We start from the raw sequence: 228,148 nt of genomic DNA, 5'->3' as shown, positions 1-228,148 counted from the left end.
GTCCGCAACCCTGACGCCGGTCGTGCGCAAGGTGGCCTGCGGCGCGGCGGAGGTGATCCCGCTGGTGGCGGTGACCAACCTGGCGCGTACCCTGGAAAAACTGCAGCAGCGTGGCCTGTGGGTGGTAGGTACCGCCGGCGAGGCCGAGCAGGAGATCTACCAGCAGGACCTGACCGGGCCGTTGGTGATGATCATGGGCGCGGAAGGCAAGGGCATGCGCCGGTTGACCCGCGAGCATTGCGATTTCCTGGTTAAGTTGCCGATGGGCGGTAGTGTCAGCAGCCTGAACGTGTCGGTGGCGACTGGCGTGTGCCTGTTCGAGGCTGTGCGTCAGCGTCAGGCCAAGCGCTGATCTTCGGCCTGTACCGGCCTCTTCGCGGGTAAACCCGCTCCCACAGGGATCGCACAAGGCCTAAGCCCTGTGGGGTATCTGTGGGAGCGGGTTTACCCGCGAAAGGGCCGGCAGTCTGTAATGTGTTTCAGGCTGTTCAAATATTCACCAATCACCTTGCTTGTACGCCTCGCCTTGTCTACAATTGCGCCCCTTGCCGAGCTGGCAGGCGCGCATGTGCCTCCCCTCCGTGCAAGACATACAGTGTCATTCACTCCTTGTCTGACCAGATTCGCTGGCAGACTACTAACCCGTAAGGAGCATTCATGCGTCATTACGAAATCATCTTCCTGGTTCACCCGGACCAGAGCGAGCAAGTCGGCGGCATGGTTGAGCGTTACACCAAGCTGATCGAAGAAGATGGTGGCAAGATCCACCGCCTGGAAGACTGGGGCCGTCGTCAACTGGCCTACGCAATCAACAATGTTCACAAGGCTCACTACGTGATGCTGAACGTTGAGTGCACCGGCAAGGCCCTGGCCGAGCTGGAAGACAACTTCCGCTACAACGATGCCGTTATCCGTAACCTGGTCATCCGTCGTGACGAAGCCGTTACCGGTCAGTCCGAGATGCTGAAGGCTGAAGAAAACCGCAGCGAGCGCCGTGAGCGTCGTGAGCGTCCTGAGCATGCTGAATCCGCCGACGGCGACGACAGCAACGACAGCGACTCCAGCGATAACGCTGACGAGTAATCCACGGACCTTTAGAGGAGCCTATTAAATGGCACGTTTCTTCCGTCGTCGTAAATTCTGCCGCTTCACTGCTGAAGACGTGAAAGAGATCGACTTCAAAGATCTCAACACCCTGAAAGCTTACGTATCCGAAACCGGCAAGATCGTTCCAAGCCGTATCACCGGTACCAAAGCTCGTTATCAGCGTCAGCTGGCTACCGCTATCAAGCGCGCCCGCTTCCTGGCCCTGCTGCCCTACACCGACAGCCACGGCCGCTGAGACCGGGTCGTCGACAAGCAGTAAGGGATTAGCATGCGAGCGTTAGCAAGTTTCATCATGCGCGGTCGTGTGCAGGCCACCCTGGTGGTGGTCATCAGCGCGGTACTGCCGCTGCTGTTCTGGTTGAGTGCCGCTGCCGGCAGCCTTGTGCTGCTGCGGCGTGGGTTCAAGGATGCTACAACGGTCATCGCCGGCGGCCTGCTGGCCGGGCTGGCCGTGTGGGTCATGGGCGATCCCATCACCTTTCTGGTGATCGCGGGTGCCCTGGGCTTGGCTGCGCTATTGCGCGCCGAGCATCCCTGGAGCCGGGTGTTGCTGGTCAGTGCCGTGTTCGCCGTGGCTTTCAGCCTCGTGCTCGATCTGGCGCTGGCGCAAACCTTCGATGTACTGGCCAAGGCCTTTGCCGAAGCCATGCCGAAAATCGAGGGGCAGCCGGTGCTCTCCGGTGAGCTGATCCGCCCTGTGCTGGTCGCTTCCACAGCAGTGACGGTGCAATTGTTCAGTGTGCTGGCCCTGGTGCTGGCGCGCTACTGGCAGGCAGCGTTGTACAACCCTGGAGGCTTCGGTCGCGAGTTTCGCGCCCTGAAGTTGCCGAAACAGACCATGGCGGTCTTGGTGGCAGTGATGGTGGTGGCCCCGTTCATCGGGCCGCAGTTCATCGTCCTGGCATCGGCCTCGAGCCTGGTACTGGTACTGGCCGGCATCGCCTTGATGCATGGGCTGGTGGCACAGGGTCGACTGGCCGGGTTCTGGCTGGTGGGCATGTACGTGACGCTGCCGCTGATCATGCAGCTGATTTATCCGTTGCTGGTGGTTCTGGCCATTGTCGACAGCCTGATTGATTTTCGCGGTCGCAAGTCCCCCAAGGGGAATGACTCCGCGAACGGTGAAGGTTAAAAGTTAAGAGGTTTTACCAAATGGAACTGATCCTGCTGGAAAAAGTCGCTAACCTGGGCAACCTGGGCGACAAAGTAAAAGTTAAGGCTGGTTACGGCCGTAACTTCCTGCTGCCATTCGGCAAGGCCACCGTTGCCAACGCCGCCAACCTGGCTGCGTTCGAAGAGCGTCGCGCCGAGCTGGAAAAAGCAGCTGCTGACAAGAAAGCTTCGGCTGAAAGCCGCGCTGCCCAACTGGCCGAGCTGGAAGTGACCATCACTGCCACCGCTGGCGATGAAGGCAAGCTGTTCGGTTCGATCGGCACCCACGACATCGCTGACGCCCTGACCGCCTCTGGCGTTGAAGTGGCCAAGGCTGAAGTTCGTCTGCCGAACGGCACCATCCGTCAGGTTGGCGAATACGACGTAGCCGTGCACCTGCACAGCGACGTTGAAGCCACCGTACGCGTGGTCGTCGTAGCTGCCTAAGCTGCGCTGACTGTCTGGCTCCTTGTGGGGCAGGCGGTTAACATCGGGCACGGTCCTGTTTTCGACAGGCCGTGCCCTTTGTCTTTTTCATCCTCCAGAATTCTTTCGTGGCCATGAACGAGATCACCACTTCCGAACAGCTTGACCTGCAAACCGCAGCCCTGAAGGTGCCGCCGCATTCCATCGAGGCCGAACAGGCCGTGCTCGGTGGCCTGATGCTGGACAACAACGCCTGGGAGCGGGTGCTGGACCAGGTATCGGATGGCGACTTCTACCGGCATGACCACCGCCTGATCTTCCGTGCCGTGCACAAGTTGGCCGACGCCAACCAGCCATTCGACGTGGTGACCCTGCACGAGCAGTTGGACAAGGAAGGCCTTTCTTCGCAAGTCGGTGGGTTGGCTTACCTGGCCGAGCTGGCCAAGAACACCCCGTCGGTAGCCAACATCAAGGCCTATGCCGCGATCATTCGCGAGCGCGCCACCCTGCGCCAGCTGATCAGCATCAGTACCGATATCGCCGACAACGCGTTCAACCCGCAAGGGCGCAACGCCGAAGAGATTCTCGACGACGCCGAGCGGCAGATCTTCCAGATCGCCGAGGCCCGCCCGAAAACCGGCGGCCCGGTGGGGGTCAACGAACTGTTGACCATGGCCATCGACCGCATCGACACGCTGTTCAACTCCGACAGTGACATCACCGGCGTATCCACCGGCTTCACCGACCTCGACGAGAAGACCAGCGGCCTGCAGCCAGCCGACCTGATCATCGTCGCCGGCCGACCGTCGATGGGTAAGACCACTTTCGCCATGAACCTGGTGGAAAACGCCGTACTGCGTACCGACAAGGCGGTACTGGTGTTCTCCCTCGAGATGCCAGGTGAATCGCTGATCATGCGTATGCTCTCGTCCCTGGGCCGTATCGACCAGACCAAGGTGCGTTCCGGCCAGCTGGACGACGACGACTGGCCGCGCCTGACCTCGGCGGTGAACCTGCTCAACGACCGCAAGCTGTTCATCGACGATACCGCCGGCATCAGCCCCTCGGAAATGCGCGCCCGTACCCGCCGCCTGGCTCGTGAGCACGGCGAAATCGCCATGATCATGGTCGACTACCTGCAGCTGATGCAGATCCCGGGTTCGGCCGGCGACAACCGGACCAACGAAATTTCCGAGATCTCCCGCTCGCTCAAGGCCCTGGCCAAGGAATTCAACTGCCCGGTCATCGCCCTGTCGCAGCTGAACCGCTCTCTGGAACAGCGCCCGAACAAACGCCCGGTGAACTCCGACTTGCGTGAATCCGGTGCGATCGAGCAGGACGCCGACGTGATCATGTTCGTGTACCGCGACGAGGTGTACCACCCCGAGACTGAGCACAAGGGCGTGGCGGAAATCATCATCGGTAAACAGCGTAACGGCCCGATCGGCTTCGTGCGCCTGGCGTTCATCGGCAAGTACACCCGCTTCGAGAACCTTGCACCGGGCATGTACAACTTCGACGACGACGAATAAGCCACCGGCCTCATCGCCGGCAAGCCATGAATCCGACAACCATCGTCGGATTTGGTCAAAATTTGTGCTATCCTCCGCGCCCGCGATTTCCCTGCACACCAGAACCGGTCACTGACATGCAAGCAGCCAAACCACTCTACGACTATCCCAAGTACTGGGCCGAATGCTTCGGGCCAGCACCTTTCCTGCCGATGAGCAGGGAGGAGATGGATCTGCTCGGCTGGGATTCCTGCGACATCATCATCGTGACCGGTGATGCCTACGTCGACCACCCGTCGTTCGGCATGGCCATCATCGGCCGCCTGCTGGAGGCACAGGGCTTCCGCGTAGGCATCATCGCCCAGCCGAACTGGCAGTCGAAAGACGACTTCATGAAGCTCGGCGAGCCGAACCTGTTCTTCGGTGTGGCCGCGGGCAACATGGACTCGATGATCAACCGCTACACCGCGGACAAGAAGATCCGTTCTGACGACGCCTACACCCCTGGTGGCCTGGCCGGCAAGCGTCCGGACCGTGCCAGCCTGGTGTACAGCCAGCGTTGCAAGGAAGCCTACAAGCACGTGCCGATCGTACTGGGCGGCATCGAGGCTTCGCTGCGCCGCATCGCCCACTACGACTACTGGCAGGACAAGGTCCGTCACTCGATCCTGATCGACGCCAGCGCCGACATCCTGCTGTTCGGCAACGCCGAGCGCGCGGTGGTCGAGGTGGCCCAGCGCCTGTCCAACGGCGAGAAGATCGAGACCATCACCGATGTGCGCGGCACTGCTTTCGTGCGTCGTGACACGCCTCAGGGCTGGTACGAGATCGATTCGACCCGCATCGACCGCCCGGGTCGCGTCGACAAGATCATCAACCCGTACGTGAATACCCAGGACACCCAGGCCTGTGCCATCGAGCAGGCCAAGGGCGACCAGGAGGACCCGAACGAAGCCAAGGTCGTGCAGATTCTCGACAGCCCGAGCATGACCCGGGAAAAGTCGGTGATCCGCCTGCCGTCGTTCGAGAAGGTGCGTAACGACCCGGTACTCTATGCCCATGCCAACCGGGTGCTGCACCTGGAGACCAACCCGGGCAACGCCCGCGCCCTGGTGCAGAAGCATGGCGAAGTGGATGTGTGGTTCAACCCGCCACCCATCCCCATGAGCACCGAGGAAATGGACTACGTGTTCGGCATGCCCTATGCCCGTGTGCCGCACCCGGCCTACGGCAAGGAGCGCATCCCGGCCTACGAGATGATCCGCTTCTCGGTGAACATCATGCGTGGCTGCTTCGGTGGCTGCACCTTCTGCTCGATCACCGAGCACGAAGGCCGCATCATCCAGAACCGCTCGCACGAGTCGATCCTGCACGAAATCGAAGAGATGCGTGACAAGGTGCCGGGCTTCACCGGCGTGGTCTCCGACCTTGGCGGCCCGACTGCCAACATGTACCGCATCGCCTGCAAGAGCCATGACATCGAGAAGCACTGCCGCAAGCCGTCGTGCGTATTCCCGGGCATCTGCGAAAACCTCAACACCGACCACAGCTCGCTGATCGAGCTGTACCGCAAGGCTCGTGCCCTGCCGGGTGTGAAGAAGATCCTGATTGCCTCTGGCCTGCGTTATGACCTGGCGGTGGAGTCGCCGGAGTACGTCAAGGAGCTGGTCACCCACCATGTCGGCGGTTACCTGAAGATTGCCCCGGAGCACACCGAGCGTGGCCCGTTGGACAAGATGATGAAGCCGGGCATCGGCACCTATGACCGCTTCAAGCGCATGTTCGAGAAGTTCTCGAAAGAGGCGGGCAAGGAGCAGTATCTGATCCCGTACTTCATCGCCGCGCACCCGGGCACCACCGACGAAGACATGATGAACCTGGCCCTGTGGCTGAAGGGCAACGGCTTCCGTGCCGACCAGGTGCAGGCGTTTTACCCGTCGCCGATGGCTTCGGCCACGGCCATGTACCACTCGGGCAAGAACCCGCTGCGCAAGGTGACCTACAAGAGCGAAGGTGTGGAGATCGTCAAGAGCGAGGAGCAGCGTCGTCTGCACAAGGCGTTCTTGCGTTACCACGATCCGAAGGGCTGGCCGATGCTGCGTGAGGCGCTGCAGCGCATGGGCCGTGCCGACCTGATCGGGCCGGGCAAGCACCAGCTGATCCCGCTGCACCAGCCGCAGACCGATACCTACCAGAGTGCTCGCCGCAAGAACTCGACCCCGGCGGGTAGCCACAAGGTGGGCAAGGAGCAGAAGGTCCTTACCCAGCACACCGGCCTGCCGCCGCGTGGCAGTGATGGCAGCAAACCGTGGGACAAGCGTGAAAAAGCCAAGGCCGAAGCGTTTGCGCGTAACCAGCAGGCGGCCAAGGAGCGCAAGGAAGCGGCCAAGGGTGGCAAAGGCAACAAGAAGCCGCGCCAGCCGGTCATTCCGCGCTAACTGATCCATATCGGGACCGCTTTGCGGTCCTTTCGCGACACAAGGCCGCTCCCACATCGATCGGCGTACGAAGTGCTGTTGTGGGAGCGGCCTTGTGTCGCGAAAGGGCTGCAAAGCAGCCCCGAAATCTGGAAATCAGTCAGGCTTCTTGTCGACCCACTTCGGCGCCACAGGCGCAACAAAGCTGTCCATCCCGTCCAGCAGCTCATCGGGCTGCTGCCCCAGCAGCAACATCGCCCGATGCTGCGGCCGCACGAAGCCTTCTTCGACGATATGGTCGAGGAACCCGCCCAGCTTCTCGTAGAAACCGTTCACATCCAGCAGCCCCAGCGGCTTGGCGTGATAGCCCAATTGCCCCCAGGTCCATACCTCGAACAACTCCTCCAGCGTACCCAGCCCACCGGGCAGGGCGATAAAGGCGTCGCTCAGTTCGGCCATGCGTGCCTTGCGCGCGTGCATGCCGTCGACCACTTCCAGGCGGCTGAGGCCCTTGTGGCCGATTTCGGCATTCATCAGGCTCTCGGGGATGATTCCGATCACTTCGCCACCGGCCGCCATGGCCGCGTCAGCGACGGTGCCCATCAGGCCAACTGCGCCGCCGCCATAGACCAGGGTCAGGCCGCGACGGGCTATCGCCTGGCCCAGCGCGATGGCCGCTTCACGGTAAGCGGGGTTGGCACCAATGCTGGCGCCGCAGAACACACAAACGGAACGTACGGGCATTGCTCATCTCCGGTCACTCAGGCTGACAGGGTAAGGCCCATGTCCTACAGTTCCAAGGCTGGTTTCACTCCGGTCGGGAGAATTCGCAGATGGCGCCGGTCGCTCCATGGGCGTAGGCCGCCAGCAGGCTGTTCATCAGGCTACCAAGGGTCATTTCGTATTGCTCCTAAATGAGAGGTTGTCCCATCGTCCAATAAAAGGGCATGATGTGCCCTTGAATTGGTTGTATACAATCCATTGAACAATTCTACTGGCTGGCCTCTTGACAGCCCCTTGACCCATATCAGCAAGGGGCTGAACGGTTTCAGGCAGTCTCGCAATTGATAAAACCCTGCCAAGGAGATTCATGATGTTTGCGAAAGCTGTAGCGGTATCCCTGCTGACCCTCGCCAGCGCTTCTGTCTTCGCAGCCGAGTGCTCGGTGACTGTCGACTCCACCGACCAGATGTCCTACAACACCAAGGAAATCACCGTCGACAAGAGCTGCAAGGAATTCACCGTCAAACTGACCCACTCCGGCAACCTGCCGAAGAACGTCATGGGCCACAACCTGGTGATCAGCAAGACTGCCGACATGCAGGGCATTGCCACCGAAGGCATGAGCCAGGGTCTGGAAAAGGACTACATCAAGGCTGACAACGCCGCGATCATCGCCCACACCAAGATGATTGGTGCTCCTGAGAAGGAGACCGAGGTGAAGTTCGATGCTACCAAGCTGGAAGCCGGTGGCGACTACAGCTTCTTCTGCACCTTCCCGGGCCACATCTCGATGATGAAGGGCAAGGTCGTCGTCAAGTAATCAAAAGCTGACGGTGAACCCTGTGGGAGCGGGTTCATCGGGACGCCGAACCGCCGCGAATGCAATGGTGAGCCCACCGACATATTCGCGGCGGTTCGGCGCCCCGATGAACCCGCTCCCACAGGTCTTTCTACAGCCTGATCAAGGGGCGAACGGCAGTTCGCGCTTGTGCTGGGTCTTGCGGTAGGTAGCGACGATGATATCGAACGCTTCCTGGTCAACCGGCTGCCCATGCAGGAAGGCATCGATCTGCTGGTAGGTCACGCCATGGGAGGCTTCGTCCGGCTTGCCCGGTGCCAGGTCTTCCAGGTCCGCAGTCGGCACCTTCTCCACCAGTGACTCCGGCGCACCGAAGCTGCGCGCAATCGCCCGCACCTGGTTCTTCACCAGCCCGCTCAGCGGCGCCAGATCGCAGGCACCATCACCGAACTTGGTAAAGAAGCCCATCACCGCCTCGGCGGCGTGGTCGGTACCGATCACCAGGCCCGCGCGGGCACCGGCGATGGTGTACTGGGCGACCATGCGGGTACGCGCCTTGACGTTGCCGACCACGAAGTCCACCAGCGTCGGCGAGCCGTTCTTCAACTCCACCACTTCAGCCGCAAGCGCCCGTACTGCCGGGGCGATATCTACGGTGTGCACTTCGTCGGCCTTGATCACTTCCAGGCACGCCTGGGCGTCATGCTCGTCATGCTGGACCTGGTAAGGCAGGCGCACGGCGATGAAGGTGTAGGCCTTGTCGCCGGTTTCGGCGCGCAGCTCGTTGATGGCGCGTTGGGCGAGCAGGGCGGCGGTCAGCGAGTCGACGCCGCCGCTGATGCCCAGCACCAGGGTCTTGAGCCGGGCGTTGGCCAGGCAATCCTTGATGAACGCCACGCGCCGGGCCACTTCGGCCTCGAGCGCGGCGGCGTCGGCGAACGGCGGCTGTACCTTCAGCGCCTGGGCAATCTCTTGCTGAACCGCTTGCATGGGTTACTCCTTGCTGGGGACTTTGAATACATGGCGCATATAGGCGACGAAGTTCTCGTCGCGGCATTGGGTCTTGGCGGCTTCGTCCGAAATCTTCGCTACCGGCGCGCCGTTGCAGTCGGTCATTTTAAGCACGATGCTCATCGGGGCCACACCCGGGATGTCGCAAGTCAGGTTGGTGCCGATGCCAAAGCTGACGTTGATGCGACCGCGCAGGGCTCGGAAGATTTCCAGCGAGCGGGTCAGGTTGAGACCGTCGGAAAACACCAGGGTCTTGGTCATCGGGTCGATACCCAGTTTCTGGTAATGGGCAATGGCTTTTTCCGCCCATGCCACCGGTTCGCCCGAGTCGTGGCGCAGGCCGTCGAACAGCTTGGCGAAGTACAGGTCGAAATCGCCGAGGAAGGCATCCATGGTGATGCAGTCGGTCAGGGCGATACCGAGCAGGCCGCGGTACTCGCGCACCCAGCAGTCCAGCGCGGCGATCTGGCTGTCGATCAGTCGCGGGCCGAGTTGCTGGTGGGCCATGATCCATTCATGAGCCATGGTACCCAGCGGCTTGATATCCAGTTTCCATGCCAGGTCGACGTTGCTGGTACCGACGAAGCGGCCCGGGAAATCGTCGCGCAGCACGCGCACCACTTCTTCCTGCACACGGCTGGAAAAACGCCGGCGGGTGCCGAAGTCGGCCACTTGCAGTTCGGCCAGTTCCTCTTCGTTGGCATGCGCGCGCAGCCAGTCGAACTTGCGGTATAGCTGGTCGCGGGCCTCGGCCAGGCGCATGCGCGGGTGCAGATGGCGGTTGCGCACTTCGCTGATGATCGCCAGCAGCGGCACTTCGAACAGGATCACATGCAGCCACGGGCCTTTCAGGCGCAGGAACAGCTGGTCGTTTTCTATCCCCAGGCGTACGTAGCGCAGGTTGAAGCGGAACAGGCGCAGAAAGCGCAGGAAATCTGGCTTGAGAAAGCTGATGCGTTCGAGAAAGGCCAGCTGGCCGTCATCCAGGGTGAGGTCGCTGAGCAGTTCGAGCTGGTTGCGGATCTCGCCGAGGTAGGGGCGCAGGTCCTCGCCGTTGCGGCAGCGGAATTCCCATTCGACGTCGGCGTCCGGGTAGTTGTGCAGCACGCCCTGCATCATGGTGAGTTTGTAGAAGTCGGTGTCGAGCAGGTTGTGCACGATGCGCTCGGCGAATGCGCTCTCGCTCATCAATGGGGCTCCGGAAGCGGCGAATGGCGGACATTGTGCCAGCCTTTTCGGCCTTGTTGTGTCTGGGCTGGCCTCTTCGCGGGTGAACCCGCTCCCACAGGGCCGCGTATCTGCCAAAACAGAGGTGTTTTTTCGCGCACCAGCTAGCCTTGAAACGGTGCCGCCTGTAGCAGTCGCGCACCAGCTGTGTGCAGTTCGGTGACGTCCGCTGTTACAGGGCGGTTGCACGTAAACACTTGCCAGGGTTGCAATGATGGCACTCGACGGTTGCTCCTTGTCTGTACGTGTGGTGGCGCCTGCCGCGTGGCAGACGGTTGCACGCTCAATAAAGAAAAGGCCGTCGGTCGCCTGCAGGCAACCTGCGCAGTGTGTTTTGCCGGAAGACAAAACCTATGGCACGGCCCTTGCTCTGAGCACAGGGCTGAGAAGTTGTAGTGCCAACCAAAAAAACTCTAGGAGCACCACCTCATGTCGCAGACGTTTTACAAGAAAGGTTTCCTGGCTCTGGCCGTAGCTACGGCACTGGGTGTTTCTTCGTATGTTCAGGCCGACGTCAAGATCGGTGTAGCGGGCCCGATGACTGGGGCTAACGCAGCGTTTGGCGAGCAGTACATGAAAGGTGCGCAGGCAGCGGCCGACAAGATCAACGCCGCCGGTGGCGTGAATGGCGAGAAAATCGTACTGGTCAAGGGCGATGACGCCTGCGAGCCGAAACAGGCCGTGGCCGTGGCCAACCGCCTGGTCGACCAGGACAAGGTGATCGGCGTGGTCGGCCACTTCTGTTCCTCCAACACCATCCCGGCCTCCGAGGTGTATGACGAGGCTGGCGTCATCGCCATCACCCCGGGCTCCACCAACCCACAGGTCACCGAGCGCGGCCTGGGCGCCATGTTCCGCATGTGCGGTCGTGACGACCAGCAGGGCATCGTCGCCGGCGACTACATCGTCGACGTACTCAAGGGCAAGAAAGTCGCGGTGCTGCACGACAAGGACACCTACGGCCAAGGCCTGGCCGACGCGACCAAGGCACAGCTGGAAAAACGCGGCGTCAAGCCGGTGCTGTACGAAGGCCTGACCCGCGGCGAGAAGGACTTCAGTGCCGTGGTCACCAAGATCCGTTCCACCGGTGCCGACGTTGTCTACTTCGGCGGCCTGCACCCGGAAGCCGGCCCGCTGGTACGCCAGCTGCGCGAGCAGGGCCTGAAGGACGTCAAGTTCATGTCCGATGACGGCATCGTCACCGACGAACTGGTGTCCACCGCTGGCGGCGCGCAATACGTCGATGGCGTGTACATGACCTTCGGCGCCGACCCGCGCCTGCTGCCGGACAGCAAGGCGGTGGTGGAGGAGTTCCGCAAGGCCGGTACCGAACCTGAAGGCTACACCCTGTACGCCTACGCCTCGCTGCAGGCCCTGGCTGCCGCGTTCAACGGCGCCAAGTCGAACAAGGGCGAAGACGCTGCCAAGTGGCTCAAGGCCAACCCGGTGAAGACCGTCATGGGCGAGAAAAAGTGGGACTCGAAGGGTGACCTGACCGTGTCCGACTACGTGGTCTACCAGTGGGATGCCCAAGGCAAGTACCACCAGCTGGAAAAACAAAAATAACAACGGCCCACGGCCCGGGCGCGTCAGCCCCCGGGCCAAAGCCCCGCGGTACCTGTCTTTATCCGTAGATCTGCACAGTACTGCGCTGCGAGGGCCGCCTGTTCCAGGCCCGCCGTGGTCGGCGCTCGTGCAATCTCAATCAGGTGAGATTGCGTTATGGATGGTATTTTCCTGCAGCAACTGGTCAACGGCCTGACCCTCGGGTCGGTCTATGGCCTGATCGCCATCGGCTACACAATGGTCTATGGCATCATCGGCATGATCAACTTCGCGCACGGCGAGGTGTACATGATTTCCGCGTACCTCGCGGCGATCAGCCTGGCATTGCTGGCTTATTTCGGTATCGAGTCGTTCCCCCTGTTGATGCTGGGCACCCTGTTGTTCACCATCGTCGTCACCGGCGTGTACGGCTTCACCATCGAACGCATCGCCTACAAACCCCTGCGCAACTCCACCCGCCTGGCACCACTGATCAGTGCCATCGGCATCTCGCTGATCCTGCAGAACTACGCGCAGATCAGCCAGGGCGCCCGCCAGCAAGGCGTGCCAACCCTGCTGGAAGGCGCCTGGCGTGTCGAAGTGGGCACCGGCTTCGTGCAACTTACCTACACCAAGATCTTCATCCTGGTGGCAGCCTTCGTTGGCATGGGCCTGCTCACCTATGTGATCAAGTACACCAAGCTCGGCCGCATGTGCCGTGCCACCCAGCAAGACCGCAAGATGGCCTCGATCCTGGGCATCAACACCGACCGGGTGATTTCCTACGTGTTCGTCATCGGTGCGGTTATGGCTGCCCTGGCCGGCGTGCTGATCACCATGAACTACGGCACCTTCGACTTCTACGCCGGCTTCATCATCGGCATCAAGGCGTTTACCGCCGCGGTGCTCGGCGGTATCGGCTCGCTGCCTGGCGCCATGCTCGGCGGGATCATCCTGGGCATTTCCGAGTCGCTGTTCTCTGGCCTGATCAACTCCGACTACAAGGACGTGTTCAGCTTCTCGCTGCTGGTGATGATCCTTATCTTCCGCCCACAAGGCCTGCTGGGTCGCCCGCTCGTGGCTAAGGTGTGAACATGTCCATTGCCAAAACTGCCTCTGTTCCTGAAAGCAAAAGTTTCGATATCAAACGCAGCCTGCTGGAGACCATCGTCGCCGGCCTGCTGGCACTCATCGTGTTCGGCCCTGTCGTTGGCGTGGTGCTCGACGGCTACACCTTCAACGCCGAGCCGCGGCGTGTGGCCTGGCTGGTTGGCGGGGTGATGCTGGGCCGCTTCCTGCTCAGCCTGTACCTGCAGACAGCCGCCGGCTCGCGCATGCTCCAGGGCTTCGAAAGCGGTGGCTCGGGCGTGCATGTGCGCGCGCCGAACTACGTATCGCGGCTGCGCTATATCATCCCGGCGCTGGTGGTGATCGCCATCGTCTTCCCGATTTTCGCCAACAAGTACCTGCTGACCGTCGTCATCCTCGGCCTGATCTACGTGCTGCTGGGCCTGGGGCTGAACATCGTGGTCGGCCTGGCCGGCCTTCTCGACCTGGGCTACGTGGCGTTTTATGCCATCGGCGCGTACGGCCTGGCGCTGGGTTACCAGTACCTTGGCCTGGGCTTCTGGAGCGTGCTGCCACTGGCGGCCATAGCTGCGGCGCTGGCGGGGTGCATACTCGGTTTCCCGGTGTTGCGGATGCACGGCGACTACCTGGCGATCGTGACCCTGGGCTTCGGCGAGATTATCCGCCTGGTGCTGAACAACTGGTTGTCGTTCACCGGCGGCCCCAACGGCATGCCGGCACCGGCGCCGACCTTCTTCGGCCTGGAGTTCGGCCGTAGGGCCAAGGACGGTGGGGTACCGATCCACGAGTTCTTCGGCTTCGATTACAACGCCAACCTCAAGTTTGTGTTCATCTACGCGGTGCTGTTCATCGTCGTGCTTGCAGTGCTCTACATCAAGCATCGCCTGACCCGCATGCCGGTCGGCCGTGCCTGGGAAGCGCTACGCGAAGACGAGATCGCCTGCCGCTCGATGGGCCTGAACCACGTACTGGTCAAGCTCTCGGCGTTTACCCTGGGTGCCTCCACCGCCGGCTTGGCCGGGGTGTTCTTTGCCACCTATCAGGGCTTCGTCAACCCGTCGTCGTTCACCTTCTTCGAGTCGGCGCTGATCCTCGCCATCGTCGTGCTCGGTGGTATGGGCTCGACCGTAGGCGTGGTGATCGCCGCCTTCGTGCTGACCGTGGCACCCGAGCTGCTGCGCAGCTTCTCCGAATACCGCGTGCTGCTGTTCGGTGTGTTGATGGTGCTGATGATGATCTGGCGACCGCGTGGGCTGATCCGCATCAGCCGTACCGGTGTGACCCCGCGTAAAGGAGTGGCGCCATGAGCGACGATATCATTCTCTCGGTCGACAACCTGATGATGCAGTTTGGCGGCATCAAGGCGCTCAGCGATGTCAGCCTGAAGGTCCGGCGCAACCAGATCTTCGCTTTGATCGGCCCCAACGGTGCGGGCAAGACCACCGTGTTCAACTGCCTGACCGGGTTCTACAAGGCCAGTGGCGGGCGCATCGAGCTGAACGTGCGCGGTAGCCACACCAACGTCATCCAGCTGCTCGGCGAGCGCTTCCAGGCGGCAGACTTCGTCTCCCCGGCGCGCTTCGCCAACCGCATGTACTACAAGATGTTCGGCGGTACCCACCTGGTCAACCGCGCCGGCCTGGCACGCACCTTCCAGAACATTCGCCTGTTCAAGGAAATGTCGGTGGTGGAGAACCTGCTGGTGGCGCAGCACATGTGGGTCAACCGCAACCTGCTGGCCGGGGTACTCAACACCAAGGCCTACCGCAAGGCCGAGAGCGACGCGCTGGACCACGCGTTCTACTGGCTGGAAGTGGTCGACCTGGTCGATTGCGCCAACCGCCTGGCTGGCGAGTTGTCGTACGGCCAGCAGCGCCGCCTGGAAATCGCCCGGGCCATGTGCACGCGGCCGAAGATCATCTGCCTGGACGAACCGGCGGCTGGCCTGAACCCACAGGAAACCGAGGCCCTCAGCCGCATGATCCGCGTGCTGCGCGACGAGCACGACATTACCGTGGTGCTGATCGAACACGATATGGGCATGGTCATGAGCATTTCCGATCATATCGTGGTGCTCGACCACGGCAACGTGATTGCCGAAGGCGCGCCGCAGGATATCCGCCACAACCCGACGGTGATCGCCGCCTACCTGGGTGCAGATGAAGAGGAACTGGTATGAGTGCACCCATTCTGGAATTGAAGGACCTGGACGTGTTCTACGGCCCTATCCAGGCGCTGAAGAAAGTCTCGATGCACATCAATGAAGGTGAGACGGTCAGCCTGATCGGCGCCAACGGCGCTGGCAAGTCGACCCTGCTGATGTCGATCTTCGGCCAGCCACGGGCGGCTTCGGGGCATATCGTGTACCGCGGCACCGACATCACTCGCAAGTCGTCGCATTACATTGCCTCCAACGGCATCGCCCAGTCGCCGGAAGGGCGCCGGGTGTTCCCCGACATGACGGTCGAGGAGAACCTGATGATGGGTACCATCCCCATCGGTGACAAGCATGCCGAGGAAGACATGCAGCGCATGTACGAGCTGTTCCCGCGCTTGAAAGAGCGGCGTAACCAGAGGGCCATGACCATGTCTGGTGGCGAGCAGCAGATGCTGGCAATTGCCCGCGCGCTGATGAGCCGGCCAAAGTTGTTGCTGCTGGATGAGCCATCGCTGGGGCTGGCGCCGATCGTGGTCAAGCAGATCTTCTCGACCCTGCGTGAGCTGGCCAAGACCGGCATGACCATCTTCCTGGTTGAGCAGAACGCCAACCATGCGCTGAAACTGTCGGACCGTGCTTATGTGATGGTCAACGGGCAGATTCGCATGAGCGGGACGGGTCAGGAGCTGTTGGTCAACGAAGAAGTGCGCAACGCCTATCTCGGCGGGCATTGAGTTGCTTTCGGGGGCCGCAAAGCGGCCCCCGAAGCCAATGTGGACAACCTTTCGAACACCTCTCCCCAATTACTCCACAACCCCACCACAAACCCTTGTTTCCACAGGATCATTTTTTCCACGGTTAATGTGGAACCGCCTGTGGAAAACATGGTGGCATCTCGCTCAAGCCCTTTGATACCAAGCCCTGCATAGTCATGATCATTTTTTGATCAATTGCACCTTGTGGATTATTTTCCAAGGTTTTTCAAAGCCCTGCATTCATTCCAGGCGTTGCGAAAAGCCTGTGGATAACCCTGTGAAAAAGCCTTGGACAGACCGCTGCAGACGGCATGCTTGAAAGCCTTGCGCCATCACCGAAAAGATATCCACCGACCATAAGTCGCTGAAAGGGTTCCGTACCGTGGACAAGTTGCCCCCAATCCGTGGGGAAAGCCTTGTGGATAACGTGCGCATAGCTGGTGCCGAGCCGTCTGCTGTAAGGGTTTGCCACATATGATCAAAAAATGAACAGTATCCCGGGCGGGTTGCTGCAAGCACGCGGCGCGGGCATGCTGCAAGACTGCCGATGACAATCCACCGTGAGGAACAGAGCATGACGTCCACCGTATTCATCACTGGCGCGACTTCCGGTTTCGGTGAGGCCACTGCCCGCCGTTTTGCCGAAGCTGGTTGGAAGCTGGTGCTCACTGGCCGCCGCAAGGAGCGCCTGGACGCCCTGTGCGCCGAATTGTCGGCCAAGACCGAAGTACACGGCCTGGTGCTCGACGTGCGTGACCGCAAGGCCATGGAGCAGGCCATCGCCAACTTGCCGGCCGGCTTCGACAAGTTGCGCGGCCTGGTCAACAACGCAGGCCTGGCGCTAGGGGTGGACGCGGCGCAGAACTGCAGCCTGGACGACTGGGAAACCATGGTCGATACCAACATCAAGGGCCTGATGTACACCACTCGCCTGCTGCTGCCACGGCTGATCGCCCATGGCCGTGGGGCGTCGATCCTCAACGTAGGTTCCGTGGCGGGCAACTACCCGTACCCAGGCAGCAACGTGTATGGCGGCACCAAGGCCTTCGTCGGCCAGTTCTCGTTGAGCCTGCGCTGCGACCTGCGGGGCACGGGCGTGCGCGTCAGCAATATCGAGCCGGGCCTGTGCGAGAGCGAGTTCTCGCTGGTGCGCTTTGGCGGTGACCAGGCCAAATACGACGCCACCTACGCCGGTGCCGAGCCGATCCAGCCGCAGGACATCGCCGAGACCATCTTCTGGATCCTCAACCAGCCGGCGCATATCAATATCAACAGCCTCGAGCTGATGCCGGTGAGCCAGGACTGGGCAGGGTTCTCGATCGACCGGTCGGTCAAAGGCTGATCCGAGGGCCTCTTCGCGGGTAAACCCGCTCCCACAGGTACTGCACCGGTTTCAGAGCAGGCGCTATCCCTGTGGGAGCGGGTTCACCCGCGAATGCGTCAGCCCAGGCGCTGCAACCCTTCCAGGCAAGTCGCCAAGTGGTAGGGCGTAGTCGAAGGCATATCATGCCGGCTGACACTGCCTTGCCCATCCCGGCACTCATACCAGCCCGCCTCACGCAGGAACCGCGTTTCCAGAGCCTGCAACTGCCCGGCAAGCTTGCTCTCGCCCCCTGTCCGCAACACCAGCGCCCGCAGGTACTCCGCCTGCGCCCAGATCCGCTGGGTGGCGTCGAGCACCTGGCCATCCACATCCAGCATCGCCAGCACAGCGGCATCCTTCACCCCGTATTGCTCGGCGTAGCCGAAAGCCCGGTCGATGGACGCATGCAGCGGCGTATCTCGCAGCAGTGACGAGGTATGCAGGAGGTAGAACCACTCGAACTGGTGCCCCGGCTCGAACCAGTTATCCACAGTGCCGCGTGGCTTTTCCAGCATCAGGCCGTGGGCGGGGTCGATGAAGTGTTCCTGCAGCGCGTCGCACAGGTGCAGCAACGACTGCCGGGCATGCTTGTCGTCACGCACCGCCAGCACCTGCAGGAAGGCTTCGGCCAGGTGCATCTGCGGGTTTTGCAGCGGGCCGCTGCCAAGGTCTGCCCAGTCTTCAGCGAGGCTGGCTTCGTACAGGCCGTCGTCGCGGGCGAACTGCTGGTCGATGATGTCCAGCGCGGCGTTCAGCGTGGACTCCACCAGGTTTTCACGCACCTTGCCCCAGTAGTGCGCACAGGCGAAGACGATGAACGCGTGGGTGTAGAGGTCCTTGCGCCGGTCCAGCGGTTTGCCCTGGGCGTCGATGCTGTAGAACCAGCCGCCGTGTTCGGCGTCGTGGAAGTGCTTCTGCAGCGAGCGGAACAAGGCGGCCGCACGCTCGGCTGCGCCCGGTTGCCCGATGCGGCTGCTGAACAGGTAAAGCTGCCTTGCGCAGGCCATGGCCCGGTAGCGCTGCACCGGCAATGGCTGGTGCTGGGCGTCCAGTGCCTCGTAGGGCAGGGCCATGTCGGCGTTCCAGCCCGGGCCTTGCCACAACGGCACGATGCGTTCGGCGAAGTGCTGGTTGAAGCGGGCCAGTTCGGGCAGGGTGGGGCGGGGGTCGGACATTTCGGCGCTCGTCGCTGTCGGGCAGGGCGCCATGGTAGCAGAACTGGGTTGTGGGTAGCCTGTGCCGGCCTCTTCGCGGGTGAACCCGCTCCCACAGGTATTGCGCTTCCCTCAGGTCCGGTGCCGTACTTGTGGGAGCGGGTTCACCCGCGAAGAGGTCAGTACAGGCTACCGATCAGCTCGGGTTGCCAAGCCCCTGCCAATGCCGCGCCCCTACGAAGATGAAGCGCAACTGCTGGGTGATCTTTTCCTGCGGCGTCAACGCCTGTGGATAACCCGCTTCGGGGCTGTCGATAAGCTCGGGCAGGGTGGCGAACACGGTCTTCACCACCAGGTCGGCCATCACAGCCAGCGCGGCGCTGTCCAGGTGCTGCCAGCGCTTCATCCGCGCCAGGTCGGTGGCCAGGTCGTCGCTGATGTCCTGTCGCAGGCGGGCGATGGCCTGGCGTACGGCCTGTGAACCGCCGTACTGCTCACGGGCGAGGAACAGGAACTGCGCACGGTGGGCGGCGACCACGTCAAGGAAGATGCGCACCGAGGCGTCGGTGATGCCGCCCAATTCGAATTCGTTGTGGCGCACCAGGCGGATGGTCTGGCGGAAGGTGGTGTCGACCTCGGCAACCAGGGCCAGGCCCAAGGCGTCCATGTCGGAAAAATGCCGGTAAAAACCGGTGGGTACGATGCCGGCCGTCTTTGCCACTTCGCGCAGGCTGATACTGCCGAAACCACGGCCACTCTCCATGAGCTGGCAGGCAGCATCGAGCAGGGCCTGGCGGGTCTGTAGCTTCTGTTCGGCGCGCGGCAGCATGGTGCGGGCTTCTATGGCGGTAAGGCTGGGCACTCTAGTTAAAAAAACAAAGCCCGGTCAATGGACCGGGCCTGGAGGGGAGCTGGCGTTGTGACATAGGTTGTTCTTTTCGGTCATGGCGATCAGCTCACACGGCTGATTTCAACCAGGCGATCGGAACCACCCTCGGCAACACGGCCAGTACGTTCGATCAGGCGATCGGAGCCACCCTCGGCAACGCGGCCAGAACGTTCGATCAGGCGATCGGAACCACCCTCGGCAACGCGGCCAGAACGTTCGATCAGGCGATCGGAACCACCCTCGGCGACGCGGCCAGTACGTTCGATCAGGCGATCGGAGCCACCTTCGGCAACGCGGCCAGTACGTTCGATCAGGCGATCGGAGCCACCTTCGGCAACGCGGCCAGTACGTTCGATCAGGCGATCGGAGCCACCTTCGGCAACGCGGCCAGTACGTTCGATCAGGCGATCGGAGCCACCTTCGGCAACGCGGGCACTACGTTCGATCAGGCGATCAGCACCACCTTCAGCAACGGTCTTCAGCGGCTGGGCGATTTCAGCAGCGCTGGAGCGCGATTCGGCGGTCAGGTGTTGCTCGTCGGCTGGCAGGGCAAAAGCGTTGGCAGCCAGGATGGACAGGGTCAGGGTCAGCAGATGGCGTTTCATGATTTCGGTGCTCCTCTCGGGGGCTGGAAAGTGGGTACGGAGCCAATGCTACGCCGCGTAACGCCAGAGAGAAGTTCATACGGGTAATGGTAACAATCGACCGTATTGATAGAGATTTGAAACTGCTCTAGACAGCACTTTACAGGCCGTTAGGTGGCAATTTGATGGCGCTTTTGCAGGTAACACGCACGGTCTGGCGCGACGATTTGCTGAGCAAAAGGCCAGGAAAAACTTCGCTATCATGGCGCCATCGATAAAACCCCACGGGTTTTCATCAGTCCGAGATATTGAGTGCCACCGCTGCACCTGTTCTGTGCCATACCGCAAGGAGAATCACGCAATGACGCGTCCCGCCAGAATCCTCGTCTGGACCTTCACCAGCCTGCTGACCCTGCTGGCGATCCTGGTGGTGGTGATTGCCACCTTCGACTGGAACCGCGTCAAGCCCCTGCTCAACGAGAAAGTCTCCGAGGCCCTGCAGCGGCCCTTCGCGATCAATGGCAACCTTGCCGTGGACTGGCGCACCGAACCAGAAGAGGGGGGCTGGCGTGCCTGGGTGCCCTGGCCGCACTTCATTGCCGAAGACCTGACCCTGGGCAACCCCGAGTGGCTCAAGGAACCGAAGATGGTCGGCCTGGAGCGCGTGGCGTTCCGCCTGGCGCCGCTGCCGCTGCTGTTCCAGCAGATCAGCATCCCGCGCATCGACCTGACCAAGCCCACAGCCAGCCTCACCCGCCTGGCCGATGGCCGCGCCAACTGGGCCTTCGACTTCGGCCCCAAGGATGAAAACGCAGAGCCTTCCAAATGGCAGCTGGACATTGGCGCCATCGGCTTCGACCAGGGCAATGTCAGCTTCGATGACCAAACCCTGAAAACCAGCATGAAGGTGCAGATCGACCCGCTGGGCAAGCCTGTCCCGTTCAGCGACATCGTCGGCAAGGCTAGCGCCGAGAAGGTCGGTGCCGCGCAGGACTATGCCTTCGGGCTCAAGGCCCAGGGCCGCTACAAAGGCCAGTTGGTGTCCGGTACCGGCAAGATCGGCGGCCTGCTGGCCCTGCAGGACGCCAGCCAGCCGTTCCCGCTGCAGGCTGACGTGCGCATCGCCGACACCCATGTGGTGCTTGCCGGCACCCTGACCGACCCGCGCAACCTCGGCGCCCTCGACCTGCGCCTGCGCCTGTCCGGGGCCAGCCTGGGCAACCTCTACCCGTTGACCGGCGTAACCTTGCCCGACACCCCGGCCTATTCCACCGACGGCCACCTCAGCGCCAACCTCCACGCGGCGCAGGGTGCGACCTTCAATTACCAGGGTTTCAACGGCAAGATCGGTGACAGCGATATCCATGGCGACCTGGCCTTCGTTGCCAGCCAGCCACGGCCCAAGCTGTCCGGCAACCTGGTGTCCAACCAGTTGTTGTTCAAGGACCTGGCACCGCTGATCGGTGCCGACTCCAACGCCGAGCAGAAAGCCCGCGGTGGTGCCAGCAAGCAGCCGGAGGGCAAGGTGCTGCCAGTGGAAGAGTTCCGCACCGAGCGCTGGCGCGCGATGGACGCCGACGTCACCTTCGCTGGCAAGCGCATCGTGCACAGCGCGCAACTGCCGTTCAACGACCTGTCGGCCCACGTGATCCTGGAGGACGGCCTGCTGCGCCTGGAGCCCCTGCGTTTTGGCGTGGCTGGCGGCAACCTGGCTTCCAGGATTCGCCTGGATGGCCGCAACGTACCGTTGCAGGGGCGTGCCCGGCTGACGGCGCGGGGCTTCAAGCTCAAGCAGTTGTTCCCCTCCTTTGCGCCGATGCAGACCAGCTTCGGTGAGTTGAATGGCGATGCCGATATCACTGGCCGGGGCAACTCGGTGGCCGCCTTGCTGGGCACGGCCAATGGCGACCTGCGCATGCTGATCAACGATGGTGCCATCAGCCGCAGCCTGATGGAGATTGCCGGGTTGAACGTGGGCAACTATGTGGTCGGCAAGCTGTTTGGCGATGAGGATGTGAAGATCAACTGCGCAGCGGCTGACGTGGGTATCAAGGATGGCCTGGCGACCACGCGCCTGTTCATCTTCGATACCGAGAACGCGATCATCTACATCAACGGCACGGCCAATTTCGCCACGGAGCAGCTGGACCTGAAAATTACCCCCGAATCGAAAGGGTTGCGGCTGTTCTCGCTGCGCTCGCCGCTGTATGTGCGCGGGCCGTTCGCCAAGCCCAGTGCCGGGGTGCAGGCGGTGCCGCTGGCATTACGCGGAGCGGGAATGGTGGCATTGGGCGTGGTTGCCGGGCCGGCGGCGGGGTTGCTGGCGCTGATTGCGCCTAGCAGCGGGGATGATCCCAACCAGTGCACGCCGCTGTTGCAGCAGATGAAGGCGGGCAAGGCGCCGGCGGTGGTGAAAGAGCGGAAATAGCAGGGGGCCGCTTCGCGGCCCATCGCGACACAAGGCCGCTCCCACAGGTATTTCACAGCCCTAAAGACTTGTGGAATACCCGTGGGAGCGGCCTTGTGTCGCGAAAGGGGCGCAAAGCGCCCCCAAGAATCACAAGCCTTGCAACAGGTCGGACATATCGTCCGCGTGCTCTTCTTCCTGCGCGAGGATGTCTTCAAAAATCCGCCGCGTAGTCGGATCTTTATCCCCGATGTACCGAATGATCTCGCGATAGCTATCGATGGCGATACGCTCCGCCACCAGGTCTTCCAGCACCATCTCTTTCAATGAAGTGCCCGCCACATATTGGGCATGGGACCGCTTGCTCAGGTTGTCCGGGTTGAAATCCGGCTCTCCACCCAACTGCACGATCCGTTCGGCAAGCTTGTCGGCGTGCTCGGCTTCCTGGTTGGCATGCTCGAGGAATTCATCGGCAGCCACGCTGGCCTTGATGCCGCTGGCCATGAAGTAGTGACGCTTGTAGCGCAGCACGCAGACCAGTTCGGTGGCCAGTGAATCATTGAGCAGGCGCAGGATCTGTTGGCGATCAGCATCGTAACCCTCGGTCACCGCACCTTGCTCGACATGCTGACGGGCACGTTCGCGCAGGGTTTGTACATCGGTCAGTTCATTCGCATTCATGTTCATCTCCTGGAACATCAGGGTGGTCATGGATATGGCCTGGAAGGCTTAGGCGCCGTGGACGGCGTCGCTGTCTTCTTCGCGTTGTTTGCAAGTCTTGAAGCCCTTGGCGTCGACATGGCCGGTGGCGTCGAAGCGCACGTAGTAGGGCTGCTGGTGGCCATCGTGGTTGAGGATGTAGTCGTTGCAGGTGCCACCATGGGGGAGGTCGATGACGTTGGACGGGCTGCCGCCGATGGCGATGACTTTCTGCATGGTCATGCCTTTTTCCACCTGCTTGACCAGCGGTTCGTCGCGGTAGGTGACGTAATCCACCGGGTTTTCCGGGCGGCTGCCGCAGGCGACGAGGGTGGCACTTGCCAGAAGGATTGCCAGGGTCTGCTTGTACATGGTCCCGCTCCTTGCAAAGGGTCTGTGTGGTTTGGAACCGCAGCGCGCGGCGGGAGTTCGATTGCGATGGTCATCAAGGCCGCTGTAGTGTTGGCCGGTCGTCCACGGAAAGGGGCTGGGGCAATGCAGCAGGAATTGGCCACGCGATACCCGTTGGTGCTGGTGCCGGGCATGCTCGGTTTTGTCCGGGTAGTGCTCTACCCCTACTGGTTCGGCATCGTGCCGGCCCTGCGCCAGGGCGGGGCGCAGGTGTTCCCGGTGCAGGTTTCGCCACTGCATTCCAGCGAGGTGCGCGGCGAGCAGTTGCTGGCGATCATCGAAGACATCTGCCTGCGTACCGGAGCGGAAAAGGTCAACCTCATCGGCCACAGCCAGGGCGCCCTGAGCGCGCGCTACGCGGCTGCCAGGCGGCCTGGGCGGGTGGCTTCGGTCACTTCGGTGGCGGGGCCCAACCATGGCTCGGAACTGGCCGACTACCTGGAACGCACGGCACCGGGCGATTCTCCGCAGGGGCGCATCCTGAAGGCCGTGCTGCATGGCTTGGCCGTGCTGCTGGTGTGGCTGGAAACCGGCTGGCGCCGTGACCCGTTGCCGGTGGATGTACACGCCTCGCACCAGTCACTGACCAGTGCAGGTGTGGCGCTGTTCAACCAGGCTTATCCACAGGGGTTGCCAGGCACCTGGGGCGGGGAAGGGGCCTATGAGGTCGATGGCGTGCGTTATTACTCCTGGTCCGGCACCTTGCAGTCCGGCCTGACCGACCAGCGGCGCAACCGTTTCGACGGCAGCAGCCACTTCTGCCGCCTGTTCGCGCGCAGTTTCGTCAAGGAAAAGGGCTATTGCGACGGAATGGTCGGGCGCTTCAGTTCGCACCTGGGGCAGGTGATCGGCGACGATTACCCGCTCGACCACCTGGATATCGTCAACCAGTCGCTTGGTGCGGTGGGCAAGGGTGCCGAACCGGTGCGGCTGTTCACCGAACATGCCGCCCGGCTCAAGGCGGCAGGGCTCTAGCGACGGATCGGTGTGGTCCAGCGCTCGGCCAGCACCACGCCCGCCAGGGTCAGCAGGCCGCCGACCAGGTGATAGCGGGCCAGCTGCTCGTCGAGCACCACGGCGGCGATCAGTGCCGTGACCAGCGGCAGCAGGTTGAAGAACAGCGTGGTGCGGCTGGGCCCCAGGCGGTGCACTGCCTGCATCCACACCAGTGGCGCGATCATCGAGGCCAGCACGCAGGCGTACAGCACCAGGCCGACGTTGCGGCTGTTCAGGCCAGTCTTGTCCGACAGCAGGAACAGCGGCAGCAACACGACGATGGCTACCAGCACCTGCAGGTACAGCAGCTGCATCGGCGGCAGGCGCATCTGCCATTTCTTCAGCAGGAAGCTGTATAGCGCATAGGCCAGTGTGGCCACCAGCATCAGCAGGTCGCCGCTGTTCAGGCCTTGTTGTAGCAGGCTGGCGGGGTGGCCGGCGCTGACCACTTCAAGCACGCCGAAAAATGACACCAGCGCGCCCAGCAGGGCACCGTAGCTCAGGCGCTGGCCCAGCCAGGCGATGGACAATGCCAGTGACATCAGTGGCATCAGCGAAAGGATGATGCCCATGTTGGTGGCGCTGGTGATGCCGGCGGCAAAGTAGGCCAGGCTCTGGTACAGCGCCATGCCCAGCACGCCCAGCACGAAAACCTTGCCCAGGTGCGGGCGAATGGCCGCGCGATTGCGCCACACGGCGGGCAGCAGGAACGGGGTGAACAACAGCGCGGCCAGCAGCCAGCGGTAGAAGCCGATCTCGGCGGGGTGGATGGCGCCGGCGGACATCTTGGTGACCACGGTGTTGCCGGCCCATATCAGGATGGCGGTCAGGGGGAACAGATAGTTCATGTAGCAGGTTACTCGTTGAGGCTTGGATTGGGGCTGCTTTGCAGCCCTTCGCGGGCTTGCCCGCATATCACAGGCCTGAAAGCTGGCGCAGATCCTGTGGGAGCGGGCGAGCCCGCGAAGGCCTTCGGAGCAGGCCCTCGATAGGCCTGTATTATCGATTGTCTGTTCACAAGCCTATACTCCTATCCAGACAACCCACCCCGCAAAGCAGACAGCATGCCGCGCAAATACCTCGACATTCCCCAGTTCACCCGGCTCCCGGCCGCGGTGTACTTCCGCCACGACGAGTTCGGTGCCGACACCCGCAGCGCCCTGCATCGCCACGCCTGGGGCCAGCTCAACTACACCGCCCACGGCGTGATGCACCTGGAGGTAGCTGGGCAGCACTTCCTGTCGCCGCCGCAATACGCCGTGTGGGTGCCGCCCGACACCGAGCATGGCTGCTACAACCCGCAGGCCATTGTCTACCGTTCGGTCTACCTGGACCGCAGCCTGTGCGCCGCACTGCCGCAGCAACCGTGCAGCCTGATGATCAGCGACATCCTCAAGGCCATCCTCGCCGACTTCGCCCGGCGCGACCTGCGGGTGGCTGAGGGCGAGCGCGACCAGCGCCTGGCGCAGGTGCTGCTCGACCAGCTGCTGCTGGCGCCCACCCAGGCCTGCTACCTGCCGTTTGCCCACAGCGAGGGCTTGCGCCAGGTGCTCGATGCCCTTGGTGCCGAGCCGGGCGACAACCGCCCGCTGGGCGAATGGGCCGCCCAGATTCATGTCAGCGAACGTACTTTGGCCCGGCAGTTCCTGCGCGAGCTGGGCATCAGTTTTGGTGAATGGCGGCTGCGCCTGCGCTTTTTGCGCGCCATCGAGGCGCTTGAAGCCGGCCAGCCGATCCAGGCCATCGCCTTCGACCTCGGCTACAGCAGCGCCTCGGCGTTCATCGCCATGTTCCAGCGCCAGGCCCAGTGCACGCCCGAGCAATACCGTCGCCAGGCACGGGCAGGGCGTTGAGAATTCTTGGCTACACTCAGCTCGATCCCCGTGCATCGGGCGCGGAGCCAAGGAGATACTCCATGAAAGTGCTGCAAATCCCCTTACTGGTATTGGCGGTGTTGTTCAGCGCACAAGGCTTCGCCGCCAATACCGCGCAGCAGGAAAAGATGAAAACCTGCAACGCCGACGCCACCGCCAAGGCCCTCAAGGGCGATGAGCGCAAAGCCTTCATGAGCACCTGCCTGAAGAAGGATGTGCCACAAACCCAGCAAGAGAAGATGAAAACCTGCAACGCCGACGCCACCACCAAGGCCCTCAAGGGTGACGAACGCAAAGCGTTCATGAGCGACTGCCTGAAGAAGAAATGACCTGCGCCTATGCCTGCAGACGTAAGGCTGGCAGACTGCGGGTCTTTCCCGTTGTCTGCCGTTGAGGCTGTATGACCTTCACCCCCCGCCAGGTCACCCTGGCCAGCTGGATCATCGTATTTGCCGGCCTGTTGCTGGCGTTGCCCCTGAAATTGCTGCCAAGCCTGCTGGCCGGCCTGCTGGTGTTCGAGCTGGTCAACATGCTCACGCCGCGGCTGCAGCCGCTGATTGCCGGGCAGCGCGCCCGCTGGCTGGCTGTAGCGCTGCTCGGCACGCTGGTGGTCAGCACCCTGACCCTGCTGTTTGCCGGTGCTTTCAGCTTTTTGCTGCACGAGGCGGAAAACCCCGGGGCCTCGCTGGACAAGTTCATGGCCTTGGTGGAGCGCGCCCGTAGCCAGCTGCCGCCGTTCATCGAAGGCTACCTGCCGGCCAGTGCGGCGGAGTTCAAGGTGGCCATCGGTGACTGGATCAAGAGCCACCTGAGCGACCTGCAACTGGTGGGCAAGGGTATGGCGCACATGTTCGTCACCTTGTTGATCGGCATGATCCTCGGTGCCATCGTCGCCTTGCAGCGCATCCCCGACATATCCCGGCGCAAGCCGCTGGCAGCGGCGCTGTTCGAGCGCCTGAGCCTGCTGGTGAAGGCGTTTCGCAACATCGTCTTCGCGCAGATCAAGATTTCGCTGCTCAACACTACGTTCACGGGCATCTTCCTGGCCGTGGTGCTGCCGATGTTCGACGTGCACCTGCCGCTGACCAAGACGCTGATCGTGCTGACCTTCCTGCTGGGCCTGCTGCCGGTGATCGGCAACCTGATGTCGAATACCCTGATCACTATCGTCGGCCTGTCGCTGTCGATCTGGGTGGCGGCGGCGGCGCTGGGTTACCTGATCGTCATCCACAAGGTCGAGTACTTCCTCAACGCGCGGATCGTGGGCGGGCAGATCAGTGCCAAGTCTTGGGAGCTGCTGCTGGCGATGCTGGTGTTCGAAGCGGCATTCGGGCTGCCGGGGGTGGTGGCGGGGCCGATCTACTATGCCTACCTGAAGAGTGAGCTGAAGCGGGCCGAACTGGTCTGATTCTTTGATTGACCAGTACCGGCCTCTTCGCGGGTAAACCCGCTCCCACAGGTATGCCACTTCTCTCAAGACTTGCGGGGACCCTGTGGGAGCGGGTTTACCCGCGAAGAGGTCGGCACAGGTGAAAGGGATGGCTCAGGCTACGCCGTAGCGCTTGCGCGCCTCGATGGCCAACCCGCTACCAATGCTGCCAAAGATGTTGCCTTCCACATGCCGCGCATTCGGCAGCATCGCCGACACGCTGTTGCGCAGCGCCGGAATCCCGCTGGAACCGCCGGTGAAGAACACCGTATCGACCTGGGTCTCGCTCACTCCAGCCTTGGCCAGCAGTTCGCTCACGCTACCACGCACCCGTTCCAGCAACCCTTCGATAGCCCCCTCGAACAGCGCTCGGGACAGGTCCACGCCCAGATCGCGCTCGATGCGGCCTAGGTCGACGTGGCGGCTCTGCTGTTCGGTCAGCTCGATCTTGCTGGCCTCCACTTCCATCGCCAACCAGTGGCCGGCACGCTCTTCGATCAGTTTGAACAGGCGGTCGATGCCCAACGTGTCCTCGATGTCATAGCGCATGCTGCCCAGCGCCAGCTGCGACTTCTGCGAGTACAGGGCGTTGATGGTGTGCCAGGTGGCGAGATTGAGGTGATAGCTGGTCGGCATCAGCGCGCCGCTCTTCATGCGGCTGCCGTAGCCGAACAGCGGCATCACGCCCTGCAGGCTCAGCTGCTTGTCGAAGTCGGTACCGCCAATGTGCACACCGCCGGTGGCGAGGATGTCGCTCTGGCGCTCGGCGACCAGGTGGCGCTCGGGCGACAGGCGGATCAGGGTGAAGTCCGAGGTACCACCGCCGATGTCGACGATCAGCACCAGCTCTTCGCGGCTAATGCTCGACTCGTAGTCGAAGGCCGCGGCAATCGGCTCGTACTGGAAGGACACATCCTTGAAGCCGATCTTGCGCGCCACTTCGGCCAGGGTGTCCTCGGCCTCCTGGTCGGCGGCAGGGTCTTCGTCGACGAAGAACACCGGACGGCCCAGCACCACCTGCTCGAACTCCCGCCCAGCAGCGGCCTCTGCGCGTTTTTTCAGCTCGCCGATGAACATGCCCAGCAGGTCCTTGAACGGCAGGGCGCTGCCCAGCACGCTGGTATCGTGCTTGATCAGCTTGGAGCCCAGCAGGCTTTTCAGCGAACGCATCAGGCGGCCTTCGTAGCCTTCCAGGTACTCGTGCAGTGCCAGGCGGCCATATACCGGGCGACGCTCCTCGATGTTGAAGAACACCACCGAGGGCAACGTGATCTTGCCGTCTTCCAGGGCAATCAGCGACTCGGCGCCTGGGCGGTGCCAGCCGACCGTGGAGTTGGAGGTGCCAAAGTCGATGCCCAGGGCGCGGGCCGGGGATACGTCAGACATGGGGAATGAGCTTCCGGAGGCAAAACGGCCGCGCAGTGTATGCCAGTTGGCTACAGAATCAAGACCGATCGTCTGCCATGGAGCAACCCCAAGGTGGTCTTGAAAGGCTATGCTTGACCCCTATCTTCTCTTGCAACACGCACATTCACATTGGTGATCCATAGATGGACTTCAAAGACTATTACAAGATACTCGGCGTAGAGCCCGCGGCGGACGAAAAGGCGATCAAGGCCGCGTACCGCAAGCTGGCGCGCAAGTATCACCCCGATGTCAGCAAGGAGCGCGACGCCGAGGAAAAATTCAAGGAGGCCAACGAGGCCTACGAAGTGCTGGGCGACGCGCAGAAACGTGCCGAGTACGATGAAATTCGCAAGTACGGTGGCCAGCATGGCCGGCCGTTCCAGGCGCCACCGGGCTGGGAGAACCGTGGCGGTGGTGGCGGCTTCGAAGGCGGCGATTTCTCCGACTTTTTCAGCTCGATCTTTGGTGGCCGGGGGGGCAACCCGTTCGGTGGTGCCCGGCAGCAGCAACGCAGCGCTGGCAGGCGGGGGCAGGACGTGGAGCTAGAACTGGCGGTATTCCTTGAAGAGACCCTGAGCAAGGAGTCCAAGCAGATCAGCTTCCAGGTGCCGCAGACCAATGCCATGGGCCAGCGCACCGGCTTCACTACCAAGACCCTGAACGTGAAGATCCCGGCCGGTGTGACCGACGGCGAGCGTATCCGCCTAAAGGGCCAGGGTGCGCCGGGTAGTGGTGGCGGGGCCAATGGCGACCTGTTCCTGACCATTCGCATGGCACCGCACCCGCTGTTCGATGTCGAAGGTCATGACCTGATCATCACCGTGCCGCTGGCACCGTGGGAGGCAGCACTGGGCGCCAAGGTGGCCGTGCCGACCCTGGACGGCAAGATCAACCTCACCATCCGCCCCGACAGCCAGAGCGGCCAGCGCCTGCGCGTACCGGGCAAGGGCCTGGCCAACAAGAGTGGCGAGCGTGGCAACCTTTACGCGCAACTGAAAGTGGTCATGCCACCAGCATCCGACGAGTCTGCCCGCGAACTGTGGACCAAGCTTTCCGAGAAGGCTGCGTTCAACCCGAGGACACAATGGAGTAAGTGATCATGAGCAGCACCCTGATCGTTCAACTGGACATGCGTACCTTGTGTCAGGAGGCCGATCTCACGGCTGACTGCGTGATCGAAATCGTCGAGCACGGCATTGTCGAACCTTCCGGGCGAACGCCGGAGGACTGGTTGTTCGACGATCAGGCGCCGTTGCTGGCCAAACGCGCGGCGAAGCTGCATCAGGAGCTGGAACTGGAGTGGGAAGGTGTGGCGCTGGCGCTGGAGTTATTGCAGGAAGTGCAGCAGCTGCGCAGCGAGAACAGCATGCTGAGGCAGCGGTTGGGCAGGTTTATCCAGATGTGAGGTTTGCAGGCCCGGCCTCTTCGCGGGTGAACCCGCTCCCACAGGGATCGCACGATTCCTGAGATGTGTGCAGTACCTGTGGGAGCGGGTTTATCCGCGAAGAGGCCAGTACAGGCAAAATCAAATTCAGCTTGGTTCTGCCCCCGGGTTCAGCACCAGCTGCATGAAGGTCAAGTCCAGCCACCGGCCAAACTTCACCCCCACCTGCGGCATCTGCCCGGTCACCACGAAGCCCAGCCGCTCGTGCAGGCGCACCGACGCTGCATTGCCGCTCTCGATGGCCGCCACCATCACATGCTTGCCACACGCGCGCGCACGCTCGACCAGCGCTGCCATCAGCACCGGCCCCAATCCTTTGCCGCGCTGATCGCCACGGATATACACCGAGTGTTCCACGGTATTGCGAAAGCCCTCGAACGGCCGCCAGTCGCCAAACGACGCATAGCCCAGCACACCGCTCCCATCCACCGCCACCAGGATCGGGTAGCCCTGCTGCGCCCGTGCGGCGAACCAGGCCAGGCGGTTGGCCAAATCCACCGGGGTTTCGTTCCAGATCGCCGTGGTGTTGCGCACCGCGTCGTTGTAGATGTCGAGGATGCCCGGCACGTCGGTAGGCAGGGCGTCGCGGATTTCATGACTCATGACAGCGTCTCGCAGGGTCGTTGCTTGCAGATTAAATGGTTACCAGCCCGCGCACACCTTCGGCCTGCATGTTTTCGCCACGGCCCCGCTGGATGATCTCGCCACGGGCCATCACCAGGTACTGGTCGGCCAGCTCCTCGGCGAAGTCGTAGAACTGCTCCACCAGCAGGATTGCCATGTCGCCACGCTCGGCCAGGCGGCGGATGACTGCGCCTATCTCCTTGATCACCGAAGGCTGGATGCCCTCGGTGGGCTCGTCGAGGATCAGCAGGCGCGGGCGGCTGGCCAAGGCGCGGCCGATGGCCAGCTGTTGCTGCTGGCCGCCGGACAGGTCACCGCCACGGCGTTGTTTCATCTGTTCCAGCACGGGGAACAGTTCGTAGATGAAGGGCGGTACCTCCCGAGCTTCACGGGCGGGGAAGCGCGACAGGCCCATTAGCAGGTTTTCCTCGACAGTGAGGCGTGGGAAGATCTCGCGGCCCTGGGGCACGTAGGCGATGCCGGCGTGGACCCGTTGCTGGGGCTTGAGGCTGGTGATCGGCTTGCCTTCCCATTCGATGCTGCCGTCGCGAGCGGGTACCAGTCCCATCAGGCAGCGCAGCAGGGTGGTCTTGCCCACGCCGTTGCGGCCCAGCAGGCAGGTGACTTCGCCGACCTTGGCTTCGAAGGACAGGCCCCGGAGGATGTGGCTGCCGCCGTAATACTGGTGCAGGGTGTCGATCTTGAGCATGTGTGTATTCCTGAAATTGTTGCTGTGCCTGTGCCGGCCCTTTCGCGGGTAAACCCGCTCCCACAAGGACCGCGCAGCTCTTCAGGCCTGTGTGGGAGCGGGTTTACCCGCGAAGAGGCCGGCACAGGTTTCAATGTCTAGCGGCCCAGATACACCTCGACCACCCGCTCATCCGCCTGCACCTGCTCCAGCGACCCTTCCGCCAGCACGCTGCCCTGGTGCAGCACGGTCACATGGTCGGCAATGCTGCCGACAAACCCCATGTCGTGCTCCACCACCATCAGCGAATGCTTGCCAGCCAGCCCCTTGAACAGCTCGGCGGTGAACTCGGTCTCGGCATCGGTCATGCCCGCCACCGGCTCGTCCAGCAACAGCAGTTGCGGCTCCTGCACCAGCAGCATGCCGATCTCCAGGAACTGCTTCTGGCCATGCGACAGCAAGCCCGCCTGGCGCTGGGCCAGTGGCAGCAGGCGCAAGGTGCCCAGCACCTCCTCGATGCGCTGGCGCTGTTCACCACCCAGGCGCGCTGCCAGGCTGGCCCATACCGACTTGTCGGTCTTCAACGCCAGCTCCAGGTTTTCGAACACCGTCAGCGCCTCGAACACCGTGGGCTTCTGGAACTTGCGGCCTATGCCGGCCTGGGCAATCTGGTATTCGCTCATGCGGGTCAGGTCGAGGGTGTCACCGAAATAGGCCGTACCGTTGTCGGGCCGGGTCTTGCCGGTGATCACATCCATCATCGTGGTCTTGCCGGCACCGTTGGGGCCGATGATGCAACGCAGCTCGCCCACGCCGATGTACAGGTTCAGCGCGTTCAGCGCCTTGAAGCCATCGAAGCTGACGCTGATGTCTTCCAGGCTCAGCACCGTGCCGTGGCGGGTGTCGAGGCCGGTCTTGCGGCTGTGGCCCAGGCCGATGGCGTCGCGGCTGGCGCCGAGGTTGTCGAACACCGGTTCGAGCATGAATTCCGGGTGTACCGGGGGCACGCCTCTCATGGCTGGCTCCTTTTCTTCAACAGGCCGACCACGCCCTTGGGCAGGTACAGGGTGACGAGGATGAACAACGCGCCGAGGAAGAACAGCCAGAACTCCGGGAAGGCCACGGTGAACCAGCTTTTCATGCCATTGACCAGGCCGGCGCCGAGCAGCGGGCCGATCAAGGTGCCGCGCCCGCCCAGGGCCACCCACACGGCGGCTTCGATGGAGTTGGTCGGCGACATCTCGCTGGGGTTGATGATGCCCACCTGCGGTACGTACAGCGCACCGGCCAGGCCGCAAAGTACGGCGCTGAGCACCCACACCAGTAACTTGAAGCCGCGTGGGTCGTAGCCACAGAACATCAGGCGGTTCTCGGCGTCGCGCACGGCGGTGAGCAGGCGGCCGAACTTGCTGCGGGTCAGGCACCTGCACAGGTACAGGCTGGCCAGCAGCAGGCCGACGGTGAGCAGGAACAGCATTGCGCGGGTGCCTTGGGCGGCGATGTCGAAGCCAAGGATGGTGCGGAAGCTGGTAAAGCCGTTGTTGCCGCCAAAGCCGGTTTCGTTGCGGAAGAACAGCAACATGCCGGCGAAGGTCAGCGCCTGGGTCATGATCGAGAAGTACACGCCCTTGATCCGCGAGCGGAAGGCGAACCAGCCGAACACCAGCGCCAGCAGCCCGGGCGCCAGCACCACCAGGCACAAGGCCCAGGCGAAATGCTGGGTGCCAGCCCAGTACCACGGCAGCTCGCTCCACGACAGGAAGGTCATGAACCCTGGCAGGCCGTCACCGGCGGCCTGGCGCATCAGGTACATGCCCATGGCGTAGCCACCGAGGGCGAAGAACAGCCCGTGGCCCAGCGACAGCAGCCCGGCGTAGCCCCAGACCAGGTCCAGGGCCAGCGCGACGATGGCGTAGCAGAGGATCTTGCCGACCAGGGTCAGGGTGTAGGCCGACACTTGCAGGGCATGGTCCGCCGGCAGCAGCGACAGCAGCGGCAGGGCCACCAGCAACAGGACGACGACGGCGCCGATGGCCAGGGTCAGGCGTGGCCCGGCCTTTTGCGTAGCGGTAACAAGCAGTGGCTGGTTCATCAGTCGATTACCCGTCCCTTGAGGGCGAACAGGCCTTGCGGGCGCTTCTGGATGAACAGAATGATCAACGCAAGGATGAGGATCTTGCCGAGCACGGCGCCGATCTGCGGCTCCAGCAGCTTGTTGGCGATGCCAAGGCCGAAGGCTGCCCACAGGCTGCCGGCCAATTGGCCGACGCCGCCGAGCACCACCACCAGGAACGAGTCGATGATGTAGCTCTGGCCCAGGTCCGGGCCGACGTTGCCGACCTGGCTCAGGGCCACGCCACCAAGTCCGGCGATGCCCGAGCCGAGGCCGAAGGCGAGCATGTCGACGCGCCCGGTGGATACGCCGCAGCAGGCGGCCATGTTGCGGTTCTGGGTGACCGCGCGCACGTTCAAGCCCAGCCGCGTGCGGTTGAGCAGCAGCCAGGTGAGCAGTACCACGGCCAGGGCGAAGCCGATGATCACCAAGCGGTTGTATGGCAGTACCAGGTTGGGCAGCAGCTGGATGCCCCCCGACAGCCAGGCCGGGTTGCTGACTTCCACGTTCTGCGCGCCGAACAGCAGGCGGATGGCCTGGATCAGGATCAGGCTGATGCCCCAGGTCGCCAGCAGGGTTTCCAGTGGGCGGCCATACAGGTGGCGGATTACCGTGCGCTCCAATGCCATGCCGACGCCGGCACTGATGGCGAACGCCACTGGCAGAGCGATCAGCGGGTAGAACTCGATGGCGCCGGGGGCGTAGCGCTGCAGCAGTACCTGGACCATGTAGGTGCTATAGGCGCCGAGCATCAGCATTTCGCCGTGGGCCATGTTGATCACCCCGAGCAGGCCGAAGGTGATGGCCAGGCCAAGGGCTGCCAGCAGCAGGATCGAGCCCAGCGACAGGCCGCTGAAGGCCTGGCCGAGCAGTTCGCCGGCCAGCAGCTTGCGCTGCACCTGGGCCAGGCTGGTTTCGGCGGCGGTGCGCACGCCTGGGTCGGTTTCCGCGTTGGGTTGCAGCAAGGCTTCGAGGCGGGTGCGGGCCAGCGGGTCACCGGTTTCGCCGAGCAGGCGAACGGCGGCCAGGCGTACTGCCGGCTCGCTGGCACCTAGTTGCAGGTTGGCCAGGGCAAGGCCGAGGGCGGCGTGCACGGCGGCATCCGGTTCGCTGGCGAAGCGCCGGTCGAGGAAGGCCATTTGCGCCGGTTGCGCGCTTTTCTGTAGTTGTTGGGCAGCGGCCAGGCGGATGTCGCTGTTGTCGCTGAGCAACTGGTGGCTAGCCAAGGCATTGTCGATCAGGCCGCGCAGGCGGTTGTTCAGGCGTACCTTGCGCGTGTCGTCGGCGGCGATGCGGCCCTGGCGCAGGTTGTCCAGCAGCGCCAGGCGCGCGGTATCGGGTTGTGCGGCCCAGCCTTCGAGCAGGCGGGCTTGCTCGGCGGGCTTGGCAGCGAGGAAGAATTCGCCCTCGCTGGCCTGGGTTGCCAAGGGCATCAGCAGGAGAAGAGTTAGCAGGAGTCTAAGCATGCGAGCAATCCTGGAATACAGCGGTGGATTCTTCGCGGGTAAACCCGCTCCCACAGGGACCGCACAGGTTTCGAACCTTGCACCGAACCTGTGGGAGCGGGTTCACCCGCGAATGGGCCGCAAGGCGGCCCTAACGGCTCTCAGTTACCTTTCACGGCGTAATCGGGGCGCTTGTCGTTGCCGGGAATAAACGGGCTCCATGGCTGCGCCCGCAGCGGTTGCTCGGTCTCCCACACCACGCTGAACTGCCCGTCATCCTGGATCTCGCCGATCATCACCGGCTTGTGCAGGTGGTGGTTGGTCTTGTCCATGGTCAGGGTGAAGCCGGACGGCGCCTCGAAACTTTGCCCGGCCAGCGCCTCGCGTACTTTGTCGACATCGGTGGACTTGGCTTTTTCCACCGCCTGCGCCCACATGTGGATGCCCACGTAGGTGGCCTCCATCGGGTCGTTGGTCACCGCCTTGTCGGCGCCTGGTAGGCCCTTGGCCTTGGCATAGGCCTTCCAGTCGGCGACGAACTTCTGGTTGACCGGGTTATCCACAGACTCGAAGTAGTTCCACGCCGCCAGATGGCCCACCAGCGGCTTGGTGTCGATGCCGCGCAGTTCTTCCTCGCCCACCGAGAAGGCCACCACTGGCACATCGGTGGCCTTCAGGCCCTGGTTGGCCAGCTCCTTGTAGAACGGCACATTGGAATCGCCGTTGACGGTGGAAATGACGGCTGTCTTGCCGCCAGCAGAGAACTTCTTGATGTTGGCGACGATGGTCTGGTAATCGCTGTGGCCGAACGGCGTGTACACCTCTTCGATGTCCTTGTCGGCCACACCCTTGCTGTGCAGGAAGGCGCGCAAGATCTTGTTGGTGGTGCGCGGGTAGACGTAGTCGGTGCCCAGCAGGAAGAAGCGCTTGGCGCTGCCGCCGTCCTCGCTCATCAGGTACTCCACGGCCGGGATCGCCTGCTGGTTGGGCGCGGCGCCGGTGTAGAACACGTTCGGCGACATCTCTTCACCCTCGTACTGCACCGGGTAGAACAGAAGGCCGTTCAGTTCCTCGAACACTGGCAGCACCGATTTGCGCGACACCGAGGTCCAGCAGCCGAACACCACTGCCACCTTGTCCTGGGTCAGCAGCTGTCGGCTCTTTTCGGCGAACAGCGGCCAGTTGGAGGCCGGGTCGACCACCACCGGCTCGAGCAGCTTGCCGTTCACGCCGCCCTTGGCGTTGATCTGCTCGATGGTCATCAGCGCCATGTCCTTGAGCGAAGTCTCGGAAATGGCCATGGTCCCCGACAGCGAATGCAGGATGCCGACCTTGATGGTTTCGGCGGCCTGGATACTCCAACTCAGGCCCATTGCGGCAATCGATGCGCTAAGGGTGAAGGCCTTGATCAGACTGCGTCGCTTCATGTGCTCTCTCCGCTGAGTTTTTATGTGTTGGGCAAGCGGGGAGGGGTGTTGCAAGGGGTGTGCCTAACGGCGGAAGGTGCGCTATAGAGGGGTTGTGCGAGGTGTTGGGGCGTTGGTTGGATCCAGGTTGGTGCCTGATGGATTTGTGTGCACAGGATTGGGGCTGCAGAGCAGCCCCCAGGGTCATCAGCCGTTACGCACTGCCGTGCGCGGATGGCGCTTGCTACGCACCCCCTGATAGGTCACCGCCAGCAGCACGAACCAGATCGGCGTCACCAGCAACGCCGCGCGGGTATCGTCCTCCAGGCTCAGCAACACCAGGATGAAAGCAAAGAACACCAGGCACACGTAGCACATGAAGCGCCCGCCCGGCATCTTGTACTTCGAGGCCTGGTGCAACGCCGCGCGGTGTTTGCGGTAGTTCAGGTACGACAGCAGGATCAGTGTCCAGACGAACATGAACAGCACCGCCGAAACGGTGGTGACCAGGGTGAATGCCTCGACCACGTTCGGCACCAGGTAGATCAGCACTGCGCCCAGCAGCAGGCAGGTGCAGGAGAAGTACAAGCCGTTGGCAGGTACCGAGCGGCTCGACAGTTTCTCGAATGCCTTGGGTGCGTCACCCTCCTGGCTCAGGCCGTAGAGCATGCGGCTGGTGGAGAAAACGCCGCTGTTGGCAGAGGAGGCCGCCGAGGTCAGCACCACGAAGTTGATGATGCTCGCCGCCGCCGGCAGGCCGGCCAGCACGAACAACTCCACGAACGGGCTCTTGCCCGGCACTACGTCGCGCCATGGGGTCACGGCCATGATCGCGATCAGCGCCAGCACATAGAACACGATGATGCGTACCGGGATCGAGTTGATCGCCCGCGGCAGGGTGCGCTCCGGGTTCTTCGCTTCGGCGGCGGTTGTACCCACCAACTCGATGCCGACGAAAGCGAACACGGCGATCTGGAAGCCAGCGAAGAAGCCCATCAGGCCATTGGGGAACATGCCGCCGTCATTCCACAGGTTGGCCAGTTGCGCGGTGCGCCCGCTGGGCGAGGTGAAGCCGGTGATGACCATGTACAGGCCGGTGGCGACCAGGCCGATGATGGCGACGATCTTGATCAGGGCGAACCAGAACTCCATTTCACCGAACATCTTCACCGTCACCAGGTTCAGCGACAGCAGCAGCCCTACGCAGGTCAGCGCCGGTATCCACTGCGGCAGTTCGGGGAACCAGAACTGCGTATAGGCCGCGATCGCGACCACGTCGGCGATGCCGGTGACCACCCAGCAGAACCAGTAGGTCCAGCCGGTGAAGTAGCCTGCCCAGGGGCCGAGCAGGTCGGCGGAAAAATCGATGAACGACTTGTAGTTGAGGTTCGACAGCAGCAGTTCGCCCATGGCGCGCATGACGAAGAACAGCATGAAGCCGATGATCATGTAGACGAAGATGATCGACGGCCCGGCCAGGCTGATGGTCTTGCCCGAGCCCATGAACAGGCCGGTACCGATTGCGCCGCCAATGGCGATCAGCTGGATGTGGCGGTTGGTCAGGTTGCGCTGCAGATGCTGTTCATCTGGCGCTGTGGGTGAGGTTTGCGTCATAGGCTGCATTCCGTTGGACGGTCGGTCGTCTTGTCAGAGGTAGCCGGCTAGGCTAACACGCGCGTTCCAGTTCGGGGCGCGACAGATCGACTCGACTTTTGGGTAGCAGTGTTGTGCCTGTGCCGGCCTCTTCGCGGGCTTGCCTGCTCCCACAGGGACCGCGCTGGCGCAGAAACTGTAGGAGCGGGTTTACCCGCGAAAGGGCCGGCACAGACGAAGCAAGGCTCAAGCGCTGACCAGCACTCGGCCGCGCCTCACCACCAAGCTATCCACCAGCCACATCACCACCATCGACACCCCCACCAGCGGGAACATCAACCCCAGCACCAGCATCACCCCCACCGCTACCTTCCAGCGCGGCAAGTCATGGCGCAGCGGCGGCACACCCAGCCCGCCGGCCGGCCTGCGCTTCCACCACATCACCAGCCCGCTCACCGAGCCCAGCAAGATCATCAGGCACACCAGCAGGATGATGATCTGGTTGAACGCCCCGAACATCTTGCCTTCATGCAGCATCACACCAAGCTCGGTGGCACGGGCGACCGGGCTGTAGTCCTGCCAGCGCACATCGGCCAGCACCTTGCCGGTGTACTGGTCGACATGCAGGGTGGCGTCGTTGCGCGGGTCGTCGGCGAATACGGCGATGGTGAACACGCCATCGGCCGTAGTCGGCGCGGTAATGCTGTAACCCGGCTCGACCTGGCGCGCGGTAGCGATGTCTTCGACCTGCTGCAGGCTTATCTGTGGCGCTGCCGGCGCGCTCGACGTCATGTGATGCCCGGCATGTTCGGCGTGTGCACCGGACTGTGGCATCGGCGTGTTTTCCATCGCCCAGGGCACGGTCTGGCGGTGCGCGCTGTTGAGTTCACCCGCCTGCTGGTCCGACTTGGGTACGTCGTTCCACATGGCCGCCGGAAAGCGGTTCCACAAGTCGGCGTACTGCTTGCCCCACAGGCCGGTCCAGGTCATGCCGCTGAGCAGCATCAGCAGCAACAAGGCCGAGCCCCAGAAGCCGGTTACCGCATGCAGGTCGCGCCAGAACATTCGGCCGCGTGCCGAGAGCCGTGGCCACAGCACGCCAGCGCCATTGCGCCCGCGTGGCCACCACAAGTACAGGCCCGACACCACCAGCACGATGCCCCAGCCCGCGGCCAGTTCTACCAGACGGTCACCGACCGTGCCGACCATCAGTTCGCCATGCAGGGCGCGGGCGATGGCCTGCAGGTTCTGCTTGCCATCCTGTTCGCCGAGGACTTTGCCGCTGTAGGGGTCGACGAAAACGTTCAGTTCGCGCCCGGCGTCATGCACCACGAATTGTGCGCTGCGTTCGGCGTCCAGCGGCGGCAGGTACTGGCCAACGTGGCCTTCGGGGTAGGCCTTGCGCACTTCGGCCAGCATCGTGTCCGCGCCCTGTCGGTGGTGGCCGGCTTCGACCACCATCAGCTCGCGGTACAGCAGCGGGTCGAGCTGCGGCTTGAACAGGTAGATGATCCCGGTAATTGCCAGCAGGATCATGAACGGGGCCACGAACAGCCCCGCATAGAAGTGCCAACGCCAGGCCAGGTTGTAGAAGTTGATGCGTGTTCCTCTCATGGGAACCTCCTGTTTGACCAGCAGATGGGCGCGACCTGCGCCGCGCCCGTTGTTGTTGTCAGAAGCTGAAGTCGACCTTGGTCCAGAAGGTCCTGCCTGGCTCGTTGACCGGCTGTGGATCGCTAGCCGGGTAGCCGAACCCGGCGTTCCCGGCCAGGTTCAAGTGCTCGGCGTAGGTCTTGTCGAACAGGTTGTCGACCCCCGCGCTGAGCTTGAGGTGGTTGCTCACCTTGTAGGCACCATTGAGCGAGAACACGCCGAAGCCGGCGCTGTTGTCGTAGTCCTTGCCGACCACGTTGCCCTGGTTCTCGGCGATGCGGTTCTGCGCCGCCACCAACCGCCACAGTGCGCCGACGCTCCACACATCGCGGCTGTAGGTCAGGCCCAGGCGGCTTTCCAGAGGCGGCATTTGCGGCAGTGCTGTGCCGTCACTGCTGTTCTTGCCCCAGGCGTAGGCCAGCGTGGCGTCGGCCTTCCAGTTTTCCGTCAGCTGGTAGGCCGCGCCCAGTTCGCCGCCCATGATGCGGGCGTCGATGTTGCGAGCCTGGGAGCTCATTGCCTGGTAGTCGAACAGGATGTAGTCGCGGATCTGCCCGATGTAGCCAGACGCCCAGGCTTCCATGCGCTCGTCGCGGTACTGGACACCGAAGTCGAGTTGGGTGGTCTTCTCTGGTTTGATACCGTCGAAAGCATTGGCCGCACCGGGTGGTGCCAGCTTGGGCGAGAACAGCTCCCAGTAGTCGGGGAAACGCTGGGCATGACCAAGGCCGATGTACGTGGTGGCCGGGATGGCTGCCAGGTCGTGCTCGTAGCGGACGAAACCGCTGGGCAGGGTATCGGCGCGGGTGTCGCCGTTGGTGGCGCTGGTTGCGCGGAAGTCGCGGGCGGAGGCGCGGTCCAGGCGGGCACCGGTAATCATGCGGTCCTCACCGCTGACGTACCAGGTCAGCTCGCCGAAGGCACCGTAGTTGTGGAAGTCGGCGTCCTTGGTCCAGGCCTGGCCTTTGTGCGTGTCCACACCCATGCCGCCGCGTTTGCGATGTTCGTTGGTCTGCGCGTCGATGCCGCCGATCAGTTGCACATCGGCCCAGCGCCAAGTGGCCTTGATGCGTGCGCCCATGGTGCGACGGTCGACGTTGCTGACCATCGGCATGCCCATCATGCCGCTGCCCGAAGGCGTGCGCAGGCTGTAGTTGTCCATCACGTGGTCGGCGTAGTTGTAGTAGACCTGCGCCTCGACCTTGTCGAGCACCTCGCCGAGGTTGGATTTTTCGAAACGCAGGCCCAGGCTTTCGCGCTTGAACTGCGAGCCGTCCATGCCACGCCCGGCATAGCGGGCCTCACCATCGCCCTTGCCGGCGGTGAGTTCCAGCAGGGTGTCCTGGTCGGGGGTCCAGCCGAGGGCGACATCGCCATTCCACTTGTCCCAGCGTGACGGCACGGTGTTGTCATCGCCGTCATGGTAGTCGTCCGAGCGCGACTGGTTGCCGACGAAGCGGGCGTAGGCTTGGTCGTTGCCGGCGGCGGTGTCCAGCACCTTGTCGAAGCGGCCGTTGGAGCCGGCCAGCAGGCTGGCGTTGACCCGGCTGCCGAGGGTGCCGAACTTCTCCGGCTCGCGCTCGAAGAGGATGGTGCCCGCCGAGCCGCCCGGGCCCCAGATCACGCTTTGCGGGCCTTTGATCACGGTCAGGCGGTCGTAGGTTTCCGGCGAAATGTACGACGTGGGGGCGTCCATGCGGTTGGGGCAGGCGCCCAGCATCAGGCCGCCATTGGTGAGGATGTTCAGGCGCGAGCCGAACATGCCGCGCAGTACCGGGTCGCCGTTGGTGCCGCCAGCGCGGATGGCCGAGAAGCCGGGGATAGTCTTCAGGTAGTCGGCGCCGTCGCTGGCCGGCACCGGCTGGCGCGGGTCTTTCGGGTTGGTGACCACGGTCAGCGGCGAGCTCGGGGCCACGGCGGTGATCACCGTCGGGCTCAGCTCGGGGGCGTCGTGTGTATGGCCTTCATGGCCTGGGTCGGCGGCCATGGCCACGGGCGCGAGCAGCGAGCCGCACACGGCGGCGATGGTCCCACGCAGGGACAAGGCAAAAACAGGGGTGCAGCCAGACATAATGATTCCAGTCGATCAGTCATGAGTCAGCGCGAAGCCTCCTGGCTTCGTGCGCGAAAAATGTGGGTTCAGACGTTGATCGAGGAAGGTGGGGCGCGGCTGCGCGCGCCGGGGAATACAGCCTGCCGGGCATGGCCCTTGCGCGTGGGTGCGAACAGGTGGGTGGTGGGTACGACGCTGCTGGCACTGAGCGGGCTGAGGGCCTGGGGCAGGGCCGGGCAGTTGAACAACAGGCTGCAGTAACCGCACTTTTCCCACATCACATGCAGCTGGCCATCGCCAGCCTGGCCGTGATGGGCGTCGCCGCCATGCTGATGGGCGGTGGCCATCGGCATGTCCATCGGCATGCTCATGCCGGCGTGGTGGTCCATCGGCATCGACTGGGAAATCAGCGGGCCGATGAAGATCATCCACATGGCGAACAGGCTCAGCCATCCGCCACCGGCGCGCCTGCGGTCAGGGCGGGTGGTACGGCTGATGCTGTTGCGCGGCAGGCTCATGACGAGTGCCTTTCAGCGGGTGATCAGTGCGCGTGTTCGTGGGCTTGCGGCTGGTCCGTCGGCGCCTGCTTCTGCACGGCCACATCGACGGTGATATCGCCGGCCTTTTCGAAGTGCAGGGTCAACGGGAAGCGCTTGCCGTCGCTGAGCAGGCTGCGGTCCTTGGGCTGCATCAGCATCACATGGTAGGCGCTGGGGGCGAAGGTCAGGTCCTTGCCGGCGGGCACCACCACGCTGGGTACCTGCTGCATCTTCATGGCACCGCTGGCGCTCATGGCATGCTCGTGCAGTTGTGCGTCATCGCTGATGGGGCTGTCGACACCGAGCAGGCGGTCGTCGGCCTGGCCATTGTTGTGCACCACGAAATACGCCGCGACGTTGGGGGCGTTGGGGGGCAGCTGCAGTGACCAGGGGTGGGCGATGTGCAGGTCACCCACGCTGTATTCGTGGGCATTGGCAAAGGCGCCGGGCAGCAACAGGGCGGCCATGACGAGGGCGTGCTTGAGCATGGTGAATCTCCGTTTCTGTTCAGGTTCAGGCAGACAGCGTGATGAACTCAGGCCAGCGGAGAGGCACGGGGGTTGAGCGCCGGCCAGAGTTGGCGCGGCGTGGCGTGGTAGTCGGCGGGTGGCGGCAGCAGGCCGGCCAGCAGTATCGGCGGGTTGTGCAGCTGCGGCGGGTAGCCGGGCAAGGCCAGCAGTGGCGCGGCACCGGAGCAGCACCAGCAATTCATCATGCTGGCGCTGTCGTCGCTTTGCGGGCCGAGGTCGATCTTGGCCAGGGCCTGGACGTCGACCTTGGCCTTGTTGGCCATGCTGGAACAGAAGGCCCCCCACAGCAGCTGCTCGGCCGGGCCCTTGGGCGCGGCGGAAGACAGCGGCATGGCCAGCAGGTTGAACAGCACTGCAAGGCAGGCTATCCAGGCGATGTGCCGACGTGGGGGCATGGAGAGATCCGGTCAGGAATCGTGGTGGGTATTGTAAGGCGGAGTATAGGTAAAAATGGCGGGGTGCGGTGAAGTGACGCAGGCCGGGCCCTTCGAGGGGCAGCTTTGCAGCCCGATCGCCGGCAAGCCAGCTCCCACAGGGACCGCACAGATTTCAGGGCCTGTGGTAAACCTGTGGGAGCAACTGTCTTTAGAAATTTATTTTCAAGCGTGCCATTCGGGCAGGGCTTCGCTCGATACCGCGTAGCGGTGTCGCTGGCGAAGCCCGCATTTGTAGAAAATCGATCCTCGTTCGTGATCAGGGTGCGGGTACCTGAGGCTTGAGCTCTTTCCACTCCGTTCCGTCACGCAGCATTGCGTTCAGGCGCACCAGCAACACGCGCATGCACGCCACTGCGGCAACTTTTGCGCGCTTGCCTCGGGCTATCAGGGCTTCATAGCGGGTTCTAACTTCTGGGACATGCTGGATCATTGACCAGATCGACATGTAGGCCGCCTTGCGGACTCTGTAACGCCCGCCTTCGATCTTCCTCGGGCCACTCTTCTTGCCGCTGTCTTTGTTGTACGGCGCTAACCCAGCCAAGGCTGCAATTTCGCGCCCCGTCACGCTTCCCAGCTCAGGTAGGTAGGCCATGAAGGTGCCACAACTGATGACGCCAATCCCTTTCACAGACCTTAGCCGCATGGCTGTCGTGCGATCCAGCACGTTCGAGGCACGCTCAATCGCCTTGTCCAAGGCCTTAATCTGATCATTCAGGTAAGCGACATGCTCGGTATAAACGGTAATGGCCGTAGCTGAAGTGGTTTGTTTCATCCGACGCTTGTCATCATCCCGATGCTGGACAAGATTGCCACGGAGTTTGATGAGCTCTCCCAGTTCATCCCGATCTTGATTAGGCTCTATCTGCGGCAAGTCCTCGAAGTCCCTGGCAAACCGCGCCAGCATCTGGGCGTCGATCTTGTCAGTCTTGGCAATTTTGCCCATGGCACTCGCATAGTCCCGACAGCGCCTGGGGTTGACCCTGACGACGTTCAAACCCTCCAGTCGCAAGGCTTTGAATACGGCCCGTTCATAGCCACCGGTGGCTTCCAGCAAGACCCGTTCGACCTCAAGCTCGTTCAGGCATGCGATCAGTTGCGCAAAGCCCTCAGAGTCATTCCTGACCTGGAACTGGGGAATACTTTCAGGAAGAAAGCCCACATCCAGAGTCGCTTTCGAAACGTCGAGACCAACGAAGTAGGAAATCATCGCCAAGCCCTCTTACACTCAAGAAGTGAGAGCACTCTGACTTAGCCCTAGCTTGTGACTGCGAGTTCGCCACTCATTCAACTGTTCGGGCTTAGGTCAGAGTGGGAGGTGGATGGCGACTAGGCTCCCACTCGTGCTTTAGAGCACACCTGGCTTTCAGTCTGCCATCCACTGCTCTCACCCTTTCGAGTTTAAGAGACCTTGAAGACACAAGCTGGCTTGCCGGCGATGAAGATCAAGGTACCCTCAAGCCTTGTTGCGGCCCATCAACCCTCGCACGGTCTCCTGCAGGTCCGCCGGCAGCACCACCACCTTGGCATTGCTGCTGCCCGCCAGGTTCTCCATGGCCCCCACATAGCGCTCGCCCAGCAGGTACATCGCCGGTACGGTCTCGTTGCCGACCGCGTCCTTGACCAGCGAAATCGCCCGCGCCGAGGCCTCGGCCAGGCTGATCTGCGCTTCGGCATCCAGCCTGGCAGCCTGCAAGCGTGCTTCTGCTTCCAGGATCGCCGCCTGCTTGGCTCCTTCGGCACGGGTTACGTCGGCCTTGCGTTCACGCTCGGCTGCCGCCTGGCGCTCCATGGCCAGTTGCATGTTTTCCGAGGGCTTGATGTCCTGGATTTCCACCGAGCGTACGGTCACACCCCAGTCTTCGGTCTGCTCGGACATCGCCTCGCGCAGGCGCGCCTTGATCTGCTCGCGGCTGGACAGCGCTTCGTCCAGGTCCATGGCCCCGACGATGGCGCGCAGCGAGGTCATGGTCAGGCTGGTGACGGCGAACGAGAAGTCCTGCACGCCATAGGAGGCCTTCTGTGGGTCGACCACCTTTGCGAAGCACAGGGCGTTGGCCACGATTACGGCGTTGTCCCGGGTGATGATTTCCTGCTGCTGCACATCGAGGATGATGTCCTTGGTGGGCAGGCGGTAGGCGACCACGTCCATGTACGGGATGACGATGTTCAGGCCGGGCTTGAGCGTGCTCTGGTAGCGGCCCAGGCGCTCGACGACCCATTCTTCGCCCTGGGGCACGATGCGCACCCCCTTGAACACGGTGATCAGGACGAACAGCGCGATGGCGACGACGACGATGAGGCTGGTCATGATGCGAAATTCCTTTTAGTGCGGATTCAGGCCCGAATGACCCGGGCGGTGTTCCCTTCGATGGCGGTCAGGCGTACCCGCTCGCCGGCCGCGATCTCGCTATCGGCGATGCAGGTCCATTCCTCGTTGCCGAGGATAGGCTTCTGGAAGCGCACACGGCCTTTTTGAAACTCCGATACACCAGCAGTCAGCAGCCCCACTTCACCGATCACGCTTTCGGCGGTCCAGCGCACGTCGGGTTGCTTGCGCCGGAACAGCTTGAACCACAGTGCCGTGGTGACTGACGACATCAGCACCCACAGCAGCACCTGCATGTCCAGTTGCAGGCTGGGGGCGGCCAGCGAAATGAGCGATACCAGCACGGCGCCGATGCCGAACCAGAGGATGAAGAACGTCGGCAGGACCAGTTCGAGCAGGATCAGCGCGATGCCGAAGACCAGCCAGATCCACCATTGCATTTCCATATGGGTAGCGCCTTCCGGGGGGGAGTGCCGAGTTTAAGGTAGCAGTGCGGCACATGGCCACTTCATGGTTTGCAAGAAAAGTCCGAAATGGCTGTAGGAGCAACTGTCTTGTGCAAATACATGAAAGTTGCCGCGTCCCCTGTGGGAGCGGGTTCACCCGCGAACACCGGCGAAGCCGGTGCCATGCACCGCGTTGATTTCTTCGCGGGTAAACCCGCTCCCACAGGGATCTGCGGTGCGCTTACGGAATTTGTTATCCGCGCAGGTCGAGCGCCGCAGCCAGGTCGGCTGGCGAATCGAATGCCCGGTTCACATCCGGCAAAGCCGGTCGCTTCAGGATCAGCACAGGTATCCCCAGCTCCCGCGCCACCTCCAGCTTCGGTTCGGTCGCTACGCTGCCACTGTTCTTGCTGATCAGCACATCGATCTTGCGGCGCTGGAACAACGCCCGCTCCTCCTCGATATGGAACGGCCCGCGCGCGCCAATCACTTCGCAGCGATCGTTGCCAGGGCACGTTTCCAACGCACGCAAGGTCCAGAACTGCTCCAGCGGTATCTCGTCCAGATGTTGCAGCGGCTCACGCCCCAGCGTGAACAATGGCCTGCGAAACGGCTTGAGTGCCTCGATCAACCCCGCCCAGTCCTCGACCTCGCGCCAGTCGTCCCCCGCTTGTGTCTGCCAGGCCGGGCGGCGCAAGGCCCAGCACGGAATACCGGCCAAGCGTGCGGCGTTGGCCGCGTTGCGGCTGATCTGCGCGGCATAGGGATGGGTAGCATCGATCAGCAACGTGATGCCTGCATCGTGCAGGTAGTTCGCCAGCCCTTCGGCACCGCCAAAGCCGCCGACCCGAACCTGGCATTGCAGGTCCTGCGGCACCCGGCCGATGCCCGCCAGGCTGTAGACATGCTGCGGGCCCAGGCGGCGAGCGATGGCCAGGGCTTCGGTGACGCCGCCCAGCAGCAGGATGCGCCCGTTCATTGCACACCCGCCCGGCCGACGATGCCACCCTGGCGATCGATGGCGAACACCTCCACCTGCACCTGCGCCGGCACCACGCTGCGGGCGAAGGCCAGGGCGTGGGCGCACACCGCGTCACCCAAGGGAATGCCGGCTGCATGGGCCAGTGCCAGGGCCTGTTGGCTGGTGTTGGCAGTAATGATCGATGCCTGCAGCGCAGCGTCGGCGCCGATGTCCGCCGCCCAGCCGGCCAGTTGCGGCAGGTCGATGCTGGAATGACGGCTGTGCAGGTCCATGTGCCCGGCAGCCAGCTTGCTGATCTTGCCGAAACCGCCGCACAGGGTCAGGCGTGGCACCGGTACTTTGCGCAGGTGCTTGAGCACCGCACCGACGAAGTCGCCCATTTCGATCAGGGCTATTTCTGGCAGGCCATAGACGCGGCGCATGGTGTCTTCGCTGGCGTTGCCAGTGCATGCAGCGATATGCGTGTAGCCGTTGGTGTGGGCGACGTCGATGCCCTGGTGGATCGAGGCAATGTAGGCCGCGCAGGAAAACGGCCGCACGATGCCGCTGGTGCCGAGGATCGACAGACCGCCGAGGATGCCCAGCCGCGGGTTCATGGTCTTCAGGGCCAGTTGCTCGCCACCCTGCACATTGACCGTTACCTCGAAGCCACCGGGATAGCTGCATTCGTCCGCCAGGCGTTGCAGGTGTTCGCTGATCATGCGCCGTGGCACCGGGTTGATGGCCGGCTCACCCACCGCCAGCACCAGCCCCGGGCGGGTCACGGTGCCGACGCCGGTGCCGGCGACAAAACGGATGCCAGGTTCGGCCAGCAGGCGAACCTGGCTATAGAGCAGGGCGCCGTGGGTCACGTCCGGGTCGTCGCCGGCGTCCTTGAGCGTGCCCGCTTCGGCACCTTGGCTGGTGAGGCGGCAGAACTCCAGGCGCATCTGCACCACCTTGCCCTTGGGCAGGGTGATGCTGACGGCGTCGTTGCTCTCGCCACCGAGCAGCAAGCGTGCTGCCGCCAGGCTGGTGGCGGTGGCGCAGCTGCCGGTGGTCAGGCCGCTGCGCAGGGGGGCGGGCTGTTCGCGGGTTTCTTCACGCATTGGCGGGTTTCACCACGTCCAGCAAGGTGATCGGCAGCGCCTGGCGCCAAGTGTCGAACGCGCCCAATGGCTGGGCATGGGCGACATGGACGCGGGTCAGCTCGCCGCCGTGGCGTTCACGGAAATGCGCCAGGGCCAGTTCGCTTTGCAAGGTCACCGCATTGGCTACCAGCCGGCCGCCGGGGCGCAGGTTTGCCCAGCACAGGTCGAGCACACCTTCGCGGGTGACGCCGCCACCGATGAAGATCGCATCCGGTTGCTCCAGGCCCTCCAGCGCCGCCGGTGCCTTGCCGCGGACCAGGTGCAGACCGGGTACACCCAACGCATCGCGGTTGTGTTCGATGAAGCCCTGGCGGCCTTCGTCGGCCTCGATGGCCAAGGCGCGGCAGGCCGGGTGGGCGCGCATCCATTCGATGCCGATCGAGCCGCAGCCGGCGCCCACGTCCCACAGCAGTTCGCCGGGCTGTGGTGCCAGGCGGGCCAGGGTAATGGCGCGGACGTCGCGCTTGGTCAGCTGGCCGTCATGCCGGAAGGCGCTGTCCGGCAGCCCGGCCAGCCGGTGCAGGCGCGGCGCCTCGGGCGTGGCCAGGCACTCGATGGCTACCAGGTTGAGCGCGGCGACGTCGCTGTGCGGCCAGCCCTGGGCGGTGCCGGCCAACTCACGTTCGTCCACGCCACCCAAGTGTTCGAAGACTCGCAGGCGGCTTGGCCCGAAGCCCCGCTCGCGCAGCTGCGTGGCAATTGCTGCCGGGCTGTCGCCGTCGTTGCTCAGCACCAGCAGGCGCACACCGCTGTGCAGATGGGCATTGAGCGCTGCCAGGGGCCGAGCGACCAGCGATACCACCTGCACGTCCTGCAGTGGCCAGCCCAGGCGGGCGGCGGCCAGGGCGCAGGAGGAGGGCATCGACAGCACGCGTATTTCAGCGGCGGGCAGTTGGCGCGCCAGGCTGGCACCGACGCCGTAGAACATCGGGTCGCCGCTGGCCAGCACGCATACTGGCTCACCGCGCAGAGCCAGGACCGGGGCCAGCGAGAACGGGCTTGGCCAGCCCAGCCGTTCGCCGGCCACGCAGCGTGGCAGCAAGGCCAGCTGGCGCGGGCTGCCGAAGATCCGCGCAGCGCCCAGCAGCGCGCGCCGGGCCTGCTTGCCCAGGCCGCTGAAGCCGTCTTCGCCGATACCTACTACTGTCAGCCAGGGTGCCATGTATCTCATTCCGCCATTTTTGGGGCCGCTGCGCGCCCCTTCGCGGGCTCGCCCGCTCCCACAGGTACAGCGCAGCCGTTGAGGGCAGCGGTGATCCTGTGGGAGCGGGCATGCCCGCGAAGGAAGGCGACGCGGTCCTTAATTTCTACTCGATCGTCGATGATGCTCGACCACCGGCTTTTCATGCCGCCGGACAAAGCAGGCATAATACCGCGCCTTCTACACTCAAGCGCATTTTCACAGATTGCCGGACGCCCCTTTGACCCAGGCCCATGCCTCCCATGTATCGCCCCGTCCCTCGGCCTGCCCGGGGTTGTGGCGCATCGTCAGTGCCCGTGATGGCGGCATCTGCCGCATCAAGCTGCCGGGCGGCCTGCTGCTGGCCGACCAGGCCGACGCAGTGGCGGCGGCTGCCGAGCGTTTCGCTGGTGGCGTGATCGAGGCCACCAACCGCGGCAACCTGCAGATTCGCGGCATCGGCAGCGAGCATCGCGGCCTGGTCGAGACACTGCTCGCTGCCGGCCTGGGCCCACGTGATGCCGCCGGTGACGATGTGCGCAACCTGATGCTCAGCCCGCTGGCCGGGCATGACCCGGCGATGCTGCTGGACGCTCGGCCGCTGGCCGGGCAGATCCTCGACCTGCTGGAAGGCACTCCGCGTTTTCACCAGTTGTCGGCCAAGTTCGCCGTGCAGCTGGATGCCGGCGAAAACCTGGCCATGCTCGAACACCCCCATGACCTGTGGCTGTCGGCCCTGCGCCTGGGGCAGCAGACCTGGCTGGCGTTTGGCCTGGCGGGTTGCCCGGCAGACGGCCAGGTGCTCGGTGCGGTCCCGGCGGACCAAGGCCTGGCACTGGTGCGTGCGGTGCTGGAGCGCTTCCTCGACCTGGCCACCCCGGCACAGTCGCGCATGCGCCAGTTGCTCGAGGTGTGTTCGGCAACCGATTTCATCGACGGACTCGGCCTGGCCATCCGCCGCGACGCCGCCGTGCTCGCATGGCGGCGTGAACCGCGCAGCGTCTCGTGGCTGGGCGTCCTGCCCCAGGCGCAGAGCGTCGCCTTGGGCGTTGCCCCGCCGCAGGGGCGCCTGACCCCGGCCATGCTGCGTGGCGCTGCGCGCGTTGCCCGTGAACATGGCGATGGCAGCCTGCGCCTGAGCCCCTGGCAAAGCCTGGTGCTGACCAACCTGCAAGCGCAACACATTGACCACGCCCAGGCCGGGTTGTCCGCACTGGGCCTGCTATGCCATGACCATGAGCCACTGGCCCGCATAAGCGCCTGTACCGGCGCCAGTGGCTGTGCCAAGGCCCTGGGCGAGACCAAGGCCGACGCCGTCACCCTGGCTGCACTGCTCGGCCCTGGCGTGCCCGGCAGCGTGCACTTGTCCGGTTGCCCCCGATCCTGTGCCGTGGCCCATGTTGCCCCGGCCACCCTGCTGGCCCGTGCGCCGGGCCGTTACGACCTGTACCTGCGTGATGCGCGCTTGCCGGGCTTCGGCGCCCTGCGCGCCACCGACCTTACCTTGAATGAAGCAGGCGCCATGCTCGACCTGCCGACGGAGCACCTTGATGATTGACTACATCCGCGATGGTCAGGAGATCTATCGCAATTCCTTCCGGATCATCCGCGAGGAAGCCCGACTCGAGCGGATCCCCGCAGACCTCGAAAAGCTCGCCGTGCGCGTGATCCACGCCTGTGGCATGGTCGACGCCATCGATGGCCTGCAGTTCTCCGAAGGTGCCGGCCGGGCCGGGCGCGAGGCGTTGCTGAACGGCGCGCCGATCCTGTGTGATGCGCACATGGTCGCCGAAGGTATTACCCGCGCCCGGCTGCCCGCCGACAACAAGGTCATCTGCACCCTGCGCGACCCGAGCGTACCGGGCCTGGCGAAAGACGCCAGCAACACCCGTTCCGCCGTGGCCCTGGAACTGTGGCGACCGCACCTGGAAGGCAGTGTGGTGGTGATCGGCAACGCGCCTACCGCACTGTTCTACCTGCTGGAAATGCTCGACGCCGGCGCCCCGAAACCAGCACTGATCCTCGGTTTCCCGGTCGGCTTCGTCGGTGCCGCCGAGTCCAAGGCGATGCTCGCCGCCGACAGCCGTGGCGTGCCGTTCGTGATCATGCAGGGCCGCCTGGGCGGCAGCGCGATGGCCGCCGCCGCGGTCAACGCCCTCGCCACGGAGGTGGAATGATGGTGCCGCGTGGACGTCTGCTGGGCCTGGGCGTGGGCCCTGGCGACCCTGAACTGATTACCCTCAAGGCCTTGCGCCTGCTGCGTGAAGCGCCCGTGGTCGGCTACTTCGTGGCCAAGGGCAAGCGCGGCAACGCCTTCGGCATCATCGAGGCGCACCTGCAGCCCGAGCAGACCTTGCTGCCGCTGGTCTACCCGGTAACCACCGAAGCGCTGCCAGCGCCGCTGTCCTATGAACAGGTGATCAGCGACTTCTACGACGAGGCCAGCGTGCAGGTAGCCGAGCACCTGGATGCCGGCCGCGACGTGGCGGTGATCTGTGAAGGCGACCCGTTCTTCTATGGTTCCTACATGTACCTGCACGACCGCCTGGCGCAGCGCTACGAGGCCGAAGTGATCCCCGGCGTCTGCTCGATGCTTGGTGGCGCCTCGGTACTGGGCGCGCCGCTGGTGTATCGCAACCAGAGCCTGTCGGTGCTGTCTGGCGTGTTGCCGGCCGAAGAACTCAAGCGTCGCCTGGCCGACGCCGACGCGGCGGTGATCATGAAGCTGGGGCGCAACTTCCCCAAGGTGCGCGAAGTGCTGGCCGAACTGGGCCTGGACGGGCGTGCGCTGTATGTGGAGCGGGCGACCATGGCCAACCAGAAAATCGTGCCGCTGGACCAGGTCGACCCACAGTCGTCGCCGTACTTCTCGCTGATCATCGTGCCGGGTGAAAAATGGCAGGGCTGAACATGCACCAGGCACCGGCGATCGTCATCCTTGGCCAGGGCAGCCTGGCCACGGCGCAGCGTATCCAGCAGTGTTATCCACAAGCATCGATCCATGGCCTGGAAGGCCGGGTCGAGGGTGCCGACCTTTGCTACACCGCGTTTGGCGATACCCTGCGTGGGCTGTACCAGCAGAACACGCCGATCATCGCCCTGTGCGCCGCGGGTATCGTCATCCGCAGCCTGGCCAGCCTGCTCAGCGAGAAAGGTGTCGAGCCGCCGGTACTGGCCGTGGCCGAAGACGGCAGTGCCGTAGTGCCGTTGCTCGGTGGCCTTGGCGGTGTGAACGTGATGGCGCGCGAAATCGCTGAAGCACTGGGCGTTGCTGCGGCAATTACCACCAGCGGCGAGTTGCGTTTTGGCACCTGTCTGCTGAACCCGCCGCAAGGCTATGCTCTGGCGGATATCGAGCAAGGCAAGCGCTTTGTCTCCGACCTGCTGGCTGGCGAGGCGGTGCGCATCGAAGGTGATGCGCCGTGGCTGCAGCAGGCGCAGTTGCCTGCCAGCGAGGCGGCCCGGCGTACCATCCATGTGGGGCACCAGGCGCGCCCGGCCAGCCGCGACGAGCTGCTGATCCACCCGCGTTCGGTGGTAGTGGGTGTTGCTGGCGGCAGCCTGGCCAGTATCCGGGCGGCATTACAGCAGGCCGGCATCGCCGAGCCTGCAGTGGCCTGCCTGCTGGCTGACGAGCAAGCCATGGCCGACAGCGCCCTGCACGAGGCCGCACAGGCCCTGGGGGTTGCCTTGCGCTTTGCTGCCAGGACGCATGATCTGGCCGGGATGGTTGCTGCGGCATTGCCTGCTGCGCAGCTGATCGAGGTGGCAGACGTGGTCATCGCGGTGGCGCCTGCCCCGGTCGAGGTGGCGCAGATCGGTCGTCGTCGGGGTCGTTTGGCGGTCATCGGCCTGGGGCCGGGTGCAGCCGAGCTGATGGTGCCGGCGGTCAAGGCCGAGCTTGCGCGGGCCGAGGATGTGCTTGGTTACGAAACCTACGTGCGCATGGCCGGCCCGTTCCGTGACGACCAGGTACTGCACTGCACCGACAACCGTGAAGAGATGCAGCGTGCCCGGCATGCCTTCGAACTCGCGGCTCAGGGCCGTTCGGTGGTGGTGGTTTCGTCGGGCGACCCGGGGGTGTTCGCCATGGCGGCTGCGGTACTTGAAGCGCTGCACGAGTCCACGGTCCCGGCTTGGCACCGGGTGGATCTCGAGATCCTGCCAGGGGTGTCGGCCTCGCTCGCGACGGCCGCACAGGCGGGCGCGCCGCTGGGGCATGACTTCTGTGTGATGTCGCTGTCCGACAACCTCAAGCCGTGGTCGATCATTGAAAAGCGCCTGGACCTGGCGGCCCAGGCCGACCTGGTGCTGGCATTCTACAACCCGATTTCCAAGGCCAGGCCGCACCAGCTTGGGGTAGCGCTGGAGGTCGTGCGTCGGCACCGCGAGGGTAACACGCCTGTAGTCCTTGGCCGTGACATCGGTAGGCCGGGGCAGACGCTGAAGGTCGTTACATTGGCCGAACTGCTGCCGGAAATGGTCGACATGCGCACCATGGTGCTGGTGGGTTCATCTACAACCTGCGTGTTTCCTCGCCTCTCGGGTGGGGTGTGGGCCTACACGCCGCGTTGGTACCCGTCGGCCGACTAGTTGCACCGGAAACCCTTCAGCGCGCTGCATCCTGGGCGCGCTGGCTAAGGTGGTCGCCCCTGACTCGGGGGGCAACCATCTAGGAGTTTCCACATGTCCACAGAAACACAAGTCACTGCGACCGACACAGCCATCCTGGTCGAAGGCAACCTGCTGGCCTGCGGCGCAGGCATGTCTTCGCAAAGCCGTCATGACGTAAAGAACGCCTTCCACTTTGCCACCTTGGTGGCTGACAAGTCCTTCGATGCCGAAAAACAGAGCAGGGAGTGGTACGACCGGTTCATCGATGTCATGCGTGATCTTGGCTTTACCATCCCTCGTCGCACCTTCGAGCTGGAAACCTCTGCCGAGTTGTCTGTCACCGTAGGCGCTGTCGCTATACGGGCGATCGGTGCGGTCGGCAATGCAGTGCTGGGTGGTACCAAGTTGGGTGTGCTGGCCAAGGCGGCTTTCGACAAACTCACCACCGTCGAAAATGACGTCAAGGTGGTCGATCACAAGCGCAAGAACAAGGTCAGGGGCATGGTCGGGATGGCCGCCTGCGTCGAAACCGACAACAACGATGTGGTCATGGTGGTGAGCTGCATCCAGGCCTCTGCCCCCAAACTGGAGGATGACATCCTGGGTATCCAGTGGAAGCTGGACAAGACCGAGTACTACGCCGGCATGGCTGTGCTCACCCTCAACACTTTCGTCTACGACAAGGTCCGCGAAACCGTGGAAAACAAACTCGGCGTGCGCAGCGTCGAGAACGTTCTCCAGTACGACTTCTGATTGCAGGGCGGCGTTGTTGCAACGCCGCTTTGTTCGGCTCTTTGTGACGAGGCAATGCAATGGACAGAACAGCTGAACAACTGATGTTGATTGGCGGGACTGCATTACTGTACCGCGCGGACGCTGGCCAGATTCAACGCCAGGCTGCCTTCGACTCCATCCTTTACGCCCAGTTGGTGGCCAACAGGAATGCGGGGTCACGCTTTGACAACTATGAAGCCTGGTATGACGCCTATCGCGAGGCATACCGGCAACTGGGCTGGATCAAGCTGGCCAGTACGCATGACTTGAAACAGCTGGGGCAGCCCGCGCGCAGCGCGCAGATACAGCCACTCGAGGCGTGGCTGAAGATGCGCTCGATCGGTCATGAGGCTGTGCTGGCTGCAGTAAGAAGTGGCCTGGGCCGATCGATCGAAGGTTTTCGTCACCAGTTGAAGTTCAGCACGCAGGGTTCGCAACTGGTGATCGAGCTTGGCTTGCTCAAGCCGGGCCCGACCCTCGATCTTTGCAGTATCACCTTCCAATTCGACGCACCGATCGCCGGCATACCCCAGGACATGCTGCTGGTCGAAAAGGCGCTGGAGGGGGAAGCCGGGTTCAATGGCGTTTCCTTGCAGCTGGATAACGGGCGTTTCCAACACCAGCGAGATGAGCTGGAGGCATTGATGAAAACCAAGGATGCACAAGGGGAGTATCGGTTCGACCTGCATTAGGCAATGGCTATGGCGCCAGGTAGCCTTTGATACCGGTAAAGATAATTTGCGCAGCCAGGGCGCAGACGAACAGCCCCATCAGCCGGCTGACGATCTGCAGGCCCTGGTCGCCGAGGATGCGCTCGATACGGTGTGACAGGTACAGCACCAGGCCGACGGTGAAGCTGGCCAGGGCGATGCTGATGATGGCCAACAGCTTGTCGTCCCAGTGCGGGTGACCGACGCCCATTACCAGCAGTGCACCGATGGTGCCCGGGCCGACGGTGAGCGGGATGGTCAGCGGCACGATGGTGACATCCTGCTGCACGTTGTCGGCCTGTACCGCAGACTTGCCTTGGGCCATGCCCAGTGCCGAAATGAACAGCACACTGCCAGCGCCGATGCGGAAGGCGTCGGCGGTGATGCCGAAGATGCCGAAGATCGCCCGACCGAACAGGTACAGCAGGACACTGGCGATGAGTGCGGCGATGGCCACCTTCCATGCCAGCTGCTTGCGCTCCTTGCTGGAATGGCCGCGGGTCAGGCTGATGAAGCACGACAGCACGAAGAACGGGCTGTAGAGCACGAGCATTTTCAGGTAGACGCTGAACAACTCATGGAGCATGGGGGCTAGTCCAGGCAGTTATGGCTGGGCAGAGTTTATCAGCAGATTCTGTTGATAGCCTGTACCGGCCCTTTCGCGGGTGAACCCGCTCCCACAGGGATAGCATTGCCTTCAGGCCTTATGCAGTACCTGTGGGAGCGGGTTCACCCGCGAAAAGGCCGGCACAGGCGCCTCAGATCAGGAACTATGCACAGGATCCACCTTGGCTTCCCGGTGATTGGCCCAGTACTGGATCAGCTCTCGCAACTGCGACAGTTCCACCGGTTTGGCCATGTGCCCGTCCATGCCCGCCAGGCGGGCGCGTTCCTTGTGTTCGGCAAGTATGTGCGCGGTCAGCGCCACCACCGGGGTGCGCTGGCGCTGGTTGGCGGCTTCCCAGGCGCGCAGCTGCTGGGTGGCCGAGAAACCGTCAAGTATCGGCATTTCGCAGTCCATCAGCACCAGGTCATAGCGCTGCGCCTTCATCGCCTGCAAGGCCTCCTCACCATTGCTGGCGGTGTCGGGCTCGAGGTTGAGCTTGCCAAGCATCCCGCGGATCACCTTGGTCGAGATGCTGTTGTCCTCGGCGACCAGCACGCGGAAATCGCCGGGCAGGTCCAGTGCCTGGGGGATGCCGGGCAAACTGGCTGGTACGGCTTGCTCGCGGCCGCGCTGGGCCAGTTCTTCGGCCAGGGTGGTTTTCAGCGTATAGCCGGCCACCGGCTTGGCGAGGATCCGCTTGACCCCGGCGTTGCGCGCAATGACCTTGCTCGGCGCGTTGCTGATGCCGGTGAGCATCACTACCAGGATGTCGTGGTTCAGGCTCGGGTCTTCCTTGATCTTGGCGGCCAGCTGCATGCCGGTCATGCCTGGCATGTTCTGGTCCAGCAGCACGGCATCGAAGTAGTCGCGCAGGTGGGCCTTGGTGCGCAGCAGGGCCAGTGCTTCCTTGCCCGACGGGACCGCGCTGACGTTCATGCCCCAGGCGCTGCACTGCTGTACCAGCACCTTGCGGCAGGTGTCGTTGTCGTCCACCACCAGTACGCGAGCATCACGCAGCGGGCTGTCGAGGTCGGCCGGTGGCTGTTCCAGGCGCGAAGGGTCCAGCGGCAGGGTCAGCCACAGGGTATTGCCCATGCCGGTGCTGCTCTTGATGCCGAACTCGCCCTGCATCAGCCCGATCAGCTGCTTGGCGATGACCAGCCCCAGGTGGCCGCCCAGCTTGTTGCTGGACAGGAAGTGGTGGCTGTGCAACTCGGCCTGCAGCAAGGCTTCGCGGTCAGCGGCCGGCAACGGTTCGCCGCTGTCCTGGACGGCGATGCGCAGGCGCGGTACCTCGCCGCGCTGGTCCAGCGCCACTACCAGCAGGATCTCGCCCTGGTCGGTGTTTTTCAGGGCATTCTCCAGCAGGCTCGACAAGGCCTGGCGCAGGCGCGTCGGGTCGCCGCTGATCACCCGTGGTACCTGCGGTTGGGTGAAGCTGATCAGTTCGATGTTCTGCTGTTCGGCCTTGGCGCGGAAGATGTTCAGGCAATCTTCGATCAGCGCGTTGAGGTCGAACTGCACGTCATCGAGTTCGATCTGCCGGGATTCCAGCTTGGAAATGTCGAGAATCTCGTTGATCAGCGTCAGCAGTTCGTTGCCGGCGCTGTGAATGGTCTGCACGTAGTCGCGTTGCTTGACCGACAGCGGCGTGCCCAGAAGCAGCTCGGTCATGCCCAGCACACCGTTCATGGGGGTACGGATTTCGTGGCTGATCTTGGCCAGGAACTCGGCCTTGGCGTTGATTTCGGCATCGCTGGCGGCCAGTGCGCGGCTGGCGCTGAAGCGCTCCTCGCTAATGCGCCGCAGGCGTTCACTGACGGCCAGGTTGAGCAGCAGGCCGCTGGCCACGGTCAGGCCCAGCAGGATGCACAGCAGCCAGGGCGTCGAGGTACGGGTCAGGCCCAGTAGCGCTGGCAGCAGCACCAGGCCACCGAGGTTGAACACCACCATGGCCAGGCTGAACAGACGTGCGGGCGCATAGCCCTTGTACCAGTGGTAACTGCTGACCAACAGCATGCTCACGCTGCCCAGGGCCATCAGGGCGTAGGTCATCAGGTTGAGGGGCAGGGTGTCGACGAACAGCAGCACCAACCCGCTCACCCCGACCAGCAGCATCTCGCCCTGCAGCAGGCGGTTTAGCCGTGGCGAGTTGCATGGCGAGAAGAAGTGCTGGGTGAAACCCAGCCCCGCCAGGCCGGCCAGGACCAGCGTCAGGTATGCGGCGGGTGTTTGCGCGCTATGCCAAACGTGCCACCAGGGGCCGCTGAGGTTCAGCAGGATCAGGCCGCTGAGCAGCATCAGGCCGTGGTACAGCGCCAGGATCAGGGTGGTGCTGGAGCGGCTGTAGATGAAGCGGATCAGGTTGTGCATGATCAGCATCACCAGGCCGCCGAACAGCATGCCGAACAGCAGTGGCTGGCGCTGGTCGGAGGCTGCCACGGCCGCAGGCTCCAGGCTGATGGCCGGGCGCAACTGGTGCTCGGAAACCAGGCGCAGGTAGATATCCAGGGGTTGCTTGCTGTTGGGCAGGGGTAGTACATGGTCGCTGCCACGCAGGGTCGGGCTGGCATTGCCTGCCTGGCGCCCGTGGTGCAGCTGACGCAGAAGCTTGTCGCCCTCGAGGGCGTAGAGGTCCAGGCCAGAAAGGTCTGGGGCGAAAACCCGCAGCAGTTTTTCCTGCTCGCCGGGCTCCAGGCGGTAGTGCAGCCACAGGGCCTGTTCCGCAGGAGCGGCATCCAGGTCGGCAAGTACCAGCGGGCTGAACTGGTTGCGGTAACGATCGGAGCGCACGTCGCTCAGTTGCAGGTTGGCCTGTTCGTCGAGCATAACGGCCCAGCCTCCGTCATGTTCGGCCGCCGCCGGGAACATGCAGAGCAAGGTCAGCAAGCTGACGATCAGAGCTGAGGCAATCCGAAGCCGACGCACTACGAAATCCCTTCTTAGCCTAGGTGCCGGGTACTAACTATGCGCGGCGCGCCAAGTCGAAGGCAAGGCCCCTTGGGGCCCTGTCGACGAGCCGGATGCCGCAGGCGCAAGGTGCTGGGGCGCGCTGCGGACGTCCGGTACAACTTACTGCTGGTGCTCACCGCGTTCGCGGGCGATGGCCCGGTAGCCGATATCGGTGCGGTAGAAACTGCCGTTCCAGCTGATTTCCTTGGCCAGGCGGTAAGCCTGCTGCTGTGCGTCGGCAACGGTGCTGCCCATGGCGGTGGCACACAGCACGCGCCCGCCGTTGGTGGTCACCTTGCCATCCTTCAGTGCGGTACCGGCATGGAACACCTTGCCTTCGATCTTCGCGGCAGCGTCCAGGCCGTTGATCACGTCACCCTTGGCGTAGTCGCCCGGGTAGCCGCCGGCAGCCAGTACCACGCCCAGGCTCGGGCGCGGGTCCCACTGTGCTTCGACCTTGTCCAGCGCCTTGGCGAATGCGGCCTCGACCAGCAGCACCAGGCTAGACTCCAGGCGCAGCATGACCGGCTGGGTTTCTGGGTCGCCGAAGCGGCAGTTGAACTCGATGACCTTGGGGTTGCCCGCCTTGTCGATCATCAGGCCGGCGTAGAGGAAGCCGGTGTAGACGTTGCCTTCCTCGGCCATGCCGCGCACGGTCGGCCAGATCACCTGGTCCATCACGCGCTGGTGAACTTCGGCGGTGACTACCGGGGCAGGGGAGTAGGCACCCATGCCGCCGGTGTTCGGGCCGGTGTCCTGGTCGCCGACACGCTTGTGGTCCTGGCTGGTGGCCATGGGCAGCACGTTCTGGCCGTCGACCATGACGATGAAGCTGGCTTCCTCGCCGTCGAGGAACTCCTCGATCACCACGCGGGAGCCCGCATCGCCGAAGGCGTTGCCGGCCAGCATGTCACGCACGGCGGCTTCGGCTTCTTCCAGGGTCATGGCGACGATCACGCCCTTGCCCGCGGCCAGGCCGTCGGCCTTGATCACGATCGGCGCGCCTTTTTCCTGCAGGTAGGCCAGCGCCGGCTCGATTTCGGTGAAGTTCTGGTAGTCGGCGGTCGGGATCTTGTGACGCGCCAGGAAGTCCTTGGTGAAGGCCTTGGAGCCTTCCAGCTGGGCCGCGCCCTTGGTCGGACCGAAGCAGTCCAGGCCGCGGCTGCGGAACAGGTCGACTACGCCGATGACCAGCGGTGCTTCTGGACCGACGATGGTCAGGTCGACGTTCTTCTCGGCGAAGTCAGCCAGTTGCTCCAGGGCGCACACGTCGATGGCGACGTTCTCGCACTTGGCTTCAATGGCGGTGCCGGCGTTGCCCGGGGCAACGAAGACTTTCTCCACGCGTGGGTCCTGGGCGACTTTCCAGGCCAGGGCGTGCTCACGGCCGCCGCTGCCGATGATCAAAACTTTCATGTCAAAACCTCTGTTTGGCGGCAATCCTCGTACCCTGTAGGAGGTTCACCCGCGAATGCGGCGGTGAATCCAACATCGCATTCGCGGGTGAACCCGCTCCCACAGCTGCCTAGGATCGGCCGGCCATCTTGATTAGTGGCGGAAGTGGCGCATACCGGTGAAGACCATTGCGATGCCGGCTTCGTCAGCGGCAGCAATCACCTCGGCATCACGCATCGAACCACCTGGCTGGATCACGGCGCTGATACCCACTTTAGCCGCATTGTCGATGCCATCACGGAACGGGAAGAACGCATCCGACGCCATGACTGCACCCTGGACCTGCAGGCCGGCATGCTCGGCCTTGATTGCAGCAATGCGCGCGGAGTTGACGCGGCTCATCTGGCCGGCGCCGACGCCGATGGTCTGGCGCTGCTTGGCGTAGACAATGGCGTTGGACTTGACGAACTTGGCCACTTTCCAGGCGAACACCAGGTCGTTGATCTCTTGCTCGGTTGGCGCACGCTTGGTGACGATCTTCAGGTCATCGGCAGTGATCATGCCGATATCGCGGCTCTGCACCAGCAGGCCACCGTTGACGCGCTTGAAGTCCCAACCGGCAGCGCGCTCGGCTGGCCACTCGCCGCACTCCAGCAGGCGTACGTTCTGCTTGGCGGCAACCACTTCGCGGGCAGCCTGGGAAATTTTCGGGGCGATGATCACTTCGACGAACTGGCGGTCGACGATGGCCTTGGCGGTTTCGCCGTCCAGTTCGCGGTTGAAGGCGATGATGCCGCCGAACGCCGACTCGGTGTCGGTGGCATAGGCCAGGTCGTAAGCCTTGCGGATGCCGCCTTCGTCTTCAGGTACCACGGCCACGCCGCACGGGTTGGCGTGCTTGACGATGACGCAGGCCGGCTTGACGAAGCTCTTCACGCACTCCAGCGCGGCATCGGTGTCGGCCACGTTATTGAACGACAGTTCCTTGCCCTGCAGCTGGACGGCGGTGGAAACGCTGGCTTCGCCTTTCTTCGCTTCTACGTAGAACGCCGCGCTCTGGTGCGGGTTTTCGCCGTAGCGCATTTCCTGGGCCTTGACGAACTGGCTGTTGAAGGTGCGCGGGAACTCGCTGCGGCCTTCAGTGCTCAGGGTTTCTTTGGCCTGGTCGATGGTGCCCATGTAGTTGGCGATCATGCCGTCGTAGGCAGCAGTGTGCTCGAACGCCTTGAGCATCAGGTCGAAGCGCTGGGCGTAGGTCAGGCCACCGGCCTTGAGGCCTTCGATGATGCCGGCGTAGTCGCTGGCGTTGACCACGATGGCCACGTCCTTGTGGTTCTTGGCAGCCGAGCGGACCATGGTCGGGCCGCCGATATCGATGTTCTCGATGGCGGTCGGCAGGTCACAGCCAGGCTTGGAGATGGTGGCTTCGAACGGGTACAGGTTGACTGCTACCAGGTCGATCGGCTTGATGCCGTGCTCGTTCATGATGGCGTCGTCGGTGCCGCGACGGCCGAGGATGCCACCGTGGATTTTCGGGTGCAGGGTCTTGACCCGGCCATCCATCATTTCGGCGAAGCCGGTGTAGTCGGCCACTTCCACCGCATTGACGCCGTTGTCCTTGAGCAGCTTGTAGGTGCCGCCGGTGGACAGGATCTCGACACCGAGCTGCTGCAGCTCACGGGCGAATTCGAGGATACCGGTCTTGTCGGAGACGCTGATCAGGGCGCGGCGGACTGGCAGGCGGGTAGTCTGGTCGGTCATTTCGGGTTCCAATAACGCGGTGGAGTCAGCAAAAAAGGCGCCTCTGTTCAGGGAGCCGCCTTTTCTGGTTGGGATTCTGGCTTACAACAAGTCGTACTGCTTGAGCTTCTTGCGCAGGGTGCCTCGGTTCAGTCCGAGCATCTCGCTGGCCTTGGTCTGGTTGCCCTTCACGTAGTTCATCACGCTTTCGAGCAGGGGCGCCTCGACTTCGGAGAGCACCAGGTTGTACACGTCCGTCACGGTCGCGCCTTCCAGGTGGGCGAAGTAGTTGTGCAGCGCCTTCTCTACGCTGTCGCGAAGGGTCTGGCCCTCTTCGCTCGGCGTGTTGAGGTGCTGTTTCAGGTTGGCGTTGTCGCTCACGGGCGTTGTTCCACTCACAAATGTCTCGGTCATCATCGTCATGCGGCCACCCCTTGTCCGTCCTCTGTCTCAAGGCTCTGTCGACGTTCGCTGAAAAACGCGCGAACGTTGGCGCACTGCGCTTGTGTGTCTTCCAAAGCGTTGAACCGGGAGCGAAACTCCTTGCCGCCGGGTCGTGTTGCCAGGTACCAGCCAACGTGCTTGCGGGCGATACGTACGCCCATCACATCGCCATAGAAGGCATGCAGCGCGGCCAGGTGCTCCAGCAGGATGCGTTCCACTTCCTCCAGCTGCGGCGCTGGCAGGTGTTCGCCAGTGCGCAAGTAATGCTCGATCTCGCGAAAGATCCATGGCCGCCCCTGGGCGGCTCGGCCGATCAACAGGCCATCGACCCCGGTGGCGTCCAGCACCGCCCGGGCCTTTTCTGGCGAGGTGATATCGCCGTTGGCAAAAACCGGAATCGACACCGCCTGCTTGATGGCAGCGATGGTGTCGTATTCGGCTTCGCCGGTGTACAGGTCGGCGCGTGTGCGGCCATGCACCGCCAGCGCCTGGATGCCGGCCTGCTCGGCAATCTTCGCCACGTTCAGGCCGTTCTTGTTCGCCCGGTCCCAGCCGGTGCGGATCTTCAGGGTCACCGGGACGTCCACGGCGCCGACCACGGCGTGGAGAATCTCGCTGACCAAGGCTTCATCTCTCAATAAAGCAGAGCCTGCGGCTTTGTTGCAGACTTTTTTTGCCGGGCAGCCCATGTTGATATCAATGATCTGGGCGCCTGCATCGACGTTGGCCTTTGCCGCCGCTGCCATCATCTGCGCATCACCACCGGCGATCTGTACCGAGCGTGGCTCGGGATCACCTTCATGGATGCGGCGCAGGCTCGACTTGCGGCTGTTCCACAGGCTCATGTCGCTGGAGACCATTTCCGACACCACCATGCCGGCGCCCAAGCGCTGGCAAAGTGTACGGAAAGGCTGGTCCGTGACCCCGGCCATGGGCGCGAGGATCAGGTTGTTACGTAGTGTGTATGGGCCGATGCGTACCGCCGACATAGGTGATCCCTGTTGTGGGGCCGAATCTTGGAGTTCGAAAAAGGGTTGGCATGATACCCGCTCTCGGTGACCGGATAAAGATGGATTTGGATAAAATCTGAACAGTTGTCGGCTTATGACTTTTGGTATGGGTGAGGATCCAGGACCTTGCGCGGCCCCTGTGGGAGCGGGCCTGCCCGCGAAGCAGGCGGCGCAATGGATGGCACGGGCTTCGCCCGTGTTCGCGGGCACGCCCGCTCCCACAGGGCTGCTGGTTATTCCGGCGAACGGAAGCTCAGGCTGTAATTAACGGCCTTCGGCCCTGGGTCGAGGATGTCCAGGGCGATATGGATCGGGGTCTGGCTTGGCATTTCGCCGCGCCCGGCCAGTTCGCCGGACAGGTATTCGCTGGGCTTGAAGCGACGGCTGGCGATCAGCTGGCCATTGAGGTCGGCGAAGCGCAGCTCCAGCAGCGGGAACGGCTGGGCGAACGGCGCGCGGTTGTAGATGATCGCATCGACGATCAGTGCGCCCTTGAAGTCCGGGTGGCTGCGTACTACCAGGTTGCTGCTCTTGATTCGAGCGATATCGACGCGGGTCGGCACTTCGCAGCCGACCAACGGGCAGACTTGCTGGAAGAGCGGCCGGTACTGGTCCTGGCGGGCCATTTCATCGAAGTGGAACCACACGTACTGGAACGCCAACAAGCCAGCAGCCAGCAGGGTCAGGAAGCCCCACAGCAGGCGCTTGCCCCAGTTGGGCGCGGGTTTTTCCCAGCCCAGTTGCAGCGGGTCGTCGACCACGTCGACCAGCGGCTCCTTGCGCGCCGGGCGCTCGGCTTTGCCGGCAAGGCCTGGTTCCAGGCGTTCGCCGGGCAGCGGCTCGACAGGCTCGCCATCGCGCGCCGACAGGTGCAGCTCCAGCGGCTCGTCGTCGCGGGCGCTCAGGCCCCGTACAGGGGCCTCATCATCGCTGGCCCGCAGCGGTTCGTTGAATTCGGGGTGGTCATCGATTGCGGCGGTACTGTGTACCGGTGGTTCGTCGTCGATGTCCAGGTCAAGATTGCCACCTAACGTCGGCTCGGTACGCTCGCCTGGGGCGGGTTCCAGGTCCAGCTCCAGGGACTCCGGCTCCCGCAGCACGGGCGTGGGTTCTACCGCCTGTTGCGGCTCGAACGGCTCATCGGTTGCCGTACCGAACAGGTCGTCGGCATGTTCGTCCGGGTGCAGTTCGTCACGCCGCGCCTGCAGGCCGTCATCCTGGCTTGCCGGGCGAGCCGAGGCCGGTTGGCCGCGGCGCTCCAGGCGCTCCAGTTCCATGTCGAGGTCGAGCGCGTCCAGCGCCTGGCTGGTGAGCGCCCAGTCCTCGTCCGGAGTGGTGCCGGATTCGCTTGCGACAGGCTCGGGTGCGATCACCGGTTCGGCCAGCGGCTCGGCAGGGGCAGCAGGCATCGGTGCCGGCACCGCAGGTGCGCTGGCTCCGCCGGCGCGGTTCTGCTCCAGCAGCTGCTTGGCGGCGTTGAACACCTGCAGGCAGTGGCCGCAGCGCACTACACCGCGGGCCACGCTCAACTGGTGGTGGGTGACGCGAAAGCTGGTCTGGCAATGCGGGCACTGGGTGACGAAACTGTCGGTCATGCGGCAATCCGGGAGCTGTGCAGAAAAGTATTCTAGGCCCGCTTAGCGGCGGCGACCACTGATGCGCACCCAGCCGTCGCGCACGACGATCGGGTCCAGCTCGAAGTCGGCGGCATAGGCCGCGGCCACTTCCTCACCCTGCTCGGCGAGGATGCCCGACAGCGCCAGCAGGCCACCTGGGCGGACCAGGCCGGACAGCTGCGGTGCCAGCGACACCAGTGGGCCGGCGAGGATGTTGGCGACCAGCACGTCGGCCTGCATGGCCGGCATGTGCTCGGGCAGGTACAGCGCCAGCTTCTCATCGGCGATGCCGTTGCGCTGGGCGTTGTCGCGCGAAGCCTCGATGGCCTGCACGTCGATGTCGGTACCGACCGCCTCACGGGCGCCCAGCAGCAACGCGGCGATGGCCAGAATGCCCGAGCCGCAGCCGAAGTCCAGCACCTGGGCGCCTTCGAGCTGCTGGCCGTCGAGCCATTCCAGGCACAGGGCGGTGGTGGGGTGGGTACCGGTGCCGAACGCCAGGCCCGGGTCGAGCAGCAGGTTCACCGCGTCCTGTTCCGGGGCCTCGTGCCAGCTTGGCACGATCCACAGGCGGCGGCCGAAGCGCATCGGCTGGAAGTTGTCCATCCAGCTGCGTTCCCAGTCCTGGTCCTCGATCACCTCGGCCTGGTGCTCGGGCAGCTCGGCGCCGGTCAGCAGGCGCAGGTGGGCGAATACCTGCTCAGGGTCGGCATCGGCCTCGAACAGGGCCAGCAGGTGGGTGTGCGACCACAGCGGAGTGGTGTTGAGGTCTGGCTCGAAGATCGGTTGATCCTCGGCGTCCATGAACGTGACCGAGACGGCACCCACTTCGAGCAGGGCATCTTCGTAGGTTTCGGCTTGTTCCGGGCTGATGGCCAGGCGTACTTGCAGCCAGGGCATGGCGGGCACCTTTGGTAAATCGACAGGGGCAGCCCTAGGCTGCGCGAAGGCTGGCAGTTTACGCGAGTGCGGGGGGTTTGTAGAGGAGGCTGGGCACGGACATTGTGAGGGCTACTGCCTTGCACAACATTGAAATCCTGGCATGCACCCTGTGAGAGCGGGCGCGCCCGCGAACACGGGCGAAGCCCGTGCCATTCACCGCGGTGCTTGCTTCGCGGGCATGCCCGCTCCCACAGAAAAAACTGTGGTGCATCAGACAAAACAGAGGGAAAGCGACTCAGCTATATAAGCAGGCTTCTCTTCTCCCTCGATCTCCAGCGTGGCAATCGCCTTTAGCAGCCATTGCCTCGGTCTCTTTTCCGTCACTTCGGCCAGGTCCACCTTCAGCCGTACCTGGCTGTCGACCTTGACCGGCTGGATGAACCGCACGCTGTCCAGCCCATAGTTCACCACCATCTTCAGCCCTTCCGGCAGAACCAGGATGTCCTCGATCAGCTTGGGAATCAGCGACAATGTCAGGAAACCGTGGGCGATGGTGCAGCCGAACGGGGTTTTTGCCGCCTTTTCCGGGTCAACATGGATGAACTGGAAATCGCCCGTGGCTTCGGCGAACAGGTTGATGCGTTGCTGGTCGATCTTCAGCCAGGCCGAGCGGCCCAGTTCCTTACCAACGTACTGCGAAAGCTCTGTAACCGGTACATGGGGCATCGCGGACTCTCCGGATTGTCAGTTGGTACGAAAGTGCAAGATCAGCACGGCGAACCGTTTCAGTCAAGTTGCACGTTTTTCGACGAATATCGGTATATGACGGCACATGCTTATAATGGCGGCCATGCCCGAGGGAGATGCTTATGCTGTTGCGTGGTTTGACCTGGCTGGTGCTATTCCAGCTGCTGGGGACGGCAATCAACCATCTGTTGGTGCCGTTTCTGCCGGGGCCGATCATCGGCCTGTTGCTGCTTTTGTTCTTCCTCATGGCCCGTGGTGAGGTGGGCAAGCCGCTAAACGAGGCCGCCAGCAGCCTGCTGCGTTACCTGCCGCTGTTGCTGGTGCCACCAGCGGTGGGGGTGATGGTGTATGCCAGAGATATCGCCGCCGACTTCTGGGCCATTGCCGGTGCCTTGCTGATCTCCTGCCTGGTGACCCTGGTGTTCGTCGGCGTGTTGATGCAAAAGCTCATCCACCGTCAGGGCCGGAGCGAGGAGCAGCCATGATGCTCGACTGGCAAGGCGCACTGGATGCGGTCGTTCATCATCCCTTGTTCGGTATCGGCATCACGCTTGGGGCCTACCAGGTGGTGCTGGCGGCCTACGAGAAAACCCGCTGGATCTTCCTGCAGCCGGTACTGGTCTCGATGCTGCTGGTGATCGGCGTGCTGCTGGTGTGTGGCATCGACTACAGCGAATATCGCAAGAGCACCGAAATCATGAACATCCTGCTGGGGCCTGCCACCGTAGCCCTGGCTGTGCCGCTCTACCTCAACCTGCGGCGTATCCGACAGCTGTTCTGGCCCACATTTACTACGCTGGTAGTCGGAGGCCTGTTCGCTACGCTGTGCTGCCTGTTGCTGGGCTGGTGGTTCGGTGCCGAGCACATGATCCTGATGACCATGGCGCCGAAGTCGGTCACTTCGCCGATCGCCATGCTGGTGGCTGAGCAGATTGGCGGCGTGGCTGCCTTGGCGGCGGTGTTCGTGCTGATTACCGGGGTTATCGGGGCAATCTTCGGCCCGGCGTTGCTGAGCCGTTTTGGCGTGCATAGCCCCGAGGCCCGTGGCATGTCTTTGGGCGTGACCGCGCACGCAGTGGGCACTTCGGTGGCCCTGCAGGAAAGTGACGAATGCGGCGCCTTTGCCGCGCTGGCGATGAGCCTGATGGGGGTGGCCACGGCGGTGTTCCTGCCGCTGGCGGTCAGCCTGGTGGCTTGAGGACTTGTGATGACGCTACCGCTGTTTCCTCTCAATACCGTGCTGTTTCCTGGTTGTTTCCTCGATTTGCAGATTTTCGAGGCACGCTATCTGGACATGATCGGGCGCTGCATGAAGCGGGGCGAAGGTTTTGGTGTGGTGTGCATCCTCGAAGGCGAGCAGGTCGGCAAGGCGCCGCCGGTGGTCGCCTCGATCGGCTGCGAGGCGGTGATCCGTGACTTCGTGCAGCAGGATAACGGCTTGCTGGGTATCCGCGTCGAAGGCGTGCGGCGCTTCAACCTGGAAAGCACCGAGGTGCAGAAGGACCAGTTGCTGTTGGGGCAGGTGCAATGGCTGCCGGAGCAGGCGGACAGCCCGTTGCTCGAGGCGGACGAAGACCTGCTGGCGCTGCTGGTGGCCCTGGGTGAACACCCGATGGTCGAAGCCCTGGACATGCCGCGGCCTGTGGACGGGCGCCAGACGTTGGCCAACCAGTTGGCGTACCTGCTGCCCTTCATGGAAGAGGACAAGCTGGATCTGCTGACCCTCGACTCGCCACAGGAGCGGTTGGGGGAAATCCAGAAGCTGCTGGAGCGGATTCAGGGTGAATTGTTTGCCTGATAGTGATGTGTTGGCAGTGCCGGCCTCTTCGCGGGTAAACCCGCTCCCACAGGTACTGCATCAAGCCTGAGAACGGCGCTATCTCTGTGGAAGCGGGTTTACCCGCGAAGAGGCCGGTACAGGCGACATCAATATTGATACCGCAGCAAAGCCTGTGGCAGCGCATGCATGGCAAAGAACGCCAGCAACGCGACACACGCCGGCAACACCAGCCACCACACCCGCAGCGGCAAGGCCGGGAGTGTCTGGTGACGTTGCGCCAGTGCCAGGCTGAGCGCGCACACGCAGCACGCCAGCAAGGCCCCGGCGAGGATGTCGGTCGGCCAGTGCGCCCCGAGGTACACCCGTGACAGGGCAATCGCCAGCGCTGGAATGCAGCCCAGCATCACCCAGGTGAGGCGCATTCGCGGCGGCTGACCGCGACCGGCCAGCACTGCCATTACCAGGAAGAACGCAAACGACGCCGAACTGTGCCCACTGGGCATGCTGTAGCTGGTCAGCGGGTCGCTCAGCACTTCCGGGCGGGCCCGGGCGAACAGCCACTTCAGCGTGCCGTTGGCAAACGCCGTACCCATCAGTGCGCCCGCAGCGAACATGGCATGCCGCCACTGCCGGGCAAGCAGCAGCAGGCCCGTCAGCAGCCCGCCGAGGAATAACTGAGTGCGGAAATCGCCCAGCCGGGTCACCAGCACCACGGCGCCATCGATGGCCTGGCTGCGGTGCTCCTGCACCAGTGTCATCACGCCCTGGTCGAACTCGTGCAGGTAGGGCCAGCCGAGGAAGACCCCGGCCAAGGCCAGGAAACTCATGCCGGCGATCAGCCGGGTACCGTGGCGTTGATCACGAATGCTGGTGTTCAGGCTCAGCCCGATGATGACTGCCAGGGTGCCGGCGATGATCCCGGCATCCAGCCAGAAGCCTTCCGGCAAGGGCAGGCGCATGGCTGCGCCGGTAGCCCAGCCGGGCAGCAGGTAGGCCACTGCCCAGCCGGCACCGGCCACCAGGCTGACGGCGATGAACCGCGGCAGCGGCATGTCGAACATGCCGGCGACCATTGGCAGCATAGGCCGCAGCGGCCCGATGAAGCGCCCTACCAGCAGGCTGGCGATGCCGTAGCGCTGGAAGTAGGCCTCGGCGCTGCCGATCCATTCCGGATGGTGGCGCAGCAGGGGCAGCCTGCGAATGTTCTGGTGGAAGTACTTGCCCACCGTGTACGACAACGCATCGCCCACCAGGCCACCGAGAAAGCCCAGCAGCAGCGTTTCGCCCAGGCTGAAGGCGCCGCTGCCGGCCAGTACCGCGACCGCGAACAGCAGCACGGTGCCTGGCACTATGATGCCGGCAATGGCCAGGCACTCGATGCAGGCCACCAGGAATATCGCCAGGCCAAGCCACTGCGGGTTGGCGCTGAGCCAGCCAGTCAGGCTGTCGAGCCATTGGCCCATGGTTCAGCTTCCTTGTTCCAGAATGAAGAAGTCGCGGCCTTCGACTTGGCCGCGACGTAACGGGTTCCGCGTGCAGAAACGGGCGTATTCGGCATCGACGAAACGGTAGGGCAGGTGCTCGTCGCGGCCATGCGGGATGCCCAGGCGGGCGGCCTGGATCACCCGTGGCACGAAGTTGCCGCAATCCTCCACGTACAGGCGCTCGGCGTCAAAACGCTGGGCGTCCCAGTGCGGCACCTTCAGGCCCAGGGCGCGGCACAGCAAGGTCTGGCCGGCGCACAGGCGCTCGGCCGGGCGGAGGTTGCCGCTGGCATCGGGGTTGTTCAGTTGCATCTGTGCCAGGCTGTTCGGCCCCGAGCGGGCGTCCTGCCAAGGATAGGCCGACTTGATGAGCACCGCGTTGCCTGGCCCGTGGGCGCTGAAGTTCAGCGAGTCGCCGCCGCGGGCGTAGTACATATAGATGTGCCCACCATCGAGGAACAGCGCCTTGCGCTTTTCGGTGTAGCCGAGCGAGGCGTGGCTGCCTTTGTCGGTGAGGTAGTAGGCCTCGGTCTCGATGATGCGCGCGGCCAGCCACAGGTCGCCGTGGCGATGGCGTATGACTTTGCCCAGCAGGGCCTTGGCCAGGGTCTGGGCGTCGCGGTCGAAAAAGCTGTCGGGCAAGGCTGGCATGCGGGCGGTTCGTGGCTGGGACGGCGGGGATGATAGCAATGAATAGCTTAATCGAGGCTGAATCGAGTGGGATGTTGGCAGGGCCGGCCCTTTCGCGGGCTCGCCCGCTCCCACAGGTACCTCGGAGGTCCCAGGCCTTGTGCAATCCCTGTGGGAGCGGGTTTACCCGCGAAAAGGCCCTGATAGGAGATAGAAATTTCGATAACCCCGGTTACATCTTTCCTACACAATGCCCCCAGCCATTTTCTACCATCCGCCACCCGCCGCTGGGCGTACACCTGCGCGCCAGTTATAATCAGCCGATTTCCCCTTCGCCAAGACACCGAACCCATGACTGAGTCCGTTCTTGACTATATGACCCGCCTGGGTCGCGCTGCCCGTGAGGCTTCCCGGGTGATCGGCCGTGCCAGCACCGCGCAGAAGAACCGCGCCCTGCAAGCTGCCGCCGACGCACTGGACGCCGCTCGTGCCGAGCTGACCGCAGCCAACGAGCTGGACCTGGCCGCCGGCCGTGCCAACGGCCTGGAGCCCGCGCTGCTCGACCGCCTGGCGCTGACCCCGGCGCGTATCGACGGCATGATCACCGGCCTTCGCCAGGTGGCTGGCCTGCCGGACCCGGTCGGTGCCATCCGCGACATGAGCTACCGCCCATCCGGTATCCAGATCGGCAAGATGCGCACGCCGCTGGGGGTGATCGGGATCATCTACGAATCGCGCCCGAACGTGACCATCGATGCCGCCAGCCTGTGCCTGAAGTCGGGTAACGCGACCATCCTGCGTGGCGGCTCCGAAGCCATCCACTCCAACCGCGCCATCGCCACCTGCATCCAGCGTGGCCTGGCCGCCGCCGGCCTGCCGGCAGCCGTGGTGCAGGTGGTCGAGACTACCGACCGCGAAGCCGTGGGCGCGCTGATCAGCATGCCGGAATTCGTCGACGTCATCGTGCCGCGCGGTGGCCGTGGCCTGATCGAACGCATCAGCCGCGATGCCCGCGTGCCAGTGATCAAGCACCTGGACGGTATCTGCCACGTCTATGTCAGCCAGCACGCCGACCTGGACAAGGCCTGGCGCGTTGCGTTCAACGCCAAGACTTACCGCTATGGCATCTGTGGTGCCATGGAAACGCTGCTGGTCGACCAGCAGGTGGCCGAGCGCTTCCTGCCGGAAATGGCCAGTCGCTTCCAGGAGAGGGGCGTCGAGCTGCGTGGCTGCGAGCGCACCCGGGCGATCATCGACGCCAAGCCCGCCACCGAGGCCGACTGGCACACCGAATACCTGGACGCGATCCTGTCGATTCGCGTGGTCGATGGGCTGGACCAGGCCATCGAGCACATCAACCACTATGGCTCGCACCATACCGACTCGATCATCAGCGAACACCAGGGTGAAGCCCGCCAGTTCATGGCCGAGGTCGACTCGGCGTCGGTCATGCTCAATACCCCGACCTGCTTCGCCGACGGCTTCGAGTACGGCCTGGGTGCGGAAATCGGCATTTCCACCGACAAGCTGCATGCCCGCGGCCCGGTCGGCCTGGAAGGCCTGACCTGCGAGAAGTACGTGGTGATCGGTGACGGCCAGCTGCGCGGCCAGGAGTCCTGCTGAGTTGAGCAAGGCCCAGGCAGTCCGGCGCATCGGCATTCTTGGCGGCACCTTCGACCCCGTGCACATCGGCCACCTGCGCAGCGCGCTGGAAGTGGCCGAGTTCATGGGGCTGGACGAGCTGCGCCTGCTGCCCAACGCCCGGCCGCCGCACCGCGACACCCCGCAGGTGGCCGCGCAGGACCGCCTGGCCATGGTGCAAGGCGCTGTACAGGGCGTGCCCTGCCTGAGCGTGGATGCCCGCGAACTGGCGCGCGACAAACCGTCGTACACCATAGACACGCTGGAATCGATCCGCGCCGAACTGGCCGCTGGCGACCAGTTGTTCCTGGTGCTGGGCTGGGATGCCTTCTGTGGCCTGCCCGGCTGGCACCGCTGGGAAGAATTGCTGCAACACTGTCACATCCTGGTGCTGCAACGCCCGGATGCCGACGTAGAACCCCCTGACGAGCTGCGCAACCTGCTGGCTGCGCGCTCGGAGAGCGATCCCACCGCCTTGTCCGGCCCGGCGGGAAACATTTCGTTCGTCTGGCAGACGCCGCTTGCGGTGTCGGCTACACAGATCCGACAGCTGCTGGCCAGCGGCAAATCGGTGAGGTTCCTGGTGCCGGACGCCGTACTGGCCTACATCGAGGCGCACGAACTGTATCGTGCACCTAACTGACGGTGCCTCTGGCGCCTCATCCAACGAGTTGAACGAGTTTTATATGACCAAGCAGAAAATCCACGGCGAAGAACTGGTCGCCCTGACCAAGGCAGCGCTGGAAGACGTCAAGGCCCAGGACATCCAGGTCATCGACGTGCGCGAAAAGCACAGCCTGACCGACTACATGATCATTGCCACCGGTACCTCCAACCGCCAGATCAACGCGATGCTGGAAAAGGTCCGCGAAGCGGTCAAGGCCAAGGGCGCCCAGCCGCTGGGTGAAGAAGGCAAGGGCGACAGCGACTGGGTACTGCTGGACCTGAACGACGTCATCGTGCACATGATGACCGCCGCTGCCCGCCAGTTCTACGACCTGGAGCGCCTGTGGCAGGGGGCCGAGCAAAGCCGTGCCGCCGATGGCAAGCACCACAGCCCGGACCATGCCCACGAGTACTCCGACAAGCTCAAGGACCGGGAATAAGGAAAGCGCTGTGCGTCTGCGCCTGATCGCGGTCGGCTCGCGCATGCCGAAGTGGGTCGAGGAAGGCTGGCGTGAATATGCCAAGCGCCTGCCCGCCGAGCTGTCGCTGGAGCTGGTGGAAATCCCGCTGAACACTCGTGGCAAGAATGCCGACGTCGCCCGCCTGATCCGTCAGGAGGGCGAAGCCATGCTGAGCAAGGTTCAGCCAGGGGAACGCATCGTCACCCTCGAGGTCCATGGCAAGCCCTGGAGTACCGAGCAGCTGGCGACCGAGCTGGACCGCTGGCGCCTGGATGCGCGCACGGTGAATTTGATGGTGGGCGGCCCGGAAGGCCTGGCGCCCGAGGTCTGTGCGCGCGCCGAGCAACGCTGGTCGCTGTCGCCGCTGACCTTGCCGCACCCATTGGTAAGGATACTCATCGGCGAGCAGATCTACCGCGCCTGGACCGTGCTGTCCGGGCATCCTTACCATAAATGAGCCTGTAAGCAGTCCGATGTCGCAGCCGATCCGTCTCAAGGACCACGAGAAAGACGCCCGCCTGGTGCGCAACCGCGTCGTGGTCGGCGCAGTCGCGATCATGCTGCTTATCTGCGTGCTGATTGCGCGTCTGTACTACCTGCAGGTCATCCAGCACGACTATCACTCGACGCTGTCGGAGAACAACCGGGTGCATGTGCAGCCGATCCCGCCGACCCGCGGGCTGATCTTTGACCGCAACGGGGTGATCGTCGCCGACAACCGGCCCAGCTTCAGTCTGTCGATGACCCGCGAACGTGCGGGTAACTGGCAGGAAGTGCTGGATACCATCGTCGAAGTGCTGGAGCTGACGGCCGACGACCGCGCCCTGTTCGAGAAGCGCATGCGCCAGGGCCGCCGGCCGTTCGAGCCGGTGCCGATCCTGTTCGAACTCAACGAAGAGCAGATCGCCCGTGTGGCGGTGAACCAGTTCCGCCTGCCTGGCGTGGAAGTGGTGGCCCAGTTGGTGCGCCATTACCCGCAGGGCGCGCATTTTGCCCATTCGGTGGGGTATGTGGGGCGGATCAACGAGAAAGAGCTGAAAACCCTCGACCCGGTGAACTACAGCGGCACCCACCACATCGGCAAGACCGGCATCGAACGCTTCTACGAAGCCGACCTGCATGGCCAGGTGGGCTACGAGGAAGTCGAGACCAACGCCCGCGGCCGCGTGCTGCGGGTGCTCAAGCGCACCGACCCGAAACCGGGCAAGGACATCGTGCTGAGCCTGGACATCAAGCTGCAGGAGGCCGCCGAGGCTGCCCTGGGTGGCCGGCGTGGTGCGGTGGTGGCGCTCGACCCGCGTACCGGCGAGGTGCTGGCGATGGTCAGCCAGCCCAGCTTCGACCCCAACCTGTTCGTCACCGGCATCGGCTTCAAAGCCTATGCCGAACTGCGCGACTCGATCGACCGACCGCTGTTCAACCGCGTGCTGCGCGGCCTGTACCCGCCAGGTTCGACCATCAAGCCGGCGGTGGCCATCGCCGGCCTGGACAGCGGCGTGGTCAATGCCGGCAGCCGGGTGTTCGACCCGGGCTACTACCAGCTGCCCAACTACGACCACAAATACCGTAACTGGAACCGTTCGGGCGATGGCTGGGTCGACCTGGACACCGCGATCATGCGCTCCAACGACACCTACTTCTACGACCTTGCCCACAAGATGGGCATCGATCGGCTGTCCAGCTACATGAACAAGTTCGGCATCGGCCAGCGGGTTTCCCTCGACATGTTCGAGGAATCCGCCGGGCTGATGCCATCGCGTGAATGGAAGCGCGCCACCCGCCGCCAGGCCTGGTTCCCCGGCGAAACCCTGATCCTCGGCATCGGCCAGGGCTACATGCAGGCCACGCCGCTGCAACTGGCCCAGGCCACTGCGCTGATCGCCAACAAGGGCGTGTGGAACCGCCCGCACCTGGCCAAGACCATCGAAGGCCAGCCGCCGGTGGACGACAACCCCATGGAAAACATCGTGCTGCGTGACAAGTCCGACTGGGCCAAGGTCACTCATGGCATGGAGCAGGTGATGCACAATGCCCGCGGTACCGCACGCAAGGCGGCCATCGGCTCGCAATATCGCATTGCCGGCAAGAGTGGTACCGCCCAGGTGGTGGCAATCAAGCAGGGCGAGAAGTACGACCGCAACAAGCTTCAGGAGCGCCACCGCGACCACGCCCTGTTCGTCGCCTTCGCCCCGGCCGAGGACCCGAAGATCGTGGTTTCGGTGATGGTCGAGAACGGGGAGTCCGGCTCGGGCGTCGCCGCCCCGGTGGTTCGCCAGGTGATGGACGCCTGGCTGCTCGACGAAAACGGCCGGCTCAAGCCCGAGTTCGCGCCTGCCACCGTTACCCAGGAATCAGCCCTGTGATGAACAATTTCGATCGCATGCTCTCCAGCGAGGATGTGATGCGTCGGCGCGCCAGCTTTCTGCAGCGCATCCACGTCGACGGCCCTTTGCTGATCATTCTGCTGACCCTCGCGGCCGGCAGCCTGTTCGTCCTGTATTCGGCCAGTGGCAAGAACTGGGACCTGCTGCTCAAGCAGGCCACCTCGTTCGGCATCGGCCTGGTGTCGATGTTCATCATCGCCCAGCTGGAGCCGCGCTTCATGGCTCGCTGGGTGCCGCTGGCCTACCTGGCCGGGGTGCTGTTGCTGGTGGTGGTGGACGTGATGGGCCACAACGCCATGGGCGCCACGCGCTGGATCAACATCCCCGGGGTGATCCGCTTCCAGCCCTCGGAGTTCATGAAGATCATCATGCCGGCGACAATCGCCTGGTACCTGTCCAAGCGCACGTTGCCGCCGCATCTGAAGCATGTGGCGATCAGCCTGGTGCTGATCGGCGTGCCGTTCATCCTGATCGTGCGCCAGCCCGACCTGGGTACGGCGCTGCTGATCCTCGCCTCCGGAGCTTTCGTGCTGTTCATGGGCGGCCTGCGCTGGCGCTGGATCCTCAGCGTACTGGCGGCTGCGGTGCCAGTGGCGGTGGCGATGTGGTTCTTCGTCATGCACGACTACCAGAAGCAACGGGTACTGACCTTCCTCGACCCGGAAAGCGACCCGTTGGGCACTGGCTGGAACATCATCCAGTCGAAGGCGGCGATCGGCTCGGGCGGTGTTTTCGGCAAGGGCTGGCTGCTCGGCACCCAGTCGCATCTGGATTTCCTGCCGGAAAGCCACACAGACTTCATCATCGCCGTGCTCGGCGAGGAATTCGGCCTGGTCGGCATCTGCCTGCTGCTGATCGTCTACCTGCTGCTGATCGGCCGTGGCCTGATGATCACCGCCCAGGCGCAGACCCTGTTCGGCAAGCTGCTGGCGGGCAGCCTGACCATGACCTTCTTTGTGTACGTGTTCGTCAATATCGGTATGGTCAGCGGCCTTCTGCCCGTGGTGGGCGTGCCGCTGCCCTTCATCAGCTATGGCGGAACTTCGTTGGTGACGCTGCTGTCAGCGTTTGGCGTTCTGATGTCGATCCACACGCACCGCAAATGGATCGCTCAGGTTTGAATAAGGTGAAGAACTTCATGCAAGCAGTGCGTAACTGGGCTGCCCGTTGTGCGCCGTGGATCGGCGCGGTGGGCCTGTTCGGCGCTGTACAGCTGGCCCATGCCGGCGATTATCAGGGCTCGCCGCAGGTGGCCCAGTTCGTTGGCGAAATGAGCCGCGACTATGGCTTTGCCCCTGAGCAGCTGATGGGTGTGTTCGCGGAGGTGCAGCGCAAACAGTCGATCCTCGACGCCATTTCGCGCCCGGCCGAACGGGTAAAGCCGTGGAAGGACTACCGGCCGATGTTCATCACTGACGCGCGTATTGCCCGCGGTGTGGACTTCTGGCGCCAGCACGAGGCGGTGCTGGCCCGTGCCGAGCAGGAATATGGCGTGCCGGCGCAGTACATCGTTGCCATCATCGGCGTGGAAACCTTCTTTGGCCGCAACACCGGTAATTACCGGGTGATCGATGCCTTGTCGACCTTGGGCTTCGACTACCCGCCACGGGCGGAGTTCTTCCGCAAGGAGCTGCGCGAATTCCTGCTGCTGGCCCGTGAGGAACAGCTCGACCCGCTGACGCTCAAAGGCTCCTATGCTGGTGCAATGGGCCTGCCGCAGTTCATGCCGAGCAGCTTCCGCAACTTCGCGGTGGACTTCGACGGCGACGGCCACATCAATATCTGGAACAACCCGGACGACGCCATTGGCAGCGTGGCCAGCTACTTCAAGCGCCACGGCTGGGTGGCCGGCGAAGGTGTGGTCAGCCGCGCCTGGGTGGACGGTGGGCGCGCCGACGAAGGCCTGACCACCGGCATCGAGCCGGTAAAAACCGTTGGGGAGTTGCGCACGCTTGGCTGGTCGGTCCATGATTCGTTGCGCGATGATCTGCCGGTTACCGCCTTCCGTCTCGAGGGCGACAATGGCCCCGAGTACTGGATGGGCCTGAAGAACTTCTACGCGATCACTCGCTACAACCGCAGCGTGATGTATGCCATGGCGGTGCATCAGCTATCGGAACAGCTGGTTCAAGCACGGGGCGTCAAGTAATGCGCGCAATCATCTCTGGCAAGTCTTTCAAGCTGCTCACCTGCCTCGCCGTGGGCGTGGTGCTGGCCAGCTGTTCGTCCAACCGCCCGCCCCAGCAAAGCAGTGGCAACGTGGTGCGCACCCAGCCGGGCCTGGACATCAACCGCGCGCACAAGGACGGCGCGCCGTGGTGGGACGTGGATGTGAACAAGATCCCCGACGCCACGCCAACCGTGCACACCGGCAACTACAAGGCCAACCCGTACACGGTATTGGGCAAGACCTACTACCCGATGCAGGACTCGCGCAATTATCGCGCGGAAGGTACCGCGTCGTGGTATGGCACCAAGTTCCACGGCCAGAACACCGCCAACGGCGAGCTGTACGACCTGTACGGCATGAGCGCGGCGCACAAGACCCTGCCGCTGCCGGCCTACGTGCGGGTGACCAACCTGGCCAACGGCCGTAGCGTGATCCTGCGGGTGAACGACCGCGGACCGTTCTATTCGGACCGCATCATCGACTTGTCCTATGCCGCGGCGAAAAAGCTCGGTTATGCCGAGATTGGCACCGCGCACGTGCGCGTCGAAGGTATCGACCCGCAGCAGTGGTGGGCCCAGCGTGGCCAGACACCACCGATGGTGCTCAAGGAGCCCCAGGTGGCCCAGACCCAGGCGATCCCGGCCAGTACCGGGCGCGTCGAGCAATGGACCCCGCCGCCCCAGCAGCATGCGGCGCCGGTGGTGCCGGTGCAGGTGGCCGGCAACAACGTGCCGGCCGGCAGTGGCGGCAGCTTCCTGCAGGTGGGTGCCTTCGCCAACCCGGACGCCGCCGAACTGCTGCGCTCCAAGCTCAGCAGCATGGTCAGCGCGCCAGTGTTCATCAGCTCGATCGTGCGTAACCAGCAGACCCTGCACCGCGTGCGCCTCGGGCCGATCAACAGCCAGGGCGAGATCCAGCAAGCGCAGGACAGCATCCGCCTGGCGAACCTTGGGCAGGCCAAGCTGGTCACAGCTGACTGACCGCGTTGCCTTCTTCGCGGGCACGCCCGCTCCCACAGGGCATGCGAAACCCTGTGGGAGCGGGCGCGCCCGCGAAGAAGGCAACACCAAACTGTCGGTTTTGTCATGAATTGACGGGCGCGGGCATGTACAATGTCGGCTTTTGCCCGCAGCGACATAAAGCCGCACATTGCGAGCCAGGCCTACGGCCGCAAAAACTAGACTGACTGGCGCTGGGCACATGATCTTGCCCAGGGAACATCAGACCATTAGCGATTTTCGAGAGACGGATGAACATCACCAACCTTGCCAAACGACTTTGCCTGCCCGTACTGCTGATGATCACGCCTGCCGCCTTCGCGGCTGAGCAGATGACGCCGGCGCCACCGCAACTGGCAGCCAAGTCCTACGTACTCATGGATGCGTCCAGCGGCAACGTGCTGGTCGAGAACAACGGTGACGAGCGCCTGCCGCCTGCCAGCCTGACCAAGCTGATGACGGCCTACATCGCCACCCTGGACATCCGTCGCGGCCAGATCGGTGAAAACGACCCGGTTACCGTCAGCGAAAACGCCTGGCGGACCGGCGGTTCGCGCATGTTCATCAAGGTGGGCAGCCAGGTGACCGTCAGCGACCTGCTGCACGGCATCATCATCCAGTCCGGCAACGACGCCTCGGTTGCCCTGGCCGAGCACATCGCCGGCAGCGAAGACGCCTTCGCCGACATGATGAACAAGACCGCTGCCGACCTGGGCATGGCCAACAGCCACTTCATGAACCCGACCGGCCTACCGCACCCGGACCATTACTCGTCGGCCCACGACATGGCTACCCTGGCCCGTGCGATCATCAACGTCGACCCGGCCCACTACGCCATCTACTCGCAGAAAGAGTTCTTCTGGAACAACATCAAGCAGCCAAACCGCAACCTGCTGCTGTGGCGTGACAAGACTGTCGACGGCCTGAAGACCGGCCACACCGACGAAGCCGGCTACTGCATGGTGGCTTCGGCCGTTCGCGATGGCCAGCGCCTGATCGCCGTGGTCTTCGGCACCAACAGCGAGCAGTCGCGTGCTGCCGAGACCCAGAAGCTGCTGACCTATGGCTTCCGCTTCTTCGAAACCCAGACCTTCTACCAGAAGGGTACCGAGCTGACCAAGTCGCCGGTCTGGAAGGGCGCGACTGGCGAAGTGAAAGCTGGCCTGGCCAACGACCTGACCCTGACTATGCCTAAAGGCCAATTGAAGCGCCTGCAGGCTTCGATGACCATGAACCCGCAGCTCACCGCGCCAATCGCCAAAGGTGACGTGATCGGCAAAGTGGAAGTCAAACTGGACGAGAAAGTGGTTCACAGCGCCGACCTGATCGCCCTCGATGGCGTCGAGGAAGGTGGTTTCTTCCGCCGTATGTGGGATAGCATCCGTCTATTCTTCTACGGGTTGTTCAACTGATACGTGACCTGCATGCCCCCGCGTATCCTGCGGGGGCGTTGTTGTTGCCACGGCTTACGAGGCCGTTTCCGCCATGAGCGAACCAGACGTCAAGTCGCACAAGATCGAATTCCCCTGCGACGATTACCCGATCAAGGTCATCGGTGACACCGTTGTCGGCTTCAAGGACACGGTGATCGAGATCCTGAGCAAGCACGCGAAGGTCGACCTTTCCACCCTGGCCGAGCGCCAGAGCAAGGAAGGCAAGTACACCACCGTGCAATTGCACATCGTTGCCGAAAGCGAGAACCAGCTGCACGATATCAACAGCGCCCTGCGCGCTACCGGCATCGTGAAAATGGTGCTCTGATGTCCGCCTGCCTCGGTTTTCGCGAGCTTGGCCTGCAGCCCTACGAACCGGTGCTGGAGGCCATGCGTCGCTTCACCGAGCAGCGTAGCCCGGACAGCCAGGATGAAGTCTGGCTGGTCGAGCACCCCGCGGTCTTCACCCAGGGCCAGGCCGGCAAGGCCGAGCACCTGCTGGTGCCGGGCGACATCCCGGTAGTGCAGACCGATCGCGGTGGCCAGGTGACCTACCATGGCCCCGGGCAGCTGGTGGCCTACCTGCTGCTGGATGTGCGCCGGCTGGGCTTTGGCGTGCGTGAGCTGGTCAGCCGTATCGAGCAGACCCTCATCGACCTGCTCGCCAGTTACGATGTCCAGGCCGCGGCCAAGCCCGATGCCCCGGGCGTCTATGTCGACGGAGCGAAAATCGCCTCCCTCGGCCTGCGAATCCGCAACGGCCGTTCGTTCCACGGCCTTGCCCTGAACGTGGACATGGACCTCGCGCCATTCCGCCGAATCAACCCCTGCGGCTATGCGGGGCTGGCGATGACCCAGCTGCGCGACCTGGCAGGTCCGATCGAACTCGACGAGGTCAGGACAAGGCTGCGCGGACAGCTGGTCAAGCACCTCGACTACGCTGAGCAGACGACCCTCACGGGCGGAATCGACTGAATATGACAACTGTGCAAGAAGCCGTGCCGAACCTGATACCTACCCAGGATGCCACCCCGCGCCCAGCGCCGAAGAAGGTGGAAGCCGGGGTCAAGCTGCGTGGTGCCGAAAAGGTGGCGCGCATCCCGGTGAAGATCATCCCCACCGAAGAGCTGCCGAAGAAGCCCGACTGGATCCGCGTGCGTATCCCGGTGTCGCCCGAGGTAGACCGCATCAAGCAGCTGCTGCGCAAGCACAAGCTGCATAGCGTATGCGAAGAGGCATCCTGCCCGAACCTCGGCGAGTGCTTCTCCGGTGGTACCGCCACCTTCATGATCATGGGTGACATCTGCACCCGTCGTTGCCCGTTCTGCGACGTTGGCCACGGCCGGCCGAAACCGCTGGACCTGGACGAGCCGAAGAACCTGGCCATCGCCATCGCCGACCTGCGCCTGAAGTACGTGGTGATCACCTCGGTGGACCGCGACGACCTGCGTGACGGTGGTGCCCAGCACTTTGCCGACTGCATCCGCGAAATCCGTGCGCTGTCGCCGGGCGTACAGCTGGAAACCCTGGTGCCGGACTACCGTGGGCGCATGGATATTGCCCTGGAGATCACCGCGCAAGAGCCGCCGGATGTGTTCAACCACAACCTCGAGACCGTGCCGCGCCTGTACAAGGCCGCACGCCCGGGTTCGGACTACGACTGGTCGCTGGACCTGCTGCAGAAGTTCAAGCAGCTGGTGCCGCACGTACCGACCAAGTCGGGCCTGATGCTCGGCCTGGGCGAAACCGATGAGGAAGTGATCGAAGTGATGCACCGCATGCGCGAGCATGACATCGACATGCTCACCCTCGGCCAGTACCTTCAGCCGTCGCGCAGCCACCTGCCGGTGCAGCGGTTTGTCCACCCGGACACCTTCGCCTGGTTCGCCGAGGAAGGTTACAAGATGGGCTTCAAGAACGTCGCTTCCGGCCCGTTGGTGCGTTCTTCGTACCACGCTGACCAGCAGGCTCACGAAGCCAAGATCAAGCTCTGAGCCAAGCACAGAGCCACGCATGCCGATGCGCGCCGAAGGGCCGCATCGGCATTTTTGTTTGTGCCACACGCGCTGCAAGGAGCCGCGATGAATTGCGCCGAAACCTTCCAACCCAGCCTGCCAGCCGCGCTGCCGCGTGATGCCTGTTTTGCCATTGTCGCCCCGGCGGGCGCGGCGCGGCTGGATACGCACAAGGTCAACCAGTGGTTCGTTGATAGAGGCTACAGCTGCCGCATCTATCCGGGAGCCCTTCAGGCCCAGGGCTATCTGGCGGGGCCGGACCGGCAGCGGTTACAGGACCTGCATGATGCCTTTGCCGACCCGGCTATCGACGCCATTCTGTGCATGCGTGGGGGGTACGGTAGCATGCGGCTGCTCGACCAACTCGATTTCGAACTGATCCGGTGCAACCCCAAGCCGCTGATCGGTTACAGCGACATAACCGCGCTGCACACGGCGATCTACCGGCATACCGGGCTGCTCACCTTTCATGGCGGGATGCTCAATGCCGACCTGCTGGGGGCCAAGTTGCCGCCAACCGAGACTTCGTTGCTGGCGCAGCTGGGTGGGCATGTGCGGGCAGGGGAGCAGATCGTGCACCCTGCTGACTTCGCATTGAGCAGCGTGCTGCATGGGGTGGCCAGCGGGCCGCTGCTGGGCGGCAACCTGTCGATGTTGGGCGCGACCCTGGGGACGATTGCCGAACTGGATACGCAGGGCTGCATCCTGTTCATCGAGGACGTCAACGAGCCGCTTTACCGGGTGGATCGCTTGCTGACCCAGCTGCGCCTGGCAGGCAAGCTGGAGGGGGTGAAGGGTGTGCTGGTGGGGGACTTTGCCGGGATTACCACTGCGGCGTTGACGCCTCTGCTGGAGGATATCTTCGCGCCGCTGGGTGTACCGGTGCTGGCCGGGTGGCGCAGTGGGCATTGTGACCCGAATGTGTGCTTGCCGTTGGGGGCTCAGGTAATGCTGGATAGCGGGAGGCAGACATTGGTGTTGGAGCAGGATTTGTTCAAGGCTTGAGATTGTCGGGGCTGCTTTGCAGCCCATCGCGACACAAGGCCGCTCCCACAGGAGAAGTGCTATCGCTTGTGGGAGCGGCCTTGTGTCGCGAAAGGGGCGCAACGCGCCCCCAGCAATCTTACTATTTGCGCAGGCTCTCGAGCAGCTTGTGGGTCGGATACCCATCCGCCGGCCACCCCAGCCCCTGCTGGGCATTGCGGATCGCCTTGCGGGTATTGGCGCCAATGATGCCATCGGCATTGCCGGCTTCGTGCCCATTGCTGTTCAGCAGGTTCTGCAGCTCCATGCGCTCGCTGCGGCTGAGGGGCAGGTCTTCTTTCGGCCAGCTGCCGGCAATGAAGCCCCAGCCCGTGAAGCGATCACCCAGCAGGCTTACTGCCAGCGCGTAGGACGACGAATTGTTGTACTTGAGGATGGCGCGGAAGTTGTCCAGCACCAGGAATGCCGGGCCACGCGCGCCCGCGGGCAGCAGCAGTGCGGCAGACAGCTGGTTGCTACCCACCGGCAACTGGGTACCGGCAGGCAGTTTCACGCCCATCGCAAGCCACTCGCTCACCGGCTTGCGCAGAGCGCCATCGGCCTGCCAGTAATCGAAGCCAGGCGGCACCTGTACCTCGAAGCCCCACGGCTGGCCACGCTTCCAGCCCGAACTCTGCAGATAGTGCGCGGTCGAGGCCAAGGCGTCTGCCGTGCTGTTCCAGATGTCGCGGCGGCCATCGCCGTCGAAGTCCACGGCATGGGTGTTGTAGGTGGTCGGGATGAACTGGGTCTGGCCCATGGCACCGGCCCACGAACCACGCATGGCCTCAGGCTGGATGTCGCCGTGCTGAATGATCTGCAGCGCGGCGATCAGCTGGTCCTGGGCGAACTGCGGGCGTCGGCCCTCATAGGCCAGGGTAGCCAGCGAGCGGATCACCGACTTGTTGCCCTGAAACTGGCCGAAGTTGCTTTCCATGCCCCATACCGCGACCAGCACTTGGCGATCGACACCATAGCTTTGCTCGATGCGGGTCAGCAGTTCGGCGTTCTGCTCCAGCAGCTTCTTGCCGTTGCGCACGCGCAGAGGCGACAGGGCGCCTTCGAGGTATTCCCATACGGGGCGGGTGAACTCCGGCTGGCTGCGATCGGCCTTGATCACGTCCATGTCGGGGGTGACGCCGAGGAAGGCGCGGTCGAACGTATCCTGCGAAATGCCGGCTTGCAGGGCTTGCTGGCGAAAGCCTGCTTGCCATTGCGCGAAGGTTTGCAGAGGCTGGATTTCAGTGCTGGTGTCGGGCGTCGTGCCGGGCAGGGTCACCACAGGGGTGGGCTGGGCGGGGGCCAGCGGCAAGGCATCTGCGGCGGTGGGCTTTTCTGCGCAGGCCACGAGCAGGATGAAACTGGAGGCCGCGATCAGCTGGCGGGTTTTCCAGCGGGGGAGAAGACTGAGGAGCATTCACAGATCCAGAATTGCAGGTCAGGTGACGACCATATCATGCCTGCGCTCTCGATGCTTTCATGCAGCCAAAAAGTAGGAAGCCTCCCAATCTCTCGATTGGAAGGCTTCGCGGCGGTAGCTGCCTTTGCCCTTGTTCGGCTGTTCCTGGCGGCAGCGGAACAGCGGTTGGGCGATGATCGACTTGGCCTTGTTGGGGCCGTGCTTTTTCGGCTTTTTGCTCATGGCGGGGTTCCCCGGTTGGGTGGGTTTCGCAGCGCACTGTAGGGCTTGGGGCAGGGTGGGGCCAATTGATTGTGTATATGGTCGAGATGTTGGGGGGGCATTGCAGCCCTGTGGGAGCGGGCGTGCCCGCGAACACCGGCGAAGCCGGTGCCATCCACTGCGTCGCCTGATTCGCGGGCATGCCCGCTCCCACAGCGGCCCCAGTTACTCGGGAGGGAGTGCCAGGCGCTGGCCGGCCATCAGCAGCGACAAGCGCGCCAGGCCAGTCCACGGCGAGCCCTCGGCCTGGCCCTTGATCTGTGCATCGATACGCTGGGCATCTTGCAGCAACTGCGCCCAGCGCTGCGCCGACAGGCGCTGCAGGGCCTTGCTGACCAGTGGCCGGCGTTTGTCCCAGACCGGTGGGCGGGCCTGGCTGAAAGCCTTCTCCAGCGGTACACCCTGGCTGAACTGCTGGGCCAGCCCCGCCAGTTGGCGCAGCTCTCGGGCCAGGGCCCAGAGAATTACTGGTGGCTCCACGCCTTCACCGCGCAAGCCTTCGAGCATACGCAAGGCATGCGCAGCTTCGCCGTTGAGAATGGCATCGACCAGGCCGAAGACATCGAAGCGGGCGCTGTCGGCGACGGCGGCCTGCACGGTCTCCACGGTGATCTGGTTGCCCTCGGCAAGCAGCTTGAGCTTTTCGATTTCCTGCGCTGCAGCCAGCAGGTTGCCTTCCACGCGTGCGGCGATCAGGTCGACGGCGTCACGCTGTGCCGACAGGCCGGCCTGCTGCAGGCGCTGGTTGATCCACTGCGGCAGCTGGTGCACATCCACCGGCCAGATCTGGATGAACTGGCAGTGGGCACCTTCGATCAGCGCCTTGCCCCACTTGGTCTTCTGCGCGCTGCCGTCGAGCTTGGGCAGGCTGACCAGCAGCAAGGTGTCTTCGGCAGGGTTGGCGCAGTATTCCATCAGCGCAGCAGCGCCCTTGTCACCAGGCTTGCCCGAGGGCAAGCGCAATTCCAGCAGGCGGCGCTGGGCGAACAGGGACAGGCTGGCGCCAGCCTGGAGCAGGGTGCCCCAGTCGAAGTTGGCGTCGGCACTGAAGACCTGGCGTTCGTCGAAGCCCTGCTGGCGCGCGGCGTTGCGGATGGCGTCGGCGGCTTCCTGGCACAGCAGCGGGTCGTCGCCGCTGACCACGTAGACCGGTGCCAGGGCGCCTTGCAGGTGCTTGTTGAGTTGGGCGGGAGCGAGCTTCATGGGAAACAGGCGGGGTACCCGAAGGTACCCCGCTCGGGCTTAGTTGCCCGGTACTTCCAGTGGCGACTGCTGAGGCCTTTCGGCCTGCTGGCGGCGAGCGGCCTCCAGCGCAGCGGCTTCGGCCTTGGCACGTTCGTCGGCTTGACGCTGCAGCTCGTCCAGCTGGGACGGGGTCAGCAACTGCAGGCGAACGACCATGGCGTTGACCAGGTCGCGACGCATTTCTTCGCGGGCGCGGACGGCTTCCTGCTCGGAGCCGGTGATGTTCGAGCCGTCACGCAAGTAGATCTTGCGCACTTCCAGCTTGTCGCTCATCAGCTCCAGGTTGTTCAGGCCCTGGATACTGTAGTTCAGCACGGTGGTCAGCTCGTACTCGGCGGTACGGTTGCCGCTGTTGTAGGTCGCCGAGCGCTCGCGCTCCTGCTCGTTGGTCAGCACCAGGCGGTACGGTGCACCAGCGTGCACGTTGACGCCGCTACGCTGCAGTACTTCACGCAGCTGGACCACGGTCGGGCCGTAGGCGTTGCGTGCGCTTACGTCCATTTCCTTCACGCTCAGTTCGGTGGAGCCGGTGCCGCGCAGCTGGAAACCGCAGGCGCTGAGCATGACCGCCAGGCCAATTACCAGCAAATTGCGTTTGATCATGTTGTTGCTCCCTTGTGGGCCTGTTCGCCCGCCCGCAGTGCCTGCGGGCGGGCGTTGCCATCAGTTGGCGACGATGTTGACCAGCTTGCCCGGAACCACGATGACCTTGCGGATGGTCAGGCCATCGATGAAGCGCAGGACGTTCTCGTTGCTGCGCGCCGCGGCTTCGATTTCTTCGCGGCTGGCGGCGGCCGGCATTTCGACCTGTCCACGCAGCTTGCCGTTGACCTGCACCACCAGGGTGACGGTGTCCTGTACCAAGGCTGCCTCGTCGACGGTTGGCCAGTTGGCGTCGATGACTGCTTGCTGGTGGCCCAGCTGTTGCCACAGCTCGTGGGAGATGTGCGGGGTGATCGGAGCTAGCAGCAGGGTGACGGCCTCCAGGCCTTCCTGCAGCAGGGCACGGTCCTGTTCAGTGGCTTGCGGGGCCTTTTCCAGCACGTTCATCACGGTCATCACCTGGGCGATGGCGGTGTTGAACTTGTGGAACTGACCCACGTCGGTGCTGGCCTGCTTGATGGCGGCGTGGATGGCGCGGCGGATGACCTTCTGCGCGTCGTCCAGGGCGGCGACATCCAGCTTGCCCGGCAGGCCTTGGGCCACGTGGGCCTGGGCCAGGCGCCAGACGCGGCGCAGGAAGCGGCTGGCGCCTTCGACGCCGGAGTCGGACCATTCCAGGCTCATATCGGGCGGCGAGGCGAACATCATGAACAGGCGGCAGGTGTCGGCGCCGTACTGGTCGATCATCGATTGCGGGTCGACGCCGTTGTTCTTCGACTTCGACATCTTCTCGGTGCCACCGATTTCCACCGGCAGGCCGTCGGTCTTCAGACGGGCGCCAATGATCTTGGCCTTGGCATCGCGCTCGACTTCGACATCGGCCGGGTTGAACCAGTCCTTGCCGCCGTTGCTGGCCACACGGTAGTAGGTTTCGGCGACCACCATGCCCTGGGTCAGCAGGTTCTTGAACGGCTCGTTCGAGGTGACCAGGCCTTCGTCACGCATCAGCTTGTGGAAGAAGCGCGCGTACAGCAGGTGCAGGATGGCGTGCTCGATACCGCCGATGTACTGGTCGACCGGCAGCCAGTGGTTGGCCGCTTTCGGGTCGACCATGCCACCTTCGTAGTTCGGCGAGGCGTAGCGGGCGAAGTACCAGGACGACTCGACGAAGGTGTCCATGGTGTCGGTTTCGCGCTTGGCCGCGGTGCCGCATTTCGGGCAGTTGCACTCGTAGAATTCAGGCATGCGCGCCAGTGGCGAACCGGCACCGTCCGGCACCACGTTCTCCGGCAGGGTGACCGGCAGCTGGTCTTCCGGCACCGGTACGTCGCCGCAGGACGGGCAGTGGATGATCGGGATCGGGCAGCCCCAGTAGCGCTGGCGGCTGATACCCCAGTCACGCAGGCGGAACTGGGTACGCGATTTGCCCAGCTCCTTGCGGATCAGGGCGGCTTCGATGGCGTCGAAGGCACCGGCGAAGTCCAGGCCGTCGAATTCGCCGGAGTTGATCAGCTGGCCGTGCTCGCCATAGGCGGCCAGCCACTCGTTGCCGACTTCATCGCCAGCGCTGGTGCGCACCACCGCCTTGACCGGCAGGTTGTACTTGTGGGCGAACTCGAAGTCGCGCTCGTCGTGGGCCGGCACGGCCATGACGGCGCCATCGCCGTAGTGCATCAGCACGTAGTTGGCGACCCATACCGGCAGCTTCTCGCCGGTCAGCGGGTGCTCGACCAGCAGGGAAGTGGCCATGCCCTTCTTCTCCTGGGTGGCCATGTCGGCTTCGGCAACGCTGCCGCTCTTGCACTCATCGATGAACGCCTGCAGCGCCGGGTTGCCCTGGGCGGCTTGGGTGGCCAGCGGGTGTTCGGCGGCGACGGCGACGTAGGTGGCACCCATCAGCGTGTCGGGACGGGTGGTGAAGACCTTGAGGGTGCCTTCGTGGCCGATGCTGGCCAGGTCGTACGGGAACTGCACTTCCATGCCGCGCGACTTGCCGATCCAGTTGCGCTGCATGGTCTTGACCTGCTCAGGCCAGCCCGGCAGCTCGTCGAGGCTTTCCAGCAGCTCGTCTGCGTAGTCGGTGATGCGGAAATAGTACATCGGGATTTCGCGCTTCTCGATCAGCGCGCCCGAACGCCAGCCACGGCCGTCGATGACCTGCTCGTTGGCCAGTACGGTCTGGTCCGCCGGGTCCCAGTTCACGGTACCGTTCTTGCGGTAGATGATGCCTTTCTCGAACAGGCGGGTGAACAGCCACTGCTCCCAGCGGTAGTAGTCGGGCTTGCAGGTGGTGACTTCACGTGCCCAGTCGATGGCCAGACCCAGGCTCTTGAGCTGGGTCTTCATGTAGTCGATGTTTTCGTACGTCCACTTGGCCGGGGCGACGTTGTTCTTCATCGCCGCGTTTTCCGCGGGCATACCGAATGCGTCCCAGCCCATCGGCTGCAGGACGTTCTTGCCCAGCATGCGCTGGTAGCGGGCAATCACGTCACCGATGGTGTAGTTGCGCACGTGGCCCATGTGTAGCTTGCCGCTCGGGTACGGGAACATCGACAGGCAGTAGTAGGTGTCCTTGCCTGGCTGTTCGGTAACAGCGAACGATTGTTGCTCGTCCCAGAACTTCTGGGCGGCGGCTTCGATATCACGGGGCGTGTATTGTTCGTGCATGGCTACTTTTTGCTGAGAGGGAAGAGACCTTGTTCCAGGCAGCGGAACCTCGCTGCGTCCGGCACTCCGGTGTCGTTTAGAGTGAACGCCGTAGCATACAGCAGCGCCGCGCATCGTGGGAAACCTTCGTTGCGAATGCCCGCTGGTCGCGGCACACGGCTGCTTTTTTCAACGACGCTAAGCTCAGGTGTGGGGGGAGATATTCTTATCTTCAATGAGGTGAACGGATGGGAGAGACGCAGCTACCCGCAATCAGACCGGAGCTATACGAACGCCTGATCGACCGGCTTGGCCTGGCGCTGGAAGTGGCCAGGACCTCGGTGCGATTGCGCGACGAAATGCCAGCCGAGCTGGAATTGCGTGGCCTGAGCCACGCAGAGTTCGAACTGATCAAGGCCTACCTGGATTCCCTCCCGGAGCGCCACAATGCCTGTGTCGGCAGTTACCCACAAGCGGAGCCGACATCGGCCAAGATCATCTGGCTCAAGGACAAGAAACGCCCCGCCAGCACGGCGAGATCCAGGACGCTGCCGCATCGCTAGCCGTTCAGGACGCCAGGCGCAGGCTATCGCGCGCCGGTTCTTAAATTTTGCACAGCTCACGATCGGCGCCGGCCACACCCTTGTTGACCGGCGTCGATCCTTCTAGGCTGCACGCCTGCCAAGGAGGTGTGGCCAATGTCGATCCGATTCTTCGTCAAACAATGGCTGATGCCGCCAGGCGTCCTATTCCTGCTGCTGCTTGTGGCGTGGTGGCTGCGCCGCCGTCGGCCCCGGCTGGCAGCGCTGTGCTTTGCCCTGGGCCTTGGTGGCCTGTGGCTGATGAGCCTGCCGCTGGTGGTGCAGGAAACCGCTCGTGTGCTCGAGACAGAAGCGCCACTGGCGGTAAGCGATTGGACAGGCCTGGCAAACCGGGCAGATGCCATCGTGGTGCTGGGCGCGGGGCGTGAGCGAGGTGACCCGGCCTGGGGTGGTGGCGACCAGCCCACAGCCACGGCGCTGGAGCGCATGCGCTTTGCCGCACGGCTGGCCAAGGCTTCGGGCTTGCCGGTGTTGACCAGTGGCGGGTTGCACTATGGCTCGCCGCCGAGCGAGGCGCAGTTGATGGCTGATCGCCTGCGTGAAGATTTCGGTGTCGAGGTGAAATGGCGAGAGGAGGGCAGCCGCACTACCTGGGAGAATGCCCGGCTGACGGCCAAGGTGCTGCAGCCGTTGGGAATTCGCCGTGTGGTCGTGGTGACCCAGGCCTGGCACATGCAGCGCTCGCGCTGGAGCTTCGAGCAGGCGGGGTTCGAGGTGGTGCCGGCGCCAGTCGGGTTCCTCGGGCGCGATCATGCGCGGCCGTTCGGCGGGTTGCTGCCGGAGAGCCGGGCGATGTGGCAGAGCGGGCAGTTGCTCAATGAAGTGGCCGGGTTGGTGGGGTATCGGCTGTTCTACTGAGCCTTGTACTGCCTGCACCGGCCTCTTCGCGGGCACGCCCGCTCCCACAGGTACACCGCAGGCCATGGGCTTGTGCGGTCCCTGTGGGAGCGGGTTTACCCGCGAAGAGGCCGGTACAGGAAAACTCAAACGGTCTTGGCAATGCGCCCGGCCAGCAACGCCCAACCCAGCAGCAATGCGCAGACTATCGCCAGCGGCCACGACCGCCATTGCAGGTACGGCGTCAGCTTCTGCATCGGCACCACCTCGCCATACAGCACCGCCTGCTGGAACTGCGGTACCTGCGTGGTAATGCGGCCAAACGGGTCGATCAGCGCGGTCACGCCATTGTTGGTGGCGCGGATCATCCAGCGCCCGGCTTCCAGCGCGCGCATCTGTGCCATCTGCAGGTGCTGCAACGGGCCGATCGAGGTACCGAACCAGGTGTCGTTGCTGATGGTCAGCAGCAGGTCGCTGCGGGCCGCCAGGCCGGCGGCGAATTCGGGGTAGACCACTTCGTAGCAGATGTACGGCGCAATCTGGTAGCCCTTGGCCTGCAGCAGCGGCTGGTCTTCCGGCCCGCGGGCGAAGTCCGACATGGGCAGGTTGAAGAACTCGATCAGGCCACGCAGCATGTCCTGCAGCGGCACATACTCGCCAAAAGGCACCAGCTTCTGCTTGAGGTAGGTGCCATCGCCTTCACCAGTGACGGTGATGCCGTTGTAGTAGCGGCGCTGGTGATGCACCACTTCACGCACCGGCACGCCGGTAATCAGCGCCGAATGCCGCTCGGCGGCAAACCGGCCCATCACGTCGATATAGCCTTGGGCCTGGTCCTTGAGCACCGGGACCGCGGTTTCCGGCCACACCAGCAGGTCTACCGGCCTGGAGCTGAAGCTCAGGTCACGGTACAGCGCCAGTTGCGCATCGATGTGTGCCGGGTCCCATTTCAGGTCCTGCTCGACGTTGCCCTGGATGGCCGCCACTTTCAGTGGGTCGCCCGCCGGCTTGGTCCAGGCATGGCCCTTGAGCGCCAGGCCCAGCACCCACGGGGCCAGCAACAGCAGGCAGCCCACCGCGAGGAACGAGGGGCGGGCGCGCAGGCGGTGCACGTTGCACAACAGGGCAGCGGTCAGGGCCAGTGCGAAGGAAATCAGCCACACGCCACCCAGCGGTGCCAGGCCGGCCAGCGGGCCGTCCAGCTGGCTGTAGCCGGCGTAGAGCCAGGGGAAGCCGGTCAGGAACCAGCCGCGGAAGGCCTCTTGCAGCAGCCACAGGGCGGCAAAGCACAAGGCGTCGGCCAGTGGTGCTTCGGTGCGGCGCAGCCAGCGTGCCCACAGCCAGGTGGGCAGGGCGAAGAACCAGGCCAGGGCGGCGAAGAAGGCCAGCAGCAGCAGGATCGCCAGCAGCGGCGAGGCACCGCCGTAGGTGTTCATGCTGACGTAGATCCACCAGGTACCGGCACCGTACAGGCCGAAGCCGAACCACCAGCCGCGCCACATGGCCTGGCGCGGGCTGAGCTCGCGCAGGCCGAGGTAGAGCAGGGCGATGGACAACACGGCCAAGGGCCAGATGTCGAAAGGCGCCAGGGCCAGGAGGGTGGAGGCACCGGCCGCCAGGGCCAGCAGGTTACCGGGCCAGCCGGGGCGGGTGATCCAACGCATGTTTGTCCTTAACGGGTGATCGGTGTCAGGCGCAGCAAGTGTATCCGCCGGCTGTCGGCATTGAGAATACGGAACTTGTAAGGGCCGATCTCGGTGGTCTCGTTGCGCTTGGGCAGGTGACCGAAGGCGCTCATTACCAGGCCGCCGACGGTGTCGAACTCGTCATCGGAGAATTCGCTGTCGAAGAACTCGTTGAAGTTTTCGATCGGGGTAAGCGCCTTGACCAGGAAGTCGCCGCTGGGCAGCGGTTTGATGTAGCTGTCTTCCTCGACGTCGTGCTCGTCCTCGATATCGCCGACGATCTGCTCCAGCACGTCCTCGATGGTGACCAGGCCGGCCACGCCGCCGTACTCGTCGATGACGATGGCCATGTGGTTATGGTTGGCGCGGAACTCGCGCAGCAGCACGTTCAGGCGCTTGGACTCGGGCACGAAAGTGGCCGGGCGCAGCAGGTCCTTGATGTTGAAGCTGTCGCCATTCTCCTTGAGGATCAGCGGCAGCAGGTCCTTGGCGAGCAGGATCCCGAGCACATCGTCGTGGCTTTCGCCGATCACCGGGTAGCGCGAGTGCGCAGCGTCGATCACCGCCGGCAGGAACTCGCGGGGCGACTGGCTGGCCTTGATGCTGATCATCTGCGAACGCGGCACCATGATGTCGCGAACCTGTAGGTCGGCCACCTGGATAGCGCCTTCGACGATGGTCAGCGCTTCGCTGTCCAGCAGTTTGTTCTGATGGGCTTCGCGCAGCAGTTCAAGGAGTTGCTGGCGGTTTTTCGGCTCATGGGCAAAAGCCTGGGTCAGTTTACCCAGCCAGGACTTCTGCCCGTTGCTCGATCGATCTTCGCTCATGGCGGTTCTCGTGATCCTTCGTGTTTCAGTGTGTGATGGTGTCGGTTTCATCGTCGGCGTACGGGTCGGGATGACCCAGTTCTGCCAGCAATTCCCGTTCCAGGCCTTCCATTTCCTCGGCTTCCTCATCCTCGATGTGGTCGTAGCCGAGCAGGTGCAGGCAACCGTGTATGACCAGGTGTGCCCAGTGCGCTTCCAGCGACTTGCCTTGATCGGCGGCTTCGCGCTCGACCACTGGCACGCAGATCACCAGGTCGCCCAGCAACGGGATATCGAGCAGGTCGTCGGGGACGTCGGCCGGGAACGACAGCACATTGGTCGCGTAGTCCTTGTGCCGGTAGGTGTGGTTCAGCTCGCGGCCTTCGGCTTCGTCGACCAGGCGAATAGTCATTTCCGAATCGGCGCTGCGCTGGCGCAGGGCCAGTTCGCACCAGCGGCGAAAGGCGGTGTCATCCGGGGCGGCAGCATCCGTGGCCCGTTGAATATCGAGTTCAAGCATCTTTGCCGGGCGCCTCGGGCTTGGCCTGGCGGGCATCGAAGCGGTCGTAGGCCTCGACAATGCGCTGCACCAGTGGGTGACGAACCACATCTTTGGGTTGGAAGTGGGTGAAGCTGATCCCCGGAACGTCCTTCAGCACCTCGATGACGTGTGCCAGGCCTGACTTGGTGCCGCGGGGCAGGTCAACCTGGGTGATGTCACCGGTGATGACCGCGGTGGAGCCAAAGCCGATACGGGTAAGGAACATCTTCATCTGTTCCAGCGTGGTGTTCTGGCTCTCGTCGAGGATGATGAAGCTGTTGTTCAGGGTACGGCCACGCATGTAGGCCAGCGGCGCGATCTCGATCACCTGGCGCTCGATCAGCTTGGCCACATGTTCGAAGCCGAGCATTTCGTACAGGGCGTCGTACAGCGGGCGCAGGTACGGGTCGATCTTCTGGGCAAGGTCGCCGGGCAGGAAGCCGAGCTTTTCGCCCGCCTCGACCGCCGGGCGCACCAGCAGGATCCGGCGCACCTGTTCGCGTTCCAGCGCGTCCACGGCGCAGGCCACGGCCAGGTAGGTCTTGCCGGTACCGGCCGGGCCGATGCCGAAGTTGATGTCGTTGGCCAGGATTTCTTTTACGTAGCGTTGCTGGTTGACTCCGCGCGGGCGGATGTTGCCCTTGCGCGTGCGCAGCGACACGCTGACCTCGTTGACGGCCGGGTTGTCGATGTTCTCGACGGTCGATTCCTGCAGGTACAGATGCACGGTTTCCGGTGACAGGTCGCTGGCCTTCGTCTCGCGGTAGAGACGGCGCAGCAGTTGTTCGGCAGCGGAGGTGGTCTTGGGTTCGCCGATCAGTTCGAACTGATTGCCGCGGTTGCGGATCTCGATGGCCAGGCGCTGTTCGATCAGGCGCAGGTGCTCGTCGAACTGGCCGCACAAGTTGGCGAAACGGTGGGCCTCGAAAGGTTCGAGGATGAAGCGATGGGGTTGTATGGGTGCGTTCAAGGTCGTTTTTAGCCGCTCGACGGCAATGAATGTGAACTCAAGAATAACCCTTGAATGGCAGTGGCGAAAGCACTGAAACGTTCAACGGTATGTATGGCCTGTTCCGGCCTCTTCGCGGGCACTGGTATGATGCCCGCCTTTTCTTACGCATGTGTTATCCCGACGAACATGAGCAAACGCGAACCTGCCATCTATAAAGTGATCTTCCTCAACCAGGGGCAGGTCTTCGAGATGTATGCCAAGCAGATCTACCAGAGCGACCTGTGGGGGTTCCTGGAAATCGAGGAGTTCGTGTTCGGCGAGCGTTCGCAGCTGGTGGTGGACCCGAGCGAGGAGAAGCTCAAGAGCCAGTTCGATGGGGTGATCCGCAGCTTCGTGCCGATGCACTCGATCGTGCGCATCGACGAGGTGGAGCGACTGGGCACGGCTAAGATCAGTGAAGCCAAGGGCGGCGGCAACGTGATGCCGTTCCCCATGCCGATGCCGGAAAAGTAACCCTCAGGGGAGTGGCGAGAACGGCGTGCGCCCTTCGGCGTTCTGCAGTTCCAGCAGGTACTTGCGGAAGATCTGGCCGAGCACCTGGGTGGCATGCTCCAGCTCGTCGCGGGGCATTTGCTCGGTCACTTCGTCGGCCATGTCCAGCGCATCCTCGGCGCCGTTGACCGCGGCCATCTTCAGCAGTATGTAGGCCTGCACATTGTTGGCCTTGACCCCTTCGCCACGGAAGAACATGGCGCCCAGGCGGTACTGGGCCTCGGCATGGCCTTGCAGCGAGGCCTTTTCGAACCAGTTCAGGGCTTTGCCCAGGTTTTTCGGCGTTTGCGTGTAGTAGTACTCGCCCAGTTCGAATTGCGCCTGGGCATCCCCCGCCGTTGCCGTCTGCTCACAAGCCTTGAGGGCGTTTGCCAGGTCTTCAGGCTGGACATTCAAGGTGCAGCGGCCCGTCGCCGGAATGAGCAACGAGTTACCGCCCTCCGCCAGAGCCAGCAGGGGCTGAAGAAGCAACAGGCAGCCCAGGGTCAGGGCGCGGCCGGTGCGGTTCATGGGGATCGACTTACCTCTGCAAAGCTGCGGCCAATGTCTCTGGTGGCACATTATGGGATAAGCAGCGCCAACCTTACAAAGTTTTACTCGAATTTCTGCTTGGTTGGGGAAGTCAGCTGATTGTGCATGGGTATTTGTTGCCTGTACCGGCCTCTTCGCGGGTAAACCCGCTCCCACAGGGACCGCACCGCTTTCACGGGGGCGCAGTCCCTGTGGGAGCGGGTTTACCCGCGAAGAGCCCGGTACAGGCTGAAAATTACTTCAGGGCTGCAAAAGCCTTTTCAGCCGCATCCAGGGTGATCTGCAGCTCCTTGTCCCCATGGGCGATGGAGGTAAAACCGGCCTCGAACGCGCTCGGCGCCAGGTACACGCCACCATCGAGCATCAGGTGGAAGAAGCGCTTGAAGCGCTCGGCATCGCTGGCCATCACGTCTTCGAAGGTGACGATGTCGTCGGCGCCGCTGAAGTACAGGCCGAACATTGCACCGGCCTGGGTGGTGACGAACGGCACGCCAGCGGCATCGGCGCGCTGTTGCAGGCCGTCGAGCATGCGGCTGGTGTAGTCGGTCAGCTCGGCGTGGAAGCCCGGGCGGCTGATCAGCTTCAGGGTGGTCAGGCCGGCGGCCATGGCCAGCGGGTTACCCGACAGGGTACCGGCCTGGTAGACCGGGCCGAGCGGGGCAATGCAGCCCATGATTTCACGCTTGCCGCCGAAGCAGCCGACCGGCATGCCGCCGCCGACGATCTTGCCGAAGGTCGACAGGTCCGGCTTGATGCCATAGTGGCCCTGGGCGCCGCCGAGCGAAACGCGGAAACCGGTCATCACTTCGTCGAAGATCAACACCACGCCGTGCTTGTCGCACTGCTCGCGCAGGCCTTCGAGGAAGCCTGGCGCCGGCGGTACGCAGTTCATGTTGCCGGCTACCGGCTCGACGATGATGCAGGCTACGGTCTGGCCGACTTCGGCCAGGGTCTTCTCGACGGCGGCGATGTCGTTGAACGGCAGGGTCAGGGTGTGTTTGGCGAAGTCCGCCGGCACGCCCGCCGAGCTCGGCACACCCTGGGTCAGCAGGCCGGAGCCTGCTTTTACCAGCAGGCTGTCGGAGTGGCCGTGGTAGCAGCCTTCGAACTTGATGATGGCGTCACGGCCGGTGTAGCCACGGGCCAGGCGGATGGCGCTCATGGTGGCTTCGGTGCCCGAGCTGACCATGCGCACCATCTCCATGGATGGCACCAGCGAGCAGACCAGGTCGGCCATCTCGGTTTCCATGGCGGTCGGGGCGCCATAGGACAGGCCGTGCTCCAGCTGCCTGCGTACCGAGTCCAGTACCTCCGGGTGGCCGTGGCCGAGGATCATCGGGCCCCAGGAGCCGACGTAGTCGACGTAGCGCTTGTCATCCTCGTCAACGACGTAGGCGCCTTCGGCATGCTTGAAGAACAGCGGCGTGCCGCCAACGCTCTTGAAAGCGCGGACCGGCGAGTTGACGCCACCGGGGATGTGCTTCTGGGCTTGGGCGAACAGGGCTTCGGAACGGGACATGGGGATCTCTCGAATCAGGATGCGAACAAGGCGTTGAAGGCGCGGGCGCGGCGGGTGACTTTCTGCGCGCTGTCGGCACCGAACAGGCCGTGGATCACCGCCAGCAGGTCGGCGCCATGGGCGACCAGCGGGGCGGCGTTGTCGAGGGTAATGCCGCCGATCACCGCGATCGGCAGTTTCACCTGGGCGCGGGCCTGCTCCAGCAATTCGATGTTGGCAGCGGGTGCACCCGGCTTGGTGACAGAATTGAAGAAGCGGCCAAAGGCCACGTAGCTGGCGCCTTCGCTGGCAGCCTGCGCGGCCAGCTCGAGGCTGGCGTGGCAGGTGGAGCCAATGATTGCCTGGCGTCCGAGCAATGCGCGGGCCGGGGTCAGCGGGCCGTCGGTCTGGCCCAGGTGCACGCCGACGCCCAGGCGCGCGGCCAGTTCGGCGTCGTCGTTGATGATCAGCTGAGTGCCGTAGCGCTCGCAGAGCTGCATCAGCCCTTCAGCTTCGCGCAGGCGGCGTGCCGCGTCGTCACTTTTGTCGCGGTACTGCAGCAGGCATACGCCGCCTTCCAGTGCCGCCTCGACATGGGACAGGAAACGGCCAGCGAGCAGCTGGCTGTCGGTGATGGCGTACAGACCGCGTAGCTTCATTGGAGGCCTCGTGTCAGGAGCAGAAATCCAGCGGCAGGCGGCGCGGCACGAACTGGCCCTTGCCCAGCTGTTCGGCGTCACGCAGGGTGCGCCAGGTGTAGTCCAGGGCGCTGCGGACGGCGCTTTCCAGCTGCTCGCCAAGGGCCAGGCGGCCGGCCAGGGCACTGGCCAGGGTGCAGCCCGAACCGTGGTAGCTGCCCGGCAGGCGCTGGCAGGTCCAGGTGTGGTGCTGGCCGTCGCGGCTGTACAGGCGGTTGTGAATTTCGTCTTCGTCGCCGTGACCGCCGGTAATCAGCAGGTGTCTACAGAACGGCAACAGTTTCTCGGCACACTCGTCGGCGGTGCCTTCGGGCAGTTCGGCAAGGATGCGGGCTTCGGGCAGGTTCGGCGTGGCGATGGTCGCCAGCGGCAGCAGGCGTTCGCGCAGGGCGTAGCCCACTTCGTCCTTGCCCAGGCGACCACCACCACCGGCACGCAGCACTGGGTCGCAGACCAGCGGCAGATGCGGGTGGGCCGCCAGCAGTTCGGCGACGGTGTCGACCATTTCGATCGAACCGAGCATGCCGAGTTTGACGGCGGCCACCGAGGAGTCGGCCAGCACGGCGTTGGCCTGGGCCAGCACCCACTCGCGGTCGAGCACGCGGAAGTCGGAAACGTTGACGGTATCCTGCACGGTCAGGGCGGTCACTGCGGGTGCGGCATGACAGCCTTGGGCGATCAGGGCTTCGATATCTGCCTGCAGGCCGGCGCCGCCACTGGGGTCGTGGCCGGAGAGACAGAGGACAACGGGGCGGGAGCTGTAGGTATTCATGGTCGGCGAGCTTACCACCAATCCTGTTTGGGCGGATCGTCCTACAAATGAGTTTTGTTGATCATAAGGTCAGATTTTTGCCGGTTTAATTTCTGAAAGCATTGATTTAGAGCCTTTTCTTTGTGATTGGATATGGTCGATTGCCAGGTTGCGAAGCTATGCTAGAGTGCTCGGATAACTCTACAAACGGGTTCTGCCGGATCGTGTCGTCTCAAACGGATGGGAGGCAACCGCGACTCGACTGGACAGGCCATGCTGGGGCTGTATGCGCTATTTGCTGATTGTGCTTCTGGGCTTGCTGCCCGCGCTGGCCGGGGCAGTCGATTTCGACGCAGCTACCCGGCATCTTCCGCTGGGCAAGGCCATGCAGGTTTATGAAGACCCCGATGGCAGTGCCAGCATCACCCAGGTCAGTGCCCCTGATTTCGCCAAGCATTTTCGCCCCCACCACAAAGACGTGTTGAACGCCGGTTATTCCACCTCGGTGTTCTGGCTCAAGGTCGAACTGCGCCCTGTAGCCGCGCCTGGCGCCGCCCCACGGCAATGGCTGCTGGAGTTGGCCTACCCACCGCTGGATCACCTCGAGCTCTACCTGCCCGACGGCAGCGGCAGTTACCGCCTGGCCCGGCGTACCGGCGACGCCTTGCCCTACCACAGCCGTCAAATACTGCAGAACAACTACCTGTTCGAACTGCAGCTGCAGCCTGGCCAGGTGACCACCGCCTACTTGCGTCTGCACAGCCAGGGCTCGGTGCAGGCGCCGCTGGCGCTGTGGTCCGCCCAGGCCTACATGGAGGAGCAGCCTACGCGCCTGTATGTGCTGGGGATAATCTATGGCGTGCTGCTGGTGATGCTGGTGTACAACCTGTTCATCTACCTCAGCGTGCGCGACGTCAGCTACCTCTATTACATCCTCTATATCGCCTCGTTCGGCTTTTACCAGGTGTCGGTTAATGGCGCCGGTGTGGCCTACTTCTGGCCGGACAGCCCGTGGTGGGCAAATGCCTCGACGCCGTTGTTCATCGGTTCCGCAGGCCTGTTCGGTTGCCAGTTCGCCCGGCATTTCCTGCAACTTGGCAGCATCAGCCGTGCTTTCGATCGGCTGCTGCAGTTGCTGATGCTGGGTGGCGCGCTGGTCATGGTGCTGGCGGTGACCATGCGCTACGGTGTCGCTTTGCGCATGGCCACGGTGCTGGCGTTGCTGTTTACCGTGAGCATCTTCGCTGCCGGGCTGTATGCCTGGTGGCGTGGCTTGCGCGTGGCACGCTGGTTCATCATCGCCTGGACTGCGTTCCTGCTCGGTGGGCTGGTCAACACCCTGATGGTGTTGGGCTACCTGCCGAACGTGTTCATCACCATGTATGCCAGCCAGCTGGGGTCGGCGCTTGAGGTGGCCTTGCTGTCGCTGGCGCTGGCTGACCGCATCAACAGCCTGCGCGAGCAGCAGGCGCAGACCTTGCGCGACACCGGGCGCACGCTGGAACAACTGAACCTGCAACTGGCCAGGAGCAACCGGCTGAAAGATGAATTCCTGGCCAGCGTGACCCATGAACTGCGCACACCGATGAATGGCGTGATCGGCTCGCTGGAGCTGATGCATACCCTGCCGATGGAGGCCGAGATGGCCCAGTACCACCGCACGGCGGTGGGCTCGGCCCAGGGCATGATGGATATGGTCGATGCCATCCTGACCCTGTCCGAACTGCAGGCCGGCCGCCTGCGCGCGCAGCCGGCGCCATTCAGCCTGCGTGACCTGCTGCAGGGCGTACGTGCCGGTTATGCCGGGCAGGCTTTGGGCAAAGGCTTGTACCTGAGCCTGGACATCCCGGCCGATGTGCCGGACGGGTTGCTGGGCGATGCTCAGAAGCTGGCCCGCTGCCTGGGGTGCCTGGTGGACAACGGTTTGAAGTTCACCCACCAGGGCGGGGTGATGATCCAGGTGCGCGGGCGCCGGGTGGGGCCTGACGACTTGGCGCTGACCTTCATGGTCAGCGACAGCGGTATCGGCTTCGATGATCTCGATCAGGCGACCCTGTACCAGCGCTTCTTCCAGGTGGATGGCTCGATGACCCGGCGTTACGGCGGGCTGGGGATTGGTTTGTCGATCTGCCGGCAGATGGGGGAATTGCTGGGGGCACGGTTGTCGCATGAGTCGACGCGGGGGTTGGGGAGCCGGTTCGAGTTGAGTTTGAACATGGCTATTGCGCAGGTGCAGATGGCATCGAATGTTCTGCAGACGCGACGGTTGCTTTAGAGGTTTTCGTTTCCGCAGGCTTTGTTGGGGCTGCTTTGCAGCCCTTCGCGGGCACGCCCGCTCCCACAGGTTTGGCGCTGAGTGGGACTGTCAGTTTTTTTGTGTTCGGGCCGGTAATGGCCTGCCGCCAGGCAGGCCCTGATTTTCACCAGGTTGGCCTGATGAACCGATCTCCGTACAGAATCGCAAATTGATTCATCGCGCTTTTCCAATCATGGGCCGGTTTTCCCCAATTGGCTGTTATGTTGCGCAATCCCAGCCAAATCAGTTTGGTCGCTGCGTCATCATTCGGGAAATGCCCGCGAGTCTTGATGACCTTGCGTAGTTGGGCGTTGATGCTCTCGATGGCGTTGGTAGTGTAAATCACCTTCCTGATGGCCGGAGGGAAGACGAAAAATGGAATCACTCGATCCCAGGCGCGTCTCCAGGCAGCCACCACCGTTGGATATTTCTCGCCCCACGGCCCGCTTTCAAATTCATCGAGTGCTTGCTCAGCCGCTTCAGCATTGATGGCTTGGTAAATCGGCTTCAGCTCCTTGGCCAGAGCCCGCCGCTTGTCCCAGGCCGCGAAGTCGAGGCTGTTGCGGATCAGGTGCACGATGCACGTCTGCAGCGTCGTCTCTGGAAACACGGCGCTGAGGGCCTCTGGCATGCCTTTGAGACCATCGGTCACGGCAATCAGCACATCTTCGACACCACGCGTCTTGAGATCGTTAAAGACCTTCATCCAGAACTTCGCACCCTCGGTGTTCTCGATCCAGATGCCCAAGATATCGCGCGTCCCGTCGGGTAGAACGCCCAGTGCCAGGTAAATGGCCTTGTTGCGCACCAGGCCTTCTTCGCGAATCTTCACCCGCAGCGCATCGAAGAAAATGACCGGGTACATCGGCTCCAGTGGTCGCTGTTGCCACGCGCCAATCTCCTCCATGACCTCATCTGTCACAGAGCTGATGAAATCGGGCGAAACGTCGGTTCCATACTGCTCGGACAGAAAGGCTCGGATCTCTCTGACCGTCATGCCTCGGGCGTACATGGCGATGATCTTGTCATCGAAGCCGGTGTACCGCCGCTCGTGCTTAGGGATCAGAATGGGTGCAAAGCTGCCGTCTCGATCTCGGGGAATTTCCAAACGAAGAGGGCCATCGCCGGTCAAAACCGTCTTGCCACTCTTACCGTTACGCTGGTTGGTTTCATCCTCTGGGCGCTGCGCGCCCGGCGGATAACCCAGGTGGTGGCCGAGCTCGGCATGCAGAGCTCGCTCAATCAGGGCCTTTTTGAACGCCGCAGAGGCATCCTCGATAGCTTCTGCGGTCATCAAACCCTCACCGAACTGCTCCAGCAGCTCTTTGGGGATTTTGGGCAGGTCACGCAGGGGTTTCTTTTTGGTTGGCATACATGCACCTCTTACTCATGTTATGCCCGAACACAAAATTTCTGACACCCTCCGCTGAGTTCGAGCAATGCGCGATCCCTGTGGGAGCGGGCATGCCCGCGAAGGGCCGCAAGCGGCCCCCAAGACATGCCCTGACCGCACCTGCACTCCTACAACAACGCCAGACTCTTCCTACGCTTCAGCACTGGCAACTCCATCCCCTGCGAAATACCCTACAACCTCTGTCGACACGCGTCTGATTGTTCCTGCAAATCCCGCGCTCTAGGCTTTTCCAGTCGCTGACGGTTCAGCGATCGGGTGTGGAAACCTGGCAAGACCTATGGTGCGTGTCGTTACGACAGCTGTACGCGGGAGGCCTTTGGGCCTACCGGGTTCGCACCATGCCTGGTTTTCCACCCCGTGTGCAGCTGTCACCCCTATGTGTGGAAACGGATGGGTGGCATATATCTCCATGGTGCCGAACTCATGAACGACGAAACCAAAACCACCCCTGGCGTTACCTACTTCTACCAAGGCGAAGGCCAAACCCATCCACTATTCCGCATTGCCGAGGGCATCCCCTGTCGCAGCGCCCGTGAGCAGGCCTCGGAGCTGATGGGCTATGCGCGGGACTTGTCGCTGACCGGTTTGATGGATGGCGACCAGCAAATGATGTGGGCTTCGCACTACTTCGCAGCAATGGCCAAGGCGCTGCTGGATGATGCCGAGCTGGGCTTGATGCGCTGATTCTTGTACTAGCTGTACCGGCCCTTTCGCGGGTGAACCCGCTCCCACAGGAGTTGTGCATAGACTGAAAGATGCGCTATCTCCGTGGAAGCGGGTCCCCCGCGGTGTGTCCTCAGGCAAGACCAGGCATCGCGGGTTACTGCATTAATGGTGCGTAAGCCGACAAAAAGCCTAAAAGAGCGGCGATGGGCATTCAGCAGATACGGGAGCTCTCATTTAATCAGTTTCATTAGGAAATATGTCGCTACCCAGGCAACACCAATGGTGTTTAGCGAGGATGCAATAAGTATTTTTCTTCTTAAATGCCTAGGGAATTGTAAGTGGTCTTTCTCATCCAATAGTCCGCTCCGAATGCTTGAGGCGGGGGATCCAATGGCACCCGCGATTACAGAAATAACTAGAATTCTGGAACCTATTCTTTTCTCTCCCCACATGCCGGTCGCAAATGGGAGGCACGCGCTCCGTTGGAGTGCTGAGGTCATTTCTTTATACTGGCGAGAGCATGCAATGTGAAGATCAGATGCAAGCCCGATTAAGGCGAGGCAGATAGGAGTGGCTAACAGGAATAGCCTTAGTTTGACGTCAAGATGATCAATCATCTCCAAAGACCTCGAAGACTAATTCGCCGAACTCCTCACCCGCTTCCATACCGCCGATGCTGCCGGCCAAAGCGCCTCCGCCAGTGATGACTATTCCGCATGCCACGGCGTAGGGCCCAACTCTCCAGCAAACCTTTGCAGAGATTTTGCCCGCAAATTTTCCTGCCAACCAGCCACCAGCTAAGCCACCGGAGAAATTGCCGGCCTCAGTAACGCTTACTTTTTTACAAGCATTTGTATTGCCCTCTTTGCACACCTCTGAAATTTTCAGAGCAGATCCGCCTCCACCAATAGCAATGCCAATACGTCCTCCGTTTTTTAAATATTTTGCCATCTTGGCCAGCTTGTCCAAATGTGTCGAGTAACCAGGGATGTGTGTCGCTCCCCCCGCTTTACTCCAGTGGTGCACCAAGCTTCTTGACGATATTCCTAAGTCCCGGCGCAAGCTTTCATAATTTCCTAGATTGAGGCGCTTGTTCAGGAGAGTCGCTTTCAGGTTTGTACTTAATTGCTTGAACAGTTTTTGACGTTCCGCAAAGAACTCCGGGTGTCTAAGATGTCCATGCTTAATGAATTGATCTTTATGCAAGTCTTCAATTTTTCGCAGTATGTCGTTGAGCTCATCCAGCGACTTGCCAATCATCGCCTCGCTCACACCCATCGTCAGACTCACATCGCTGAGCAGCCCGGCGATCTCGGCCTGATGGCGCATCATGAATTCGGCTTCCTCCGGCGTCAGTTCTGCCAACGCTTCCCGCGCCTGTTTCGCCGCACTCATTGCAGTCAGTTCTTCACGCGTGCACATCGGCCGCCGCAAACCGTCACCAATGACAAAGATCTCACCTGCCTTGAACCCACGTTCATACGTCGGGTTCAGTCTCTCCAGAATCGAACTCGGCAAATTGGCCTGCGGCGCGCCGAGCTCTGCTAAGACTTCCTGGTACGTCATGCAACGCGGAACGATGTAGAAGCCAGGTTCCATGCCTTGCGCAGCGGTCGAGGGCTGGAATGCCCCAAGTTGATAGCTGTTTCTTACCTGATTACTCGCTTGAGCCTGTGGCGGTGCCTCATGAACGGCCTCAGGTACAGGCGCCCTGCGCGGCGCTGGAGCTGAATGCCCACGCGCAATCAGGCGATTGCTGCCCAATGGGCACCCGCATTGCACCAGCGCTCCATCCAAAGCTGTAGGTATGCCGTCCTGCTGCCAGCGGGACTCGCCTTCGATGAGGGTGCCTTCTTGGCCGCAGAGAGGGCAGGGGGTGGTCTTGTCGCCTTTGAGCAGCCATTCGCTGCCGTGTACACGGCCCCTGGCCTGGCCGGCAATGCAGATGGCGCCAGTGGTGGTTTCGTCCCCGTCCAGGCCCTGGCCTCGGCCGAAGATGTTCATGCGCATGCTCATGGCTCGCCTCTTTTTAAAGTGGGAGCCAGGAACCTAGCAGCCTGTAGGCGGGTATTTTCAGGTAGGGGAGGTTTTAGGAAGGGTCCTACAATGGATAGGGATTTGGACTACAGCGCTTTTTGATGACGGTGCGGGAATCGGGTTAGGGCTGACATGCGCCCCCCACCACATGTTTAGTCATTAATGTCACTTTGACTGACCCGCGGGGAGTGCTTCACTGGGGCTCTCAAGCTACCCGGATCCAGGAGCCCTCGATGAACCTGCACCAGTACGCTGAAACCCACGAAGTCACCAACCAGCCACCGCCCCTCGACGGAGCCAACCTTTACCGCCTCGACCTGCCGCTACAGGAATGGTCGCGGCGTTTCGGTGCGGGTTGGGCCGAATCGCGGATCGATGCCTACGGTGCCCTGGCCGGTGGCCCGCTGATGCAGGCGGGCTTCCTGGCCAATGCGCACAAGCCGGAGTTCAGCAGCCACGACCGCTACGGCCATCGCATCGACCTGGTCGAATTCCACCCCGCCTACCACGAGCTGATGCGCACCGCCGTCGAGCACGGCCTGCCGTCGCTGCCATGGGCCGAACCCCGCGCAGGCGCCCATGTGGCGCGGGCTTCGATGACCTACCTGCACAGCCAGGCCGAGGCCGGTACCGGCTGCCCGCTGACCATGACCTTCGCCGCCGTGCCAGCGCTGCGGCTGCAACCCGAACTGGCCGAATACTGGCTGCCGAAAATCCTCGCCTGCGAGTACGACCCGCGTAACGTCGGCGACCGTCACAAGGCCGGTGTCACCCTGGGCATGGCCATGACCGAGAAGCAGGGTGGCACCGATGTACGCGCCAACACCACCCGGGCTTATCCGGTCGGCGCCGCGGGCCCGGGGCAGCCCTACGAGCTGATCGGCCACAAGTGGTTCTGCTCGGCGCCGATGTGCGATGCCTTCCTGACCCTGGCCCAGACCGAAAAAGGCCTGAGCTGCTTCCTGCTGCCGCGTCACCGTCCGGATGACAGCCGTAACCAGTTCTATATCCAGCGCCTGAAGAACAAGCTGGGCAACAGTTCCAACGCCTCCAGCGAGGTGGAGTTCCGCGGTGCCCTGGCGTGGATGGTCGGGGAAGAAGGGCGGGGCGTGCCGACCATCATCGAAATGGTGGCCATGACCCGCTTCGACTGCATGGTCGGCTCCAGCGCCTTGATGCGCCAGGCGCTGACCCAGGCGACCCACCATTGCGCGCACCGCAAGGTCGGCGGGCGGCTGCTGAGCGAGCAGCCGTTGATGCAGAACGTGCTGGCCGACCTGGCGTTGGAAAGCGAGGCCGCGCTGGCCCTGAGCCTGCGCATGGGGCAGGCGCTGGAGCAGCTGGAAGACCCGCAGCAGGCGCATTTCGCCCGGCTGGTCACGGCGGTGGGCAAGTACTGGATCTGCAAGCGCGCGCCGGCCATGATCAACGAGGCCGCCGAGTGCCTGGGCGGGGCGGGTTATGTGGAAGACAGCATCCTGCCACGGCTGTACCGCGAAGCGCCGGTCAACTCGACCTGGGAAGGTTCGGGCAATGTGCAATGCCTGGACGTACTGCGGGCCTTGTCCAAGGAGCCGGGCGTGCTCGATGCGCTGTTCGCCGAGCTGGGCGATGGGCACGGGGACCCGCGCCTGGCGGCGCACATCGGCAACCTCAAGGGGGCGTTTGCCGACACTGGCGACATGCAGTACCGCGCGCGGCAGCTGACCGAGGATATTGCCCTGGCGCTGCAGGCCAAGCTGCTGCTGGAGGCGGGCAATGCGGTGGTCAGTGATGCGTTTATCGACAGCCGCTTGACGGGGGGCGGGCGCGTGTACGGGGCGTTGCCGCGGGGTGTGGATGTGGAGGCATTGGTGGCCAGGGCTACGCCAGCCTGGGCGAACTGAGCTGGCTTCTTCGCGGGCCCGCCCGCTCCCACAGGTACTGCGTCGTACTTGAGGGCAGTGAAGATCCTGTGGGAGCGGGCGTGCCCGCGAATGGATGCAACACCGATCAATGGGGGTGTATTTAGCCAAGAAGGCAGGCAAGATGGTTCACATGCATGTCCAGACAGGAAGCACAGTGTGAGCCAAGCTTTTGTAGTCGTTGATACCCCCGAACAGGCCGTCGACCGTCTGGCGGCCCTGCATGACCAGGCCACCGGGGCCCTTAGCCAGGCCCTCAAGCGTTACCTGAAGGACCGTACCGAGCCGGGCGCCGAAGAGCGCGACCTGTTCCGCTACCCGGCGCTGCGCCTGACCTATTACAGCCATGGTGAAGTCGCCGCCACCACGCGGGCCTACGCCAAGGTTCAGGTGGCAGGTACCTACAGCGTCACCATCACCCAGCCGGCTGCTTTTCGTGGCTACCTGCTGGAGCAACTGCGCCCGCTGATGCACGACTACACCGTCACGGTAGAGGTCGGCGTCAGTGAACAGAACATCCCTTACCCCTACGTGGTCGACCAGGGCGACGAACTGGCCGGCAGCGGCATCACCGCCGCGCAGCTGGCGCGGGTGTTCCCCAGCACCGACCTGTCGGCTGCGACCGACAACATCGCCGACGGCCTGTATGACTGGGGCAGTGCCGAGACTCTGCCGCTGGCGCTGTTCGATGCCGCGCGGGTCGACTTCTCGCTGCGCCGCCTGGTGCACTACACCGGCAGCGACTGGCGCCATGTACAGCCGTGGATCCTGCTGACCAACTACCATCGCTATGTTGACCAGTTCATCAGCCACGGCCTCGACCAATTGCGTGACGACCCTCGCTTCGTGCGCATGGTCCTGCCAGGCAATGTGGTGATCGAAAAGGGCATGGACCACGGTGAAACCCAGGCCCTGGTGACCAGCGTGGTCTGGCACCGTTACCAGATGCCGGCTTATCACCTGATCGCCGCCGACGGCGACGGCGTCACGCTGGTCAACATCGGTGTCGGCCCGTCCAATGCCAAGAACATCACCGACCACCTGGCCGTGCTGCGCCCGCACTGCTGGCTGATGATCGGCCACTGCGGCGGCCTGCGGCAGTCGCAGACTATTGGCGATTATGTGCTGGCACACGCCTACATGCGCCGTGACGGTATTCTCGACCGGGTAGTGCCGCCGAACATTCCGATTCCGGCCCTGGCTGAGGTGCAGTTGGCCTTGCAGGAAGCCGCTGCGCAGGTCACCGGCGAGCGTGGTGAACAGCTGAAGAAGCGCCTGCGCACCGGCACTGTGCTGACCTACGACGACCGCAACTGGGAGCTGCGCTGGGCCCAGGAGCGGCCGCTGATCAACCTCTCGCGTGCCGTGGCGGTGGACATGGAAAGCGGTACGATTGCCGCCCAGGGTTACCGCTTGCGCGTGCCGTACGGCACCTTGCTGTGTGTGTCCGACAAGCCGCTGCACAGCGAGATCAAACTGCCGGGTTCGGCCAACGCCTTCTATAACCGGGCGGTCAGCCAGCATCTGAAGATCGGCATTGCCGCCCTCGACCTGCTGCGCACCGAGCTCAACTCGCTGCACTCGCGTAAACTGCGCAGCTTTGATGAGCCGCCGTTCCGCTGAGGATCCATGTCACTGCCACCCCGTTCCAAGCCGCGCCGCCCCCAGGCGCGGCCTGCCACCGGCCCGCGTCGCCAGCCCAAGGCGCCACCGGCCGAGCCGCGCCTGATCCTGTTCAACAAACCGTTCGACGTGCTGACCCAGTTCAGCGACGGCGACGGGCGCGCGACGCTCAAGGACTACATCGACATCCCCGGTGTGTACCCGGCCGGGCGGCTGGACCGCGATAGTGAAGGCCTGTTGCTGCTAACCAACGATGGCGGCCTGCAGGCGCGCATTGCCGACCCGAAGCACAAGCTGGCCAAGACTTATTGGGTTCAGGTGGAGGGGGAGCCGAGCGAGGAGCAGTTGCGGCGCTTGCGCGATGGCGTGGAACTGAACGATGGGCCGACCTTGCCGGCCGAGGCGCGGCGCCTGGACGAGCCGGCGCTGTGGCCGCGCAACCCGCCGGTGCGTTTTCGCAAGAGCGTGCCGACCAGCTGGCTGGAGCTGGTGATTCGCGAAGGGCGTAACCGCCAGGTGCGGCGGATGACGGCTGCGGTGGGGTTGCCGACCTTGCGCCTGGTGCGGGTGCGGATTGGCGACTGGGCGCTGGATGGGTTGGAGCAGGGGTGCTGGCGCGAAGTGGCCGCCAAGCTTTAGTCCAGTTCAAGGGCCATTCGCGGGCACGCCCGCTCCCACAGGTATAGTGCAGCCCTCAAGTGCAGCGCCAGACCTGTGGGAGCGGGCGTGCCCGCGAATGGCCTTGAATTTTCTACACCCCTTCGAGAAACCCCACCACCACGCTCTTGATGATAAAGGCCAACACCCCCAGCCCCAGCACGAAGAACAGGATCAGCGTCCCGAACCGCCCGGCCTTGGACTTTTTCGCCAGGTCCCAGACGATGAAACCCATGAAACCGATCAGCACGGTGACCAGGATGATCATCATCCACTCTTCGAATACGGCGGGATCCATCGGTGTTCTCCAGGCGGGTTGAGCGTCCGATTATACGCCTGCTGGCGCAGGCAATTAACGCAGGTGGGTCAAGGGCAGCTCGGTGCTGGCCAGCACCTGGTTCAGCACGAAGCTCGAACGCACGCTGGTGACGCCTTCAATGCGGGTCAGGCTGCCTAGCAGCAGTTTCTGGTAGTGGTCCATGTCGGGCACAACCACCTTCAGCTGGTAGTCGGCATCCATGCCGGTGACCAGGCTGCATTCAAGCACCTGTGGCAGGTTGCGGATGGCCGCCTCGAAGGTTTCGAAACGCTCCGGGGTGTGGCGGTCCATGCCGATCAGCACATAGGCAGTCAGGCTCAGGCCCAGCTTCTTGCGGTCGAGCAGGGCTACCTGGCGCGAGATGTAGCCATCGTCCTCCAGTTGCTTGACCCGACGCGAGCATGGCGAAGGCGACAAGCCGATGCGTTCGGCCAGTTCCTGGTTGGAAATGCGCGCATCGCGCTGCAATTCGGCGAGGATACTCAGGTCGTAGCGGTCAAGTTTGCTCATGGGTTATGCCTTTTCTGTTAAGATTGCGATGAATTATCAATCCAGGGTGAAAAATTGCGCAAGTGCTATTTATCTGAGCAATCTTCGCAATCATCTGTCGCATCCTGTCCGGTATCTTTATCCACAGAATCACTGCCCGGACATCAGTCCACGGCGACGCGTCCTAGGCGGGCGGTCGCGGCCAGCCATCCAACAGGATCTGCAGGCCCCCGGGCTACACACCTTCCAGAAGACGGTGTGAGGTGAGCCGGCGCCACAAGTGCCGAGCACGGACGACAATTCCTGAAGGGAGGCCCAGCGGCCTCCCTTTTTTCATGTCCGGAAATTTAATTGGCCTGCGTGACAGGCGCGGTAGACTGGCTGTGGTTGCCGTATTTTCTACCGAGAGGAACAGCATGAAGTCGCGCATCTGGCAGTTGGCAGGTGTTGGTGTGTTGGGGGTGAGCATCAGTCTCGGGGCCATGGCCGAAGGGCCGGGCGAGGGGGCGCCGGGCCGCTCGCTCAATTCGCGTGACGAAGTGCAGCAGACCCAGCCGCCACGCCAGGGCTATTACCAGGACATTCCCCACCGCCATGGCGATAACCGCCACTGGGAAGCCGGTGGCCCGGGGCAACGGCCTGGCGGTGACTGGCAGGGGCGCCCGGATGGTCATGGCAATGGCTGGGGGCCGGGGCCGCAGTATCGCCCGGGGCACACCATCGATCATTTCCCGGACCGCTACTGGAAAGTGCCCTACCGTGGCGATGACTACTTCTACTCCGGTGGTTACTGGTATCGCCCCCATGGTGGCCGTTATGTCGTGGTGAGCCCGCCCTACGGCGTGCGGGTCGACTACCTGCCGCCTTATGCGCGGGAAGTCTGGTTGGGCGGGGCGCTGTTCTTCCTGGTGGCCGATACCTATTACCAGTACCTGGCCGACAGCCGCGAGTACGTGGTGGTCAATCCGCCGCTAGCCGCGCCCGCACCTGTAAGTGGTCGGTATGATGTGGTGGCCTACCCCATGTATGGGCAAGGGCAGGAACAGCAGGAACAGGACCGTTACCAGTGCCACCGTTGGGCGGTGAGCCAGTCAGGGTTCGACCCGGCGACGGCGACTTATGCGCCGCCGGCCAATGTGGCGGACAACTACCGGCGGGCGCTGGGCGCGTGCTTCAGTGGCCGAGGCTACAACATCAACTAAAGCAAGACATGCGGTGCATGGCACCGGCTGTGCCGGTGTTCGCGGGTAAACCCGCTCCTACAGTTACGCTCACTGATTCACACCGGATCCGCATGCACCATCACATCCGCCTGTGGATAACGCTGGCGGATCACCTTCGAGGCCTCCACGCACAAGGCATGCGCCTCATGCAGCGGCAACTGTCCCGGCATCTCCAGATGCAACTGCACGAACCACTGGTTGCCCGACACCCGTGTACGCAGGTCGTGCACGCCTTTGACCCCGGGAATGGCCAGCACCAGCGCAGCCATGGCCTCGCCGACATCGCCGGGCAGTTCCTGATCCATCAGGATGGCCGTGCTTTCCCGTGCGATCTGCAGCGCGCTCCAAAGGATATAGACAGCGATGCCCAGGCCGAACAGCGCATCCAGTTGCGGCCAGCCAAAGCGTGCCAGCAGCAGGGCCAGCAGGATGCTTCCGTTGAGCAGCAGGTCCGAGCGGTAGTGCAGGGAGTCGGCCCGCACCGCCGTGGAGCCGGTCAGGCGGATGACCTTGTGTTGCAGTGCCAGCAGGGCAAGGGTCAGCACCAGCGACAGCAGCATTACCCCGATACCGACGGCGGTATCGCCCAAGGGTTGCGGGGTGTGCAGGCGTTCAACCGCCTGCACACCGATCAGCACCGCACTGACCCCGATGAACAGCGCCTGCGCCATACCGGCCAGGGCTTCGGCCTTGCCATGGCCGAATCGGTGGTCGTCGTCGGCCGGGCGCAGGGCATAGTGCACGGCGAGCAGGTTGAGGAACGAGGCAACGGCATCCAGTGCCGAGTCGGTCAGCCCGGCCAGCAGGCTGACCGAGCCGCTCAGCCACCAGGCCAGCGCCTTGCTCAGGACCAGGATACTGGCCACCGCCAGCGATGCGCGCGTGGCCAGGCGTAACAGGCGCTGGTGTTCAGCCGGGGTGGTCATCATCCGTGGGTAGTGTCCTTGTGCTTCAGGCTTCAGGCTGCAGGCACCAGGCCCAGGCTGGCCAACTGCTCGATGCTGCCGCGATGCTGGATCAGCCGTGGGTCGTTCAGCGGCAGGCGCTGGCCCAGTTCGCTTTCCAGAATGGCCTGCAACTTCAGGTTGTCGACCTTGCCATCGGGGCTCACGGCTTCACGCAGCTTGACCGGGTCAACCTGGGCGGATCGCCCGCCTGAGTAATAGATGGCGCCCGTGGCAAAGTCGATACCGAAGGCGATCAGCCCCGGGATCACGTAGAACAGGATGCCGATGGCATCCATTGCGGCAACCACTGGGTCGATCTTGCCGCCGATCTGGCCGCGCCGTTCCGGGTAGAGAATGGTGCCGCAGGCGGTCAGTTGGGTCAGCAAGGTGACGATGAGGGCGCCACCAATGACGCGGGTTGGGATGCGCATGTAAATCTCCGAAAAGGTATCCAGCAGGGCAAGCGAAGCGCCTGCACCTGAAGCTAAGACCATGATAGAGCAGGGTGGGTTCGCCGTTATACTCGCGGGACTGTTCGAGGACCACCATGATTTCATTACCGATCGATGCTGTCTTGCCCGCCCTGCGCCAGGCCCTGGATAACCGTGACGAAGCGGTGCTCGAGGCGCCACCTGGTGCGGGCAAGACCACCCGCGTGCCGCTGGCGCTGCTCAACGAGCCGTGGCTGGCCGGGCAGAGCATTCTAATGCTCGAGCCCCGCCGCCTGGCAGCGCGGGCTGCGGCCGAGCGCCTGGCCAGCGAACTGGGCGAAAAGGTCGGCGAGACCGTTGGCTATCGCATCCGCCTGGACAGCAAGGTCGGGCCGAAAACCCGCATCGAGGTAGTGACCGAAGGCATCCTCACCCGCCGCCTGCAGGCCGACCCGGCGCTGGAGGGTGTGGGGCTGGTGATCTTCGACGAATTTCACGAGCGCAGCCTTGATGCCGACCTGGCCTTGGCATTGAGCCTGAATGGCCGGGAATTGCTGCGGGACGATCCGCCGCTGAAGGTTTTGCTGATGTCCGCGACCCTGGAGGGCGAGCGACTTTCGCGGCTGCTGAATGATGCCCCGGTGGTAAGCAGCGAAGGCCGCATGCACCCCGTCGACATCCGTTGGGGGCGGCCTTTCCAGGCGGGTGAGTTCATCGAGCCTCGGGTAGTGGACAGCGTGTTGCAGGCACTGGCTGACCAGACCGGCAGTTTGCTGGTATTCCTGCCGGGTCAGGCCGAGATCCGCCGGGTTCACCAGAGCCTGCAGGAAGCGTTGGGCGAGCGTCCCGAGGTCCTGCTCTGCCCGCTGCATGGCGAGCTCGATCTCGACGCCCAACGTGCGGCCATCGACCCGGCGCCCAAGGGCCTGCGCAAGGTGGTGCTGGCCACAAACATTGCCGAGACCAGCCTGACCATCGACGGCGTGCGCGTGGTGATCGACACAGGCCTGGCCCGGGTACCGCGTTTCGACCCCGGCAGCGGCATGACTCGTCTGGACACCCAACGTATCTCTCGCGCCAGTGCCACTCAGCGCGCTGGCCGTGCTGGCCGCCTGGAGCCCGGCGTGTGCTATCGCCTGTGGTCCGAGGCCCAGCATGACCAGCTGGCCGCACACGGCAGCGCCGAGATCCTGCAGGCCGACCTGGCCGGCCTGGCCCTGCAACTGGCACGCTGGGGCGTTACGCCCGAGCAGCTGCGCTGGCTCGACCAGCCCCCCACTGCTGCCTTCACCCAGGCCCAGGACCTGCTGGCACGGCTCAATGCCTTCAAGCCCGGCAGCCGTGACAACCTCAGCGAACACGGCCTGGCCATGGCCGAGCTGCCCGCGCATCCACGTATTGCGCATTTGCTGTTGCGCGGCCAGGCCCTGGGCCTGGCACAGATGGCCTGTGATGTGGCTGCGCTGCTGGGCGAGCGGGATATCCAGCGCGGCGGTGGCGCCGACTTGCACAGCCGGCTGGCGCTGGTCAGTGGCGAGAGCAGGGCCGCCCGTGGCAGCCACGGTGGTGTGCAGCGTGCGCGCCAATTGGCCCGCCAGTACCGTGGTCTGCTGCGTGGCAAACCAGGCGCGCCGGTTGTGGACCCTGATCACCCGCGCTGGCTGGGCGCGCTGCTGGCGCTGGCCTATCCCGACCGCGTCGCTCAGCAGCGCCGCGAAGGGGGGGCGGAATATCGGCTGGCGAACGGCCGGGCGGCGCTGTTTGCCGAAGTCGATGCACTGATGAAGTGCCCGTGGCTGGTGATCGCCGACCTGGGCAGCCGCCAGGGCCAGCGCGAAGAACGCATCTATCTGGCCGCCGAGTTCGATCCGGCGCTGTTCGAGGGCGTGCTGGCCGAACAGGTCGAGCGAGTCGATATTCTTGATTGGGACGAGCGTGAGCAGGTGCTGCGTGCCGAACGCCAGACCAAGGTCGGCGAGCTGGTGCTGGGTCGTGAACCGTTACCCAACCTGGATGACGATGCCCGCGCCAAAGCGTTGCTTGGCCTGGTGCGGCGCAAGGGCCTGAACCTGTTGACCTGGACCCCGGAACTTCGCCAATGGCAAGCGCGGGTGGCGCTGTTACGTCAGCTTGATCTGGACAAAGAGGGGCAAAGCGAATGGCCTGACCTGGGGGACGAAGCGCTGCTGGCGACCCTGGAAGACTGGCTGCAGCCATACTTGGGCAAGGTCTCGCGGCTGAGCCATTTCGCCGCCCTGGATGTGTCCTCGATCTTGCGCAATCTGCTGCCTTGGCCATTGCCCCAGCGCCTGGACGAATGGGCACCGGCGCATCTGGCGGTGCCCTCCGGCTCGAACATTCGCCTGGACTACAGTGAAAACCCACCGATTCTCGCCGTGCGTCTGCAGGAACTCTTCGGCCTTGCCGATACTCCGCGTATTGCCCAAGGCCGTCAGCAAGTGAAGTTGCATTTGTTGTCACCGGCACGGCGGCCGGTACAAGTGACCCAGGATCTGGCCAACTTCTGGCGCACGACGTATACCGAGGTTAAGAAGGATTTGAAAGGGCGTTATCCCAAGCACTATTGGCCGGATGACCCCTTGGTGGCCGATGCGACCGCGCGGGCGAAGCCGCGCGGCACTTGAATGTGACGCAGAGCGGTAGCCAGATCGGTTGCCTTGTTCAGAGGGTTAGAGATCTGGCTGTCTTCATGAATCATGTGATTCGGCCAAAGAAAATTTGTGAAGGCTAAGAAGCCCAAATATATGTGCGCTTCATCGATGTGCTCCCTATGAATTAATATTTCGTCAGGTCGAAGGTGACGATCTGACCTTTCTTGACATTCAGCGGGGCTAACGTTTCTTGGTACTCGTCTCGTTTGTAGTCAATGGCGCCCACGCTCTGCCCGCTTTGGTCTCGCAGATGACAGATGAGAGATCCATTGAGCAGGTGCAGCGGCTCGATCACCCAGTAATCGGTGACTTCGGCATACTTGTAGAAGCCGAGGTAGCCATTGCGGCTGACACCCAACTTCTTGTCTGGTTGTCCCCAAAGGTGGATGTGATAATGCAGGCGATCTTCGGTTTTGGAGATATAACGGAACTCCAACAGTGGCGGCAGCGTGCGTCCGCCCAATATTAACCAATCATCCCCAGGGGAGAAATCAAAGAAACTATCATCAGTTTTGTCGCCACTACGACTAAGCCGAGTATTGGCATAACCATCGTCGAGGCGCATTAAAAGCCGGCCTCGAAACGATTCGGCATATTGAGTGCTGATTGTTTGCTCCATGACGTTTTCCTCTAATGGCATTGAAGGTGTGTTTACACTAATGCCACCGTCGGGCGTGCGAGCAGAATGAAGATTTTCCCAGACGCCTCAAGCCCCGGCTTCACCTTCCAGCAGCATGAACAGGCGATACAGCACCACGGTACTGAACAGCTGCAGGAAGCCGCTCAGGCTGTCCATGGCCAGTTGGGCACCCGCTGCGGGTTCGGGAAAAGCCATCAGCAATAGCCCGTCGATCAGCCAGATCGGTGCCAGCACCCCCAGCACGCAGATCATGATGCGCATGAAGTGTCCGGTGGTCATGCGTGCGCTCTCGCGCATCGACTGCACCACCGGCAGGCCGCGCAGTACCAGCAGGTACTCGGCGAACACCAGGTTGATCATGATCCACACGCCCGGGAAGATGAACAGCGCCAGGCCGGCCATGATCAGCAGCGAGCTGATCAGGATCAGCAGGGCCAGCTGCGGCCACAGTTGCACGGCGCGGGCGAACAGGTCTCGCTTGGCGATTTCCTGGCCGTTGCTGCGGGTGTCGAGGTACAAGATCAGCGCGGCGCTGTACAGCGGGTAGAACAGCAGGCTGATCAGCATGCCGTAGGCCGGCGATGCCTGGTCGCCCATCTGCCGGTACAGCAGCTGGGTGAGCAAGGCTTCCAGCACCACCAGCGGCAGGCACAGCTGGAGGATGTTCGGCAGGTGGCGGCGGAAGAAGTACAGGGAGTCGCGCAGGACGCTCAGCGGGTTCATCGGTCTACATCGCATGGCAGTAAAAACAGGGGCATAACTTTAGCCCAAAGCAGGCCTGGGGCTGTCACTTGCTGAAAAAAGTTTCACGCCGCCGGTGATTGAATCCCACGCCTGTACGCCCCATCTTTGACGCTGTCCGTTGTCCGCTACCCCACGAGGTCGCCCCATGAATACTGAAGAACAAACCCTGATCGACGGCCTGTTCGGCCGCCTCAAGCAAGCCGAAGACCCGAGCCAGCCACGTGATGCGCAGGCCCAGGCATGCATCGAGGAACATGTGCGTCAGCAGCCGGCGGCGCCTTATTACATGGCCCAGGCGATCCTGGTGCAGGAGGCTGCGATCAAGCGCCTCGACGAGCAGAACAAGCAACTGGAAGCCGAACTGAAGCAGGCCCGTGCCCAGGCCGAGGCCGCCCGTGCCGGCAGCGCGCCGAGCAATGGCGGTGGTGGTTTCCTGTCCAGCATCTTTGGTTCGTCTGGGCGCAATGCGGCCCCGGCCGTGCAACCGCAGCGTCCCGCTGCAGCCCCCGTGGCATCTGGCGGTGGCTGGCGTGAGCCGTTGGCGCCGGGCTTTTCCCAGCCGCAAGTGCAGCAGCCTGGCTTCGGTGCTGCGCCGGCACGCAGTGGTGCCAGCAGCTTCCTCGGCGGTGCGATGCAGACTGCGGCCGGTGTGGCGGGTGGTGTGTTGCTGGCGCAGGGCATCAGCAGCCTGTTCAACCACAACTCGCAGCCGGAGGAGGTGGTAGAGGTGATCAAGGAAGAGCCGGCGCCTGCCAGCGACAGCGGAGGCTGGAACGACTCGGGGGCGCAGCAGCAGGTGGCTGACAACAGTGGTTGGGGCAGCGACCAGGGTGGTTATGCCGACAGCGATTATGGCAGCGATGATGGCGGGTTCTTCTCGGACGACGATTCGTACGTCTGACAGGTCTGGCATACTGCTGGCAATTTTAGGGGCGCTTTGCGCCCCTTTCGCGACGCAAGGCCGCTCCTGCAAGGGTACGCGAACCCCTGTAGGAGCGGCCTTGTGTCGCGAAAGGGCTGCAAGGCAGCCCCCAGCATTCCAGGCCGACCAAGGGGTTCCAAGGTGAAAAAGATCGCGCTGTTCGCCGATGTGCAGAACCTCTACTACACCGTGCGCCAGGCCCACGGCTGCCATTTCAACTACACCGCCCTGTGGGCCGATGTCAGCCGCGAAGGCCAGATCGTCGAGGCCGTGGCCTATGCCATCGACCGGGGCGACAGCAAGCAGCAGCAGTTCCAGCAGATCCTGCGCAATCTCGGTTTCGATGTGCGCCTCAAGCCCTTCATCCAGCGCAGCGATGGCTCGGCCAAAGGTGACTGGGATGTGGGTATTACCCTGGATGTGATCGACGCCGCCAGCCGCGTCGACCAAGTGGTACTGGCCTCCGGCGACGGCGATTTCGATCTGCTGCTGGAGCGGGTGATACAGCGCCATGGCACCGAGGCAGTGGTGTATGGTGTGCCCGGGCTTACCGCACTGTCGCTGATCCGTGCCGCCACCCGTTATGTGCCCATCGAGGGTGCGCTGTTGCTAAAACACTGAGATTTTTCATGGAACGTATCGCTGTCATCGACTTTGAAACCACCGGCATCAGCCCCGGCGCCGGCTGCCGCGCCACTGAGGTGGCGGTGGTGATGCTGGAGGGCGGGCGCATCGTCGAGCGCTATCAGAGCTTGATGAACGCGGGCGTGCCGGTACCGGCCTTCGTCGCCGGGCTCACTGGCATCACCACCGCCATGCTGCGCAGTGCGCCGCCGGTGGACAAGGTGATGAACGAAGTGGCCGAGTTCGTTGGTGGTACCCCGCTGCTGGCACACAATGCCGCCTTCGACCAGAAGTTTTGGGACTACGAACTGAGCCGCATCGGCCGTAGCCGCAGCCAGGCCTTCGCCTGTTCCCTGCTGCTGTCACGGCGCCTTTTGCCGGCGGCACCGAACCACAAGCTGGGCACCTTGACCCGCTGGGCCGGGCTGCCGGATACCGGTACCGCGCACCGTGCCATGGCCGATGCCGAAATGGCCGCCAACCTGCTGCAACACTTGGCTGGCGTGCTGCGCCAGAGCCACGGTGTACAGCAGCTTTCGCACGACCTGCTCTGCCGCCTGCAGAAAACCCCGGCCGCCAAGGTTCGTGAAGCTCTGGCCAGGTACTGTTAGGGCTTCTTCTCCAGTTGCCCCAGCGGTACCCGCCGCTCCACAGCGCTTGAGAGAATGATCGAGGTCTTGCTGAAGCCGAACTGCGCGACCCGGTTGATCAGCTCTTCCAGCTCCGGCATCGAACCCACCGCTGCCTGCATGATGACGCAGGGGTCGCCGGTTACCCGATGGCATTCGGTCAATTGGGGGATCTGGGTCAACGCTTCGTAGGCCTGCTGGTTGCCGTGGCTGGCCAGGCGCAGTTCGATCACGCACTGGATCGGCAGGCCGATCTTGCTCATGTCGACCTTGGCCTGGTAGCCGGTGATAACCCCGCTGGCCTCGAGCTTGGCCACCCGCTCGGCCACCGCCGGCGCCGACAGGTTCACCTGGCGCGCCAGTTGCGCGAAGGTGGCGCGGCCATTGTCGAGCAGGGCGGCGAGCAGCATGCGGTCGTACTTGTCCATGGGTTATTCCTGCCTGGTTTCGATTCGATTGAAAAGCATCCGAATAACCATGCAATGCAAAGTGTTCGGGTAATTTAAAGCTGTTTTGTAACTTAAGTTTACACGATGGCCTTTCTAAACTAAGCCACCCGTAAACGGATTTCGAGTGTTTCCCATGCCTGCCTCCCGTCGCTTCCCGTTGTTGCTCATTGGCGCTTTCCTGGCCTTGTACCTGGTCTGGGGCTCCACCTACCTGTTCATTCGCATAGGCGTCGAGAGCTGGCCACCGATGCTCATGGCCGGGGTGCGCTTCCTGATTGCCGGGGGCCTGCTGTATGGCTTCTTGCGCTGGCGCGGTGTGCCGGCACCGACCTGGCCGCAGTGGCGGGCTGCGGGGGCGATCGGTTTCCTGCTGCTCAGCTGTGGTAACGGCGGCGTGACCGTGGCCGAGCATGCCGGTGTGGCCTCTGGCGTCGCTGCGCTGGCGGTGGCGACGGTGCCGCTGTTCACGTTGCTGTTCGGCCTGCTGTTCGGGCACCGCAATTCGAAGCTGGAGTGGGCGGGGATCGCCCTCGGGTTGGTGGGTATCGGCCTGCTGAACCTGGGCTCCAACCTTCAGGCAAGCCCGATTGGCGCGGCGCTGATCATCTTTGCGGCGGCGTCGTGGGCGTTCGGCTCGGTGTGGAGCAAGACCTTGCCGCTGCCCCAGGGGCCCATGGCCAGCGCCGCGGAAATGCTCGTTGGTGGCGCTGTGTTGCTGCTCGGCAGCGCGCTGTCTGGCGAGCGCATGACGCAGATGCCGACCGCTGCCGGCTGGGGGGCACTGGCCTACCTGGTGTTCTTCGGTTCGATCCTGGCGTTCAGTGCCTACATGTACTTGCTCAAGCACGTGCGCCCCGCAGCTGCCACCAGCTATGCCTACGTCAACCCGGCGGTGGCCGTGCTGCTGGGCATCGTCTTTGCCGGTGAGCAGATTGGTGCCGAAGAATGTGTGGCCATGGCGGTGATCATCGGCGCGGTGGTGCTGATCGGCCTGCCGCAGTGGCGCAAGGCACCTGAGCCGTCGCAGCCGTTGAAAGGCGAAATCTGCAAGTAGGCAGGGGTGATGCGGTAAACTTGCCGCCTTCGCTGAACCCCCTGACGGTATTGCCATGAATTTCGCCAAACTCGGCCTGATCGAACCGCTGCTGCGCACCCTGCAGCAACTGGACTACACCACCCCGACCCCGGTGCAGGCCAAGGCCATCCCCGCTGTGCTGGCCGGCCGCGACCTGATGGCCGCGGCCCAGACCGGCACCGGCAAGACCGCGGGCTTTGCCCTGCCTGTGCTGCAGCGCCTGGCGCTGGAAGGCGAAAAGGTGGCCAGCAACTCGATCCGCGCGCTGGTGCTGGTGCCCACTCGTGAGTTGGCCGAGCAGGTGCACAACAATGTGCGCGAGTATGCCGAGAACCTGCCGCTGAGCACCTACGCGGTGTATGGCGGGGTCAGCATCAACCCGCAGATGATGCGCCTGCGCCGTGGCGTCGACCTGCTGGTGGCCACCCCGGGGCGCTTGCTCGACCTGTTCCGGCAGAACGCCGTGAAGTTCAACCAGGTGCAGACCCTGGTGCTGGACGAAGCCGACCGCATGCTCGACCTGGGCTTTGCCGAAGAGCTGCAGTCGGTGTACGCCGCGCTGCCACGCAAGCGCCAGACGTTGCTGTTCTCCGCCACTTTTTCCGACCAGATCCGCATGCTGGCGGGGCTAGCCCTGAACGACCCGCTGAGCATCGAAGTCAGCCCGCGCAATGCCACGGCCACCAGCGTCAAGCAGTGGCTGGTGCCTGTGGATAAAAAACGCAAGGTCGACCTGTTCTGCCACCTGCTGCGCAAGCAGCGCTGGAAGCAGGTGCTGGTGTTCGCCAAGACCCGTAATGGCGTCGATCAACTGGTGGAGCGCTTGCTGGCCGAGGGTGTGAATGCCGACGGTATCCACGGTGACCGCCCGCAGGCCACTCGCCAGCGCGCGCTGGACAGCTTCAAGGCCCGCGAAATCCAGGTGCTGGTGGCGACCGATGTGGCGGCCCGCGGCCTGGATATCGATGACTTGCCGCTGGTGGTCAACCTTGACCTGCCGATCGTTGCTGAGGATTACGTGCACCGCATCGGGCGTACCGGGCGGGCGGGCAACAAGGGCGAGGCTATCTCGCTGGTGTGTGCCGATGAAGTGCAGCTGCTGGCGGCGATCGAAGTGCTGACGCGGCAGACCCTGCCGCGTCATGAAGAGCCGGACTTCATCCCTGACCACCGGGTGCCGATGACCGACGCCAGTGGCCAGGTGATCAAGAAGCCGAAGAAGCCCAAGAAGCCGAAGGAAAACAGCGCCAAGCGCGGCTTGGGGCGCTGGATGGACAGCGCTGAATCAGGCAGTGCGGAGCCGGCGGTGAAGGCAGTGCGCAAGGTGCCGAGCTTCAATGGTGGGGCGCGCAAGCGTAAGCCGTAGATTTGCAGTGTACGCGGACTCTGTGGGAGCGGGTTTACCCGCGAAGAATGCGAATCGGTGCATGGCACGGGCTTCGCCCGTGTTCGCGGGTAAACCCGCTCCCACAGGGGACAGTGTCAACCTTTGGATTTAAGCCAATCCGCCGCCGCCCGCCCGGCGCGCAAGCCGCTGGCAAAGCACGCTGTCAGCAGATACCCCCCAGTCGGCGCCTCCCAGTCCAGCATCTCGCCTGCACAGAACACCCCCGGCATGCCCTTGACCATCAAGCCTTCATCCAGCCCCTCGAAACGCACCCCACCCGCGCTGCTGATCGCTTCATCCAGCGGCCGCGTGCGCACCAGCGTGATCGGCAATGCCTTGATCGCCCTCGCCAAGGCCCCAGGATCGGCAAAGGTCGCCTGATCGGTCAGCTCGCGCAGCAGCGCAGCCTTGACCCCATCGATACCCAGCTGGCTGTGCAGGTGCTTGGCCATGGAGCGCGAACCCCGTGGTTTGGCCAGCGCCTGGGCAATCTTGTCCACAGGCTTGTCCGGCAACAGGTCGAGCAGCAACACCCCGTGGCCCTCACGGTTGATGGCCTCGCGCACCGGCGCTGACCATGCATACACCAGGCTGCCTTCCACACCCTGCGCGGTGAGGATGAACTCGCCCTTGCGCGGCACGCTGCCAGGAACGCTAAGGGCAATGTTCTTCAACGGCGCACCGGCGAACTTGTCCTTGAGCAGCGGGCTCCAGCCTGCCACTTCAAAACCACAGTTGCTGGGCTGCAAGGGCGAGATATCCACAGCCCGTTCGGCGAGCAGCGGCTGCCAACTACCGTCCGAGCCTAGTCGCGCCCAGCTGCCGCCACCCAGCGCCAGCACCACCACGGCGGCCTTCACCAGCCTCTCGCCTTGTGGATAAGCAATCCGCAATGCACCTTCGGCATTCCAGCCCAGCCAGCGGTGACGGGTGTGGATAACTACTCCGTTGTCGCGCAGTCGCTTGAGCCAGGCGCGCAGCAGTGGCGCGGCTTTCATGTCGGTGGGGAACACCCGGCCCGAGGTGCCGACGAAGGTTTCGATGCCCAGGCCGTGAATCCACTGGCGCAAGGCGTCGGCATCGAAGTCGTGCAGCAGCGCGGCGATTTCGCCCTGGCGCTCGGCATACCGGCTGACGAACGCCGGGTAGGGCTCGGAATGGGTGATGTTCATGCCACCGACACCCGCCAGCAGGAACTTGCGACCCACCGAAGGCATGGCATCGAACACCTCGACCGCCAGGCCCGCCTGGGCCAGTGCTTCGGCGGCCATCAGGCCGGCTGGGCCGCCGCCGATGACGACTGCGAGGGGAGGGGAGGCGGGGCTCAGATCAGGCATGGTGGGAAGCAGGCTGTGGAAAAGAGGCGCATTCTAGCGCAGCGCGGCCTGTGGAAGCACTGCTCAAAAAATGATCAGAGCTTTGCAGGCCTTGCCTGTAAAGGGCTGCAGCGCCTTTCCCGCAGGTTATCCACAAGCGGTTCCACAGTCATTGTGAACAACCGATTACGCGTGCCGCACTGTGATGAAGGATGCCATGGCGCCTGGCCAGGGCTGCGCGGTCCTTGCTGTAGCCACCGCCGATCACGCCCACCACCGGGATGTCGCGGCCCAGGCAGTGGCGCAGCACCGCTTCGTCACGGGCGGCAACGCCTGCATCGGTCAGTTGCAGATAGCCCAGGGCGTCGTCCTTGTGCACATCGACCCCGGCGTCGTACAGCACCAGGTCGGGTCGATAGAGTGGCAGCAGGTAGTTGAGGGCGTCGTCCACCACCTTCAGGTAGGCCATGTCGCCCATGCCACGGGGCAGGGGGATGTCCCAATCGCTTTGCGCCTTGCGCGCCGGGAAGTTCTGTTCGCAGTGCAGCGACACGGTGATGGCGTCTGGTGTGTCGTGCAGGATGCGCGCGGTGCCGTCACCCTGATGCACATCGCAGTCGAAGATCAGCACCCGGTGTACCCGGCCAGCCTCCAGCAGGTAGCGGCTGATCACGGCCAGGTCGTTGAAGATGCAGAAGCCGGCAGGATGGTCGTAATGGGCGTGGTGGGTGCCGCCGGCAAGGTGGCAGGCGATGCCTTGCTGCAGCGCCATCTCGGCGCTCAGCAGCGAGCCGCCTACGGCGCGCACGGTACGCCGGGCCAGGGCCTCGCTCCAGGGCAGGCCGAGGCGGCGCTGGTCCTCGCGTGACAGGTCACCGTTCATGTAGCGCTCGATGTAGCTGCGGTCGTGGGCCAGGGCGAGGATGTCGTTGGGGCAGATGTCCGGGCGCAGCAGGGCTTGGTCGGTGGTCAGCCCGCTGTCGATCAAGTGGTCGTGCAGCAGGCGGAACTTGTCCATGGGGAAGCGGTGTTCGGCAGGGAACTCCGGGCTGTAGTCTTCGTGGTAGATCAGCGGCAACGGCATGGGTGGGGTCGCAATCGGGGCCAGTGCTGATCTTGCCATGGCTGGAGACTGCTGTGGGAGAACCTGCCAGGCATCAATCTCCTGGCCAGCACCGGCCTTTGTAGGAGCGGCCTCGCGTCGCGAAAGGGCTGCGCAGCAGCCCCGGGGTATCAGCGCAAATGCACAAATTGCCGGGCCTGCTACGCAGCCCTTTCGCGACGCAAGGCCGCTCCTACAGGGCGTGTATGCCACGAGGGGCGTTATTTCGTGGTACTGGCCAGCACCCGTTGCCAGTCCGGCTCGTTCAGGCGGCCGAGGATGCGTGTTTTGCCATTGCCATCCACCGAAACGAACAGCGCACTGGCATAGCCGCTCTCACGCTCACCCCCCGCAACTTTCTGCTGGCGGGCAAAATGGTCGATGCAGCCGTTGTGGGTCACCAGTACCAGGTTATGCCCCGGTCGTTTGTGTGCCAGCGCTTCGCTGGCGAACTGGCTGTCACAGCTTTCCAGCCAGCCCTCACTGGCCACCGCCTGGCCAAGGATGAAATGCGCGGTTTGCCGTGTGCGCAGTTTCGGGCTGCTGAGCATATCGGCGTTGTTAAGGCCCAACTGGTGCATCCCTTGGCCAACACGCCCGGCAGCCTGGCTGCCGGCCACCGTTATGCCGGTGGGGTCGTCCAGGCACGGGCCGGGGGCGCTGTCGCAGCGCTCGGCGTGGCGGATCATCACGATCACCGCACCGTCGGCCCAGTCCTGCAGCAGGCCGCTGTCACTCAATTGCCGTTCGTTGCCAAGGTCCACGATATGCGTCCTCGTCGCCAGCCAGGTGCTCAACGCCGCCACGACCATGCACAGGCCAAGGGCGGCACCGAGGGCTTTGCGGGTCAGGCGTCGCTTGCGCCGGGCGTGGATGGTAGGGTGTCCAAGGGTGTTGCTCGATAGCATGCGTTGCTCCGTTGGCATGGTCGCGGCTGGCGCGGCGGTGTTGGCTGGCATCCTGCCAACTGGCCTGTCGGGCGGCGGTGAAGGGCGTGTGAAAATTGCATTCGGGCGCGCCGGTTGGGTGAAACCTGCACCCGCGCCTACGCTGTAAACTGCAAGACGGTAAAACCGGAGCACGCCCGATGACCCCTATCCTGCAACTGGAAAGCGCGCGGCTGGTACTGCGCCAATGGCACGACGACGACCTGCGCGAGTTCGCCGCCCTGTGTGCCGACCCGCAGGTGATGCGCTACTTCCCGGCGCCGCTGACACGCCTGGAGGCAGCCGCGCTGATCGGCCGCGTGCGCGGGCATTTCAATGAGTACGGCTTTGGTCTGTGGGCTCTGGAGCGCAAGGACAGTGGTGCCTTCATCGGCATGACCGGGTTGCTGCACGTGGGCTTCGATGCCGATTTTGCGCCGGCGGTGGAGATCGGCTGGCGCCTGGCACGCCGCCACTGGGGCCTGGGTTTCGCCAGCGAGGCGGCGTGGACATGCCTGCGCTGTGCTTTCGCCCAATTGCGCCTGGAGGAAGTGGTGTCGTTCACTAGCGAGAGCAACCTGCCCTCGCAGAAGGTCATGCAGGCCATCGGTATGCAGCAGGACCTGAATGGCAGTTTCGAACACCCGCGCCTGCCCGTGGGCCATCCGCTGCGCCCGCATGTGCTGTACCGCATCGACCGCGCTCACTGGGAGCGTACCCTGCGCGCCTGAATGCATGGCAATGCCCGGCGCGAATGACAAACCCTGTATCATTTCCCTAATGGAGGGCGCTTGCCGCAAGATGTTCAGCGCCTATGAGATCGAGCGCCGCCTGGGCGGCGCATCGCGAGCAAGACTCGCTCCTACGGAGAACCCCCGATGAGTCATGTGTTGGACGACCTGGTCGACCTGTTGAGCCTCGAGTCCATCGAGGAGAACCTGTTCCGTGGACGCAGCCAGGACCTGGGCTTTCGCCAGCTTTACGGCGGGCAGGTACTGGGCCAATCGTTGTCGGCGGCCAGCCAGACGGTCGAGGATGCACGCCATGTGCATTCGTTGCACGGCTACTTCCTGCGCCCTGGCGATGCCAGCCTGCCGGTGGTGTATTCGGTGGACCGCGTGCGCGATGGTGGCAGCTTCAGCACCCGGCGGGTGACGGCTATTCAGAAGGGCCAGCCAATCTTCACCTGCAGCGCCTCGTTCCAGTACGACGAGGAAGGCTTCGAGCACCAGGCGCAGATGCCCGATGTGGTCGGCCCGGAGAACCTGCCCACTGAAGTCGAGCTGGCCCGGGCCATGGCTGACCAGTTGCCCGAGCGCATTCGCGACAAGGTGCTGTGCGCCAAGCCGATCGAGATTCGCCCGGTCACCGAGCGCGACCCATTCAACCCCCAGGCTGGCGACCCGGTGAAGTACGCCTGGTTCCGCGCCGACGGCAACCTGCCTGATATCCCCGCCCTGCACAAATACCTGCTGGCCTACGCCTCGGACTTCGGCCTGCTGACCACTTCGTTGCTGCCCCATGGCAAATCGGTGTGGCAGCGTGACATGCAGATCGCCAGCCTCGACCATTCGCTGTGGTTCCATGGCAACCTGCGTGCCGACGAGTGGCTGCTGTATGCCACCGACAGCCCCTGGGCGGGCAATGCCCGTGGCTTCTGCCGCGGCAGCATTTTCAACCAGGCCGGGCAACTGGTGGCGTCGTCGTGCCAGGAAGGCCTGATTCGCCACCGCAAGGACTGGGCATGAGCCTGGGCGAGGTGCGCAACTGGGTGTTCGACATGGACGGCACCCTGACCGTGGCCGTGCACGATTTTGCCGCCATCCGCGTAGCGCTGGATATCCCGGCCGAGCACGACATCCTCACCCACCTGGCAGCCTTGCCGGCGGACGAGGCGGCGGCCAAGCATGCCTGGCTGCTGGAGCACGAGCGTGACCTGGCGATTGCCTCCACGGCGGCCACCGGGGCGGTGGAACTGGTGCGCGAACTGGCCCAGCGTGGTTGCCGGCTGGGCATTCTGACCCGCAATGCCCGTGAGTTGGCGCATGTGACGCTGGAGGCCATCGGCCTGGCGGACTGCTTCCCGGTGGAGCACATTCTGGGGCGTGACGAAGCGGCGCCCAAGCCAAGCCCGGATGGGCTGCTGAAGATTGCCAATGCCTGGGGTGTGACACCGGGTGAGCTGGTGATGGTGGGGGATTACCGGTTTGATTTGGACTGTGGGCGTGCCGCAGGGGCGCGCACGGTGCTGGTGAACCTGCCGGACAATCCGTGGCCGGAACTGGTGGATTGGCATGCGGCCGATTGCCGGGCATTGAAGGTGATGCTGGGCTGAGTTTTTGTGTCGCCTGTGCGGGCCTCTTCGCGGGTAAACCCGCTCCCACAGGGACCGCGCCGAGCTCAAGTCCAGCACTCAACCTGTGGGAGCGGGTTCACCCGCGAAGAGGCCGGACCTGTCTATGCTGAACCCCAATCTATTCCCTGAACGGAGACCTACCCATGACCAGCAAGGCCATCTACGTAAAACCCGGCGGCGGCTACGACAAGGTCGAGGTCGGTACCAGCGAGGCTCTCGCACCCCAGGCCGGTGAAATCACCGTGCGCCTGCACGCCAGCTCTCTCAACTACCACGATTTCGCCGTTGTCAGCGGCATGTGGGGCCCGAGCGAGCGGCGCATCCCCATGGCCGATGGCGCTGGCGAAGTGGTCGCGGTGGGTAGCGGCGTCACCGAGTTCCAGGTCGGTGACAATGTGGTCAGTACCTTCTTCCCCGACTGGCTCGACGGCCAGGCAAATGTGGAAGGCTTCGCCAAGGTGCCCGGCGACGGTATCGATGGTTACGCCCGTGAACAGGTCACTGCTCGTGCCAGTGCCTTCACCTTGGCGCCCAAGGGCTTCAGCCATGCCGAAGCTTCCACTCTGACCACGGCCGGTCTCACGGCCTGGCGCGCGCTGATGTGCGACGACCACCTCAAACCCGGCGATACGGTGCTGGTGCAGGGCACCGGCGGTGTATCGATCTTCGCCCTGCAGTTTGCCAAGCTGGCCGGCGCGACGGTGATCGCTACCTCGTCCAGCGACGCCAAGCTGGAGCGCCTGAAGGCCCTGGGTGCCGACCACCTGATCAACTACAAGAGCACTCCGGCGTGGGGTGAGAAAGTGCGCGAGCTGACCGGCAACCGCGGCGTCGACCATGTGATCGAAGTGGGTGGCCCGGCGACGCTGGAGCAATCGATGATCGCCGCGCGCATTGGTGGGCATGTGTCGTTGATCGGCATCCTCACCGGCGTGGCCGGGCAGTTGCCGCTGGTGCAGGCGCTGGTGCGGCAGATACGCCTGCAAGGCGTGCTGGTGGGCAGCCGCGCCCAGCAGCAGGCGATGGTGCGGGCGATCGATGCCAACGGCCTGCGGCCGGTGGTGGACAAGCATTTCGAGCTGGAGCAGATCGTCGAGGCGTTCCGTTATCAGGAGAGCAACCGGCATTTCGGCAAGATCTGCCTGACCTGGTAATGGCTGGGGGCCGCGTAGCGGTCCCTAGTCCGGCAACAACCGGTCGCGGCTATTGGACAGGTGCAGGCACACCGCCGCCCGCGCCGCGTCCGGGTCCTGCCGGCGGATGGCATTGAGGATCGCATCATGCTCGAGGTTGGCCAGGTACGCCTGCCGCGCCAGCTTCGCCCCGCTGCGTTCGGCCAGAGCCATGCGGTTGCGCGGTATCAGGCCGTTGCCCAGCTGCAACAGCATTTCAGTGAAGTACAGGTTGCCAGTGGCCTCGGCAATCAGCAGGTGAAAGCGCCGGTCGGCCTCGATACAGCTGTCGCCGGCGGCGGCCAGGTCCTGGTAGTCATCCAGCGCCTGGCGCATGCGCCTCAGGTGCCCCTCGTCACGGCGTAGCGCGGCCAAGGCGGCGGCCTGGCCTTCGAGGCCGATGCGCAGCTCCAGCAGGTCGCGCACATTCGCCGCGCTTTCCGCAGCGATGCGCAGGCCGGCCTGGGCCTGGCGCTCCATCACGAACGTACCGATACCGTGGCGTGGCTCAACCAGCCCCGAGGCCTGCAATTTCGACAGGGCCTCGCGGACCACGGTGCGGCTGACCCCATGCTCGCGCACCAGGCTGTTTTCCGAGGGCAACTTGTCGCCTGGCTTGAAGGTACCCAGCAAGATCTGTTGGGTCAGGCTGGAGACCAGGTCATGGGCACGGCTGTGGCCGCGTTTGTGGGCTTGTTCGGTGGCCATGGTGTGATCCGATTGTTGTTGTACTTGTACGACAAGTTAATCGATATAAATATTTTTTGCCGATTTTTCCGGTGGTCAAGTCAGCGAGTAGTTTGTCTATTTTTGCAAGATCGACGCATATAGGCTTTGAGGTAGCTTGTATTTTGTGATTTTACCGATGTTGCTGATCTTGTCGTACAACTGCGCTGCGCATATGCTCCTCCCCACTGCCATGTCAGACAACCTCGACCCGCACAAAAACAATTAGTGGGAGATCCGCAAGTGAACGATACCCTCGCTCCGTCTGCCCGGAATGAAGGCGACGCCCTGGCCAGCGCCGTGGCCAAGGTCAAGCGCCACGTCCTGCCGCTGTTCGTCATCATGTTCATCGTCAACTACCTGGACCGCGTCAACATCGGCTTCGTCCGCCCCCATCTGGAAAGCGATCTGGGCATCAGCGCCGCGGCCTATGGCTTTGGCGCCGGCCTGTTCTTCATCGGCTACGCGCTGTTCGAAGTGCCCTCGAACATGCTGCTGCAGAAGGTCGGCGCACGGTTGTGGCTGACCCGCATCACGTTCACCTGGGGCCTGGTGGCCACGGCCATGGCCTTCGTGCAGAACGAAACCCAGTTCTACGTGCTGCGCTTTCTGCTGGGCGTTGCCGAAGCGGGCTTCTTCCCCGGTGTGATCTACTACTTCACCCGCTGGTTGCCGGCCGCCGAGCGTGGCAAGGCGATTGCCATCTTCCTCAGCGGCTCGGCATTGGCCTCGCTGATTTCCGGGCCATTGGCCGGTGCGCTGATGCAGATCCAGGGCTTGGGCATGCATGGCTGGCAATGGATGCTGTTCATCGAAGGCATGGCCTCGGTGACGCTGTGCTTCTTCGTGTTCTTCTGGCTCGACTCCAGGCCGCAGGACGCCAAGTGGCTGAGCCAGGCCGAGCAGGAAGCACTGGTGGGCGCCATCGATCGCGAGCAACTTGAGCGCGAAGCGGTCGGCGCGGTCAGGCCATCGGCCTGGAGCCTGCTCAAGGACCGCCAGATCCTGCTGTTCTGCCTGATCTACTTCTGCATCCAGCTGACCATCTACGCCGCCACCTTCTGGCTGCCGAGCATCATCAAGCGCATGGGTGACCTCAGCGACCTGCAGGTCGGCTTCTTCAACTCGATCCCGTGGCTGATCTCGATCCTGGCCATGTATGCCTTCGCCGCCGGCTCGGCGCGCTGGAAGTTCCAGCAGGCCTGGGTCGCAGGTGCGCTGGTGATCGCTGCCATCGGCATGTTCATGTCCACCACGGGTGGGCCGGTGTTCGCCTTTGTCGCGGTGTGCTTCGCGGCCATCGGTTTCAAGTCGGCATCGTCGCTGTTCTGGCCGATCCCGCAGGGCTACCTGGATGCCCGCATCGCCGCAGCTGTGATCGCGTTGATCAACTCGGTCGGTAACCTCGGCGGCTTCGTCGCCCCCACCACCTTCGGCCTGCTGGAGCAGCAGACCGGTTCGATCCAGGGCGGCCTGTACGGCCTGGCGGTGACCTCGGTGCTGGCAGCCATTGCCATCTTCTTCGTACGCACTCGCCCAAAGGGCGCCCCTTCCGATGACCTCAAGGCCCCTTCGGCCCTGGGTCAGAGCCATTGATGACTGCGAGACAACAACCATGAACATGCAGACCCTTCACACCAGCACCCCCGTGGTCACTGATCTGCGCGTGATCCCCGTCGCCGGGCACGACAGCATGCTGCTCAACCTTAGTGGTGCCCATGGCCCGTTCTTCACCCGTAACGTGGTGGTGCTGCGTGACAGCGCCGGCAATACCGGGTTGGGCGAGGTGCCGGGCGGCGAGAAGATCCGCCAGACACTGGAGGACGCCCGCAGCCTGGTGGTCGGCCAGCCGATCGGCCATTATCAGCGCGTGCTCAATGCCATGCGCCAGACCTTCGCCAACCGTGACTCGGCTGGTCGCGGCCTGCAGACCTTCGACCTGCGCATCACCGTGCATGCGGTGACGGCCATCGAGTCGGCGCTGCTCGACCTGCTCGGCCAGCACCTGAACGTGCCGATGGCGGCGCTGCTGGGCGAGGGGCAGCAGCGCGAGGCGGTGAAGATGCTCGGTTACCTGTTCTACATCGGCGACCGCCAGCAGACCGACCTGGCATACCGCAGCGAAGCCGATGCCGAGGACGACTGGTTCCGCCTGCGCCACGAAAAGGCCCTGACCCCGGACGCGGTGGTGCGTCTGGCCGAGGCCGCCAAGGCGCGCTATGGCTTCAGCGACTTCAAGCTCAAGGGCGGGGTGTTGCGCGGCGAGGAGGAGATGGAAGCGGTAACGGCGCTGGCCGAGCGCTTCCCCGAAGCCCGCATCACCCTCGACCCGAATGGTGCCTGGTCATTGAAGGAGGCCATTGCCCTGTGCCGCGACAAGCACGATGTGCTGGCCTATGCCGAAGACCCGTGCGGTGCCGAGAACGGCTACTCGGGCCGTGAGGTGATGGCCGAGTTCCGCCGCGCCACCGGCCTGCCCACCGCCACCAACATGATCGCTACCGACTGGCGGCAGATGGGCCATGCGATCCAGTTGCAATCGGTGGACATCCCGCTGGCCGACCCGCACTTCTGGACCTTGCAGGGTTCGGTACGGGTGGCGCAGATGTGCAACGACTGGGGGCTGACCTGGGGTTCGCATTCCAACAACCACTTCGATATCTCGCTGGCAATGTTCACCCAGGTGGCGGCTGCGGCGCCGGGGGAAATCACTGCGATCGACACCCACTGGATCTGGCAGGACGGCCAACGCCTGACCCGCGAACCACTGCGCATCGTCGACGGGCATGTGCACGTGCCGGCGCGGCCGGGGCTTGGGGTGGAGCTGGATGAAGACCAGTTGGCCAAGGCGCATGAGTGCTACCGCAACATGGGGTTGGGCGCGCGGGATGACAGCGTGGCAATGCAGTTCCTGATTCCGGGGTGGAGCTTCGATAACAAGCGGCCTTGCCTGGTGCGTTGAGGCTGCTGGCCTCTTCGCGGGCTTGCCCGCTCCCACAGGTACACCACAGGTTTGAGGGGCGTGGAGTACCTGTGGGAGCGGGCGAGCCCGCGAAAGGGCCAGTACAGCCAAAACACACCCAAATGAAAAACAAAAGCTCCAGACGGCCTGGTGACGGGATCGGGTATGCCATTCGCAACTTCTGACGTTAATGGGGATGCCCTGTCGTGATCGAACAGTTCCGGGGCGTTCTCGTGTAATTTCCCACAGCCCTGCGGGGCTTAAATGAAGCCCGACCTGCGCTGGCACGTTGCTCTGTGACGCGTGCCAAATATCAACAACAGAGCGCGAGTAACGTGTCGACTTATTGATTTCAAAGGAGATATTTTCGCCTACACCTGCCCGTCCATCCTTGTGTCAGTAAAAAGAGAACAACATCAATGAACACCGTGGGATCTGATGGCAACCTTGCACAAGGTTTCAAGCCACGTCACGTAACGATGCTGTCCATCGCCGGCATCATCGGCGCCGGACTTTTCGTCGGCTCTGGCCACGCCATCGCGGCAGCCGGGCCAGCTACCATAATTTCCTATTTCGTGGCCGGGACCTTGGTGGTACTGGTCATGCGCATGCTCGGCGAAATGGCCGTGGCACACCCGGACACCGGATCGTTTTCCACCTACGCCGAGCAGGCCATCGGCCGCTGGGCCGGCTACACCATCGGTTGGCTGTACTGGTGGTTCTGGGTACTGGTAATCCCGATCGAAGCGCTGGCCGCCGGGCATGTGCTGAACGCCTGGTTCCCGCAGGTGGACAGCTGGATATTCGCCCTGGCTTCGGTGCTGCTGCTGGCTGGTACCAACCTGTTCAGCGTGGCCAAGTACGGTGAGTTCGAGTTCTGGTTCGCCATTCTCAAGGTAACGGCCATTCTCGGTTTCATCGGCCTGGGTTTCGCCGCACTTATGGGCTGGCTGCCCAATCGCGAGGTCAGTGGCCTGAGCAGCTTGATGGCCGAGCACGGCGGCTTCGCGCCGAAGGGCTGGTCGGCCGTGGTTGGTGCGTTCATCACCGTGATGTTCAGCTTCATCGGCACCGAAGCGGTGACCATCGCCGCGTCCGAATCGAGCGACCCGTCGCGCAACATTGCCAAGGCCACTCGCTCGGTGATCTGGCGCATCAGTACCTTCTACATCCTGTCGATCTTCGTGATCATTTCGGTGGTGCCGTGGAACGACCCGCAGCTGGCGGTGGTGGGCTCCTACCAGCGTGCGCTGGAGATCATGAACATCCCCAACGCGGCCTTCATGGTCGACCTGGTGGTGCTAGTGGCAGTGACCAGCTGCATGAACTCTTCGATCTATATTGCCTCGCGGATGATGTACTCGCTGGCCAAGCGCGGTGACGCACCGGCCATGCTCAACAAGACCTCCAAGGTCGGTGTGCCACGCGCTGCGGTATTCGGCAGCACGCTGATCGGCGCGGCCATTGCCATCCTCAATTACTTCGCGCCGAAGGGTGTGTTCGAGTTCCTGCTGGCCAGCTCCGGTGCTATTGCCTTGCTGGTGTACATGGTCATCGCGATTTCGCAGCTGCGCATGCGTCGTCGCCTGGAGCGGGAAAACACCGAGCTGAAGTTCCGCATGTGGCTGTTCCCGTACCTGACCTGGGCGGTGATCCTGTTCATTGGCGGCGCACTGGCGGTCATGATGTTCACGCCTGAACACCGGGCAGAGGTGAGCTCGACATTGGGCCTGGCGATCGTGATTTCCTTCCTGGGGATCGTGACCACGCGGGGCAATGCGCAACCTGTGGGGGTGCGTTCGATGGGGTGATTGAGTTCACCTGGCGGTAGGGCAAAGGGCACCAGTGGATGGGTGCCCTTTGTTTTTTCAGCCTTTCATCATCTTGATGTATCTGATTGCCGCCGGCGCTTTCTCGAAGCGCCGGTGGATCAGGCTAAGCCACGAGCTGGCCTGGCAGTCGACAATACGCCGGTAGTGCACCTGCGGCAGGCTGATGCGCTGCACCACCGATTCCGGCACCACTGCGATGCCTTGGCCGAGTGACACCAGGGTGATCACCGCCACCAGGCTGCCCGGCTGAGGGCCGAGCCTCGGGACGAAACCACCTTGTGCTGCCACTTCCAGCGTGCCGGAGATCTGTTCGGGTAGGATGAAGGTTTCATTGGCCAGGCGCGAGGCCGGGATCTGCGGCACTTCATTTATCCGTGAGCTGGCGGGCAGGGCGAGGACGAAACCTTCCTGGTGCAAGGCGATAGCTTCGAGTTCCTCGGGCAGCTCCATCGGCGAGCGCACATAGGCAAGGTCAAGCAGGCCGTCGCGGACCATGCCGGGCAGTTCGGCCATGGGCAGTTCGCGAATGTTCAGGCGTACGCCGGGGCAGGTTTCGCTGTAGCGGCTGACTTGCTGCTGGAGCGTGCCCGAGTACGCGGCCGAAGCCACATAGCCCAGTTCGATGCGCCCGCTTTCGCCTCGGGCGGCCCGTTGCGCGCCCAGTTGTGCAGCATCGAACTGGCGCACGGCATGTTCGGCCTCGATCAAAAGCGCCTGGCCCGCTGCGGTGAGGTTGACCTCGCGCTGGTTGCGCTCGAACAGGCGCACGCCCAGTTCGCGCTCCATGTCCTGGATCTGCCGGCTGAGCGTGGGCGGGGCGATGCCCAGCTGTTCGGCGGCACGGGTGAAATGACCGTGGCGGGCGACGCAGAGGAAGTAGCGGAAATGGCGGATTTCCATGGGTGTTACCTGCAGGGTAATGACGCAAGCCGCCGTGGCTAACAAGCCTGGGGGCTGTTGGCGTTATGGTGAGGCCAACACTACAAGGCTGGTGGCTTGGCGGCAAAGGCTGCCTGGGAATTGCAGGGGACCGCTTTGCAGTCCATCGCAGGTACAGGTATTGCGCAATCCTCGAAGGCGGTGCGGTCCCTGTAGGAGCTGGCTTGCCTGCGATGGGCTGCAGGGCAGCCCCGGCGATTTGACCAACCAGCCCTGCATCCGGAGCCTCACCATGCCCTCTGCGAGTTTCACCCTGCTCTCCGCCTCCCTGGTCTGTGCCCTGATCATCCTCGACACCAACATCGTCGCGGTCAGCCTGCCCAGCATCGCCCGCGACCTGTCCGGCTCGTTTGCCGATATCGAATGGGTGGTCAGCGCCTACCTGCTGGCCTTTGCCGCCTGCCTGCTGCCCGCTGGCAGCCTGGCCGACCGCTTTGGTCGCCGCCGCATGCTGCTGCTCGGCCTGGCCCTGTTCGGCCTCGCCTCGCTGGCCTGTGGCGCGGCGCCCAACCTGCTGTTCCTCGACCTGGCCAGGGCAGCCAAGGGCGTTGGCGCGGCATTGCTGCTGACCTCGGCCCTGGCCGCGATCGGCAATCGCTTCCACCAACCCCAGGAACGCATGCGCGCCTGGGCCTTCTGGGGCGCCTGCATGGGCGCCACCATCACCTTTGCGCCGCTGCTGGGCGGGTTGATCGCCAGCACCCTTGGCTGGCGCTGGATCTTCTACATCAACCTGCCGTTGGTGGCAGTGCTCGCAGTGATGGTGCTGCGCAGTGTCGAAGAGTCCCGTGACAGCGCTGCGGCCCGGCTCGACCCATGGGGCAGCCTGACTTTCGCCGGCAGCCTGGGTTACCTGATCTGGGCAATGATCGATGCCAACCAGGTGGGCTGGGGCAGTGCGCAAACCCTGGGACGGCTGGTGATCAGCGCCTTCCTGTTCGGCCTGTTCGTCATGGTCGAGCGCAGCCAGGAACGGCCGATGATCGACCTGCGGCTGATGCGCAGCGGGCGCTTCGTTGGCGCCTTGCTGGGGATGTTTGCCTATGCTGCCTGCGCCCAGGTGATGATGACCCTGCTGCCACTGTACTTGCAGAACGGCCTGCAGCTGTCGGCCCTGGCCGCAGGGGCGGGCATGCTGCCGTTTGCCGTGGCCATGCTGCTGACGCCACGCCTGGGCATGCGCCTGGCTGCACACTTTAGCCCGGCGCAGGTGTTCGCGCTTGGGCTGGTGCTGGTGGGGGCGGGTAACCTGCTGTGTGCCTGGGCCACGCAGCAGGGCGGTTACGGTGCATTCGCCCTGGCCAGTCTGGTGCTGGGTGCTGGCGCCGGGCTGCTGAATGGCGATACGCAGAAGAACATCATGGCTTGCGTGCCGCGTGAGCGCACCGGAATGGCTTCGGGGCTGAGTACAACCACGCGTTTCGGGGCGATCGTGCTGGCCATCGGTGGGCTGGGTGGTGTGCTGGCTGCACGTAGTGGGCAGTTGCTGTATGAGGCCATGGCTGCCGTGGCGCCTGGGCAATCGGGCCAGGTTTCCGCGATGGCTACCCGGGTTGCCGCGGGTGATTTGCAGGCGGCGTTGGCGTTGCTGGAGCCCAGGTTGCGGGAAACGGTGGCACCCTTGGCCCGCCAGGCGTTCGTCGGGGGCTTCGAAGCCGTGTTGCAGGTCGCCGGTGTGGCGGCGCTGCTGTTCGCGATGCTGGTTGGCGTGTTGCTGAGCCGGCCGCTGCCGGCCGTGCCGGAAGTGTTGCTGGCTGAGAGGCAATCATGAAGCTGGCGGCGGGCATCACGACCTGGCGACTGGGGCGACCAGCGCTTGCTGTCACTCACGTGGTGGAAGCCGTGTTTGGGTTGAGAGACCGGTGAAGAGCAAACCGGCGCAGGGAGTATCTTTGGGAAACGCCCTATGCGGAAAAGCCTGATTCTGACTTTGTGGGCTCGCACAACCCAAAATCCAGGCACAAAAAAAGACGCCCGAGGGCGTCTTCTTCTTTGGAATTTGGTGGGCCGGGGGGATTTGAACCTGCGTCTAATTCAGTATTTTCGCGGTCTCCAGAGAATACGCTGCCATTACGCTGTCATTCCTGTTCGCGCGCAGCTGACTCCCCAGCTTTTAGCTTTCCTTTTTTCCATAGCCTAAAACTCGTGCTACCTGGAGTGCTTTCTCTCGCGTGCTTGAATGCAACCCCAGTGCTTTCGCCTTGGAGAAGGTGATATGCGAGGAAGGTCTGGGCAAACTGGGATGCGATGGCACCGTGGACGCTCTGGAACGGAGCTATGAACTGACTACAAATTGCCATTTTCGAGAGCATCCCGCCAAGCGACTGATATCCAGTCTTGCAGCAAAGAGATATGAATACTTTCTTCTTCGCTCCACGTTTTTGGAAGGCTTTAGCAATAGCTTCGCGGCCGGCCCATCCCTCATTCGCCAGTAGAAGGGAATCTTGACTACCATGCCCGATCAGGATCACGTGGGAGTAGTTTGCCTGCTCAACTGACCATATGGCTTTCAGTTCAGCTAGAGATCGTATTTTGTAGGCCTTCACATGATCGTCAGGTACAAGTAATCGGCAGTACTGTAGTACTGACTTGGCTAGAGGGTCGAGGAGCGTTTGTTCGGTTTTTAAGTCGCCGAGGGTAAGAATGAGTATGCCAATGTTTCTGTGGCACAACCCCGATCCGATCCATTCCGAAACAGCTCCCTGCCTCAGCTGGACCTTTACCTTTCCAGGCTCGGCGGCGACAACGCTGGTTTCCCAAACCACTGAAGGTACATCCTCCATTCCTCCTATTCTGGAGGTTGGTACGAACTGTAGTGGTCAACTAATCCCGGACACCGGATTAAGTTTTTCCTCGGCAATCGCCGGAGGTAACCCACCGTTGAACTGATGCGGTCGCTCCCAGTTGTAGCGTTGCATCAGAAACCTGCCGATGTCCTGCTGTGCCTGCGCAGCACTCATGTAGCCCACACTTGGCACCCACTCCGTTTTCAGGCTGCGGAACAAACGCTCCATAGGCGCATTGTCCAGGCAATTACCTCTGCGGCTCATGCTTTGCTTGAAGCGGTAACGCCACAACCGCTGACGAAAAGCTCGGCTGCCATACTGGCTGCCCTGATCACTGTGAAACAGTACATTCTGCGGCCGCCCGCGGTGCTCGTACGCCATGTCCAGCGCCTTGATGACCAATTCGCTGTCCGGTTTGGGTGAAAACGCCCAGCCCACCATGCGACGTGCAAAAAGGTCGATAACTGCCGCCACATAGTGCCACTGGCCTTGAGCCCACACATACGTGATGTCGCCGCACCATACTTGATTCGGTGCCGTAACATCGAATGCGCGCTCCAGCACGTTCGGGATGTCAGGGCGCTCTACTGTGGCCTTCTTGTAGGCATGTGAACCCGGTTGCTTACTGATCAGCTTCATTTCGCGCATCAACTTGCGCACCTTGAAGCGGCCGATCTGAATGCCTTCTTGGCGCATCATGCACATGATGGTTCGACTACCTGCGGCACTACGGCTCTGTGTAAATAGCTCGTTAACCCGAACGCGCAGTGCCAGTCGCGCAACGTCCGGAGATCGCCGTTTATGGCAATGCGCGTAGTAACACGAGCGAGTGACTTCAAACACCGAGCAGAGTAATTCGACAGGCTCCTCGCGGCGGAGCTGATCAATCAACGCGAGCGCTCGTGTTCCTCGGCCATCAAGAGCGCGGTAGCCTTTTTTAAAATCGATTTCTCCCGTTCCAGCCGGTTGATCCGAGCTTCCAACTCTTGGATCTTCTGCTGCTCGGGGGTCAGCGCCTTGCTCGTTGGCGTAGCACCGCCACGTTCTGACTGGAGTTGATTCACCCAGCGGCGCAGCGCCGATTCAACCAAGTCGAGCGACCGGGCGGCTTCAGTAAGGCTATAGCCCTGGTCGAGCACCAGGCCGGCTGCCTCGCGCTTGAATTCGGGGGTGAAAGTACGTCGTTGTCTGCTCATCGAACACCTCTGTGTGGCGACCATTTTCGCCTAAAAAGGTGTCCGGGGTTAGTAGACCACTACAAACACTCTTTCGCCTTCTACAAGTTTCCTTGCCATCTGATGGTTCCCTACCGTTGTCGATCAGCTACTTTTCTGGGTCAGGGATAATGCTTGGTTCCGGTGCAGTGCACCACAAGGAAATCGCCTTACTGCCGGCATCCTGGTCGGCATTCGGCATCCATCTACCATAAACCCTGGCGATCATCGTCCAGTCGCTATGCCCCATCTGTTGCGCGACCCACATGGGATGCTCGCCGGCCGACAGCATCATTGAGGCATAGGTGTGCCTAGTCTGGTAAGGCCGACGGTAGCGCACGGCTGCCCTTTGTAGTGCGTGCGCCCACATGGTCTTGCGGATCGGACCGTCGCCTGCCCAGCGCTCGCCGGTCCTAGGGTTTTGGAACACCTCTACGCCTGCTAGGAAAGTGAATTTCTTTTGCGCTTCGAGTGCTTCCAAGGCTGGCCCGAGCAGCTTGATGCTGCGCTTCCCGGAAACGGTCTTCGTAACCTCGGCTTTTCCTTTGGCAGCCTGGGTCATCGCCCGTGAGATGTGAGCCTCGCCGCGTAGCCAATCGATGTCGCCCCAGTCGAGCGCCACCAGCTCGCTGGTGCGCATGCCGGTCCAAAACGCGAACTGGACCAGGTTCTGCGCCTGGCCGGTGAGCGCGGCGGCGATAGCGCGTTGCTCATCGGTGGAGAACGGATCTACGTCATCGTCCTGTTGCCGCTGACCGAAAACTGACCCAGTTTCGCCCATTGTGCTGACTGAAAACTGACCCAGGTGTTCCACTGTACCTGCTCAATTTTTGAGCAGGAGAACACAGGGTGATCAGCATGGAAATGATGGGCAAAATTCGGCGGATGTATTTCCGCGACAAGCTGTCGTTGCATGAGATAGCCAAGCGCACCGGCCTGTCGCGCAACACCATCCGAAAATGGGTCAGAGCGTCGGAGTCCAAGCAGCCGGTTTATCAGCGTCGAGCCGTGTTCAACAAGCTCAGTCCCTTTCACGAGATGTTGGAGCAGGCGCTGCGGGCTGATGCCTTGAGGGCCAAGCAACATCGTCGCAGTGCCAAGGCGCTGCTGGCCATGATCCGCGCTGAAGGCTATGACGGCGGCTACAGCCAGCTCACTGCCTTCGTTCGTCATTGGCGCGGAGAGCAAGGCAAGGCGGTACGGGCATTTGTGCCGTTGGCGTTCGCATTGGGCGAGGCCTTCCAGTTCGATTGGAGCGAGGAAGGCCTGCTGATTGGCGGTGTTTTCCGACGTGTCCAGGTCGCGCACATGAAGCTATGTGCCAGCCGAGCCTTCTGGCTAGTGGCCTATCCCAGCCAAGGGCATGAAATGCTGTTCGATGCCCATACCCGCTCATTCGCCGCCATGGGCGGCGTGCCGCGTCGCGGCATCTACGACAACATGAAAACGGCGGTCGACAAGGTCTCCAAGGGTAAAGGCCGCACGGTCAACGCTCGCTTCATGGTGATGTGCTCGCACTACCTGTTCGACCCGGACTTCTGCAACGTAGCGTCCGGCTGGGAAAAAGGTATCGTCGAAAAGAATGTCCAAGATAGTCGGCGCCGCATCTGGCTGTCTGCCTGCGACAATACTTTCCATAGCTTCGAAGAGTTGAATGCCTGGCTTGCCCAGCGCTGTCGGGCTCTGTGGCACGAGCTGATCCATCCGCAGTACAACGGCCTCACCGTTGCAGAAGTCTTAGAACTGGAGCGCGTCGAAATGATGCCGATGCCGACGCCTTTCGACGGTTATGTAGAGCGCACGGTTCGCGTTTCCAGCACCTGTCTGATCAACGTGGCCCGCAACCGCTATTCAGTACCCTGTGAGCGTGTTGGCCAGTGGGTCAGCAGTCGGCTCTATCCCTCGCGAATCGTCGTGATTGCCGATGATGGTGTGATTGCCAGCCACGAGCGCCTGTTTGATCGCGATCAGGTCAGCTACGACTGGCAACACTATATCCCCCTCATTGAGCGTAAACCGGGAGCCCTACGCAATGGTGCCCCGTTTGCCGACCTACCCAAGCCACTACGCCTGCTCAGGCGCGGGCTGCGGCGGCATCTACAGGGTGATCGGGTCATGACCCAGGTCTTGGCCGCCGTGCCCGTCGCTGGCCTGGATGCTGTCCTCGTAGCGGTTGAGCTGGTTTTGGAATCTGGCAGCCTGAGCGCTGACCACATCCTCAATATCGTGGCCCGTCTGACCGCCCGTGAAGCACCACCCTCGGTCGAAACCAACCTGCAACTGAAAGTTACCCCTATCGCCAATACCGCGCGCTATGACCGGTTGCGCAGCACAGATGAGGAGGTGCGCAATGCGTGATCTTACAGAGGAACTCAAAGACTTACGCCTGCACGGCATGGCCACTGCCTGGGCAGATCTGGCCGCACAAGGTGAATCCACCACCGCCTCATCGAAATGGCTGATCGAGCATCTCCTCGATCAGGAACACGCCGACCGGGCAGTGCGCTCGGTACATCATCAGATGAATATGGCGAAACTGCCCATACACCGCGATCTGGCTGGCTTCGACTTCGGTGTATCCAGCGCTGATGCCCGGCTGATCAAGGAACTGTCCACTCTGACCTTCACCGACACAGCTCAAAATGTGGTGTTCATCGGCGGCCCTGGCACCGGTAAAACGCACCTCGCCACCGCCCTGGCGGTGGCCAGCATCACCCAACACAACAAGCGTGTACGCTTCCACTCCACGGTCGATCTGGTCAACCTGCTGGAGCGTGAGAAGCACGAGGGTAAGACAGGGCGTATCGCCCGAGGACTACTGCGTGCAGATCTGGTAATCCTTGATGAGCTTGGCTACCTACCTTTCAGCCAGAGCGGCGGGGCCTTGCTGTTCCACTTGCTCTCTAAGCTTTACGAGCACACCAGTGTGATCATCACCACCAACCTCAGCTTCGCCGAATGGTCGAGCGTATTTGGCGACGCCAAGATGACCACGGCCTTGCTCGACCGATTGACCCACCACTGCCACATCGTCGAGACGGGGAATGAATCGTACCGCCTGCAAAACAGCACCTTAGTGGCCAAGACCAAGATCCAGGCGAGGGAGCGCAGGCGACAGGATATCGAGGAGGCGGAGGACGACCCGTTTTGACCTCTTTGGGCTGGCCTTGCTGAGTGCAGGGTCAGCACTTTTACGACGCTGTCGACTGCTAGGCTTATCCACAATTGCCGGGGTCTAAATCGGCAAGCAGCCCTGGGTCATTTTTCAATCGGCAGGGTGGGTCAATTTTCAATCAGCGCCGACAGGTCCTGTACTCCTCCAACGCCATGGAGTGCTGATTTCGCTCTCTTGTCTCCAATGCGTCCAAGGGACGAAGCGCTTGCTTGAGCGCTGGTGTTTTCATTGCAGACGGCCTTCCAATGATGACTCCCCATTGGTTGGGAACGACAGTCCAATCATCATGTTGCTTCGGGTGGATGGTGAATTTGCGTCCGACTACGGCGCTAACAGCAACCACAAGCGCGCCCCCAACGAAATCCGGTGGGCACTGAGTGCGCTCGGCGACATCCAGCACGTATTCTTGAAGAACAGCAGGCAGTAGCTCTCCACGCCAGGGCATAACCCTGGCCAATCCGCTCGGCAGTGGCTTTGGCACGATGCTTGGATTCAGATACGAAGCACGTGCTGCCTCGGGCATTTCCGCCAAGAACGACGGTATCTGCTCGTGTGTGGTCATTGCTCAGCTCTCTCAGAGAGAGCCCGAGTGACTCCATCACGCTCGCTGATCTTGCCCTCCAGCCAGGCTTCCACCTCCGCGACGACGAAGTAAACGCCAGCCTGTTTGGTTGAGCCAAATTTGATGGGGCGAGGGAAGCTGGGATCGTTTTCTCGCAGCTTCTCGAGGCCGGAGCGGCTCTTGTCAAAGCATTGCTGCAGAGAGGTATGGCTGATCAGGTACTTCTTGGGGGCATGTGTCGGCATGTGCGGGTCTCTGTGTGTAAGCCGACACAGATTTAATACTCCTGAAAGATCGCTGTGGCGCGTTTTCAAACCGGAAAAGCGACAGAAAACGTTTTTTCGGTTGTTGAGGTAACGGCGGTAGCCGGGGAGGGGCTTCACGGGAAGGGAGGCTGTCATAAAGCTGGCATTACCCAACCATAACGGCCCAAAAAGACACAAAAAAGGCACTGTAGCTGTTCGCTAAGTGCCTGATTTGTAAAGGATATTTGGTGGAGCCGGGGGGATTTGAACCCCCGTCCGCCAGTACTCCGCTGTCGGTACTACATGCTTAGCCGTGTCTACTGAGTTAATCCGCAGCCGCCCGACGGGCAGGGTGCTTTGGACGAGTTGGGTAAGTTTTAGTCGCTTTGCCCCCAACGTGCTACACGACGATCCTGTTCTGTATGACAATCATTTCGGGTTTACAGGCATCCCCTGATGATTGCTGGAGCCGAAGCTACCAGAAGGTCGGGCTCGGCTGCTTACGCAGCGAGAGCGTACTCCGCCTCGAAGTTTTCGTCATTGGCAACTATAGAAAGTTGCAACAGTGGATTTACGAGTTCTGTTACCAACTCGGCATGCACCTAGAGTTTCGCTACCGGCGTCGAATCCTGATCGGCCCCACACTAGCTCTAAGCTAACGCACCTTACGGTACGTGAGGCGGAGTATACGCCATTGCGCGGGCGACGTCGACAGCCAGTCCGGTCGCCCGCTTTTGGGCTCACGCGCCGCTACCGCCGCCGCTGGTGCCGCTGCCTTTCTCCGTTTTTTCCAACCGCTCCAGGACTTTACTGGTGATGGCGATGCATTCCTTGGTGTCCCCCGATGCCTGGGCAGCCTTGGCTTTGTCGACGTGCTCGGTGATGGCCTTGTCCAGGCCTTCGGAGGTAGCGCCGGCGGTGGCCATGCTGTCGTCGATCTTTTGCAGGTTGGCGGTGCAGAGGTCTTCGGCGGCGAATACCGGCGAAGCCAGCAGGGTGGCGGCCGCGAACAGGGCCGAAAGCGCGGTACCTTTCATGGGAGTCTCCTTCTGGGCCTCTGGAAGGTGGGCCTGTAAGGATGGACTGCGGGGGATTGGCGGGGGTTCAATCGGGATGGCACCGGCTTTGCCGGTGTTCGCGGCTGAAGCCGCTCCTACAGGTACAGCGTGGGCCCAAAGCCGGCGCGGTACCTGTGGGAGCGGGCGTGCCCGCGAAGCAGGCTGCGCGGTGTATGGCACCGGCTGCGCCGGTGTTCGCGGGCATGCCCGCTCCCACAGGGATTGCGGCAGCTATCAGGTTTTGTGTTAAACGGTCATATGCTACGCGGCCGGGTGACGCGGTCTACCAGGTAGACCAGCCCGTGGTAGTCGATGCCGCTATGGCTGGACAGGCCGATCTCGCAGGTGCGGCTGGTGGAGATGCCTTCGCTGCAATATTGCACCGCATCCTTCAGGCTGCGCAGCGAGTGGGCGTTGAGCTCGGGGGTGGTGAAGCCTTTGTCACCGGCAAAGCCGCAGCAGTGTATGCCCTCCGGGATCACCACCTGTTTGCTGCAACGCCGCGCCAGGTCGATCAGCGCCTGGCTTTCGCCCAGGTGCTGGGTGCTGCAGGTCACATGCACGGCCACTGGTTCGTCCTGGGGGGTGAACTCCAGGCGCTCGAGCAGGTGGGTGCGGATGAAGCGCACCGGGTCGTACAGGTCCAGCCGGGTGTCGTTCAGGTCCTGCACCAGGCGCAGAGTGCAGGGGCTGGTGTCGCAGTAGATCGGGTCGAGGCCGCCGCGGCTTGCGTGCAGCAGGGCGGCAATCAGTTCCTGGCGTTTGTGCTCGGCCTGCTCGGGGTAGCCCTTGGAGGCAAACGGCTGGCCGCAGCACAGGCTGTCGGCATTGTCGGGGAATACCACCTGGTAACCGGCCTTTTCCAGCAGGGCGCGGGTCTTGTCCAGCAGCGAACTCTGCTCGCGGTCGGCATAGGCCGGGCCCATCACCCGCGAGACGCAGGCAGCCAGGTACACCACGCGAGGGCGGGCGTCGTTGCTGGCCGGGCCAAAGTCCAGTGGGCGCAGTGGTTGTGGCATCGCCGGGGTCCACTTTGGCAGGCGGCCTTTGCTGGCTTTGTTCAGCGAAGCGCTCAGGCGGCCCAGGCGTGGGGCGCCGAGCAGCTTGCGTGCGGTATTGGCGGCGGTCAGGGTCAGGCGCGCGCCGCCCAGGGCGGTGTGGAAGTGTTCGGCTAGCCAGTCGGCGGTTTTTTCGTGTTCGGCGGCCTGGCTGCGCAGTTTCTTCACCAGTTCGCCGGTGTTGATGCCAACCGGGCAGCGCTGGGCGCACAGGCCGGTGGCGGCGCAGGTGTCGATGCCCTGGTACTGGTAGGTCTGGCGCAATTCCCGGGTGTCGATGCCGGCGCGCTGTTTGGCCTGGATGTCACGCCACATGACGATGCGCTGACGTGGGCTGAGGGTCAGGCCTTTGGAAGGGCACACCGGTTCGCAGAAGCCGCACTCGATGCACTTGTCGACGATCTCGTCGGCAGCGGGCAGCGGCTTGAGGTTTTTCAGGTGGATGTCCGGGTCTTCACTGAGCACCACGTCGGGGTTGAGGATACCGTTGGGGTCGAGCAGGCGCTTGAGCTTCCACATCAGTTGATAGGCGTCGTGGCCCCATTCCAGCTCCACAAACGGTGCCATGTTGCGCCCGGTGCCGTGCTCGGCCTTGAGCGAGCCGCCGAACTCCACCGCCACCAGTTGCGCCACATCGTCCATGAAGGCCTGGTAGCGGGCGACTTCCTCGGCGCTGTTGAAACCCTGGGTGAAGACGAAGTGCAGGTTGCCTTCCAGGGCGTGGCCGAAAATGATCGCTTCATCGTAGCGATGCTTGTCGAACAGCTGGATCAGGCGGTTGACGCCTTCGGCCAGTTGCTCGATGGGGAAGGTGACGTCTTCGATGATGACGGTGGTGCCGGTCTGGCGTACGGCGCCGACGGCGGGGAAGGTGTCCTTGCGGATCTTCCACAGCTGGTTGTACACGGCGGGGTCTTCGCTGAAGTCCACCTGCTGTTCCAGTGGGAAGTCGGCGATCGAGGCCATCACCTGTTGCAGCTGTTCATGCAGCAGGCTCTGGCTGGCGGCACGGGACTCGATCAGCAGGGCGCAGGCGTTGTCCGACAGGCCTTTTACCCACAGAGGCATGCCGGGCATGTTCTGCACCGAGCGAAGGCTGCGGCGGTCGAGCAGTTCAACGGCCGAGACCGGCTGGCGCTTGAGAACGGTCACCGCGCGGCAGCAGCTTTCCACGCTGGGGAAAACCAGCAGTGCGCTGGCCTTGTGCGGGTGGTCGGGCACGGTGTCGTAGGTGACGGCACTGATGAAGCCCAAGGTGCCTTCGGAGCCGACCAACAGGTGCTGCAGGATATCCAGCGGTTGGTCGTAGTCCACCAATGCGTTCAGCGATAGGCCAGTGGTGTTCTTCAGCCGGTATTTGTGCCGGATGCGCTCGGCGAGTGCAGTGTTGGCGCGGGTCTCGCGGCCCAGGCGGGCCAGTGCTTCCAGCAGGCCGGCGTGGCTGGCCTCGAACGCGGCGACGCTGGCCGGGTCTTCGCTGTCCAGGCGCGTGCCGTCGGCCAGCACCAGGCGCAGGCCGGCCAGGGTGTGGTAGGTGTTCTGCGCGGTGCCGCAGCACATGCCGCTGGCGTTGTTGGCGACGATGCCGCCAATCTTGCAGGCGTTGATCGACGCCGGGTCGGGGCCGATCTTGCGCCCGAAGGGAGCCAGCCAGGCATTGGCCTGGGCGCCGATGACGCCGGGCTGCAAGCGGATCTGCTCGCCTTGGCCGCGGATTTCGCGGCCGTTCCAGTTATCGCCCAGCACGATCAGCACCGAGTCACTGATGGCCTGGCCGGACAGGCTGGTGCCGGCGGCGCGGAAGGTGACCGGCACCCGCTCGCGCTGGGCCAGTTTGATCAGGCCGACCACTTCGTCTTCTGACTCGACGCGCACCACCAGCTTGGGGATCAGCCGGTAGAAGCTGGCATCGGTGCCGAAGGCCAGGGTGGAGGTGGGGTCGTCGAAGCGGCGTTCGGCGGGGATCAGGCGCTCGGCATCACGCAGGAACGCGGCGGGCAGGCTCATGCAGTCTCCTCGCGGGGCCGTGGCGTCTGTGCGCCACATGCCCCGGGTCAATCAGGCGGTCGTTCTTGCGGGCGGTCAGGCGCCCAGTTCGCGTACCAGCGAGTCGCGGGTGATCTCGCTGATCGACTTGGCGCCGGTCAGCACCATCGCTACGCGCATTTCCTTTTCGAACAGCTCCAGCAGGTTTTTCACCCCGGCCTGGCCGTGCACGGCAAGGGCGTAGAGGAAGGCGCGGCCGATCAGTACGGTATCGGCGCCCAGGGCGATCATGCGCACCACGTCGAGGCCGCTGCGGATGCCGGAATCGGCGAGGATCTTCAGGTCACCTTTGACCGCATCGGCAATTGCCGGCAGGGCGCGGGCGCTGGACAGCACGCCGTCGAGCTGGCGGCCGCCGTGGTTGGACACGACGATGCCGTCGGCACCGAACCTGACCGCATCGCGGGCGTCATCGGCATCGAGAATGCCTTTGATGATCATCGGGCCGTCCCAGAACTCGCGGATCCACTCCAGGTCTTTCCAGGAGATCGACGGGTCGAAGTTGTTGGCCAGCCAGCCGATGTAGTCGGCAAGGCCGGTGGGGTTGCCACGGTAGGTGGAAATGTTGCCCAGGTCGTGTGGGCGCCCCATCACGCCGACATCCCATGCCCACTCGGGGTGGGTCATGGCTTGTAGCACGCGGCGCAGCGGGCCGTTCTTGCCGCTCATGCCAGAATGGGCGTCGCGGTAGCGGGCGCCGGGTGTCGGCATGTCGACAGTGAACACCAGGGTCTTGACCCCGGCGGCCTTGGCCCGCTCCAGGGCGTTGCGCATGAAGCCGCGGTCCTTGAGAACGTACAGCTGGAACCACATCGGCCGGTCGATGGCCGGGGCCACTTCTTCGATCGGGCACACCGACACCGTGGACATGGTGAACGGAATGCCGTGGGCCGCCGCCGCACGTGCCGCCTGCACTTCACCACGGCGGGCGTACATGCCGGTGAGGCCGACCGGGGCCAGGGCCACCGGCATGCTCAGGGTTTCGTCGAACAGCTTGGTCTGCAGGCTGAGCTCGGACATGTTCTTCAGCACGCGCTGACGCAGGGCAATGCTGGCCAGGTCCGAGACGTTGTGGCGCAGGGTGTGCTCGGCGTAGGCGCCGCCGTCGGCATAGTGGAACAGGAAGGGAGGCAGCTTGCGTTGGGCCGCGGCGCGATAGTCGGTAGAGGCAGAAATGATCATGGATTCTCGCAGCGTTGCGTGTGGGGATTGCCGGGCGCGCGATGGCGCCCGGCCCCTTTCACTTTAGTGATGAACCAGCATGCCGGTCAGCCAATAGGCCTGGATCAGGGTGATCAGGCCGACGATGGTGGCGAAGAACAGGCTGTGCTTGACGGTAAAGCGGAACAGGTCGGATTCCTTGCCAACCAGGCCGGTGGCGGCGCAAGCCACGGCGATCGACTGCGGCGAGATCATCTTGCCGGTCACGCCGCCGCTGGTGTTGGCCGCTACCAGCAGAGTGTCGTTGACCCCGATCTGGTGCGCGGTGGTGGCCTGCAACGAGCTGAACAGGGCGTTGGACGAGGTGTCGGAACCGGTCAGGAACACACCCAGCCAGCCGAGGAACGGCGAGAAGAACGGGAACGCGGCACCGGTACCGGCCAGCACCAGGGCCATGGTCGAGGACATGCCCGAGTAGTTGGTGACGAAGGCGAAGGCCAGCACCATGCCGATCGATAGGATTGGCCAGCGCAGCTCCCAGAAGGTTTCCTTGAAAGTGGTCAGACCAGTTTTGAAGTTGATCTTCAGCACGGCCATGGAGATCAGCGCCGAGAGGAAGATCGCGGTGCCGGTGGCAGAGATCGGGTCGAGCTTGAACACCGCTGGCATGGCGGTTGGCGCGGCGACGATCGGTGCGGACTTGATCACCAGTTGGTCGAGGTGCGGGATAGCGAAGTTGAACACGAAGTTGTACATCGCGCCGCCCGGGGCGAAGGCCGCCTTGAACGGTTTCAGGGTCCAGATGGTGACCAGCACAGTGAGGATCAGGAACGGCGACCAGGCTTTGAAGATCTCGCCAAAGCTGTAGGGGCTTGGTTGGCTGCCGCTTGGCTGGACCACGGCGGCACCGACGCTGCCCTTGGCTTCGGCGAACGAACGCTTTGGCTGCCAGACTTTCAGGAACAGGGTCAGGGCGATCAGGCTGGCCAGGGCCGAGGTGATGTCCGGAAGCTCCGGGCCGATGAAGTTCGAGGTGAAGTACTGGGTGACGGCGAAGCTCAAGCCGGCGACCAGGGCGGCAGGCCAGGTTTCCTTCACGCCACGCAGGCCGTCCATCATGAATACCAGCCAGAACGGTACGAACAGCGACAGCAGCGGCAGCTGGCGACCGGTCATGGCGCCAATGTGGAAGGCGTCGATGCCGGTAACCTGGCCGGCCACGATGATCGGGATGCCCAGGGCGCCAAAGGCCACTGGCGCGGTGTTGGCGATCAGGCACAGGCCGGCGGCGTACAGCGGGTTGAAGCCCAGGCCCACCAGCAGCGCGGCAGTGATTGCCACCGGTGCACCAAAGCCCGCCGCACCTTCCAGGAAGGCACCGAAGCAGAAACCGATCAGCAGCACTTGCAGGCGCTGGTCGTCGGTAATCGACAGCACCGAGCTGCGGATCACTTCGAACTGGCCGCTCTTGACCGTGAGTTTGTACAGGAACACCGCGGCAACGATGATCCAGGCAATCGGCCAGAGGCCGTAGAGGAAGCCATAACCTGCAGCGGCGAATGCCATGTCGACAGGCATCTGGAAGGCGAAGATCGCCACCAGGATCGACAATGCGAGGGTGATGCTGCCGGCCACGTGGCCTTTGAGGCGGAACACCGCGAGGGCAAGGAAGAAGAAGACGATGGGGATGACCGCCGCCAGTGCGGACAGGCCAAGACTACCAAGCGGACTATAGATTTGTTGCCAGGTTTGCATATGGGGTGGCCCCTAATTGTTGTTGGTCAGGCACTGGCATTGGATAATTGGTAAGACCAATTTACAATGGCTGGGCGCTAGGTTAAAAGCGTCTTCGTGGGTGTGTCAATTTGTCCCGTGCAAAACTTTGGTCGTGTGCCGATGAGTGGGCATCTGATGGGCGGGGAAAATCGTCGGCTGGTGGGTGTTTGCAAGGCCCGGATCGGCGAGAATAGGCGCCCCCTGAAATCTGCCGGGGGTTTGTGGAGAGCATGTGATGGTTTTTGATCAGGTCCGCCAACGGCGCCTGTCCGACGACATCGTCGATCGGTTGGAAGGGATGATTCTGGAAGGTACGCTGACGTCTGGTCAGCGGCTGCCGGCCGAGCGCGTCCTTGCCGAGCAGTTCGGCGTGTCCCGCCCATCACTGCGTGAGGCGATCCAGAAGCTGGTGGCCAAGGGGCTGCTGGTCAGCCGCCAGGGTGGGGGCAATTTTGTCGCCGAGTCTCTGGGGTCCACTTTCAGCGACCCATTGCTGCAACTGCTTGAACACAGTGCCGAGGCGCAGCGTGACCTGCTCGAATTCCGCCATACCCTGGAGGCGTCCTGCGCCTACTACGCGGCCCAGCGCGCCACCCAGCCGGACCGGGCACGCCTCAAGGCGGCCTTCGATGCGCTGCAGGACTGTTATGCCAGGGCCGACGAAGTGACTCGGGCGGAGGAAGGCGCGGCCGATGCGCGCTTCCACCTGGCGATTGCCGAGGCTAGCCATAATGCCGTGTTGCTGCACACCATTCGGGGCTTGTTCGACCTGCTCAAGCGCAACGTGGTGACCAACATCGGCGGCATGTACCAGCAACGGACCGAGACTCGGGACATGCTGATCAGCCAGCACCGGGAGCTGTACCTGGCGATAGTCGAGGGCAGGGCGGAGGATGCGCGGGAAGTGTCCAGCCGGCACATTCTGTATGTGCAGGAGGTACTGGAAGAGGCGCATGAAGAAGCGCAGCGAGTGGCGCGGGCGGAGCGGCGTAGCGGGCGTTGAGATTTGTACTGGCAGTGCTGGCCTCTTCGCGGGTAAACCCGCTCCCACAGAGACCGCACCGAATCTGAACTCAGTGTGAATCCTGTGGGAGCGGGTTTACCCGCGAAGAGGCCGGAGCAGGCTGAAGAAGAGGTATTACTCTTCCTTGCCCTTGTTCCGCACAGCCCGCTGCAGCTCGCGGTTGGAATCGCGCTCGCGCATGGTGTCGCGCTTGTCGAATTCCTTCTTGCCCTTGCCCAGTGCGATTTCGCACTTGATCAGGTGCTTGCTCCAGTACAGCGCCAGGGCCACGCAGGTGTAGCCTTTTTGCGCCACGGCCGCTTCCAGGCGCTCGAGTTCGCGCTTGTTCAGCAGCAGCTTGCGAGTGCGGATGGGGTCGGCGATGACGTGGGTGCTGGCCGTGGTCAGCGGGGTGATGTGGCTGCCGAACAGCCAGGCCTCACCGTCCTTCAGCAGCACATAGCTGTCAGTCAGGTGCGCCTTGCCGGCTCGCAGGCTTTTTACTTCCCAGCCGGACAGGACCAGCCCGGCCTCGAACTTGTGTTCGATGAAGTAATCGTGTCGCGCCTTCTTGTTCTGCGCGATGGTCCCGGTCGGATGTTTCTTTTGTTTAGCCATAGGGGCGGCATTATAGGCAGTCGCCGCGTCGTCGGCTATGGGATTTCGGTGTGCTTGAGCCACTGCAATGAATACCGGACAATACAGCCGCTGTCTTTGCGACAGAACTTGTTTTCGGCACGCTGCGAAGCGCCGCCACCCAGCCTTGGAAGTGATGCCTGGATGACTACCCATATTCAACGCTCCGCCCTGCTGCCGTATCCCGCCCAGGCGCTCTACGATCTGGTCAACGATGTGGCCAGCTACCCGCAGTTTCTGCCTTGGTGCTCGGCCTCGACGGTGATCGAAGCCAGCGACACGCACATGCGTGCCAAGCTCGAAGTGGCCAAGGGCGGCATGAGCCAGCACTTCGTCACGCGCAATGTACTGGTGCCGGGGCAGTCTATCGAGATGAACCTAGAGGAGGGGCCGTTCACCCAGTTGCATGGCCTTTGGGTGTTCAAGCCGCTGGGTGAAAAGGCCTGCAAGATCAGCCTGGACCTTTCGTTCGACTATGCTGGCCCGCTGGTGCGTGCGACTTTGGGGCCGCTGTTCAACCAGGCGGCAAATACGCTGGTGGATGCGTTTTGCCAGCGTGCCAAGCAACTGAATGCCTGACTGAAACAGCGGCAACAAAAAGCCCGGACCAGGTCCGGGCTTTTTTGTATCTGCTCGCCGCTTATTGAGGCGAGGTTTCCAGCGGCGCTGGAGTCGGGACCGGGGTGGTCTCGATGGTGTCGATTTCGCGCTGGATGGATTCTTCCACCGAACCTGGCTTGGCCGGTTTTTCTTCAGGCTGCGCGGTGGGCTGCTCTGGCTGGTTGGCCGGGCTGACCGTGGTGTCGCTGCTGCCGCCGAGGATTTCCTGGTCGCGGCTGACGCCTGGCATGAAGTCGCCGGACAGGCTCACCAACTGGTCGCTTTCGTTGAAGAACACGCTCATGCGTTCTTGCTGGCGTTTGCCGCCGCCTGGCTGCAGGCTGTACAGGTAATCCCAGCGGTTGGTGTTGAAGGTGTCCTGGATTAGCGGGTTACCCATGATAAACCTTACTTGCCGGCGGGTCATTCCGGGGCGCAATTGGTCTATCATGTCTTGCGTAACGACATTGCCCTGCTGGATGTCGATTTTGTAAACCCCGGGAAACGAGCAACCGGCGAGTGCGAGCAGTCCCACTAGGGTGAGGCTGGTTAGCAAGAGCTTGGTGTTTTGCATCGGTGGGCGACTTCCACTATCTTGGCTGGACAACGTAAACCCCGATCATACCCGTATTAAGAGAAGCTGCGAAGCAGCATCGGCGAGAAAGCTGACCATGGTTGAAAATAGCGAATTGCGCAAAGCCGGTCTCAAGGTGACCCTGCCTCGAGTCAAGATCCTTCAGATGCTCGACTCCACCGAGCAGCGTCACATGAGCGCCGAGGATGTCTACAAGGCGCTGATGGAGGCTGGCGAGGACGTAGGCCTGGCCACCGTCTACCGCGTACTGACCCAGTTCGAAGCGGCGGGTCTGGTGGTTCGCCACAACTTCGACGGCGGTCATGCGGTGTTCGAACTGGCCGATGGCGGTCACCACGACCATATGGTCAACGTGGATACCAGTGAAGTCATCGAGTTCATGGATGCCGAGATCGAGAAACGCCAGCGCGAAATCGTGGCCGAGCATGGCTACGAGCTGGTAGACCACAATCTGGTCTTGTACGTGCGTAAAAAGAAGTAACGATTTCTTATCGTTATGAATGGCAAAGGCGACCTTCGGGTCGCCTTTGTGCTTTCTGAGGCAGAGACCTGTGTCGTTTGTGCCGGCCTCTTCGCGGGTACTGCGCAGGCTCAGGTCCGGTGAATATCCTGTGGGAGCGGGTTTACCCGCGAAGAGGCCTGAAAAAGAAGGGTTCAGGCCTTGCCGCTCACCACCATCTTGCGCGCATGCGCCAGGGATTCCTTGGTCAGGTCTATGCCGCCCAGCATCCGCGCCACTTCCTCTACTCGCTCGCGCTTGCCCAGGTTGGCCACGGCGGTGTGGGTGGTGTCGCTGTTGCGCACCTTGTGCACGAACAGGTGGTGATGCCCTTGTGCCGCCACCTGCGGCAGGTGGGTTACGGTCAGCACTTGGCCTCGCTCGCCCAGGCGGCGCAGCAATTGGCCGACGATTTCGGCAGTAGGCCCGCCGATACCGACGTCGACTTCGTCGAACACCAGGGTGGGAATGCGCGAGGTCTGCGCGGTAATCACCTGGATCGCCAGGCTGATGCGGGACAGTTCACCGCCTGAGGCCACCTTGGCCAGGCCCTTGAGCGGTTGGCCAGGGTTGGCGCTGACCAGTAGCTCGATCTGCTCCAGGCCATGGGGCGAAAGGTCTGCTCCTTCATTGGGTGTGAGTGCGATACAGAAGCGCCCGCCAGGCATGCCCAGGCGCTGGATCTCCTGCTCGACGGCCACCGCCAACTGTTGGGCGGCCTGCTGGCGCAGCGCGCTGAGCTCGAGCGCCTTCTCTTTATAATGCTGGGCAAAAGCGGCCAGTTCTTCACCCAATCGCTCGATCGACTCATCACTAGCGTTCAGGCCCTCCAGCTCTTCCATCAGTTGCTGCTGCAGGTGGGGCAGTTCGGTTGGGTGCACTCGGTGTTTGCGTGCCAGCGTATAGATAGTGTCGAGGCGTTCTTCCAATGCCTGCAGGCGTATGGGATCGGCGTCGAAGTTGTCGAGGAAACGATTGAGCTCGCCCACGGCTTCCTCGACCTGAATCTGCGCGCTGGCGATCAGGTTGGCCGCTTCGCCCAGTGCCTTTGGCGAGTTGGGGGCGGCACCCAGGCGGTTGAGGCTGGAGGTGAGGGCGCTGAGCACGTTGCCCGAATCGCTTTCGCTGCACTGGTCGATGACCTGGCGGCAGATGCCGAACAAGGCTTCGGCGCTGGTCAGGTTCTTGTGTTCCTGCTCCAACTGCTCCAGTTCGTATTCACCCAGGCCGAGGTTGTCCAGTTCCTCCAGCTGGTAGCTCAGCAGCTGATGGCGGGCGCGCTGCTCATCGCCGGAGTTGGACAGGCGCTCCAGCTCCAGGCGGGTCTGGTTCCAGCGCTTGGCCGCCAGCTGTACCTGACGGGCCAGGTCGATGGCGCCGGCGTACTCGTCGAGCAGGCGGCGATGGGTGTCGGTCTTGAGTAGTGACTGGTGCTCGTGCTGACTGTGGATATCGATCAGCAGCTCGCCCAGTGCCTTGAGGTCGCCGAGCGGGCAGGGGGTGCCATTGATGTAGCCGCGGCTGCGGCCTTCGGCGGTGATCACCCTGCGCAGGATGCACAGGCCGTCGTTGTCCAGGTCACGCTCGGCCAGCCAGACATGCGCCTCGGGGATGTCCACCAGGTCGAAGGTGGCGAGGATGTCTGCCTTGTCCGTGCCGGGGCGCACCACGCCACTGTCGGCCCGGTCGCCCAGGGCCAGACCGAGGGCATCGAGCATGATCGATTTGCCTGCACCAGTCTCACCGGTGATGACGGACATGCCTCGGGCGATCTCGAGGTCGAGGTGCTCAACGATGGCGTAGTTGTGAATGGACAGGTGCACCAGCATGGGGCGGCTCCCGAAAGTCAGGTCTGGTTATTTATACAGTACTTTTTTCAGGCCTGCCAATGCCCCTTGGCAGATTCTGTTGCAGCCGGGAAAACGACCTTGCCCCTTGAAGCTGGTTTTTCCGGCCCCATATAGCCGACATCAAAGGCGAGCCTGGCTCGCAGTCCACAAAATTGCGCAGGAGAGACCCCATGGCTGACGAACAGCTGAACGAGAAAGACCTTAACGTCGAAGAGACCGGTGCAGGTAATGCTGCCGATGCCCGCGTCCTGGAACTCGAGGAGCAGCTGGCCGCCGCCAAGGACCAGGCGCTGCGCGCCGTTGCCGACGTGCAGAACGCTCGTCGTCGTGCCGAGCAGGATGTCGAGAAAGCCCACAAGTTTGCCCTCGAGAAGTTCTCGGGCGACCTGCTGCCGGTGATCGACAGCCTGGAGCTGGCCCTGGCGCACTCCAGTGCCGACGATGAGCACGTCAAGCAGATCCGCGAGGGTGTCGAGCTGACCCTGAAGATGTTCCAGGACACTCTCAAGCGCTACAACCTCGAAGCAGTCGACCCGCACGGCCAGCCGTTCAACCCAGAGCACCACCAGGCCATGGCCATGCAGGAAAACGCCGAAGTGGAGCCGAACAGCGTGCTGAACGTGTTCCAGAAGGGCTATCTGCTCAACGGTCGCCTGCTGCGCCCCGCCATGGTGGTGGTCAGCAAGGCGCCAAGCGCGGCGCAACCCTCGATCAATGAAAAGGCTTGAAATCCATCCGGGCATCCCCATTTAGGTGTCAAGCCTTCAAGTATTACCGCAGTTGGCCAAAGTAGTCGCTGCTACCAAATTCAAGTTTCGGGAGAGTTAACATGGGTAAAATCATCGGTATCGACCTGGGGACCACCAACTCGTGCGTCTCTGTTCTGGAAAACGGTAACGTCAAGGTCATCGAAAACGCCGAAGGTGCGCGTACCACCCCTTCGATCGTGGCCTACGCCAACGACGGCGAAATCCTGGTTGGTCAGTCGGCCAAGCGTCAGGCGGTCACCAACCCGCACAACACTCTGTTCGCAGTGAAGCGCCTGATCGGCCGCCGCTTCGAAGAAGATGTTGTACAGAAAGACATCAAGCTGGTGCCTTACAAGATCGTCAAGGCCAGCAATGGCGACGCCTGGGTACAGGCCAGTGGCAAGGACATGGCTCCGCCGCAGATCAGCGCCGAAGTCCTGAAGAAAATGAAGAAAACCGCCGAAGACTACCTCGGCGAGCCAGTTACCGAAGCGGTCATCACCGTTCCGGCCTACTTCAATGACAGTCAGCGTCAGGCCACCAAGGATGCCGGTCGCATCGCTGGCCTGGATGTAAAACGCATCATCAACGAGCCAACTGCCGCTGCACTGGCTTACGGCATGGACAAGGCCAAGGGCGACCACACCGTCATCGTTTATGACCTGGGTGGTGGTACCTTCGACGTTTCGGTCATCGAGATTGCCGAAGTCGATGGTGAGCACCAGTTCGAAGTACTGGCTACCAACGGCGACACCTTCCTGGGTGGCGAAGACTTCGACATGCGCCTGATCGACTACCTCGTCGACGAGTTCAAGAAAGAGTCCGGCATGGACCTGAAGAACGATCCGCTGGCACTGCAGCGCCTGAAAGAAGCCGCTGAAAAGGCCAAGATCGAACTGTCCTCCGCTCAGTCGACCGACGTAAACCTGCCGTACATCACTGCAGACGCTACCGGTCCGAAGCACCTGAACGTGAAGATTTCCCGCGCCAAGCTGGAATCGCTGGTCGAAGACCTGGTTGCCCGTACCATCGAGCCTTGCCGTATCGCCCTGAAGGACGCCGGTATCGATGCAAGCAAGATCGACGACGTGATCCTGGTCGGTGGCCAGACCCGTATGCCGCTGGTGCAGAAAGCCGTTGCCGACTTCTTCGGTAAAGAAGCGCGCAAGGACGTCAACCCGGACGAAGCCGTGGCCATGGGTGCTGCTATCCAGGGCGCGGTGCTGGCTGGTGACGTCAAAGACGTACTGCTGCTGGACGTCAGCCCGCTGACCCTTGGTATCGAAACCATGGGTGGCGTGATGACTTCGCTGATCGAGAAGAACACCACCATCCCGACCAAGAAGTCGCAGGTGTTCTCGACTGCCGACGACAACCAGGGTGCCGTGACCATTCACGTGCTGCAGGGTGAGCGCAAGCAGGCTGCACAGAACAAGTCGCTGGGCAAGTTCGACCTGGCTGACATTCCGCCGGCTCCACGTGGCGTTCCACAGATCGAAGTAACCTTCGACATCGACGCCAACGGCATCCTGCACGTCAGTGCCAAGGACAAGGCCACTGGCAAGTCGCAGTCGATCGTGATCAAGGCCAACTCCGGCCTGTCGGACGAAGAGATCGAGCGCATGGTGCGTGACGCCGAGGCCAACGCCGAGGAAGACCGCAAGTTCGAAGAGCTGGCCGCTGCCCGTAACCAGGGTGACGCGCTGGTTCACTCGACCCGCAAGATGGTCGCTGACGCTGGTGACAAGGTTACCGCTGAAGAGAAAGCCGCCATCGAGGCTGCCGTTGTTGCCCTGGAAGCCGCTGTCAAAGGCGACGACAAGGCTGCCATCGACGCCAAGGTCGAGGAGCTGTCCGAGGTTTCGGCGCCGGTTGCCCAGAAGATGTACGCCGAGCAGTCGGCCGAACAGCCTCAGGGCGGCGCACAGCAGGCCGAGCCGGAAGCCAAGCACGATGACGTGGTTGACGCTGAGTTCGAAGAAGTGAAAGACAACAACAAGCAGTAATCCCTGCATGTTGTCGGCCAGTTCACCGCCGTTTGGTGGTGAGCTGGTAGGATGTCGCCGCGCGGGGGCTTGCTCCCGCGTTGGCGTATCTGGAATTCGAGAATTTTTACAGCATCTGTCAGTGGCCCTGGTGGGCAAATGGCGGGTGCTGATGGCGCGGCGTAGATGCCAGACGCCCAACAAGGTGCAAATGACCTATGTCCAAGCGTGATTATTATGAGGTATTGGGTGTCGAGCGCGGCGCCAGCGAATCAGACCTCAAGAAGGCTTACCGTCGCCTGGCGATGAAGTACCATCCGGACCGCAACCCAGGCGACAAAGAGTCGGAAGACAAGTTCAAGGAGGCCAACGAGGCCTACGAAGTGCTGTCTGACGCCAGCAAGCGTGCTGCGTTCGACCAGTACGGTCATGCGGGTGTGGATCCAAGCATGGGTGGTGGTGGCGCCGGTTTCGGTGGTGCCAACTTCTCCGACATCTTCGGTGATGTGTTCAGCGACTTCTTCGGGGGTGGCCGTGGCGGCTCGCGTGGTGGTGCTCAGCGCGGCAGTGACCTGCGCTACACCCTGGAACTGAACCTGGAAGAAGCGGTACGTGGCACCACGGTCAGCATCCGTGTGCCCACGCTGGTCAACTGCCAGCCGTGCGACGGCTCCGGTGCCAAGAAGGGCTCGACCCCATCTACCTGCCCGACTTGTGGCGGTATCGGCCAGGTGCGCATGCAGCAAGGCTTCTTCTCGGTACAGCAGACCTGCCCGCGCTGCCATGGCCAGGGCAAGATCATTACCGACCCATGCACCTCGTGCCACGGCGAAGGCCGTGTCGAGGAATACAAGACGCTGTCGGTCAAGGTGCCGGCAGGTGTCGATACTGGCGACCGCATCCGCCTGTCGGGCGAGGGCGAGGCTGGTACCCATGGTGGCCCGACCGGCGACCTGTATGTAGTGATCAACGTGCGTGAGCACGAGATCTTCCAGCGTGATGGCAAGCACCTGTACTGCGAAGTGCCAATCAGCTACACCGATGCTGCCTTGGGTGGCGAACTGGAGGTGCCGACCCTCGATGGTCGGGTGAAGCTGAAGATCCCGGAGGGTACCCAGACCGGCAAGCAGTTCCGCCTGCGCGGCAAGGGTGTTGCTCCGGTGCGCGGTGGTGGTGCGGGCGACCTGCTCTGTCGTGTAGCGGTGGAAACCCCGGTCAATCTCAGCCGTCGTCAGCGCGAGTTGCTCGAAGAGCTGCGTGATTCGCTGGAAGGCGATAGCTCTCACTCGCCCAAGGCCAGTGGCTGGTTCGATGGCGTGAAGCGCTTCTTCGGCGATCTCTGACAAGGAAATGGCTATGCGACGTATTGCAGTGATGGGCGCGGCAGGGCGGATGGGCAAGACCCTCGTCGAGGCCGTGCAGCAACAGGCCCCCCAAGCGGGCCTGACGGCGGCGATAGACCGCCCGGACAGCTCGCTGGTTGGGGCTGATGCCGGTGAGTTGGCGGCCCTGGGTCGTATTGGTGTGCCGATTTCCGACGACCTGTCCAAGGTGGTCGACGAGTTCGACGTGCTGATCGATTTCACACACCCTTCGGTGACCCTGAAGAACCTGGCGTTCTGCCGCAAGGCGGGCAAGGCCATGGTCATTGGCACTACTGGCTTCACGCCGGAAGAGAAGCAGCAGTTGGCCGAAGCCGGCAAGGAAATCCCGATCGTTTTTGCCGCCAACTTCAGCGTCGGCGTCAACCTGTGCCTTAAGCTGCTGGATACCGCAGCGCGCGTGCTGGGTGACGATGTGGATATCGAAATCCTCGAAGCGCACCACCGGCACAAGGTCGATGCGCCGTCGGGCACCGCGCTGCGCATGGGTGAAGTGGTTGCCCAGGCGCTGGGTCGCAACCTGCAGGAAGTGGCCGTGTATGGCCGTGAAGGGCAGACCGGTGCACGTGAGCGTCAGACCATCGGCTTCGCCACCGTGCGTGCTGGAGATGTGGTGGGTGATCATACCGTGCTGTTCGCCGCTGAAGGCGAGCGCGTCGAGATTACCCACAAGGCTTCCAGCCGCATGACCTTTGCCAAGGGCGCCGTGCGTGCGGCGCTGTGGCTGGACGGGCGCGAGCCTGGCCTGTACGACATGCAGGATGTGCTCGAGCTGCGTTAAGCAGTTTGAACTGTGTTGGCTTCTTCGCGGGTAAACCCGCTCCTACAGGTACAGCGTTGCCCAGGCATGGCTCTATCCCTGTAGGAGCGGGTTTACCCGCGAAGAAGCCGGCACAGATGTCAGCCTGTCGCATTGATGTGTTTTAGAGGCACATCCGCGGTAGACCGAAAACGCACTTTTCTGTAAGCTACAGCTTTAGTGTGTCCACTAAAAGCGCGCAGCGAATTGAATTCAGCACATGAAAGCGGGGTGACGTGTCCATACGTCACTCCGCTTTTTTGCAACCTGCGATCGCCCTTTCATGCTTGATTTACGGGAGGTCTTCTTGACAAAGCCAGCCATACTCGCCCTTGCCGACGGCAGTATTTTCCGCGGTGAAGCTATCGGTGCCGACGGTCAGACCGTTGGTGAGGTGGTATTCAACACCGCTATGACCGGCTACCAGGAAATCCTTACAGACCCTTCCTATGCGCAGCAAATCGTTACCCTGACCTACCCGCACATCGGCAATACCGGTACTACCCCGGAAGACGCCGAGTCGAACCGCGTCTGGTCCGCTGGCCTGGTCATTCGTGACCTGCCGCTGCTGGCCAGCAACTGGCGTAACACCCAGTCGCTGCCTGAGTACCTCAAGGCCAACAACGTCGTCGCCATCGCCGGCATCGACACCCGTCGCCTGACCCGAATCCTGCGTGAAAAGGGCGCTCAGAACGGTTGCATCCTCGCCGGTGACAACATCAGCGAAGAAGCCGCCATCGCCGCTGCCCGCGCCTTCCCGGGCCTGAAGGGCATGGATCTGGCCAAGGTCGTTTCCACCAAGGAACGCTACGAGTGGCGCTCCAGCGTGTGGGAGCTGAAGACCGACAGCCATCCGACCATCGAAGCCGCTGACCTGCCTTACCACGTGGTCGCCTTCGACTACGGCGTCAAGCTGAACATCCTGCGCATGCTGGTTGCCCGTGGCTGCCGCGTGACCGTGGTGCCGGCCCAGACTCCGGCCAGCGAAGTGCTGGCACTCAACCCGGACGGCGTTTTCCTGTCCAACGGCCCTGGTGACCCCGAGCCTTGCGACTACGCCATCCAGGCGATCAAGGAAATCCTCGAGACCGAGATCCCGGTATTCGGTATCTGCCTGGGCCACCAGCTGCTGGCCCTGGCTTCTGGCGCCAAGACCGTGAAAATGGGCCATGGCCACCACGGTGCCAACCATCCGGTCCAGGATCTGGACACCGGTGTGGTCATGATCACCAGCCAGAACCACGGCTTTGCCGTTGACGAGGCCACCCTGCCGGGTAACGTCCGCGCCATCCACAAGTCGCTGTTCGACGGCACCCTGCAGGGTATCGAGCGCACCGACAAGAGCGCGTTCAGCTTCCAGGGCCACCCTGAAGCGAGCCCAGGCCCGACCGACGTCGCGCCACTGTTCGATCGTTTCATCGATGCCATGGCCAAGCGCCGCTGAGCATCCTGCTTCAAGGCCCCGGGCCGGCTTGCGCCGCGCCCGGAAGCGCCTGACCCAGATTGTTCAAAGCGGCTTGCCGACTGACCCCGGATTTGAGTGACAACCATGCCAAAACGTACAGACATCAAAAGCATCCTGATTCTTGGCGCTGGCCCGATCGTGATCGGCCAGGCCTGCGAATTCGACTACTCCGGCGCCCAGGCCTGTAAAGCCCTGCGCGAGGAAGGTTTCCGCGTCATCCTGGTGAACTCCAACCCAGCCACCATCATGACCGACCCGGCCATGGCCGACGCCACCTACATCGAGCCGATCAAGTGGCAGTCGGTGGCCAAGATCATCGAGAAAGAGCGCCCGGACGCACTGTTGCCGACCATGGGTGGCCAGACTGCACTGAACTGCGCCCTGGACCTGGAGCGCCACGGCGTTCTGGAAAAGTTCGGCGTGGAAATGATCGGTGCCAATGCCGACACCATCGACAAGGCCGAAGACCGCTCGCGCTTCGACAAGGCCATGAAGGACATCGGCCTGGAGTGCCCGCGCTCCGGTATCGCCCACAGCATGGAAGAAGCCAACGCCGTCCTCGAGCGCCTGGGCTTCCCGTGCATCATCCGTCCGTCGTTCACCATGGGCGGCACCGGTGGTGGTATCGCCTACAACCGTGAAGAATTCGAAGAAATCTGCGCCCGTGGCCTGGACCTGTCGCCGACCAAGGAACTGCTGATCGACGAATCGCTGATCGGCTGGAAGGAATACGAGATGGAGGTTGTCCGCGACAAGAAGGACAACTGCATCATCGTCTGCTCGATCGAGAACTTCGATCCGATGGGCGTGCACACCGGTGACTCGATCACTGTCGCCCCGGCACAGACCCTGACCGACAAGGAATACCAGATCATGCGCAACGCCTCCCTGGCGGTGCTGCGTGAAATCGGTGTTGAAACCGGCGGCTCCAACGTTCAGTTCGGTATCTGCCCGAACACAGGCCGCATGGTCGTGATCGAGATGAACCCGCGCGTTTCGCGTTCCTCGGCGCTGGCCTCCAAGGCCACTGGCTTCCCGATCGCCAAGATCGCTGCCAAGCTGGCTGTCGGTTACACCCTCGACGAACTGCAGAACGACATCACCGGCGGCCGCACCCCGGCCTCCTTCGAGCCGTCGATCGACTACGTCGTCACCAAGCTGCCGCGCTTCGCCTTCGAGAAATTCCCGAAAGCCGACGCCCGCCTGACCACCCAGATGAAGTCCGTGGGTGAAGTCATGGCCATCGGCCGTACCTTCCAGGAGTCTCTGCAGAAAGCTCTGCGCGGCCTGGAAGTCGGCGCCTGCGGCCTCGACCCGAAAGTCGACCTGGCCAACCCTGAAGCCAGCAGCATCCTCAAGCGCGAGCTGACCGTACCGGGCGCCGAGCGTATCTGGTACGTGGCTGACGCCATGCGTGCCGGCATGACCTGCGAGCAGATCTTCGACCTGACCGGCATCGACATGTGGTTCCTGGTGCAGATGGAAGACCTGATCAAGGAAGAAGAGAAGGTCAAGACCCTGGCCCTGTCGTCGATCGACAAGGACTACATGCTGCGCCTCAAGCGCAAGGGCTTCTCTGACCAGCGCCTGGCCAAGCTGTTGGGTATCACCGACAAGAACCTGCGCCGTCACCGCCACAAGCTGGAAGTGTTCCCGGTGTACAAGCGCGTCGACACCTGCGCTGCCGAATTCGCTACCGACACCGCCTACCTGTACTCCACCTATGAGGAAGAGTGCGAGGCCAACCCGTCGACCCGCGACAAGATCATGATCCTGGGTGGCGGCCCTAACCGTATCGGCCAGGGTATCGAGTTCGACTACTGCTGCGTACACGCCGCACTGGCGCTGCGTGAAGACGGTTACGAGACCATCATGGTCAACTGCAACCCGGAAACCGTCTCCACCGACTACGACACTTCCGACCGCCTGTACTTCGAGCCGCTGACCCTGGAAGACGTGCTGGAAGTGTGCCGCGTCGAGAAGCCGAAAGGCGTGATTGTCCACTACGGTGGCCAGACCCCGCTGAAACTGGCCCGCGCCCTGGAAGAAGCTGGCGTACCGATCATCGGTACCAGCCCGGATGCCATCGACCGCGCTGAAGACCGCGAGCGCTTCCAGCAGATGGTTCAGCGCCTGAGCCTGCTGCAGCCGCCAAACGCCACCGTGCGCAGCGAAGAAGAAGCCATCAGCGCTGCTGGCGGCATCGGCTATCCGCTGGTAGTGCGCCCGTCCTACGTACTGGGCGGCCGTGCCATGGAAATCGTCTACGAGCTGGACGAGCTCAAGCGCTACCTGCGCGAAGCTGTGCAGGTGTCCAACGACAGCCCGGTACTGCTCGACCACTTCCTCAACTGCGCCATCGAGATGGACGTGGATGCGGTGTGCGACGGCACCGATGTGGTGATCGGCGCCATCATGCAGCACATCGAGCAGGCCGGCGTTCACTCCGGCGACTCGGCATGCTCCCTGCCACCGTACTCGCTGAGCAAGGAAGTGCAGGACGAAGTCCGCGTACAGGTCAAGAAAATGGCCCTGGAGCTGGGCGTGGTCGGCCTGATGAACGTGCAACTGGCCCTGCAGGGCGACAAGATCTACGTGATTGAAGTCAACCCGCGCGCCTCGCGTACCGTGCCGTTCGTCTCCAAGTGCATCGGCACCTCCCTGGCGATGATCGCGGCCCGCGTCATGGCCGGCAAAACCCTGAAAGAGCTGGGCTTCACCCAGGAAATCATCCCGAACTTCTACAGCGTCAAGGAAGCCGTCTTCCCGTTCGCCAAGTTCCCGGGGGTTGACCCGATCCTCGGCCCTGAGATGAAATCGACCGGTGAAGTCATGGGTGTCGGTGACAGCTTCGGTGAAGCCTTCGCCAAGGCCCAGATGGGTGCCAGCGAAGTACTGCCGACCGGCGGTACCGCATTCATCAGCGTGCGTGACGACGACAAGCCGCAAGTGGCTGGCGTTGCCCGCGACCTGATCGCCCTGGGCTTCGAAGTGGTTGCAACTGCCGGCACTGCCAAGGTTATCGAAGCGGCTGGCCTGAAAGTGCGCCGTGTGAACAAGGTGACCGAAGGTCGCCCGCACGTGGTCGACATGATCAAGAACGACGAAGTGTCGCTGATCATCAACACCACCGAAGGCCGCCAGTCGATCGCCGATTCCTACTCGATTCGTCGCAATGCGCTGCAGCACAAGATTTACTGCACCACTACCATTGCGGCCGGTGAAGCCATCTGCGAGGCGCTGAAATTCGGTCCGGAAAAGACCGTTCGTCGTCTGCAGGATCTGCATGCAGGACTGAAAGCATGAGCATTACCAAGTACCCGATGACCGTCCAGGGCGCTCGCGCCCTGGAAGAGGAGCACCTGTTCCTGAGCAAGACCGAGCGCCCGCGCCTGAGCCAGGCCATCGGCGAAGCACGTGAACTGGGCGACCTCAAGGAAAACGCCGAATACCATGCCGCCCGTGAAGAGCAGGGCATGGTCGAGGCACGTATCCGCGATATCGAAGGCCGCCTGCAGAACTCGGTGGTGATCGACGTGACTACCATCCCTCACACCGGCAAGGTGATTTTCGGTACCACCGTGGTACTGGCCAACACCGAAACCGATGAAGAGGTGTCCTACCAGATCGTCGGCGAGGATGAAGCCGACGTTAAACAGGGCAAGCTCTCGAGCGGAGCGCCGATTGCCCGTGCCATCATCGGCAAGGAAGAAGGTGATACTGTCGTCGTCAAGACGCCTAGCGGCACGGTCGAGTACGAGATTGTCGAAGTCAAGCACATCTGACCGGCGCCTGCGGGCGCCATCCCTCGAGGGGATCCTATGGCAGCTGGCCCAGGTTTTCTGGGTCGGTGGCTTGTGGGTGTTTCACGTGGGGTTGGTGCCCGCGCTCAAGGTCAGTGGCCTGGCGCCGCTGCTGGTGCAGGATATCGCCGGGCAGATCGACCGCTGGTTGATCGGTGTGGCGCTGCTTGGCTTGTTGACCCAGCTGGCGGTGCTGGCAAGGGTGGACGGCCTGTCGGCCTGGTGGCAGCAGTTCCGTGGCCAGATGCTGTTGCTCGGCTTCGGTGCCTGCGTGGGGTATTACACCTTGCGCTACGGTATTTCCGTTGGCGAGCGCTGGCAGCTGCTCTGTTTCCTGGTGCTGGGCTTTTCCGGCATCGTGCTGGTGGCCCAGCCGGTTCCGGTCAAGGTGCGCCGCTAAGCGGCTCGAGATCGCTGGGGCCGCTTCGCGGCCCATCGCCGGCAAGCCGGCTCCCACACCGACCGCATCGAATTCAGGCCATGCGCCGTACCTGTGGGAGCTGGCTTGCCAGCGATGGGCTGCGCAGCAGCCCCTTTGCCGTTACTTGTAACGGTGGATATTGGACAGCTGCTTGTTCGGCTGTGGGTTCTTGCGGTAGATCAGCGCTTTCTTGCCGATGGTCTGCACCAGTTCGGCACGGCCGGCCTTGCACAGTTCGGCAATGGTCTCGGCGCGCTCTTCGCGGTCTTCCGAGCGAATTTCGACCTTGATCAGCTCATGGTCGACCAAGGCGCGCTCCAGTTCGGCGATGACGCCTTCATTCAAACCGTTGCCAGCGACGATCAGGACCGGCTTCAGGTCATGACCAATGGACTTGTATTGCTTCTTCTGCTCGTTATTGAGCGGCATAATCTGACCCTTTCCGTCTGATTCTGTAAAATTGACCGGCATTTTACCCGAGGGCCACCGGCTCCGCCCAGTCAATCACGACGCATATCATCGAGGTGCCCCGTGGTACAACGTTCCAAAAGCAGCGCAAACTGGCTGCGAGAGCATTTCAACGATCCTTTTGTGAAACAGGCACAAAAGGACGGCTACCGCTCGCGTGCGAGCTACAAACTGCTGGAGATCCAGGAAAAGGACCGGCTGATCCGCCCAGGTATGAGCGTGATCGATCTCGGCGCTGCTCCTGGTGGCTGGTCGCAGGTGACCAGTCGTCTGATTGGTGGCCAGGGCCGCCTGATCGCGTCCGACATCCTGGAGATGGACTCGATCCCTGATGTGACCTTCATCCAGGGCGATTTCACCCAGGATGAAGTGCTGCAGCGCATTCTCGAGGCCGTCGGCGATTCGCACGTAGACCTTGTGATTTCCGACATGGCCCCCAATATGAGTGGTACGCCTGCGGTGGACATGCCGCGTGCCATGTTCCTCTGCGAGCTGGCCCTCGATCTGGCAACCCGCGTGCTAAAGCCCGGCGGCGATTTCCTGATCAAGATTTTCCAGGGCGAAGGTTTTGACGTGTACCTCAAGGACGTGCGCAGCAAGTTCGACAAGGTGCAGATGCGCAAGCCGTCGTCGTCGCGTGACCGTTCCCGCGAGCAGTACCTGCTGGGCAGGGGTTTCAAAGGGGCATGAAAGGCGTGAAGCGTGGTGGCCGATAGTTATTTCCAATCGGCCGCCGCGTCAGGATCGTCCGAACTTCGTGTAGTCTAGCTTTCACAAAGGGTTACAGACGGTGCCTGCGGCTGCGTAGGTAATGTAGTAAGTTAGGGCGATGAATATCATGCGAGGAACGGCTGCGTCGTGCGCCGACCTCAGAGGGTAGCGAATTGAACGACATGGCAAAGAATCTGATCCTGTGGTTGATCATCGCAGCTGTCCTGGTGACAGTGATGAACAACTTCTCCAGCCCTAACGAGCCGCAGACCCTCAACTATTCCGACTTCATCCAGCAGGTCAAGGATGGCAAGGTCGAGCGTGTGACCGTCGACGGCTACATCATCACCGGCAAGCGCGCCGATGGCGACAATTTCAAGACCGTGCGTCCGGCCATTACCGACAACGGCCTGATTGGCGACCTGGTCGACAATCACGTCATCATCGAAGGCAAGCAGCCTGAGCAGCAGAGCATCTGGACACAGCTGCTGGTAGCGAGCTTCCCGATCCTGGTGATCATCGCCGTGTTCATGTTCTTCATGCGCCAGATGCAGGGCGGAGCGGGGGGCAAGGGCGGGCCGATGAGTTTCGGCAAGAGCAAGGCGCGCCTGTTGTCTGAAGACCAGGTCAAGACTACCCTGGCCGACGTTGCAGGTTGCGACGAAGCCAAGGAAGAAGTCGGCGAGCTGGTCGAGTTCCTGCGCGACCCGGGCAAGTTCCAGCGCCTGGGCGGCCGTATCCCGCGTGGCGTGCTGATGGTCGGCCCGCCCGGTACCGGTAAGACCTTGCTAGCCAAGGCCATCGCCGGCGAGGCGAAGGTGCCTTTCTTCACCATTTCCGGTTCGGACTTCGTGGAAATGTTCGTCGGTGTCGGTGCCAGCCGTGTGCGCGACATGTTCGAACAGGCCAAGAAGCACGCCCCGTGCATCATCTTCATCGACGAGATCGACGCCGTTGGTCGCCACCGTGGCGCTGGCATGGGTGGTGGTCACGACGAGCGTGAGCAAACCCTCAACCAGTTGCTGGTGGAGATGGACGGCTTCGAGATGAACGATGGCATCATCGTCATCGCCGCTACCAACCGTCCGGACGTGCTCGACCCGGCGCTGCTGCGCCCCGGCCGCTTCGACCGTCAGGTGGTGGTGGGCCTGCCGGACATTCGTGGTCGCGAACAGATCCTCAAGGTACACATGCGCAAGGTGCCGGTCGGCGAGAACGTCAACCCGGCGGTCATTGCCCGTGGTACCCCTGGCTTCTCCGGTGCGGACCTGGCCAACCTGGTCAACGAGGCCTCGCTGTTTGCCGCGCGCGCCAACAAGCGCCTGGTCGAAATGAAAGAGTTCGAACTGGCCAAGGACAAGATCATGATGGGCGCCGAGCGCAAGACCATGGTCATGTCCGAGAAAGAAAAGCAGAACACTGCCTACCACGAGGCTGGCCACGCCATTGTCGGTCGCCTGGTGCCTGAGCACGATCCGGTCTACAAGGTTTCGATCATTCCGCGTGGCCGTGCCCTGGGCGTGACCATGTTCCTGCCGGAAGAAGACCGCTACAGCCTGTCCAAGCGCGCACTGATCAGCCAGATCTGCTCGCTGTACGGGGGCCGTATTGCCGAGGAAATGACCTTGGGCTTCGACGGCGTCACTACCGGTGCGTCCAACGACATCATGCGTGCCAGCCAGATCGCCCGCAACATGGTGACCAAGTGGGGCCTTTCCGAGAAACTCGGGCCGCTGATGTACGCCGAGGAAGAAGGCGAGGTGTTCCTGGGTCGCAGTGCTGCGAGCCAGCACGCCAGCGTTTCCGGCGAAACTGCCAAGCTGATCGACTCGGAAGTGCGCAGCATCATCGACCAGTGCTACGCCACGGCCAAGCAGCTGCTCACCGACAACCGTGACAAGCTCGATGCCATGGCCGAAGCGCTGATGAAGTACGAGACCATCGACGCCGAGCAGATTGACGATATCATGGCTGGCCGTACCCCCCGCGAACCGCGCGACTGGGATGATGACTCGGCTTCGGGCAAACCAGCTGCCCAGGGTGATCGCCCGGAATCGCCGATCGGCGGTCCAGCGGCTCAACACTAAGGGCATCTATGAGCTCAGTGCAGTACCCGACCCGGTTGCCTTGCGGCAACCGGGTTCTTGATTTGTCGCGTACCCATGTCATGGGTATTCTCAATATCACCCCTGATTCCTTCTCTGATGGCGGGCGCTTCAACCAGCGCGACGAGGCGTTGCGTCATGCCGAAGCGATGGTTGCCGCAGGTGCCACGCTGATCGACATCGGCGGAGAGTCCACGCGGCCGGGTGCGCGCGCGGTATCGGTGACCGAGGAGCTGGAGCGGGTGGCCCCCATGGTCGAGGCGATCAACAACCGACTCGACGTGGTCATCTCGGTCGATACCTCCACGCCAGCCGTCATGCGTGAATCGGCGCGCCTCGGTGCAGGGTTGATCAACGACGTGCGTGCTCTGGAGCGCGATGGCGCCCTGGACGCAGCCGCGGATACCGGCCTGCCGGTGTGCCTCATGCACATGCGTGGCGAGCCGGGTAACATGCAGGACGACCCGCATTACGAAGATGTGACCGCCGACGTTACGCGCTACCTTGAACAGCGAATGGTCGCCTGCGCCGCGGCGGGCATCGACGCAAACAGAATCATCCTTGATCCGGGCTTTGGTTTCGCCAAGACACTGGCGCACAATCTGAGCCTGTTCAAGCACATGGAAGCGCTCTATCGCCTTGGGCGCCCGCTGCTGGTGGGTGTTTCACGCAAGAGCATGATCGGCCTGACGCTGGAACGTCCGGTTGGCGAGCGGTTGTATGGCAGCCTTGCGCTGGCGGCGTTGGCCATGACCAAGGGGGCGAGCATCCTTCGTGTCCATGACGTGGCAGAAACCGTTGATGTGGTGCGCATGATCGCTGCGGTGCAAAACGCCGAATAAGAACATTGGAGTCCCTATGAGCAGAAAATACTTTGGTACCGACGGCATTCGTGGCCGCGTCGGCGAATACCCGATCACGCCTGACTTCATGCTGAAGCTTGGCTGGGCGGCCGGCATGGCCTTCCGCAAGCAAGGCCACTGCCGAGTGCTGGTTGGCAAGGACACGCGTATCTCCGGCTACATGTTCGAGTCCGCACTCGAAGCCGGCCTGTCCGCGGCAGGTGCCGATGTGATGCTGCTCGGGCCGATGCCTACGCCGGCCATCGCCTACCTGACGCGTACCTTCCACGCCGAAGCCGGCATCGTCATCAGCGCCTCGCACAACCCGCACGATGACAATGGCATCAAGTTCTTCTCGGGCCAAGGGACCAAGCTACCGGACGAAGTCGAGTTGATGATCGAGGAATTGCTCGATCAGCCGATGACCGTTGTCGAGTCGGGCAAGCTGGGCAAGGTTTCGCGCATCAACGATGCAGCCGGCCGCTACATCGAGTTCTGCAAGAGCAGTGTGCCGACCAGCACCAGCTTCGACGGCCTCAAGCTGGTTGTCGATTGCGCCCACGGTGCCACCTACAAGGTCGCGCCAAGCGTTTTCCGCGAGCTGGGTGCCGAAGTGACCGTGCTGCATGCCCAGCCAGACGGCCTGAACATCAACGAAGGCTGTGGCTCGACTCACATCGAATCGCTGCAGGCTGCCGTGCTGGTCGGTCATGCCGACCTGGGCATCGCCTTCGACGGTGATGGCGACCGCGTGCTGATGGTCGACCACACCGGCGCCATCGTTGATGGTGACGAACTGCTGTTCATCATTGCTCGCGACCTGCAGGAGCGTGGAAAGCTGCAGGGCGGGGTGGTGGGCACGCTGATGAGCAACCTGGGCCTGGAGCTTGCGCTGAAGGAACTGGATGTTCCGTTCGTGCGGGCGAAGGTCGGTGACCGTTACGTCATGGCAGAGCTGCTGGAGCGTGAGTGGCTGGTCGGTGGCGAAAACTCCGGGCACGTCGTTTGCTGCAACCACACCACCACCGGTGATGCGATCATCGCAGCGCTGCAGGTATTGATGGCACTCAAGCGCCGTGGCGAAACTCTGGCGCAGGCTCGTCAGGCCCTGCGCAAGTGCCCGCAGGTGCTTATCAACGTGCGCTATGGCGCCAGCAAGGTCGACCCGCTGGAGCACCCGGCGGTCAAGGAGGCCAGCGCCAAGGTGACCGAGGCTTTGGCAGGCCGCGGCCGCGTGCTGCTGCGAAAATCCGGTACCGAGCCGTTGGTGCGGGTGATGGTCGAGGGCGAGGACGAAAGCCAGGTGCGTGCGCACGCAGAAGCGTTGGCCAAACTGGTCGGCGAAGTTTGTGTCTGAAGGCGCTTGCCAGCGCAGATAGGGTTGGGTACTATCTGCGCCCACTTTGACCGACGAGGTAAAGCATGCGTCGCCCTATGGTAGCTGGTAACTGGAAGATGCACGGTACCCGCGCTAGCGTCGCTGAGCTGACCGAAGGCTTGAGAAATCTGGCCTTGCCGAGCGGAGTGGAAGTCGTTGTATTTCCACCGGCCTTGTTCATCAATCAAGTGATCGATGGCCTGGCAGGTAAGGAAATTACTGTCGGCGCACAGAATTCTGCAGTACAACCCGAACAGGGTGCGCTGACCGGAGAAGTTGCTCCGGAACAGCTGGTTGAAGCAGGCTGCAAGTTGGTGTTGATTGGTCATTCGGAGCGTCGCCAGATCATTGGTGAAACCGACGAAGTGCTCAATCGCAAGTTTGCAGCGGCCCAGGCCAAAGGTTTGAAGCCAGTGCTTTGCATCGGGGAAACCCTTGAAGAGCGTGAGGCTGGCAAAACGCTCGAAGTTGTCGGGCGTCAACTAAGCAGTATCATCGAGGCATTCGGTGTTAAGGCTTTTGCCAATGCAGTAATTGCCTATGAGCCTGTATGGGCCATCGGTACCGGCCTTACGGCCACGCCACAGCAGGCCCAGGATGTGCACGCAGCCATCCGTAGCCAGTTGGCGGCAAAAGATGCTGAAGTGGCTGCGAAGGTGCAGTTGCTCTACGGCGGCAGCGTGAAGGCGGCCAATGCGGCCGAACTGTTCGGCATGCCGGATATCGATGGGGGGCTCATTGGTGGAGCTTCCCTGAACGCAGACGAATTCGGTGCAATTTGTCGCGCCGCAGGAAACTGAACAAATGCTGGAAACAGTCATCGTTGTTTTTCATCTGTTGGCAGCGCTGTCGCTTGTAGTGCTGGTTCTGTTGCAACAGGGTAAAGGTGCGGAAGCAGGTGCATCTTTCGGCGCGGGTGCTTCAAATACCGTGTTCGGGAGCCAGGGTTCTGCAACGTTTCTGAGTAAATTAACTGCTATACTCGCTGCCACTTTCTTTTTGACAGCACTTGGGTTAGGATACTTCGCGAAGCAACAAGCTCACCAGCTTAGCCAAGCAGGTCTTCCAGATCCAGCAGTGCTAGAAGTGAAAGAGCCGCAGAAACCGGCAGTTAATGATGATGTACCGGTGCTCCAGCAGCAGAAGAGCGAAACCACTCCTAACACGGGTGATGTACCTCCTCCGGCACAAGAGCAGAAGTAACGGGTTTCAAGTAGTAGTATTGCCGAGGTGGTGGAATTGGTAGACACGCAACCTTGAGGTGGTTGTGCCCATAGGGTGTAGGGGTTCGAGTCCCCTTCTCGGTACCAATTAAAGCTTGAGAGCCCGCTTTAGCGGGCTTTCTTGCAGGTGAAGGTTCGGATTTGACCCTCAAGAGGGTTCGGTCTTATACTTTTGCCCCAGCTTTGTCGCGGGGTGGAGCAGCTTGGTAGCTCGTCGGGCTCATAACCCGAAGGTCGTTGGTTCAAATCCAGCCCCCGCAACCAGCTTCAGCGGAGCCCCTTTTCAGGGGCTTTTTGCTAACCGAACAGTTTTCGGCGTCGTTGTCCAACGGCGCTTTCAGGGATGGGCGCTTCGCCCATTTTTTATTTGCACAGCATGCACGAGGGGGTTCAGGTGTCGAGCAAGCTAGAACAGTTGCAGGCCTTGTTGGCCCCGGTTGTCGAGGGTCTGGGCTATCAATGCTGGGGGATCGAATACGTTTCCCAGGGTAAGCATTCGGTACTGCGCATCTACATCGACAAGGAAGGCGGCATCCTGGTGGACGACTGCGAAGCGGTCAGCCGTCAGGCCAGCGCAATTCTCGATGTGGAAGATCCGATCAGCAGTGAATACACCCTCGAGGTGTCTTCTCCAGGCATGGATCGCCCACTGTTCACTCTGGAACAGTTTGCCTCGCATGCCGGCGAACAAGTGAAGATCAAGCTGCGCTCACCCTTCGAGGGTCGTCGTAACTTCCAGGGCCTTCTCCGCGGTGTGGAGGAGCAGGATGTGGTGGTCCAGGTGGACAATCAAGAATTCCTGTTGCCGATCGACTCGATCGACAAGGCCAATATTATTCCCAGTTTTGACTGAGACGTGCCGGGCCCGGCGGACTATCCGGGCCCAATGGCTTGCGCAAGGCGAGGCGTACGATGAGCAAAGAAGTACTGCTGGTTGTTGAATCGGTATCCAACGAAAAAGGTGTACCGCCCGGCGTCATTTTCGAAGCGCTGGAAGTGGCACTGGCCACTGCAACCAAAAAACGTTTTGAAGACGAAGTCGACCTGCGTGTGGAAATCAACCGCCACACCGGTAGCTACGAGACCTTCCGTCGCTGGACCGTGGTCGACGAAGCCGATCTTGATGATCCGGCGATCGAGACCTGGTTGAGCAAGATTCACGAAACCCACCCTGAAGCCAAGGTTGGTGACGTGATCGAAGAGAAGATCGAGTCCATCGAATTCGGTCGTATTGCCGCCCAGACCGCCAAGCAGGTCATCGTGCAGAAGGTCCGTGAGGCCGAGCGTGCCCAGGTGGTCGATGCCTACCGCGAGCGCGTTGGCGAGATCATCTCCGGTACCGTCAAAAAGGTTACCCGCGACAACGTCATCGTTGACCTGGGCAACAACGCCGAGGCCCTGCTGGCCCGCGAAGACATCATTCCGCGCGAGACCTTCCGTGTTGGCGTGCGCCTGCGTGCGCTGCTCAAGGAAATTCGCACCGAGAACCGTGGCCCACAGCTGATCCTGTCGCGCACCGCGCCACAGATGCTGATCGAGCTTTTCCGCATCGAAGTGCCGGAAATTGCCGAGGGCCTCATCGAAGTCATGGCTGCATCCCGTGATCCGGGTTCGCGAGCCAAGATCGCCGTCCGCTCCAAGGACAAGCGCATCGACCCGCAAGGCGCCTGTATCGGCATGCGTGGTTCGCGCGTCCAGGCCGTATCCGGGGAGTTGGGTGGTGAGCGTGTGGATATCGTCCTGTGGGACGATAACCCGGCGCAGTTCGTCATCAACGCCATGTCGCCGGCTGAAGTCGCGGCGATCATCGTTGATGAAGATGCCCATGCCATGGACATCGCCGTTGCCGAGGACAACCTGGCCCAGGCCATTGGTCGTGGCGGTCAGAACGTTCGCCTGGCCAGTCAGCTGACCGGCTGGACCCTGAACGTGATGACCGAGAAGGACATCCAGGCCAAGCAGCAGGCCGAAACCGGTGACATCCTGCGCAATTTCATCGATGAACTGGAAGTCGACGAGGAGCTGGCCCAAGTGCTGGTCGACGAAGGCTTCACCAGCCTCGAAGAAATTGCCTACGTACCGTTGGAAGAAATGCTCAACATCGATGGCTTTGACGAAGATATCGTCAACGAGCTCCGCGCTCGAGCCAAGGACCGTTTGTTGACCAAGGCCATCGCTACCGAAGAAAAACTGGCAGACGCCCATCCGGCTGACGACCTGCTCTCCCTCGAGGGTATGGACAAGGACCTGGCGGCGGAACTGGCGGTGCGCGGCGTGGTTAACCGCGAAGACCTGGCCGAGCAGTCGATCGACGATCTGCTCGACATCGACGGCATCGACGAAGAGCGTGCCGGCAAGTTGATCATGGCCGCCCGAGCCCACTGGTTCGAGTAATTAGGCGCGGCCTGAGGAGAGAAGTGCATGACGCAAGTCACGGTGAAAGAACTGGCCCAAGAGGTCGAGGCACCGGTAGAGCGCCTGCTGCAGCAGATGCGTGAGGCAGGTCTGCCGCACACCGACGCCGGTCAGGTAGTGACCGACAATGAGAAGCAGACCTTGCTGACTCATTTGAAGAGCAGCCACAAGAGCAAGGCGGAAGAGCCTCGCAAGATTACCTTGCAGCGCAAAACCACCAGCACCCTGCGTGTCGCCGGTAGCAAGAGCATCAGCGTAGAAGTACGCAAGAAGAAAGTATTCGTGCAGCGCAGCCCGGAAGAAATCCAGGCTGAGCAGAAGCGTGAGCTGGAAGAGCGCCGCGCGGCTGAAAACGCCGCTCGCGAGAAGGTCGAGGCCGAAGTTCGCCAGCGCAACGAAGAGCAGGCTCGCCGTCAGGCCGCCGAAACCGCTGCTGCAGCCCCTGCGCCTGCCGCCAAGCCAGAGGCGGCACCTGCCGCTGCCCCGGCCCCGGTAGTTGCCGACGCCCCGGCGTCCGAAGACGCCGCAGCCCGTGCTGCCGAGCGCAAGAAGGACGAAGCTCGTCGCAACGAAGGCCGCACCCGTGACGAAGACCGTCGTGGTGGCGAGCGTCGTGGCGAGGCCCCGCGCGTGTCGATCAAGGTCAAGGTCAAGGAGAAGGAAAAGGCTCCTACTCCTCGTGCCGCGCCGCGCACCACCGATGAAGAGAGCGATGGCGTACGCCGTGGCCGCGGTGGCAAGAGCAAGCTGAAGAAGCGCAACCAGCACGGCTTCCAGAACCCGACCGGTCCAGTCATCCGTGACGTGACCATCGGCGAGACCATCACCGTCTCGGAACTGGCCCAACAGATGTCGGTCAAGGCCGCTGAAGTGGTCAAGTTCATGTTCAAGCTGGGTACCCCGGTCACCATCAACCAGGTGCTCGACCAGGAAACCGCTCAGCTGGTCGCCGAAGAACTGGGCCACAAAGTGACCCTGGTCAGCGATACCGCCCTGGAAGACTCCCTGGCCGAATCGCTGAAGTTCGAAGGTGAAGTCGAATCGCGTGCGCCGGTCGTTACCGTCATGGGTCACGTTGACCACGGTAAGACCTCGCTGCTCGACTACATCCGTCGTGCCAAGGTTGCCGCTGGCGAAGCCGGTGGTATTACCCAGCACATCGGTGCCTACCACGTGGAAACCGACCGCGGCATGGTCACCTTCCTCGATACCCCAGGCCACGCTGCGTTCACCGCAATGCGTGCCCGTGGTGCCAAGGCTACCGACATCGTCATCCTGGTGGTGGCGGCGGACGACGGCGTGATGCCGCAAACCCGCGAAGCCGTTCAGCATGCCAAGGCAGCTGGCGTTCCGCTGGTGGTTGCAGTGAACAAGATCGACAAGCCGGGTGCCGATATCGATCGCATCCGCAACGAGCTTGCTGTCGAAGGCGTGACCTCCGAGGACTGGGGTGGTGATACTCCGTTCGTCAAGGTTTCGGCCAAGATGGGTACCGGCGTCGACGAACTGCTCGAGGCTGTACTGCTGCAGGCCGAGATCCTGGAACTGACCGCTACCCCGACCGCTCCAGGTCGTGGTGTGGTTGTCGAATCTCGCCTGGACAAGGGCCGTGGCCCGGTGGCGACCATCCTGGTTCAGGACGGTACCCTGCGTCAGGGCGACATGGTCCTGTGCGGATCCAACTATGGCCGCGTGCGCGCCATGCTCGACGAGAACGGCAAGCCTGTGAAGGAAGCCGGCCCTTCGATCCCGGTCGAAATCCTCGGCCTGGACGGTACCCCGGAAGCCGGTGACGAGCTGTCCGTGGTTGCCGACGAGAAGAAGGCCCGTGAAGTTGCCCTGTTCCGTCAAGGCAAGTACCGCGAGGTCAAGCTGGCCCGTGCTCACGCCGGCAAGCTGGAAAACATCTTCGAGACCATGGGTCAGGAAGAGAAGAAGACCCTCAACATCGTCCTCAAGACCGACGTGCGTGGTTCCCTGGAAGCACTGCAGGGTTCGCTGTCGGGCCTGGGCAACGACGAAGTTCAGGTGCGCGTGATCGGTGGCGGCGTCGGTGGTATCACCGAAAGCGACGCCAACCTGGCGCTGGCTTCGAATGCAGTACTGTTCGGCTTCAACGTGCGTGCCGATGCCGGCGCGCGCAAGATCGTCGAGCAGGAAGGTCTGGATATGCGTTACTACAACGTGATCTACGACATCATCGAAGACGTCAAGAAGGCCCTGACCGGCATGCTCGGCAGCGATGTTCGCGAGAACATCCTGGGTGTCGCCGAAGTACGTGACGTGTTCCGTTCGCCGAAGTTCGGCGCCATCGCTGGCTGTATGGTCATCGAGGGTACCGTGTACCGCAACCGTCCGATCCGCGTACTGCGCGAAGACGTTGTGATCTTCGAAGGCGAGCTGGAGTCGCTGCGTCGCTTCAAGGACGACGCCTCCGAAGTACGTAACGGCATGGAGTGCGGTATTGGCGTGAAGAGCTACAACGACGTCAAGGTCGGCGACAAGATCGAAGTCTTCGAGAAAGTCCAGGTTGCTCGTACCCTTTAAGGGTGAGCAGGGCGCCAGCCCCCGCCGCAGGGCGGTGGGCAGCGCCTCAGTAGGTAGCGCCCGGTCAGGCTTCAGCCTGACCGGGCGTTTGCCGCTTTAAGTTACAGGTAGCAAGAATGGCAAAAGAATATAGCCGTACCCAACGCATCGGCGACCAGATGCAGCGCGAGCTGTCGGAGCTGATCCGCCGTGAAGTCAAAGACCCGCGCGTCGGCCTGGTGACCATCACTGCCGTCGATGTCAGCCGTGATCTTGGCCACGCCAAGGTGTTCATCACCGTGATGGGCCAGGACGGCGCCGACGCCGTACCGCAGACCCTCAAGGCCCTGACCAGCGCCGCGAGCTTCCTGCGCCTGCACCTGGGCCGTGTGATGCAACTGCGCAGCGTGCCGCAACTGCACTTCCACTTCGACGAAAGCGTCAGCCGTGGTGCCCACCTGTCGGCACTGATCGAGCGCGCGGTCGCCGAAGACCGTCTGCACAAGGATGCCGACAAGCTGGACGCCGAGGAGTAAGCGGTGGCCCAGGTCAAACGTATCCGCCGCAACGTCAGCGGCATCATCCTGCTCGACAAGCCGCTGGGCTTCACCTCCAACGCCGCCCTGCAAAAGGTGCGCTGGCTGCTCAATGCGGAAAAGGCCGGTCACACCGGCAGCCTCGATCCGCTGGCAACCGGCGTGCTGCCGCTGTGCTTTGGCGAAGCGACCAAGTTTTCGCAGTACCTGCTCGATTCCGACAAGGGCTACGAAACGGTCATGCAGATGGGGCAGACTACCAACACCGGCGATGCCGAAGGTGAAGTGCTGCAGACCCGTGAGGTGACCGTTGGTCGCGCCGACATCGAGGCCCTGCTGCCGCGTTTTCGTGGCCAGATCAGCCAGATACCGCCGATGTACTCGGCGCTCAAGCGTGATGGCCAGCCGCTTTACAAGCTGGCACGTGCAGGAGAGGTAGTGGAGCGCGAGGCGCGTTCTGTTACTATTGGCCGCTTGGAGTTGCTCGAGTGCGAAGGCACCCGTGCAAGGCTGAGCGTAGGATGCAGCAAAGGCACCTATATCCGCACCCTGGTGGAGGATATCGGTGAGGCCCTTGGCTGTGGCGCCTATGTCGCCGAGCTGCGCAGGACCCAGGCCGGGCCTTTCGCGCTGGCACAGACGGTCACCCTCGAGGAACTCGAACAGGCCCACGCCGAAGGTGGCAACGAAGCGCTCGACCGCTTCCTGATGCCTTCGGACAGCGGCCTGCAGGACTGGCCACTGGTGTGCCTGTCCGAGCACAGTGCGTTTTACTGGCTGCATGGGCAGGCGGTACGCGCGCCGGACGCGCCGCAATTTGGCATGGTCCGGGTACAGGATCACAATGCGCGCTTCATCGGTATCGGTGAAGTGAGCGAAGACGGGCGCATTGCGCCGCGTCGGCTGATTCGGTCGGAATGACCGAAACCGCGGGGTCGGGCAATTGCCAGGCCCCACGGCACCAAGGGTGGCTGTCAGTAGGCACGGTCACACCTTTTTTATTAATACAGGGATTTGTCCCTGGCCTATTGGACCCCGCATGCGGGATCCGTTATCAGGAGAAGCCAAATGGCCCTCAGCGTTGAAGAAAAAGCTCAGATCGTTGCCGAATACCAGCAAGCCGCCGGCGATACCGGTAGCCCGGAAGTGCAGGTTGCTCTGCTGACCGCCAACATCAACAAGCTGCAAGGCCACTTCAAGGCCAACGATAAAGACCACCACTCCCGTCGTGGTCTGATCCGTATGGTCAACCAGCGTCGTAAGCTGCTGGACTACCTGAAGGGCAAAGACACCACTCGTTACAGCGCCCTGATCGGTCGCCTGGGTCTGCGTCGCTAATAGCGGCCTGGCCAGTGGTGTGCATGGCGTGTCGCAGGCTTCGGCAGGGCTGTTTTGCAGTGCTGCCGTTGGACACGCCACGCGTATCTCCGAGGTTGGCAGCCTGGCAATGCTGAGCGGATTTTCCGCTTGGTGCCAGGCTCCCAGCCTCGTGTTGTATCTGGACGGTCAATGGGGCCGATTCCCCGTTCTGCCCAAGAATTCGCAAGAAACCAGTTCCCCCAGAGCCACTGAAAAAGGTAGGAAACCGTGAACCCGGTAATCAAGACATTCCAGTTCGGTCAGTCGACCGTTACTCTCGAAACGGGCCGTATTGCCCGTCAGGCAACCGGCGCCGTGCTGGTTACCGTCGACAACGACGTCACCGTGCTGGTGACCGTGGTCGGTGCCAAACAGGCCGATCCAGGCAAGGGCTTCTTCCCGCTGTCGGTCCACTACCAGGAAAAGACCTACGCCGCCGGCAAGATCCCGGGTGGCTTCTTCAAGCGTGAAGGCCGTCCTTCCGAGAAAGAGACCCTGACCTCGCGCCTGATCGACCGTCCGATCCGTCCGCTGTTCCCGGAAGGCTTCATGAACGAAGTGCAGGTTGTCTGCACCGTGGTTTCCACCAGCAAGAAGACCGACCCGGACATCGCTGCGATGATCGGTACCTCGGCCGCCCTGGCCATCTCCGGCATTCCTTTCGAAGGCCCGATCGGCGCCGCTCGCGTTGCCTTCCACGAAAGCACCGGCTACCTGCTGAACCCGACCTACGAGCAACTGGCTGCCTCGAGCCTGGACATGGTCGTTGCCGGTACCGAATCGGCTGTACTGATGGTTGAGTCGGAAGCCAAAGAGCTGACCGAAGACCAGATGCTGGGCGCCGTGCTGTTCGCCCACGACGAATTCCAGGCCGTGATCCAGGCCGTCAAGGAACTGGCTGCCGAAGCCGGCAAGCCGACCTGGGACTGGCAGCCAGCCCCGGCCAACGTCGAGCTGATGAACCTGGTACGCGCCGAGTTCGGCGAAGCCGTTTCGCAGGCCTACACCATCACCCAGAAGGCTGACCGCTACAATCGCCTGGGCCAGCTGCGCGACGAGGCTGTTGCCCGTCTGAGCAACGAAGAGACCGGCCCGTCCGCCGGCGCCATCAAGGAAATCTTCGGCGAGCTGGAATACCGCACCGTCCGTGAGAACATCGTCAACGGCAAACCGCGTATCGACGGCCGTGACACCCGCACCGTGCGCCCGCTGAACATCGAAGTCGGCGTCTTGCCAAAGACTCACGGTTCGGCGCTGTTCACCCGTGGCGAAACCCAGGCCCTGGTCGTTGCGACCCTGGGTACTGCCCGTGACGCCCAGCTGCTGGACACCCTGGAAGGCGAGAAAAAAGACCCGTTCATGCTGCACTACAACTTCCCGCCATTCTCGGTGGGTGAGTGCGGTCGCATGGGCGGCGCTGGCCGTCGTGAAATCGGCCACGGCCGCCTGGCCCGTCGTGGCGTGCAGGCCATGCTGCCGAGCGACAGCGAGTTCCCGTACACCATCCGCGTGGTATCGGAAATCACCGAATCCAATGGTTCCAGCTCCATGGCTTCGGTCTGTGGTGCTTCCCTGGCCCTGATGGACGCTGGTGTACCGATGAAGGCACCGGTTGCCGGTATCGCCATGGGCCTGGTCAAGGAAGGTGACAAGTTCGCCGTCCTGACCGACATCCTGGGTGACGAAGACCACCTGGGCGACATGGACTTCAAGGTAGCCGGTACCGCCAAGGGTGTTACCGCGCTGCAGATGGACATCAAGATCAACGGTATCACCGAAGAGATCATGGAGATCGCCCTGGGCCAGGCCCTGGAAGCGCGCCTGAATATCCTCGGCCAGATGAACCAGATCATCGCCCAGTCGCGTAGCGAGCTGTCGGCCAACGCCCCGACCATGATCGCGATGAAGATCGACACCGACAAGATCCGTGACGTCATCGGTAAAGGCGGCGCCACCATTCGCGCCATCTGCGAAGAGACCAAGGCTTCGATCGACATCGAAGACGATGGCTCGATCAAGATCTTCGGCGAAACCAAGGAAGCGGCAGATGCTGCCAAGCAACGCATCCTGGGCATTACCGCCGAAGCCGAGATCGGCAAGATCTACGTCGGCAAGGTCGAGCGCATCGTCGACTTCGGTGCGTTCGTAAACATCCTGCCTGGCAAGGACGGCCTGGTGCACATCTCCATGCTGAGCGATGCTCGCGTCGAGAAAGTCACCGACATCCTGAAAGAAGGCCAGGAAGTCGAAGTACTGGTACTGGACGTGGATAACCGCGGCCGTATCAAGCTGTCGATCAAGGACGTTGCCGCGGCGAAGGCCTCGGGCGTCTAAGCGACCGCCACGCAACAGGAAAAGGGCCCTTCGGGGCCCTTTTTTCATGGGCGAAAGGGAACCTTTTGCGGACTTGCATCTTGCATGCAGGTTTACCGTGCAGATTGCAAAATGCACGACGACGGGAATGCTGGTTTTTCGCTAACTTATTGATTTGAAAGGAAACAAGCGAGACGGAAAAGCTGGCACAGCGCATGCAACTACCTCCATATCTGACGCCAGGACATACGGCGCAGACCTTTCGAAAAACAGGAGTGACTCACATGAAGAAGTTCGCCATTGCTGCCGCTACTGCTACCGCCCTGACCCTGACCATGGCTAACGGCGCATTCGCTGCGGAGCCAACCCAGGCTCCAGTCATGTTGGCTGCCAACACCGTGGATAACGCCAAGCAGGAAGGTTCCGACACCTGGATCACTACCAAGGTGAAAGCGGACCTGCTGACTGAAAAAGGTATTCCAGGCAGCGACATCAAAGTCGAGACCAGCCAAGGCGTCGTCTCGCTGTCGTCTGACGTGGCGATCACTCAATCCCAGAAAGAAGAAGCAGTACGCATCACCAAGAACATCAAAGGCGTAAAAAGCGTCATGTCTGACGGCCTGAAAGCCGAATAAGGAATGTCCCGTCGGCCAAACGGATTTGGCCACCTTCGCTCCGAGCCCCGGCTATTTGCCGGGGCTTTTCATTGGCGGCTAGTACACCGGGTTACGCGCGATCACATCACTCTCGAAGCATTCTTGCTCGACGATCAGCGGCTCGACCAATGGCCGGCTATCGCGAAAGTGCGCGGTCTGGGTATGCGCTTCATAGGCTGCATCGTCGCGGTAGATCTCGTACAGGTAGATCAACTCCGGGTCGACCCGGTCTTGCGACACATCGAATGCCAGGCAACCAGGTTCAGTGGCGACTGAGAGGCTGCGGCATTGACCTTGATCGCAGTGAGAAAATCCTCGGCGCAACCGGGCTTCACTCGGGTCTTGATGAACAGGCTATACACAAGGCTCTCCTTTTGTTTTAAATTCTCAACTGAATTGTATACAAAAATGGAGCTTCGCCAATGTCCGAATTGCCTGCACGCCCTGGTCGCCTGAACGGCCTGCGCCATATTGCCTTGTTGGTGCCCAACCTGGAGGAGTGCGAACGCTTCTACGTCGATGTGCTGGGCATGGAGGTGCTGAACCGCGCCAACGAAGACCTGGTATATCTCACTTGTGGTAACGACAACCTGTCGCTGGGGCGCGGGGCAGGGGCGGCCAATGGTTTGCAGACCCTGGACCACTATGGGTTCATCGTCGATAGCGTGGAGGAGCTGGAGGCCTGGTACCAGTATTTCAAGGCCCATGGCGTGACCCTGCTGGACCGGCCGTTCAACCATGGTGACGGGGCGCGCAGCTTCCACCTGCTGGACCCGGCAGGGAACAAGGTGCAGCCGTTGTACCACCCGGCGGTGTCGGGGCAGCGGTTGGTGTGAAGCCTGTACCGGCCTCTTCGCGGGCTTGCCCGCTCCCACAAGGACCGTACACAGTTCAAGGCCTGTGCAGTACCTGTGGGAGCGGGCAAGCCCGCGAAGAGGCCAGACCTGCTAGTAGAAGTTATTCGGCATCCAGATGCATCGGCGTCACCACCCGACCATCGCTCTCGGCCTGGCCCAGACTGGTATCGATGAAGTACACCCGGTCATCTTCCAGCTGGCCTTTGTCTACCAGGTAATCCTTGATGCTGCTGGCCCGCTCCTGGCCAAGTGTGCGCAGCAGCGCAGTACTTTCGGCCCAGGACTTGATCACCGCCTCGCGCAGCTTGGCGGTGCGCTCGTCGCGGCCCAGTTGCTCCCATTCCGCAGGCGGCTGTTGCTTCAGGCGGTTACGGTAGATGCCTTCGAGCATCGCCGGTTTTTCGCTGTCGTCGACCACCAGCATCGAGGCATTGGCCGGCACCTTGTCACCGCGGCGCTGCAGGATCTTGTACCAGGTGGCCTGGTACTCACGCTCCAGGCGCTGCTGGGCGATCAGCGGGCCGTCGCTGGCCTGGGCGCTGGTGCCTTCGATTTCCAGGCGCAGCTCCGGGCGTTCCTTCAGGGCCGACGCCAATTTGTCCAACGATGCCTGGGCGTCGCCACTAAGCTCGCTGGAGCCCGGGGCGAAGGACACATTGCCCAGATCTTCCGAGCCACCGCCGGCAACTAGCCCGCCAATGAACTTGAACGGCGCTTGCGCCGCACGCAACACCAGGTTGCGCAGGGTTTGCCAGACGATCGGCATCACGCTGAACTGCGGGTTGTTGAGGTCTCCAGATACTGGCAGCTCGATCGAGATCTTGCCTTCGGTATCCTTCAGCAGTGCCACCGCCAGGCGGATAGGGAGGTCCACTGCGTCCGGGCTGTCGACCTTCTCGCCCAACTGCAACTGCTCAACCACCACCTTGTTCTCGGCCTTCAGCTGGCCATTGGTGATCAGGTAATGCAGGTCGAGGTTGAGCCGGCCCTTGCGGATACGGAAGCCGGCGAACTTGCCGGAGTAGGGTGTGAGTGTGGTCAGCTCGACCCGCTTGAAGCTGGTGGCGATATCCAGGCTGGCCAGCGGGTTGAACGGGTTGAGGGCGCCTTTGATGGTGACCGGCGCGTAGCGGTCGACCTTACCCTTGACGTCGACCTTGGCCGGCACCGGCTTGCGATTGTCGATGGTGCCGATCCGGCCGCTCAGCTGCTGGATGGCCGTGGCGAAGTTGGGGGTGAGGGACAGGTCGGCGAAGTTGGCCGAGCCGTCGTTGATGTCGATCTGGCCGATGTGGATGCCTAGCGGCTTGTCGTTGCCGGCGGAGGCCGGCTTGGACTGGCTGGTCGCCGGGGCGCCGGCCGGCTGCGGGATCAGCAGGTCGTTGATGTTGGTCGTGCGGTCTTCGTTGATGATGAAACGCGCATAGGGTTGCAGCAGGGTCACTTTGTCGATCGACAGCGCATCGCCGTGCACGTAGGACAGGCCGTCGACGTTCACCTGTTGCCATTTGACGAAGTCACGGCTCTTGATGGTGTCGAGGGTGTGCAGCTGGCTGACCTGTGCCTTGCCGGTGACACTGAAGGCCAGTGGTGCGGTGTTCTTCAGGTCGACCTTGAGGTCGCTGGCGAGCATGCCGCTGCGCAGCTCCAGCAGGATGAACGGGCTGATATAGGCCTGGGCCACTCGCAGGTCGATATCGCGGGTGCTCACGTCCAGCTTGGCCCAGATGGGCGCCAGGTTGACCTGGCCGGCCGCCTGAAGCTTGCCTTGCTTGCCCACGCCGGTATCGAGCTTGAGGTTGAAGGGCGACTTGTTGAGACTGTCGAAACCTTGCAGGTCGGCGTTGAGCGGGCCGACGTCGAGGGCCACCGGCTCCTTCTGAGTACGGTCTGCCAGGTGCACCAGGTAGTTACGCAGTTGCACGTCCTTGAGCAGCACCTGCCAGGGTTTGCTCGGCTCCTTGGCGGCTTGCTGTTCGGGCGTGGGCTCGGCGGCGGCCGGTTCGGCCTTTTCCTTCGGCGTAGCCTTGGCCGGCTGGCTGGCGAACAGTTTCTGCCAGTCGAGCTGGCCGTCCTTTTCCAGCGCGGCCCAGGTTTCCAGTTTTTCGCTGCGGATCTTGCCCACGGTGACCAGCTGCTTGACCAGATCGACCGAGGTTTCGCTTACTTCCAGGCTGGCCAGGCGTGCCAGCGGGCGGCCATCCGGGGCCTTGATGGCAAACGGGGCGATGCGCACCGACGCGTTGTCCAGCAACAGTTCGGTCTGCTTGGCGAGGTTGAGCTTGTAGTGGGTGTCGAGGCTGACCACGCCGTCTTCCAGCACCAGTGGCACGGCATCGCGCACATAGGGCCAGAATGCCTTCATCTTGCCTTCGGTGATCTTCAGTGTGCCTTCAGAGGCGATTGGCGCCAGGCTAAGGGTGCCTTTCCAGTCGATGCGCCCGCCGTTGGGGCCGATGGCCACCAGGGTCATGTCGGCATTGTCGTTGGGCAGGGTGCTGAGGTTTTTCAGCTCCAGGTTCATGTTGTCGTAGAGGAACTCGATCGGCTCGCTCGGGCGCAGGTCCTCGAAGTGCAGGTAACCATCGCTGAGCTTGATGCTGCCGATGCGTAGCGGGAACGGGTCGCTGGGTGGCTCGTCAGGCTTGGCTTCGCTGGCTGGCAGTTTGAACAGGCGGGTCAGGTTGAGAGTACCGTCCTTGGCGAACAGCACTTCGTTGCGCGGTTTGACCAGTTCCACTGCGTCCAGGTGCAGGGCACCGCTCCATAGACTGTCGAGCGAAAGATTGGCGTACAGCCGGTCGAAGCCGACCTGCTCCTTGCCAGGCTCGCCGATCTGCAGGCCCCACAGTGTCAGCTCGAGGCTGAAGGGGTTGAGTTCGATCCGATCGAGGTGGGCAGGCACGGTTGCGTACTGGGCCAACTGTTGGTTGGCGATGCGCAGCGCGACACCGGGGAGAACGAAAAAGCCAAGAAGGCTGTAGAGGGCTACCAGGGCCAGCAGTGCGCCAGCGGCGCGAGTCAATCCTTTGTACATGTGTCGCTTCGTCTGTCTAAGCAGGAGAGCTTGGAGTATGGCACGTTAAATCAGTTCCGCTGAGGCGACCAGTTGACCTCATTCGATACCCATGCGCCGTTTGGCCCGGTGCGCCGAGCCGTCGCGCATCGCCCAGCGCAGTACTGGCGCAGTGCGTTGCAGGCCCAGGCGGATCATGCGCCGCTGCAACGGACCGTGCTGTAGCCCGAGCATGGTCTGGGCCCAGGCCGGCAGCAGGTCGATGCCGGCGTGTAGCATCAGCTTGCCCACCGGCTGTGCCAGGCGGCTGGGGGCGGGGGCATCGAGCAGGATGCCGACCACCTCATGGCTGCGGGCGTCGCAGTGCAACTGTGGGCGCATGTGCTGCAGATAGTCCTCGACCTGCTGGCACGAGCGCGGCACGTCGCGGGCGCCAAGGCGCTCGGCAATCAATGCGATCTCTGCGTAGTAGGCATCCTGCTCGGCGCGCGCTAGTTGCGGGTTGCGGTAACGCAGGTGGGCGGCGAGAAAGCTGCTGACTTCCGCCACGTGCACCCAGGTCAGCAGGTCAGGGTCGCTGGCCGCATATGGGCGGCCATCCGGCGCGGTGCCTGTCACCTGCAGGTGGATGGTGCGCACCTTGTCGATCAGCCACTCGGCATCGCGGGTGGCGCCGAAGGTGGTGCCGGAGATGAATTGGCTGGTGCGGCGCAGGCGGCCGAGCAGGTCTTCACGGAAGTTGGAATGGTCCCACACCCCGGCCAGGGCCAGTGGGTGCAGCAACTGCAGCATGAGGGCACTGATGCCACCGACCAGCATGCTCGGGAAGTCGCCATGTACCCGCCAGCTGATGCTGTGCGGGCCGAACAGGCCGGGGTCGCCTTTGGGCGATTCCAGGTCGAGCTGGCCGAGGGCCAGCCCTGTAAGGCTCATGACCTGGGTTTCGATGCGGCGGCGAAGGGCTTCCATGGCGACCTGTGGTTCAGGGCGGCCATGGGCAACGGCCGCCGGTTACTGGTTGAGGCGTTTGTCGATCAGGCCCTGCACCACGCTGGGGTCGGCCAGGGTCGAGGTATCGCCCAGGTTGTCGAGTTCGTTGCAGGCGATCTTGCGCAGTATACGCCGCATGATCTTGCCTGAGCGTGTCTTGGGCAGCGCCGGAGCCCACTGGATCAGCTCGGGTTTGGCGAAACTGCCGATTTCCTTGCTGACCAGGGCCAGTAGCTCGGCCTTGAGCGCGTCGTCCGGCGTTACACCATTCATCGGTGTGACGAAAGCGTAAACGCCTTGGCCCTTGAGGTCGTGGGGGTAACCGACCACCGCCGCTTCGGCAACGCTGTCATGCAGCACCAGCGCGCTTTCCACTTCGGCGGTACCGATACGGTGACCGGAAACGTTGATCACGTCATCGATACGCCCGGTGATCCAGTAGTCTCCATCGGCATCGCGGCGGGCACCGTCGCCGGTGAAGTAATAGCCGGGCATCGGCTTGAAGTAGGTGTCGACCATGCGCTGATGGTCGCCATAGACACTTCGGATCTGCCCGGGCCAGCTGGCCTTGATCGCCAGCAGGCCGGCACCGGGGCCCTCGATGAGCTTGCCCTTTTCGTCCAGCAGCACTGGTTGTACGCCGAACATGGGCTGGGTGGCACAGCCGGGCTTGAGCGACTGCGAGCCGGGCAGCGGGGTGAGCATGATGCCGCCTGTCTCGGTCTGCCACCAGGTATCGACGATGGGGCAGCGCTTTTGCCCGACTTCTTCGAAATACCACTCCCAGGCTTCCGGGTTGATCGGCTCGCCGACGCTGCCCAGCAGGCGCAGGCTCTGGCGTGAAGTACTCTGCAGCGGCGCGGAGCCCTCGCGCATCAGCGCGCGCAGGGCGGTCGGGGCGGTGTAGAAGATGTTCACCTTGTGTTTGTCCACCACTTGCCAGAAGCGCGAGGTGTCCGGGTAGTTGGGCACGCCTTCGAACATCAGCGAGATCGCGCCATTGGCCAGCGGACCATAGACGATGTAGCTGTGGCCGGTCACCCAGCCGACATCGGCGGTGCACCAGAACACCTCGCCATCACGGTAGTCGAACACCACCTTGAAGGTGAGGGTGGCCTGCAGCAGGTAGCCGCCGGTAGTGTGCAGCACGCCTTTGGGTTTGCCGGTGCTGCCGGAGGTGTAGAGGATGAACAGCGGGTCTTCTGCACCCATCGGCTCGGGAACGCAGTCGTCGCCGGCTTTTTCCGTTGCCTCGTGGTACCAGAGGTCACGGCCTTCGGCCCAGACGACATCGCCGCCGGTACGGCGCACCACGAATACGCTGCTGACCGCGGGGCAGCTGGCCAGGGCCTTGTCGACGTTCTGTTTCAGTGGGATGCGTTTGCCGCCGCGCACACCTTCATCGGCGGTGATCACCGTACGGCAGTCGGCATCGAGGATACGGTCGCGCAAGGCATCGGGCGAGAAGCCGCCGAACACCACCGAGTGGATGGCACCGATGCGGGTGCAGGCAAGCATGGCGAAGGCGGCCTCGGGGATCATCGGCATGTAGATGCACACCCTGTCGCCTTTCTTCACCCCGCGTGCTTTCAGTGCATTGGCCAGGCGGCAGACCTGGCGGTGCAGTTCGCGGTAGGTGATGGCCTTGGAATCCTTGGGGTCATCGCCTTCCCACAGCAGGGCGGTCTGTTCGCCGCGTCGGGCCAGGTGGCGGTCGATGCAGTTGTAGCTGACGTTGAGCTGGGCGCCGTCGAACCAGCGGGCGCTGCCGGTCTTCAGGTCGCATTGCTGCACGCTCGACCAGGGTTTGATCCATTCCAGGCGCTTGGCCTGTTCGGCCCAGAAGGTGTCGGGGTCATCCACCGACTGGCGGTAGAGGCGGCGGTACTCGTCGGGGGTGAGGGCGGCGGACTGGCTGACGGCCAGGGCCTGGGGGTAGTTGCGGATATCGAACATGGCGGGTGGTCCTGCTCTTGTAAGGGGCGATGGACTGCAACGGCTATTCGATAGGACAGTGTAGCTGGGAGAGGTGTTCAACCTGAGCCGGCCTCTTCGCGGGCGAGCCCGCGAAGAAGTTGGCGAAGGTTTCAGATCAACCGCGGTGACGGCCGCGGAAGTAGTTGATCAGGCCTTGGGTGGAACCATCTTCGGCGCTGTCTTCCAGGCTGCCGACCAGGCGTTGGTAAACGCCCTTGCCCAATTCTTTGCCCAGCTCCACGCCCCACTGGTCGAAAGCGTTGATGCCCCAGATCACGCTCTGCACGAACACCTTGTGCTCGTACATCGCCACCAGCGCGCCCAGGCGGCGCGGGCTGATGCGTTCCACCACCAGGGTGTTGCTCGGGCGGTTGCCCGGGATCACCTTGTGCGGGGCCAGCTTTTCGATGTCCGCTTCGTTCAGGCCTTTGCCACGCAGCTCTGCCTCGGCTTCCTCGCGGGTTTTGCCCAACATCAGCGCCTGGCTCTGCGACAGGCAGTTGGCGTACAGCCACTGATGATGGTCGGCCACCGGGTTGAAGCTCACCACCGGCACGATGAAGTCGGCCGGAATCAGCTGAGTGCCCTGGTGCAGCAGCTGGTGGTAGGCATGCTGGCCGTTGCAGCCGACGCCGCCCCAGATAACCGGACCGGTGTCGGTCTTCACCGGGGTGCCGTCCTGCAGCACGCTCTTGCCGTTGGACTCCATGTCCAGCTGTTGCAGGTGCTTGGTGATGTTGCGCAGGTAGTGGTCGTACGGCAGGATCGCGTGACTCTGGGCGCCCCAGAAGTTGCCGTACCACACGCCCAGCAGGGCCAGCAGCACCGGCATGTTCTTGTCGAACGGCGCGGTCTGGAAGTGCTGGTCCATGGTGTAGGCACCGGACAGCAGTTCCTTGAAGTTGGCGGTACCGATGGCCAGGGCGATCGGCAGGCCGATGGCCGACCACAGCGAGTAGCGCCCGCCCACCCAGTCCCACATCGGGAAGATGTTTTCTTCGCGGATGCCGAAGGCCACGGCGGCGGCCTTGTTACTGGAAACGGCGATGAAGTGGCGATACAGCTCGGCTTCCGAGCCGCCCTGGGCCAGGTACCAGGTACGCGCGGCCATTGCGTTCTTCAAGGTCTCGAGGGTGTTGAACGACTTCGACGAGACGATGAACAGGGTGGTTTCGGCGCGCAGGTTGGCCGACAGCTCGTGGAACTCACTGCCGTCGATGTTCGCCAGGTAGTGGCAGCGCACGCCGCGCTGGGCGTAGGGCAGCAGCGCCTCGGACACCAGTTCGGGGCCGAGGAACGAGCCGCCGATGCCGATGTTGACCACGTCGGTGATCGGTTTTTCGCTGTAGCCGCGCCACAGCCCGTCGTGAATGCGGCCGACCAGTTCGGTGATCTGGTTGAGTACCTTGTGTACTTCCGGCATGACGTTCACGCCGTTGACGCTGAGCTTGTCGCCTACCGGCCGGCGCAGGGCGGTGTGCAGCACCGGGCGACCTTCGGAGGCGTTGATGATTTCGCCACTGAACATCGACTTGATGGCGTCCTGCAGGCCCACTTCGTTGGCCAGGTTCACGAGCAGGTCGCGGCTTTGTTCGGTGATCAGGTTTTTCGAGTAGTCGAGGAACAGGCCGCAGCAGCTCAAGGAAAACTGCTCGAAGCGCTTGGTATCGGCGGCGAAGGCTTCGCGCATGCTGAAACCTTGCATGGCGTCGCGGTGTTGCTGAAGCGCCTGCCAGGCGGGCAGGGCCGTGACATCGTGGGGTGTACGGTAATACGCCATTGCGCGGGGTTCCCTTGGTGCGTGATGAGACCTTGGACACGGCACTCATTGCCGGGTTCAGGCTGGCACCATTATAGGCAAAGGCCACTTGCAGGGAATGGGTAAGGCGGGGGAATTTGGGGGAAGCAACTGTCTTGTATTGCCTGTACTGGCCTCATCGCCGGCAAGCCAGCTCCCACAGGGATAGCGCATGGCTCGAGGCCGATGCGGTCGGGGTGGGAGATTCTATGGTTTTAGGGAAGTTTTTTAAGCGGCTTTTGACCGATACTCATCTCCGCTTTTCAGTAGGGCAAATACTACTCGCGCCAATTTGCGTGCGAGCATGACAAGCGATGCTGTCGTGCTAAAACCACGTGCCAGGCGCTCTTCGTAGTACGATTTCCATACTGCCGTGCGGCATGCCGACATGGCTGCGTTGTGAAGGAGGCGTCGAGCTTCGGGGTCTCCTCGCTTCGTGAGCTTGGATTGCCCTTTTTTCTGCCCCGACTGCGCAATCCTCAGATCCATACCCAAAAAGGCGATAAACGCATCACCCCCGCTGAAGTTGCCACGCTGAAACGTCGCAGTCAGGCGTGCAGCCGTTAGAAAACCAATCCCCTCGACCTTCATGCAGCGCTTTACCTGAGGCATCAGTCCGGCCTTTTCCAGCAGACCCTTGATCATCTTCTCCACCAGCAGCTCAAGCCGCTGCATCGCACGCAGATGTGTCTTGAAGGCGGCTCTAAGTAGCGGTTCATTAGCCCATCCCTGAGACAGGCTGGTTCGTGCCTGGACCAGTCCCGCACGTCGCCGAAACAGGCTCAGAAGTTGTCGATAGATAGCCGGTGGCGGCGCCCAAGGCGTAAGGTCCTGTCCTTCGTTCTTCAGATAGCGGGCCAACAGCTGGGCATCAATTGCATCTGTCTTAGCGCGTACGTTGACGCCTTTGCGGTAATGGCTGAGGGCGTAACCATCTACCACGTAGATCGTATGCCCAAACTCAAAGGCCAGATCCGTAAACAGAACGTGATAAATGTTGGTCGCCTCGATGGCCACGGACATCGCACCCGAGAGGCCTTTGAGCCATTTCTTAATAGCTGCTTTGGTATTGGGGATTGCTATGAGCTCTGCTGATTCATCGTCCCAGATGACCAGTTCCGCTTTGGCCACATCCACGCCAATCAGCCGCTTTGAATCAGCAACCACCATTGCCATGAGCAACTCTCCTCGATAGTGTTGAAGCACTTGAAGGGTCACCCAGAGGCGCTGGCTTGTGTCTTTCGTCGGTCTGAGCCCGGAAGCATTCTTTATCGGCGCTTGGGTGAAAAGGGAGGAGGGGCGAGATCTCCCACGGTCTGTACTGCGCTAACAGTCAGAAGCTGGCTTTGTCCCTCCTCCTCCCTTCAAGTCTAACCATACAAGCTGGCTTGCCGGCGAATGGGCTGCAAGGCAGCCCCGGGCCGTTACGCGGTCTTCTCTTCCAGATGAAGGTACAGGTTGTCGATCAACCGTGTGTTACCCAGGTAAGCCGCCGCAATCACCACCAGATCACGATCATCGATCATCGCGGGTCGCAGGCTTACCGCATGACGCACCTCAAGGTAATCCGGGCGGAAACCCGCGGCGGTCAACTGCGCCTTGCCTTCGGCAACCAGTGCGGCAAAGTCCCGCTGGCCATGGCGGATGGCTCCAGCGATATGCTGCAGCGTGCGGTACAGCGCAGGTGCCGTAGCACGCTGCTCCGGCGTGAGGTAGCCGTTACGCGACGACAGCGCCAGGCCGTCCTCGGCCCGCACGGTGGGCTCGCCGATGATCTGGATCGGCATGTTCAGGTCGCGCACCATGGCGCGGATCACCGCCAGCTGCTGGAAGTCCTTTTCACCGAACACGGCAAGGTCGGGCTGGACCATGTTGAACAGCTTGCTGACCACGGTGGCTACGCCTTCGAAATGACCGGGCCGGCTGGCGCCGCACAGGCCTTCGGAAAGGTGGGGTACGCTGACGCGGGTTTGCACGCTCATGCCGTCGGGGTACATCTCTTCGACGCTGGGCGCGAACAGCAGATTGCAGCCAGCCTGGAGCAGGCGCTCCTGGTCGGCGGCCAGGGTGCGCGGGTACTTGTCGAGGTCTTCGTTGGCGCCGAACTGCAGCGGGTTGACGAAGATGCTGGCGACCACGAAATCGGCGCGCTGTGCAGCCTTGGTCACCAGGGCGGCATGGCCGCTGTGCAGGTTGCCCATGGTAGGCACGAAGCCGATGCGCTTGCCTTCACCGCGGGCGCGGGCGACTGCGGCGCGCAGTTCACGGACGGTCTTGACTGTATTCATGCACTGAACCCGTGTTCGCTGCCTGGGAAGCTGACTTGCTTGACCGCCTCGACGTAAGCGACGAGGGCGCTGTGGATATCCGGCTGGCCTTGCATGAAGTTCTTCACGAACTTCGGTACGCGACCGCTCAGCGACAGGCCGAGCATGTCGTGCAGGACCAGGACCTGGCCATCGGTGCCGTTGCCAGCCCCAATGCCGATCACCGGGATGGATACGGCACTGGTGATTTCCGCCGCCAGTTCGCTGGGCACGCATTCGAGCAGCAGCATGGCTGCACCGGCCTGTTCCAGGGCGATCGCGTCGGCGCGCATCTGCCGGGCCTGGGCTTCCTGGCGGCCCTGGACCTTGTAGCCGCCCATCACGTTGACAGTCTGCGGTGTCAGGCCCATGTGCGCGCATACTGGCACGCCACGCTCGGCCAGCAGGCGGATGGTCTCGGCCAGCCAGGCAGCGCCTTCGATCTTGATCATGTGGGCGCCGGCCTGCATCAGCGTGGCGCTGTTGGCAAAGGCCAGCTCTGGTGTAGCGTGCGCCATGAACGGCAGGTCGGCAAGGATCAGCGCACCGTCGTTGCCACGTTTAACGCTGGCTGTATGGTAGGCCATGTCTGCGGTGGTCACCGGCAGTGTGCTGTCGTGGCCTTGCAGGACCATGCCCAGCGAGTCGCCCACCAGCAACACTTCGACACCGGCCTGGCTGGCAGCCTTGGCGAAGGTCGCGTCGTAGCAGGTCAGCATGGTGATTTTTTCACCCTTGGCCTTGAGGCCATTGAGGGTGGTCAGGGTTACTTCAGGCATGTAGGAAATTCCTCGTTCAGGCGCTGTAAGAAACGACTGCATTCAACGCGTGTAGTCATTTTCCGGAGCGGCACATCATCGCGCGTGATGTTCGGGCACAGGTCCGTCCGGGCCTAAATACGGGTATGCGGCACTTTGGTGCCACACGGGACGCCTATAGTCGTGAGCGAGGTGGGGGAAGTCAATCACCCTGTTACCGCATTGTTACGATCAGGGTGTTACTGGCGTTACCGCGCCAGTGTGCAAGGCTGGAACGCCCGGTTTACAGGCGTTCCAGGCCGACGAACGGGCAGTCGTCAAGCAGTTGCGCAAGGGCGCGGCCGTCGGCCAGGCGAAAATCGCCCGGTACCAGTTCCGCCAGCGGGTACAGCACAAAAGGCCGGGCATGCATGTGGTAATGCGGCACTTTCAGGCGCGGCTCATCGAGCACCTGGTCGCCGAACAGCAGGATGTCCAGGTCCAGTGTGCGCGGGCCCCAGCGTTCCTTGCGCACGCGGCCCTGATCGTTCTCGATGGCCTGCAGTGCATCGAGCAGGGCCAGCGGTGGCAGGGCGGTGTCCAGGGCGGCGACGGCGTTGGTGTAGCGCGGCTGGCCGGGCAGCAGCGAATCGCTGGTATACAGGGCCGAGGCCGCCACCAGGCGTGTGGCTTCGACCTGGTCGAGGGCCTGCAAGGCGCTGCGCAGCTGCTCGGCAGGTGCGTCCAGGTTGCTGCCCAGGCCGATATAGGCGCGGGTACTCACTCGAACGCCTCGTCGCCACTGCGCTTGCGCTTGCCACCGCTGCGCTTGCGTTTGCGCGGGCCGGCGCCGGTGCCTTCGTCACGGCTGCCCAGTTCGCGGATCATCTCGCGGCGCTCGCTGTCGTTGGCATCCTGGTAGTCGGTCCACCACTGGCCGAGGTCGTCGGTTTCTTCCCCGGCGCTTTCGCGCAGCAGCAGGAAGTCGTAGCCGGCGCGGAAGCGCGGGTTGTCCAGCAGCATGTCGGCGCGCTTGCCGCTGCGGCGTGGCAGGCGCTCCTGCATGTCCCAGATCTCGCGGATCGGCAGGGTGAAGCGCTTGGGGATGGCGATACGTGCGCATTGTTCGGCGATCAGGTCGTGGGCCGCACCGTTCATGGCCGGGATAGGCGGCACGCCCTGGTTCTGCAGGTGCAGCACGCGGGCCGGCAGGGCTGGCCACAGCAGCGCGGCGAAGAGGAAGGCCGGGGTTACCGGTTTGCCTTGCTTCACGCGCAGGTCGGTGTTGTTCAGCGCTTGGCTGATCAGCGTGTGGGTGTAGGTCGGGCGCTCGTCCAGGGCATGCGAACTGGCCGGGAAAAGCGGCTCGAACAACTGAAGGTCGACCAGCATTTCGAAGACGATGGCGCCCTGGCCGGAGAGGAACAGCTTGAGGCTCTCTTCGAACAGGCGCGCTGGCGGAATTTCGCGCAGCAGTGGGGCCAGCTCTCGAATCGGCTGGACCGTGTGTTTTTCGATGCCGAAGTCGAGCTTGGCGGCGAAGCGCACCGCGCGCAGCATGCGCACCGGGTCTTCCTGATAGCGGTGGGTAGGGTCGCCGATCAGGCGCAGCAAGCGGTTGCGGATATCGTGCACGCCGTTGGCGTAGTCGAGGATGCGCTCGCTGACCGGGTCGTAGTACAGGGCGTTGATGGTGAAGTCGCGACGTTGCGCGTCCTCTTCCAGGGTGCCGTACACGTTGTCACGCAGAATGCGGCCACTGGCATTGTGCGACGAACGGTGGCTGTCGCCCTGGTCGTCTTCCGAATGGTGGGCGCGGAAAGTTGCGACTTCGATGATTTCACGTCCGAAATGCACGTGGACCAGCTTGAAGCGGCGGCCAATGATGCGTGCGTTGCGGAACTCGGCACGGACCTGTTCAGGGGTGGCACTGGTGGCGACGTCGAAGTCTTTCGGCCTGATGCCCAGCATCAGGTCGCGGACACAGCCACCGACCAGGTAAGCCTGGTAACCGGCGCTCTGCAGGCGTTCCACGATGTTCACCGCATGGCGGCTGAATTGGTGGCGTTGCAGCGAGTGCTGGCTTTTGTTGATCACCTCAGGCGTGGTGCGCCTGTGGTGCGGGCCCGGTACGGGCGGGCGGAACGACTGGAACAGCTTCTTCAGCATGGGATGCACTGTTTGAAGGAATGTTCGGCCAAGAATAGGAGAATGGCCGCATGATGGGCGGGGATTCTAGCATTTACTCAAGGAATGGTGTAGGCGGGTAGCAGGATGCCTGCCAGAAGGGTAGAAACGACAAGGGGAGCCTAAGCTCCCCAAGAAGTCGTTGCGTGCTCTTATTGTTTTTTTGCTGGGCTTCTTGTTTTTGTTGAGTGCCCTGTCCACAAATCTCGAAGCTTGTGGACGACCCCCAATCCAGGGGTTAAGAGCAAACGGATTGCTTTGGTCGCTGATGTCACGTTGATCTGTCGATCCAACCAGTTCAGGCGCTGCTTTTTAGTGCAGTTTTTGTTGTTCTCTGCCTGGTTGTGGGGCAAGCCCCAAACACGCATCCTCTCCAAAAGAATCAGTTAGCTGCGCCTCCGCCGTCTTGTTTTTATTGTGCGTGAGCCGTTTCGTCTTGTTCTTATTCTGAGTTGCAGTGCTTGTTATTGTTCTTGTACCAGACATATAGCAGGTGCCGTGCCAACTTTTGCAAACCCAGTAAAATCAAGGGGTTGGAGGTGGCGAGCAGTTTTTCAGCGGTCGAAAATGTCGAAATTTCGTTACCGTACGCCTCGGGAACTGTTACGGCGGAAAGCTTGGGTAACAGATTTTTGCGGGGGCTGATGTGTTACCTGGGGTGTGTGCGCTGGCTTTGCTGGCCCTTTCGCGGGTGAACCCGCTCCCACAGAGACTGCGCAGGTTTCGCTAAATCTCGGTAAGCCGGCTTCTACAAGGATTGCACCACCCTTTAGGGCAGTGAGATTTCTGTGGGAGCGGGTTCACCCGCGAAGAGGCCGGAACGGCAGATAGAGAGGGATCAGGGCAGGAGGAACCTCCCGCCCAGGCAGCGTGGTTATTCGCTGGTAGCGTTGCTCTTGCGCCGCGGGATGCCCAGGCGCTGGCGGCGTTCCCACAGGCACTTGCGGCTGACCCCGAGCTTGCGGGCCAGCTCGGTCTCGGTCATGTGGTCCTGATGCTCGAGCACGAAGTGCTGGAAGTAGTCTTCCAGCGACAGGTCCTCGGTCGGCTCATGGCTGGCATTAGCCGAACTGGCCACGACCAGGGCGTTGTCGAGGATTTCGTCCTCTTCCAGGTCACCCAGCTCGATGTCGATGCCCAGCAGGTCGGCGGAAATTTCCGCACTCTCGCTGAGGATCACCGCGCGCTCAACGGCGTTTTCCAGCTCTCGCACGTTACCCGGCCAGCTGTAGTGACGAATGGCCTGCTCGGCTTCGGCCGAGAAGTGCAGGTCGTCGCGGCCGATGCGCGCGCTCTGGCGGGCGAGGAAGGCGCTGGCGATCTCGTTGACGTCGCTGCCGCGCTCGCGCAGGGCAGGCAGTTTCAGGGCGATCACGTGCAGGCGGTAATACAGGTCTTCACGGAACTGACCGGCCTTGGCCAGGTTCTTCAGGTCGCGGTGGGTCGCGGCGATCAGGCGTACATCGACCTTTTGCGACTGTACCGAACCCACCCGGCGAATCTCGCCTTCCTGCAGCACGCGCAGCAGGCGGGCCTGGGCTTCCAGCGGCAGTTCGCCGATTTCGTCGAGGAACAGGGTACCGCCATCGGCAGCCTCCACCAGGCCAGCGCGCCCGGCGCTGGCGCCGGTGAACGCGCCTTTCTCGTGGCCGAACAGCTCGGACTCGATCAGTGTCTCGGGGATGGCCGCGCAGTTCACCGAAATCATTGGTGCCTTGGCCCGACGCGACAGGTTGTGCAGGGCGCGTGCGACCAGCTCTTTGCCGGTGCCCGACTCGCCCTGGATCAACACATTGGAGTCGGTGGGCGCGACCTTGCGGATCTTGCTGTACATGTCCTGCATCGGCGGGCACGAGCCGATGATGCCGATTTCGCCATTGGCGGCCGCCGCGCTGCCTTTGTCGGCGGGGGCGGCCTTGCCATTGGTGGCGCGTGGCTCGGCCGCCGGTGCGGCAGCCGGGGCGTTCTGCCGGTCGCGCAGGATACGCGCAACCGCTTGCAGCATCTCGTCGTGGTCGAAGGGCTTGGCGATGTAGTCCACCGCGCCCATTTTCATCGAGTCTACCGCCGAGCGCAGGCTGGCGTAGCTGGTCATGATCAGCACCGGGGTGCCTTGGCCGAGCTTGATCAGTTCGGTGCCGGGTGCGCCTGGCAGGCGCAGGTCGCTGACGATCAGGTCGAAGGTGGCAATGCTGAAGCGTTCCTGGGCTTCCTGCACCGAGCCGGCTTCGCTGACCTGGTACTGGTTCCGTTCGAGCAGGCGACGCAAGGCCGAGCGGATGATGGTTTCGTCTTCGACGATCAGAATGTGCGGCATTGATTCAATTCTCTCGACGGTCTCGAATTTCAGGGGACGTCGCTACGACATGCCGGGGCAGGGTCACGCGGATCCGGGTGCCACGTTGCCGTTCGATATCGGCCGGGCTGTCGATGGTGATTTGCCCATAATGCTCTTCCACGATGGAATAGACCAGAGCAAGCCCCAGTCCGGTTCCTTCGCCCGGGTCCTTAGTGGTGAAGAAGGGTTCGAACAGGCGGTCCATGATGTTCTTCGGGATCCCGCTGCCTTCATCCTCGACGATCAGGTCGACGGTGTGCTCGCTGACTTCGCTGCGCACGCGCACGGCGCTGCCGGGCTTTGATGCGTCGCGGGCGTTGGAGAGCAGGTTGATCAGCACCTGGGCCAGGCGCTGCGGGTCCCCTTCGGCCCAGTGCTCCGGGTCGCAGAGGTTGAAGAACTGTACTTCGAAATTGCGCCGGTTCAACGCCAGCAGACCGATGGCGTCCTGCGCCACTTCGGCCAGGCATACCGGTTCTTCGCTGTTCTGGTGGCTGCCGCCGGCATGGGCGAAACTCATCAGCGACTGGACGATGCGCGATACCCGCTTGGTCTGTTCGAGAATCTGGCTGGACAGCTCGATGATTTCGCCATCGCCCTCACGCTCTTCGCGCAGGTTCTGCGCCAGGCAGGCGATGCCGGTGATCGGGTTGCCGATTTCGTGGGCCACGCCGGCGGCCAGACGGCCGATGCTGGCCAGGCGTTCGGAGTGCACCAATTTGTCTTCCAGGGCCTGGGTTTCGGTAAGATCCTCCACCAGCAGTACCAGGCCGCTGTTGCCCGGGGCCAGCGGCTCGTCGATGGCCGCCTTGTGCAGGTTCAGCCAGCGCGGCTGGCCGTCCAGCGCCAGGCGCTGCTTGTGCAGGTGCTCGTCTGGCACGTTGATGAAGCCTTGCAGCAGGCCGCGCCAGGGTTCGCTGATGGTGACCAGGCGCGAGCCGACCACGTGCTTGGCGGCGATGCCGGTGAGCTCTTCCATGGCCTTGTTCCACATCAGGATTTCCTGGTCCTTGGCCAGCGAGCAGACGCCCATGGGCAGTTCCTGCAGGGTCTGGCGGTGGTAGCGGCGCAGGGCGTCGAGCTCGGCGGCCAGGCCGGTCAGGCGCGAGTGGTAGTCTTCCAGGCGGCTTTCGATGAAGTGGATGTCCTCGGTCACGTAGTTTTCGTTACCGGACTTGTACGGCAGGAAGGTCTCGACCATGTCCTGGGCCACGCTCGGCCCCATCAGGCCGGACAGGTTGGCCTCGATGCGGTCGCGCAGGCGGCGCAAGGCATAGGGGCGGCGCTCGTCGAACGGCAGGTAGAGATCGCGCAGGGCCTGTTCCACTTCCTTCTGTGCGGCCTTGGCGCCCAGCGGCTTGGCCAGTTGGGTGGCGAACTCCTGTGGCGAGGCGGCGTGCAGCTCGCGGCGTTGCGGGCGGCGCACATTGTCCACTGCGCAGGCTTCGGCGGCGCTTACCTCTTCGTTGCTGGCGTTGGTGAACAGCGAGATCAGGGTGAACAACAGCACGTTGGCCGCCAGCGAGGCGATGGCCGCCATGTGCCAGCTGGTGTCGTCCAGCACGTAGATCATGTCCAGCAGCGGGATGTAGAAGCCCTGCAGGTTGCCCAGCAATGGCAGCAGCATGGTCACCATCCACACCAGGGTGCCGGCCAGCAGGCCGGCGATGAAGCCACGGCGGTTGGCAGTTGGCCAGTACAGCACCGACAGCACGCCCGGCAGGAACTGCAACGTGGCCACGAAGGCGACGATGCCCAGGTTGGCCAGGCTCTGGTGGTTGTTCTGGGTGAGGTAGAACATGAAGCCCGCGGTGATGATGGCGACGATCAGCGCGCGGCGGGTCCACTTCAGCCAGCGGTAGATGTTGCCTTCGGCCGGCGGCTGGTACAGCGGCAGCACCAGGTGGTTGAGGGCCATGCCCGACAGCGCCAGGGTTGTGACGATGATAAGCCCGCTGGCGGCCGACAAGCCGCCGATGTAGGCCAGCAGCGCCAGTGCCTGGTTGTTGGCGGCAAGCCCCAGGCCCAGGGTGAAGTATTCGGGGTTGGTGGTGGCGCCCAGACGCAGGCCGGCCCACAGCACCAGCGGCACGGCCAGGCTCATCAGCAGCAGGAACAGCGGCAGGCCCCAGCTGGCGCTGACCAGCGAGCGCGGGTTGAGGTTTTCGGTGAAGGCCATGTGGTACATGTGCGGCATGACGATGGCCGAGGCGAAGAACACCAGTAGCAAGGTGCGCCATGGACCTTCCTGCAGCGGCGTATGCAGAGCGGCCAGGGCGGTCTGGTTCTGCAGCAGCCACACTTCCAGTTCGTGCGGGCCGCCGAACACGCCATAAAGGGCATACAGGCCGATACCGCCCAGGGCCAGCAGCTTGATCACCGACTCGAAGGCGATGGCGAACACCAGCCCTTCGTGCTTTTCGCGTGTGGCGATGTGCCGCGAGCCGAAGAAGATGGTGAACAGGATGATGAGCGTACAGAAGGCGAAGGCCACACGTGCCTTGACCGGCTCACCGGTAAGGATACTGATCGAGTCGGCTACCGCCTGGATCTGCAGGGCCAGCAAGGGCAGAACGCCGATGAGCATGATGATGGTGGTCAGCGCCCCGGCCCAGGTGCTGCGGAAGCGGAACGCCAGCAGGTCGGCCAGCGAGGACAGCTGGTAGGTACGGGTGATCTTCAGGATCGGATAGAGCAGCACTGGCGCCAGCAGGAACGCGCCGGACACCCCCAGGTAACAGGCAAGGAAGCCGTAGCCGTACTGGTAGGCCAGGCCCACCGAGCCATAGAAGGCCCAGGCACTGGCGTATACGCCCAGCGACAGGGTGTAGGTCAGCGGGTGGCGAATGATCGAGCGCGGGATCAACCCCCGCTCGCTGATCCAGGCCACACCGAACAGCACCATGAGGTACGCGGCGCTGATCAGGATCATCTGGGTCAGGCTAAAGCTCATCGGCATCTCGTTGGCTCTGCAGGATGAAGGTGACGACGATCAGGATCAGCCAGAGCAGGTAAGGGCGGTACCAGGCTCCGGTCGGTTCGATCCACCAGTCCATGATGGCCGGGGAGAACAGGTAGATCCCCACGACCAGAAGCAAGACCAAACGATAGATGTACATGCTGGCCTCGATGGTTGGGCGCTGCGGGCTTGGACTTATTATTGGCGCAAATGGCTGGGGGGATGCTAGCGGGAATCCATGGTGTTCGCCAAGAGGTTGAATTTATTGGGCTTTTGTTTTTGAGGGATGGGTTGCTTGTGCCGGCCTCTTCGCGGGTGAACCCGCTCCCACAGGTAATGCGCTTTCCTCAGGTGTGGTGAGGGCCCTGTGGGAGCGGGTTTACCCGCGAAAGGGCCGGGCCTGCCTCAGCGCAAATCAGCCTCTGGCACCGTGGTCCGCTGTGCAATCGCCTCGGGCCGCCACTGTTTGCGAGCTACCGCCAATACCTCCGCCGGCGTTGCCAGCAGCAACTCGGGGTCGGCTTTCTGCCCCAGCGCCCGCAACGCCCGCAGCAACAGCGGTGTCGCCTGGTCCGCCTGCAGCGGCGGCGAGCGGTACGACTTGCCCAGCTTGTGCCCGTCCGGCTGCACGATCAGCGGAATATGCAGGTAACGCGGCTGCGAGAAGCCCAGCAACTCTTGCAGGTACAGCTGGCGCGGGGTGTTGTCGAGCAGGTCGGCGCCACGCACGATGTCGGTAACACCTTGCCAGGCATCGTCCAGTACCACCGCCAGTTGGTAGGCATACAGCCCGTCGCGGCGCTGGATGACGAAATCGCCCACTTCACGCCCCAGGTGCTGCTGGAACTCGCCCTGTACGCGGTCGGTAAAGCGGTAGATCAGCTCTGGCACGCGCAGGCGGATCGCCGCGCCATCCCTAGCATGCCCGGCATTGCGGCAAAGGCCCGGGTAGATACCGTTGTAACCCTCAAGCTGCTTGCGCGAGCAGGTGCAGGCGTAGGCCAGGCCCATGTTGAACAGGCGGTCGACCACCGCGGCATAGGCATCGTGCCGCTGGCTCTGGAACACCACTTCGCCGTCCCACTCCAGGCCGTAGCGCTCCAGGGTCTGCAGGATCGCATCGCGAGCACCGGGCATTTCCCGAGGCGGGTCGGTGTCTTCCATGCGCAGCAGCCAGCGGCCGTTCACGGCGCGGGCATCGAGCCAGGAGGCGAGGGCGGCGACCAGCGAGCCGAAGTGCAGGAAGCCGCTGGGGGTGGGGGCGAAACGTCCGATGTAGCTTGAGTGGGTCATGGTCAGGCTGGGCATATAAATGAAACGGGGCGCATGATGCGCCCCGTTCAGGTGGAAAGAAAGATCAGCCTTTGCCGACCGTCTTTTCCTTTTTCTCGGCGATTTCCTTGCAGTCGAAGCACAGGTCGGCGGTAGGGCGGGCCTCCAGGCGACGCAGGCCGATCTCGATGCCGCACGATTCGCACCAGCCGTACTCGTCGGCCTTGATCTTGTCGAGGGTCTTGTCGATTTTCTTGATCAGCTTGCGCTCGCGATCGCGGTTGCGCAGCTCCAGGGCGAATTCTTCTTCCTGGCTGGCACGGTCGGCCGGGTCTGGGAAGTTGGCTGCCTCGTCCTTCATGTGGTCCACAGTGCGGTCCACACTGGTCATCAGCTCTTGCTTCCAGGCGCCGAGAAGCTTGGTGAAGTGCTTCTTCATGGGCTCGCCCATGTACTCTTCACCTTTGGATTCTACGTAGGGCTCGACACCGTACATGGTCTGGGCTTTTTGCTTTTCTACGGTGGACATGAATAGACCGCCTCTCACTCATCTGATCCAATGCGCAGGCTGCTCCATCTCCGGCACCCGCCGGCCCTGCGACTGCGAGCCGCCGAACTTACCAGATAGATCGGGGGTGCGCTACCCCGCCCGATCCTGGTAATTGACAGCGGCCTGAGCCGCACGTTCGGTGGCGTGCAGAGGTAGAATCTCCAGTTTAGACCCAATTGAGAGAAGGTCATGGCCCACCCCTACAGTGCGCGCAGCCGCGCCATCGAACCCTTCCACGTCATGGCGCTGCTGGCCCGGGCCAACGAGCTGCAGGCGGCCGGACACGACGTGATCCACCTGGAAATCGGCGAGCCGGACTTCACCACGGCCGCGCCCATCGTTGCCGCCGGCCAGGCAGCATTGGCCGCCGGGCACACCCGCTACACCGCCGCACGCGGCCTGCCGGCACTGCGCGAAGCCATTGCTGGTTTCTACGGCCAGCGTTATGGCCTTAGCGTCGACCCTGAGCGCATCCTCATCACCCCGGGTGGTTCCGGTGCGCTGCTGCTGGCCAGCAGTCTGCTGGTCGACCCAGGCAAACATTGGCTGCTGGCCGACCCAGGCTACCCGTGCAACCGCCACTTCCTGCGCCTGGTCGAGGGCGGGGCGCAGCTTGTGCCGGTGGGTCCGGATGTGAATTACCAGCTGACTGCCGACCTTGTCGACCGCTACTGGGACAAGGACACGGTCGGAGCCCTGGTCGCCTCGCCGGCCAACCCGACCGGTACCGTGCTGGGGCGTGACGACCTGGCCAACCTGTCCCGCGCCACCCGTGAACGGCACGGCCATCTGGTGGTGGACGAGATCTATCACGGGCTGACCTATGGCATGGACGCGCCCAGCGTGCTGGAAGTGGACGACTCGGCATTCGTCCTGAATAGTTTTTCCAAGTATTTCGGCATGACCGGTTGGCGCCTCGGCTGGCTAGTGGCGCCTCCTGGCGCGGTGGCCGACCTGGAGAAGCTGGCACAGAACCTGTACATTAGTGCGCCAAGCATGGCCCAACATGCCGCGCTGGCGTGTTTCCAGCCCGAAACCCTGGCCATTTTCGAGGAGCGCCGCGCCGAGTTCGCCCGCCGCCGCGACTACCTGTTGCCCGCCCTGCGCGAACTGGGCTTTCGCATTGCCGTCGAGCCGCAGGGGGCGTTCTACTTGTATGCCGACATCAGTGCCTTTGGCGGTGATGCGTTCGCCTTCTGCCGGCACTTCCTGGAGACCGAGCACCTGGCCTTCACCCCGGGCCTGGACTTCGGCCGTCACCTGGCCGGCCACCATGTGCGCTTTGCCTACACCCAGAGCCTGCCGCGCCTGGAAGAGGCGGTGCAGCGGATTGCTCGCGGCCTGCGGAGCTGGCAAGGCTGATGCAGTTCCATCCCCCACTCGAACAGGGCCGCCTGCTGCGCCGCTACAAACGCTTTCTGGCGGATATCGAACTGCCCGGCGGCGAACAACTCACCATCCACTGCCCCAACACCGGCTCCATGCTCAACTGCATGCGTGAAGGCGGGCAGGTGTGGTTCAGCCGCTCCAACGACCCCAAGCGCAAGCTCCCGGGCACTTGGGAAATCAGCGAAACCCCGCAGGGGCGGCTGGCCTGTGTGAATACCGGGCGGGCCAATGCGCTGGTCGAAGAGGCCCTGCGTGCCGGCATCATCGCCGAACTGGCCGGTTTCAGTGCGCTAAGGCGTGAGGTAGCCTACGGCGAGGAAGGCAGCCGCATCGACTTTCGCCTGGAGTTCGACGGTGCCCCGGCCTATGTCGAAGTCAAGAGCGTGACCCTGGGCTACCCAGCCAGCACGGTCGCGGCCTTTCCTGATGCGGTGACCCAGCGCGGCGCCAAGCACCTGCGAGAGCTGGCGAAGTTGGCCAGGCAAGGCGTGCGGGCTGTGCAGCTGTATTGTGTGAACCTGACCGGTATCGACGCGGTGCGCCCGGCCGAGGAAATCGATGCGGCTTATGCTCAGGCCCTGCGCGCGGCAGTTTCAGATGGAGTGGAGGTGCTGGCCTACGGCGCACGCCTGGACTCCGAAGGCATTGTCATCGACCGCCGCCTGCCGGTGCTGCTTACCCCTTGAGCCAGATGCCCTGGCTGTCCTCGTGGCAGCTCAGGGCCTGCAGTTGCTCGCCCTCGCACGGCCCGGCCACGCATTCTCCACTTTCGATCAGAAACAGCGCGCCATGATGGGCGCAGTGAATCAGGCTGGCGCTGTCATCGAGAAACGCATCTTCTACCCAGTTCAGCGGGATGCCGCGGTGCGGGCAACGGTTGCGGTAGAGGTACACCTGGCCCTGGCGGCGTACGCCGAACAGTTCGATGCCGTCTACGCTGAAGGCGCGGCTTTGGCCTTCGGCCAGGCCGTGGGAGGTACAAAGGAAGTGCATGGCAAAGACGACTCGTGGAACAAGTGATGGCTTGACGCTTCAATGCGAATAATTATCAAATTGTCCATATTCGCTGCGCCCGGCTGCCTATGGTGCGCAGTTCCGTCGCTCGCCACAAGGCGCGCGGCTCGCCTGCAGAAGGAACCCGATGATGCGCCGTCCTGTCGCCTTGCTCGCTCTGTGCGCGAGCGTTGTGCTGTCCACCCAGGCCCTGGCGGCCGAGCTGCCGCAGCGTTGGGTCAGCGCTGGTGGCGCACTGAGCGAATGGATCAGCGCACTTGGCGGTGAAGCGCGCTTGGTGGGTGTGGACACCACCAGCCAGCACCCGCAATCGCTGAAGTCACTGCCTAGCGTCGGCTACCAGCGGCAGTTGTCTGCGGAAGGCATTCTCAGCCTGCGCCCGGATGTGCTGGTGGGCACCGAAGAAATGGGGCCGCCACCGGTACTGGCGCAAATCCGCAAGGCTGGCGTGCGGGTCGAACTGTTCTCCAGCAAAGCCGAGGTGGCGGCGGTGGATGAAAACCTCAAGCATCTGGGGCAATTGCTGGGCGCAGAAGAGCAGGCCGCGGTCTTGGCGTCGGGTTACCACCAGCAGCTCGATGCCTTGCAGGCCAGGGTCAGGCAGGCCCAGGCCGGGCAGAAGGCGCCAGGAGTGTTGCTGCTAGTCGGGCATGCGGGTGCCAAGCCGCTGATCGCCGGGCAGGGTACCGCTGGCGACTGGCTGCTGAGCCAGGCAGGCGGGCGCAACTTGGCAGAACATCAGGGCTACAAGAATTTCTCCAGCGAAGCACTGGCTGCGCTGGACCCGGATGTGATCGTGTTTTCCGACCGGGCGCTGGCCGATGACCAAGCCTTGAAGGCGTTGCTGAAAGAAAACCCCGCGCTGGCGACCTCGCGCGCCGTGCGAGAGAAACGCCTGGTATCGCTTGACCCGACACTATTGGTCGGCGGGCTCGGGCCACGCCTGCCGGCAACACTTCAGTTGCTTGCGGCTACCTTCTATCCGGCCGCCAAGATCAGCCTCTACCAATGAAACAACGGGTCCAGCCACGCACACTGTTCGTTTGCCTGGGCCTGTTGTGCCTGTTGGCGGTGTGGTTGTCTTTGGCCTTGGGGCCGGTCAGCCTGCCGTTGTTCGATACCCTGCGTGCCGGCTTGCGCTTGCTGGGGTTACCCATTGCCGCTGACGGCCTGCAGCAGGCCGAGATGATCCTCGGCCAGATCCGCCTGCCGCGCACCTTGCTGGGATTGGCGGTGGGCGCGGTGCTGGCGCTGTCTGGTGTGGCCATGCAGGGGCTGTTCCGTAACCCTCTGGCCGACCCCGGGCTGGTAGGGGTTGCCGCCGGAGCAGCGGTGGGCGCGGCGGTGGCCATCGTTGGCGGCAGTTGGCTGGGCGGCATGCCGGATGTGCTTGCCCCCTACCTGTTGTCGCTGTGCGCTTTCATCGGCGGGCTGGGCGTGACTGCGCTGGTTTATCGTCTGGGGCGACGCGACGGCCAGACCAACGTCGCCACGATGCTGCTGGCCGGTGTGGCCATGACCGCGCTGGGCGGTGCTGCCGTGGGGTTGTTCTCCTACCTGGCCGACGACGCCACGCTGCGCACGCTGACCTTCTGGAACTTGGGCAGCCTCAATGGTGCCAGTTACCAGCGGCTGTGGCCTTTGCTGCTGGTGGCTGCGGGCGTGGCAGTGTGGCTGCCACGTCGGGCCAAGGCGTTGAATGCCATGCTGCTTGGTGAATCGGAGGCGCGTCACCTGGGCATTGACGTGGAGCGGCTCAAGCGCGAGCTGGTGTTCTGCACGGCGCTGGGCGTGGGTGCGGCGGTGGCGGCAGCAGGGCTGATCGGTTTCATCGGCCTGGTGGTGCCGCACCTGGTGCGCCTGCTGGCCGGGCCTGATCACCGTGTGGTGCTGCCAGCTTCCTTGTTGGCTGGCGGTGCGCTGATGCTGTTCGCCGATTTGGCGGCGCGGCTGCTGCTGGCGCCTGCCGAGCTGCCGATCGGCATCGTCACGGCCTTTATCGGCGCACCGTTCTTCCTGTTCCTGCTGATACGAGGGCGCAGTTGATGTTGCAAGCCGAGGGGCTGTACTTGCGGCGGGGCAGCAACGAAGTGCTGCATGACATTCATCTGCAGCTGAGCCAGGGGCAGGTGGTGGGTGTGCTCGGCCCCAACGGTGCCGGCAAGAGCAGCCTGCTAGGAGTACTGTGTGGTGAGCTGGCGCCCAATCACGGGCGGGTGACGCTACAGGGCAGGCCACTGGCGGACTGGGCAGGGCAGGAGCGAGCCAGGCGCCTGGCGGTGTTGCCGCAGGTGTCCAGCCTGGGGTTCTCGTTCCGGGTCGAGGAAGTGGTGGGCATGGGGCGCATGCCCCATGGCACCGGGCAGCGGCGCGATGCTGAAATCGTCGAAGCGGCCTTGCGGGCAGCGGATGCCTGGCACCTGGTGGAGCGCAGTTACCTGGCGTTGTCTGGCGGCGAGCGGCAAAGAGTGCACCTGGCTCGGGTGCTGGCGCAGCTGTGGCCGGGCGAGGCGGGTTCAACGCTGCTGCTGGACGAGCCAACCTCGATGCTCGACCCGTTGCACCAGCACACCACCCTCGAAGCCGTGCGCCGCTTTGCCGACCGTGGCGCCGCGGTGCTGGTGATCCTGCATGACCTGAACCTGGCGGCGCGCTACTGTGATCGTATCCTGCTGCTGGAGCAGGGGCGCTGCCATGCCTTTGCCGCACCCGAAGCAGTGCTGACGCCGGCGGCGTTGAAGGCGGTATACGGGATCGACGTACTGGTACAGGCGCACCCGGAGCGTGGGCATCCGCTGATCATCACCCGCTAACGCTGGCGCGGTCCTACAAGGGCTCGTGCAGGCCATAAATGGAGGTGCTGTCCATGCGACATCCGCTGCTGTCCGCTTTCTCGCTGTGCCTGGTGCTGGAACTGGGTGGCTGCCAGGCCAGCCTGCCGCCCCTGCCCGCCTGGCAGAGCAGTGAGGGGCGCAGCCATGCCGAGCTGGGGCATATCGTCGATCTTGCTGATGGTCAGCTGATCAGCCCTGAGCAACTGGTGCAGCGCCTGTCTACCGCTCCCCGGGTACTGGTCGGCGAGAAACACGACAACCCCGACCATCACGCACTGCAGCTGTGGATGCTGCGCGCCCTACAAGGCCAACGTGTGCAGGGCAGCCTGCTGCTGGAAATGCTGCAGCCCGAGCAGCAACCGCTGCTGGACAACCTCGCGGGGCAACCTTTGCCGGTAGACCTGCCCAAGGCCTTGGCCTGGCAGGACGGCTGGGATTGGCAGCTGTACGGGCCAATCGTGACCGAGGCTTTGCAGCAGCGGGTGCCTGTGCTGGCCGCCAACCTCTCGCCCGGCGAGATGCGCCAGGCCTATCGTCAGCCGGCTTCGTTACCGGGCGAACGCTCCAATGCGCCGACGGTCAAGGCCGCCTTGCTGGAGCATGTGCGTGCCGGGCATTGCGGGATGCTGCCAGAAAGCCAGTTGCCGGCGATGCTGGCCGTGCAGCAGCAGCGCGACCGGCGCATGGCCGAGCGCTTGCTGGCGGCGCCGCAGCCAGCACTGCTGCTGGCCGGGGCCTATCACGTGCGCAAGGACCTGGGTGTACCGTTGCACTTGGCTGACCTGCAAGCGCAGGGGGAGAGCAAGGTGCTACTGCTAGCTGAGGTTGGTGAGCAGGTCGAGGCAGGCGAGGCTGATTTTGTGTGGTACACGGCAGCGATGCCGGAGCAGGACTATTGCGCGCAACTGCGGTGACGGGGCTGTAATAGGCAAAAAAAGACCCGGCAAATTGCCGGGTCAATAACCGTGATTAGCCTGATGAGGAGATAATCTGAGAGTCCGAACCAGGGGCTCTTAGCTTATCCAACCAGTCTCGCGACCAGTTGTGATAATCATAACTATTCTCATTTCGACGTCAATCCCTTTCCCGAGATTATTTCTGATTTTTTTGCGCAGGGCTTTTCGCATCCAGTTGTTGGTTGAGCGCTTCTTTGCGCTCCAGCGGCAAATCGTTCCAGTGCATGTCCAGCAGGGCGCCTTCAATGGCATACAACAGCACCTTCGATGCGCGGAACCCTCGTGTCTTCACGGCCTGGTACGCACCTACCGCGCCCAGGCGGCGCAGATCCGATGCACTGTGGATGCCGGCTGCATGCAGCCACTGCGCAGAGGTCTTGCCAAGGTTCTTCAGATGCTGCAATTCATCGTTCATCGAGCCTCCTTGCGATGGCTGAACGGGGATTGGGGGATAAATCGCGAGCAGGTCAGAGAGGAGTGTAGCGGGGGATAGGAAATGCGCGGCCTTTTGCCATAGGGGGCGACGAGATGTCCTGTGCCGGCCTATTCGCGGGTAAACCCGCTCCCACAAGGTTATCTGCAAGCCTCACGACTGAGGCAGTACCTGTGGGAGCGGGTTCACCCGCGAATAGGCCGGCACAGGAAAGCGCCGACCTTACAGCCCAGGCAAGCGCTGGCGAATCTGCTCGATCACCTGGTCCATGCTCCCGGCGCTCTGGGTATCGACGCGGGTGCTCTGCACCAGTTCCTGTGCATCCAGTGGCTCACGACTGGCCTGCTGGGCTTTGACCACTTCCAGGGTGGCATCCGACGGGTCGGTATTTTCTGCCTGGCGCTGCTCCAGCCAGCTGGCGATGACCGCATCCGGCGCATGGCAGTCGAGGATCAGGAACGGCACGCCCGTCTGGCTGGCGATGTCCGCTGCGGCCTGGCGCTGATCACGTTTGAGGTAGGTGGCATCCAGCACCACCGGGAAGCCGGCCCGCAGTACGGTCGCTGCCACCTCGTGCAGGCGCTGGTAGGTCGCGACACTGGCGTCCTGATCATAGATGCCGGTACTCAGCTGGCCAGCCTCAGCCTGCTGCTGTTCACCGAACAGGCGCTTGCGCTCCACATCCGAACGCACGCGGACGGCGCCAAGGGCTTCGACCATGCGCATGGCCACGTGGCTTTTGCCCACAGCCGAAACACCGTGGGTAATGGCCAGCAGGCGCGACGGGATGGCGCTGTAGCTTTCTGCCAGGTTGGCATAGTTGCGGTAGGTGCGAAGAGTGGTGGCGCGCTGCACGCCATCGGCATCGGCTGGCATGCTGAACAGTGCAACCTTGGCCCGTACCAGCGCGCGGTAGGCTTTGTAGAAGTTGAGCAGTTCCAGGCCTTCGTAGTCGCCGGTCAGTTCCAGGTACTGGCTGATGAAGCGGCGGGCCAGGCATTTCAGGCCGCGGTCTTCCAGGTCCATGGCCAGGAAGCCGGTATCGGCGTACACATCGGTCAGGCGGAACGGTTCGTTGAACTCGATGCAGTCGAAGATCACCACCTTGCCGTCGATCAGGGTGGCGTTGCCCAGGTGGATGTCACCGTGGCATTCACGGATGAAACCATTGGCCTTGCGCTTTTCCAGCAGGCCATGCAGGCGCTCGAAGCTGCTGCGTGCCCAGGCCTGCAGGGCGTCGAGTTGCTGCAGGTCGGCCTTGTCGCTGAGGAACGGGCGAATCTGCTCGAAGTTCTGCTCCACAGGTGCCATCACGCTGTCCGGCGTGCCCAGTGGGTGCTCCACCGGCACGCGTGGGGCCTGCAGGTGGAACTCGGCGATCTGCCGGGCCATCTGGTCGATGTGCGCGGCGTTCAGTTCGCCATTGGCCTGCAGGGTGTTGAGCATCTGCCCCTGCGGGAACTGGCGCATCTTCAGCACGTACTCGATGGCTTCGCCTTCACCGCCGATCTGCGGCGCGTCGACGCTACCGGTGATCGGCAACACTTCAAGGTACAGGCCATCGGTCAGGCGCTGGTTCAGGCGCAATTCTTCGTTACAGAAATGCCGGCGCTGGTCCAGGCCGGTGAAGTCGAGGAAGCCGAAGTTCATCGGCTTCTTGATCTTGTAGGCATACTCGCCGGTGAGCAGGACCCAGGAGATATGCGTCTCGATGAGCTGGAACCCATCCACGGGGTGAGGGTACAGGGCTGGGTTCTGCAACGCAGTGATAAGGGCTTGGCTCACGGGAAATCCTTCCGGGGGCAGGGAATTCGAATGCGCCATTATGGTCAATGGTGCCGTCCCTGCCTACCGCCGGGGGCGTCTGCCCAGCCTTTATAAAGTGCGTATAATCCGCCGCCATGACCCGAACTCGAAATCCCCGTACCCCTCAGAAACGCCCGACCGGCCGCTCCCGCGCCTGGCTGGGCTGGGCTTTGAAGCTCAGCCTGGTCGGCCTGGTGTTAGTCGCCGGCTTCGCGGTTTACCTCGATGCCGTTGTCCAGGAAAAGTTTTCCGGCAAGCGCTGGACCATCCCGGCCAAGGTGTATGCCCGGCCGCTGGAGCTGTTCACCGGCCAGAAACTGAGCAAGAACGACTTCCTCACCGAGCTGGACGCGCTCGGCTACCGGCGTGAAAGCGCGGCCAACGGGCCGGGAGCGGCGGCAGTCAACGGCAACACCGTCGAGCTCAATACCCGTGGCTTCCAGTTCTACGAGGGCATGGAGCCGGCGCAGTTCGTGCGTGTGCGCTTCTCCGGCGATTACGTGGCAGGCCTTTCCGGCGCCAACGGCAAGACGCTCGACGTAGTGCGCCTGGAGCCGCTGATGATCGGCGGCATCTACCCGAAAAACCTCGAAGACCGCATCCTGATCAAGATCGACCAGGTACCGCCGTACCTGCTCGAAACCCTGGTGGCGACGGAAGACCGCGATTTCTACAGCCACTTCGGGGTGTCGCCCAAGTCCATCGCCCGAGCCATGTGGGTCAATACCTCGGCAGGTTCCATGCGCCAGGGTGGCAGCACCCTGACCCAGCAGTTGGTGAAGAACTTCTACCTCACCAGCGAGCGCAGCCTCAGCCGCAAGCTGACCGAGGCGATGATGGCCGTATTGCTGGAGCTGCACTACGACAAGCGCGAGATCCTCGAGGCCTACCTCAACGAGGTGTTCGTCGGCCAGGATGGTCAGCGTGCGGTGCACGGCTTCGGCCTCGCCAGCCAGTTCTTCTTCAGCCAACCGCTGTCGGAGCTGAAGTTGCACCAGATCGCTTTGCTGGTGGGCATGGTCAAGGGGCCGTCCTACTACAACCCGCGTCGCTATCCGGACCGCGCCCTGGCCCGCCGCAACCTGGTGCTCGACCTGGTGGCCGAGCAGGGCGTGGCCAGCCAGGCAGAAGTCGATGCAGCGAAGAAGATGCCGCTGGGCGTGACCAAGCGCGGCAGCCTGGCAGACAGCTCGTTCCCGGCCTTCCTCGACCTGGTCAAGCGTCAGCTGCGCCAGGACTACCGCGATGAAGACTTGACCGAAGAAGGCCTGCGCATCTTCACCAGCTTCGACCCGATCCTGCAGATGAAGGCCGAAACCTCGATGAGCGAGACCTTCAAGCGCCTCGCGGGGCGCAAGGGGGCGGACGAGGTTGAGTCGGCGATGGTCGTGACCAATCCGGAAACCGGTGAGGTGCAGGCGCTTATCGGCAGCCGCCAGGCCGGCTTCGCCGGCTTCAACCGCGCCATTGATGCCGTGCGGCCGATCGGTTCGCTGGTCAAGCCGGCGGTGTACCTGACCGCGCTGGAACAACCGACCAAGTACACCTTGACCAGTTGGGTGCAGGACGAGCCGTTCTCGGTCAAAGGTGCCGACGGCCAGGTCTGGCGCCCGCAGAACTACGATCGTCGCCCGCATGGCACCATCTACCTGTACCAGGGGCTGGCCAACTCCTACAACCTGTCGACTGCCAAGATCGGCCTGGAAGTGGGTGTGCCCAACGTGATCAAGACCATTGGCCGGCTGGGAGTGAACGTTGACTGGCCAGCCTTCCCGGCCATGCTGCTGGGTGCCGGCGGCATGTCGCCAATGCAGGTCGCGACGATGTACCAGACCATCGCCAACGGCGGCTTCAATACCCCGATGCGCGGTATCCGCAGCGTGCTCACCGCCGAGGGCGAGCCGCTAAAACGCTACCCGTTCCAGATCCAGCAAACCTTCGACCCGGGGGCTATCTACCTGGTGCAGAACGCCATGCAGCGGGTGATGCGCGAAGGCACCGGCCGCTCGGTGTACAACACTTTGCCGCGCAATCTCACCCTGGCGGGCAAGACCGGCACCAGTAACGATTCGCGCGACAGCTGGTTCTCCGGGTTCAGCCAGGACCTGCTGGCCGTGGTATGGATGGGGCGTGACGACAACGGCAAGACGCCATTTACTGGTGCTACCGGCGCCCTGCAGGTGTGGACCAGCTTCATGAAGAAGGCCGACCCGCTGCCGCTGGACATGCCGCAACCGGACAACGTGGTGCAGGCCTGGATTGACCCGTACAGTGGCCATGGGTCTGATGGCAGCTGTCCGGGAGCGGTGCAGATGCCGTATATTCGCGGGAGTGAACCGCCCGCCGGCGCGACCTGCGGCGGCGAGCAGGATCCAGTTGAATCGGTCATGGACTGGGTCAAGGGCTGGATGAATTAAGCACAGGCTGCATTGATGAGGTGTGACGTGAACAAGTGGCTGTTTCCTGCCGTGACGGCGCTGGCTGTGCTCCAGGGGTGCGCCAGCGTCCCGCGCGGCAATATTCCGGTGGTCGACTCGAGCACCCGGGTGTCCAACAGCGAACGCGTGACGGCCAATCGCTCTGCGGGTGGCTATAACGCGGGTACCGCGCAGGCTCAAACGCTGCCTGAAGACTCCGGCGTGACCGTGATGATCCCGCAGGGCGCTGGCGCTTCGGGCATCCAGACGTTCCCGGCGGCCAATGGCGCGGCGCCAATCAGCACCTCGCCGATTACCCCGGGGCCGATCACCCCAGGCCCAATTACCACTGGGCCGGTCACTTCGGCACCAATGACCACCAATCCGAACCCGATCGCCGACGAACCCTTCGACATCGCGGCGATGAACAGCGCCCCGCAAAGCACCAGCGCGCCAACCGGTATTCCGCGTAGCGGTGCTGCTACCGGTGGCCTGTCGGCCGACGAGCAGCTGGACGGCCCGGTGCTGGCGCTGCTGACCACCGCGAAGACCCAGCAGGGCAGCGGTGACTTCAACGGTGCCGCATCGAGCCTGGAGCGTGCTCAGCGCATTGCCCCGCGCGAGCCGCAGGTACTGTACCGTCTGGCCCAAGTACGCCTGTCGCAAGGTGATGCACCGCAGGCCGAGCAGTTGGCGCGTCGTGCCCTGACTTACGCCAATGGCCGCCCGAGCCTGCAGGCCGAGCTGTGGAACACCATCGCCCAGGCCCGCGAGAAGCAGGGTGACAGCGCTGGTGCCGCACTGGCCCGGCAAAAGGCACGGGTCAATTCGTGATGATCGAGCAGCGCATTCTGGATGTTGCCGACCACCTGCTGCTGATCGAACGTGAGCTGCAGGTGCAAGGCTGGTGGGATGACGAGCCGCCAAGCGATGAGGCACTGGCCAGTACGGTGCCTTTCGCAGTCGATACCCTCAGTTTCGAGCAGTGGCTCCAATGGATCTTCCTGCCGCGCATGAAGATCATCATCGAGTTGGGCCACCCGCTGCCCAATGCGTCCGGCATCCTGGTAATGGCTGAAACGGTATTTACCGACCGGCCAGAGCAAAGTCGTGAGCTACGCCGCCTGTTGGCAGCATTTGACCAATTGATTGCTCCTTCCGCCTGATTTCTTCAGTTTTTCCTTCAAGGGCCGCAGATTGTGGCCCTTTTTTGTGGAAATCTTATTTATTCTGCTGCTGAAGCGATTTTTAGTGGTGGCAAGAATTCATCTTGGGGAAAAATTGGCAATAATTTTTCTTGACTTGTTGGCGCCGAATCAGAAGAATCCAATCTCCGCTGTAGAGGGACTGCCAGAAGCAGACCCGCTAAGCAGATCATGAGGCGCACACCCGCGCCGACCTGTTACACCCCGCAACGCGTTACCTCGCGCTGGGTGGGAAAACCCCGCAACACTCTGGGGCGCTCCCAATACTTGCTCAGTCAGTGCTGACGTTCGCTCATGCTCTGCTTGGCAGTAAACCTATTAAGACCCGTCCAGTGAGGGCGGTATTCTGGCGTTTTAGAGGTGAACAACGTGGAGCTTTTATCTGGCGCTGAGATGGTCGTCCGCTTCTTGCGTGACGAAGGCGTTAAGCACATCTACGGGTACCCTGGTGGTGCTCTCCTGCATGTTTACGACGCGCTGTTCAAGGAACCGGAAGTCGAGCACATCCTGGTTCGTCATGAGCAGGCAGCTACCCATATGGCGGACGGCTACGCCCGCGCCACCGGCAAGGCCGGCGTGGTGCTGGTAACCTCCGGCCCGGGCGCGACCAATGCCATTACCGGTATTGCCACCGCCTACATGGATTCGATTCCGATGGTCATCCTGTCCGGCCAGGTGCCTAGCACCATGGTGGGTACCGATGCCTTCCAGGAAACCGACATGATCGGTATTTCGCGGCCGATCGTGAAGCACAGCTTCATGATCAAACATGCCAGCGAAATCCCCGAAGTTCTGAAAAAAGCATTCTACCTGGCGCAATCCGGTCGCCCAGGTCCGGTCGTGGTCGACATTCCAAAAGATATGACCAACCCGGCCGAGAAGTTCGAATACGTCTACCCGAAAAAGGTCAAGCTGCGCTCCTATAGCCCAGCGGTACGCGGCCACTCCGGCCAGATCCGCAAGGCTGCAGAGATGCTGCTGGCGGCCAAGCGCCCGATCGTCTACTCCGGTGGCGGCGTGATCCTCGGTGGTGGCTCCGAAGCCCTGACCGAAATCGCCAAGTCGCTCAACCTGCCGGTCACCAATACCCTGATGGGTCTGGGTGGCTTCCCGGGTACCGACCGCCAGTTCCTCGGCATGCTCGGCATGCACGGCAGCTTTACTGCCAACATGGCCATGCACCATGCCGACGTCATCTTCGCCGTCGGTGCCCGTTTTGACGACCGCGTGGTCAACGGCCCGGCCAAGTTCTGCCCGAACGCCAAGATCATCCATATCGACATCGACCCGGCGTCGATCTCCAAGATGATCAAGGCTGACGTGCCGATCGTCGGCCCGGTCGACAGCGTGCTCAGCGAAATGCTCGGCATCCTCAAGGAAATCGGCGAGCAGCCTGACAAGGCGGCGCTGGATGCCTGGTGGAAGCAGATCGACGAATGGCGTGGCAATGGCGAGCTGTTCCCTTACGACAAGGGCGACGGCAATGTCATCAAGCCGCAGAAAGTCATCGAGACCCTGTGCGAAGTGACCAATGGCGATGCCTTCGTCACCTCCGACGTGGGTCAGCACCAAATGTTCGCGGCGCAGTACTACCGCTTCAACAAGCCGAACCGCTGGATCAACTCCGGTGGCCTGGGCACCATGGGCTTCGGCTTCCCGGCGGCGATGGGCGTCAAGCTCAACTTCCCGGACCAGGACGTGGCCTGCGTGACCGGCGAAGGCAGCATCCAGATGAACATCCAGGAGCTGTCCACCTGCATGCAGTACGGCCTGCCGGTGAAGATCGTCAACCTGAACAACGGTGTGTTGGGCATGGTCCGTCAGTGGCAGGACATGGCCTACAACGGTCGTCACTCGCACTCGTACGTCGAGTCGCTGCCTGACTTCATCAAGCTGGCCGAGGCCTATGGCCATGTGGGTATCCGCATCACCAGCCTGAAGGACCTCAAGCCGAAGCTGGAAGAAGCGTTTGCGATGAAGGACCGCCTGGTGTTCATCGACATCGCGGTTGACCGCAGTGAGCACGTCTATCCGATGCAGATCAAGGATGGCTCGATGCGTGACATGTGGCTGAGCAAGACGGAGCGTACCTGATATGCGGCACATCATCTCCCTGCTGCTGGAAAACGAACCAGGTGCGTTGTCCCGCGTGGTTGGCCTGTTCTCCCAGCGTAACTACAACATTGAAAGCCTGACCGTGGCGCCGACCGAAGACCCGACCCTGTCGCGTCTGACGCTGACCACCGTTGGCCATGACGAAGTGATCGAACAGATCACCAAGAACCTGAACAAGCTGGTCGAAGTGGTCAAGCTCGTCGACCTGTCGGAAAGCGCTCACATCGAGCGTGAACTGATGCTGGTCAAGGTCAAGGCCACCGGTGCCCAGCGCGCCGAGATCAAGCGCACCACGGATATCTTCCGTGGCCAGATCGTCGATGTGACTGCCAGCGTGTACACCGTGCAGCTGAGCGGCACCAGCGACAAACTGGACAGCTTCATCCAGGCGATCGGCACTGCATCGATTCTCGAAACCGTGCGCAGCGGCGTTACCGGCATTGCCCGTGGCGACAAAGTGCTCAGCATCTAAATTCAAAAATTAGCGATGGCTCCGCAGGGGCCGAGATATAACCAGGGGTATTTTCATGAAAGTTTTCTACGATAAAGACTGCGACCTTTCCATCATCCAGGGTAAGAAAGTCGCCATCATCGGTTACGGTTCCCAGGGCCACGCTCAGGCGTGCAACCTGAAGGACTCCGGTGTAGATGTCACCATCGGTCTGCGTAAAGGTTCGGCCACCGTTGCCAAGGCAGAAGCCCATGGCCTGAAAGTGACCGACGTTGCCTCTGCCGTCGCTGCTGCCGACCTGGTCATGATCCTGACCCCGGACGAATTCCAGGGCCAACTGTACAAGCAGGAAATCGAGCCGAACATCAAGAAGGGCGCTACCCTGGCCTTCTCCCATGGCTTCTCGATCCACTACAACCAGGTTGTTCCACGTGCCGACCTCGACGTGATCATGATCGCGCCGAAGGCCCCGGGCCACACCGTTCGTTCCGAGTTCGTCAAGGGCGGCGGTATCCCTGACCTGATCGCCATCTACCAGGACGCCTCCGGCAACGCCAAGAATGTTGCCCTGTCGTACGCTTCGGGCGTAGGCGGCGGCCGTACCGGCATCATCGAAACCACCTTCAAGGACGAGACCGAAACCGACCTGTTCGGTGAGCAGGCTGTTCTGTGTGGCGGTACCGTCGAGCTGGTCAAGGCCGGTTTCGAAACCCTGGTCGAAGCTGGCTACGCGCCGGAAATGGCCTACTTCGAGTGCCTGCACGAACTGAAGCTGATCGTTGACCTCATGTACGAAGGCGGCATCGCCAACATGAACTACTCGATCTCCAACAACGCCGAGTACGGTGAGTACGTAACCGGCCCGGAAGTCATCAACGAAGAATCCCGCAAGGCCATGCGCAATGCCCTGAAGCGCATCCAGGACGGCGAGTACGCGAAGATGTTCATCTCCGAAGGTGCTACCAACTACCCATCGATGACCGCCAAGCGCCGCAACAACGCCGCTCACGGCATCGAGATCATCGGCGAGCAGCTGCGCTCGATGATGCCGTGGATCTCGGCTAACAAAATCGTCGACAAGACCAAGAACTAAGTCTTATCGAAAGATGAAAAACGCGGCTTCGGCCGCGTTTTTTCGTTCTGACAGTCAGCTTCTGGTATAAAGCAGACCAGTGGCCTGCCGTCAGAACCTGTTTTGCAGGTCCGTGTCGAACATTTTCCATCCTGTTGCAAGGTACCCTCCATGAGCGAACGTCCCGAAGAGCCGAACAAGCCCTCCGACGCCGAAAGCCTGCTACCTGTCGATGAGCACGTTGAAGAAGGGCATGACGCCGAAGGGCGCAAGGTACGCCATCGTGGCATCTACCTGCTGCCCAACCTGTTTACCACCGCCAACCTGTTTGCCGGTTTCTATTCCATCATCAGCTCGATGAGCGCGCAGAGCGCCCTGAGTGCCGGTGACCCGCGCGAGGCGAGCAAGTACTTTGCCTTCGCTGCGATCGCCATCTTCGTGGCCATGGTGCTCGACGGCCTGGATGGCCGTGTCGCGCGCATGACCAATACACAGAGCGCCTTTGGTGCCGAGTACGACTCACTGTCGGACATGGTTGCCTTTGGTGTCGCTCCGGCCTTGCTGGCCTTTGGCTGGGCGCTGGGTGACATGGGCAAGGTTGGCTGGATGGTTGCCTTCATCTATGTGGCCGGTGCAGCACTGCGCCTGGCACGCTTCAATACCCAGGTCGGCACCGCCGACAAGCGCTACTTCATCGGCCTTGCCAGTCCTGCTGCTGCGGGTGTGGTCGCGGGTACCGTGTGGGCGTTCAGCGACTACGGCATCCAGGGCTCCAAGCTGTCGTTCCTGGTGGCGCTGCTGGTGGCTGCTGCCGGCATGCTGATGGTCAGCAACATCAAGTACAACAGCTTCAAGGAGCTGGACCTGAAGGGGCGTGTGCCGTTCGTGGCTATCCTGGCCGTGGTGCTGGTGTTTGCCGTGGTGTTCAGCGACCCGCCGCGTATCCTGCTGCTGATCTTCCTCGCCTATGCGGCTTCGGGCCCGATTCAGTTCCTGCTGAAGTCACGCCGTCGCAAAGCGTGACAATCATTTAATGCTGGAATAACCCGCCGGCTCCATAGTCTTACTGGTACATCCGTTATCCAGTGCTGTGGAGCCGCTCATGCTCATCAAGCTTCCTAGGTCTTCCGAGTGCAAAGCGTCGGAGATCACCCCCGAAGGCATCTACCTCTCCCGTCGTACCCTGCTGGGTGGCTCGTTGGCTGGCCTGGCCTTGGGCGCTTTGCCGAGCATGGCGCGCGCAGCTGAAGCCAGCCGTTACGCCGATGTCGAGGCGGGCAGGGCGCCTGGCTGGTTCAATGAAAAGCTCGCAGCTACCCGATGGCAGGCAGTAACGGTCAAGGGTGAGGCAATCACGCCGTTCAAGGATGCCACCCACTACAACAACTTCTACGAGTTCGGGCCCGACAAGGGTGACCCGGCGGCCAATGGCGACAGCCTGAAGACCGAACCGTGGAGCGTTGTGGTCGATGGCGAAGTGGGTAAGCCCGGCCGCTATGCGCTGGAGGACTTCGTCAAACCGTACCAGCTCGAGGAGCGCATCTACCGGCTGCGGTGCGTGGAGGCGTGGTCGATGGTCATTCCGTGGCTGGGCTTCCCGTTGGCGCAGGTGCTCAAGCAGGTCGAGCCGACATCCAAGGCACGTTATGTGCGCTTCGAAACCCTGAAAGACCCGGAGCACATGCCGGGGCAGCGTTCGGGGTTCGCCTTGATCGACTGGCCTTATAGAGAAGGCTTGCGCCTGGATGAGGCAATGCATCCTTTAGCGATCCTGGCGGTCGGGATGTATGGCCGGGAGCTGCCCAACCAGAATGGCGCACCGTTGCGGCTGGTGGTGCCGTGGAAGTATGGCTTCAAGAGCATCAAGTCGATTGTGCGTATCAGTCTGGTGGCGGAGCAGCCGGGCACCACCTGGGAAGGGCTGGCGCCGGATGAATATGGGTTCTATGCCAATGTGAACCCGACGGTCGACCACCCGCGTTGGAGCCAGGCGCGTGAACGGCGGCTGCCCAGCGGGCTGTTCAGTCCCAATGTGCGGGAAACCCAGATGTTCAATGGCTATGCCGATGAAGTGGCGTCGCTGTATACCGGGCTTGATCTGCGGAAGAACTACTGATGCGTTACCCCTGGTTTCGTCTGGCCATCTTCATCGTGGGATGCCTGTTCCCAGTCTGGTGGTTGTATGAGGCGGCGATGAATCTGCTAGGGCCTGATCCCGGAAAGATCATGATGGACCGGCTTGGGCTCGGGGCGCTGACCTTCCTGCTGGTTACCTTGGGCATGACGCCGCTGCAGAAGCTGACGGGATGGTCGGGCTGGATCGTGGTGCGCCGGCAACTGGGGTTATGGGTGTTTGCCTATATCGTGCTGCACATCCTGGCTTACCTGTTCTTTATCCTTGGGCTGGACTGGGGGCAGTTGGCGGTGGAGTTGCGCAAGCGGCCATACATAATTGTGGGTGCGCTTGGGTTTCTTGGATTGCTGGCCCTGGCGGTTACCTCGAATCGGTATAGCCAGCGGCGCCTGGGTGTGCGTTGGAAGAAGCTGCACCGGTTGGTGTACGTGATACTTGGGTTGGGGTTGCTGCATTTCTTGTGGATCGTGCGCTCGGATCTGCGGGAGTGGGCTATCTATGCGGTTATTGGGGCTGTGTTGATGGTGTTGCGGGTTCCCGCGGTTTCGCGGGTGCTGCCCAGGGTTGGTCGGAGGCAGGGGAGGGTGGTTTGAGCGTTTACTTCAATTTCTTGAAATTAAAGGTTGACGCCCTCTCGAATCCCCTTATAATGCGCCCCACTTCCAGCGACATCGGAACGACAAACTTATTGAAATTCAACAAGTTAGGTTGTTCGGAAAGAGTTGAAAGGGCTACTATCAAATGATCGGCAGCGGTTGAGATGATGGTTGACAGCGTTTCTAAACGCTATATGATTCGCCTCCCGCTACGAGAGATCGCAGCGAGTCAAGTGTTTGAAGCTAAACGAGTTTCTCGCAAAAAACTTCAAAATAAACGCTTGACAGCAAATGAGGGAGGCGTAGAATGCGCGCCTCGGTTGAGACGAAACGCTCTTAACCAAACGCTCTTTAACAAATCGAATCAAGCAATTCGTGTGGGTGCTTGTGAGTACGGACTGATAGTCACAAAGATTATCAGCATCACAAGTGGCCATGCGAGAAATCACATAGTCATTTGAGATTGCTGAGCCAAGTTTAGGGTTTCTTAAAAACCCAAGCAGTATTGAACTGAAGAGTTTGATCATGGCTCAGATTGAACGCTGGCGGCAGGCCTAACACATGCAAGTCGAGCGGATGACGGGAGCTTGCTCCTTGATTCAGCGGCGGACGGGTGAGTAATGCCTAGGAATCTGCCTGGTAGTGGGGGACAACGTTTCGAAAGGAGCGCTAATACCGCATACGTCCTACGGGAGAAAGCAGGGGACCTTCGGGCCTTGCGCTATCAGATGAGCCTAGGTCGGATTAGCTAGTTGGTGAGGTAATGGCTCACCAAGGCGACGATCCGTAACTGGTCTGAGAGGATGATCAGTCACACTGGAACTGAGACACGGTCCAGACTCCTACGGGAGGCAGCAGTGGGGAATATTGGACAATGGGCGAAAGCCTGATCCAGCCATGCCGCGTGTGTGAAGAAGGTCTTCGGATTGTAAAGCACTTTAAGTTGGGAGGAAGGGCAGTAAGTTAATACCTTGCTGTTTTGACGTTACCGACAGAATAAGCACCGGCTAACTCTGTGCCAGCAGCCGCGGTAATACAGAGGGTGCAAGCGTTAATCGGAATTACTGGGCGTAAAGCGCGCGTAGGTGGTTCGTTAAGTTGGATGTGAAAGCCCCGGGCTCAACCTGGGAACTGCATCCAAAACTGGCGAGCTAGAGTACGGTAGAGGGTGGTGGAATTTCCTGTGTAGCGGTGAAATGCGTAGATATAGGAAGGAACACCAGTGGCGAAGGCGACCACCTGGACTGATACTGACACTGAGGTGCGAAAGCGTGGGGAGCAAACAGGATTAGATACCCTGGTAGTCCACGCCGTAAACGATGTCAACTAGCCGTTGGAATCCTTGAGATTTTAGTGGCGCAGCTAACGCATTAAGTTGACCGCCTGGGGAGTACGGCCGCAAGGTTAAAACTCAAATGAATTGACGGGGGCCCGCACAAGCGGTGGAGCATGTGGTTTAATTCGAAGCAACGCGAAGAACCTTACCAGGCCTTGACATGCAGAGAACTTTCCAGAGATGGATTGGTGCCTTCGGGAACTCTGACACAGGTGCTGCATGGCTGTCGTCAGCTCGTGTCGTGAGATGTTGGGTTAAGTCCCGTAACGAGCGCAACCCTTGTCCTTAGTTACCAGCACGTTATGGTGGGCACTCTAAGGAGACTGCCGGTGACAAACCGGAGGAAGGTGGGGATGACGTCAAGTCATCATGGCCCTTACGGCCTGGGCTACACACGTGCTACAATGGTCGGTACAGAGGGTTGCCAAGCCGCGAGGTGGAGCTAATCTCACAAAACCGATCGTAGTCCGGATCGCAGTCTGCAACTCGACTGCGTGAAGTCGGAATCGCTAGTAATCGCGAATCAGAATGTCGCGGTGAATACGTTCCCGGGCCTTGTACACACCGCCCGTCACACCATGGGAGTGGGTTGCACCAGAAGTAGCTAGTCTAACCTTCGGGAGGACGGTTACCACGGTGTGATTCATGACTGGGGTGAAGTCGTAACAAGGTAGCCGTAGGGGAACCTGCGGCTGGATCACCTCCTTAATCGACGACATCAGCCTGCTGATGAGCACCCACACGAATTGCTTGATTCATTGTAGAAGACGATGCTGTAACGCGACCCTGTTATAGGTCTGTAGCTCAGTTGGTTAGAGCGCACCCCTGATAAGGGTGAGGTCGGCAGTTCAAATCTGCCCAGACCTACCATTACACGGTTCAGCCGTAGAATACACGGGGCCATAGCTCAGCTGGGAGAGCGCCTGCCTTGCACGCAGGAGGTCAGCGGTTCGATCCCGCTTGGCTCCACCACTTTCGCCGTACGCAGTAGCTTGTCAGAACTTAGAAATGAACATTCAGCTCGAATGTTGATTTCTGGCTTTTGTCAGATCGTTCTTTAAAAATTCGGATATGTGATAGATATAGACTGATGGCCAGTTTCACTGCTGGTTAATCAGGCTAAGGTAAAATTTGTGAGTTCTGCTCGAAAGAGCAACATGCGAATTTTCGGCGAATGTCGTCTTCACAGTATAACCAGATTGCTTGGGGTTATATGGTCAAGTGAAGAAGCGCATACGGTGGATGCCTTGGCAGTCAGAGGCGATGAAAGACGTGGTAGCCTGCGATAAGCTTTGGGGAGTCGGCAAACAGACTGTGATCCAGAGATCTCTGAATGGGGGAACCCACTCAGCATAAGCTGAGTATCTTGTACTGAATACATAGGTGCAAGAGGCGAACCAGGGGAACTGAAACATCTAAGTACCCTGAGGAAAAGAAATCAACCGAGATTCCCTTAGTAGTGGCGAGCGAACGGGGACCAGCCCTTAAGTTGATTTGAGATTAGTGGAACGCTCTGGAAAGTGCGGCCATAGTGGGTGATAGCCCCGTACACGAAAATCTCTTGTCAATGAAATCGAGTAGGACGGAGCACGAGAAACTTTGTCTGAATATGGGGGGACCATCCTCCAAGGCTAAATACTACTGACTGACCGATAGTGAACCAGTACCGTGAGGGAAAGGCGAAAAGAACCCCGGAGAGGGGAGTGAAATAGAACCTGAAACCGTATGCGTACAAGCAGTGGGAGCCTACTTTGTTAGGTGACTGCGTACCTTTTGTATAATGGGTCAGCGACTTATATTCAGTGGCGAGCTTAACCGAATAGGGGAGGCGTAGCGAAAGCGAGTCTTAATAGGGCGTTTAGTCGCTGGGTATAGACCCGAAACCGGGCGATCTATCCATGGGCAGGTTGAAGGTTAGGTAACACTGACTGGAGGACCGAACCGACTACCGTTGAAAAGTTAGCGGATGACCTGTGGATCGGAGTGAAAGGCTAATCAAGCTCGGAGATAGCTGGTTCTCCTCGAAAGCTATTTAGGTAGCGCCTCATGTATCACTCCAGGGGGTAGAGCACTGTTTCGGCTAGGGGGTCATCCCGACTTACCAAACCGATGCAAACTCCGAATACCTGGAAGTGCCGAGCATGGGAGACACACGGCGGGTGCTAACGTCCGTCGTGAAAAGGGAAACAACCCAGACCGTCAGCTAAGGTCCCAAAGTCATGGTTAAGTGGGAAACGATGTGGGAAGGCTTAGACAGCTAGGAGGTTGGCTTAGAAGCAGCCACCCTTTAAAGAAAGCGTAATAGCTCACTAGTCGAGTCGGCCTGCGCGGAAGATGTAACGGGGCTCAAACCATGCACCGAAGCTACGGGTGTCATCTTTGATGACGCGGTAGAGGAGCGTTCTGTAAGCCTGTGAAGGTGAGTTGAGAAGCTTGCTGGAGGTATCAGAAGTGCGAATGCTGACATGAGTAACGACAATGCGAGTGAAAAACTCGCACGCCGAAAGACCAAGGTTTCCTGCGCAACGTTAATCGACGCAGGGTTAGTCGGTCCCTAAGGCGAGGCTGAAAAGCGTAGTCGATGGAAAACAGGTTAATATTCCTGTACTTCCAGTTATTGCGATGGAGGGACGGAGAAGGTTAGGCCAGCCTGGCGTTGGTTGTCCAGGTTTAAGGTGGTAGGCTGAAATCTTAGGCAAATCCGGGATTTCAAGGCCGAGAGCTGATGACGAGTTGCCTTCAGGCGACGAAGTGGTTGATACCATGCTTCCAAGAAAAGCTCCTAAGCTTCAGATAACTGGGAACCGTACCCCAAACCGACACAGGTGGTTAGGTAGAGAATACCAAGGCGCTTGAGAGAACTCGGGTGAAGGAACTAGGCAAAATGGCACCGTAACTTCGGGAGAAGGTGCGCCGGCGAGGGTGAAGGACTTGCTCCGTAAGCCCATGCCGGTCGAAGATACCAGGCCGCTGCGACTGTTTATTAAAAACACAGCACTCTGCAAACACGAAAGTGGACGTATAGGGTGTGACGCCTGCCCGGTGCCGGAAGGTTAATTGATGGGGTTAGCGCAAGCGAAGCTCTTGATCGAAGCCCCGGTAAACGGCGGCCGTAACTATAACGGTCCTAAGGTAGCGAAATTCCTTGTCGGGTAAGTTCCGACCTGCACGAATGGCGTAACGATGGCGGCGCTGTCTCCACCCGAGACTCAGTGAAATTGAAATCGCTGTGAAGATGCAGTGTATCCGCGGCTAGACGGAAAGACCCCGTGAACCTTTACTATAGCTTTGCACTGGACTTTGAATTTGCTTGTGTAGGATAGGTGGGAGGCTTTGAAGTGGGGACGCCAGTTCTCATGGAGCCATCCTTGAAATACCACCCTGGCAACTTTGAGGTTCTAACTCAGGTCCGTTATCCGGATCGAGGACAGTGTATGGTGGGTAGTTTGACTGGGGCGGTCTCCTCCCAAAGAGTAACGGAGGAGTACGAAGGTGCGCTCAGACCGGTCGGAAATCGGTCGTAGAGTATAAAGGCAAAAGCGCGCTTGACTGCGAGACAAACACGTCGAGCAGGTACGAAAGTAGGTCTTAGTGATCCGGTGGTTCTGTATGGAAGGGCCATCGCTCAACGGATAAAAGGTACTCCGGGGATAACAGGCTGATACCGCCCAAGAGTTCATATCGACGGCGGTGTTTGGCACCTCGATGTCGGCTCATCACATCCTGGGGCTGAAGCCGGTCCCAAGGGTATGGCTGTTCGCCATTTAAAGTGGTACGCGAGCTGGGTTTAGAACGTCGTGAGACAGTTCGGTCCCTATCTGCCGTGGACGTTTGAGATTTGAGAGGGGCTGCTCCTAGTACGAGAGGACCGGAGTGGACGAACCTCTGGTGTTCCGGTTGTCACGCCAGTGGCATTGCCGGGTAGCTATGTTCGGAAGAGATAACCGCTGAAAGCATCTAAGCGGGAAACTTGCCTCAAGATGAGATCTCACTGGGAT

At 62.5% G+C, this 228,148-nt stretch carries 204 protein-coding genes, 4 tRNA genes, 2 rRNA genes, 1 other RNA gene and 2 pseudogenes (2 of these 213 only partly in view); 115 read left to right on the top strand and 98 right to left on the bottom strand.

Features of this window, described 5'->3' with window-relative positions; translation table 11 throughout:
* The 7 genes from rlmB to NY023_RS24700 all read left to right on the top strand — a co-directional run.
* On the top strand, positions 1-352 hold the 3' end of the coding sequence (gene rlmB, locus NY023_RS24730; RefSeq protein WP_003259007.1) for a 23S rRNA (guanosine(2251)-2'-O)-methyltransferase RlmB. It extends 395 nt beyond the left edge of the window; the window shows 352 of its 747 coding nt (coding positions 396-747); the start codon falls outside the window, past its left edge; it ends in the stop codon at positions 350-352.
* 305 nt (positions 353-657) lie between these two features.
* Complete coding sequence (gene rpsF, locus NY023_RS24725) at positions 658-1,083, top strand: 30S ribosomal protein S6 (protein ID WP_013974420.1); 426 nt, start codon at positions 658-660, stop codon at positions 1,081-1,083.
* A 28-nt stretch (positions 1,084-1,111) separates the two neighbouring features.
* Entirely contained in the window at positions 1,112-1,342 is a 231-nt protein-coding gene (gene rpsR / locus NY023_RS24720; RefSeq protein ID WP_003249563.1) for a 30S ribosomal protein S18, read from the top strand.
* 33 nt (positions 1,343-1,375) lie between these two features.
* Complete coding sequence (locus NY023_RS24715) at positions 1,376-2,239, top strand: hypothetical protein (protein WP_003259010.1); 864 nt, start codon at positions 1,376-1,378, stop codon at positions 2,237-2,239.
* Positions 2,240-2,259: 20 nt separating this feature from the next.
* Positions 2,260-2,706, top strand: a complete 447-nt coding sequence (gene rplI, locus NY023_RS24710) for a 50S ribosomal protein L9 (protein WP_003249568.1) — start codon at positions 2,260-2,262, stop codon at positions 2,704-2,706.
* Between the two features lie 113 nt (positions 2,707-2,819).
* Positions 2,820-4,217 carry a replicative DNA helicase gene (dnaB, locus tag NY023_RS24705; RefSeq protein WP_015271992.1) on the top strand — a complete coding sequence of 466 codons (1,398 nt, stop codon included), beginning with the start codon at positions 2,820-2,822 and terminating at the stop codon, positions 4,215-4,217.
* A gap of 116 nt (positions 4,218-4,333) precedes the next feature.
* A complete protein-coding gene (locus NY023_RS24700; RefSeq protein WP_013974417.1) occupies positions 4,334-6,634 on the top strand; it encodes a YgiQ family radical SAM protein in 2,301 nt (766 codons plus the stop codon).
* A 135-nt stretch (positions 6,635-6,769) separates the two neighbouring features.
* Here the strand turns inward: NY023_RS24700 and NY023_RS24695 are convergent, their stop codons facing one another.
* Positions 6,770-7,357: a TIGR00730 family Rossman fold protein gene (locus NY023_RS24695; protein ID WP_023660590.1), complete on the bottom strand. Its 588-nt coding sequence runs from the start codon at positions 7,355-7,357 to the stop codon at positions 6,770-6,772.
* 349 nt (positions 7,358-7,706) lie between these two features.
* On the opposite strand from NY023_RS24695, the gene azu reads away from it, so the two are divergent.
* Positions 7,707-8,156 (top strand): azurin, encoded by a 450-nt coding sequence (gene azu / locus NY023_RS24690; protein ID WP_015271990.1) that lies wholly within the window; start codon positions 7,707-7,709, stop codon positions 8,154-8,156.
* 141 nt (positions 8,157-8,297) lie between these two features.
* On the opposite strand, the gene nadE is transcribed toward azu, so the two are convergent.
* Together nadE and pncB are read right to left on the bottom strand one after the other, a co-directional pair.
* The gene (gene nadE, locus NY023_RS24685) at positions 8,298-9,125 is read right to left on the bottom strand and encodes an ammonia-dependent NAD(+) synthetase (protein WP_013974414.1); all 828 of its coding nucleotides are present in this window, start codon (positions 9,123-9,125) and stop codon (positions 8,298-8,300) included.
* 3 nt (positions 9,126-9,128) lie between these two features.
* The gene (gene pncB / locus NY023_RS24680) at positions 9,129-10,334 is read right to left on the bottom strand and encodes a nicotinate phosphoribosyltransferase (protein WP_013974413.1); all 1,206 of its coding nucleotides are present in this window, start codon (positions 10,332-10,334) and stop codon (positions 9,129-9,131) included.
* A gap of 468 nt (positions 10,335-10,802) precedes the next feature.
* On the opposite strand from pncB, the gene NY023_RS24675 reads away from it, so the two are divergent.
* The 6 genes from NY023_RS24675 (at position 10,803) to NY023_RS24650 (ending at position 17,262) form a co-directional block, all read left to right on the top strand.
* Complete coding sequence (locus NY023_RS24675) at positions 10,803-11,939, top strand: branched-chain amino acid ABC transporter substrate-binding protein (protein WP_013974412.1); 1,137 nt, start codon at positions 10,803-10,805, stop codon at positions 11,937-11,939.
* A 156-nt stretch (positions 11,940-12,095) separates the two neighbouring features.
* Positions 12,096-13,010 carry an ABC transporter permease subunit gene (locus NY023_RS24670; RefSeq protein ID WP_013974411.1) on the top strand — a complete coding sequence of 305 codons (915 nt, stop codon included), beginning with the start codon at positions 12,096-12,098 and terminating at the stop codon, positions 13,008-13,010.
* A gap of 2 nt (positions 13,011-13,012) precedes the next feature.
* Positions 13,013-14,314: a high-affinity branched-chain amino acid ABC transporter permease LivM gene (gene livM / locus NY023_RS24665; protein ID WP_024087808.1), complete on the top strand. Its 1,302-nt coding sequence runs from the start codon at positions 13,013-13,015 to the stop codon at positions 14,312-14,314.
* The gene (locus NY023_RS24660) at positions 14,311-15,186 is read left to right on the top strand and encodes an ATP-binding cassette domain-containing protein (protein ID WP_010955466.1); all 876 of its coding nucleotides are present in this window, start codon (positions 14,311-14,313) and stop codon (positions 15,184-15,186) included. Before livM ends, NY023_RS24660 begins: the two co-directional genes overlap by 4 nt.
* Complete coding sequence (locus NY023_RS24655) at positions 15,183-15,899, top strand: ABC transporter ATP-binding protein (protein WP_013974409.1); 717 nt, start codon at positions 15,183-15,185, stop codon at positions 15,897-15,899. The genes NY023_RS24660 and NY023_RS24655 overlap by 4 nt, the downstream gene beginning before the upstream one ends.
* Before the next feature lie 595 nt (positions 15,900-16,494).
* On the top strand, positions 16,495-17,262 hold the full coding sequence (locus tag NY023_RS24650) for an SDR family oxidoreductase (protein WP_013974408.1): 768 nt from the start codon (positions 16,495-16,497) through the stop codon (positions 17,260-17,262).
* Positions 17,263-17,360: 98 nt separating this feature from the next.
* Here the strand turns inward: NY023_RS24650 and NY023_RS24645 are convergent, their stop codons facing one another.
* From NY023_RS24645 to NY023_RS24635, 3 genes are all read right to left on the bottom strand, one after another.
* The gene (locus tag NY023_RS24645) at positions 17,361-18,458 is read right to left on the bottom strand and encodes an AGE family epimerase/isomerase (protein WP_013974407.1); all 1,098 of its coding nucleotides are present in this window, start codon (positions 18,456-18,458) and stop codon (positions 17,361-17,363) included.
* 175 nt (positions 18,459-18,633) lie between these two features.
* Entirely contained in the window at positions 18,634-19,266 is a 633-nt protein-coding gene (locus NY023_RS24640; RefSeq protein ID WP_023662510.1) for a TetR family transcriptional regulator, read from the bottom strand.
* Between the two features lie 122 nt (positions 19,267-19,388).
* Positions 19,389-19,931 (bottom strand): hypothetical protein, encoded by a 543-nt coding sequence (locus NY023_RS24635; protein ID WP_013974405.1) that lies wholly within the window; start codon positions 19,929-19,931, stop codon positions 19,389-19,391.
* A gap of 340 nt (positions 19,932-20,271) precedes the next feature.
* Here NY023_RS24635 and NY023_RS24630 point away from each other — a divergent pair, with 340 nt between their 5' ends.
* On the top strand, positions 20,272-22,338 hold the full coding sequence (locus NY023_RS24630; protein WP_013974404.1) for an AsmA family protein: 2,067 nt from the start codon (positions 20,272-20,274) through the stop codon (positions 22,336-22,338).
* Positions 22,339-22,467: 129 nt separating this feature from the next.
* On the opposite strand, the gene NY023_RS24625 is transcribed toward NY023_RS24630, so the two are convergent.
* Both NY023_RS24625 and osmE read right to left on the bottom strand, forming a co-directional pair.
* A complete protein-coding gene (locus tag NY023_RS24625) occupies positions 22,468-22,998 on the bottom strand; it encodes a bacterioferritin (protein ID WP_015271981.1) in 531 nt (176 codons plus the stop codon).
* A 48-nt stretch (positions 22,999-23,046) separates the two neighbouring features.
* Positions 23,047-23,388: an osmotically-inducible lipoprotein OsmE gene (gene osmE / locus NY023_RS24620; protein ID WP_003258245.1), complete on the bottom strand. Its 342-nt coding sequence runs from the start codon at positions 23,386-23,388 to the stop codon at positions 23,047-23,049.
* Between the two features lie 123 nt (positions 23,389-23,511).
* On the opposite strand from osmE, the gene NY023_RS24615 reads away from it, so the two are divergent.
* The gene (locus NY023_RS24615) at positions 23,512-24,402 is read left to right on the top strand and encodes an esterase/lipase family protein (protein ID WP_013974402.1); all 891 of its coding nucleotides are present in this window, start codon (positions 23,512-23,514) and stop codon (positions 24,400-24,402) included.
* Here NY023_RS24615 and NY023_RS24610 read toward each other — a convergent pair.
* Positions 24,399-25,271, bottom strand: coding sequence for a DMT family transporter (locus tag NY023_RS24610; protein WP_013974401.1), 873 nt, complete (start codon positions 25,269-25,271; stop codon positions 24,399-24,401). The two genes, NY023_RS24615 and NY023_RS24610, sit on opposite strands and share 4 nt — an antisense overlap.
* A gap of 216 nt (positions 25,272-25,487) precedes the next feature.
* On the opposite strand from NY023_RS24610, the gene NY023_RS24605 reads away from it, so the two are divergent.
* The 3 genes from NY023_RS24605 (at position 25,488) to NY023_RS24595 (ending at position 27,705) form a co-directional block, all read left to right on the top strand.
* Positions 25,488-26,276 (top strand): AraC family transcriptional regulator, encoded by a 789-nt coding sequence (locus NY023_RS24605; protein WP_013974400.1) that lies wholly within the window; start codon positions 25,488-25,490, stop codon positions 26,274-26,276.
* 62 nt (positions 26,277-26,338) lie between these two features.
* Positions 26,339-26,626 carry a PsiF family protein gene (locus NY023_RS24600; RefSeq protein ID WP_003258250.1) on the top strand — a complete coding sequence of 96 codons (288 nt, stop codon included), beginning with the start codon at positions 26,339-26,341 and terminating at the stop codon, positions 26,624-26,626.
* A gap of 71 nt (positions 26,627-26,697) precedes the next feature.
* On the top strand, positions 26,698-27,705 hold the full coding sequence (locus NY023_RS24595; RefSeq protein ID WP_013974399.1) for an AI-2E family transporter: 1,008 nt from the start codon (positions 26,698-26,700) through the stop codon (positions 27,703-27,705).
* Positions 27,706-27,840: 135 nt separating this feature from the next.
* Here NY023_RS24595 and NY023_RS24590 read toward each other — a convergent pair whose 3' ends face one another.
* Positions 27,841-29,112 carry an Hsp70 family protein gene (locus tag NY023_RS24590; RefSeq protein ID WP_013974398.1) on the bottom strand — a complete coding sequence of 424 codons (1,272 nt, stop codon included), beginning with the start codon at positions 29,110-29,112 and terminating at the stop codon, positions 27,841-27,843.
* A 164-nt stretch (positions 29,113-29,276) separates the two neighbouring features.
* On the opposite strand from NY023_RS24590, the gene cbpA reads away from it, so the two are divergent.
* The gene (gene cbpA / locus NY023_RS24585; RefSeq protein ID WP_013974397.1) at positions 29,277-30,230 is read left to right on the top strand and encodes a curved DNA-binding protein; all 954 of its coding nucleotides are present in this window, start codon (positions 29,277-29,279) and stop codon (positions 30,228-30,230) included.
* Positions 30,231-30,232: 2 nt separating this feature from the next.
* Positions 30,233-30,538 carry a chaperone modulator CbpM gene (locus NY023_RS24580; protein ID WP_023660836.1) on the top strand — a complete coding sequence of 102 codons (306 nt, stop codon included), beginning with the start codon at positions 30,233-30,235 and terminating at the stop codon, positions 30,536-30,538.
* A gap of 126 nt (positions 30,539-30,664) precedes the next feature.
* Here NY023_RS24580 and NY023_RS24575 read toward each other — a convergent pair whose 3' ends face one another.
* The 18 genes from NY023_RS24575 to NY023_RS24490 all read right to left on the bottom strand — a co-directional run bounded on the left by NY023_RS24575 (position 30,665) and on the right by NY023_RS24490 (position 49,704).
* Positions 30,665-31,180, bottom strand: a complete 516-nt coding sequence (locus NY023_RS24575; protein ID WP_013974395.1) for a GNAT family N-acetyltransferase — start codon at positions 31,178-31,180, stop codon at positions 30,665-30,667.
* A 31-nt stretch (positions 31,181-31,211) separates the two neighbouring features.
* A complete protein-coding gene (gene urtE, locus NY023_RS24570) occupies positions 31,212-31,910 on the bottom strand; it encodes an urea ABC transporter ATP-binding subunit UrtE (RefSeq protein WP_013974394.1) in 699 nt (232 codons plus the stop codon).
* 137 nt (positions 31,911-32,047) lie between these two features.
* A complete protein-coding gene (gene urtD, locus NY023_RS24565; protein WP_044047163.1) occupies positions 32,048-32,905 on the bottom strand; it encodes an urea ABC transporter ATP-binding protein UrtD in 858 nt (285 codons plus the stop codon).
* Complete coding sequence (urtC, locus tag NY023_RS24560; protein ID WP_013974392.1) at positions 32,902-33,981, bottom strand: urea ABC transporter permease subunit UrtC; 1,080 nt, start codon at positions 33,979-33,981, stop codon at positions 32,902-32,904. The genes urtD and urtC overlap by 4 nt, the downstream gene beginning before the upstream one ends.
* Positions 33,981-35,468 (bottom strand): urea ABC transporter permease subunit UrtB, encoded by a 1,488-nt coding sequence (gene urtB / locus NY023_RS24555; protein WP_024087803.1) that lies wholly within the window; start codon positions 35,466-35,468, stop codon positions 33,981-33,983. The genes urtC and urtB overlap by 1 nt, the downstream gene beginning before the upstream one ends.
* 140 nt (positions 35,469-35,608) lie before the next feature.
* Positions 35,609-36,874, bottom strand: coding sequence for an urea ABC transporter substrate-binding protein (urtA, locus tag NY023_RS24550; protein WP_013974390.1), 1,266 nt, complete (start codon positions 36,872-36,874; stop codon positions 35,609-35,611).
* Between the two features lie 186 nt (positions 36,875-37,060).
* Complete coding sequence (cycA, locus tag NY023_RS24545) at positions 37,061-38,467, bottom strand: D-serine/D-alanine/glycine transporter (protein WP_013974389.1); 1,407 nt, start codon at positions 38,465-38,467, stop codon at positions 37,061-37,063.
* A gap of 225 nt (positions 38,468-38,692) precedes the next feature.
* The gene (locus tag NY023_RS24540; protein ID WP_013974388.1) at positions 38,693-40,060 is read right to left on the bottom strand and encodes a PepSY-associated TM helix domain-containing protein; all 1,368 of its coding nucleotides are present in this window, start codon (positions 40,058-40,060) and stop codon (positions 38,693-38,695) included.
* 58 nt (positions 40,061-40,118) lie between these two features.
* Entirely contained in the window at positions 40,119-42,170 is a 2,052-nt protein-coding gene (locus tag NY023_RS24535; protein WP_013974387.1) for a TonB-dependent copper receptor, read from the bottom strand.
* A 68-nt stretch (positions 42,171-42,238) separates the two neighbouring features.
* Positions 42,239-42,670, bottom strand: coding sequence for a DUF2946 domain-containing protein (locus tag NY023_RS24530; RefSeq protein ID WP_013974386.1), 432 nt, complete (start codon positions 42,668-42,670; stop codon positions 42,239-42,241).
* A gap of 23 nt (positions 42,671-42,693) precedes the next feature.
* A complete protein-coding gene (locus NY023_RS24525; protein WP_003257539.1) occupies positions 42,694-43,179 on the bottom strand; it encodes a copper chaperone PCu(A)C in 486 nt (161 codons plus the stop codon).
* Between the two features lie 47 nt (positions 43,180-43,226).
* Positions 43,227-43,616, bottom strand: a complete 390-nt coding sequence (locus tag NY023_RS24520; RefSeq protein WP_024087799.1) for a DUF2946 domain-containing protein — start codon at positions 43,614-43,616, stop codon at positions 43,227-43,229.
* Between the two features lie 298 nt (positions 43,617-43,914).
* Positions 43,915-44,865 carry an IS110 family transposase gene (locus NY023_RS24515; protein WP_013970357.1) on the bottom strand — a complete coding sequence of 317 codons (951 nt, stop codon included), beginning with the start codon at positions 44,863-44,865 and terminating at the stop codon, positions 43,915-43,917.
* Positions 44,866-45,111: 246 nt separating this feature from the next.
* On the bottom strand, positions 45,112-45,966 hold the full coding sequence (locus NY023_RS24510) for an SPFH domain-containing protein (RefSeq protein WP_013974384.1): 855 nt from the start codon (positions 45,964-45,966) through the stop codon (positions 45,112-45,114).
* 26 nt (positions 45,967-45,992) lie between these two features.
* Positions 45,993-46,430: an NfeD family protein gene (locus NY023_RS24505; protein ID WP_003257542.1), complete on the bottom strand. Its 438-nt coding sequence runs from the start codon at positions 46,428-46,430 to the stop codon at positions 45,993-45,995.
* 253 nt (positions 46,431-46,683) lie between these two features.
* A complete protein-coding gene (locus tag NY023_RS24500) occupies positions 46,684-47,409 on the bottom strand; it encodes a cobalt-precorrin-6A reductase (protein WP_013974383.1) in 726 nt (241 codons plus the stop codon).
* Positions 47,406-48,500: a cobalt-precorrin-5B (C(1))-methyltransferase gene (locus tag NY023_RS24495; protein ID WP_013974382.1), complete on the bottom strand. Its 1,095-nt coding sequence runs from the start codon at positions 48,498-48,500 to the stop codon at positions 47,406-47,408. Before NY023_RS24495 ends, NY023_RS24500 begins: the two co-directional genes overlap by 4 nt.
* Entirely contained in the window at positions 48,493-49,704 is a 1,212-nt protein-coding gene (locus NY023_RS24490) for a bifunctional cobalt-precorrin-7 (C(5))-methyltransferase/cobalt-precorrin-6B (C(15))-methyltransferase (RefSeq protein WP_013974381.1), read from the bottom strand. Before NY023_RS24490 ends, NY023_RS24495 begins: the two co-directional genes overlap by 8 nt.
* Positions 49,705-49,948: 244 nt before the next feature.
* On the opposite strand from NY023_RS24490, the gene cobG reads away from it, so the two are divergent.
* The 6 genes from cobG (at position 49,949) to NY023_RS24460 (ending at position 55,802) form a co-directional block, all read left to right on the top strand.
* Positions 49,949-51,280 (top strand): precorrin-3B synthase, encoded by a 1,332-nt coding sequence (cobG, locus tag NY023_RS24485; RefSeq protein WP_024087797.1) that lies wholly within the window; start codon positions 49,949-49,951, stop codon positions 51,278-51,280.
* A complete protein-coding gene (locus tag NY023_RS24480; protein WP_013974379.1) occupies positions 51,273-51,899 on the top strand; it encodes a precorrin-8X methylmutase in 627 nt (208 codons plus the stop codon). The genes cobG and NY023_RS24480 overlap by 8 nt, the downstream gene beginning before the upstream one ends.
* A complete protein-coding gene (locus NY023_RS24475) occupies positions 51,896-52,630 on the top strand; it encodes a precorrin-2 C(20)-methyltransferase (RefSeq protein WP_013974378.1) in 735 nt (244 codons plus the stop codon). The genes NY023_RS24480 and NY023_RS24475 overlap by 4 nt, the downstream gene beginning before the upstream one ends.
* Entirely contained in the window at positions 52,618-54,315 is a 1,698-nt protein-coding gene (gene cobJ / locus NY023_RS24470) for a precorrin-3B C(17)-methyltransferase (RefSeq protein ID WP_013974377.1), read from the top strand. The genes NY023_RS24475 and cobJ overlap by 13 nt, the downstream gene beginning before the upstream one ends.
* A 93-nt stretch (positions 54,316-54,408) precedes the next feature.
* The gene (locus NY023_RS24465) at positions 54,409-55,089 is read left to right on the top strand and encodes a hypothetical protein (protein ID WP_013974376.1); all 681 of its coding nucleotides are present in this window, start codon (positions 54,409-54,411) and stop codon (positions 55,087-55,089) included.
* 59 nt (positions 55,090-55,148) lie between these two features.
* Positions 55,149-55,802, top strand: coding sequence for a hypothetical protein (locus NY023_RS24460; protein WP_013974375.1), 654 nt, complete (start codon positions 55,149-55,151; stop codon positions 55,800-55,802).
* Between the two features lie 7 nt (positions 55,803-55,809).
* Here the strand turns inward: NY023_RS24460 and NY023_RS24455 are convergent, their stop codons facing one another.
* The 9 genes from NY023_RS24455 to NY023_RS24415 form a co-directional block, all read right to left on the bottom strand.
* On the bottom strand, positions 55,810-56,406 hold the full coding sequence (locus NY023_RS24455; protein WP_013974374.1) for a MarC family protein: 597 nt from the start codon (positions 56,404-56,406) through the stop codon (positions 55,810-55,812).
* A 177-nt stretch (positions 56,407-56,583) separates the two neighbouring features.
* Entirely contained in the window at positions 56,584-59,355 is a 2,772-nt protein-coding gene (locus tag NY023_RS24450) for a hybrid sensor histidine kinase/response regulator (RefSeq protein ID WP_044047161.1), read from the bottom strand.
* A 144-nt stretch (positions 59,356-59,499) separates the two neighbouring features.
* Positions 59,500-60,795, bottom strand: coding sequence for a phosphoribosylamine--glycine ligase (gene purD, locus NY023_RS24445; RefSeq protein ID WP_013974372.1), 1,296 nt, complete (start codon positions 60,793-60,795; stop codon positions 59,500-59,502).
* 132 nt (positions 60,796-60,927) lie between these two features.
* On the bottom strand, positions 60,928-62,535 hold the full coding sequence (gene purH, locus NY023_RS24440; protein WP_013974371.1) for a bifunctional phosphoribosylaminoimidazolecarboxamide formyltransferase/IMP cyclohydrolase: 1,608 nt from the start codon (positions 62,533-62,535) through the stop codon (positions 60,928-60,930).
* Between the two features lie 81 nt (positions 62,536-62,616).
* Complete coding sequence (gene fis, locus NY023_RS24435; protein ID WP_012274390.1) at positions 62,617-62,937, bottom strand: DNA-binding transcriptional regulator Fis; 321 nt, start codon at positions 62,935-62,937, stop codon at positions 62,617-62,619.
* Complete coding sequence (dusB, locus tag NY023_RS24430) at positions 62,934-63,947, bottom strand: tRNA dihydrouridine synthase DusB (RefSeq protein ID WP_013974369.1); 1,014 nt, start codon at positions 63,945-63,947, stop codon at positions 62,934-62,936. The genes fis and dusB overlap by 4 nt, the downstream gene beginning before the upstream one ends.
* Before the next feature lie 254 nt (positions 63,948-64,201).
* Complete coding sequence (locus NY023_RS24425) at positions 64,202-65,563, bottom strand: DUF3426 domain-containing protein (RefSeq protein WP_013974368.1); 1,362 nt, start codon at positions 65,561-65,563, stop codon at positions 64,202-64,204.
* A 42-nt stretch (positions 65,564-65,605) separates the two neighbouring features.
* Entirely contained in the window at positions 65,606-66,484 is an 879-nt protein-coding gene (gene prmA, locus NY023_RS24420; protein ID WP_024087793.1) for a 50S ribosomal protein L11 methyltransferase, read from the bottom strand.
* 252 nt (positions 66,485-66,736) lie between these two features.
* The gene (locus NY023_RS24415) at positions 66,737-67,192 is read right to left on the bottom strand and encodes a MaoC family dehydratase (RefSeq protein WP_013974366.1); all 456 of its coding nucleotides are present in this window, start codon (positions 67,190-67,192) and stop codon (positions 66,737-66,739) included.
* 143 nt (positions 67,193-67,335) lie between these two features.
* On the opposite strand from NY023_RS24415, the gene NY023_RS24410 reads away from it, so the two are divergent.
* Genes NY023_RS24410 through NY023_RS24400 form a run of 3 tightly spaced genes read left to right on the top strand, consistent with a single transcriptional unit; the run spans position 67,336 to position 69,011 of the window.
* Positions 67,336-67,698, top strand: coding sequence for a CidA/LrgA family protein (locus tag NY023_RS24410; RefSeq protein WP_003257558.1), 363 nt, complete (start codon positions 67,336-67,338; stop codon positions 67,696-67,698).
* Positions 67,695-68,411 carry an LrgB family protein gene (locus NY023_RS24405; RefSeq protein ID WP_013974365.1) on the top strand — a complete coding sequence of 239 codons (717 nt, stop codon included), beginning with the start codon at positions 67,695-67,697 and terminating at the stop codon, positions 68,409-68,411. The genes NY023_RS24410 and NY023_RS24405 overlap by 4 nt, the downstream gene beginning before the upstream one ends.
* Positions 68,412-68,420: 9 nt before the next feature.
* Positions 68,421-69,011 carry an LON peptidase substrate-binding domain-containing protein gene (locus NY023_RS24400; RefSeq protein ID WP_013974364.1) on the top strand — a complete coding sequence of 197 codons (591 nt, stop codon included), beginning with the start codon at positions 68,421-68,423 and terminating at the stop codon, positions 69,009-69,011.
* 128 nt (positions 69,012-69,139) lie between these two features.
* Here the strand turns inward: NY023_RS24400 and NY023_RS24395 are convergent, their stop codons facing one another.
* Entirely contained in the window at positions 69,140-70,456 is a 1,317-nt protein-coding gene (locus tag NY023_RS24395; protein WP_013974363.1) for a bifunctional DedA family/phosphatase PAP2 family protein, read from the bottom strand.
* 3 nt (positions 70,457-70,459) lie between these two features.
* Positions 70,460-71,128, bottom strand: coding sequence for a DNA-3-methyladenine glycosylase (locus NY023_RS24390; protein ID WP_013974362.1), 669 nt, complete (start codon positions 71,126-71,128; stop codon positions 70,460-70,462).
* Positions 71,129-71,458: 330 nt separating this feature from the next.
* Between NY023_RS24390 and NY023_RS24385 the strand changes: the two genes are divergently transcribed.
* From NY023_RS24385 to NY023_RS24325, 13 genes are all read left to right on the top strand, one after another.
* A complete protein-coding gene (locus NY023_RS24385) occupies positions 71,459-72,730 on the top strand; it encodes a glutamate-5-semialdehyde dehydrogenase (protein WP_044047160.1) in 1,272 nt (423 codons plus the stop codon).
* A gap of 1 nt (position 72,731) precedes the next feature.
* A complete protein-coding gene (gene nadD, locus NY023_RS24380) occupies positions 72,732-73,391 on the top strand; it encodes a nicotinate-nucleotide adenylyltransferase (protein ID WP_013974360.1) in 660 nt (219 codons plus the stop codon).
* Between the two features lie 43 nt (positions 73,392-73,434).
* Entirely contained in the window at positions 73,435-73,854 is a 420-nt protein-coding gene (rsfS, locus tag NY023_RS24375; protein WP_013974359.1) for a ribosome silencing factor, read from the top strand.
* A gap of 10 nt (positions 73,855-73,864) precedes the next feature.
* Positions 73,865-74,332: a 23S rRNA (pseudouridine(1915)-N(3))-methyltransferase RlmH gene (rlmH, locus tag NY023_RS24370; RefSeq protein WP_013974358.1), complete on the top strand. Its 468-nt coding sequence runs from the start codon at positions 73,865-73,867 to the stop codon at positions 74,330-74,332.
* Positions 74,333-74,348: 16 nt separating this feature from the next.
* Complete coding sequence (gene mrdA / locus NY023_RS24365) at positions 74,349-76,238, top strand: penicillin-binding protein 2 (protein WP_013974357.1); 1,890 nt, start codon at positions 74,349-74,351, stop codon at positions 76,236-76,238.
* A 38-nt stretch (positions 76,239-76,276) separates the two neighbouring features.
* Entirely contained in the window at positions 76,277-77,380 is a 1,104-nt protein-coding gene (gene rodA / locus NY023_RS24360) for a rod shape-determining protein RodA (RefSeq protein WP_015271941.1), read from the top strand.
* Between the two features lie 17 nt (positions 77,381-77,397).
* Positions 77,398-78,408, top strand: coding sequence for a lytic murein transglycosylase B (gene mltB, locus NY023_RS24355; RefSeq protein WP_038410161.1), 1,011 nt, complete (start codon positions 77,398-77,400; stop codon positions 78,406-78,408).
* Positions 78,408-79,409, top strand: coding sequence for a septal ring lytic transglycosylase RlpA family protein (locus NY023_RS24350; RefSeq protein ID WP_013974354.1), 1,002 nt, complete (start codon positions 78,408-78,410; stop codon positions 79,407-79,409). Before mltB ends, NY023_RS24350 begins: the two co-directional genes overlap by 1 nt.
* A gap of 269 nt (positions 79,410-79,678) precedes the next feature.
* Positions 79,679-80,839, top strand: a complete 1,161-nt coding sequence (locus NY023_RS24345) for a D-alanyl-D-alanine carboxypeptidase family protein (RefSeq protein ID WP_013974353.1) — start codon at positions 79,679-79,681, stop codon at positions 80,837-80,839.
* A gap of 73 nt (positions 80,840-80,912) precedes the next feature.
* Positions 80,913-81,188 carry a DUF493 domain-containing protein gene (locus NY023_RS24340; protein ID WP_003249736.1) on the top strand — a complete coding sequence of 92 codons (276 nt, stop codon included), beginning with the start codon at positions 80,913-80,915 and terminating at the stop codon, positions 81,186-81,188.
* Positions 81,188-81,835: a lipoyl(octanoyl) transferase LipB gene (gene lipB, locus NY023_RS24335; RefSeq protein WP_013974352.1), complete on the top strand. Its 648-nt coding sequence runs from the start codon at positions 81,188-81,190 to the stop codon at positions 81,833-81,835. The genes NY023_RS24340 and lipB overlap by 1 nt, the downstream gene beginning before the upstream one ends.
* A 2-nt stretch (positions 81,836-81,837) precedes the next feature.
* Complete coding sequence (gene lipA, locus NY023_RS24330) at positions 81,838-82,854, top strand: lipoyl synthase (protein ID WP_003257574.1); 1,017 nt, start codon at positions 81,838-81,840, stop codon at positions 82,852-82,854.
* A gap of 87 nt (positions 82,855-82,941) precedes the next feature.
* Positions 82,942-83,880 (top strand): LD-carboxypeptidase, encoded by a 939-nt coding sequence (locus NY023_RS24325; protein WP_013974350.1) that lies wholly within the window; start codon positions 82,942-82,944, stop codon positions 83,878-83,880.
* A 121-nt stretch (positions 83,881-84,001) separates the two neighbouring features.
* Here the strand turns inward: NY023_RS24325 and NY023_RS24320 are convergent, their stop codons facing one another.
* The 5 genes from NY023_RS24320 to leuS form a co-directional block, all read right to left on the bottom strand.
* On the bottom strand, positions 84,002-85,315 hold the full coding sequence (locus NY023_RS24320) for a lytic murein transglycosylase (RefSeq protein ID WP_013974349.1): 1,314 nt from the start codon (positions 85,313-85,315) through the stop codon (positions 84,002-84,004).
* 60 nt (positions 85,316-85,375) lie between these two features.
* Entirely contained in the window at positions 85,376-85,540 is a 165-nt protein-coding gene (gene arfA, locus NY023_RS24315) for an alternative ribosome rescue factor ArfA (RefSeq protein ID WP_003257578.1), read from the bottom strand.
* 204 nt (positions 85,541-85,744) lie between these two features.
* Positions 85,745-86,782, bottom strand: a complete 1,038-nt coding sequence (gene holA / locus NY023_RS24310) for a DNA polymerase III subunit delta (protein ID WP_013974348.1) — start codon at positions 86,780-86,782, stop codon at positions 85,745-85,747.
* A 39-nt stretch (positions 86,783-86,821) separates the two neighbouring features.
* Positions 86,822-87,427 carry an LPS assembly lipoprotein LptE gene (gene lptE, locus NY023_RS24305; protein WP_013974347.1) on the bottom strand — a complete coding sequence of 202 codons (606 nt, stop codon included), beginning with the start codon at positions 87,425-87,427 and terminating at the stop codon, positions 86,822-86,824.
* Between the two features lie 60 nt (positions 87,428-87,487).
* Positions 87,488-90,094 carry a leucine--tRNA ligase gene (gene leuS, locus NY023_RS24300; RefSeq protein ID WP_013974346.1) on the bottom strand — a complete coding sequence of 869 codons (2,607 nt, stop codon included), beginning with the start codon at positions 90,092-90,094 and terminating at the stop codon, positions 87,488-87,490.
* Between the two features lie 227 nt (positions 90,095-90,321).
* Between leuS and NY023_RS24295 the strand changes: the two genes are divergently transcribed.
* Both NY023_RS24295 and NY023_RS24290 read left to right on the top strand, forming a co-directional pair.
* Positions 90,322-90,636: a hypothetical protein gene (locus tag NY023_RS24295; protein ID WP_003257582.1), complete on the top strand. Its 315-nt coding sequence runs from the start codon at positions 90,322-90,324 to the stop codon at positions 90,634-90,636.
* Positions 90,637-90,771: 135 nt separating this feature from the next.
* On the top strand, positions 90,772-91,533 hold the full coding sequence (locus NY023_RS24290) for a YdcF family protein (RefSeq protein ID WP_013974345.1): 762 nt from the start codon (positions 90,772-90,774) through the stop codon (positions 91,531-91,533).
* Positions 91,534-91,658: 125 nt separating this feature from the next.
* Here NY023_RS24290 and lnt read toward each other — a convergent pair whose 3' ends face one another.
* From lnt to NY023_RS24270, 4 genes are read right to left on the bottom strand one after another with little or no spacing between them, the layout of a single operon-like run.
* Positions 91,659-93,176 carry an apolipoprotein N-acyltransferase gene (gene lnt / locus NY023_RS24285; RefSeq protein WP_013974344.1) on the bottom strand — a complete coding sequence of 506 codons (1,518 nt, stop codon included), beginning with the start codon at positions 93,174-93,176 and terminating at the stop codon, positions 91,659-91,661.
* 8 nt (positions 93,177-93,184) lie between these two features.
* Positions 93,185-94,024 (bottom strand): HlyC/CorC family transporter, encoded by an 840-nt coding sequence (locus NY023_RS24280; RefSeq protein WP_003257584.1) that lies wholly within the window; start codon positions 94,022-94,024, stop codon positions 93,185-93,187.
* Positions 94,025-94,049: 25 nt separating this feature from the next.
* Complete coding sequence (gene ybeY, locus NY023_RS24275; protein WP_013974343.1) at positions 94,050-94,523, bottom strand: rRNA maturation RNase YbeY; 474 nt, start codon at positions 94,521-94,523, stop codon at positions 94,050-94,052.
* A complete protein-coding gene (locus NY023_RS24270; protein WP_013974342.1) occupies positions 94,516-95,514 on the bottom strand; it encodes a PhoH family protein in 999 nt (332 codons plus the stop codon). The genes ybeY and NY023_RS24270 overlap by 8 nt, the downstream gene beginning before the upstream one ends.
* Before the next feature lie 168 nt (positions 95,515-95,682).
* Between NY023_RS24270 and NY023_RS24265 the strand changes: the two genes are divergently transcribed.
* On the top strand, positions 95,683-96,009 hold the full coding sequence (locus NY023_RS24265) for a DUF1820 family protein (RefSeq protein WP_013974341.1): 327 nt from the start codon (positions 95,683-95,685) through the stop codon (positions 96,007-96,009).
* A gap of 3 nt (positions 96,010-96,012) precedes the next feature.
* Here NY023_RS24265 and NY023_RS24260 read toward each other — a convergent pair whose 3' ends face one another.
* The 4 genes from NY023_RS24260 to NY023_RS24245 form a co-directional block, all read right to left on the bottom strand.
* The gene (locus tag NY023_RS24260; RefSeq protein WP_003257587.1) at positions 96,013-96,558 is read right to left on the bottom strand and encodes a tetratricopeptide repeat protein; all 546 of its coding nucleotides are present in this window, start codon (positions 96,556-96,558) and stop codon (positions 96,013-96,015) included.
* A 256-nt stretch (positions 96,559-96,814) separates the two neighbouring features.
* On the bottom strand, positions 96,815-98,098 hold the full coding sequence (gene hemL, locus NY023_RS24255; RefSeq protein WP_013974339.1) for a glutamate-1-semialdehyde 2,1-aminomutase: 1,284 nt from the start codon (positions 98,096-98,098) through the stop codon (positions 96,815-96,817).
* Between the two features lie 14 nt (positions 98,099-98,112).
* Positions 98,113-98,736 (bottom strand): thiamine phosphate synthase, encoded by a 624-nt coding sequence (gene thiE / locus NY023_RS24250; RefSeq protein ID WP_013974338.1) that lies wholly within the window; start codon positions 98,734-98,736, stop codon positions 98,113-98,115.
* A 13-nt stretch (positions 98,737-98,749) separates the two neighbouring features.
* The gene (locus tag NY023_RS24245; RefSeq protein ID WP_024087784.1) at positions 98,750-99,547 is read right to left on the bottom strand and encodes a hydroxymethylpyrimidine/phosphomethylpyrimidine kinase; all 798 of its coding nucleotides are present in this window, start codon (positions 99,545-99,547) and stop codon (positions 98,750-98,752) included.
* A gap of 265 nt (positions 99,548-99,812) precedes the next feature.
* On the opposite strand from NY023_RS24245, the gene NY023_RS24240 reads away from it, so the two are divergent.
* Positions 99,813-101,801 carry a sensor histidine kinase gene (locus NY023_RS24240; RefSeq protein ID WP_013974336.1) on the top strand — a complete coding sequence of 663 codons (1,989 nt, stop codon included), beginning with the start codon at positions 99,813-99,815 and terminating at the stop codon, positions 101,799-101,801.
* A gap of 145 nt (positions 101,802-101,946) precedes the next feature.
* Here the strand turns inward: NY023_RS24240 and NY023_RS24235 are convergent, their stop codons facing one another.
* A complete protein-coding gene (locus tag NY023_RS24235) occupies positions 101,947-103,194 on the bottom strand; it encodes an IS256 family transposase (RefSeq protein ID WP_013970710.1) in 1,248 nt (415 codons plus the stop codon).
* A 465-nt stretch (positions 103,195-103,659) separates the two neighbouring features.
* Between NY023_RS24235 and NY023_RS24230 the strand changes: the two genes are divergently transcribed.
* Positions 103,660-103,920 (top strand): DUF3077 domain-containing protein, encoded by a 261-nt coding sequence (locus tag NY023_RS24230; RefSeq protein ID WP_003257593.1) that lies wholly within the window; start codon positions 103,660-103,662, stop codon positions 103,918-103,920.
* Between the two features lie 591 nt (positions 103,921-104,511).
* On the opposite strand, the gene NY023_RS24225 is transcribed toward NY023_RS24230, so the two are convergent.
* On the bottom strand, positions 104,512-105,918 hold the full coding sequence (locus NY023_RS24225; protein ID WP_013974335.1) for a PAAR domain-containing protein: 1,407 nt from the start codon (positions 105,916-105,918) through the stop codon (positions 104,512-104,514).
* Positions 105,919-106,172: 254 nt separating this feature from the next.
* Between NY023_RS24225 and NY023_RS24220 the strand changes: the two genes are divergently transcribed.
* From NY023_RS24220 to NY023_RS24210, 3 genes are all read left to right on the top strand, one after another.
* The gene (locus tag NY023_RS24220; protein WP_013974334.1) at positions 106,173-107,825 is read left to right on the top strand and encodes an acyl-CoA dehydrogenase family protein; all 1,653 of its coding nucleotides are present in this window, start codon (positions 106,173-106,175) and stop codon (positions 107,823-107,825) included.
* A 177-nt stretch (positions 107,826-108,002) separates the two neighbouring features.
* The gene (gene amn, locus NY023_RS24215) at positions 108,003-109,466 is read left to right on the top strand and encodes an AMP nucleosidase (protein WP_013974333.1); all 1,464 of its coding nucleotides are present in this window, start codon (positions 108,003-108,005) and stop codon (positions 109,464-109,466) included.
* A 6-nt stretch (positions 109,467-109,472) separates the two neighbouring features.
* Positions 109,473-110,105, top strand: a complete 633-nt coding sequence (locus NY023_RS24210; protein WP_013974332.1) for a pseudouridine synthase — start codon at positions 109,473-109,475, stop codon at positions 110,103-110,105.
* Positions 110,106-110,217: 112 nt separating this feature from the next.
* On the opposite strand, the gene NY023_RS24205 is transcribed toward NY023_RS24210, so the two are convergent.
* Together NY023_RS24205 and NY023_RS24200 are read right to left on the bottom strand one after the other, a co-directional pair.
* Entirely contained in the window at positions 110,218-110,421 is a 204-nt protein-coding gene (locus NY023_RS24205) for a DUF2788 domain-containing protein (protein ID WP_013974331.1), read from the bottom strand.
* A gap of 54 nt (positions 110,422-110,475) precedes the next feature.
* Positions 110,476-110,952, bottom strand: a complete 477-nt coding sequence (locus NY023_RS24200; RefSeq protein ID WP_003249795.1) for an Lrp/AsnC family transcriptional regulator — start codon at positions 110,950-110,952, stop codon at positions 110,476-110,478.
* A 395-nt stretch (positions 110,953-111,347) separates the two neighbouring features.
* On the opposite strand from NY023_RS24200, the gene NY023_RS24195 reads away from it, so the two are divergent.
* A complete protein-coding gene (locus NY023_RS24195) occupies positions 111,348-112,133 on the top strand; it encodes a DUF6515 family protein (protein ID WP_013974330.1) in 786 nt (261 codons plus the stop codon).
* A 77-nt stretch (positions 112,134-112,210) separates the two neighbouring features.
* Here NY023_RS24195 and NY023_RS24190 read toward each other — a convergent pair whose 3' ends face one another.
* Together NY023_RS24190 and NY023_RS24185 are read right to left on the bottom strand one after the other, a co-directional pair.
* Entirely contained in the window at positions 112,211-113,083 is an 873-nt protein-coding gene (locus NY023_RS24190) for a cation diffusion facilitator family transporter (protein WP_013974329.1), read from the bottom strand.
* A gap of 29 nt (positions 113,084-113,112) precedes the next feature.
* On the bottom strand, positions 113,113-113,532 hold the full coding sequence (locus tag NY023_RS24185) for a hypothetical protein (RefSeq protein WP_013974328.1): 420 nt from the start codon (positions 113,530-113,532) through the stop codon (positions 113,113-113,115).
* A 116-nt stretch (positions 113,533-113,648) separates the two neighbouring features.
* On the opposite strand from NY023_RS24185, the gene hrpB reads away from it, so the two are divergent.
* Positions 113,649-116,177 carry an ATP-dependent helicase HrpB gene (gene hrpB / locus NY023_RS24180; protein ID WP_013974327.1) on the top strand — a complete coding sequence of 843 codons (2,529 nt, stop codon included), beginning with the start codon at positions 113,649-113,651 and terminating at the stop codon, positions 116,175-116,177.
* A 151-nt stretch (positions 116,178-116,328) separates the two neighbouring features.
* Here the strand turns inward: hrpB and NY023_RS24175 are convergent, their stop codons facing one another.
* Both NY023_RS24175 and NY023_RS24170 read right to left on the bottom strand, forming a co-directional pair.
* Complete coding sequence (locus tag NY023_RS24175) at positions 116,329-116,823, bottom strand: hypothetical protein (protein WP_044039894.1); 495 nt, start codon at positions 116,821-116,823, stop codon at positions 116,329-116,331.
* A gap of 87 nt (positions 116,824-116,910) precedes the next feature.
* Positions 116,911-117,567: a YciC family protein gene (locus tag NY023_RS24170; protein ID WP_013974325.1), complete on the bottom strand. Its 657-nt coding sequence runs from the start codon at positions 117,565-117,567 to the stop codon at positions 116,911-116,913.
* A gap of 166 nt (positions 117,568-117,733) precedes the next feature.
* Between NY023_RS24170 and NY023_RS24165 the strand changes: the two genes are divergently transcribed.
* The 3 genes from NY023_RS24165 (at position 117,734) to NY023_RS24155 (ending at position 119,745) form a co-directional block, all read left to right on the top strand.
* Complete coding sequence (locus NY023_RS24165; RefSeq protein WP_013974324.1) at positions 117,734-118,489, top strand: DUF2076 domain-containing protein; 756 nt, start codon at positions 117,734-117,736, stop codon at positions 118,487-118,489.
* Between the two features lie 162 nt (positions 118,490-118,651).
* The gene (locus NY023_RS24160) at positions 118,652-119,131 is read left to right on the top strand and encodes an NYN domain-containing protein (RefSeq protein WP_004576858.1); all 480 of its coding nucleotides are present in this window, start codon (positions 118,652-118,654) and stop codon (positions 119,129-119,131) included.
* 8 nt (positions 119,132-119,139) lie between these two features.
* Positions 119,140-119,745, top strand: a complete 606-nt coding sequence (locus NY023_RS24155; RefSeq protein ID WP_013974323.1) for a PolC-type DNA polymerase III — start codon at positions 119,140-119,142, stop codon at positions 119,743-119,745.
* On the opposite strand, the gene NY023_RS24150 is transcribed toward NY023_RS24155, so the two are convergent.
* Positions 119,742-120,191: an Lrp/AsnC family transcriptional regulator gene (locus tag NY023_RS24150; RefSeq protein WP_013974322.1), complete on the bottom strand. Its 450-nt coding sequence runs from the start codon at positions 120,189-120,191 to the stop codon at positions 119,742-119,744. The two genes, NY023_RS24155 and NY023_RS24150, sit on opposite strands and share 4 nt — an antisense overlap.
* Before the next feature lie 154 nt (positions 120,192-120,345).
* Between NY023_RS24150 and yedA the strand changes: the two genes are divergently transcribed.
* The gene (gene yedA / locus NY023_RS24145; RefSeq protein WP_013974321.1) at positions 120,346-121,266 is read left to right on the top strand and encodes a drug/metabolite exporter YedA; all 921 of its coding nucleotides are present in this window, start codon (positions 120,346-120,348) and stop codon (positions 121,264-121,266) included.
* A 55-nt stretch (positions 121,267-121,321) separates the two neighbouring features.
* A complete protein-coding gene (locus NY023_RS24140; RefSeq protein WP_013974320.1) occupies positions 121,322-122,653 on the top strand; it encodes a DEAD/DEAH box helicase in 1,332 nt (443 codons plus the stop codon).
* Positions 122,654-122,769: 116 nt separating this feature from the next.
* On the opposite strand, the gene NY023_RS24135 is transcribed toward NY023_RS24140, so the two are convergent.
* The 3 genes from NY023_RS24135 to NY023_RS24125 all read right to left on the bottom strand — a co-directional run bounded on the left by NY023_RS24135 (position 122,770) and on the right by NY023_RS24125 (position 126,000).
* Entirely contained in the window at positions 122,770-124,011 is a 1,242-nt protein-coding gene (locus NY023_RS24135) for a TIGR03862 family flavoprotein (RefSeq protein WP_023662019.1), read from the bottom strand.
* Positions 124,012-124,159: 148 nt separating this feature from the next.
* A complete protein-coding gene (locus NY023_RS24130) occupies positions 124,160-125,074 on the bottom strand; it encodes a histone deacetylase (RefSeq protein WP_013974318.1) in 915 nt (304 codons plus the stop codon).
* A gap of 239 nt (positions 125,075-125,313) precedes the next feature.
* Positions 125,314-126,000: a phosphohistidine phosphatase gene (locus NY023_RS24125; protein WP_013974317.1), complete on the bottom strand. Its 687-nt coding sequence runs from the start codon at positions 125,998-126,000 to the stop codon at positions 125,314-125,316.
* 179 nt (positions 126,001-126,179) lie between these two features.
* On the opposite strand from NY023_RS24125, the gene NY023_RS24120 reads away from it, so the two are divergent.
* The 4 genes from NY023_RS24120 (at position 126,180) to NY023_RS24105 (ending at position 129,528) form a co-directional block, all read left to right on the top strand.
* Positions 126,180-126,749, top strand: coding sequence for a GNAT family N-acetyltransferase (locus NY023_RS24120; RefSeq protein WP_013974316.1), 570 nt, complete (start codon positions 126,180-126,182; stop codon positions 126,747-126,749).
* Between the two features lie 147 nt (positions 126,750-126,896).
* Positions 126,897-127,766, top strand: coding sequence for an acyl-CoA thioesterase II (tesB, locus tag NY023_RS24115; protein WP_015271912.1), 870 nt, complete (start codon positions 126,897-126,899; stop codon positions 127,764-127,766).
* A complete protein-coding gene (locus NY023_RS24110; protein ID WP_013974314.1) occupies positions 127,763-128,353 on the top strand; it encodes an HAD family hydrolase in 591 nt (196 codons plus the stop codon). Before tesB ends, NY023_RS24110 begins: the two co-directional genes overlap by 4 nt.
* Before the next feature lie 164 nt (positions 128,354-128,517).
* Complete coding sequence (locus NY023_RS24105) at positions 128,518-129,528, top strand: zinc-dependent alcohol dehydrogenase family protein (RefSeq protein ID WP_013974313.1); 1,011 nt, start codon at positions 128,518-128,520, stop codon at positions 129,526-129,528.
* Positions 129,529-129,552: 24 nt separating this feature from the next.
* Here NY023_RS24105 and NY023_RS24100 read toward each other — a convergent pair whose 3' ends face one another.
* Positions 129,553-130,254 carry a FadR/GntR family transcriptional regulator gene (locus NY023_RS24100; RefSeq protein ID WP_013974312.1) on the bottom strand — a complete coding sequence of 234 codons (702 nt, stop codon included), beginning with the start codon at positions 130,252-130,254 and terminating at the stop codon, positions 129,553-129,555.
* 261 nt (positions 130,255-130,515) lie between these two features.
* Here NY023_RS24100 and NY023_RS24095 point away from each other — a divergent pair, with 261 nt between their 5' ends.
* From NY023_RS24095 to gabP, 3 genes are all read left to right on the top strand, one after another.
* Positions 130,516-131,868, top strand: a complete 1,353-nt coding sequence (locus NY023_RS24095; protein ID WP_013974311.1) for an MFS transporter — start codon at positions 130,516-130,518, stop codon at positions 131,866-131,868.
* A 19-nt stretch (positions 131,869-131,887) separates the two neighbouring features.
* A complete protein-coding gene (gene gudD, locus NY023_RS24090; RefSeq protein WP_013974310.1) occupies positions 131,888-133,234 on the top strand; it encodes a glucarate dehydratase in 1,347 nt (448 codons plus the stop codon).
* 419 nt (positions 133,235-133,653) lie between these two features.
* Positions 133,654-135,045, top strand: a complete 1,392-nt coding sequence (gene gabP, locus NY023_RS24085) for a GABA permease (RefSeq protein WP_003258117.1) — start codon at positions 133,654-133,656, stop codon at positions 135,043-135,045.
* 57 nt (positions 135,046-135,102) lie between these two features.
* Here gabP and NY023_RS24080 read toward each other — a convergent pair whose 3' ends face one another.
* On the bottom strand, positions 135,103-135,966 hold the full coding sequence (locus NY023_RS24080) for a LysR family transcriptional regulator (RefSeq protein WP_013974309.1): 864 nt from the start codon (positions 135,964-135,966) through the stop codon (positions 135,103-135,105).
* 271 nt (positions 135,967-136,237) lie between these two features.
* Here NY023_RS24080 and NY023_RS24075 point away from each other — a divergent pair, with 271 nt between their 5' ends.
* Positions 136,238-137,776: an MFS transporter gene (locus NY023_RS24075; protein WP_013974308.1), complete on the top strand. Its 1,539-nt coding sequence runs from the start codon at positions 136,238-136,240 to the stop codon at positions 137,774-137,776.
* 307 nt (positions 137,777-138,083) lie between these two features.
* Here the strand turns inward: NY023_RS24075 and NY023_RS24070 are convergent, their stop codons facing one another.
* The 3 genes and pseudogenes from NY023_RS24070 to NY023_RS24060 all read right to left on the bottom strand — a co-directional run.
* Positions 138,084-138,788: a hypothetical protein gene (locus tag NY023_RS24070; protein WP_038410156.1), complete on the bottom strand. Its 705-nt coding sequence runs from the start codon at positions 138,786-138,788 to the stop codon at positions 138,084-138,086.
* 36 nt (positions 138,789-138,824) lie between these two features.
* Positions 138,825-139,987, bottom strand: a protein-coding gene (locus tag NY023_RS24065; protein WP_085982910.1) for an IS3 family transposase whose coding sequence is annotated in 2 segments (ribosomal slippage) — positions 138,825-139,732 and positions 139,732-139,987 — 1,164 coding nt in all. Because the reading frame shifts where the segments join, the coding sequence is not laid out codon by codon here.
* A gap of 127 nt (positions 139,988-140,114) precedes the next feature.
* Positions 140,115-140,750, bottom strand: a pseudogene (locus tag NY023_RS24060) (site-specific integrase); the annotation flags it as partial.
* Between the two features lie 113 nt (positions 140,751-140,863).
* On the opposite strand from NY023_RS24060, the gene istA reads away from it, so the two are divergent.
* Together istA and istB are read left to right on the top strand one after the other, a co-directional pair.
* The gene (istA, locus tag NY023_RS24055; RefSeq protein WP_024087936.1) at positions 140,864-142,363 is read left to right on the top strand and encodes an IS21 family transposase; all 1,500 of its coding nucleotides are present in this window, start codon (positions 140,864-140,866) and stop codon (positions 142,361-142,363) included.
* Entirely contained in the window at positions 142,356-143,156 is an 801-nt protein-coding gene (gene istB / locus NY023_RS24050) for an IS21-like element helper ATPase IstB (protein ID WP_013973271.1), read from the top strand. Before istA ends, istB begins: the two co-directional genes overlap by 8 nt.
* A gap of 142 nt (positions 143,157-143,298) precedes the next feature.
* Here the strand turns inward: istB and NY023_RS27845 are convergent, their stop codons facing one another.
* From NY023_RS27845 to NY023_RS24020, 7 genes are all read right to left on the bottom strand, one after another.
* Positions 143,299-143,625, bottom strand: coding sequence for a DUF3987 domain-containing protein (locus NY023_RS27845; RefSeq protein WP_410479897.1), 327 nt, complete (start codon positions 143,623-143,625; stop codon positions 143,299-143,301).
* 113 nt (positions 143,626-143,738) lie between these two features.
* A complete protein-coding gene (locus NY023_RS24045; protein WP_013974306.1) occupies positions 143,739-143,987 on the bottom strand; it encodes a helix-turn-helix transcriptional regulator in 249 nt (82 codons plus the stop codon).
* Between the two features lie 246 nt (positions 143,988-144,233).
* Positions 144,234-144,628, bottom strand: a transfer-messenger RNA (tmRNA) gene (gene ssrA / locus NY023_RS24040).
* 99 nt (positions 144,629-144,727) lie between these two features.
* Complete coding sequence (locus tag NY023_RS24035; RefSeq protein WP_013974305.1) at positions 144,728-145,024, bottom strand: hypothetical protein; 297 nt, start codon at positions 145,022-145,024, stop codon at positions 144,728-144,730.
* Between the two features lie 275 nt (positions 145,025-145,299).
* Positions 145,300-148,110 (bottom strand): FAD-binding and (Fe-S)-binding domain-containing protein, encoded by a 2,811-nt coding sequence (locus tag NY023_RS24030; RefSeq protein WP_013974304.1) that lies wholly within the window; start codon positions 148,108-148,110, stop codon positions 145,300-145,302.
* A 75-nt stretch (positions 148,111-148,185) separates the two neighbouring features.
* The gene (gene lldD / locus NY023_RS24025; RefSeq protein ID WP_013974303.1) at positions 148,186-149,331 is read right to left on the bottom strand and encodes an FMN-dependent L-lactate dehydrogenase LldD; all 1,146 of its coding nucleotides are present in this window, start codon (positions 149,329-149,331) and stop codon (positions 148,186-148,188) included.
* 63 nt (positions 149,332-149,394) lie between these two features.
* Positions 149,395-151,065 carry a lactate permease LctP family transporter gene (locus NY023_RS24020; RefSeq protein ID WP_013974302.1) on the bottom strand — a complete coding sequence of 557 codons (1,671 nt, stop codon included), beginning with the start codon at positions 151,063-151,065 and terminating at the stop codon, positions 149,395-149,397.
* A 256-nt stretch (positions 151,066-151,321) separates the two neighbouring features.
* Between NY023_RS24020 and NY023_RS24015 the strand changes: the two genes are divergently transcribed.
* Positions 151,322-152,089, top strand: a complete 768-nt coding sequence (locus NY023_RS24015) for an FCD domain-containing protein (RefSeq protein WP_013974301.1) — start codon at positions 151,322-151,324, stop codon at positions 152,087-152,089.
* Positions 152,090-152,224: 135 nt separating this feature from the next.
* On the opposite strand, the gene smpB is transcribed toward NY023_RS24015, so the two are convergent.
* Positions 152,225-152,707: an SsrA-binding protein SmpB gene (gene smpB, locus NY023_RS24010; protein ID WP_013974300.1), complete on the bottom strand. Its 483-nt coding sequence runs from the start codon at positions 152,705-152,707 to the stop codon at positions 152,225-152,227.
* 162 nt (positions 152,708-152,869) lie between these two features.
* On the opposite strand from smpB, the gene NY023_RS24005 reads away from it, so the two are divergent.
* Positions 152,870-153,304, top strand: a complete 435-nt coding sequence (locus NY023_RS24005) for a type II toxin-antitoxin system RatA family toxin (RefSeq protein ID WP_003258078.1) — start codon at positions 152,870-152,872, stop codon at positions 153,302-153,304.
* Between the two features lie 61 nt (positions 153,305-153,365).
* On the opposite strand, the gene NY023_RS24000 is transcribed toward NY023_RS24005, so the two are convergent.
* Positions 153,366-153,899 carry an outer membrane protein assembly factor BamE gene (locus tag NY023_RS24000; protein ID WP_015271871.1) on the bottom strand — a complete coding sequence of 178 codons (534 nt, stop codon included), beginning with the start codon at positions 153,897-153,899 and terminating at the stop codon, positions 153,366-153,368.
* A gap of 97 nt (positions 153,900-153,996) precedes the next feature.
* Between NY023_RS24000 and fur the strand changes: the two genes are divergently transcribed.
* Positions 153,997-154,401, top strand: a complete 405-nt coding sequence (gene fur / locus NY023_RS23995) for a ferric iron uptake transcriptional regulator (RefSeq protein WP_012274258.1) — start codon at positions 153,997-153,999, stop codon at positions 154,399-154,401.
* A 173-nt stretch (positions 154,402-154,574) separates the two neighbouring features.
* Here fur and recN read toward each other — a convergent pair whose 3' ends face one another.
* Positions 154,575-156,248 carry a DNA repair protein RecN gene (gene recN, locus NY023_RS23990; protein WP_013974298.1) on the bottom strand — a complete coding sequence of 558 codons (1,674 nt, stop codon included), beginning with the start codon at positions 156,246-156,248 and terminating at the stop codon, positions 154,575-154,577.
* A 191-nt stretch (positions 156,249-156,439) separates the two neighbouring features.
* Between recN and grpE the strand changes: the two genes are divergently transcribed.
* The 8 genes from grpE to NY023_RS23950 all read left to right on the top strand — a co-directional run bounded on the left by grpE (position 156,440) and on the right by NY023_RS23950 (position 166,852).
* On the top strand, positions 156,440-156,997 hold the full coding sequence (gene grpE / locus NY023_RS23985; RefSeq protein ID WP_003258073.1) for a nucleotide exchange factor GrpE: 558 nt from the start codon (positions 156,440-156,442) through the stop codon (positions 156,995-156,997).
* Positions 156,998-157,098: 101 nt separating this feature from the next.
* Complete coding sequence (gene dnaK / locus NY023_RS23980; RefSeq protein WP_013974297.1) at positions 157,099-159,024, top strand: molecular chaperone DnaK; 1,926 nt, start codon at positions 157,099-157,101, stop codon at positions 159,022-159,024.
* A 197-nt stretch (positions 159,025-159,221) separates the two neighbouring features.
* Positions 159,222-160,346 carry a molecular chaperone DnaJ gene (gene dnaJ / locus NY023_RS23975; RefSeq protein ID WP_013974296.1) on the top strand — a complete coding sequence of 375 codons (1,125 nt, stop codon included), beginning with the start codon at positions 159,222-159,224 and terminating at the stop codon, positions 160,344-160,346.
* Between the two features lie 13 nt (positions 160,347-160,359).
* The gene (gene dapB / locus NY023_RS23970; protein WP_013974295.1) at positions 160,360-161,166 is read left to right on the top strand and encodes a 4-hydroxy-tetrahydrodipicolinate reductase; all 807 of its coding nucleotides are present in this window, start codon (positions 160,360-160,362) and stop codon (positions 161,164-161,166) included.
* Between the two features lie 325 nt (positions 161,167-161,491).
* Positions 161,492-162,628, top strand: coding sequence for a glutamine-hydrolyzing carbamoyl-phosphate synthase small subunit (gene carA / locus NY023_RS23965; RefSeq protein ID WP_013974294.1), 1,137 nt, complete (start codon positions 161,492-161,494; stop codon positions 162,626-162,628).
* 105 nt (positions 162,629-162,733) lie between these two features.
* Positions 162,734-165,955: a carbamoyl-phosphate synthase large subunit gene (carB, locus tag NY023_RS23960; RefSeq protein ID WP_013974293.1), complete on the top strand. Its 3,222-nt coding sequence runs from the start codon at positions 162,734-162,736 to the stop codon at positions 165,953-165,955.
* Entirely contained in the window at positions 165,952-166,434 is a 483-nt protein-coding gene (gene greA / locus NY023_RS23955; RefSeq protein WP_013974292.1) for a transcription elongation factor GreA, read from the top strand. The genes carB and greA overlap by 4 nt, the downstream gene beginning before the upstream one ends.
* Entirely contained in the window at positions 166,412-166,852 is a 441-nt protein-coding gene (locus NY023_RS23950) for a hypothetical protein (protein ID WP_049798463.1), read from the top strand. The genes greA and NY023_RS23950 overlap by 23 nt, the downstream gene beginning before the upstream one ends.
* A 141-nt stretch (positions 166,853-166,993) precedes the next feature.
* Here the strand turns inward: NY023_RS23950 and yhbY are convergent, their stop codons facing one another.
* A complete protein-coding gene (yhbY, locus tag NY023_RS23945) occupies positions 166,994-167,302 on the bottom strand; it encodes a ribosome assembly RNA-binding protein YhbY (RefSeq protein WP_003249945.1) in 309 nt (102 codons plus the stop codon).
* A 102-nt stretch (positions 167,303-167,404) separates the two neighbouring features.
* Between yhbY and rlmE the strand changes: the two genes are divergently transcribed.
* From rlmE to NY023_RS23865, 16 genes are all read left to right on the top strand, one after another.
* Positions 167,405-168,031: a 23S rRNA (uridine(2552)-2'-O)-methyltransferase RlmE gene (gene rlmE / locus NY023_RS23940; protein ID WP_015271862.1), complete on the top strand. Its 627-nt coding sequence runs from the start codon at positions 167,405-167,407 to the stop codon at positions 168,029-168,031.
* Positions 168,032-168,234: 203 nt separating this feature from the next.
* Positions 168,235-170,139, top strand: coding sequence for an ATP-dependent zinc metalloprotease FtsH (ftsH, locus tag NY023_RS23935; protein ID WP_015271861.1), 1,905 nt, complete (start codon positions 168,235-168,237; stop codon positions 170,137-170,139).
* An 8-nt stretch (positions 170,140-170,147) separates the two neighbouring features.
* Complete coding sequence (gene folP, locus NY023_RS23930; protein WP_023661277.1) at positions 170,148-170,999, top strand: dihydropteroate synthase; 852 nt, start codon at positions 170,148-170,150, stop codon at positions 170,997-170,999.
* 16 nt (positions 171,000-171,015) lie between these two features.
* Positions 171,016-172,356, top strand: coding sequence for a phosphoglucosamine mutase (gene glmM / locus NY023_RS23925; RefSeq protein WP_013974287.1), 1,341 nt, complete (start codon positions 171,016-171,018; stop codon positions 172,354-172,356).
* Positions 172,357-172,421: 65 nt separating this feature from the next.
* Positions 172,422-173,177: a triose-phosphate isomerase gene (tpiA, locus tag NY023_RS23920; RefSeq protein ID WP_023661275.1), complete on the top strand. Its 756-nt coding sequence runs from the start codon at positions 172,422-172,424 to the stop codon at positions 173,175-173,177.
* 4 nt (positions 173,178-173,181) lie between these two features.
* Entirely contained in the window at positions 173,182-173,580 is a 399-nt protein-coding gene (gene secG / locus NY023_RS23915; protein ID WP_015271857.1) for a preprotein translocase subunit SecG, read from the top strand.
* A 21-nt stretch (positions 173,581-173,601) separates the two neighbouring features.
* Positions 173,602-173,687 (top strand) — tRNA-Leu (locus NY023_RS23910).
* A gap of 100 nt (positions 173,688-173,787) precedes the next feature.
* Positions 173,788-173,864, top strand: a tRNA-Met gene (locus NY023_RS23905).
* A 130-nt stretch (positions 173,865-173,994) separates the two neighbouring features.
* Entirely contained in the window at positions 173,995-174,453 is a 459-nt protein-coding gene (gene rimP, locus NY023_RS23900; protein WP_003249960.1) for a ribosome maturation factor RimP, read from the top strand.
* A gap of 59 nt (positions 174,454-174,512) precedes the next feature.
* Positions 174,513-175,994 (top strand): transcription termination factor NusA, encoded by a 1,482-nt coding sequence (gene nusA, locus NY023_RS23895; protein ID WP_003258062.1) that lies wholly within the window; start codon positions 174,513-174,515, stop codon positions 175,992-175,994.
* A 27-nt stretch (positions 175,995-176,021) separates the two neighbouring features.
* Positions 176,022-178,562: a translation initiation factor IF-2 gene (gene infB, locus NY023_RS23890; protein WP_024087764.1), complete on the top strand. Its 2,541-nt coding sequence runs from the start codon at positions 176,022-176,024 to the stop codon at positions 178,560-178,562.
* 116 nt (positions 178,563-178,678) lie between these two features.
* The gene (rbfA, locus tag NY023_RS23885) at positions 178,679-179,077 is read left to right on the top strand and encodes a 30S ribosome-binding factor RbfA (RefSeq protein ID WP_003258061.1); all 399 of its coding nucleotides are present in this window, start codon (positions 178,679-178,681) and stop codon (positions 179,075-179,077) included.
* A gap of 3 nt (positions 179,078-179,080) precedes the next feature.
* Positions 179,081-179,998: a tRNA pseudouridine(55) synthase TruB gene (gene truB, locus NY023_RS23880; protein ID WP_013974284.1), complete on the top strand. Its 918-nt coding sequence runs from the start codon at positions 179,081-179,083 to the stop codon at positions 179,996-179,998.
* Between the two features lie 147 nt (positions 179,999-180,145).
* Positions 180,146-180,415, top strand: a complete 270-nt coding sequence (rpsO, locus tag NY023_RS23875; protein WP_003249971.1) for a 30S ribosomal protein S15 — start codon at positions 180,146-180,148, stop codon at positions 180,413-180,415.
* Positions 180,416-180,664: 249 nt separating this feature from the next.
* Positions 180,665-182,770: a polyribonucleotide nucleotidyltransferase gene (gene pnp, locus NY023_RS23870; protein WP_013974283.1), complete on the top strand. Its 2,106-nt coding sequence runs from the start codon at positions 180,665-180,667 to the stop codon at positions 182,768-182,770.
* A gap of 263 nt (positions 182,771-183,033) precedes the next feature.
* Positions 183,034-183,384, top strand: a complete 351-nt coding sequence (locus NY023_RS23865) for a BON domain-containing protein (protein ID WP_013974282.1) — start codon at positions 183,034-183,036, stop codon at positions 183,382-183,384.
* Between the two features lie 78 nt (positions 183,385-183,462).
* On the opposite strand, the pseudogene NY023_RS23860 reads toward NY023_RS23865, so the two are convergent.
* Positions 183,463-183,767, bottom strand: a pseudogene (locus NY023_RS23860) (putative quinol monooxygenase).
* Between the two features lie 60 nt (positions 183,768-183,827).
* Between NY023_RS23860 and NY023_RS23855 the strand changes: the two are divergent.
* Positions 183,828-184,241: a VOC family protein gene (locus NY023_RS23855; RefSeq protein ID WP_010955354.1), complete on the top strand. Its 414-nt coding sequence runs from the start codon at positions 183,828-183,830 to the stop codon at positions 184,239-184,241.
* Between the two features lie 121 nt (positions 184,242-184,362).
* On the opposite strand, the gene NY023_RS23850 is transcribed toward NY023_RS23855, so the two are convergent.
* The 14 genes from NY023_RS23850 to dksA all read right to left on the bottom strand — a co-directional run bounded on the left by NY023_RS23850 (position 184,363) and on the right by dksA (position 204,371).
* Positions 184,363-187,299 carry a DUF748 domain-containing protein gene (locus NY023_RS23850; RefSeq protein ID WP_013974280.1) on the bottom strand — a complete coding sequence of 979 codons (2,937 nt, stop codon included), beginning with the start codon at positions 187,297-187,299 and terminating at the stop codon, positions 184,363-184,365.
* Between the two features lie 78 nt (positions 187,300-187,377).
* Entirely contained in the window at positions 187,378-188,247 is an 870-nt protein-coding gene (locus tag NY023_RS23845) for an oxygenase MpaB family protein (protein WP_013974279.1), read from the bottom strand.
* A gap of 42 nt (positions 188,248-188,289) precedes the next feature.
* On the bottom strand, positions 188,290-190,224 hold the full coding sequence (acs, locus tag NY023_RS23840) for an acetate--CoA ligase (RefSeq protein WP_013974278.1): 1,935 nt from the start codon (positions 190,222-190,224) through the stop codon (positions 188,290-188,292).
* Between the two features lie 136 nt (positions 190,225-190,360).
* Entirely contained in the window at positions 190,361-192,025 is a 1,665-nt protein-coding gene (pgi, locus tag NY023_RS23835) for a glucose-6-phosphate isomerase (protein WP_024087758.1), read from the bottom strand.
* A 246-nt stretch (positions 192,026-192,271) separates the two neighbouring features.
* Positions 192,272-193,219: an IS110 family transposase gene (locus NY023_RS23830; RefSeq protein ID WP_038408539.1), complete on the bottom strand. Its 948-nt coding sequence runs from the start codon at positions 193,217-193,219 to the stop codon at positions 192,272-192,274.
* 248 nt (positions 193,220-193,467) lie between these two features.
* The gene (panC, locus tag NY023_RS23825) at positions 193,468-194,331 is read right to left on the bottom strand and encodes a pantoate--beta-alanine ligase (protein ID WP_013974275.1); all 864 of its coding nucleotides are present in this window, start codon (positions 194,329-194,331) and stop codon (positions 193,468-193,470) included.
* Positions 194,328-195,128 (bottom strand): 3-methyl-2-oxobutanoate hydroxymethyltransferase, encoded by an 801-nt coding sequence (gene panB / locus NY023_RS23820; protein WP_023661348.1) that lies wholly within the window; start codon positions 195,126-195,128, stop codon positions 194,328-194,330. Before panB ends, panC begins: the two co-directional genes overlap by 4 nt.
* Positions 195,129-195,390: 262 nt before the next feature.
* Positions 195,391-195,870: a 2-amino-4-hydroxy-6-hydroxymethyldihydropteridine diphosphokinase gene (folK, locus tag NY023_RS23815; protein ID WP_013974273.1), complete on the bottom strand. Its 480-nt coding sequence runs from the start codon at positions 195,868-195,870 to the stop codon at positions 195,391-195,393.
* A complete protein-coding gene (locus NY023_RS23810; protein ID WP_013974272.1) occupies positions 195,867-197,255 on the bottom strand; it encodes a polynucleotide adenylyltransferase PcnB in 1,389 nt (462 codons plus the stop codon). Before NY023_RS23810 ends, folK begins: the two co-directional genes overlap by 4 nt.
* A gap of 892 nt (positions 197,256-198,147) precedes the next feature.
* Entirely contained in the window at positions 198,148-199,590 is a 1,443-nt protein-coding gene (locus NY023_RS23805) for a sigma-54-dependent transcriptional regulator (RefSeq protein ID WP_013974271.1), read from the bottom strand.
* A 4-nt stretch (positions 199,591-199,594) separates the two neighbouring features.
* Positions 199,595-202,570 carry a sensor histidine kinase gene (locus NY023_RS23800; protein WP_023661523.1) on the bottom strand — a complete coding sequence of 992 codons (2,976 nt, stop codon included), beginning with the start codon at positions 202,568-202,570 and terminating at the stop codon, positions 199,595-199,597.
* Entirely contained in the window at positions 202,554-202,730 is a 177-nt protein-coding gene (locus NY023_RS23795; RefSeq protein ID WP_003250005.1) for a hypothetical protein, read from the bottom strand. Before NY023_RS23795 ends, NY023_RS23800 begins: the two co-directional genes overlap by 17 nt.
* A 245-nt stretch (positions 202,731-202,975) precedes the next feature.
* The gene (gene gluQRS, locus NY023_RS23790) at positions 202,976-203,863 is read right to left on the bottom strand and encodes a tRNA glutamyl-Q(34) synthetase GluQRS (protein ID WP_024087757.1); all 888 of its coding nucleotides are present in this window, start codon (positions 203,861-203,863) and stop codon (positions 202,976-202,978) included.
* Positions 203,864-203,927: 64 nt separating this feature from the next.
* Positions 203,928-204,371: an RNA polymerase-binding protein DksA gene (gene dksA / locus NY023_RS23785; protein ID WP_003259209.1), complete on the bottom strand. Its 444-nt coding sequence runs from the start codon at positions 204,369-204,371 to the stop codon at positions 203,928-203,930.
* 210 nt (positions 204,372-204,581) lie between these two features.
* On the opposite strand from dksA, the gene NY023_RS23780 reads away from it, so the two are divergent.
* A complete protein-coding gene (locus tag NY023_RS23780) occupies positions 204,582-205,754 on the top strand; it encodes a pyridoxal phosphate-dependent aminotransferase (RefSeq protein WP_013974267.1) in 1,173 nt (390 codons plus the stop codon).
* Positions 205,754-206,467: a DNA/RNA nuclease SfsA gene (gene sfsA, locus NY023_RS23775; protein ID WP_013974266.1), complete on the top strand. Its 714-nt coding sequence runs from the start codon at positions 205,754-205,756 to the stop codon at positions 206,465-206,467. Before NY023_RS23780 ends, sfsA begins: the two co-directional genes overlap by 1 nt.
* On the opposite strand, the gene NY023_RS23770 is transcribed toward sfsA, so the two are convergent.
* Positions 206,457-206,774: a Rieske (2Fe-2S) protein gene (locus NY023_RS23770; protein ID WP_013974265.1), complete on the bottom strand. Its 318-nt coding sequence runs from the start codon at positions 206,772-206,774 to the stop codon at positions 206,457-206,459. The genes sfsA and NY023_RS23770 overlap by 11 nt on opposite strands.
* A 148-nt stretch (positions 206,775-206,922) precedes the next feature.
* Between NY023_RS23770 and NY023_RS23765 the strand changes: the two genes are divergently transcribed.
* Genes NY023_RS23765 through NY023_RS23750 form a run of 4 tightly spaced genes read left to right on the top strand, consistent with a single transcriptional unit; the run spans position 206,923 to position 210,543 of the window.
* Positions 206,923-207,807 (top strand): hemin ABC transporter substrate-binding protein, encoded by an 885-nt coding sequence (locus NY023_RS23765; protein WP_038410153.1) that lies wholly within the window; start codon positions 206,923-206,925, stop codon positions 207,805-207,807.
* Positions 207,808-207,857: 50 nt separating this feature from the next.
* Positions 207,858-208,841, top strand: a complete 984-nt coding sequence (locus tag NY023_RS23760; protein WP_162097118.1) for a FecCD family ABC transporter permease — start codon at positions 207,858-207,860, stop codon at positions 208,839-208,841.
* Positions 208,841-209,608: a heme ABC transporter ATP-binding protein gene (locus NY023_RS23755; protein ID WP_013974262.1), complete on the top strand. Its 768-nt coding sequence runs from the start codon at positions 208,841-208,843 to the stop codon at positions 209,606-209,608. The genes NY023_RS23760 and NY023_RS23755 overlap by 1 nt, the downstream gene beginning before the upstream one ends.
* Positions 209,609-209,661: 53 nt before the next feature.
* Complete coding sequence (locus NY023_RS23750; protein ID WP_024087753.1) at positions 209,662-210,543, top strand: ChaN family lipoprotein; 882 nt, start codon at positions 209,662-209,664, stop codon at positions 210,541-210,543.
* 178 nt (positions 210,544-210,721) lie between these two features.
* Here NY023_RS23750 and NY023_RS23745 read toward each other — a convergent pair whose 3' ends face one another.
* Together NY023_RS23745 and NY023_RS23740 are read right to left on the bottom strand one after the other, a co-directional pair.
* Complete coding sequence (locus NY023_RS23745) at positions 210,722-211,000, bottom strand: TfoX/Sxy family protein (protein WP_013974260.1); 279 nt, start codon at positions 210,998-211,000, stop codon at positions 210,722-210,724.
* A 240-nt stretch (positions 211,001-211,240) separates the two neighbouring features.
* The gene (locus NY023_RS23740; RefSeq protein WP_023661649.1) at positions 211,241-212,803 is read right to left on the bottom strand and encodes an AAA family ATPase; all 1,563 of its coding nucleotides are present in this window, start codon (positions 212,801-212,803) and stop codon (positions 211,241-211,243) included.
* Positions 212,804-212,919: 116 nt separating this feature from the next.
* Between NY023_RS23740 and mrcB the strand changes: the two genes are divergently transcribed.
* From mrcB to NY023_RS23675, 13 genes are all read left to right on the top strand, one after another.
* Positions 212,920-215,241, top strand: coding sequence for a penicillin-binding protein 1B (gene mrcB, locus NY023_RS23735; protein ID WP_038410152.1), 2,322 nt, complete (start codon positions 212,920-212,922; stop codon positions 215,239-215,241).
* Positions 215,242-215,256: 15 nt separating this feature from the next.
* The gene (locus NY023_RS23730; protein WP_039615235.1) at positions 215,257-216,075 is read left to right on the top strand and encodes a tetratricopeptide repeat protein; all 819 of its coding nucleotides are present in this window, start codon (positions 215,257-215,259) and stop codon (positions 216,073-216,075) included.
* Entirely contained in the window at positions 216,075-216,407 is a 333-nt protein-coding gene (locus NY023_RS23725) for a YqcC family protein (RefSeq protein WP_031324603.1), read from the top strand. The genes NY023_RS23730 and NY023_RS23725 overlap by 1 nt, the downstream gene beginning before the upstream one ends.
* 408 nt (positions 216,408-216,815) lie before the next feature.
* Positions 216,816-218,540, top strand: a complete 1,725-nt coding sequence (locus NY023_RS23720) for an acetolactate synthase 3 large subunit (protein WP_015271834.1) — start codon at positions 216,816-216,818, stop codon at positions 218,538-218,540.
* Between the two features lies 1 nt (position 218,541).
* The gene (gene ilvN / locus NY023_RS23715) at positions 218,542-219,033 is read left to right on the top strand and encodes an acetolactate synthase small subunit (protein ID WP_003250040.1); all 492 of its coding nucleotides are present in this window, start codon (positions 218,542-218,544) and stop codon (positions 219,031-219,033) included.
* Positions 219,034-219,088: 55 nt separating this feature from the next.
* Complete coding sequence (gene ilvC / locus NY023_RS23710; RefSeq protein ID WP_013974255.1) at positions 219,089-220,105, top strand: ketol-acid reductoisomerase; 1,017 nt, start codon at positions 219,089-219,091, stop codon at positions 220,103-220,105.
* Between the two features lie 150 nt (positions 220,106-220,255).
* Positions 220,256-221,107: a CDP-diacylglycerol--serine O-phosphatidyltransferase gene (gene pssA, locus NY023_RS23705; RefSeq protein ID WP_009685387.1), complete on the top strand. Its 852-nt coding sequence runs from the start codon at positions 220,256-220,258 to the stop codon at positions 221,105-221,107.
* A gap of 79 nt (positions 221,108-221,186) precedes the next feature.
* The gene (gene msrP, locus NY023_RS23700; protein ID WP_015271833.1) at positions 221,187-222,200 is read left to right on the top strand and encodes a protein-methionine-sulfoxide reductase catalytic subunit MsrP; all 1,014 of its coding nucleotides are present in this window, start codon (positions 221,187-221,189) and stop codon (positions 222,198-222,200) included.
* Entirely contained in the window at positions 222,200-222,811 is a 612-nt protein-coding gene (gene msrQ / locus NY023_RS23695; protein WP_013974253.1) for a protein-methionine-sulfoxide reductase heme-binding subunit MsrQ, read from the top strand. The genes msrP and msrQ overlap by 1 nt, the downstream gene beginning before the upstream one ends.
* A 510-nt stretch (positions 222,812-223,321) precedes the next feature.
* Positions 223,322-224,858 (top strand): 16S ribosomal RNA (locus tag NY023_RS23690).
* Between the two features lie 85 nt (positions 224,859-224,943).
* Positions 224,944-225,020 (top strand) — tRNA-Ile (locus tag NY023_RS23685).
* A gap of 26 nt (positions 225,021-225,046) precedes the next feature.
* A tRNA-Ala gene (locus NY023_RS23680) sits at positions 225,047-225,122 on the top strand.
* Between the two features lie 243 nt (positions 225,123-225,365).
* Positions 225,366-228,148, top strand: a 23S ribosomal RNA gene (locus NY023_RS23675); it runs 109 nt beyond the window's last position.
* The 16S and 23S rRNA genes sit together here with 2 tRNA genes alongside, the layout of an rRNA operon.

This window comes from Pseudomonas sp. NBB, from assembly GCF_032701105.1.
Classification (GTDB): Bacteria; Pseudomonadota; Gammaproteobacteria; order Pseudomonadales; family Pseudomonadaceae; genus Aquipseudomonas; species Aquipseudomonas asiatica.
The sequence above is the reverse complement of the archived record's forward strand: the minus strand, read 5'-3'. Positions and strand labels throughout refer to the sequence as shown.

Coding starts and splice junctions, on each gene's coding strand:
- rpsF (WP_013974420.1), top strand. CDS start 658: ATGCGTCATTACGAAATCATCTTCCTGGTTCACCCGGACCAGAGCGAG.
- rpsR (WP_003249563.1), top strand. CDS start 1,112: ATGGCACGTTTCTTCCGTCGTCGTAAATTCTGCCGCTTCACTGCTGAA.
- NY023_RS24715 (WP_003259010.1), top strand. CDS start 1,376: ATGCGAGCGTTAGCAAGTTTCATCATGCGCGGTCGTGTGCAGGCCACC.
- rplI (WP_003249568.1), top strand. CDS start 2,260: ATGGAACTGATCCTGCTGGAAAAAGTCGCTAACCTGGGCAACCTGGGC.
- dnaB (WP_015271992.1), top strand. CDS start 2,820: ATGAACGAGATCACCACTTCCGAACAGCTTGACCTGCAAACCGCAGCC.
- NY023_RS24700 (WP_013974417.1), top strand. CDS start 4,334: ATGCAAGCAGCCAAACCACTCTACGACTATCCCAAGTACTGGGCCGAA.
- NY023_RS24695 (WP_023660590.1), bottom strand. CDS start 7,357: ATGCCCGTACGTTCCGTTTGTGTGTTCTGCGGCGCCAGCATTGGTGCC.
- azu (WP_015271990.1), top strand. CDS start 7,707: ATGTTTGCGAAAGCTGTAGCGGTATCCCTGCTGACCCTCGCCAGCGCT.
- nadE (WP_013974414.1), bottom strand. CDS start 9,125: ATGCAAGCGGTTCAGCAAGAGATTGCCCAGGCGCTGAAGGTACAGCCG.
- pncB (WP_013974413.1), bottom strand. CDS start 10,334: ATGAGCGAGAGCGCATTCGCCGAGCGCATCGTGCACAACCTGCTCGAC.
- NY023_RS24675 (WP_013974412.1), top strand. CDS start 10,803: ATGTCGCAGACGTTTTACAAGAAAGGTTTCCTGGCTCTGGCCGTAGCT.
- NY023_RS24670 (WP_013974411.1), top strand. CDS start 12,096: ATGGATGGTATTTTCCTGCAGCAACTGGTCAACGGCCTGACCCTCGGG.
- livM (WP_024087808.1), top strand. CDS start 13,013: ATGTCCATTGCCAAAACTGCCTCTGTTCCTGAAAGCAAAAGTTTCGAT.
- NY023_RS24660 (WP_010955466.1), top strand. CDS start 14,311: ATGAGCGACGATATCATTCTCTCGGTCGACAACCTGATGATGCAGTTT.
- NY023_RS24655 (WP_013974409.1), top strand. CDS start 15,183: ATGAGTGCACCCATTCTGGAATTGAAGGACCTGGACGTGTTCTACGGC.
- NY023_RS24650 (WP_013974408.1), top strand. CDS start 16,495: ATGACGTCCACCGTATTCATCACTGGCGCGACTTCCGGTTTCGGTGAG.
- NY023_RS24645 (WP_013974407.1), bottom strand. CDS start 18,458: ATGTCCGACCCCCGCCCCACCCTGCCCGAACTGGCCCGCTTCAACCAG.
- NY023_RS24640 (WP_023662510.1), bottom strand. CDS start 19,266: ATGCTGCCGCGCGCCGAACAGAAGCTACAGACCCGCCAGGCCCTGCTC.
- NY023_RS24635 (WP_013974405.1), bottom strand. CDS start 19,931: ATGAAACGCCATCTGCTGACCCTGACCCTGTCCATCCTGGCTGCCAAC.
- NY023_RS24630 (WP_013974404.1), top strand. CDS start 20,272: ATGACGCGTCCCGCCAGAATCCTCGTCTGGACCTTCACCAGCCTGCTG.
- NY023_RS24625 (WP_015271981.1), bottom strand. CDS start 22,998: ATGAATGCGAATGAACTGACCGATGTACAAACCCTGCGCGAACGTGCC.
- osmE (WP_003258245.1), bottom strand. CDS start 23,388: ATGTACAAGCAGACCCTGGCAATCCTTCTGGCAAGTGCCACCCTCGTC.
- NY023_RS24615 (WP_013974402.1), top strand. CDS start 23,512: ATGCAGCAGGAATTGGCCACGCGATACCCGTTGGTGCTGGTGCCGGGC.
- NY023_RS24610 (WP_013974401.1), bottom strand. CDS start 25,271: ATGAACTATCTGTTCCCCCTGACCGCCATCCTGATATGGGCCGGCAAC.
- NY023_RS24605 (WP_013974400.1), top strand. CDS start 25,488: ATGCCGCGCAAATACCTCGACATTCCCCAGTTCACCCGGCTCCCGGCC.
- NY023_RS24600 (WP_003258250.1), top strand. CDS start 26,339: ATGAAAGTGCTGCAAATCCCCTTACTGGTATTGGCGGTGTTGTTCAGC.
- NY023_RS24595 (WP_013974399.1), top strand. CDS start 26,698: ATGACCTTCACCCCCCGCCAGGTCACCCTGGCCAGCTGGATCATCGTA.
- NY023_RS24590 (WP_013974398.1), bottom strand. CDS start 29,112: ATGTCTGACGTATCCCCGGCCCGCGCCCTGGGCATCGACTTTGGCACC.
- cbpA (WP_013974397.1), top strand. CDS start 29,277: ATGGACTTCAAAGACTATTACAAGATACTCGGCGTAGAGCCCGCGGCG.
- NY023_RS24580 (WP_023660836.1), top strand. CDS start 30,233: ATGAGCAGCACCCTGATCGTTCAACTGGACATGCGTACCTTGTGTCAG.
- NY023_RS24575 (WP_013974395.1), bottom strand. CDS start 31,180: ATGAGTCATGAAATCCGCGACGCCCTGCCTACCGACGTGCCGGGCATC.
- urtE (WP_013974394.1), bottom strand. CDS start 31,910: ATGCTCAAGATCGACACCCTGCACCAGTATTACGGCGGCAGCCACATC.
- urtD (WP_044047163.1), bottom strand. CDS start 32,905: ATGAGAGGCGTGCCCCCGGTACACCCGGAATTCATGCTCGAACCGGTG.
- urtC (WP_013974392.1), bottom strand. CDS start 33,981: ATGAACCAGCCACTGCTTGTTACCGCTACGCAAAAGGCCGGGCCACGC.
- urtB (WP_024087803.1), bottom strand. CDS start 35,468: ATGCTTAGACTCCTGCTAACTCTTCTCCTGCTGATGCCCTTGGCAACC.
- urtA (WP_013974390.1), bottom strand. CDS start 36,874: ATGAAGCGACGCAGTCTGATCAAGGCCTTCACCCTTAGCGCATCGATT.
- cycA (WP_013974389.1), bottom strand. CDS start 38,467: ATGACGCAAACCTCACCCACAGCGCCAGATGAACAGCATCTGCAGCGC.
- NY023_RS24540 (WP_013974388.1), bottom strand. CDS start 40,060: ATGAGAGGAACACGCATCAACTTCTACAACCTGGCCTGGCGTTGGCAC.
- NY023_RS24535 (WP_013974387.1), bottom strand. CDS start 42,170: ATGTCTGGCTGCACCCCTGTTTTTGCCTTGTCCCTGCGTGGGACCATC.
- NY023_RS24530 (WP_013974386.1), bottom strand. CDS start 42,670: ATGAGCCTGCCGCGCAACAGCATCAGCCGTACCACCCGCCCTGACCGC.
- NY023_RS24525 (WP_003257539.1), bottom strand. CDS start 43,179: ATGCTCAAGCACGCCCTCGTCATGGCCGCCCTGTTGCTGCCCGGCGCC.
- NY023_RS24520 (WP_024087799.1), bottom strand. CDS start 43,616: ATGCCCCCACGTCGGCACATCGCCTGGATAGCCTGCCTTGCAGTGCTG.
- NY023_RS24515 (WP_013970357.1), bottom strand. CDS start 44,865: ATGATTTCCTACTTCGTTGGTCTCGACGTTTCGAAAGCGACTCTGGAT.
- NY023_RS24510 (WP_013974384.1), bottom strand. CDS start 45,966: ATGACCAGCCTCATCGTCGTCGTCGCCATCGCGCTGTTCGTCCTGATC.
- NY023_RS24505 (WP_003257542.1), bottom strand. CDS start 46,430: ATGGAAATGCAATGGTGGATCTGGCTGGTCTTCGGCATCGCGCTGATC.
- NY023_RS24500 (WP_013974383.1), bottom strand. CDS start 47,409: ATGAACGGGCGCATCCTGCTGCTGGGCGGCGTCACCGAAGCCCTGGCC.
- NY023_RS24495 (WP_013974382.1), bottom strand. CDS start 48,500: ATGCGTGAAGAAACCCGCGAACAGCCCGCCCCCCTGCGCAGCGGCCTG.
- NY023_RS24490 (WP_013974381.1), bottom strand. CDS start 49,704: ATGGCACCCTGGCTGACAGTAGTAGGTATCGGCGAAGACGGCTTCAGC.
- NY023_RS24480 (WP_013974379.1), top strand. CDS start 51,273: ATGATTGACTACATCCGCGATGGTCAGGAGATCTATCGCAATTCCTTC.
- NY023_RS24475 (WP_013974378.1), top strand. CDS start 51,896: ATGATGGTGCCGCGTGGACGTCTGCTGGGCCTGGGCGTGGGCCCTGGC.
- cobJ (WP_013974377.1), top strand. CDS start 52,618: ATGGCAGGGCTGAACATGCACCAGGCACCGGCGATCGTCATCCTTGGC.
- NY023_RS24465 (WP_013974376.1), top strand. CDS start 54,409: ATGTCCACAGAAACACAAGTCACTGCGACCGACACAGCCATCCTGGTC.
- NY023_RS24460 (WP_013974375.1), top strand. CDS start 55,149: ATGGACAGAACAGCTGAACAACTGATGTTGATTGGCGGGACTGCATTA.
- NY023_RS24455 (WP_013974374.1), bottom strand. CDS start 56,406: ATGCTCCATGAGTTGTTCAGCGTCTACCTGAAAATGCTCGTGCTCTAC.
- purD (WP_013974372.1), bottom strand. CDS start 60,795: ATGAAAGTTTTGATCATCGGCAGCGGCGGCCGTGAGCACGCCCTGGCC.
- purH (WP_013974371.1), bottom strand. CDS start 62,535: ATGACCGACCAGACTACCCGCCTGCCAGTCCGCCGCGCCCTGATCAGC.
- fis (WP_012274390.1), bottom strand. CDS start 62,937: ATGACGATGATGACCGAGACATTTGTGAGTGGAACAACGCCCGTGAGC.
- dusB (WP_013974369.1), bottom strand. CDS start 63,947: ATGTCGGCGGTACGCATCGGCCCATACACACTACGTAACAACCTGATC.
- NY023_RS24425 (WP_013974368.1), bottom strand. CDS start 65,563: ATGACCGACAGTTTCGTCACCCAGTGCCCGCATTGCCAGACCAGCTTT.
- prmA (WP_024087793.1), bottom strand. CDS start 66,484: ATGCCCTGGCTGCAAGTACGCCTGGCCATCAGCCCGGAACAAGCCGAA.
- NY023_RS24415 (WP_013974366.1), bottom strand. CDS start 67,192: ATGCCCCATGTACCGGTTACAGAGCTTTCGCAGTACGTTGGTAAGGAA.
- NY023_RS24410 (WP_003257558.1), top strand. CDS start 67,336: ATGCTGTTGCGTGGTTTGACCTGGCTGGTGCTATTCCAGCTGCTGGGG.
- NY023_RS24405 (WP_013974365.1), top strand. CDS start 67,695: ATGATGCTCGACTGGCAAGGCGCACTGGATGCGGTCGTTCATCATCCC.
- NY023_RS24400 (WP_013974364.1), top strand. CDS start 68,421: ATGACGCTACCGCTGTTTCCTCTCAATACCGTGCTGTTTCCTGGTTGT.
- NY023_RS24395 (WP_013974363.1), bottom strand. CDS start 70,456: ATGGGCCAATGGCTCGACAGCCTGACTGGCTGGCTCAGCGCCAACCCG.
- NY023_RS24390 (WP_013974362.1), bottom strand. CDS start 71,128: ATGCCAGCCTTGCCCGACAGCTTTTTCGACCGCGACGCCCAGACCCTG.
- NY023_RS24385 (WP_044047160.1), top strand. CDS start 71,459: ATGACTGAGTCCGTTCTTGACTATATGACCCGCCTGGGTCGCGCTGCC.
- rsfS (WP_013974359.1), top strand. CDS start 73,435: ATGACCAAGCAGAAAATCCACGGCGAAGAACTGGTCGCCCTGACCAAG.
- mrdA (WP_013974357.1), top strand. CDS start 74,349: ATGTCGCAGCCGATCCGTCTCAAGGACCACGAGAAAGACGCCCGCCTG.
- rodA (WP_015271941.1), top strand. CDS start 76,277: ATGCGTCGGCGCGCCAGCTTTCTGCAGCGCATCCACGTCGACGGCCCT.
- mltB (WP_038410161.1), top strand. CDS start 77,398: ATGCAAGCAGTGCGTAACTGGGCTGCCCGTTGTGCGCCGTGGATCGGC.
- NY023_RS24350 (WP_013974354.1), top strand. CDS start 78,408: ATGCGCGCAATCATCTCTGGCAAGTCTTTCAAGCTGCTCACCTGCCTC.
- NY023_RS24345 (WP_013974353.1), top strand. CDS start 79,679: ATGAACATCACCAACCTTGCCAAACGACTTTGCCTGCCCGTACTGCTG.
- NY023_RS24340 (WP_003249736.1), top strand. CDS start 80,913: ATGAGCGAACCAGACGTCAAGTCGCACAAGATCGAATTCCCCTGCGAC.
- lipB (WP_013974352.1), top strand. CDS start 81,188: ATGTCCGCCTGCCTCGGTTTTCGCGAGCTTGGCCTGCAGCCCTACGAA.
- lipA (WP_003257574.1), top strand. CDS start 81,838: ATGACAACTGTGCAAGAAGCCGTGCCGAACCTGATACCTACCCAGGAT.
- NY023_RS24325 (WP_013974350.1), top strand. CDS start 82,942: ATGAATTGCGCCGAAACCTTCCAACCCAGCCTGCCAGCCGCGCTGCCG.
- NY023_RS24320 (WP_013974349.1), bottom strand. CDS start 85,315: ATGCTCCTCAGTCTTCTCCCCCGCTGGAAAACCCGCCAGCTGATCGCG.
- arfA (WP_003257578.1), bottom strand. CDS start 85,540: ATGAGCAAAAAGCCGAAAAAGCACGGCCCCAACAAGGCCAAGTCGATC.
- holA (WP_013974348.1), bottom strand. CDS start 86,782: ATGAAGCTCGCTCCCGCCCAACTCAACAAGCACCTGCAAGGCGCCCTG.
- lptE (WP_013974347.1), bottom strand. CDS start 87,427: ATGATCAAACGCAATTTGCTGGTAATTGGCCTGGCGGTCATGCTCAGC.
- leuS (WP_013974346.1), bottom strand. CDS start 90,094: ATGCACGAACAATACACGCCCCGTGATATCGAAGCCGCCGCCCAGAAG.
- NY023_RS24295 (WP_003257582.1), top strand. CDS start 90,322: ATGGGAGAGACGCAGCTACCCGCAATCAGACCGGAGCTATACGAACGC.
- NY023_RS24290 (WP_013974345.1), top strand. CDS start 90,772: ATGTCGATCCGATTCTTCGTCAAACAATGGCTGATGCCGCCAGGCGTC.
- lnt (WP_013974344.1), bottom strand. CDS start 93,176: ATGCGTTGGATCACCCGCCCCGGCTGGCCCGGTAACCTGCTGGCCCTG.
- NY023_RS24280 (WP_003257584.1), bottom strand. CDS start 94,024: ATGAGCGAAGATCGATCGAGCAACGGGCAGAAGTCCTGGCTGGGTAAA.
- ybeY (WP_013974343.1), bottom strand. CDS start 94,523: ATGCTTGAACTCGATATTCAACGGGCCACGGATGCTGCCGCCCCGGAT.
- NY023_RS24265 (WP_013974341.1), top strand. CDS start 95,683: ATGAGCAAACGCGAACCTGCCATCTATAAAGTGATCTTCCTCAACCAG.
- NY023_RS24260 (WP_003257587.1), bottom strand. CDS start 96,558: ATGAACCGCACCGGCCGCGCCCTGACCCTGGGCTGCCTGTTGCTTCTT.
- hemL (WP_013974339.1), bottom strand. CDS start 98,098: ATGTCCCGTTCCGAAGCCCTGTTCGCCCAAGCCCAGAAGCACATCCCC.
- thiE (WP_013974338.1), bottom strand. CDS start 98,736: ATGAAGCTACGCGGTCTGTACGCCATCACCGACAGCCAGCTGCTCGCT.
- NY023_RS24245 (WP_024087784.1), bottom strand. CDS start 99,547: ATGAATACCTACAGCTCCCGCCCCGTTGTCCTCTGTCTCTCCGGCCAC.
- NY023_RS24240 (WP_013974336.1), top strand. CDS start 99,813: ATGCGCTATTTGCTGATTGTGCTTCTGGGCTTGCTGCCCGCGCTGGCC.
- NY023_RS24235 (WP_013970710.1), bottom strand. CDS start 103,194: ATGCCAACCAAAAAGAAACCCCTGCGTGACCTGCCCAAAATCCCCAAA.
- NY023_RS24230 (WP_003257593.1), top strand. CDS start 103,660: ATGAACGACGAAACCAAAACCACCCCTGGCGTTACCTACTTCTACCAA.
- NY023_RS24225 (WP_013974335.1), bottom strand. CDS start 105,918: ATGAGCATGCGCATGAACATCTTCGGCCGAGGCCAGGGCCTGGACGGG.
- NY023_RS24220 (WP_013974334.1), top strand. CDS start 106,173: ATGAACCTGCACCAGTACGCTGAAACCCACGAAGTCACCAACCAGCCA.
- NY023_RS24210 (WP_013974332.1), top strand. CDS start 109,473: ATGTCACTGCCACCCCGTTCCAAGCCGCGCCGCCCCCAGGCGCGGCCT.
- NY023_RS24205 (WP_013974331.1), bottom strand. CDS start 110,421: ATGGATCCCGCCGTATTCGAAGAGTGGATGATGATCATCCTGGTCACC.
- NY023_RS24200 (WP_003249795.1), bottom strand. CDS start 110,952: ATGAGCAAACTTGACCGCTACGACCTGAGTATCCTCGCCGAATTGCAG.
- NY023_RS24195 (WP_013974330.1), top strand. CDS start 111,348: ATGAAGTCGCGCATCTGGCAGTTGGCAGGTGTTGGTGTGTTGGGGGTG.
- NY023_RS24190 (WP_013974329.1), bottom strand. CDS start 113,083: ATGATGACCACCCCGGCTGAACACCAGCGCCTGTTACGCCTGGCCACG.
- NY023_RS24185 (WP_013974328.1), bottom strand. CDS start 113,532: ATGCGCATCCCAACCCGCGTCATTGGTGGCGCCCTCATCGTCACCTTG.
- hrpB (WP_013974327.1), top strand. CDS start 113,649: ATGATTTCATTACCGATCGATGCTGTCTTGCCCGCCCTGCGCCAGGCC.
- NY023_RS24175 (WP_044039894.1), bottom strand. CDS start 116,823: ATGGAGCAAACAATCAGCACTCAATATGCCGAATCGTTTCGAGGCCGG.
- NY023_RS24170 (WP_013974325.1), bottom strand. CDS start 117,567: ATGAACCCGCTGAGCGTCCTGCGCGACTCCCTGTACTTCTTCCGCCGC.
- NY023_RS24165 (WP_013974324.1), top strand. CDS start 117,734: ATGAATACTGAAGAACAAACCCTGATCGACGGCCTGTTCGGCCGCCTC.
- NY023_RS24155 (WP_013974323.1), top strand. CDS start 119,140: ATGGAACGTATCGCTGTCATCGACTTTGAAACCACCGGCATCAGCCCC.
- NY023_RS24150 (WP_013974322.1), bottom strand. CDS start 120,191: ATGGACAAGTACGACCGCATGCTGCTCGCCGCCCTGCTCGACAATGGC.
- yedA (WP_013974321.1), top strand. CDS start 120,346: ATGCCTGCCTCCCGTCGCTTCCCGTTGTTGCTCATTGGCGCTTTCCTG.
- NY023_RS24140 (WP_013974320.1), top strand. CDS start 121,322: ATGAATTTCGCCAAACTCGGCCTGATCGAACCGCTGCTGCGCACCCTG.
- NY023_RS24135 (WP_023662019.1), bottom strand. CDS start 124,011: ATGCCTGATCTGAGCCCCGCCTCCCCTCCCCTCGCAGTCGTCATCGGC.
- NY023_RS24130 (WP_013974318.1), bottom strand. CDS start 125,074: ATGCCGTTGCCGCTGATCTACCACGAAGACTACAGCCCGGAGTTCCCT.
- NY023_RS24125 (WP_013974317.1), bottom strand. CDS start 126,000: ATGCTATCGAGCAACACCCTTGGACACCCTACCATCCACGCCCGGCGC.
- NY023_RS24120 (WP_013974316.1), top strand. CDS start 126,180: ATGACCCCTATCCTGCAACTGGAAAGCGCGCGGCTGGTACTGCGCCAA.
- tesB (WP_015271912.1), top strand. CDS start 126,897: ATGAGTCATGTGTTGGACGACCTGGTCGACCTGTTGAGCCTCGAGTCC.
- NY023_RS24110 (WP_013974314.1), top strand. CDS start 127,763: ATGAGCCTGGGCGAGGTGCGCAACTGGGTGTTCGACATGGACGGCACC.
- NY023_RS24105 (WP_013974313.1), top strand. CDS start 128,518: ATGACCAGCAAGGCCATCTACGTAAAACCCGGCGGCGGCTACGACAAG.
- NY023_RS24100 (WP_013974312.1), bottom strand. CDS start 130,254: ATGGCCACCGAACAAGCCCACAAACGCGGCCACAGCCGTGCCCATGAC.
- gudD (WP_013974310.1), top strand. CDS start 131,888: ATGAACATGCAGACCCTTCACACCAGCACCCCCGTGGTCACTGATCTG.
- gabP (WP_003258117.1), top strand. CDS start 133,654: ATGAACACCGTGGGATCTGATGGCAACCTTGCACAAGGTTTCAAGCCA.
- NY023_RS24080 (WP_013974309.1), bottom strand. CDS start 135,966: ATGGAAATCCGCCATTTCCGCTACTTCCTCTGCGTCGCCCGCCACGGT.
- NY023_RS24075 (WP_013974308.1), top strand. CDS start 136,238: ATGCCCTCTGCGAGTTTCACCCTGCTCTCCGCCTCCCTGGTCTGTGCC.
- NY023_RS24070 (WP_038410156.1), bottom strand. CDS start 138,788: ATGGAGGATGTACCTTCAGTGGTTTGGGAAACCAGCGTTGTCGCCGCC.
- istA (WP_024087936.1), top strand. CDS start 140,864: ATGGAAATGATGGGCAAAATTCGGCGGATGTATTTCCGCGACAAGCTG.
- istB (WP_013973271.1), top strand. CDS start 142,356: ATGCGTGATCTTACAGAGGAACTCAAAGACTTACGCCTGCACGGCATG.
- NY023_RS27845 (WP_410479897.1), bottom strand. CDS start 143,625: ATGCCCTGGCGTGGAGAGCTACTGCCTGCTGTTCTTCAAGAATACGTG.
- NY023_RS24045 (WP_013974306.1), bottom strand. CDS start 143,987: ATGCCGACACATGCCCCCAAGAAGTACCTGATCAGCCATACCTCTCTG.
- NY023_RS24035 (WP_013974305.1), bottom strand. CDS start 145,024: ATGAAAGGTACCGCGCTTTCGGCCCTGTTCGCGGCCGCCACCCTGCTG.
- NY023_RS24030 (WP_013974304.1), bottom strand. CDS start 148,110: ATGAGCCTGCCCGCCGCGTTCCTGCGTGATGCCGAGCGCCTGATCCCC.
- lldD (WP_013974303.1), bottom strand. CDS start 149,331: ATGATCATTTCTGCCTCTACCGACTATCGCGCCGCGGCCCAACGCAAG.
- NY023_RS24020 (WP_013974302.1), bottom strand. CDS start 151,065: ATGCAAACCTGGCAACAAATCTATAGTCCGCTTGGTAGTCTTGGCCTG.
- NY023_RS24015 (WP_013974301.1), top strand. CDS start 151,322: ATGGTTTTTGATCAGGTCCGCCAACGGCGCCTGTCCGACGACATCGTC.
- smpB (WP_013974300.1), bottom strand. CDS start 152,707: ATGGCTAAACAAAAGAAACATCCGACCGGGACCATCGCGCAGAACAAG.
- NY023_RS24005 (WP_003258078.1), top strand. CDS start 152,870: ATGACTACCCATATTCAACGCTCCGCCCTGCTGCCGTATCCCGCCCAG.
- NY023_RS24000 (WP_015271871.1), bottom strand. CDS start 153,899: ATGCAAAACACCAAGCTCTTGCTAACCAGCCTCACCCTAGTGGGACTG.
- fur (WP_012274258.1), top strand. CDS start 153,997: ATGGTTGAAAATAGCGAATTGCGCAAAGCCGGTCTCAAGGTGACCCTG.
- recN (WP_013974298.1), bottom strand. CDS start 156,248: ATGCTGGTGCACCTGTCCATTCACAACTACGCCATCGTTGAGCACCTC.
- grpE (WP_003258073.1), top strand. CDS start 156,440: ATGGCTGACGAACAGCTGAACGAGAAAGACCTTAACGTCGAAGAGACC.
- dnaK (WP_013974297.1), top strand. CDS start 157,099: ATGGGTAAAATCATCGGTATCGACCTGGGGACCACCAACTCGTGCGTC.
- dnaJ (WP_013974296.1), top strand. CDS start 159,222: ATGTCCAAGCGTGATTATTATGAGGTATTGGGTGTCGAGCGCGGCGCC.
- dapB (WP_013974295.1), top strand. CDS start 160,360: ATGCGACGTATTGCAGTGATGGGCGCGGCAGGGCGGATGGGCAAGACC.
- carB (WP_013974293.1), top strand. CDS start 162,734: ATGCCAAAACGTACAGACATCAAAAGCATCCTGATTCTTGGCGCTGGC.
- greA (WP_013974292.1), top strand. CDS start 165,952: ATGAGCATTACCAAGTACCCGATGACCGTCCAGGGCGCTCGCGCCCTG.
- yhbY (WP_003249945.1), bottom strand. CDS start 167,302: ATGCCGCTCAATAACGAGCAGAAGAAGCAATACAAGTCCATTGGTCAT.
- ftsH (WP_015271861.1), top strand. CDS start 168,235: ATGGCAAAGAATCTGATCCTGTGGTTGATCATCGCAGCTGTCCTGGTG.
- folP (WP_023661277.1), top strand. CDS start 170,148: ATGAGCTCAGTGCAGTACCCGACCCGGTTGCCTTGCGGCAACCGGGTT.
- glmM (WP_013974287.1), top strand. CDS start 171,016: ATGAGCAGAAAATACTTTGGTACCGACGGCATTCGTGGCCGCGTCGGC.
- tpiA (WP_023661275.1), top strand. CDS start 172,422: ATGCGTCGCCCTATGGTAGCTGGTAACTGGAAGATGCACGGTACCCGC.
- secG (WP_015271857.1), top strand. CDS start 173,182: ATGCTGGAAACAGTCATCGTTGTTTTTCATCTGTTGGCAGCGCTGTCG.
- nusA (WP_003258062.1), top strand. CDS start 174,513: ATGAGCAAAGAAGTACTGCTGGTTGTTGAATCGGTATCCAACGAAAAA.
- infB (WP_024087764.1), top strand. CDS start 176,022: ATGACGCAAGTCACGGTGAAAGAACTGGCCCAAGAGGTCGAGGCACCG.
- rbfA (WP_003258061.1), top strand. CDS start 178,679: ATGGCAAAAGAATATAGCCGTACCCAACGCATCGGCGACCAGATGCAG.
- rpsO (WP_003249971.1), top strand. CDS start 180,146: ATGGCCCTCAGCGTTGAAGAAAAAGCTCAGATCGTTGCCGAATACCAG.
- NY023_RS23865 (WP_013974282.1), top strand. CDS start 183,034: ATGAAGAAGTTCGCCATTGCTGCCGCTACTGCTACCGCCCTGACCCTG.
- NY023_RS23855 (WP_010955354.1), top strand. CDS start 183,828: ATGTCCGAATTGCCTGCACGCCCTGGTCGCCTGAACGGCCTGCGCCAT.
- NY023_RS23850 (WP_013974280.1), bottom strand. CDS start 187,299: ATGTACAAAGGATTGACTCGCGCCGCTGGCGCACTGCTGGCCCTGGTA.
- NY023_RS23845 (WP_013974279.1), bottom strand. CDS start 188,247: ATGGAAGCCCTTCGCCGCCGCATCGAAACCCAGGTCATGAGCCTTACA.
- acs (WP_013974278.1), bottom strand. CDS start 190,224: ATGTTCGATATCCGCAACTACCCCCAGGCCCTGGCCGTCAGCCAGTCC.
- pgi (WP_024087758.1), bottom strand. CDS start 192,025: ATGGCGTATTACCGTACACCCCACGATGTCACGGCCCTGCCCGCCTGG.
- NY023_RS23830 (WP_038408539.1), bottom strand. CDS start 193,219: ATGGCAATGGTGGTTGCTGATTCAAAGCGGCTGATTGGCGTGGATGTG.
- panC (WP_013974275.1), bottom strand. CDS start 194,331: ATGAATACAGTCAAGACCGTCCGTGAACTGCGCGCCGCAGTCGCCCGC.
- panB (WP_023661348.1), bottom strand. CDS start 195,128: ATGCCTGAAGTAACCCTGACCACCCTCAATGGCCTCAAGGCCAAGGGT.
- NY023_RS23810 (WP_013974272.1), bottom strand. CDS start 197,255: ATGCTGAAGAAGCTGTTCCAGTCGTTCCGCCCGCCCGTACCGGGCCCG.
- NY023_RS23805 (WP_013974271.1), bottom strand. CDS start 199,590: ATGCCGCACATTCTGATCGTCGAAGACGAAACCATCATCCGCTCGGCC.
- NY023_RS23800 (WP_023661523.1), bottom strand. CDS start 202,570: ATGCCGATGAGCTTTAGCCTGACCCAGATGATCCTGATCAGCGCCGCG.
- NY023_RS23795 (WP_003250005.1), bottom strand. CDS start 202,730: ATGTACATCTATCGTTTGGTCTTGCTTCTGGTCGTGGGGATCTACCTG.
- gluQRS (WP_024087757.1), bottom strand. CDS start 203,863: ATGACCCACTCAAGCTACATCGGACGTTTCGCCCCCACCCCCAGCGGC.
- dksA (WP_003259209.1), bottom strand. CDS start 204,371: ATGTCCACCGTAGAAAAGCAAAAAGCCCAGACCATGTACGGTGTCGAG.
- NY023_RS23780 (WP_013974267.1), top strand. CDS start 204,582: ATGGCCCACCCCTACAGTGCGCGCAGCCGCGCCATCGAACCCTTCCAC.
- sfsA (WP_013974266.1), top strand. CDS start 205,754: ATGCAGTTCCATCCCCCACTCGAACAGGGCCGCCTGCTGCGCCGCTAC.
- NY023_RS23770 (WP_013974265.1), bottom strand. CDS start 206,774: ATGCACTTCCTTTGTACCTCCCACGGCCTGGCCGAAGGCCAAAGCCGC.
- NY023_RS23765 (WP_038410153.1), top strand. CDS start 206,923: ATGATGCGCCGTCCTGTCGCCTTGCTCGCTCTGTGCGCGAGCGTTGTG.
- NY023_RS23755 (WP_013974262.1), top strand. CDS start 208,841: ATGTTGCAAGCCGAGGGGCTGTACTTGCGGCGGGGCAGCAACGAAGTG.
- NY023_RS23750 (WP_024087753.1), top strand. CDS start 209,662: ATGCGACATCCGCTGCTGTCCGCTTTCTCGCTGTGCCTGGTGCTGGAA.
- NY023_RS23745 (WP_013974260.1), bottom strand. CDS start 211,000: ATGAACGATGAATTGCAGCATCTGAAGAACCTTGGCAAGACCTCTGCG.
- mrcB (WP_038410152.1), top strand. CDS start 212,920: ATGACCCGAACTCGAAATCCCCGTACCCCTCAGAAACGCCCGACCGGC.
- NY023_RS23730 (WP_039615235.1), top strand. CDS start 215,257: ATGAGGTGTGACGTGAACAAGTGGCTGTTTCCTGCCGTGACGGCGCTG.
- NY023_RS23725 (WP_031324603.1), top strand. CDS start 216,075: ATGATCGAGCAGCGCATTCTGGATGTTGCCGACCACCTGCTGCTGATC.
- ilvN (WP_003250040.1), top strand. CDS start 218,542: ATGCGGCACATCATCTCCCTGCTGCTGGAAAACGAACCAGGTGCGTTG.
- ilvC (WP_013974255.1), top strand. CDS start 219,089: ATGAAAGTTTTCTACGATAAAGACTGCGACCTTTCCATCATCCAGGGT.
- pssA (WP_009685387.1), top strand. CDS start 220,256: ATGAGCGAACGTCCCGAAGAGCCGAACAAGCCCTCCGACGCCGAAAGC.
- msrP (WP_015271833.1), top strand. CDS start 221,187: ATGCTCATCAAGCTTCCTAGGTCTTCCGAGTGCAAAGCGTCGGAGATC.
- msrQ (WP_013974253.1), top strand. CDS start 222,200: ATGCGTTACCCCTGGTTTCGTCTGGCCATCTTCATCGTGGGATGCCTG.